136 protein-coding genes and 5 tRNA genes (1 of these 141 running past the window's edge) are annotated in these 170,390 nt (G+C 44.0%); 71 read left to right on the top strand and 70 right to left on the bottom strand.

Annotated elements, in window-relative coordinates:
- Position 1: 1 nt before the first annotated feature.
- Positions 2–77, bottom strand: a tRNA-Gln gene (locus AAEY79_RS01600).
- A gap of 165 nt (positions 78–242) precedes the next feature.
- Positions 243–318, bottom strand: a tRNA-Gln gene (locus tag AAEY79_RS01595).
- A gap of 301 nt (positions 319–619) precedes the next feature.
- On the opposite strand from AAEY79_RS01595, the gene AAEY79_RS01590 reads away from it, so the two are divergent.
- Positions 620–1,525, top strand: a complete 906-nt coding sequence (locus AAEY79_RS01590) for a hypothetical protein (protein WP_025651872.1) — start codon at positions 620–622, stop codon at positions 1,523–1,525.
- Between the two features lie 11 nt (positions 1,526–1,536).
- Here AAEY79_RS01590 and ispE read toward each other — a convergent pair whose 3' ends face one another.
- The 3 genes from ispE to AAEY79_RS01575 form a co-directional block, all read right to left on the bottom strand.
- Positions 1,537–2,481 (bottom strand): 4-(cytidine 5'-diphospho)-2-C-methyl-D-erythritol kinase, encoded by a 945-nt coding sequence (gene ispE, locus AAEY79_RS01585; protein ID WP_352286964.1) that lies wholly within the window; start codon positions 2,479–2,481, stop codon positions 1,537–1,539.
- Between the two features lie 50 nt (positions 2,482–2,531).
- Positions 2,532–3,176, bottom strand: a complete 645-nt coding sequence (lolB, locus tag AAEY79_RS01580) for a lipoprotein insertase outer membrane protein LolB (RefSeq protein WP_101211672.1) — start codon at positions 3,174–3,176, stop codon at positions 2,532–2,534.
- Positions 3,177–3,355: 179 nt separating this feature from the next.
- Complete coding sequence (locus AAEY79_RS01575) at positions 3,356–5,293, bottom strand: tetratricopeptide repeat protein (protein WP_227692064.1); 1,938 nt, start codon at positions 5,291–5,293, stop codon at positions 3,356–3,358.
- Positions 5,294–5,730: 437 nt separating this feature from the next.
- Between AAEY79_RS01575 and hemA the strand changes: the two genes are divergently transcribed.
- The 4 genes from hemA (at position 5,731) to AAEY79_RS01555 (ending at position 9,806) form a co-directional block, all read left to right on the top strand.
- Positions 5,731–7,128, top strand: a complete 1,398-nt coding sequence (gene hemA / locus AAEY79_RS01570; protein ID WP_025651876.1) for a glutamyl-tRNA reductase — start codon at positions 5,731–5,733, stop codon at positions 7,126–7,128.
- A 330-nt stretch (positions 7,129–7,458) separates the two neighbouring features.
- Positions 7,459–8,595: an aminotransferase class V-fold PLP-dependent enzyme gene (locus tag AAEY79_RS01565; RefSeq protein WP_201578442.1), complete on the top strand. Its 1,137-nt coding sequence runs from the start codon at positions 7,459–7,461 to the stop codon at positions 8,593–8,595.
- 241 nt (positions 8,596–8,836) lie between these two features.
- Complete coding sequence (locus AAEY79_RS01560; protein ID WP_101211669.1) at positions 8,837–9,274, top strand: YeeE/YedE family protein; 438 nt, start codon at positions 8,837–8,839, stop codon at positions 9,272–9,274.
- A gap of 112 nt (positions 9,275–9,386) precedes the next feature.
- Positions 9,387–9,806 carry a DUF6691 family protein gene (locus AAEY79_RS01555; protein WP_173239534.1) on the top strand — a complete coding sequence of 140 codons (420 nt, stop codon included), beginning with the start codon at positions 9,387–9,389 and terminating at the stop codon, positions 9,804–9,806.
- 258 nt (positions 9,807–10,064) lie between these two features.
- On the opposite strand, the gene AAEY79_RS01550 is transcribed toward AAEY79_RS01555, so the two are convergent.
- Positions 10,065–11,729, bottom strand: coding sequence for an AMP-binding protein (locus tag AAEY79_RS01550; RefSeq protein ID WP_025651880.1), 1,665 nt, complete (start codon positions 11,727–11,729; stop codon positions 10,065–10,067).
- A gap of 474 nt (positions 11,730–12,203) precedes the next feature.
- Here AAEY79_RS01550 and AAEY79_RS01545 point away from each other — a divergent pair, with 474 nt between their 5' ends.
- Entirely contained in the window at positions 12,204–14,339 is a 2,136-nt protein-coding gene (locus tag AAEY79_RS01545; RefSeq protein ID WP_352286958.1) for an FAD-dependent oxidoreductase, read from the top strand.
- A gap of 151 nt (positions 14,340–14,490) precedes the next feature.
- Entirely contained in the window at positions 14,491–15,447 is a 957-nt protein-coding gene (locus AAEY79_RS01540) for a hypothetical protein (protein WP_201578293.1), read from the top strand.
- A gap of 110 nt (positions 15,448–15,557) precedes the next feature.
- On the opposite strand, the gene AAEY79_RS01535 is transcribed toward AAEY79_RS01540, so the two are convergent.
- Positions 15,558–16,316, bottom strand: coding sequence for a lysozyme inhibitor LprI family protein (locus AAEY79_RS01535; protein WP_025651883.1), 759 nt, complete (start codon positions 16,314–16,316; stop codon positions 15,558–15,560).
- A gap of 161 nt (positions 16,317–16,477) precedes the next feature.
- Between AAEY79_RS01535 and AAEY79_RS01530 the strand changes: the two genes are divergently transcribed.
- The gene (locus AAEY79_RS01530; protein ID WP_201582468.1) at positions 16,478–17,680 is read left to right on the top strand and encodes a serine hydrolase; all 1,203 of its coding nucleotides are present in this window, start codon (positions 16,478–16,480) and stop codon (positions 17,678–17,680) included.
- 167 nt (positions 17,681–17,847) lie between these two features.
- Here AAEY79_RS01530 and AAEY79_RS01525 read toward each other — a convergent pair whose 3' ends face one another.
- The 8 genes from AAEY79_RS01525 to AAEY79_RS01490 form a co-directional block, all read right to left on the bottom strand.
- Complete coding sequence (locus AAEY79_RS01525; protein WP_201582222.1) at positions 17,848–18,810, bottom strand: IS30 family transposase; 963 nt, start codon at positions 18,808–18,810, stop codon at positions 17,848–17,850.
- A 61-nt stretch (positions 18,811–18,871) separates the two neighbouring features.
- Positions 18,872–19,621, bottom strand: a complete 750-nt coding sequence (locus AAEY79_RS01520; RefSeq protein WP_201582467.1) for a tetratricopeptide repeat protein — start codon at positions 19,619–19,621, stop codon at positions 18,872–18,874.
- 20 nt (positions 19,622–19,641) lie between these two features.
- Entirely contained in the window at positions 19,642–20,211 is a 570-nt protein-coding gene (locus tag AAEY79_RS01515) for a hypothetical protein (protein WP_025651886.1), read from the bottom strand.
- On the bottom strand, positions 20,198–20,737 hold the full coding sequence (locus tag AAEY79_RS01510) for a hypothetical protein (RefSeq protein ID WP_025651887.1): 540 nt from the start codon (positions 20,735–20,737) through the stop codon (positions 20,198–20,200). Before AAEY79_RS01510 ends, AAEY79_RS01515 begins: the two co-directional genes overlap by 14 nt.
- 171 nt (positions 20,738–20,908) lie before the next feature.
- Positions 20,909–21,454, bottom strand: a complete 546-nt coding sequence (locus AAEY79_RS01505) for a hypothetical protein (RefSeq protein ID WP_025651888.1) — start codon at positions 21,452–21,454, stop codon at positions 20,909–20,911.
- 11 nt (positions 21,455–21,465) lie between these two features.
- Positions 21,466–21,936: a hypothetical protein gene (locus AAEY79_RS01500; RefSeq protein ID WP_025651889.1), complete on the bottom strand. Its 471-nt coding sequence runs from the start codon at positions 21,934–21,936 to the stop codon at positions 21,466–21,468.
- Positions 21,917–23,065: a PAAR domain-containing protein gene (locus AAEY79_RS01495; protein WP_025651890.1), complete on the bottom strand. Its 1,149-nt coding sequence runs from the start codon at positions 23,063–23,065 to the stop codon at positions 21,917–21,919. Before AAEY79_RS01495 ends, AAEY79_RS01500 begins: the two co-directional genes overlap by 20 nt.
- Before the next feature lie 220 nt (positions 23,066–23,285).
- Positions 23,286–24,305, bottom strand: coding sequence for a lipoate--protein ligase (locus AAEY79_RS01490; RefSeq protein WP_025651891.1), 1,020 nt, complete (start codon positions 24,303–24,305; stop codon positions 23,286–23,288).
- A gap of 249 nt (positions 24,306–24,554) precedes the next feature.
- On the opposite strand from AAEY79_RS01490, the gene AAEY79_RS01485 reads away from it, so the two are divergent.
- A complete protein-coding gene (locus AAEY79_RS01485; protein WP_352286954.1) occupies positions 24,555–25,361 on the top strand; it encodes a DUF3592 domain-containing protein in 807 nt (268 codons plus the stop codon).
- 140 nt (positions 25,362–25,501) lie between these two features.
- Here AAEY79_RS01485 and AAEY79_RS01480 read toward each other — a convergent pair whose 3' ends face one another.
- Complete coding sequence (locus AAEY79_RS01480; protein WP_350588298.1) at positions 25,502–26,545, bottom strand: hypothetical protein; 1,044 nt, start codon at positions 26,543–26,545, stop codon at positions 25,502–25,504.
- A 508-nt stretch (positions 26,546–27,053) separates the two neighbouring features.
- Here AAEY79_RS01480 and AAEY79_RS01475 point away from each other — a divergent pair.
- Positions 27,054–28,157, top strand: coding sequence for an alkene reductase (locus AAEY79_RS01475; RefSeq protein ID WP_025651894.1), 1,104 nt, complete (start codon positions 27,054–27,056; stop codon positions 28,155–28,157).
- A gap of 125 nt (positions 28,158–28,282) precedes the next feature.
- On the opposite strand, the gene AAEY79_RS01470 is transcribed toward AAEY79_RS01475, so the two are convergent.
- Both AAEY79_RS01470 and AAEY79_RS01465 read right to left on the bottom strand, forming a co-directional pair.
- Positions 28,283–29,344 carry a pirin family protein gene (locus AAEY79_RS01470; protein ID WP_350588299.1) on the bottom strand — a complete coding sequence of 354 codons (1,062 nt, stop codon included), beginning with the start codon at positions 29,342–29,344 and terminating at the stop codon, positions 28,283–28,285.
- Between the two features lie 176 nt (positions 29,345–29,520).
- Positions 29,521–30,822, bottom strand: coding sequence for an NAD(P)/FAD-dependent oxidoreductase (locus AAEY79_RS01465; RefSeq protein WP_201567564.1), 1,302 nt, complete (start codon positions 30,820–30,822; stop codon positions 29,521–29,523).
- Positions 30,823–31,275: 453 nt separating this feature from the next.
- Here AAEY79_RS01465 and acs point away from each other — a divergent pair, with 453 nt between their 5' ends.
- On the top strand, positions 31,276–33,237 hold the full coding sequence (gene acs / locus AAEY79_RS01460) for an acetate--CoA ligase (protein ID WP_101211653.1): 1,962 nt from the start codon (positions 31,276–31,278) through the stop codon (positions 33,235–33,237).
- Positions 33,238–33,469: 232 nt separating this feature from the next.
- Entirely contained in the window at positions 33,470–34,627 is a 1,158-nt protein-coding gene (locus AAEY79_RS01455) for an NAD(P)-binding protein (RefSeq protein WP_352286949.1), read from the top strand.
- A 128-nt stretch (positions 34,628–34,755) separates the two neighbouring features.
- On the opposite strand, the gene AAEY79_RS01450 is transcribed toward AAEY79_RS01455, so the two are convergent.
- Positions 34,756–35,187 carry a hypothetical protein gene (locus AAEY79_RS01450; RefSeq protein WP_025651900.1) on the bottom strand — a complete coding sequence of 144 codons (432 nt, stop codon included), beginning with the start codon at positions 35,185–35,187 and terminating at the stop codon, positions 34,756–34,758.
- 648 nt (positions 35,188–35,835) lie between these two features.
- On the opposite strand from AAEY79_RS01450, the gene pgsA reads away from it, so the two are divergent.
- Both pgsA and AAEY79_RS01440 read left to right on the top strand, forming a co-directional pair.
- Positions 35,836–36,516, top strand: coding sequence for a CDP-diacylglycerol--glycerol-3-phosphate 3-phosphatidyltransferase (pgsA, locus tag AAEY79_RS01445; protein ID WP_025651901.1), 681 nt, complete (start codon positions 35,836–35,838; stop codon positions 36,514–36,516).
- A 551-nt stretch (positions 36,517–37,067) separates the two neighbouring features.
- Entirely contained in the window at positions 37,068–37,862 is a 795-nt protein-coding gene (locus AAEY79_RS01440; protein WP_101211650.1) for a hypothetical protein, read from the top strand.
- Positions 37,863–37,961: 99 nt separating this feature from the next.
- On the opposite strand, the gene AAEY79_RS01435 is transcribed toward AAEY79_RS01440, so the two are convergent.
- Entirely contained in the window at positions 37,962–38,456 is a 495-nt protein-coding gene (locus AAEY79_RS01435) for a pyridoxamine 5'-phosphate oxidase family protein (protein ID WP_352286946.1), read from the bottom strand.
- A gap of 386 nt (positions 38,457–38,842) precedes the next feature.
- Positions 38,843–39,337: a pyridoxamine 5'-phosphate oxidase family protein gene (locus tag AAEY79_RS01430; protein ID WP_350588301.1), complete on the bottom strand. Its 495-nt coding sequence runs from the start codon at positions 39,335–39,337 to the stop codon at positions 38,843–38,845.
- Between the two features lie 377 nt (positions 39,338–39,714).
- Between AAEY79_RS01430 and purL the strand changes: the two genes are divergently transcribed.
- Complete coding sequence (purL, locus tag AAEY79_RS01425) at positions 39,715–43,779, top strand: phosphoribosylformylglycinamidine synthase (RefSeq protein ID WP_352286943.1); 4,065 nt, start codon at positions 39,715–39,717, stop codon at positions 43,777–43,779.
- Positions 43,780–43,926: 147 nt separating this feature from the next.
- On the opposite strand, the gene AAEY79_RS01420 is transcribed toward purL, so the two are convergent.
- The 10 genes from AAEY79_RS01420 to AAEY79_RS01375 form a co-directional block, all read right to left on the bottom strand.
- On the bottom strand, positions 43,927–47,025 hold the full coding sequence (locus tag AAEY79_RS01420; protein ID WP_352286939.1) for an ATP-binding protein: 3,099 nt from the start codon (positions 47,023–47,025) through the stop codon (positions 43,927–43,929).
- Between the two features lie 111 nt (positions 47,026–47,136).
- Positions 47,137–47,325 carry a hypothetical protein gene (locus tag AAEY79_RS01415; protein WP_352286936.1) on the bottom strand — a complete coding sequence of 63 codons (189 nt, stop codon included), beginning with the start codon at positions 47,323–47,325 and terminating at the stop codon, positions 47,137–47,139.
- 21 nt (positions 47,326–47,346) lie between these two features.
- Positions 47,347–48,093, bottom strand: a complete 747-nt coding sequence (locus AAEY79_RS01410; protein WP_352286934.1) for a pyridoxine 5'-phosphate synthase — start codon at positions 48,091–48,093, stop codon at positions 47,347–47,349.
- Positions 48,094–48,464: 371 nt separating this feature from the next.
- Positions 48,465–49,346, bottom strand: a complete 882-nt coding sequence (locus AAEY79_RS01405; RefSeq protein WP_352286932.1) for an N-acetylmuramoyl-L-alanine amidase — start codon at positions 49,344–49,346, stop codon at positions 48,465–48,467.
- A gap of 54 nt (positions 49,347–49,400) precedes the next feature.
- Complete coding sequence (locus tag AAEY79_RS01400; RefSeq protein WP_025651910.1) at positions 49,401–50,762, bottom strand: APC family permease; 1,362 nt, start codon at positions 50,760–50,762, stop codon at positions 49,401–49,403.
- Between the two features lie 156 nt (positions 50,763–50,918).
- A complete protein-coding gene (locus tag AAEY79_RS01395; RefSeq protein ID WP_101211642.1) occupies positions 50,919–51,680 on the bottom strand; it encodes an MOSC domain-containing protein in 762 nt (253 codons plus the stop codon).
- A gap of 231 nt (positions 51,681–51,911) precedes the next feature.
- The gene (rsfS, locus tag AAEY79_RS01390) at positions 51,912–52,325 is read right to left on the bottom strand and encodes a ribosome silencing factor (protein ID WP_037025541.1); all 414 of its coding nucleotides are present in this window, start codon (positions 52,323–52,325) and stop codon (positions 51,912–51,914) included.
- A gap of 131 nt (positions 52,326–52,456) precedes the next feature.
- Positions 52,457–53,338, bottom strand: a complete 882-nt coding sequence (gene nadD, locus AAEY79_RS01385; protein WP_352286928.1) for a nicotinate (nicotinamide) nucleotide adenylyltransferase — start codon at positions 53,336–53,338, stop codon at positions 52,457–52,459.
- A 260-nt stretch (positions 53,339–53,598) separates the two neighbouring features.
- The gene (pta, locus tag AAEY79_RS01380; RefSeq protein WP_025651914.1) at positions 53,599–55,746 is read right to left on the bottom strand and encodes a phosphate acetyltransferase; all 2,148 of its coding nucleotides are present in this window, start codon (positions 55,744–55,746) and stop codon (positions 53,599–53,601) included.
- A gap of 90 nt (positions 55,747–55,836) precedes the next feature.
- Positions 55,837–57,069 (bottom strand): acetate kinase, encoded by a 1,233-nt coding sequence (locus AAEY79_RS01375; protein ID WP_352286925.1) that lies wholly within the window; start codon positions 57,067–57,069, stop codon positions 55,837–55,839.
- A gap of 812 nt (positions 57,070–57,881) precedes the next feature.
- Here AAEY79_RS01375 and AAEY79_RS01370 point away from each other — a divergent pair.
- The 4 genes from AAEY79_RS01370 to AAEY79_RS01355 all read left to right on the top strand — a co-directional run bounded on the left by AAEY79_RS01370 (position 57,882) and on the right by AAEY79_RS01355 (position 61,745).
- Positions 57,882–58,196 carry an LPS translocon maturation chaperone LptM gene (locus AAEY79_RS01370; RefSeq protein WP_352286923.1) on the top strand — a complete coding sequence of 105 codons (315 nt, stop codon included), beginning with the start codon at positions 57,882–57,884 and terminating at the stop codon, positions 58,194–58,196.
- A gap of 65 nt (positions 58,197–58,261) precedes the next feature.
- Entirely contained in the window at positions 58,262–59,638 is a 1,377-nt protein-coding gene (gene lysA, locus AAEY79_RS01365; protein WP_352286920.1) for a diaminopimelate decarboxylase, read from the top strand.
- Positions 59,639–59,834: 196 nt separating this feature from the next.
- On the top strand, positions 59,835–60,722 hold the full coding sequence (gene dapF / locus AAEY79_RS01360; RefSeq protein ID WP_025651919.1) for a diaminopimelate epimerase: 888 nt from the start codon (positions 59,835–59,837) through the stop codon (positions 60,720–60,722).
- 6 nt (positions 60,723–60,728) lie between these two features.
- Entirely contained in the window at positions 60,729–61,745 is a 1,017-nt protein-coding gene (locus tag AAEY79_RS01355) for a tyrosine recombinase XerC (protein ID WP_025651920.1), read from the top strand.
- Between the two features lie 92 nt (positions 61,746–61,837).
- Here the strand turns inward: AAEY79_RS01355 and AAEY79_RS01350 are convergent, their stop codons facing one another.
- Complete coding sequence (locus AAEY79_RS01350) at positions 61,838–62,737, bottom strand: carbon-nitrogen hydrolase family protein (protein ID WP_352286917.1); 900 nt, start codon at positions 62,735–62,737, stop codon at positions 61,838–61,840.
- 407 nt (positions 62,738–63,144) lie between these two features.
- Here AAEY79_RS01350 and rpoN point away from each other — a divergent pair, with 407 nt between their 5' ends.
- Together rpoN and hpf are read left to right on the top strand one after the other, a co-directional pair.
- Positions 63,145–64,845, top strand: a complete 1,701-nt coding sequence (rpoN, locus tag AAEY79_RS01345) for an RNA polymerase factor sigma-54 (protein WP_201566091.1) — start codon at positions 63,145–63,147, stop codon at positions 64,843–64,845.
- Positions 64,846–65,206: 361 nt separating this feature from the next.
- Positions 65,207–65,587 carry a ribosome hibernation-promoting factor, HPF/YfiA family gene (hpf, locus tag AAEY79_RS01340; RefSeq protein WP_025651923.1) on the top strand — a complete coding sequence of 127 codons (381 nt, stop codon included), beginning with the start codon at positions 65,207–65,209 and terminating at the stop codon, positions 65,585–65,587.
- Between the two features lie 409 nt (positions 65,588–65,996).
- Here the strand turns inward: hpf and thiS are convergent, their stop codons facing one another.
- The 4 genes from thiS to AAEY79_RS01320 all read right to left on the bottom strand — a co-directional run bounded on the left by thiS (position 65,997) and on the right by AAEY79_RS01320 (position 68,331).
- Positions 65,997–66,197, bottom strand: coding sequence for a sulfur carrier protein ThiS (gene thiS / locus AAEY79_RS01335; protein ID WP_025651924.1), 201 nt, complete (start codon positions 66,195–66,197; stop codon positions 65,997–65,999).
- A gap of 100 nt (positions 66,198–66,297) precedes the next feature.
- Positions 66,298–66,672 (bottom strand): DUF423 domain-containing protein, encoded by a 375-nt coding sequence (locus AAEY79_RS01330; RefSeq protein ID WP_025651925.1) that lies wholly within the window; start codon positions 66,670–66,672, stop codon positions 66,298–66,300.
- 62 nt (positions 66,673–66,734) lie between these two features.
- Positions 66,735–67,598, bottom strand: coding sequence for an RNA polymerase sigma factor RpoH (gene rpoH, locus AAEY79_RS01325; RefSeq protein ID WP_198015432.1), 864 nt, complete (start codon positions 67,596–67,598; stop codon positions 66,735–66,737).
- 241 nt (positions 67,599–67,839) lie between these two features.
- Positions 67,840–68,331 (bottom strand): sulfurtransferase TusA family protein, encoded by a 492-nt coding sequence (locus AAEY79_RS01320; RefSeq protein WP_025651927.1) that lies wholly within the window; start codon positions 68,329–68,331, stop codon positions 67,840–67,842.
- 416 nt (positions 68,332–68,747) lie between these two features.
- Here AAEY79_RS01320 and AAEY79_RS01315 point away from each other — a divergent pair, with 416 nt between their 5' ends.
- Positions 68,748–70,436: a M48 family metalloprotease gene (locus tag AAEY79_RS01315; protein WP_227688882.1), complete on the top strand. Its 1,689-nt coding sequence runs from the start codon at positions 68,748–68,750 to the stop codon at positions 70,434–70,436.
- 89 nt (positions 70,437–70,525) lie between these two features.
- Here the strand turns inward: AAEY79_RS01315 and AAEY79_RS01310 are convergent, their stop codons facing one another.
- Together AAEY79_RS01310 and rpsU are read right to left on the bottom strand one after the other, a co-directional pair.
- Complete coding sequence (locus AAEY79_RS01310) at positions 70,526–70,975, bottom strand: GatB/YqeY domain-containing protein (RefSeq protein ID WP_201566092.1); 450 nt, start codon at positions 70,973–70,975, stop codon at positions 70,526–70,528.
- 186 nt (positions 70,976–71,161) lie between these two features.
- Entirely contained in the window at positions 71,162–71,377 is a 216-nt protein-coding gene (rpsU, locus tag AAEY79_RS01305; RefSeq protein ID WP_025651930.1) for a 30S ribosomal protein S21, read from the bottom strand.
- 405 nt (positions 71,378–71,782) lie between these two features.
- Between rpsU and AAEY79_RS01300 the strand changes: the two genes are divergently transcribed.
- The 5 genes from AAEY79_RS01300 to AAEY79_RS01280 all read left to right on the top strand — a co-directional run bounded on the left by AAEY79_RS01300 (position 71,783) and on the right by AAEY79_RS01280 (position 75,410).
- Entirely contained in the window at positions 71,783–72,181 is a 399-nt protein-coding gene (locus AAEY79_RS01300) for a hypothetical protein (protein WP_201582448.1), read from the top strand.
- Positions 72,182–72,265: 84 nt separating this feature from the next.
- Entirely contained in the window at positions 72,266–72,775 is a 510-nt protein-coding gene (locus AAEY79_RS01295) for a cytochrome c5 family protein (protein ID WP_025651932.1), read from the top strand.
- 137 nt (positions 72,776–72,912) lie between these two features.
- A complete protein-coding gene (tsaD, locus tag AAEY79_RS01290; RefSeq protein ID WP_201578399.1) occupies positions 72,913–73,962 on the top strand; it encodes a tRNA (adenosine(37)-N6)-threonylcarbamoyltransferase complex transferase subunit TsaD in 1,050 nt (349 codons plus the stop codon).
- Positions 73,963–74,030: 68 nt separating this feature from the next.
- The gene (locus AAEY79_RS01285; RefSeq protein ID WP_025651934.1) at positions 74,031–74,402 is read left to right on the top strand and encodes a CrcB family protein; all 372 of its coding nucleotides are present in this window, start codon (positions 74,031–74,033) and stop codon (positions 74,400–74,402) included.
- Between the two features lie 165 nt (positions 74,403–74,567).
- A complete protein-coding gene (locus tag AAEY79_RS01280) occupies positions 74,568–75,410 on the top strand; it encodes a hypothetical protein (RefSeq protein ID WP_156915627.1) in 843 nt (280 codons plus the stop codon).
- A 110-nt stretch (positions 75,411–75,520) separates the two neighbouring features.
- Here the strand turns inward: AAEY79_RS01280 and AAEY79_RS01275 are convergent, their stop codons facing one another.
- The 4 genes from AAEY79_RS01275 to potA form a co-directional block, all read right to left on the bottom strand.
- Positions 75,521–76,411: a LysR family transcriptional regulator gene (locus tag AAEY79_RS01275; protein ID WP_025651936.1), complete on the bottom strand. Its 891-nt coding sequence runs from the start codon at positions 76,409–76,411 to the stop codon at positions 75,521–75,523.
- A 157-nt stretch (positions 76,412–76,568) separates the two neighbouring features.
- The gene (gene potC / locus AAEY79_RS01270) at positions 76,569–77,396 is read right to left on the bottom strand and encodes a spermidine/putrescine ABC transporter permease PotC (RefSeq protein ID WP_201566098.1); all 828 of its coding nucleotides are present in this window, start codon (positions 77,394–77,396) and stop codon (positions 76,569–76,571) included.
- Positions 77,396–78,283 carry a spermidine/putrescine ABC transporter permease PotB gene (gene potB / locus AAEY79_RS01265; protein WP_201617528.1) on the bottom strand — a complete coding sequence of 296 codons (888 nt, stop codon included), beginning with the start codon at positions 78,281–78,283 and terminating at the stop codon, positions 77,396–77,398. Before potB ends, potC begins: the two co-directional genes overlap by 1 nt.
- Positions 78,283–79,551 carry a spermidine/putrescine ABC transporter ATP-binding protein PotA gene (potA, locus tag AAEY79_RS01260; protein WP_051395110.1) on the bottom strand — a complete coding sequence of 423 codons (1,269 nt, stop codon included), beginning with the start codon at positions 79,549–79,551 and terminating at the stop codon, positions 78,283–78,285. The genes potB and potA overlap by 1 nt, the downstream gene beginning before the upstream one ends.
- Before the next feature lie 736 nt (positions 79,552–80,287).
- Between potA and AAEY79_RS01255 the strand changes: the two genes are divergently transcribed.
- The 3 genes from AAEY79_RS01255 to AAEY79_RS01245 all read left to right on the top strand — a co-directional run bounded on the left by AAEY79_RS01255 (position 80,288) and on the right by AAEY79_RS01245 (position 82,802).
- Complete coding sequence (locus AAEY79_RS01255; RefSeq protein ID WP_025651940.1) at positions 80,288–80,926, top strand: carbonic anhydrase; 639 nt, start codon at positions 80,288–80,290, stop codon at positions 80,924–80,926.
- Between the two features lie 266 nt (positions 80,927–81,192).
- Positions 81,193–81,768 (top strand): lactoylglutathione lyase, encoded by a 576-nt coding sequence (gene gloA / locus AAEY79_RS01250; RefSeq protein ID WP_352286909.1) that lies wholly within the window; start codon positions 81,193–81,195, stop codon positions 81,766–81,768.
- Positions 81,769–81,845: 77 nt separating this feature from the next.
- A complete protein-coding gene (locus tag AAEY79_RS01245) occupies positions 81,846–82,802 on the top strand; it encodes a mechanosensitive ion channel domain-containing protein (RefSeq protein ID WP_352286907.1) in 957 nt (318 codons plus the stop codon).
- Positions 82,803–82,898: 96 nt separating this feature from the next.
- Here AAEY79_RS01245 and AAEY79_RS01240 read toward each other — a convergent pair whose 3' ends face one another.
- The 3 genes from AAEY79_RS01240 to ribA form a co-directional block, all read right to left on the bottom strand.
- A complete protein-coding gene (locus AAEY79_RS01240) occupies positions 82,899–83,369 on the bottom strand; it encodes a cytochrome c (RefSeq protein WP_201631771.1) in 471 nt (156 codons plus the stop codon).
- 563 nt (positions 83,370–83,932) lie between these two features.
- Positions 83,933–84,928, bottom strand: coding sequence for an oxygen-dependent coproporphyrinogen oxidase (gene hemF, locus AAEY79_RS01235; RefSeq protein ID WP_025651755.1), 996 nt, complete (start codon positions 84,926–84,928; stop codon positions 83,933–83,935).
- Positions 84,929–84,936: 8 nt separating this feature from the next.
- On the bottom strand, positions 84,937–85,608 hold the full coding sequence (gene ribA / locus AAEY79_RS01230; RefSeq protein WP_201582442.1) for a GTP cyclohydrolase II: 672 nt from the start codon (positions 85,606–85,608) through the stop codon (positions 84,937–84,939).
- Between the two features lie 524 nt (positions 85,609–86,132).
- Between ribA and dxs the strand changes: the two genes are divergently transcribed.
- Complete coding sequence (gene dxs / locus AAEY79_RS01225) at positions 86,133–88,217, top strand: 1-deoxy-D-xylulose-5-phosphate synthase (protein ID WP_227692907.1); 2,085 nt, start codon at positions 86,133–86,135, stop codon at positions 88,215–88,217.
- Between the two features lie 391 nt (positions 88,218–88,608).
- Positions 88,609–89,436 (top strand): inositol monophosphatase family protein, encoded by an 828-nt coding sequence (locus tag AAEY79_RS01220; RefSeq protein ID WP_025651750.1) that lies wholly within the window; start codon positions 88,609–88,611, stop codon positions 89,434–89,436.
- A gap of 186 nt (positions 89,437–89,622) precedes the next feature.
- Here the strand turns inward: AAEY79_RS01220 and AAEY79_RS01215 are convergent, their stop codons facing one another.
- Positions 89,623–91,017, bottom strand: a complete 1,395-nt coding sequence (locus AAEY79_RS01215) for a wax ester/triacylglycerol synthase family O-acyltransferase (protein WP_173239248.1) — start codon at positions 91,015–91,017, stop codon at positions 89,623–89,625.
- Positions 91,018–91,335: 318 nt separating this feature from the next.
- On the bottom strand, positions 91,336–92,157 hold the full coding sequence (locus tag AAEY79_RS01210; RefSeq protein WP_101210751.1) for a thiazole synthase: 822 nt from the start codon (positions 92,155–92,157) through the stop codon (positions 91,336–91,338).
- 396 nt (positions 92,158–92,553) lie between these two features.
- On the opposite strand from AAEY79_RS01210, the gene gspE reads away from it, so the two are divergent.
- The gene (gspE, locus tag AAEY79_RS01205; RefSeq protein WP_037025520.1) at positions 92,554–94,092 is read left to right on the top strand and encodes a type II secretion system ATPase GspE; all 1,539 of its coding nucleotides are present in this window, start codon (positions 92,554–92,556) and stop codon (positions 94,090–94,092) included.
- 105 nt (positions 94,093–94,197) lie between these two features.
- Here gspE and AAEY79_RS01200 read toward each other — a convergent pair whose 3' ends face one another.
- Both AAEY79_RS01200 and AAEY79_RS01195 read right to left on the bottom strand, forming a co-directional pair.
- Complete coding sequence (locus AAEY79_RS01200; RefSeq protein WP_025651746.1) at positions 94,198–94,686, bottom strand: RidA family protein; 489 nt, start codon at positions 94,684–94,686, stop codon at positions 94,198–94,200.
- Between the two features lie 202 nt (positions 94,687–94,888).
- The gene (locus tag AAEY79_RS01195; RefSeq protein ID WP_025651745.1) at positions 94,889–95,602 is read right to left on the bottom strand and encodes a DUF4442 domain-containing protein; all 714 of its coding nucleotides are present in this window, start codon (positions 95,600–95,602) and stop codon (positions 94,889–94,891) included.
- 353 nt (positions 95,603–95,955) lie between these two features.
- Here AAEY79_RS01195 and AAEY79_RS01190 point away from each other — a divergent pair, with 353 nt between their 5' ends.
- From AAEY79_RS01190 to AAEY79_RS01085, 22 genes are all read left to right on the top strand, one after another.
- The gene (locus AAEY79_RS01190) at positions 95,956–96,801 is read left to right on the top strand and encodes a hypothetical protein (RefSeq protein ID WP_352286903.1); all 846 of its coding nucleotides are present in this window, start codon (positions 95,956–95,958) and stop codon (positions 96,799–96,801) included.
- A 15-nt stretch (positions 96,802–96,816) separates the two neighbouring features.
- The gene (locus AAEY79_RS01185; RefSeq protein WP_352286901.1) at positions 96,817–98,382 is read left to right on the top strand and encodes a 5-methylcytosine restriction system specificity protein McrC; all 1,566 of its coding nucleotides are present in this window, start codon (positions 96,817–96,819) and stop codon (positions 98,380–98,382) included.
- A 225-nt stretch (positions 98,383–98,607) separates the two neighbouring features.
- Positions 98,608–98,684, top strand: a tRNA-Pro gene (locus AAEY79_RS01180).
- A 108-nt stretch (positions 98,685–98,792) separates the two neighbouring features.
- Positions 98,793–98,869, top strand: a tRNA-Arg gene (locus AAEY79_RS01175).
- Between the two features lie 39 nt (positions 98,870–98,908).
- A tRNA-His gene (locus tag AAEY79_RS01170) sits at positions 98,909–98,984 on the top strand.
- An 820-nt stretch (positions 98,985–99,804) separates the two neighbouring features.
- Entirely contained in the window at positions 99,805–100,740 is a 936-nt protein-coding gene (locus AAEY79_RS01165; protein ID WP_352286898.1) for an AraC family transcriptional regulator, read from the top strand.
- A 314-nt stretch (positions 100,741–101,054) separates the two neighbouring features.
- Complete coding sequence (locus AAEY79_RS01160; RefSeq protein ID WP_352286896.1) at positions 101,055–102,134, top strand: hypothetical protein; 1,080 nt, start codon at positions 101,055–101,057, stop codon at positions 102,132–102,134.
- 126 nt (positions 102,135–102,260) lie between these two features.
- The gene (gspF, locus tag AAEY79_RS01155) at positions 102,261–103,463 is read left to right on the top strand and encodes a type II secretion system inner membrane protein GspF (protein ID WP_201577316.1); all 1,203 of its coding nucleotides are present in this window, start codon (positions 102,261–102,263) and stop codon (positions 103,461–103,463) included.
- Between the two features lie 499 nt (positions 103,464–103,962).
- Entirely contained in the window at positions 103,963–104,502 is a 540-nt protein-coding gene (gspG, locus tag AAEY79_RS01150; RefSeq protein WP_350587793.1) for a type II secretion system major pseudopilin GspG, read from the top strand.
- A 396-nt stretch (positions 104,503–104,898) separates the two neighbouring features.
- On the top strand, positions 104,899–105,468 hold the full coding sequence (locus AAEY79_RS01145; RefSeq protein ID WP_025651738.1) for a protein-disulfide reductase DsbD N-terminal domain-containing protein: 570 nt from the start codon (positions 104,899–104,901) through the stop codon (positions 105,466–105,468).
- 128 nt (positions 105,469–105,596) lie between these two features.
- Entirely contained in the window at positions 105,597–107,801 is a 2,205-nt protein-coding gene (locus AAEY79_RS01140; protein ID WP_352286892.1) for a protein-disulfide reductase DsbD domain-containing protein, read from the top strand.
- 665 nt (positions 107,802–108,466) lie between these two features.
- Positions 108,467–109,918: a phospholipase A gene (locus AAEY79_RS01135; RefSeq protein WP_352286889.1), complete on the top strand. Its 1,452-nt coding sequence runs from the start codon at positions 108,467–108,469 to the stop codon at positions 109,916–109,918.
- A 42-nt stretch (positions 109,919–109,960) separates the two neighbouring features.
- Positions 109,961–110,764, top strand: a complete 804-nt coding sequence (locus tag AAEY79_RS01130) for a ComF family protein (RefSeq protein WP_352286886.1) — start codon at positions 109,961–109,963, stop codon at positions 110,762–110,764.
- Between the two features lie 305 nt (positions 110,765–111,069).
- Positions 111,070–111,549, top strand: coding sequence for a prepilin-type N-terminal cleavage/methylation domain-containing protein (locus AAEY79_RS01125; protein WP_352286883.1), 480 nt, complete (start codon positions 111,070–111,072; stop codon positions 111,547–111,549).
- Positions 111,549–112,112 carry a type IV pilus modification protein PilV gene (gene pilV, locus AAEY79_RS01120; protein ID WP_352286880.1) on the top strand — a complete coding sequence of 188 codons (564 nt, stop codon included), beginning with the start codon at positions 111,549–111,551 and terminating at the stop codon, positions 112,110–112,112. The genes AAEY79_RS01125 and pilV overlap by 1 nt, the downstream gene beginning before the upstream one ends.
- Complete coding sequence (locus AAEY79_RS01115) at positions 112,112–113,221, top strand: PilW family protein (RefSeq protein ID WP_084212284.1); 1,110 nt, start codon at positions 112,112–112,114, stop codon at positions 113,219–113,221. Before pilV ends, AAEY79_RS01115 begins: the two co-directional genes overlap by 1 nt.
- 161 nt (positions 113,222–113,382) lie before the next feature.
- Entirely contained in the window at positions 113,383–114,204 is an 822-nt protein-coding gene (locus AAEY79_RS01110) for a hypothetical protein (RefSeq protein ID WP_156915626.1), read from the top strand.
- Positions 114,205–114,245: 41 nt separating this feature from the next.
- The gene (locus AAEY79_RS01105) at positions 114,246–118,259 is read left to right on the top strand and encodes a PilC/PilY family type IV pilus protein (RefSeq protein WP_352286877.1); all 4,014 of its coding nucleotides are present in this window, start codon (positions 114,246–114,248) and stop codon (positions 118,257–118,259) included.
- Positions 118,252–118,848: a type IV pilin protein gene (locus AAEY79_RS01100; protein ID WP_025651729.1), complete on the top strand. Its 597-nt coding sequence runs from the start codon at positions 118,252–118,254 to the stop codon at positions 118,846–118,848. The genes AAEY79_RS01105 and AAEY79_RS01100 overlap by 8 nt, the downstream gene beginning before the upstream one ends.
- Complete coding sequence (locus AAEY79_RS01095; protein ID WP_352286874.1) at positions 118,842–119,276, top strand: type IV pilin protein; 435 nt, start codon at positions 118,842–118,844, stop codon at positions 119,274–119,276. Before AAEY79_RS01100 ends, AAEY79_RS01095 begins: the two co-directional genes overlap by 7 nt.
- Before the next feature lie 311 nt (positions 119,277–119,587).
- Positions 119,588–120,100, top strand: coding sequence for a pilin (locus AAEY79_RS01090; protein ID WP_352286871.1), 513 nt, complete (start codon positions 119,588–119,590; stop codon positions 120,098–120,100).
- A 113-nt stretch (positions 120,101–120,213) separates the two neighbouring features.
- A complete protein-coding gene (locus AAEY79_RS01085; RefSeq protein ID WP_025651726.1) occupies positions 120,214–120,663 on the top strand; it encodes a pilin in 450 nt (149 codons plus the stop codon).
- Positions 120,664–120,752: 89 nt separating this feature from the next.
- Here AAEY79_RS01085 and fdxA read toward each other — a convergent pair whose 3' ends face one another.
- Positions 120,753–121,076 (bottom strand): ferredoxin FdxA, encoded by a 324-nt coding sequence (fdxA, locus tag AAEY79_RS01080; RefSeq protein ID WP_025651725.1) that lies wholly within the window; start codon positions 121,074–121,076, stop codon positions 120,753–120,755.
- A 97-nt stretch (positions 121,077–121,173) separates the two neighbouring features.
- Positions 121,174–124,317: a DNA mismatch repair protein MutS gene (gene mutS / locus AAEY79_RS01075; RefSeq protein WP_352286868.1), complete on the bottom strand. Its 3,144-nt coding sequence runs from the start codon at positions 124,315–124,317 to the stop codon at positions 121,174–121,176.
- Between the two features lie 401 nt (positions 124,318–124,718).
- On the opposite strand from mutS, the gene secA reads away from it, so the two are divergent.
- Entirely contained in the window at positions 124,719–127,523 is a 2,805-nt protein-coding gene (gene secA / locus AAEY79_RS01070; RefSeq protein ID WP_352286865.1) for a preprotein translocase subunit SecA, read from the top strand.
- 324 nt (positions 127,524–127,847) lie between these two features.
- Positions 127,848–128,381: a hypothetical protein gene (locus tag AAEY79_RS01065; protein WP_201631714.1), complete on the top strand. Its 534-nt coding sequence runs from the start codon at positions 127,848–127,850 to the stop codon at positions 128,379–128,381.
- A 126-nt stretch (positions 128,382–128,507) separates the two neighbouring features.
- Here the strand turns inward: AAEY79_RS01065 and AAEY79_RS01060 are convergent, their stop codons facing one another.
- From AAEY79_RS01060 to AAEY79_RS01040, 5 genes are all read right to left on the bottom strand, one after another.
- Positions 128,508–129,119, bottom strand: a complete 612-nt coding sequence (locus AAEY79_RS01060) for a YsnF/AvaK domain-containing protein (protein ID WP_101210793.1) — start codon at positions 129,117–129,119, stop codon at positions 128,508–128,510.
- Between the two features lie 499 nt (positions 129,120–129,618).
- A complete protein-coding gene (locus tag AAEY79_RS01055) occupies positions 129,619–130,467 on the bottom strand; it encodes a PRC and DUF2382 domain-containing protein (RefSeq protein WP_352286861.1) in 849 nt (282 codons plus the stop codon).
- Positions 130,468–130,938: 471 nt separating this feature from the next.
- On the bottom strand, positions 130,939–132,120 hold the full coding sequence (locus tag AAEY79_RS01050) for a thiolase family protein (RefSeq protein WP_352286858.1): 1,182 nt from the start codon (positions 132,118–132,120) through the stop codon (positions 130,939–130,941).
- A 214-nt stretch (positions 132,121–132,334) separates the two neighbouring features.
- Positions 132,335–133,696 (bottom strand): homoserine dehydrogenase, encoded by a 1,362-nt coding sequence (locus tag AAEY79_RS01045; RefSeq protein WP_025651716.1) that lies wholly within the window; start codon positions 133,694–133,696, stop codon positions 132,335–132,337.
- A 318-nt stretch (positions 133,697–134,014) separates the two neighbouring features.
- Positions 134,015–134,875, bottom strand: coding sequence for a DsbC family protein (locus AAEY79_RS01040; protein ID WP_201575832.1), 861 nt, complete (start codon positions 134,873–134,875; stop codon positions 134,015–134,017).
- Positions 134,876–135,290: 415 nt separating this feature from the next.
- Here AAEY79_RS01040 and AAEY79_RS01035 point away from each other — a divergent pair, with 415 nt between their 5' ends.
- Entirely contained in the window at positions 135,291–136,220 is a 930-nt protein-coding gene (locus tag AAEY79_RS01035; protein ID WP_201575830.1) for a DUF808 domain-containing protein, read from the top strand.
- A gap of 225 nt (positions 136,221–136,445) precedes the next feature.
- On the opposite strand, the gene AAEY79_RS01030 is transcribed toward AAEY79_RS01035, so the two are convergent.
- Complete coding sequence (locus tag AAEY79_RS01030) at positions 136,446–140,813, bottom strand: Rne/Rng family ribonuclease (RefSeq protein ID WP_201575821.1); 4,368 nt, start codon at positions 140,811–140,813, stop codon at positions 136,446–136,448.
- Positions 140,814–142,054: 1,241 nt separating this feature from the next.
- Between AAEY79_RS01030 and AAEY79_RS01025 the strand changes: the two genes are divergently transcribed.
- Together AAEY79_RS01025 and AAEY79_RS01020 are read left to right on the top strand one after the other, a co-directional pair.
- Positions 142,055–143,065, top strand: a complete 1,011-nt coding sequence (locus AAEY79_RS01025) for an RluA family pseudouridine synthase (RefSeq protein ID WP_025651712.1) — start codon at positions 142,055–142,057, stop codon at positions 143,063–143,065.
- A gap of 147 nt (positions 143,066–143,212) precedes the next feature.
- Positions 143,213–143,881 carry an HAD-IA family hydrolase gene (locus tag AAEY79_RS01020; protein WP_352286853.1) on the top strand — a complete coding sequence of 223 codons (669 nt, stop codon included), beginning with the start codon at positions 143,213–143,215 and terminating at the stop codon, positions 143,879–143,881.
- A 104-nt stretch (positions 143,882–143,985) separates the two neighbouring features.
- Here the strand turns inward: AAEY79_RS01020 and yihA are convergent, their stop codons facing one another.
- The gene (gene yihA / locus AAEY79_RS01015) at positions 143,986–144,759 is read right to left on the bottom strand and encodes a ribosome biogenesis GTP-binding protein YihA/YsxC (protein ID WP_025651710.1); all 774 of its coding nucleotides are present in this window, start codon (positions 144,757–144,759) and stop codon (positions 143,986–143,988) included.
- Positions 144,760–145,151: 392 nt separating this feature from the next.
- Here yihA and AAEY79_RS01010 point away from each other — a divergent pair, with 392 nt between their 5' ends.
- The 4 genes from AAEY79_RS01010 (at position 145,152) to AAEY79_RS00995 (ending at position 148,274) form a co-directional block, all read left to right on the top strand.
- Positions 145,152–145,487 carry a cytochrome c5 family protein gene (locus tag AAEY79_RS01010; protein WP_037025007.1) on the top strand — a complete coding sequence of 112 codons (336 nt, stop codon included), beginning with the start codon at positions 145,152–145,154 and terminating at the stop codon, positions 145,485–145,487.
- A 361-nt stretch (positions 145,488–145,848) separates the two neighbouring features.
- Positions 145,849–146,517: a cytochrome c gene (locus tag AAEY79_RS01005; protein ID WP_025651708.1), complete on the top strand. Its 669-nt coding sequence runs from the start codon at positions 145,849–145,851 to the stop codon at positions 146,515–146,517.
- A 234-nt stretch (positions 146,518–146,751) separates the two neighbouring features.
- Positions 146,752–147,894 carry a hypothetical protein gene (locus tag AAEY79_RS01000; RefSeq protein WP_352286851.1) on the top strand — a complete coding sequence of 381 codons (1,143 nt, stop codon included), beginning with the start codon at positions 146,752–146,754 and terminating at the stop codon, positions 147,892–147,894.
- Positions 147,882–148,274: an RnfH family protein gene (locus AAEY79_RS00995; protein ID WP_352286848.1), complete on the top strand. Its 393-nt coding sequence runs from the start codon at positions 147,882–147,884 to the stop codon at positions 148,272–148,274. Before AAEY79_RS01000 ends, AAEY79_RS00995 begins: the two co-directional genes overlap by 13 nt.
- An 85-nt stretch (positions 148,275–148,359) precedes the next feature.
- Here the strand turns inward: AAEY79_RS00995 and AAEY79_RS00990 are convergent, their stop codons facing one another.
- On the bottom strand, positions 148,360–148,779 hold the full coding sequence (locus AAEY79_RS00990) for an outer membrane protein assembly factor BamE (protein WP_201608231.1): 420 nt from the start codon (positions 148,777–148,779) through the stop codon (positions 148,360–148,362).
- Between the two features lie 325 nt (positions 148,780–149,104).
- Here AAEY79_RS00990 and fur point away from each other — a divergent pair, with 325 nt between their 5' ends.
- Complete coding sequence (fur, locus tag AAEY79_RS00985; protein WP_173239218.1) at positions 149,105–149,539, top strand: ferric iron uptake transcriptional regulator; 435 nt, start codon at positions 149,105–149,107, stop codon at positions 149,537–149,539.
- A 101-nt stretch (positions 149,540–149,640) separates the two neighbouring features.
- Here the strand turns inward: fur and AAEY79_RS00980 are convergent, their stop codons facing one another.
- Positions 149,641–150,762 (bottom strand): PilT/PilU family type 4a pilus ATPase, encoded by a 1,122-nt coding sequence (locus tag AAEY79_RS00980; protein ID WP_352286844.1) that lies wholly within the window; start codon positions 150,760–150,762, stop codon positions 149,641–149,643.
- Between the two features lie 160 nt (positions 150,763–150,922).
- Positions 150,923–151,978 carry a type IV pilus twitching motility protein PilT gene (locus tag AAEY79_RS00975; protein WP_025651702.1) on the bottom strand — a complete coding sequence of 352 codons (1,056 nt, stop codon included), beginning with the start codon at positions 151,976–151,978 and terminating at the stop codon, positions 150,923–150,925.
- 337 nt (positions 151,979–152,315) lie between these two features.
- On the opposite strand from AAEY79_RS00975, the gene AAEY79_RS00970 reads away from it, so the two are divergent.
- Positions 152,316–153,035: a YggS family pyridoxal phosphate-dependent enzyme gene (locus AAEY79_RS00970; RefSeq protein WP_101210783.1), complete on the top strand. Its 720-nt coding sequence runs from the start codon at positions 152,316–152,318 to the stop codon at positions 153,033–153,035.
- Between the two features lie 33 nt (positions 153,036–153,068).
- Here the strand turns inward: AAEY79_RS00970 and AAEY79_RS00965 are convergent, their stop codons facing one another.
- The 3 genes from AAEY79_RS00965 to AAEY79_RS00955 all read right to left on the bottom strand — a co-directional run bounded on the left by AAEY79_RS00965 (position 153,069) and on the right by AAEY79_RS00955 (position 156,988).
- Positions 153,069–154,343, bottom strand: a complete 1,275-nt coding sequence (locus AAEY79_RS00965) for a hemolysin family protein (protein ID WP_025651700.1) — start codon at positions 154,341–154,343, stop codon at positions 153,069–153,071.
- Positions 154,344–154,538: 195 nt separating this feature from the next.
- Complete coding sequence (locus tag AAEY79_RS00960) at positions 154,539–156,230, bottom strand: NAD+ synthase (protein ID WP_025651699.1); 1,692 nt, start codon at positions 156,228–156,230, stop codon at positions 154,539–154,541.
- A 611-nt stretch (positions 156,231–156,841) separates the two neighbouring features.
- Positions 156,842–156,988 carry a hypothetical protein gene (locus AAEY79_RS00955; RefSeq protein ID WP_156915598.1) on the bottom strand — a complete coding sequence of 49 codons (147 nt, stop codon included), beginning with the start codon at positions 156,986–156,988 and terminating at the stop codon, positions 156,842–156,844.
- A 58-nt stretch (positions 156,989–157,046) separates the two neighbouring features.
- Here AAEY79_RS00955 and AAEY79_RS00950 point away from each other — a divergent pair, with 58 nt between their 5' ends.
- The 3 genes from AAEY79_RS00950 (at position 157,047) to epmA (ending at position 160,600) form a co-directional block, all read left to right on the top strand.
- Entirely contained in the window at positions 157,047–158,192 is a 1,146-nt protein-coding gene (locus AAEY79_RS00950; RefSeq protein ID WP_025651698.1) for an AI-2E family transporter, read from the top strand.
- A 188-nt stretch (positions 158,193–158,380) separates the two neighbouring features.
- Entirely contained in the window at positions 158,381–159,505 is a 1,125-nt protein-coding gene (locus AAEY79_RS00945) for a 4-phosphoerythronate dehydrogenase (RefSeq protein WP_201566151.1), read from the top strand.
- 57 nt (positions 159,506–159,562) lie between these two features.
- Entirely contained in the window at positions 159,563–160,600 is a 1,038-nt protein-coding gene (gene epmA, locus AAEY79_RS00940; protein ID WP_201566134.1) for an EF-P lysine aminoacylase EpmA, read from the top strand.
- A gap of 95 nt (positions 160,601–160,695) precedes the next feature.
- Here the strand turns inward: epmA and AAEY79_RS00935 are convergent, their stop codons facing one another.
- The 6 genes from AAEY79_RS00935 to AAEY79_RS00910 form a co-directional block, all read right to left on the bottom strand.
- Positions 160,696–161,334 (bottom strand): NAD(P)H-binding protein, encoded by a 639-nt coding sequence (locus AAEY79_RS00935; RefSeq protein WP_101210780.1) that lies wholly within the window; start codon positions 161,332–161,334, stop codon positions 160,696–160,698.
- A 203-nt stretch (positions 161,335–161,537) separates the two neighbouring features.
- Positions 161,538–161,987 (bottom strand): DUF188 domain-containing protein, encoded by a 450-nt coding sequence (locus tag AAEY79_RS00930; RefSeq protein WP_201566135.1) that lies wholly within the window; start codon positions 161,985–161,987, stop codon positions 161,538–161,540.
- On the bottom strand, positions 161,987–163,345 hold the full coding sequence (locus AAEY79_RS00925) for a 5-(carboxyamino)imidazole ribonucleotide synthase (protein WP_201566136.1): 1,359 nt from the start codon (positions 163,343–163,345) through the stop codon (positions 161,987–161,989). Before AAEY79_RS00925 ends, AAEY79_RS00930 begins: the two co-directional genes overlap by 1 nt.
- A gap of 219 nt (positions 163,346–163,564) precedes the next feature.
- Positions 163,565–164,125, bottom strand: coding sequence for a 5-(carboxyamino)imidazole ribonucleotide mutase (purE, locus tag AAEY79_RS00920; protein ID WP_084212283.1), 561 nt, complete (start codon positions 164,123–164,125; stop codon positions 163,565–163,567).
- Positions 164,126–164,224: 99 nt separating this feature from the next.
- Positions 164,225–165,190, bottom strand: coding sequence for a metallophosphoesterase (locus AAEY79_RS00915; protein WP_025651691.1), 966 nt, complete (start codon positions 165,188–165,190; stop codon positions 164,225–164,227).
- Between the two features lie 123 nt (positions 165,191–165,313).
- Positions 165,314–165,922, bottom strand: coding sequence for a rhomboid family intramembrane serine protease (locus tag AAEY79_RS00910; RefSeq protein ID WP_025651690.1), 609 nt, complete (start codon positions 165,920–165,922; stop codon positions 165,314–165,316).
- Positions 165,923–166,753: 831 nt separating this feature from the next.
- On the opposite strand from AAEY79_RS00910, the gene AAEY79_RS00905 reads away from it, so the two are divergent.
- Both AAEY79_RS00905 and AAEY79_RS00900 read left to right on the top strand, forming a co-directional pair.
- Positions 166,754–168,349, top strand: coding sequence for a hypothetical protein (locus AAEY79_RS00905; RefSeq protein ID WP_201566137.1), 1,596 nt, complete (start codon positions 166,754–166,756; stop codon positions 168,347–168,349).
- Between the two features lie 563 nt (positions 168,350–168,912).
- Positions 168,913–170,390: the 5' portion of an OmpA family protein gene (locus tag AAEY79_RS00900; protein ID WP_025651688.1), read on the top strand. It continues 121 nt past the right edge of the window; 1,478 of the gene's 1,599 nt are visible here — the first part of the coding sequence; it begins with the start codon at positions 168,913–168,915; its stop codon lies off the right edge, out of view.

The following is a 170,390-nucleotide window of genomic DNA, read 5'->3' as shown; positions in this document are numbered from 1 at the left end:
ATGGCAGGGGTAGCTGGACTCGAACCAACGGATGTCAGGATCAAAACCTGATGCCTTACCAACTTGGCTATACCCCTGTAATGTACTAGGCAGTACGAGCGCTGAATACTAATAAAAAATTAGACTAGCGTCGTTACCTATTAACCGTCTAAGACGGCGTTCCCTAACGGTGTTCATTGCGAACTATACCGAAATAGGAAAGGTGTTGTCAATTGCTATAAAACAGCAATCCGAACTAAAAATGGCAGGGGTAGCTGGACTCGAACCAACGGATGTCAGGATCAAAACCTGATGCCTTACCAACTTGGCTATACCCCTATTGAGGCGACCTATTATAAGTAGATTTTCAGATTTTGCAAGTCATTTGCGGCTTTTTATGGCTTTTATTCGTAATGGGATGGTTTTGATAGGTGAATGGCAGAAATCGACCATAAGAATTGACGAGTTAATGACATTTTATTGTAGGATTGCATAGGTGAGCTTAGATAGGGTTTGTCTAGAGCAACATTTTTTAAAATATAAAAAAATTCTTTATACTTAATGTCTACAGTTCTTTAAATTACATACAATAGAAGTCAAATAATTATATTTATATAAATAGCCAATAAGGGATAGTTTCTTGGGTATAAAACAGTGGTTCGTTAAACCAACGCCTAAGCAGTTTTTTTATACAAGTTTAGTTTACGCGATAGTATTTCCAGTGATAGGTGTTTTTATCGCTGACTCTATGGTTTCAGCCTATATGCTTTTCTTTTTAATTTTATCTGCTCTAGTAACGCGAACCTACCTTAAGCCTGTTATTTCGAGTAATGGGTATAATGTTATTACCGGTATCATACCATTTATTATAATTATTACATTTCTCTTTAACTCAAGTATATCTTTTACAAAAATTGCTGAAGATAAAACTAAGCTAGAACAAGTGAGTGGGGTTATTCCAGATGAGCCATTTAACCGTCGAGTAGGTAAGAACACGTCATCATCATTACTAATTAGGGATACAAGGCTACATTGTAAATATTATGACCGTGATAGTTGTAGTCAAGCCTATGGTTATTCTGGACAAACCGCGAATATTCTCTATCAGCCAGGTACCTGGATTGGTAATGTCGTATATGAAATCAGTGTTGATGGCAAGAAGCTATACAGATACGAAGATCAGCTTGCTTATTTTAGGGCAGAGCAGCGTACAGATCGTCGTCAATGGTTTTTAACGTTCCTACTATTTGGTTTTCCTAGTTACTGGTTCTACAAACATGATAAGCGGCTTAGAAAAGCCACGCCTAAAAGGTCTATTGAAGAAGAGCAAACGCTAAAGAAATCTCAAGAATTAGCCGCTAATGAAGCGGGTTGCGCTGGTGCAATTGGAATTATTCTATTTTTGACGGTAGCCATTTGTGCTGCTTTGGCTGGCATAATTCACTTTGCCATTCATAAATTTGGTCTATCAGTGCTATATCTTGGTTTAGCTGGAATATGTTGGTATGTACTGGTTATATTATCGAAACCAAGCTCTGAATTGTAAAAAATGACTAGCTACAAACTCCTAACTACATACCCTTCACAAGGCGCACATTTAATCCACTTTGCCAAGAGTGCCTTATCACTAGCAACATTCACATCTAACGGCAAAAACACCGCGCTACCCGAGCCAGTCATTCGTGATGTTCCTAGTGCTTGCTCTTCTAAACGTTGCAAATACTGAAGCGCTTCATCGACAGCAGGGGCAAGGCTGATAACCACGGGCGTAAAGACATTTTGGTAAGGCGCATTTAAATGTTGATCATAGTCATTAGACTGATTTTTAATCGTCTCAATTGACAGTGGCGTAATATCGCGCTGTAATTTAGGATGGGCGAACAGTTTGGCGGTATTCACATGCGCGTTTGGTGTTAGCACTAAATACTGCTGCTCAGGCAAATCAATCGCTGTCAGCTCCTCGCCAATACCCATCGCAATCGCATCTTGCCCAAAGATAAATATGGGTACGTCCGCACCCACTTTTGCACCGATTTCTATAAGCTCCTCACATGTTAAATTCAGCTGCCAAATCTCATTTAATGTTATTAGAGTTGTCGCGGCATTGGACGAACCACCACCCAAGCCTGCACCCATCGGCAAATGCTTGTCTAGAGTAATTTGCACTGACGCTAGTTGCTTAGGTAGTTTGGTTGATTCTATGGCAAATGCTAGCAATGCGCGTGCGGCTTTAAAAATGAGATTGTCTTCAATGCTGACCGTTATTGCGTATGCGCCAGTCAATATCAGTAGCTGATGACAAAGCTTATCCGCATCTAGCGTATTGTCTACCGTAAAAATCGTCGTCTTATTCATGACTGAGAAATGGAGATAATCGCCCCAATCGAGCAAGCGAAAAACGGTTTGTAAATTATGATAGCCATCAGTACGCTTACCAGTAATGTGCAAAAACAGATTGATTTTTGCTGGGGATAAGCGAGTGATGGTCGTTTTAGCGCTCATATTATTTTGCATCGCCATTTGATTCATGAATGTCTCAATACTTCAATGCTTTAACGATTCTGATGGTCAATCGTCATGACGACTTTATTGCCTTGTGATTGTACGGCGCTGATTTTGTTTGGCAGTTTATCATTGCCTTTATACGTAAAGCTGGCATTCCACTCACCATTAACTGAACTGATTAAACGGTTCTGAGCATCAAGCTGTGGTGCGCTATCGGAAGGCGCTGGGCGACCAGATATCCAGTAGGGCATTTGGGATATCGGCGCTTGCCAGCCCGTGGCTTTTTTGAGCAAGGTTTCAGGATCAGCAGCAGTTAAGGTTCCGGTCTTTTCACTGACTAAGGTCGCTGATTGACCATTATATTCGATGTTGGTTTTGCCAATGCCTAGCGCGCCAATCAACTCAATCGCAAAGCGGTCGCTTTGTTGTCCCCACGCGTAAAAAGCACTGCCGCCTTGAGCACCGTTAGCATCATTAGCAGGTGTCGTAACGCCAATTTTACCGGTAATATTGAAGCTCTCAAGCTTTTGTGGTTGCTGGACGCTTTGTCCCTGTACGGTACTACTAGGCTGGTTTGTGCCACTGTTAGCTTTTAACGATTGACAGCCAGTCGTCACCAAAATGGCTGCTGTCAAAGCCGTCAATAGACCCAGTTTATTGGCTTGAAAAGGGATTGTTTGTAATACTGACATGATACTTCCTCAAAATTAACAAAGATAATAGCTTAAGCTGAATTTGTTACCCATTTATACGCCGCTGTTAGCTTCTTATAAGTGCCTTGTAGCTTTGATAACTTGTGCTTGAATGGCTGGCGTAATGGTATAACTGATTATTTATAAAAAATATTGATTGAAGATAATCCAAACCGCTGTTAATACAGCTGTATGCGGTCATTAACATTGTGTTGCCCAAACGAGAAGCGCTGCTGTAGGTCGGCGAGTAAGGCGTCGACTTTGTCATTATCGCCCAGACCTTGATAAGCACGCAGCAACAGCGTTCCTGAGCGTAGAGTCGGTAAGACGTCGTAAGGGGTTTGTAGATAGTCAATCACTTGGCGATAGTCTTCATTGGCCAAGGCATTACTTGCTAGTACGTTGAGCGCTTGCAGATGCAGCTCGTTATCGTAACGCGGATCATCGTAGCGGATTTGGATAATCGCTGTCGCTAGCGCCAAGCCTTGCGCAGAGCTACGCTCGTTGGCCAGCAATAGCTGAGCGTAACTGAGCTGATAAGAGAGGTTGTTAGGATCGAGCGCTTGCAAGTGATTGAGCAAAGTGCGTTTGACCACGTAGTCGTCTTTATCATCTAACAGTTGAGCACGGGCAAACAGTAGCATCTCACTATTAGGGTATTTGCGCGCCGCTCGCGTCAACAAACGCAGCGCTTCATCTGGCTCATTCTGCTGCCACAAAATATCGGCTTGCAGCACATAAGTATCAGGGGCAAAGACGCTGAATTCTTTGCGTAGTTTTTCTAAGGTGGCGATGGCGGCGTCTACGTCATCGTTAAGCAATTCAAAACCCACGACTTTTTTACGCGCCTCTAGCACCAAGTCTTCTTGCATGACGCCATTCAGATAGTACTTGGCTTGCTCAAAGCGTTGTTGGCGCTCGGCACTGATACCAAGGTAATAATAAGCTTGGTCAAGGTAAGCGGGGCTTTTTGCTAACATATTGAGTAGCCGATCAGCACTAGGATATTCTTCGATGTCTAAGCTGACCAATGCGGCCAATAAGGTAATCTCAGCATCATCACTAAAGCGATTGTGCGCCGCTAGTAATAGCTGCCACGCTTGCTCGCTTTGTTTCAGATCCAATAAGTAGCGAATCTCATATAGGTATAAGTTTTTGCTGTCGGGGTTACGCAGGCGCGCTTGGCTGACATAGTTAATCACCGTCTCTGGCGCTTCTATTTTGCGCAATATATCGGCTTTTAGGGTAATAAAAGGCACATAGTCAGGCTGACGCTCCAGCGCGCGATTGATATGGACGATGGCGATCTCAGGTTCGTTGAATTGGTAAAGCAAGCCTGCTTTTAACACCGACAACGAGGCATTTTGTTCACTATCCAGTGGCTGTAGGGCGGCGAGTAATTCACGCTTGTCATCATCAGTGTTGGGATAAATGCCGATAAGAATTTCGCTTAAGTCTGCCCTAGGGTCATAACGCAAGATACGATTTAAGGTCTCACCCGCCAACAGATAGTCGTGCGCACGCAAGGCCAAATGCGCCACGTAAAACCATGCTGGTACATGATCGGGGTTTTGGTCTTGCCACGTTTTGGCAAACTGCAAGGAGTCCTCGATACCTTCATTACGCAAAGATAAGCTAAGCGCGCGCTCAAACACTGCGGTCGCATCTTCTTTAAAGGATTGCTGCTTATAAATCGTCACAGCACGGCGTGTATCGTTGCGATCAGCAGCAAATTCTGCGTCCAAAAGCGCATATAAGCTTGGTTCTGTCAGCGTCGGTTGTGCGGCAATCGTCGGTGCTAAGCTATTTACATTTGCTACGCTGGTTACGGTCGTTGTTGACTCATTCTGTGTTGGCTCATTGGCAAATGTATTATCGACATCATAATCCTTGATAGACCATTCGCGATTAGCCGCATCTGTATTCATCATTGCGGCTGAAGGCTGGTTTACTGAGGATTGACTGTTATGAATATCAGATGGGTCGAGCGGATTGGCCTGAGTGGGTGAGGCTAGGCACAAACAAATGGCCAACGATAATGTTAGCTTATAACGTTGGCATAGACGTTCAATAATGACGTGTAATAAAGCGCGAAGGCTAGATTGATCGTTATGCACAAGTTGTGATCGAAATGATGACTCAAAAAAAATCATAAATAGCCGTATACACCTATTGTTTACCCATTCATAAGGCAATTTTATCGTGTTGATTTTAAAACAGACATCGGTAGCCAGTACCCATGACCAACATTATAAGATTAGATTGAGAGGATAAACAATAGCGCCCGTGTTACTCAAATAATCGTCTTAAAAGTTTATGAGGTAGTTGATTTGTTACTCATGCGCCCAGATACAGTCAACCAGATACAAGCAAATAGTCATCACAGGTGGGCGAGTATTAAATAAAGCTGGCAATAATGATATAATAAGCGATTTTAGGTTTTCCTTTAAGCGCTGTCTGCTAAAAACTGCCTTTTAACTTACAAAAACTGCTTCTGGCAAACGATACGCATGCTTGACTGGCAGGTGAGCGTTATATTTATGGTCTATCAATAATGAGATTAGTGGTCATTGGGGTCAATCACAAAACCGCACCAGTCGCTCTACGAGAGCGCTTGGCGCTCGTGGGTGAAGACGTGACTATTGCCCTTGAGCAATTAGAGGCCTTTACTGATGGCAGCGTGATCGTCTCCACCTGCAACCGCACTGAGATTTATGCCATCGTGCCGCAGACCTTGTTTGTGCCAGCACAGCCAAATGTCGATGATGCCAAGTTATCCTCTTCTGGCAGTGACTCTAGTGGTAAGCCTAACAATATGGCGCTCAACAATACTGTCTCCTCAGCGGCCGTCAGCGCCCATATCATGAAGATTAAAACTTGGCTGGCTAACTTTAAGCAATTGTCGCTTGCAGAGATTGACCCTTATCTTTATGTGCACCGTGATACTCATGCGCTGACTCATTGGCTGCGCGTCGCTGCTGGGCTGGACTCTATGATATTGGGCGAACCGCAGATACTCGGTCAAATTAAGCGCTCTGTACATCTGGCGCAAGATCAAAAAGCCTTGAGCAATCAGCTAGGCTGGATTGTCGATCAGGTGTTTGCTGCTGCCAAACGGGTACGTAATGAGACCAAGGTTGGCGCTCAAGCAGTATCGCTTAGCTTCGCTGCTGCCAAGCTGGTCACGCAGATTTTTGATGACTTGCCCAATCGTACTCTGTTGGTGGTCGCCGCTGGTGAAATGAATCGTCTAGTCGCCACTCATATTGCCGGACTTGGGGTAGGGCGGGTGATTATTTGTAACCGCAATCCTGAGCGTGCTGAGGCTCTAGCGGCTGAACTGCGCAAGCCTGGACGACGTGTGGAAGTCAGAGCTTTGCAAGAGTTGCCGCAAGTGTTGGCGGAAGCCGATATTGTGAGTAGTTGTAGTGGTAGTATGGATTTATTGATTGATAAAACCATGACGTTGCAAGCGCTGAAACGTCGCCGTTATCAGCCAATGCTGATGATAGACTTGGCGGTGCCACGTGATATCGATTCGACCGTGAGCCGTATCGATGATGTGTATCTGTATTCTGTCGATGACTTGCAACATGTCATCGCGGGCAATATTGAACAGCGTCGGCAAGCAGCAGTAGATGCGGAGCTGCTCGTTAGTCAATTGGTCGTTGAAATGGATCGACGCTTTCAAGTGCGCCAAGTCGGCAAAGACATTCAGCAGTATCGCGAGCGTACCCACGACCAAGTGGATAAATTGCTCAATGAATCCATTGCTAAGCTGAACGCTGAAGGTGCTAGCCCTGAAGATATCATCACCGAGCTGTCGAGACGCTTAACTCAAACCTTGACCCATGCGCCATCCAAGCTGATGCGCAAAGCGGCGCGCGAAGGGGACAGTGAATTGTTAGATTTCGTTGTCTCAGGGCTAAAAGATACCAATCGTCGACGCTGATGAGCGCCGCATTTACCAATAAACGGTCAACAGTGCAAGTCATATCATTGCCTAGGCGTATCGTTGTCAACCCTCGGTATCAGTGCTAATATCAAGCTCTCATTAATTAAATGGTTTGGATTAAGATACCGTACTGGTGTTCGCTAAGCGTGTGGCTATGAATATATTGGCTTAGTGTTTATAGGCTTTATCAATATTCATTTTTAGCCTATTTAGTCGCTTTCTGGTTTCTTATCCGGTATTAATACCTAGGCTTTATCCATATTTGGATATGGCTGTACTGAGACTTAAGCGCCATCAAATTATCTAACCATAAACTAGGAGCGTTCCATGACTGCATTACGTCAAGATATTGATCCAAATGGCCTATTAGAATATTCAGTGGTCTACACTGACCGCGCCCTTAACCATATGTCCAAGGTCTTTCAACAAGTAATGAACGACTTATCTAGTGAGCTAAAGTCAGTCTATAACGCTGATGCCGTTGCTATCGTGCCGGGTTCTGGCACTTATGGGATGGAAGCTGTCGCGCGTCAATTGGCAAAGGATGAAGATTGTCTGATTATCCGTAATGGCTGGTTTAGCTATCGTTGGACGCAAATCTTAGAAAAAGGCAACATTGCTAAGTCATCGACGGTATTAACCGCTGATCGTACGGAAGATACGGAAGCGCCAAAGCCATTTGCACCAGTCGATATCGACGTCGCTGTAGCAAAAATCAAAGAACAAAAACCCGCCATCGTCTTTGCTCCGCACGTCGAAACCTCAGCCGGTATCATTTTACCAGATGACTATATCAAAGCATTGGGCGAAGCCGTCCATAGCGTTGGTGGCTTATTGGTCATCGATTGCATCGCATCAGGTTGTGTATGGCTCGATATGAAAGCCTTGGGCATTGACGTACTCATCAGCGCGCCACAAAAAGGCTGGAGCAGCACCCCTTGTGCCGGTCTTGTCATGCTTAGCGATGCTGCAGTCAAAAAAGTCGAGAGCACAGAATCTGATAGCTTTAGTCTCGATCTTAAGCAATGGTTAAACATCATGCGCGCCTATGAAAATGGTGGTCATGCTTACCATGCAACGATGCCAACCGATGGCCTGCGTCAGTTCCGCGATACTATTAATGAGGCCAAAGAAGTTGGCTTCGACAAACTGTCTGAGGCGCAGTGGGAGCTTGGCAACCGTATTCGTAAAGTACTAGAAGACAAAGGCGTCGAAAGCGTTGCGGCAAAAGGTTTTGAAGCGCCAGGCGTTGTGGTAGCTTACACTGAGCGTGATGACATGCATAAAGGTAGTGCCTTTGCTGAGGCGGGCTTGCAAATCGCTGCTGGCGTACCGCTAAAAGTTGGCGAGCCAGAAAACTTTAAAACCTTCCGTTTGGGTCTATTCGGTTTAGATAAATTGACAGACGTTGATGGTGCGGTACAACGCTTTGAAAGCGCGCTTGATAAAGTATTGGCGAAATAGTACCTATCCAAAAAATATGATTAGCTGCGTAAAACTTACTTAGCCTACTTGGTGTAGTGCTTACGCTTGTTTTACTTACTACTCAAATTTTTGCAAAAGGTATGTTCAACTTAAAAATACTGAGCCTTTATAACAATAGGTTCAGTATTTTTTTACCTTTTTATTATATTTTATAATATAATGTTTTTTTATAAAATGATTTTAAAGTTATTTTGGATGAAAATAAGCTTAGGTAAATATTATGAGCATACAAGTAGACTGGCAAGCATTTACACCGATATCTTTAGTAGGTGGCTTAATGTTGGGAGTGGCGACTGTCATCCTGCTGTTAGGCATTGGCCGTATTGCTGGCATCAGTGGTATTTTTTCAAGCCTCTTAAAGCCCAAGCGCGTCGAGATGTGGCAAGTGCTTTTTATATTTGGTCTCATCGTCTCACCATTGCTATATCAGCTGGCAAGACCACTACCTGATGTCGAAATCAGCACCTCTTTACCCTTATTAATCGGTGCAGGATTGCTGGTCGGCTTCGGTACGCGTTTGGGCTCAGGCTGTACCAGCGGTCATGGAATCTGCGGTAATGCACGCCTGTCACCACGCTCGATGGTAGCAACAGTAACCTTTATGCTCTTTGGTGTTATGACGGTTTATCTTGGTCGGCATGTCTTAGGCATGATTTAAATAGCTCATAGGCGGCACGTTGCTCAGGCGGCGTTGAATATTGTTTATAACAGCTAGTCATAATAGATTGTTATAACAACTTGGATTAACACATTAAGTGCGAGACACAATAATGCTAAAAAATATAATTGGATTACTGGCTGGGCTATTATTTGGCTTGGGGCTGCTGATATCAGGCATGACTGATCCTGTGAAAGTCCAAGGATTCTTGGACGTTTTTGGTGCATGGGATATTTCTCTAGCACTGGTGATGGGTGGCGGATTGATAGTGGCAATGGTCGGCGTACAATTCGCTAAGCGCCAAAAGAATAGCTGGATTGGCACCTTAATCGAGATGCCAACTAAAACTGATATTAATAAGAAGTTGCTAGTCGGGGCGATGCTATTTGGTATCGGCTGGGGCTTGGTGGGTATTTGCCCAGGACCGGGTATCGTGCTACTTGGGACAGGACAATGGCAGGCCTATGTCTTTATCCCAGCGATGATCGTCGGCATGCTAGTTTATCAATGGCTTGAACCTAAGCTTGATTAGTCGTTTGGTTATAGTCAGTCCTAAATAAAATCAGTACCAGTATTACAACGCGCTACTGATATTAATTTTCCTTGCTTGCTGTGCCTATGCAGACAGAGGCTGCGCAAAATTAATACCAGTAGCTCTGTGTTCATGTTATGGCGGACCGCCTATAATAATAAGTTTTATGTTTTTAATTAAAGAAAAGAGGGTCAGCCTAATGATTAGACTGACCCTTTTTTATGCACGTTGCTCAAAGCGCAAGTTTCTCAAAAGCTATTATTTAGTACTGGCCGTGACTTTAGGCGTTTCATGTGCCAATGATTTGGCGGCTTGACGCAGCTCAAACTTCTGTACTTTACCCGTGCTGGTTTTTGGAATTTCTGCAAACACGATATATTTAGGGACTTTAAAACCCGCCAAATGCTGTTTGCAATGCTCCATGACGGTATCGCGCTGTAAGGTGCTGCCTTCATGAATTTCGATAAAGGCGACGGGTACTTCGCCCCATTTATCATGCGGCGCGGCGACGACGGCACAGCTTTGAATTTCTGGCATTTTATATAGGATGTTTTCGACTTCAATACTAGAGATGTTTTCACCGCCGGAGATAATAACGTCTTTAAGCCTGTCCATGATTTTGATATAGCCATCGGGGTATTTTACGCCCAAATCACCGGTGCGGAACCAACCGTCGGCAAAGGCTTCTTCGGTGGCTTTACGACTTTTTAGGTAGCCTTTCATTACCATATTACCGCGCAGTGCCAGCTCGCCCATCTCTTCGCCATCAGCAGCAACGGATTCAGTGGTGCCTTGTTTAAAGACCTCAAATCCAGTCATCAAATGTGACGTGACCCCTTGACGTGATTTCTTTTGCGCACGGGCCGCGACATCAAGCGTATCCCATTCTTCTTGTTCTGCACAGACGGTGACCGGCCCATAAACCTCAGTAAGACCATAAACATGGGAGATATGAAAGCCCATGGCTTCCATAGCGGCAAGCATAGTTTCAGACGGCGGCGCACCAGCGACCCAGCCTTTTACTTCATGGTTAATCGCTTCTTTATACTCCGGTTTACCGCCAGCAATCATATTGTGAACGATAGGCGCTGAACAATAATGGCTCACTTTATACTTGGCAATCAATTGTAAGATTAAATCAGCATTTATCTGACGCAAACAGACATTGACGCCAGCGCGCTCTGCGATAGTCCACGGGAAGCACCAGCCATTACAATGAAACAATGGCAGCGTCCACAGATACATGGGGTGCTTAGGCATATCCCAATCTAAAATATTAGAGAGCGCATTCAGTGTCGCACCACGATGATGGTAAACCACACCTTTGGGTTTGCCAGTTGTGCCAGAGGTATAATTGAGGGCAATGGCATCCCATTCGTCTAATGGTTTTTCCCAATTGTCTAAACTGTCGGAGCTGGCAAGTAGCTCGTCATAAGTCATTTGCCCAAAATGCTCGGTATCGACAGCAGCATCGGTCGCATGAATGACGATGAGGTTGGGAAACGCTTCATCAATAATTTCAGCGTGCTCAGCAAATTCGCTGTCTAAAATCAGCACTTTGGCTTCTGAGTGTTGCAGACAAAAGGTAAGCGCATTGATATCGAGACGGGTGTTTAAGGTACAAAGTACGCCGCCTGACATGGGTACACCAAATGCACATTCGACCATCGCTGGGGTGTTCGGCATCATGACTGCGACGGTATCGTTTTTATCAATACCGAGTTTACGCAGGCCGTCAGCCAGTTGCCGACAACGATCGTAAGTCTGTTGCCATGTCTGCGTGAGGTCATTGTGCTCTAGGTCATCATAGATAATCGCAGTTTTGTCAGGATAAACCTGCGCGCTGCGAATGATAAAATCGATGGGAGTTAGCGGTTGATAGTTGGCAGGGGTTTTGCCGAGACCTGTATGAAAGTCGGTCATGGAGATAGTCCTTTATCGCATTTTGAATGTGGCTATTTTATAGCTCAGGGTTTTTCTATTGGTATCTAAGGCATGTCCTCAATCTGAACGAAAGTGTCTGAATGGGCTAAAAATGGTTAAATCTTGCCAAACTGCGTCAAATAGCTAGTCAGTATCTCGATATTATCTGCGCTATTTTCCTTATTTGGCTGCAATTTATCTCATTTTAAACACCATTTTCAAAATGAGGACACGCCCTAGTTTTCATTATAGCCAAAGACAGGGCGATATTGGGCTGATTTTGTGGCTTTTACTTAACTTAATGCTATAGAAGTGCGCAATTAAATAGGGTTGTCGATATAGTGTTCACTGATCAGTCGTTTGTCTGCATAGCTGATAATAATGGCGGTGTGTTACGATAGCGGTAACGCTAAATCCCATAGCATCACTATTCTCACGAAACACTCCCAGCAAATTATTCATAAGGAAAATGATATGACCGCCAGCCGCACTGCCAATACGATTGACACCGCCAGCACCAACGAACACTATCCGCATTTATTTGAGCCGTTAGATTTGGGCTTTACCACGCTTAAAAACCGCATGGTTATGGGCTCGATGCACACAGGGCTTGAAGACCGTTTTTATAATTACGGTAAGCTGGCAGCATACTTCGCAGAGCGTGCCAAAGGCGGCGTGGCGATGATGATTACGGGTGGTATTGCGCCCAATCGCGAAGGCTGGTTGTCGCCTGTTGGTGGCACGATGAACAGCAAAGCTGATGTGATTAATCATCAGCGTGTCACTCGTGCAGCGCATAAACATGACAGCAAAATCATTATGCAAATCTTGCACAGTGGTCGTTATGGCTATCAGCCATTTGTGGTGTCATCAAGCCCGATTAAGTCACCAATCTCGCCGTTTAAACCACGCAAAATGAGTATCAAGAACATTGAGCAAACGGTCGAAGATTACGCACGCTGCGCCAAATTAGCCAAACAAGCGGGTTATGACGGTGTCGAAATCATGGGCTCTGAAGGCTATTTGCTCAATCAGTTTTTATCGCGTCATGTCAATAAACGTACTGACGAATACGGCGGTGATATTCAAAATCGCATGAAGTTTGCGGTTGATGTGGTAAAAGCGGTTCGCGAAGCGACGGGTGAAGATTTTATTATCCTATTCCGCTTGTCAGTGATTGATTTGGTCAAAGACGGTAATGTCATGGATGAAGTCATTACCGTTGCCAAAGCGCTAGAAGAAGCTGGCGTGACCATCATGAATACTGGTATCGGCTGGCATGAAGCGCGTGTTCCAACCATTGTCACTAGCGTACCGCGCGCGGCTTTTGTAGATTTCACTGCTGAGATTAAAAAACATATCAGCATCCCAATGATGGCAGCCAACCGTATCAATATGCCTGAAACCGCTGAAGATATCGTCGCCAGTGGGCAAGCCGACATGATTCAAATGGCGCGTCCGTTTTTAGCGGATCCGCATTGGGTCAACAAAGCTAAAGAAGGCCAAGCCGATCGCATCAATACCTGTATCGCCTGTAACCAAGCCTGTCTTGATCATACTTTTGAAAATAAACGCTCAACGTGTTTGGTCAATCCACAAGCTTGTTACGAGACAGAATTGGTTTATAAGAAAACCAAAAAGCCGAAAAAAGTCGCCGTCATCGGTGGTGGTGTTGCTGGTATGTCAGCGGCTCACGTTGCCGCGCTACGTGGGCATGACGTTACCTTATTTGAAGCAAAAGACATCTTAGGCGGGCAGTTTAATTACGCCAAAGTCATCCCTGGTAAAGAAGAATTCTTTGAGACCATTCGCTACTATATCAATGAGCTTGAGCACTTAGGCGTTGAGATTAAACTCAATAGCAAAGTCGATAAAGCCATGCTTGAGAAAGCCAAGTTCCATCATGTCATCGTTGCGACAGGCGTAGTACCAAGAAGCTTAGAAGGCAAGCTAGAAGGTGCTGAGCTGCCACAAGTGATGAGCTATGCCGAATTGCTCTCTGGTGAAAAATCAGTCGGCGATACGGTGGCAGTCATCGGCGCTGGCGGTATTGGCTTCGATGTCAGCGAATATCTAACCGCGCGTCATGGTCAGCCTTTAGATGAGCTCGGCCCTGAGACCTTAAAAGACCCAAGCTACCGCCCTGAGCCGCAGTCTATCAGCGAGTGGCGCGCAGAGTGGGGCGTCACTGACGATACTAACTATCAAAGCGATGGCGGTTTAATCCGTCCTGAAGGCATCAAGCCAATTCGCCAAGTGTATCTGATGCAGCGCACCAAAGGCCGCTTAGGCGCAGGTCTCAATAAAACCTCAGGCTGGGTACATCGCGCACACGTTAAATCACACGGCGTCATCCAAGTATCGGGTGCGCAGTACAATAAAATCACCAACGAGGGCATTTGGGTCACCAATCCGCAAGGCCAAAGCCAGCTGCTGCGTGTCGATAGCGTGGTCGTCTGTGCCGGTCAAGAGTCGGTAGTTGAGCTGATGCCAAATGTTGGCGATGCGCCAGACGCGCAATATCATTTGATTGGTGGGGCGAAACTGGCTGCTGAACTGGATGCTAAACGTGCCATTCGTGATGGGGCAGAGGTTGCGGCGAGTATTTGAGGGTTTGATTTTTTGTAGTGAATACAGAAACGGCGAGATTAATTATCTTGCCGTTTTTTTTGTTTAAATAGTTTGCAATTATTCGCTCTTTAGAAGAGCGTAAAAAGTTATATTTGTCTTTAAATCACTATTTGGGTAAAGGCTAAGAGATATGAGAAAAGAAAATTTTCAATTTGGTGACGTAAATTTTAAATGGGGTGACAAGTTAGCTGACGTTAAGTCTCAACTCCCTGAGAAAGACACGATGACTCTTTCTAATGAGGCAAGCTATATGCCTGAAATAGTCACCATAAAACTACCTAAGTTTTGGACTCTTAATGTTGCTCACTGTCATTTTAGTGCAGTAGATGATGACCGACTGATTGATTCAATATGGATTAATATTCCAGCACAACTACTCAATAGGCAACAAGTTATTAAAAAGCTTACAGCCTATTTAGGACAAGGATCAGATTATTCCTCCGATAGCCATTACTATAGTGATAATGTAGTAGAACACTGTGAATGGGTATTTGATAATTATAGAATTAGCGTCAGTATGTATGGTGGCGTAAGAGAGGAAGACGATGAAAGAATTATCGGTCGTTTGTCCATATGGTTGACTGACGTAGGGCTTTTAGATGCCTTATATTCAAAGCCCATAAGAGATATGGAAGCTAAAATGGTGGATCAAATGGTTCTTAGCTCTATTCAAGCCTTCCAGACGCAGCAGGCACAAGACATGCGCCGATCGAGAGAAAGAAACATGTTCCCAAATTATCCTGCTGACTTTGTTGTCCGAGCATTTGATGGACTGCATAAAGAAGCTCTTTTTCAGACCCCATTAGCGATACGATCAAGCATAACTGAATCTCAAATTTGTACGTGGCAATCTTTAGCAGGAGATTATTATCTGTCGGAATATTGGCAAACGGTAAAACTAGAAAAAGATCTTAACTGTAGTTGGAATAACCTGCTACCCACCAAGTTTGGTGGTGTCTGCTATGTCTCGATAGGAGGTTTAGTGATTACTGACGAGCATAGTAGACCTGAGACTAAAGTATTTATTAAGCATCTCGAAAAGATACTGGAGACTAAAATTAAATATAGAGAAAGTTATAGCGATTAGCAAGCGTAGGCTGGGTTTTTAACCCCGCGTTTTGACTTAATATTTTTAATTTCAATATAGATAAAGTTTAGCTTATCGTTGCTCCGAAAGTTCGAACAGACAAACTCTTTTTACTCACGTTCTAATACAATACCGTCAAAATAACCTCGCATACCACAATGCCGCTCTCTAAATTGATTATCAGGATCTGTTAACACTAACTGCGTTTTGCCTTTATGAGATGCTGGGTATAAATGCAATTCAGTAGCTTCGTTTTGCTGCTCATCACTGATAACCCAGTGATTCTGTGACCATGTTGCCTTACTAACTTCAATCTCACAGGTATGCGCATTGGTAAAAATTAAAACGCCTTCAATTATGGCAAGGTAAGGCTTGTTAGCGACTTTATGAATGGATATAGAGTTTTCAGCTTCTTCGGCATCATCCCAACGCTCAGTATCTGGATTATACATTGAGATTTGAGTAGACTCTGAAAATTTACCAAACGCATTTTTGCTAGGTAAATCGGAACGATTCGGCTTGTTTGAATCACTTTTAGACAAAGCATCATGACTTTTTTCTTCAATATACTCTTTATACTCACGGATAAGACACGATGTATCTTTACAGGTATTACGTTGGAACTTTAGCCATGTTCGTTGCTCATAAATCACCCAATCTTTACTGTCTTTATCATTTGACTCGTTAATGAGATCATTTTTATATTTCTTTGCCATCGCTTCATCAAGCTTGGATAGCTCAGTGCTTTCGCAAATGGTTTTTTCTACCCAAGTAGTCGCTTTTTTACAATCAAAACTTGCTGAATTTGCATAAGTAGATAGTAGACAAACACCTAAAGTGGTAATGATAGCTACGGCTGATTTTTTCATGTTATTCTCATCGTTTAATGCTTAATTTCGAAAATTGATACTATTGTTCTAAAGCTGAATATGAATATAGCATTGTCACTATTAAATAACCTATAAATGCTACGCTAAACCTATCAACGATAGTCATATCTATCACTCACACCATAAAAAGGGATTTTATAATGGTAGTGTTAAAAAAACTGTTTAAATGGATCGTTTTGCCTATTGTAGCGCTACTCATTATTATCAGCTTAGGCTTAGTGGTGACAGGCAACGCTTATATTTTTCGTGGCTTACAGCTCACTTATCTGAAAGGTGAAAATACCGCCAATATCGATGATTATATCGATTTTGATAACCGTACTATCCGCGCAAAAGATACTATTGAATGGGACAAAGATGCTAACTTTGGGCAAGTCAAACTTACGCCTACCTTGAAAAATGCTTTGGATACTGACGAAACCGTTGCCTTTGCCATTATCAAAGATGGCAAGCTGCTGTACGAAAATTATTGGCAAGGTTACAGTGCCGACTCGCATACCAACAGCTTCTCGATGGCAAAAACCGTCACCACCATGCTGTATCTCAAAGCCGTGGAAGATGGCTATATATCAAGCGTTGATGAGCCAATTACCAAGTGGCTACCTGAATATGCGGATAACAAGTATGCGCAAAATTGTACCCTCGCAGATTTCTCAGCGATGACTTCGGGCTATGATTGGACGGAAGATTATTACTTTCCTATCAATCCTACAGCCGAATCGTATTATGGTCATGATTTAGTTAAGCAAATGGTCAATCGTGACTTTGTTGAGCCTTGTGTTGACCAGTTTGAATACTCGTCCGGCGATACGCAAATGCTTGGCATAGCTTTGTCGCGTGCTTTAGAGCCGCATGGCTATACCATCTCTAGTTATCTAGAAGAGAAGTTTTGGCAACCACTCGGTATGCAAGGTGACGCTTATTGGTCGCTTGATGGCTCAGAGAGCATCGAAAAAGTATATTGCTGTCTCAATGCCAGCGCTTTAGATTTTGCCAAATTTGGGCAGCTATTATTAAACGGTGGCGAGTGGCAAGGCGAGCAGCTACTCAGTAAAGAACATGTTAAGTTTATGATTACGCCCAATGCCGCAGCATTTGCAGACGGGCAAGCGCAAGTTTACGGTCATTCGGTGTGGACGGATATGGACAGTCCGATTCCGTTTTATGCCATGCTGGGTCATTTAGGTCAGAGAGTATTAGTGCTGCCCGAAGAGAACGTAATTATCGTCAGACTTGGCAAGCAGAAAGGTTTGCCCACACCAATAGAGGGATTTCATTTAGAGCCAGATTTGGGTCAATATGTTACTGAGGTTAAAGTGATTTTAGATGGTTTGGCGGAGTGATGGGGTTGTTGGATGTTTCATCAATTAGTGGTTGTATGAGCTAACAACAACTGGCTCATACAGCCGTCATTATCATTGGCTCATTTTTTCAATATCACCTAATGTGAGACCAGTTTCTTGGGTGCTATAAATAACGATACTTTCATCGTCGATTTTACCACTTGGATTCAACATTGAAGTGCAACGCACCCGAAGCTAGATTTTACCTCAAGAGGTGTTCTAAACCCTAGCACCTTTCTAGGTCGATTATTTAAACTGTCTTCAATCGACTGAACTAAGTGCATGCATAGGTTATCCAGACGCATTGACTTCGGTAGAAACTGACGAATTAACCCATTGGTATTCTCATTCGTTCCACGCTCCCAAGAATGATAAGGCTGAGCAAAATAAATATCAGCCTTCAACGCTGTTGCCATCGTTTCATGGTCAGCAAACTCTTTACCGTTATCAAAGGTGATACTTAACGCCTGTTCACCTTTTAGCATGCCAATGCAAGCTTGTGTGACGGCTACTGCCTTGCGATTGGGTAGCGCTTTGATCTTAGTCTCTCGAGTTGTTCTATCCACTAGAGTGACAAGCACACCTTGATGTCCACGACCAACCACCGTATCCCCTTCATAATCGCCCATACGACTGCGCGCTTCAATGATACTGGGACGCTCAGTGATATCACAGCGGTTCGCTATCTTTCCGCGCCTATCATAACCTTGCAGACGGCGTTTCCTATAGCGCTTTTGACATCTAAGGGCGCTATGTAAGTTACCCCCTGCCTTTTTGTCAGTATAGATGTGTTGATATATCGATTCATGGCTTGGGACCTCTTGCCAACCCAGCATTCTCAGTCGCCCTGTGATTTGCTCAGGTGAGTAGTGCTTGCTGAGTAGATGATCAATATAGCACCAGCCAAAGCGGCTGATCTGTGAGCTATTCACAACTTTGCGCGCGTTTGCCAATCGATGGGCTTGTTTGGGGCGATAACCCCTTTGTCCCATGTTTCGCCTTATCTCTCGACTCACCGTTGATTTATGACAGCCAATAATTCTAGCTATTTCACTCATGCCTTTTTTAGCTTGCAATAGCGCTGATATTTGATATCTTTGCTCTTGGGTAAGATGTGTATAGTGTTTCATAACGTTCTGATATGTAGGAGTTGAAGTTTGAAATGCAACACGGCACATCTTACTCTTCAACTCATTCTTTTAAAACGTTGCACTTCTTATTTGAATCTAGGCCATTCATAACCAACCTACCGATACGATTACTGGCTTCTTGATTGCCTTGATCCGCGGCTTTTTTGTACCATTCAAATGCTTCATCATAGTCTTGTGGAACGCCGTAACCATTCTCGTAGAGACCACCAACATTAAGCTGTGCCATATCTGAATCTTGAGCGGCAGCTTTTCTGTACCAACCCAATGCTTTGGTGTAGCTTTGTGGCACACCTCTACCAAAATAGTACATTGTACCAACATTATTTTGAGCAAGTGCAGAGTCATTATCGGCTGCTAATAAATACCAATGCATTGCTTGTTTATAGTCCTGCTCGAAACCTTCTCCATTTTCATACATAATAGCGAGATTACTTTGAGCTGGTGCATTTCCCTGATTAGCAACTGGAAGTAAATATTTGCCTGCTTTTTTATAACTTTGTTCCGTACCTATACCCTCATAATACATGATACCAGTGTAGAATTGCGCTGGACTATTTCCTCTATCTGCAGCTTTTTTAAATAGGCTAAAAGCTTCTTTATAATCCTGAGGGACTGAATCGCCCTCATAGTAGGCGAGGCCGAGTTCGTACATTTCATTAGGGGTACTTTGATCTGATAGTACTGGTATGTTTGATGATTCCGCTGAACAAGCAGAAGCTATTAAGCTACTGGATAGCATTGTGGCTATTAGTAAAGACTGAATTAAAGGGGTAATTCTTCTTTGATACATTAAAACCTCATTAGGAAACTTTATTTTATTGGCTGATTTGGTCTCACTTGTTCATAAGTTTTACCCTGTGGTACGGGTATGCAGTCGACTTCTCTTTGAGATTGGCTCGGTTGGCAGTAAGGCATGGTTGCTATATATTCAAATACTATTGCGTAGCGATGCAGGCCATCAGGCAATGGTTTTAGATAAATATTACCCATATCAATAATCATGGGACTTTTTAAGTTATCATCTTCAGATTTTGCCATACCGTCAATTGCAAACAGACGCCTTTGATAACCTTGGGTATCTATCATGACACTGGCTTCTTCAGCTAACGCTTTAAAATAACCTTTGCCCATATTATCTGAATCTATCTTTTGCATTGAGTGTAATTCAAAACGGCCTGTGTTATCAGAGATGCCTTGAATGTCATCTGTTAAGTAGACGGTGATATTGCTAAGTGGCTGATCAGTTTGACTGTCAATTAGCTGTCCTTTTATAGAAGGTGTGACATAAAAGGCCTCAGGTTCTTGCGCAGTACAAGATGAGGTTACTAAAGCAGTTAGCCAAAAGATACTGAATAATCTAACTTTACTAGACGGCTTCATGGTCCACTCCATCTGGTAGTGGAATGCAATTTACCTCTTTTTGCGACTGATTAGATTGGCAGTAAGACATATCTTCTATATATTCGTTGTATTTATAGTTGTCTTCTAGCTGCACACCATCTGGTAATTTATCAAGATAAATTATACCCATATGTACGTACTCAGGGACCTCTGAAGCTCTTTTAGCTTTTATTCTTGGAAGACCAAAATTCCAGTAATCTTTACTCTTATAATCTTTTTTATATACGGTCATGTCGCTTTCACTTAGTTGTTTGGACTCCCAATCGTCAGTTGAAGAGCTCTTAATCTCAATAGCAGGTAGTCGAAAAAAACCGTCTTTGTCAGTTGTGGTAGATGCTGAACTGGTATATATAATACTGACATCACTGATGGGTTGCTCTGTAGTTTTGTCTAGCACTTGTCCTGTAACGATAGGCGTTAGATAGTGCGTAGTAGTAGGTTCTGCCTGACAAGAAGTTAATGAAGCTGATAATAAACATAGTCCAGATAATAATTGTATTTTCATACCTAACCTCTACTTACTAATGGGACAACTTTAATCATTGATAACCATAAATCAATGATTCCGCTGAACAAGCAGAAGCTAACAAACCACTGAATAGTATTTTAGCCAGTAATAAAGGCTGAATTAAAGGCGTGATTTTCCTTTGATACATTAAAACCTCGTTAGAAAATGCTATTGAACAGGCTGATTTGGACTCACCTGCTCATACGTTTTACCTTCTGTTACAGGTATGCAGTCGACTTCTCTTTGAGATTGAGTAGGCTTACAATAACCTACAGTCAAGTATTCAGTTTTATACTCAGCTTCTTTACCAGCTGGTACTGGCATCAGGTAAATTTTTCCCATATTGACATATCTTTTTTGACCATCGGCGCTAGTCGTGAAAGCTAATCCTCCATTCGTATATGACTTATATTCATAGCCTTCTTTAAATATTGCAAGACTCGCACCTCGCCTAGACCTACTCTCCTGATAACTTGGTTCGTTGAAAGTATATTCAACTGTAGTAAATGGAACAGTAAATCGACCTTGTTTATCAGTGTAGTCAAGAGCTTGACGATTGATCACAGTTTTGACACCTTCAATAGGCTGATTGGTTTGCTTATCAATGACCTGACCCGTGATCTGCGGAGCAACGTAGACTAGTTTTTTCTGACAACCCAACGTACTGATTGTTAAAAAAAGTAATATTGAGAGATATGAGGTTTTAATATACAAGTGAAGCCTGCTTATCTTATAGGATATTCAAATCTTTCAATAAATCTTAATCTATATCTTTCCTTATCATCCATTCCACCTATTACTACTGTGTATTTGTCGTTAGTCAAATTTGCATATTCGCTTTTTTTCAATCCTAGTAAATCATCATTCATACAGATACTTTCGCCCTCTTCTAATTTATAGTATTTTTGAGAGTTTGGCGATGCTTGCCAAATTTTTTTATTAGATAATGGGTCGTTTCCAAGTACTACATCCACATAAGATAAGTTTATAAACTTTAAATCATCATATTTCTTGGTTGATGTTAAGTATGCGGTTTCAAATTTTGGTAAAAAACACAGGCCTTTTTCATCGGTATTTACTAAACCAATAGCTCCACCAATCGGTGGTCTATGAGAAGGGTTACTTTCGCAGGCAACTAAAGAAAATAGCGCCGCTATAAGGGTTAATGACTGAATTTTACGGTAGTAAATTTGCATTTGAAGAGTCCTTTATGAAATTTGAGAGTATGCTTTTATAAATATCTTGATTTGTTCTATAAAGCATACCTGATTGACTCACAATTCTATCGATATCAGTATCATGAAAGTAAGAATAATAATCCGCAATAATATCGCCTTGCTGTTCCATATTATAATCGCTCAATGTCTTAGAATTTTCTAACACGTAGTTATAAGGATCACACCCATTCAATTTACACCACGGGTGTAATAGAGCGCCTTTTATCATCACAGAATAGCCCAACTGATGCTGCCAGACATGTACCATCTCATGTATGAATAGATGTCTTAAGCCTGCATCTTGAGGTACTAAATTTGAAAAATCATCTCTATACAAGCCTTTAGGAAAATAAATCTCGCCATTTGGCGTCATTACCGTATCGTCGTTCTGTAATCCAAAAGGTAAGAATTCATCGTTATGAATATAGACATCAGTATAATCAATTGAATTAGCAAAAACTAAACTTGCCATACTGATTTCGCCTGATGTTAAAGCTCGCTTAGTTTGTATTCCAAACTGCTTAGCCGTGTTATCAGGTATAGGCGTTAGAGTATGTGCAAAAATTTTAAAGTCCGACGTACTATTACCTATACTGGGTATTTTTATTTTTATTTGTTCAGCTTGTGACAACTCAATTTTTTCAGTATTTCCATTTTCATCTGTTTTGCCACTTATTGATCCTTGAGCATGCTCAATAATATATTCTAGTGATTTTAGTGGCTGTTTCGTTAATTCATCAATAAGCTGAATAACATCATTATATGTGTCATTACCCATTATCTTATCGAAATACTCTTTAGCCTCTCGCCTTATTACCTCAGCCTGCTCAACTCCCATCACATCAAATCCTGACTCTGCAAATGACTGCTGACTAGCAATCAGTTTAGCGCCGCAGCTGGTGACATCGCCGCCGCGTGCGATGGGTGCGCCATCGACGATAAAAGAAGCATCGCCACTAAGAATAGTGGTCACCTTTTTGCATTTCTTGCAGATGACTTTATCGCCTTTACGCGAGACTGGGATACCGTTATGAGTAGTATGCGGTGAGCCGGAGATGACCGTACCGCCATGAGTGGTCTTTGCGCCGACTGTGATATAGGCTGCCATAGTGCTACCTTGCTTAAACGTTTAAAGTTTGGACTTTTATAGCGGATCTATTATTTGCATCACATTATAGATGGTAAAAGCGTAAAATATCAAACTTAAGTTTGTCTAAATTTATGATTTATACGGCAAGCTCAGTCGGCGTAAACTATGAAAGATTTTGAAAAATTGAACACAAAAGAAAATTGAGTCCTTTTATTTATTATTAATAACAAGCAAAAATCTAACCTTCCATCTCTCCAATTAGCCACACAGACACGTCATCAATCTGCGCTGCCAACTCAGGATGTGCTGTGCATAACTCTTCAAACTTAGCTTTAATCTCATGTTTATCGTATTTAATGTCCGTCAATGTGTCTTTTAATAGGTCAATTAATTCAACGTTTAGCGCATCAGAGAAGATAACCACATCGCGTATCACTGCTTGCTTCACATCAAGGTGACAATCAATGATGCCCCAATCAAATCGCGTCTCAATGTGATGGGTAAATTCAGGGGTTTTACCAAAACGCCAATCCCAATCTGCCATTTGCTGATAGTATTTATTCAGGTTAGGTTGCTTGGCGAGACTGGCTTCATCCAATTCTTCTACTGGCGCAGTGTCGCCATAATCAGTGTCACGATAGTATTCGCAAAACGCCTCGATAATCGCCTCGGATAAAGTCTCGTGATTGATGTCTTCATTAAACTCAACCAAGTTGGCGACACGCGCACGGACAGATTTTATGCCTTTGGCTTTGAGCTTAAGCGGATGCGGATTGAGATAATCGCCCAGCTTTTGCATATTGGCATTGACCAATAATGTGCCGTGATGAAAGCTGCGATCAGCAGCGTGTTTAAAGGCGCTGCCTGATATCTTTTTATCACCGACTTGCATGTCGTTACGCCCAGATAAATCCGCGTCTATGCCCAGTTTCTTTAACGCATTAATAATGATGGTAAAGTTCGCTTCTTGGTCGTAGTCGGCTTTGGGCGATAAAAAGGTAAAGTTGGTATTGCCCAAATCATGAAATACCGCGCCGCCGCCACTTTGACGCCGCGCCAGAAACACATCGTCGGCTTCCATCTTATCGATTTTGCATTCTACCCATGGGTTTTGCGAGCGCCCAATGACCACGGTCTCGCTATTGCGCCATAAAAATAGCGTGTGTGAGTCGGGATTGAGGGTATTAAATATCCAATCCTCGGTGGCAAGGTTAAACCAAGGGTTGGTGACGGCAGACTTTAAGATGCGCAGTTTCATTTATCTGTCCTTTTTTAAGGTATGAGTTTAAGAGTTTTAAAATTAACAACTATTTTATACGGGTTAAAATAAAAAAAAGTTGGCAAAAAAATCTATAACTTTTACTGACTTTATGGAGTGACTAGGTATAATGCTACCTAACATAAGTTTGAGCGATTTTATATTGGATTAATGCCTACTAAAATGGTTTTTTATAACGTAGTAGAATCGCCCATAAAACACTCATTATTAAAATAGTGACACTCAAAAATGAATAGTACACCAAGGAAAGTCAAGTTCTCTACTATCATGAGCCTTCTAAAAAAGAAGCCAATTGCACTGTTTTTTGGATTACTATTTTCTTTTTTTGCCTTGCTGATGTTCGTTATTTTTACCCTGATATTCTCTTTTACGGGTAATGACAGTCCAAAAATAGACTATGAGTTAATCGACTCTCAAGGTATAGAAACGAGCGCTGAAGTCACTGATATTCAGGTCGAAAGCAACGTAACCATAAACGATGTTCATCCGACAATCATCTCATACCAGTACCTCAAAAATAATGAGGCAGTTAGGTCTAAATACAAAGTTCTGGAAGGTGAAAGAATCGAAGCGCTCCAAGTTGGCGATAATCTCGCTATTAAAGAACTAAATGGTCAATCAATCATACAGAATTTACAGCCTTACCGCTTTCCAGTGGCGCTACTTTTTCTGATACCTATACCGTTTATGCTATTTGGCCTGCCATTTTTAATTTATTTATTTATTAGCACCAGAAAAGAGCTAAAGCTCTACAAGTACGGGCAAGTTGCTACGGCACGTATCGTTTCTATGATGCCAAAATACGCCATTCCTATTATCAATTTAGGACAAGGCGTCATCGTGCATTATGAATATGAAACGAGAAGTGGCAATAAAGTGATAGGGGAATCGTTAACCACAGATTTCTCAATTATAAGTGATAAAAGAACAGGGGACGATATTCCGATCTTTGTAGCGGCGAACAATGAATATCAATCATGCGTCATTCCCAAGCTAGAATCGCTTCGCAATAACTGGGGTATTCATTTTGAATAAGAGTGTTCTTCATAAACCTCTCCTTTATTATGCAAAATATTCCTGAAGAATAGCCGCCATATTACGCTCAGCAAGTCCCGTGATAAAAACATACGGATTGACGGATTGACGCCAGCGCTACTAGGGATTAATGTGCCATCTCACTCAACCTTATAATCGACACAAATCACGCCAGTTAAACAGTCTCTATTATCATCCATTTTCCATGGCGAAGGTTTTTGCAATACTTCTGTTAATTGATAGCGGGGAATTTCCCAATCGTCTATCTTATTGCCATTATCATCCTTGTTTGGCACGGGATACTTTTTCTTACGCTTACTATCGGACAACGCCATAAAATCAAGAAAAGTGTGCGCGTCTTGAGCCAAGATACTACTCGGACGCTTGGCTAACTGCTGTATGGCTTGCTTGTACTTGGGATTAATAAACTCATGTATAGAGTCATCTGTCCATTGGGTATTGTTGGATCCGTAAAACAGTATATAACGGTACGTCGCAAATAAATTTTTGGCATCTTCAATAAAGTAGCTGTCTGGGTATGTTTTAACATAGTTCTCCCAAAACACAGCGCGGGCCATCACCTCGTCAAAAGACACCGCCACCGCACCATCATTCCAAAAAATATCCTGATTGTCTTTTGCCATACGCTGAATAAACATGGCTTGATCTGCAGGTAGATAAGGAGCAAATAGGTCTGCTATCGCCTTTAGATTATGATGAAATTTGAAGATGCCTTCGCCTAAATACAGCACGCTAACGTCAGCGTTACTCTGCACCAATTCACTAAGATATCGTTTACGTGGGCTCAGTGCTTTTAGTTGTTCAACGGATAATTGTTTGCCTTGATTTATAGTCTCTGCTACATCGTGAAAGCTTGCATAGTCCATAGAATCATTAGAACCCAAAAAACGTCCGTACAGTGCTTGATATTCTGTTAGCCATTGCAGGATTTCGACGTTCGCAGTCATTGGCAAGCAAGCATTTAATTGTCGTTGGATACCACGAATATCTTCAATTTTACTTTTGTCATCAATGTCCTTCATAGAAGCACTGAGCTTAGTGCACACCAGCTTATTTGTTAACTGTTTTTCAGACAATGCGACCAATGCATTAGTGAGTGCTCTTGGCGTTTTTGCTTCTATTAATGGCTGCGTGCTTGGCTGTTTTGCCGTTTGCGTGGACATTGATGACTTATTTAATGTATCTGAGTTATCTGAGTTGTCTGAGTTTTTTTCATATCAGATGGAGGTTGGCAAGCGCTCATAGCAAATAATAGGCTTACTCCCATCATGAGTGACAATGTGGTCTTTTGCATATGCGGTATCCTTTGAGTACGTCCTAAAAATGGTAGCCATCATAACCATTGTCGACTAAATAGTGTCAGTATACAGCGGCTATGTCAGCTGATGACATAATCAGCCAATATTATTAAAGTCATTTGCTTAATATCATCATAAGAGGACTTGAATAATGAGTATTATCAATACCGATATCATGCCATATCGGTGTTTTTGTTTGTAAAGTTGCCTTGGAATAGCCGAATGTGCCCCCTATAAAGAACACGGATTATCAATACACTGCTTAGTCATTAAGTGAGTAATCTGAATTAGGTTAGCGCTAAGAACTGAGCACTATTGCTCCATTATAAATCAAACTACTATTCTATTTTTATAACGAAAAACGAGGCATACCATGGCACACGATATTTTATTTGAGCCTGTAAAAATGGGCACACAAACGCTAAAAAACCGCATTATGATGGCCCCACTGACACGTCTGCGTGCCGTTGAGCCAGGCGATGTCCCTATCACATGGGCAGCAGAGTACTACTCGCAGCGTGCAGGGGCGGGCCTTGTCATCACTGAAGCGACGCAAGTATCGTTTCAAGCAAAAGGCTATGCAGGCGCACCAGGGCTACATACTCAAGATCAAGTCACTGCATGGAAAGCCATCGTTGACAATGTCCACGCTAAAGGTGGCAAGATCGTCGTCCAGCTATGGCACACAGGACTTGTCTCACATGAAAGCGTACAACCTGAACGCCGTGCACCAATTTCAGCCTCAGATGTCGATGTAGGTATCCGTACCTCATTGCGTGATAGTGACAACCAAGCCATTCGCGCGGATGCCACGCCGCCGCGCCCAGCCAGTCTTGATGAGATTCAGCAAGTGGTTACTGACTTTGCACATGCAACCAAGTGCGCGCAGGAAGCGGGGTTTGATGGTATTGAGATTCATGGCGCGCATGGTTATTTGCTGCATCAGTTTTGGGCCGAGCATACCAATCAGCGTGACGATGAGTACGGTGGCAGCCGCGAAAACCGCGCGCGTCTAACCTTGGACGTGATTGATGCTTGCGTAGAGGCATGGGATGCTGATCACGTGGGTATTCGTATTTCACCACTTGGCACGTTCAACAATGTTGAGGGAGGCTACGAAGAAGACGATAACATTTGGCTGATTGAGCAAATCAACAAGCGTGGTCTAATGTATTTGCATCTGTCAGAGCCAGACTGGGCAGGGGGTACGCCTTATAACGATGAGTTCCGCCAAAACGTACGTAATGCTTTTGGTCAACTGATTATTGCCGCTGGTGGCTATGATGCGGACAAAGCTGAGAAGAACATCAAAGCAGGCTATATCGATGCGGTAGCATTCGGTCGTGATTATATTGCCAACCCTGATCTCGCTGAACGTATTCAAGAGGGCGCACCGCTCAACGAGCAGCATCCAGAGAGCTTCTATGGTGGCAGCACGGTTGGCTACACTGATTATCCGTTCCTGAACCAAGCGTAAAGTCGCATCGATCAGCCTTAATGCTGAAAAGATGAGTAATAGCGTTATAGACAATAAAAAGCCACCTTACTATCATTAGTAGGGTGGCTTTTTTATGCTTATTTTTTGAGTATTTAGTGTTTTAACTATTTACCAAAATTACCGGTTTGATAATCGCGAAACGTTTGTTTTAATTCTGCTTGAGTATTCATGACAAAGGGGCCATAACCGGCGATAGGTTCGCCGATAGGTTCCCCGCTCAGCAGCAATAATTTAACGGGTGCTACTGCTTTTTCCGCATCAGCCGTTGCTGGATAAGCCAATTCAATAGTGTCCGTAGTATCCGTATTGACTGCCGCATCGGTCGTGATTATAGAGGTATTTTCATTTTGTAAGTCTGTGCGGGTTTTGCTAGGCGCTACAAACTGAATCAGTTGACCAGCTACGACGTGCGTACCATTGACCAACAGCTCGCCTTCTTGCACCAATAACAAAACATTATGAAGGTTCGGTATCTGTAGCGTCGTCGATCCTGCTGCCTGTAACTCGATATCCCATAAGTTAATAGGGCTAAAGGTGCTGGCAGCGCCGGTTGTCCCTTGCCAATCACCTGCGATAATAGCCGCTTTGCCAATCACGCTTTGGTTGATAGAATCTCTTTGATTGGTAGCATCTTTTTGACTGGTCACTTCTTTTTGGACGCCAGCATTGCTATCAGCCAGCAACTCGACAACCGGCATATCTGCACGCCTGATGGTTTGATACTTCGGGTTAGTCAGTTTGTGAGCACTGGGGAGGTTCACCCACATTTGCACCATACTAAAGACGCCACCGCGCTGACCAAAATCCTGCGAATGAAACTCTTCATGCAAGATGCCGCGCCCTGCGGTCATCCATTGCACATCACCTTCGAAGATAACACCATTGCCACCCGTTGAGTCCACATGACTGATTTCACCAGAGTAAGCAATGGTGACAGTCTCAAAGCCTTTGTGCGGATGCTGTCCGATACCATGAGGCTGTACGTGATAATCGGGGTTGGGCGCAAATTTCGTCGGCTCGCCATAATCAAACAATAAAAAAGGGTCGGTATGGCTATAATTAAAATTGGGATCATTCTCAAGATGGTTGATCAAGGTTTTTACATAAAAACCATCACCTACCCAATGCGGCGCTTTATCTCCATGAATATGTTTAATTGCACGCATTGTTCACCTCGCAAGCCCAAGCTTATTTTTAAAGTTGTTTAAATGGCTAATATATTTTTTATTATGAACATATAGTTTATTATGAATATATAGTGATTGTTCTTTTATTTTCAAAGTTATCAAGCTTCTTATGCTAAAAAAGGTCACTTAACGACAGTATTAAGTATCCTGTTTTATCAAACCATTTCACCGCACACAAAGCCACTGGCCCACGCCCATTGGAAGTTGTAGCCACCGAGCCAACCTGTGACATCCAATACTTCACCGATGAAATATAGCCCGTCCTGAAAGTTGCTTTGCATGGTTTTTGACGAGACTTCATCTGTATTGACGCCGCCACGGGTGACTTCAGCCGTCCGATAGCCTTCAGTGCCGGATGGTTTTAACTGCCAGCCGTTGAGCGTCACCCCCAGTTCGGTCAGACGTTCGTCTTTAATATTGGCAAGCTCGGTATCTTTTATATCGTCCCACAGGTGCGTCTGTAGGGCCGCCAGTAGCTTTTTGGGTAAGGCACTATCGGTATAGTCGGCCAAAACGGTACGGATGAGCTGCCTTGGATGCGACTTTTTATGAGCGAGGAAAAGCGCCGTCACATCGATATCTGGCAGCAAATTAATACGGATGCTTTCGCCAGTCTGCCAATAATTTGACAACTGCAACATGGCAGGGCCAGAGAGCCCGCGATGGGTAAACAGTATTGGCAACTTAAAGGAGATACGCTCATTACTGGCAATCACCGGCAGACTGATACCCGCCAAAGCACGGATAAGATCGCCGGTTTTATCCGTAAAAGTAAAGGGTACGAGGCTGGCATCAGTGGAGATGAGCTGATGGCCAAACTGCTGCGCCAATTCATAGCCCAAGCCGCTAGCACCCATGGTTGGGATAGACAGTCCGCCTGTCGCCACTACTAACGATTCGCAGCGGTAGCCTGTTTGCGGCAGCTTAGCTTGATTGCCTGATTCTTTTCTCTCTTGCTTGTCTTTTTTGCTGAGTTGCTTGGTTGTCAGTAATTCAAATCGGGCATTTTTATCATTTTTAACCGCTTGAACGCTTTCAACCTGCGCATTTAGCTTTACTTGCACGCCTACCGCGCTACATTCGTCAAGTAGCATGGTCAAAATATCTTGTGCAGAGTCATCACAGAACAGCTGCCCGTGCTCGCGCTCGTGATAGCGAATTTTGTGCGCTTCCACCATACCGATGAACTCCCAGCTGGGATAACGACTCAGTGCTGACTTACAAAAATGCTGATTGGCACCGATAAAGTGCTCAGGCTCGACGAAGTAATTGGTAAAGTTACAGCGTCCACCACCTGACATCAGGATTTTTTTACCCGCTTTATTGGCATGATCTAGGACCAATACGCGGCGACCACGGCGACCGGCCGTGAGCGCGCAATACAACCCTGACGCACCAGCGCCAATGATGATGACATCATAATAGGTATGAGAGTGTCCTGTACGCTGATTGTCCATTGCGATTGGTTCCATAAAGCGATAAGTTTAAAAAGGTAAAAATAATATGCCCAGCTTACTTTTATAGCTTAGGGTTTTGCCTATATTAGCCAAACATAATCTTTAGAGTGGCTATTGTCCATATTTAACCAGAGGTTACAAGGATTAAATCTCAAGGTCGTTAAAAGTCGCGATAAACAGGTTGTTAGAAACAGCAAGAAAAATTGATATCAGCCGTGCGTGATCTATCGATATGACTTTTTACTGACTATAGATTTTATAGCGAGTCACTAATGATAAGTTGTGCAGCGGAATTGTTATGATTGAGCGTTGATGCCTTGCAACCGTTGCGCTAATTTGTCAAACTATCATTGAGTGTCACACATTATGGAAGATGACCCTTATTGCCTCTATAGCTACTCGTTATTGACGATCCGTTATACAGGTCATAATAATTAGAAGAGGACGATGACTATGACTCAAAAATCATTTCCCGTTGCAGCTGAGTTTGCCGCTGCTGCCAATACGACAGCTGAGCAATACGCTGCAGACTATAAAAGGTCTATCGAGTCGCATGAAGCGAACGACGCTTTTTGGGCTGAGCGCGCTGAGCTGATTGATTGGATCAAAAAACCCACCAAGATCAGCGACGTTAATTATGATTTAGATGATTTTCGTATCAAGTGGTTTGAAGATGGCGAGCTGAATATCTCAGTCAATTGCCTCGATCGACATCTAAAAAACAACCCTTACAAACCCGCTATTATTTGGGAAGGTGATCATCCCTCCCTACACAAAATTATCTCCTTCAAAGAATTGCATGCGGCGGTATGTCGCCTAGGCAACGCGATGCGTAAGCTTGGCGTCAAAAAAGGCGATCGTGTGACCTTGTATATGCCCATGATACCAGAGGCGATGATCGCTATGCTGGCATGTGCACGTATCGGTGCTATCCATTCTGTAGTATTTGGCGGCTTCTCTGCTGAGAGCTTGGGCAATCGCTTGATTGATAGCCAGTCCAAAATTGTCATTACAGCTGATGAGGGGCTGCGCGGTAATAAGCATACGCCGCTCAAAGCCAATGTCGATCGTGCCTTGGATATGGATGGCACAGACAGTGTAGAAAGAGTCGTTGTTGTGCATCGTACGGGTAACTCTGTACCGATGAGTGGTCGCCGTGATATTTGGTATCATAATTTGGTCGACGGTGAGTCAGAGCAGTGCGAACCTGAGGTGATGAATGCCGAGGATCCGTTGTTTTTATTATACACTTCTGGCTCGACAGGTAAGCCCAAAGGCGTGCTGCATACCACTGGGGGCTATATTACTTATGTGCTATCGACCTTTCGAGACGTCTTCGATGTCAAAGAAGACGATGTCTTTTGGTGTACAGCCGATGTCGGTTGGGTGACTGGTCATACTTATGCGACCTATGCACCGCTTGCCAATGGCACGACGACGCTGATGTTCGAAGGAGTGCCAGAGTATCCAACTTGGGCGCGTATTGGTCATATTATCGACAAGCATGATGTGACTATTTTATACACCGCACCGACGGCTATTAGAGCAATGATGAAAGAGGGGGATACCTTCGTTCGGGAGTCGGATCGCTCAAGCTTGCGCTTGCTTGGGTCAGTTGGGGAGCCGATCAACCCCGAAGCGTGGGATTGGTACTATCACGTCGTTGGTGATGGCAAATGTCCGATTGTCGATACGTGGTGGCAGACCGAGACGGGCGGTATTCTCATGGCACCAATACCGGGCACGGTCAATATGAAGCCGGGCGCTGCGATGAATCCGTTGTATGGCATCAGACCAGAAATCGTCGATAGTGACGGCGTGGCACTCGAAGGCTCTGCTGAAGGCAACTTGGCTATTAATAGTAGCTGGCCGGGACAGATGCGTACCATCTATAATGATCATAAGCGCTTTTTGCAGACTTACTTTACAGAGTATCCGGGTTATTATTTTACCGGTGATGGCGCGCAGCGTGACGAAGATGGACACTATTGGATTACCGGCCGTGTCGATGACGTGCTCAATGTCTCTGGACATCGATTGGGTACGGCAGAAATCGAAAGCGCCGTAGTGGCTCATCCTGCGACTGCGGAGGCCGCTATTGTCGGTATGCCGCACGATATTCGCGGTATGGGGATATGTGCCTTTGTCATTCTCAAGTCGGGTGAAGCCTCAAGCGAGTCGCTAAAGGCGGAGCTAAACCGTCATGTGCGTGCAGAGATTGGGCCGATTGCCAACTTGGATGCTATCTATATCGTCGATGCGCTGCCAAAGACCCGCTCGGGCAAAATTATGCGCCGCATCTTACGCAATCTTGCCGCTGGGCAATATGTTGGACTGGGGGATTTGTCTACCCTTGCAGACAGCTCAGTCATCAATCAACTGGTCGAGGTGGTCAAAGCCGAACGTGCGGCATAGTGGTCATGAGCACTTGATAAATAAAATAACATCTACTTTATAAATGTTCACATAAGCCATGCTATTAAAGGTAGCATGGCTTTTTTACGCAGAGGTTATTGATATTAGGGCCTATTAAAGGTTCAATATTATCTAAAAACCAGCCAATCAAAAGTAATATGCTATGCTTATAAATGCTACTTTCTGACGACTTATATTGAATCAACGATATTGTAAAAGGCCTACTGTCATTATGACTGATCATTCTGCACCCTCTGCACATACCTCAGTACCAAAAATCGCCATTATAGGTGGCGGTTTGACGGGATTGTTTACGGCCACTTTGCTTGAGCGGGAATTGGCTAAGCGTCAAGAGTCAAAGGTACAAATAACCATCTTTGAAAAATCCCGTAGCGTGGGGCGTCTGGCGACTCGCTACCGTACCGATGAAAAGACGGGCAACAACTGGCAATGGGGCTTTGGCGCGCAGTGCTTTACAGTCAAAACAGACCGTTTTAAACAATTTATCCGTCCTTGGCTTGATAGTCGCCTATTGCAGCCGTGGCTTGCGCAAGTGGTTCATTTGACTCTTGCTAATGAAGATGAACAGACACCTCAAATCGAGCCAAAAGAGCAGTGGGATACAAAGCATGCACGTTATATCAGCACCCCAAAAATGACCAGCTGGGGGCGTGCATTGGCCGATGAGTTGCAGCATACCCGCATAGCATTTAAAACCCGTGTCGCGCCATTACATAAAGCGCATTTCGTAGAAGAAAATAGTGCTGATAGCAAAACGGAACTGTTCGATGAAGAGGGCAACAGTCTTGGCGGCTTTGATTGGGTGATTTGTACCGCGCCAAATGCTCAGGCGCTAGAGTTGATGGCAGATAGCGGCTTTGCGAGACAAGCTGATATTACTAAGCCAAAAATGCAGGCGTGTTATACATTGATGCTAGGCTGGGATGAGGTGCCACAGTTACCTGCGATCTTTACGAGTCAGGCATCAGTAAGATGGGATGTAGCCTACGTCAATAATTCGCCATTAGATAGAATATTCATTGAGCATCAAAAGCCTGCTCATAGTGCACTACTGCCAAGCGTGACTATCCATGCGCGTAATGACTGGTCAGAAACCCATGTCGATGAGGATATAGAGACCATAAAAGCGCAATTACTAACAGCGGCCAAACAAGCGCTGAATTGGAGTGCTCAAACCGCACCTACCCAGATCGATTGTCATCGTTGGCGTTATGCAGCAACGATTGTCGATGATAACAAAAGTCTGGGCATTTTGGTCGATCAGCGGCATCAATGGATCGTGAGTGGCGATTGGTGTGGACACGGCAATATCGAAAGTTGCTACAAAATAGCAGCAGAGACGGTTAGGGCAATCACTGAAGGGATGTAATGATGAGTAAGGTTTGGTTAGTCTAATCAATTAATGAGCAATGCATCATGTCAAAAAAACTATGTTCGTTAATAAAAGCACACAAAGCAAAAGCTGCGTGCTGATTAAAAATACTCGCATTCATTAACTTATCGAATAGTGCTTTTGGCTGGTTCATAGTAGTTTGATTCAAGGATTTTTACATCGATGTGGTCATGATAGACATCTACGTAAAGAAGAGGATTGTCATCTACTACTATTTTCTTAGCATACTGCGGTATGCTACCTGAGGTGAGAGATTTTTGCATCTTTGCTCGCGCCTCTTTAGTGCTAAACAAGCAGTCTGCCTCATCTTCTCTGTCTTCCTTATTGTAGACATAGAAGTTTGCTCTATCTTGCCTTAGAATACTGGCAACTGCGGTATTGCTATAGTTTTTCGCTAGTAATGCACCGCTTGAATTGTACTTATCACTATCGGAAATTCTGGTGGTGTAACTACACAGGTAATCGCTAGCATAAGAAGGGGTGATAAATACGAACAATGAAGCTAATAAAAGGGCTTTAGTTGTCAGTGATTTCATTGTCTCTACCTCTAATTGATAAGATATACTATTTTTAGCATATAAAAATTAAATTTCCAAACTATATTTGGTAGATGAAGCATTAATCAATAAATTACAGACAAAAAAGAGCCCACAGAGGAGGTGCTGTGGGCTGAGGAAAACTGATCGTGTAGATGGACTACAGGGCAGTGATAGTAACTTGTTATTATTGGTTTTCTTGTTATTGGTCTTCTTTGCTATTGTTCAACTGAGATTAGGGTAATCATTGATAATTCAATGCGTATATATATCTGCTTACAATTCTAAGTGTACAACTGTTTTATTAGCCTCGCTATCATAGCGTAAATAATTCTTATTTGACTCTTTTGGTTACATGACATTACGTTTTTAGGTGATCTCATACATTGTCATGTTTTGAAAAACTTTTATTCAATAAATAATCTCACTTACTCAATGACAAGTATTTATGGCGTACCAAGGTTAGGTGCAGTACATGGCGCTATAAGCCTTTCAGCTTTTGTTAGTCAATAATTGGTGTTCTAAAAAAAAGGTAATTGACGTTTTTGAGTATGAAAAAAAACAATACATAAAGAGATGGCATGACGACCTGCTGGAAAAATGCTAAGCTATCCGCCATTATTATGTCTCTACTAAACTGGGTTTGCCATGACTGACCATACGCAAGTGCATACGCAGGAACCGTCAAGTGCACAAAATACCAAAAGTATTTTTAACTTGCCCAATAATCTGACGATTGCGCGTATCTTAATGATTCCGCTATTTGTGGCGATTGCCTACTGGCCACCAGCCATGGGTATCGGGATGCCAGCCATATCGGATAACGTCATCGCCCGGGTTGGTATGAGTGAGTTCAGCGACAGCTTATTACGTCACTTACTATTGACTGGCGTGTTTATCTTAGCAGCGATTACTGATTGGCTAGATGGTTACTTTGCACGTAAGCTGAATGTGGTCTCCGCGTTTGGCCGCTTTTTGGATCCCGTCGCTGATAAACTCATGGTCGCAGCCGCCCTGATTATATTGGTACAGTGGCATCCCAATATCATTATGGCGATTGCTGCGATTGTGATTATCTCACGTGAGATTGCGGTGTCGGCATTACGCGAATGGATGGCGGAGCTGGGTAAAAGTACCAGTGTGGCAGTGTCTTATGTGGGTAAGCTAAAAACCACTTTTCAGATGATTGCTATCACGGTATTGCTACTCAACTGGGAATCGCTCGAAATGATCGGCTATGTATTGATGGTCGCGGCAGTGATTTTAACCTTGTGGTCGATGTTTATTTATCTAAAAGCGGCGTGGCCTTATTTAAAGCAAAGCGGTTAGCTTTTTTTGATTTAACAGTCATTTGAGTCTGCACAAAAAACGCCAGTCGCATCGAGCCACTGGCGTTTTTTATTGTTTAATTTTTAGGGTCTGTTGAACATTCAAATGTGGCACTGGCAGTGGCTATTTTTTAGACAATGCGCAGTGAAATTTTTGACGCCTAGTCATTCTAGGTTAGACAATTTCGCCATGTATTGGCAAAAAATAGTCCTGCCCTGAAAGGCTGATGCTAAAACCACCCCAAACGTTGTTATAAACCTAGCTAAGGTCTCGACATTATCGTCGGTTTACGCCTAGTTTGGTGCGATTTTAGCGATCAGCAGTTCTAATATTTGAATGTTCAACAGACCCTAATATAGTGAGTGAAAAGTCATATCGATATATCAGCAATACCGTGGCGTTTTTAGGATATTTTGACCCTATGTGTAATATCGCCAATTTATTTTAAACTTTGCTTGAATGTATTGTTAAGCTATACTCAAAATAGTAAACAAAATACAAGAGAACTGGATAAAGGTACGATGAAACGTCATCAGAATAAGGAAATAGACATGGCAATATACAAAAAACAGTCGGTCGCTGCCCTTTTATTGCTTGGGTTATTAAGCGGTTGTTCTTCATCGCCAAGCATGCAACAAGAAACAGCCGATGCAGCACAAAGTACACAAGCAGAAGCCTCGCAAGACATGGCTGCAAATCGACAGGCAGAAGCATCGGTACAAGACGCTACGGAGTCAGAGCGCTTGGGCACTCAGTGGGGTGATGATGTGGACTCGGCTGTGACCACTGTTGACCTACGTCGTACCAGTGACGAACCTATCGAGCAGATGCAAGTTGCTTATGCTGACAAAAATTATCAAGGTCGTGCCCTAAATAGTCGATCGTTAGTAGCGGGTAAAGTTGATTTTTCAGTGGCGACGGATATGGGTACTTTGCCTTTATATCGTGACGCTGGTAACTATTATCTGCAAGGAAAAGCAGGCGAAGCCTACCGTCTGGTGTATCGCAATAATAGTGCCAATACTTATGAAATCGTCGCTAGTGTCGATGGCTTAAATGTCCTCGATGGTAGCACTGCCAGCCGTTATGACAGCGGTTATGTGTTAGAGCCTAACGACGATTTAGTCATTGAAGGCTTCCGTAAGAGTCAAAGCGCTGTCGCTTCTTTTATTTTCAGCAAGCCAGATAACGCCTATGCCGCCAATACGGATAGTGGTTCTATAGAAAATACTGGGGTGATTGGCACGGTCATTTATGAGCTTTATGATCCTAAGCAATCGAGACCAAAATCAAAACAGCCACAAGCTTTCCCAGCAGACGATGGCTACGCGAAACCACCGCAATAGTGACGAATACAAGTAATAAAAACGCCAGTCGCATCAAGCCACTGGCGTTTTTATTACTTGTATCTCCAATTATTTTGCTTCTACTTAATCATGAAAATACTACAGCTCGATCGAAAAATTCTCACCTAAGCTTTTTTCGATAGCGGTATCTGTTACCGCTGCCGCCGTCATTTTGACCGCGCTGGCAATCGCATTACCATTGGCCCAATACTCCGCGCCATGCGGCGTAACTTTTATCAGCTGAACTTTGGGGTCTTCTTTGCCTTGTTCAAAATAAGCGTTATACATAACCGACCATAGCTCATCGAGTTTTTCTTTATCTTCGACCAATTCAGCGGTACCAGAAATAGACAAATACTTATCATCGCCTTTCGTGGTATATGATAAATTTACTTCTGCATTTTGCTTAATGTTATCGACAGTTTCAGACGGCTTATGGCCGATAAACCAAATCTCTTTGGCACCAATACTGGTTTCAGTGGTATTCATCGGGCAAGAATGCAGATGGTTCTCGCCATTGCGTGTGGTCATCATGGTGTATTTAATGTCTTTTACCATCGCTTGAATGGTGTCCATTTGCGCTTGTTTATTCATAATAGTTATCCTTTACTATTTAAGATTTTAGGGTTTGAAAGTTATTAAAAAGTAACTAAAAAAGCGATGCCGATATAAATCGAAACGTTATAAAAATTACTTGTCTTTAACGACATTTCTTATAAATCTATAACCAGTTATCAATATAGCTAAATCAGCTAATAGAACTATACAGGTGGTCTGTAATGGGCTGTGAAGGTTTGTAAGTTTATAACGATAGACTTTTTAAGCACACATGATAATCAAAATTGACCCATAAAAAACGCCAGCAGGCAAAACCCTACTGACGATCAAAGTGCTCATGTTTTTTTATATTAATAAAAGTCGTGCTAAGTAAGTTTCACGCTAAATAAAAATATCACAAGGCTATAAAATATTATAAAAGGTTATAGAGAGACGGAAAATTGCTCACCGATACCTTCAGCGGTTTTGCCATCTTGTAAAGCAGCCGCAGCCATTTTGAACATATTGACAGTAGTGCTACCGCTTAACCAGCACTCAGCACCATGAGGAACGACCTTGATCAGTTGTACCTCTGGATCTTCTTTACCATGCTCAAAGAATGCATTGTAGACTGGTGACCATAGCTCATCCAATTTGGCTTTGTCGGTCGATAATTCAGCGTTACCACTGATAGAAACGTAATTTTTATCATCTTGGGTGGCATAAGATAGACCGACTTTTGGATTATCTTGAATGTCTTTTACCACGTCTGATGACTTATCACCGATGAACCAAATCTCTTTGCTACCAAGACTGGTCTCGCTGGTGGTCATTGGCCAAGCGTGCAAGTCGCCTTTGCTATTGATGGTGCTCATCATGGCAAATTTTACGTCTTTAATGACCGCTTGGATTTTGTCGATACTCTCTTGCTTACTCATGGTACATCCTTATATTTTTAAAATTATGATGGTTTTAAATTGAGGGTCTGCTTTTTATTTTGAATGACCAGTTATTCCGAATGATCGGCTGTTTCGAATCACCCGTTATTTTGAATACCAATCGCTATTAATTATTATCATTATTAGCTCGTTGTAGAATACCGATAGCACGCCACGCATTTATATAGGTTGCCCGTAATGCGATGTGAGTGTTTGTAAAATATACAATGATTGAGTAAAAAGCTGTCTGAGCCGTTAGCGCATTTTGTTGGCAATTTATCCTGCTTTTACCTGCTTATTACAGGGCTTCTTGTTATAATACGCAGACCATTTACTTTGCATGGCAGAGATGCCTTGATCTTACGGATTATGCCTTTATGATGACCATCGCCGGACAACCGTTTCTTACCGATTTTCAGACGCAGCAACTCATCAGTCAGTTCCAGCAAAAAACCGAGCTAAATGTCAGCCACATCCATACTCAGCAAGTTTATGTGCTATCACGGACGCTTGAAGGTGATGAGCAGAAAAAAGCGCTGGACCTGTTTGGCATTAAGCAAGATATCCAACTTGCCGCGCCGCAAGATAACCAATTACAAGTTATCGTTGCACCGCGTTTTGGCACCATATCGCCGTGGGCCAGTAAAGCGACCGATATCTTTAATAACTGTGATATTGAGATTAACCGTGTCGAGCGCGTCATCGTTTATACCCTAACGATTGATGCAAAAACAGACGGTGAGGTAGGTGCAACCAATAACACATTACCTAAAGCCGCTGAGCAATTATTGTTTGACCGTATGACGCAGAGCTTGGTTTATGATTTAAATGAGGTGAATAAGCTGTTTGATGATGAGCAGCCAGCATCGCTTAATCATATCGATGTGATTGGACAAGGTCGTACGGCACTAGAAGCAGCCAATACAGAATTTGGCTTTGCGCTATCGAGCGAAGATATTGATTACTTGATGAATGCGTACGTCAATGAGCTAAAGCGCAATCCAACCGACGTTGAGCTGATGATGTTTGCACAGGCGAACTCAGAGCATTGCCGTCATAAAATCTTTAACGCTGAATGGACAGTCGATGGTGCAGTACAGCCGAAATCACTGTTCCAAATGATTAAGAATACTTATCAGTCGAATCCACAAGGTATTTTGTCAGCTTATAAAGATAACGCGGCGGTGATGGCTGGGGCAGAAGGGATGCGTTTTTACCCGATTCCTACCGATCCTCAAGATCCTAATTCAGCGCATCCGTATGGCTTCCATCAAGAAGCTATCGATATCTTAATGAAGGTCGAAACCCATAACCATCCAACCGCGATTGCCCCTTATGCTGGTGCAGCGACAGGTGCAGGCGGTGAGATTCGTGACGAGGGCGCAACGGGTCGTGGCGGTAAACCAAAAGCGGGTCTGACAGGTTTTCACGTGTCACACTTACACATTCCAGAGCTAGCAGAAAAATGGGAGCAGTCAGGTCAGGTTAGCACCAAGGATTATGGCACGCCGGATCGTATGGCAACCAGCCTTGAGATTATGACCGAAGCGCCATTAGGCTCAGCCAATTTCTCTAACGAGTTTGGGCGTCCAAACTTATGCGGTTATTTCCGTAGTTTCCAATTGGACACTTCAGCGGCAAAAGACGGCAGCGAGATGCGCGGCTATCATAAGCCCATCATGCTGGCAGGGGGTTACGGCAATATCAAACGCAACCTGATTGAGAAAAATCCCATTCGCCAGGGTGATTTATTGATCGTCCTTGGTGGCCCTGCGATGCAAATCGGTCTTGGCGGCGGTGCGGCTTCTTCTGTCGATAGTGGTTCGCTTGATGAAGGCTTAGACTTTGCTTCTGTGCAGCGCGATAACGCTGAGATGGAGCGTCGCTGCCAAGAAGTTATCGATCGCTGCTGGGCCTTAGCTGGTAATGGGCAGTCTGGCAACGATATCGATGTGAGTAATAACAGTAAAGATGGCAACCCAATCGTCTCGCTACATGACGTCGGGGCAGGTGGTCTATCCAATGCGATGCCAGAATTGGTCAACGATCATGAGATGGGTGCAGTGCTCAATCTACGTCACATTCCGTCGCTAGAAGCTGGCATGTCACCAATGGCGATTTGGTCAAATGAAGCGCAAGAGCGTTACGTCTTAGCCATTCATCCCGAGAGCGAAGCGCAGTTTGATGCGATATGCGTCCGTGAGCGCTGCCCATATGCCATCTTAGGCACGGCGACTGATGTGCGTCAGCTGATCCTTGATGATGAGTTATTAGATGATCAGCCTGTCGATATGCCGATGCAAGTACTGCTTGGTGGTACACCGAAAATGCAACGCAGCTTTGAGCGTACTGAGAGCACGTTACCAGCATTAGAGCTTGGTGATGTGAATCTAGCTGAATCAATCACTGATGTATTGCGTCACCCAACCGTGGCGAGCAAGTCATTCTTGATTAGCATTGGTGACCGTTCTATCACAGGTATGGTCGTGCGTGATCAGTATGTGGGTCGCTATCAAGTGCCTGTATCAGATTGTGCAGTGACGGCTTCTGGCTTAGTGGCATTAGATGGTCAGCCAATGACTGGCGAAGCAATGAGTGTCGGCGAGCGTACGCCTGTTGCACTTATCAGTCCAAAAGCCTCGGCACAACTCGCAGTCGGTGAAGCGATTACTAACATCGCTGGTGCGCGTATCGCTCAATTGTCTGATATCACGATGTCAGCGAACTGGATGGCCGCGTGTGGTGATGACATAGAAGATGCTGCATTGTTCGACGCCGTACATGCCGTCGGTGAAGAGCTTTGCCCAGCACTCGGTATCGCTATCCCAGTCGGTAAAGACTCACTATCTATGCGTGCTAACTGGACTGACAATGCTAACGATAATGGTGAAAACCAAGACAAATCAGTGGTCTCGCCAATGAGCCTCGTGATTACTGCTTTTGCACCAGTCGTTGACGTGGCAAAAACGCTAACGCCTGAACTTATTAACGGTGATAGCGCCTTCTACCGTATTGACTTATCTAGAGGTAAATTACGTCTAGGTGGCTCAATCCTTGCGCAAACGGCAAGTCAATTGGGCAATGAATGTCCTGACCTCGATAAACCAAGCGATTTAATCGATTTCTTCAACTTTATCCAAGCCGCCAGTCATAATGAGGGGGCACAAAGCGTCATCAGCGCCTATCACGATATCGGTGATGGTGGCTTGCTTGCAACGATTGCTGAGATGCAATTCACCAGTCGTCAAGGTATCAAGCTGTCATTAACTGATGATAACTTACTCGGTCAGCTGTTCAGTGAAGAGCTGGGTGCGGTCATCCAAGTCTTGCCTGAAAACGTCGCCGCATTAATGCAATTGGCAGAAGAATTTAACGTTAGCGATATGCTCAGCCTAGTTGGTCAAAGCTCGGAAGAAGACAGCTTAATTATCCAAACGCCTTTGCACATGGGTAATGAAACTCTAAGCTTTAGCCGTAGCGAATTACAACAAGAATGGAGTCAGGTCAGCTATCAAATCGCGCGTCGTCGTGACAATCCAGCTTGCGTACAGCAAGAATATGACTTGATTAGCGATGCTAGCCACCAAGGTCTTATCGCAGCGCCAAACTTTGACCTCAATCAAAAAGTCGAAGCACCCTACTTAAACAGCCGTGCTGATTCTGATAACAGCAAACCAAGAGTCGCTATCCTGCGCGAGCAAGGCGTCAATGGTCAGACAGAAATGGCAGCAGGCTTTACCCAAGCTGGCTTTGAAGCGGTCGATGTACACATGAGCGATCTACTCAGTGGTCGCATCAATCTACGTGATTTCGACGGTTTGGTCGCTTGTGGTGGCTTTAGTTATGGTGATGTATTGGGTGCTGGCTCTGGCTGGGCGAACTCTATCTTGTTCCATGACGAGCTACGCATGCAGTTTGTCCGCTTCTTTGCCCGTCCTGATACCTTCTCACTAGGTGTCTGTAACGGTTGTCAAATGATGGCTCAGTTAAAAGACCTCATCCCAGGTGCAGAAAACTTCCCACGCTTCGTTGCTAACAAATCAGCGCGTTTTGAAGCGCGTACCGTCAACGTAAAAGTCGAGCGTACCAAGTCTATCTTATTCAAAGGCATGCAAGACAGCATCTTGCCGATTGCGGTGGCGCACGGTGAAGGCTATGCCACGCTAAATACCACCGAGATTGACGGTATGGCAAAACACGGTCAATTGGCGATGCGTTATGTCGATAGCCAAGGTCATCCAACCGAGACTTATCCGCTCAATCCAAACGGTTCGCTCGGCGGTGTCACGGGGCTGTGTAGCACTGACGGTCGCGTCACGCTTATGATGCCGCATCCTGAGCGTAACTTAAAATCCTATAACCATAGCTGGAAACCAGAAGCGTGGGATGAGGACGGCGCGTGGATGCGTATGTTCCGTAATGCGCGGGCTTGGTTAAGATAAGCTGGTTTGAGTAATTTTAGACAGCTGTTTTTTAAAATGAGAAGGTGGGCGCAAAGCTCACCTTTTTTGTATTTGGGATTTGAGTTTTAAGAAGTAGGCGGAGCTATTTCCCGCCTTTAAATAACTATAAATAATTGTTTTATATCTTTAAATGGTTGGTTTATGGAGCTTATCTAAATGAGTAAGATCTAGGGGTTTGAAGTCCTTACCAATAATATATGCTTCATACCAATCAGGAAATTTTTCTTTAGCTAAGGTAGTTATAGAATCTTTAAAAAAGCTATAAGATTCATCAAAAGAAGAAAAGTTTTTTGTAATATGCGATTGAAGTAATTCAAATAAGTATTTATTATCTAGCTCAATAATTTTCTCATCTATTGATATGTAAGGGAAAACTATGAAATCAATATCACCTGACTCTATCCTAAGTCCGCTTGATATTTTTTCCCTACAATCCTCAGGTATGAATTTTAAATCTAGATTATCAAAGTTTATTAAACAATCTAATAATCCTCTATCAAAGCCTTCGCCATTAATTTTTTTCACAAACTCTTTTAAAATATCTTTTATATCTATAAGTTTAGAATCAATACTAGTGTTTTTGAGAGCTGACTCGTCAAACTCAGCAGACTGAATTAGCATATTATTACTAACGCTTATCTTAGATATTAAGCAGGGTACAAACGTTGAAGTATCATGCATGTAATACAATTTAAACCCTTGCTCATGCAATAGTCTTCTAAATAATTCATTTGTAAATAGACCTTTGAAGTACATGGATTTAATAGTTTCTATATTTCCATTTTCGATATAGTCGCGGTAAGGATTTTCTTCTGAACTGTCAACATCGTAAAGGTTAATAATTTTTTTAGATAAAACATTCGATAATGTGAGATTCTCATCAACTAAGAAGTTTTTCCAGTTTTCATCATGTTCACAACCAATTAGTTTAAGGAAAAGAGATTTTTTGTTTAGATTTTCTTCAAATAAAATGATAGGGTCATACTTATTTGATTCAATATCAATAATGAAGGAATTGCATGCTGATACTAAAAGCTTTTCCACTAAACCATCGTCCTTAATTTCTTCGCGACTAAGGTTTAATATGTCTCCAGCAGGCAGGTATATATCAATGGCAATGTTAAATATACTGCTAATTATTTTTTTATTTTTTAAACCTATGATTTTATCATCTGGGGAGTAGGTAACATTACCTTTTAAAATTTGACCTTTATGAAATAATGTGATTTTTGGGTTGGTTCTATGGCGATAAATTCTTCCTAAAGAATGGATACTGTATCGTTCCCCATATTCTAAAAAAGTAAATTTTAAAGCAACTTTAGACTCTTTATGCCAATACATATTATCTCTATTAGCTATCTTAGAGTTGATACTATTTTCTTTGCCCTGATTTCTATAATTTGGAATTATTAGTTTTATAGTATTATTAGTTATAGTTCTATGGATTTTATTTAATTTTTTCCATATATTGAGCTCGTGGTCATTAAAGCTATACAAACTTCTATTGATGAAATATGAATTACTTAAGGGTTCTATTTTCTTTGATAAACTTTCCATAATAATTAGCTTTGTACCATACGCTCCTAAATCATCTATTTCTTCTATAAAGCAGTATCCTGATTTACCAGATAAGGGAGAATTTAATTCTATTTTCAAACTTTCATGAGTGAGGCGACTTTTTGTAAGGATAAGTATTTTTTGCTTTTCAACTGGTAAGTTTTTCATCAATAAAAATGCACTGTGAAGACCAATCCCAAATTCTCCCGATGGGCGCATCCACGGCGGCATCTGTCGAATATTTTTTTGCTTTTCCTTGTTATTCTTTGAGCCTGCTATCTTTTGCATATACTCAAGGTCTGTGCGCGAGATACCAACACCATTATCTTCAATACTAAACTCCCATAACGTTGAATCTTCATTATCAGCGACTTTTTTACAATCTAAGGTGATAGGATAATCTGCAAACAATTCACGAGTTTCTGCGTCGTAAGGATTAGCATTTTTAGGCAATTTCTTAGTACTATATTCTTGTCCATGCTCTAGCCAAACCCTGATCATTGTTGCATCAATTGCATTTTGAATAAGCTCTCGATAGATGCTCATATCATCTTTATATAGATTATTACCTTGCAATAGCTCAATAGCACTACGCTCATCTAGCGAGAATTTCATTGGTTTATCATTGAGAAGAATTTTTTTATCAGTCATCTCTACATCAAGTTTATTGATCGTTGGGAGTAAACCAAAGTCACGACTGGGTACAATGTTTTTCCACTGCGACATTTGATTTTGGATTTCTTCACGAATCCAATCGAACCAATTGCGGCATTCAATATATGCCATTTCTGTACTACAGACAGCGGTAATACTAACAGTCTCGTTGTCTAGCTGAAATTCTCGAATCGCTTGATGTTTATGTTTATGCGTTTCACTAAAAGACGGCATGTTTCCGACTTGCCTTGCCATGACAGGACAAAAACGATTGTCATCAATGTCGAATAAGTCGCCCAAACGGAGTAAGCAAGCGACAAAACGAGGATGGCAGTTTTCTGTGCCCATGCCTGTTTGACGGAAGGGTAATGTTTTCATCACATAATCGTCAAAACCAAGCCCATGCGCCCAGCATATTTGACCAAGATAACGATAGATACGCTTGGGAAGGAGTTCAGTGCGAGGAGAGCTAATACCGAGCTTTTCAAAAGGATCTAAAACTACTGCATTTGAGTTTTTAGCATGACCACGGCGATACCATTCAGCAATCATCTGACGGTATTTTTCTACACCTGTATGTGGGTCTGAATGATTAACCAGTGCTTTATTCCAACCATCTTCATGCCACACTTTTGCAAATTCATGTAAGTCTTGCGTATTGTCATTAGCAAGACTTTCGACATACTCTTTAAAATCATCTTCTTTAAATACCTCTTGAACTTCATCTGCATTGAACAGCATACCGATATCATGCCAATAAGACGCTTCCAAGATTAACCATGTGTCTGTTGCTGTCAGCTTTTCAATATTGCTACCTAACAGGCGCTCGATATTCACGAGGATTTGCTGAGAGTGCGATTCGTTATGACTACTAAAGTGTGGATAATAACTCCCCACATTTTCAAGCGACTTACCGACGAGCTTTTCATCAAACTCCCATTGCGACATCAGTATTTTAGTATTGCTGTCTTCATCAGTCTTCTTTCTTAGATGTTTGATTAAGCCTGCGCTCATGGTAAGTCCTTTTTAATTTCTACATATGACGTTTGAGTTTTATATTACTTATCAACATAGGTTGATTTTACCGTAAACGCATGATTAGCGGATAAAAATATTTCCATCCAACTATTCATCCTCTGAACGCTTCCGAGCCTCAGCAATCAATTCATGAATCTTGGCACTTTCCTTTAGCACACAAGCATCATAAGCAGAGAGCGGCTCAAGTTCTTGTTCTTTTTCCTGATCTTGTTTGGCTTTTTCTTCCAAGTATTTCTCAAGCTCATCTTGTTGCTCTTCACGTTTTGATTCACTCATATTGATTCCTCCTAATTCTCTTTAATCACAAATCTTCAAATACTGACGCACCACGTTATCCATCCCTTGCTCCAGCGACTCGATGGTGAAGGCATGACCAATCGACACTTCAGCGATATCACTAAGCGCGAGCAAGTCAGCCAAATTATCCAAATTTAAATCATGACCCGCATTGACGCGGATGCCGTTTTGATTGGCTAGATTAATACAGTCGCTAAAGCGTTGCTTGACCTCATCGAAATCAAACTTGTCATCGCTCTTACCATTACTGTAGGCGCGTGCCCATTCTTCGGTATACATCTCTATCGTCTGTACCTCACTCTCGATGACCGCTTTGATTTGTTCGATATCAGGGTCGATAAATACTGCGCAGCGTGTACCAAAGGCTTGTAGCTCTTTGCTTAACGTTGATAAAAACTCATGGTGAGTGATGATATCAAAGCCATGATCAGAGGTCAGCTGATCGTCGCTGTCTGGCACGAGCGTACATTGATGCGGCTTTACCTCACGGATAATCTTTAAGAACTGCTCGTTTGGATTCCCTTCGATATTGAACTCAATCTCTGGATAGTCCTTTAAGAATGCACTGATATCATAGACATCTTGGTATCTGATATGTCGCTCATCGGGTCTCGGGTGTACGGTAAAGCCTTTGACACCTAGGTCAATCAGCTTTTTCACAAAGGTCAACAGGTTAGGGTAGTCAGTACCGCGAGAGTTACGGATTAAAGCCAATTTATTCAAATTTACGCTAAACAATGTGCTCATAGTATTTCCTTTTTCATTATGTTTATCTAGTCAGTTCAATATAAGAACCATACAGTGTGACTGGAATAAATGTTTCGCAGCCTCTGACAGCGTAGGCACAGCAAGCCAGAAAAATTATTTCAGTCACGCGTTCTAGGGCGTGTCCTCAATTCAATCGATAAACCTCTAAATGGGCTAAAAATGGCTAAATTTTGTTAAACATCGTCAAAGAGCTAGGTAATATCCCGATATTATCTGCGCTATTTTCCTTGTTTGACTGCAATTTATTTCATTTTTATCTCCATTTTTCAAATGAGGACACGCCCTAATACGAACTATCTATTTTATTTAGTATCTACTATCAATTAATTATTAAGGCCTAATACCTAATTTTAGTAGAAGTCATCCCGACCAGCATACTTCTTATTCAGGGCTTTTAGGATAGCATAGGTCTCCACATCCATCTTGCCCGTTGGCTGCTGTGGTCGAAAGTGCAACTGAAACGCATAAATCACATCACGGCTTGCTTTATCCCATTCATTAGTATCATTGATTTGATAACCATAACGGCGAAAGGCTTGCTTGATCTCAGGTATCGTTGCCGCTGCAAACGCGTCTTGATTCATAAAGAACTGTTTATCAAAGGCATCGTACCAAGCGCCGATACCATATTGCTCATATAGCAGTTGCCAAGGGAACTTCGCACCCGGATCAATCTTGCGCGAGGGTGCCATATCGGCATGACCGATGATGTTCTTCGGTGAGATGTCATAGCGCGTGGCAATATCCTGTACCAATTGCGCGACCTTTTTAATCTGCAATTCATCAAACGCCACATAATGCTCGTAAGGATGATAGTCGAGGTCGTCGCTCTTTAGCGCATTTCTATACTGGGGCTGAATGCCAGCGTTGACGATTTCGATACCGATAGAGGTGTCATTGAGAATGGTTCTACCCGAAAAGCCGCCATCGCCCGCGTGCCAAGCGCGCTCGCTCTCAGGTACTAAATTGTAAATCTTGTCATCGTCATTGGCCAAAACCAGATAGTGAGCACTGACCTCACCCGTGGTCAACGTTTTTATAGATCGGTCATTATCTGAGACCGTGTAGTGCAGGATGATGGTTTTGATGCGCTGGCTTTTACCGGTAGCTTGATAGGTATCGCTGTCGATCGTATAACGCGGCGCTGTCGTTGCCACGCAGCCGATGAGTGGCAGGGTCATAAACAGTGTTAATACTGACGCTAACGCAATCGAGGTAATATTTTTTGCCATGAAATACTCTGTGTTAAAGGTAAAAGGGTGCTTTGTTTCAGCTTATTTAGCACATTATTGAAGGCTATTTCCCTCATTCACTGGAATGATTCTTTTATAACCAATTGCGCCCAAAATAATAAAGAAGCCTAACAGTATATAAGCATTCAGCGATAACGCTGCGGGTGAAAAGGGCAGCAGTAATAATGAGATAAAGATGATGCTAATCAATACCGAAAGATAATTTAGCAGACCTGCTTGCTTCTTTTTGCGCTCATTGATGAGGTCGGCAGTCGTAACATAAGCAAAACCAACGGTAATGCCTAAGGAAGCCATACTAACGATATCGAGCAAATAGTTTCTGCCAAGCCAAGGTGAGAACAGACATACCAAAGCGATCAGCATCACCGTTTTCGTCTTACTAAATCGATGATTTTTATCAGTAAAAATACTGGGTAATAAAGACGAGTCTCCCATCGATTCTAGCAGCTTGACTGACGATAGTATAAAGCCATTGATACCGCTCAGTATCGAGCCAATCATGGCAATGGATAGCAGCCAAATACCGATGCTACCGATACGATTGTCTATGCCTTCACCTGTCGCCCAATTGCTGTCTTTAATCGCTTGATAATCAAAGTTCATATTGAGGGCGGTAAAGTAATTGATCAAAAAATAGAACAAAACACCAGCGACTAGCGAGATTAAGATGATACTTTTGGTCTTGGTTTTTGAGTCGCTAATCGCTTTGGATATCTGCGGTGTGGTCTCAAAGCCGACGTACGCCCACGGCATCACCGCCAGAATAGGCAACCATGCCAAACTGGTGATCGAGCTACTTTGCATATCCGTGGGCAAAAATGCTTGTGTCGTTGGCGTCGCCCAAAGCGAGGCGAAAAATAGCGCGCTGACCGACAGAATCATAAATAGGGCGATATATAATTGGATTTTCGCCCCGACGCGCACACCCTTTAAGTTGATATAGCTGAATAAAATGATAGCGGCACTACATAGGAACACCTCGCTGGCGTAGACCTCCCAACCAGCAATCGTGTACAAATAGCCTATTTGTAAGCTGCTCGGTAGCAGATATCTTAACAGCAAGGCAACGGCTGATATATTGAGCGCGACGATGGAGATATAGCCTATTGCCACGCCCCAGCCATAAACATAGGCGTGTTTTCTATTAAGATACTTCTCAATCCAATAGATACCGCCCGATTCGTTCTCTGGCGTTTGGGTCAGTAAATTAATATAAGCGCGCGCCACCATATAAATGGCCAACGTACCAATGATAATGGCAACAGAAGAGCCTAACAGCTGCGACTGCGGCAAAAATAAATCGCCCGGCATGACATAAGCACCCCAGCCGATAATCGCGCCGACGCTAATCGCAATCGCTTGCAGGTAGCTGATACTTTCAGTCTTGTCGCTCATATAATCCTCCTTGATTATTAGAAAATGAGAGCGAAATACCGCTGATTATAAAATGAGTTTGGGACATGAAAAACCTTGCTGTCATTATGAGGGCGTAAGAATTATCGATTCTAAATAAGAAAGTCATCATAACGGTTTTTTCTGAGCAATGCTTTCTCAATCCTTTTGAATTTTTTTAGCCAAAACGGTTTTCCAGCTATCTTCCAAGTACTCAATCGCAAGCCATGGCTCAATGACATCTGCGTCAAATTTTTCTTTTGAGTTCGACAGTTGCCACAGTGCTTCAAGGGTGGCAAACGGATAAGGACGTTCGATGAGATAGACAGGCAAGTCAGCGTCAATCAGCCCATCACGTACCACTTGAAAGTACCAGCCAGCGATACCTTGCTTAGTCACCCATGCAGCGATATTGGGTACTTTGGTGAACTGTCCGATTTGGTCATTGATTTTGTAGCAAGGTCGTCGTGGTTGGACGATGCGTAACTGCACGCTTTCTTCACTGTCTTTTTTGTCTTGATCATATTGCCCATACTGATAGACGTCTCCAATACAAACAGTCGATTCATCCATCTCTGGCAAACCATTCACCGCTTCGGTCGTCAGATTTTCCCCTAAAGTACCGATACGCACCTTTAAGCCAAACTCAGCGTTAATCTTGTCATAAGTAGCGATGGGTAATTGATGCACGGCTTTTAGCGGACCACCGTGATGGCGTCGGTCAGCTTGTTCATCGGTGCTTAAGCCCATAAAGTTGACGGTAACGGGCGCTTTGATTGGCGCTTTGTCGATAGCGCTCATCTGTTCACGGGCGAATGGCATGGCTTTGCCAGCACGGACGCAGGTGAGGTTGGCAATATGCAGTGGTAGAGGCTGGTTAAAATCAGAGGTATTTTTTTGGCTAAAGGATTGTATGCTCATGAATTTTCCTAATCTATAGGGGTTTACTAGAGGTATGGCGATGTCATTGTTGGGAGTCATGACGAGTATTATCTTAGCCTAATCATTTATCTGATTATACGGTTTTAGTATTTTAAAATTTATCAGTGCTTTAGAGTTTATCAACAATCTAAAATTTAAATAAAAAAAGACCAGAATAAGTATCTGGTCTTTTTGGTTTTGCATTTTCTATTGATTAGGTAATAAACACTATCATTTGTTTTTATTGCGGCGACCGGCTGTTTTCTTTTCACGCGGCGTGGCGACCAGCTCAGCCAATTGCTCAGGCGATGACCATAGACCTTCTAAGTCATAGAATTCACGCGCTTGCGGGGTCATCATATGCACGACCACAGCGCCCAAATCAATCAATGTCCAGTCAGAGTCGATGCCGCCTTCGCGACCAAGTGGCATAAAGCCTGCTTGCTTGGCTTCAGCGCCGACACTATCAGCCATCGCGCGCACATGGCGCTTAGACGTACCGTCAGCGATGACGATGCGCTCCATTACGTCAGTTAAGCTCTCGACATCCATTACGGTAATGTTTTTCGCTTTCATATCATCTAGAGCGCTTTGGACAAGGGTTAAACACTCTTGCAAGCGTTCGTCATTCATGGTGTTGATCATAAAATGTAATCTCTTAAATCGTAAATATTAAAAATAAAGGGGTCAATCGTCAATTTGTCATCTCGCACTGAACCGATATAGGCAGTGATGTATGGAGATAGGATAGACAAAAAAACAAAGATAAGGCGATTTTAACGGAATTGAGCAGCAGAATATAGCTGATGGGCAATAATATATTGATAAACAGCAGGATTTAGCCATTTAGCGAATGGATTGAATTCAGTATTGCTAATGATATCATTTATTGGCGGTATAGGTGTGATTTGCGTTTCGGCAGCGGACAATATATTTACTTGATGGGCAGCCTGCTGTAGCTGCTGGCGTAACTGTGTACTCGATATGGCTAAGACAGGACGCATGTCTAGATAGATGCGACCTTGATGACTGCTTTTCAAGATAGGACTGTCTGTTAAATGTCGAGTAGGCGGTATCACAAGCTCTGTAACTGAATCAACAATTAAGGATGGCAGCGGCATAGGAAGTTGCGATTTTAATGGGGTTGGTAACGTGGTCTCAGGAAGATTTTTACGAAACTCAGCATTTTCCTCGCGATTAAAAATCCAGAGATTGACATCATCTGTCAGCCTAAGTCCATCTTTCCATTTATCTAAGCTGCGCGCGCTGTCCATGCCCATGATAAATATCAAGCTGTCGTTTGGGTAGCGTCGTCTTAACGTGCGCACACTATCGATTGTATAGACGGGCGGCGTCTGCCACAGCTCAAGCTCACTAATCTGTAGTGGCGACTCTTGCGTCGCTAGCTTTAGCATCGCTAGGCGGTGCTCCGGATTGGTGCTTTTATCCTTAAAGGGCGAGCGGGCATTGGGCAATAATGACACCTGCAGCGCGCGCTGTTGTTGCTTGGCTATCGGGAATAAGTACTGATAGACGTACATCGCCATTTGCAAATGACCGTTATGTACAGGATCAAATGAGCCACCCAAATAGGCACGAATGGCGGGTGCAGTCGTGTTTTGATTTTCTTTTTTCTGCTGAAGGACTATATCTGACATAGGATTATTAAAATTAAATGGATTGTTAAAAATAATAGGATGGCTAAAAATAAATAGTTAAGAAGAAAATAAGCGACGCAAATGAGCCAGTCTTGCATTGTAGAGGGCAGGCGCACCGTTGTCATTAGCTGATAATAACTTGCTAAGAAACCAATGATTAAGAATAATTGTGACTAGGGTTTATTCCTATTAAAAAAGCCGACTATCATAGTGATAATCGGCTCAATTGCCTCATGATTTTAAGCCAAAGCATGCAATGATTAAATAAGATCGCTATGCGCTTGGATGGCGGTTAGGGCGATGGTATAGACGATATCATCGACTAAGGCACCACGTGACAGATCGTTCACGGGTTTATTCAAACCTTGTAGCATCGGCCCAACACTGACGACATTGGCGCTACGTTGTACCGCTTTATAAGTGGTGTTACCCGTATTGAGGTCTGGGAAGATAAAGACGTTGGCTTGTCCAGCAACAGGCGAATCTGGCGCTTTTTGCTTGCCCACACTCATGACCGATGCCGCATCATACTGTAACGGCCCATCGACTTTTAGATTCGGTGCGCGCTCGCGGACGATTTGGGTGGCGCGGGTGACTTTTTCGACATCAGCACCGGTTCCAGATGAGCCAGTTGAGTAGCTAATCATCGCGACTTTTGGATCGATGCCAAAGGCTGCTGCAGACTGTGCCGATTGGATGGCAATCTCTGCCAGCTCTTCCGCATTGGGATCTGGGTTGATGGCGCAGTCACCATAGACGACCACTTGCTCAGGCAATAGCATAAAGAACACAGACGATACCAAAGAGTACTGCGGCGCGGTCTTAATCAACTGGAATGCTGGGCGGACGGTGTTGGCAGTGGTATGAATCGCACCCGAAACCAAGCCATCGACTTCGTCCATCTGTAGCATGATGGTACCCAAGTACACGGTATCTTTCAGGTATTCAGCAGCGACGTCTGCGCCAGTTTTGCCTTTACGACGTTCAACGACCGCAGCGATATATTTGCTCATATCGAGGGTGTCAGGGTCGAGAATCTCTAGACCTTCTGGCAGGGTTAAGTCACGGTTTTTAGCCACTTGCTCAACGTCTGCGCGCTTGGCAAGCAGCACGCAATTGGCGATACCACGGCTTTGACAAATACAGGCCGCTTCTACAGTACGAGGCTCAGAGCCTTCTGGTAGCACGATGCGTTTTTTGGCATTTTGGGCTTTTTTAACCACTTGATGGCGGAATGCCGAAGGAGACAAGCGCGGCTCATGATTTTGGCTAAAGTATGCTTTAATCCAGCTCAGATCCAAGTGTGCTGCCACATAACGAGCCACTTCTTCCGCGCGTGCCACATCATCGCTTGGAATCTCAGAGCTCATGTGCATGAGGCTCTGTACCGTCTCAAAGCTGTCGCTTTCGACACTCATGACAGGAATGCCAGTTTTGAGCGCTGATTGCCAAAGCTCAGCCACTGTCGGGCTTGGCACGACGCCACCGGTCAATACCAACCCTGCCAATGGGATACCGTTGATACAGGCTAGCCCTGCAGCCAATAACAAATCATCACGATCACCGGGGACGACGATCAGGGTGCCACGTTTGAAGACTTCGTCGATGCGTGCCACTGAGCGTGCGGTTAAGCTGATACGATTGATACGACGTGTTTTTGCCTCACCGACATTGAGCCAAGTAGCGTCAAGCTCGGTGGCGATATCCCAAGTACGTGGCACGGATAGTGAGTCGCTAAATGGCACCACACCGATTAAGTGAAATTGTTCGGTATTAAAAAACGGTGACAGCCGCTGCACTTCTTGTATGAACGTGCTGTCCAAGCTGATTATCGCTTCACCCGGAGCAACCGGCTGGGTCTCAAAAGTATTGGGTACATCGTGGACGCGCATTAAGATGCAGCCCAAGGTACGACTGCTTGCCATACCGCCAAATTCGCGGGCGTGTACATCTAACTTATCGGCTAAGTAGGCAGGCTTGCCAGTATCAGCGGTGCTGACAAATATAATTTTGGCATCTAACGCATGAGCAATCGCGCGGTTGATTTGTGAGGCATAAGAGGTCTCGGTGGTTGATACCAAGCCTTCGCAGATGACCACATCATAATCATCCCCAAGCGTATGATAATTGCCGACGACCTCTTCCATCAAGTCATCAAGGTTGTCATCCCCAATCATGCGTTCGACGTGCTGACGGCTGATAGACTGAGGTGGGTTGAGGCCAAAAGCATGCATGGTCAACGCACTTGAGCTGTCCAAGCTGTGTTGTTTATCCAGCGTGTCATCTTGCAAAAACGGCTTCATAAATCCGGCTTTGATACCGTTATAGTCAAAGGCGCGAATCAGACCAAGCGCGGCTGACGTCACCCCGATACCGCGACTGATAGGAACAAGTAAAATGGTTTGCATAGTGTATCCTACTGTTTATTATATTTTTAAAGCTCAATCCATCCTTGATGGCATGAGAAAAACGTCTAAATGTTCATAAAGCCATCAGACTTATTTTAAACCCAAAGCATGACAGGTTTCTTGGGCGATACGGAGCTCTTCATCGGTCGGTACAACCCACAGCTCAATGGTGCTACCATCACCGTGGAAACTGCCTTCGCTACCACCAACCAAATGAGCATTCTTATCGGCATCTACTTTGATACCAAAATGCGGCATCATCTCCAAAATGCGCGTGCGCGTGGTGAGAGAGTTTTCACCGATACCGCCAGTAAAGACAATGCCCGTAAAATTAGGTAGGGCACAGCTTAAGCTGGCAAGATATTTAGCGACACGATAGCAGAACATCTCGATAGCGAGCTTGGCATCTGTATGACCTTCGTTAGCCGCTTGCTCAATGGTACGCAAATCATTTGATAAGCCTGAAATACCGAGCAGACCACTGTCGCTATTGAGCATTTTATCAATTTCTTCTAGGCTCATGCCCAGTTGACGCTTCAGGTGGATATGTAAGCTTGGGTCTACATCACCGCTGCGCGTGCCCATCATTAGACCTTCAAGCGGCGTCAGCCCCATGCTGGTATCAAGACTTTTGCCATCATAGACAGCAGTCGCTGAGCAACCATTACCCAAATGCGCGGTGAGCCAACCATGTGGACCTTTCGCGCTCGTAATTTCGCTGGCGCGTTCTGACACATACGCATGAGACGTACCATGGAAGCCATAACGGCGAATTTTATGCTCTTCGTAAAGGGCTTTTGGCAGCGGATAACGAAAGGCCACCGGTGGCATGGTTTGATGGAAGGCGGTATCAAACACGACCACTTGTGGAATATCAGGATAAATAGCTTGTACCGCTTCGATACCCAAGGCATTGGCAGGGTTGTGTAGCGGTGCCAATACTTTTAGACGCTTTACCTCTTCCAGAACATGATCGTCCACGCGTACGGCTTCAGAGTATTCACGGCCACCATGCACCACGCGATGACCAACCGCGATAAAGTGATACTGCTCAAGGAGTTCAAGGATTCTTTGTAGTGCTAGCTTATGACGACCACCGGGAATAGAGATTTCGAGTTTTTCGCCGTTTAAGGTGGTGTGTTTGATGCGGGCAGTATCGAGGCCTAAGTTTTCAGCCAGACCAGTGATACGAGTCGTTTCGTCATCGCTAATAAGCGCGTATTTGATAGAAGAAGAACCGCAGTTAAGTACTAGGGTAGGATTGGTTAGGGTTGATGTGTCAGAATTTTTATCGTCAAAAGTGGTGGTTACGCCGGCGCTCATACTCTATCCTTAGATTATATTTTATAAGTGGTGAATCATTATAGATTAACACGGGTTAAATAAACAAAAACCAGCCGTATTCACGCTGACATAGGTCAAACAAGAATAGTGCTGATTTTGGTCATTCTCGCACTGCCATACTTGATAAGTGTCGATGAGTCGCTGGCGAGCGCCTCGTCACAGCTGCAAGGTTTGACTATAATGTAACATATTTTTGTGCGTATACCACGACCACGATAAGGTTTAAATTCAGTACTGAGGGTGTAATTGATACAACTGTACACCGAGTATCACTGGTGTTTAATAGCGGCTAAAGCACTAAACCCATTCGCAATATAAATTGTAAGAAAGTTTGTCGAAGAACTTTCATCTCGCTATTTGCTAAAAAAATCGGTTATCTGACATTGCTTTTAGAGACACGGTTGCAGCTATAGTTAAAATACCCTAAAAACGCGACAGTATCGATGATATCAATTTTTTGTAGCCTCTGTCTGCGCAGGCACAGCAAGCAAGAAAAATGGATATCAGTAGACCTAATATTTGAATGTTCAACAGCCTCTAATATGACTATCAATTCTTGATGGATTTTCGGGTGATACTAATCGATAGATTTCTGAGCGCTAGTGTCAATGCTAGTATGATTGCTACTACATGGTTTATAGTCACTATGCGCACAGCTTTATAGAATAATGCTATGATTAAACCTTGTTGTGTCGTCCCTGTTTTGGTGATCCAATTTTCATTTGGTTTTTTACTTATACGGCTTATTTTAGCGCCTCCACAGCATTGCAACGTTAAAGGTCCTCTACGCTATGTTTATTAAACACCATTTTTTAAAGCCTAAATCTGCTGATGTATTGGTTGGCGGCAGTCGCCGAGTCTTCTATACTTTTCTCATTGGCAGTAGCGTGATGCTTGGCGTGTCAGGCTGCGGGCAAAAAGGCGATTTATATTTAGTAGATTCCAGTAGCCAAACCGTGCAAGAGAGTACCGATAGACTCAATAGTACCAGCAATCCGCAAGACGCTGCCTTCGCTGGTGTCGATGACGATAACTATCAAAAAGAGCGCTACCTAGAGCAGCAGCAAGTATTGCCTGAGCCGAGTACCGATCCTAACGACTATTAGGACACGTCCTCTATTCAATCGATAACCTTTACCCTTGATAACCTGATGAAATTAGAGAAGTTTATATGAGTCATTCTGAGCAACAAACTGGCGTCACCGATTCCACCCTTGGTGAGTCAGTCACGACCCAAACTGAGCAAGGATTGTATGTCGATCCTCAAGCCTTGACCGCCCATTTACCAGCACTGCACTATCGCGACGACGCTTTATATATGGAGCAGGTGAGTGTTGCAGCATTGGCCAAGCATTATGGTACGCCCTGTTATGTGTATTCAAAGCAGGCGATATTAGATGTCTATCAAGCCTATACTGATAGCTTCGCCAGTCTAACGCATCAGGTTTGTTATGCGGTAAAAGCCAATTCTAATCTTGCCGTTCTTGGCGTATTAGCACAAACAGGTGCAGGGTTTGATATTGTCTCGCGTGGTGAGCTCATGCGAGTACTGGCGGCAGGTGGGCACGCTAGCAAGGTCGTTTTTTCAGGCGTGGGTAAAACCAAAAGTGATATCGAATATGCTCTGACCCAAGGCATTGGCTGCTTTAATGTCGAGTCGATTAGTGAGCTGACCTTAATCAATGAGGTTGCTCAGCAGTTGGATAAAGCTGCACCAATCTCACTGCGCGTCAATCCAGATGTCGATGCTAAGACCCATCCGTATATCTCAACCGGCTTAAAAGACAACAAATTCGGCATAACCCACGAAGATGCGGTCGCGGTCTATCAACAAGCAGCAGAGTTATCGCATATCGATATCGTTGGAATTGATTGTCATATTGGTTCGCAGCTGACTGAAGTTGCACCATTTGTTGCCGCACTCGATAAAATTATTGAACTGGTGCATAGCCTGCGTGACAAAGGTATCGAGCTACGTCATATCGATTTGGGCGGCGGCTTAGGGGTACGTTATATTGATGAAACGCCTGTCTCTATCGATGAATTTGCCGAGGCGTTATTGCCTAAATTAAGCGCACTTGGCCTGACGGTATTCTTTGAGCCCGGTCGTAGTATTGTGGCCAATGCTGGTATCTTATTGACCACAGTTGACGTATTAAAGCCAACTGAGCACAAGAATTTTGCCATTGTTGATGCGGCGATGAACGATTTAATTCGTCCGGCTTTGTACCAAGCTGAAATGGCGGTGATTCCTGAAACGTTACCGAATAAAGGCTTGGATACTGATGCTATGCAGCCGTGGGATATCGTTGGTGCGATTTGCGAGACAGGGGACTTTTTAGCAAAAGACCGTTTATTGTCGCTCGCTACAGATGATGTTTTAGCGATAACGGGTGCCGGTGCTTATGGCTTTACCATGAGTAGCAATTATAATTCGCGTCCGCGTGCCAGTGAAGTAATGGTGTCCGGAGATCTTCATCAATTGATTCGCAAACGTGAAACCATTGAAGCGCTATATGCAGATGAGACATTGTGGCAAGCTGATTAATATTATTTCCGCGATATTTGAATATTAAAAAACCCACTATCGTGCTGATAGTGGGTTTTTTTATGGTAGAAATTTATCAAGGTGTTGGTTTTAAGGGAGAAATATAACTTAGTATTTGATAGTGCTGATAATTATCATTGTATCTGACAGCGTGCTAATATAACGCATACATAAAAATAGGATAGGACTCAAGGATATGCTCATAGAATTTACAAAAATGCATGGTCTGGGCAATGATTTCATGGTCATCGATTTGGTGACTCAGCGCTTAGACTTGACCAAGGACTTGGTGCAATTATTGGGTGATCGTCATCTGGGCATTGGCTTTGATCAATTGCTCGTGGTTGAGCCGCCCATGCGCCCTGACGTTGATTTTAGTTATCGTATTTTTAATACCGATGGCACCGAGGTTGAGCAGTGCGGCAATGGCGCCCGCTGTTTTGCCCGTTTTGTCCAAGCGCGTAAGCTGTCATTTAAGCAGCGTCTGCGTGTTGAGACGGCGAGTGGTATTATTTCGTTGACGACTGATCGCTACGGTTGGGTAGAGGTCGATATGGGCAAGCCGAAATTTGAGCCAAGCGAGATTCCATTTACCCCGCGAGCCACCACCAAAATCCAAAACGCTTTTCATTTAGACGTTAATGGGACGCCTGTGCAGCTTTATGTTGCCAATATGGGCAACCCACATGCGGTGATCAAGGTTGACGATGTACTTGATGCTGACGTTGAAACCTTGGGCAAAGCGATTGAATCGCATCCGGCCTTTCCCGACCGTGTCAATGTCGGCTTTATGCAAGTGATGAACCAGCGCCATATTCGCCTACGTGTCTATGAACGCGGCGTCGGTGAGACCCAAGCCTGTGGGACGGGTGCCTGTGCAGCAGTGGCTATCGGTGTCCGTGAAGGCTGGCTTGATGAAGGCGAAGATGTGCGCGCGCAACTTTATGGCGGTAGCATGATTATTAAATGGCAGCCGGGCTATTCGGTCATGATGACGGGGCCGACCGCCTTTGTTTATGAGGGCGTATTTAGCCCAGATGGCTTAATGGCGCAAGCGGGCATCAAGCCCAATCCAGAAGGCTAATAGACAATGACGACAGCGCCTACAGTAGACTCTAAGTCAAAATCATGGCTATCCGCTGAGCTGGCAGCCACGATAGAGCCAGACGCTGTGCTACGAGAATTATTGGCACCAGTACATCGTTGGCTAAACACTTTGTCAGTGCGCAATCATTCAGCGCATACATTGACCGCTTATTTTGCTGGACTAAACCAGTTGGCGCTGTTTTTACGCGGCAAGCGCCTGACGTGGACGCGCTGCGATAAACGCCAACTGGCCCAGCATATTAGCCAACGACTCGATGAGGACAAACTTGCGCTTGCTAGCGTCCAGCAAGAGCTGTCCGCCATCCGCCACTTTTATGGCTGGCTAATCGAGGAGGATTTGGCGCGTATCAATCCAACGACCGGCTATCAGCTTAAACGCAGTCCTAGGCCGCTACCGTCGATCGCTGACGTGGATTTACTGACGCAATTGCTAGATCAAGAAATCCCTGATACGCCAGAACAAGCACGCTTATGGTTGCGTGATAAAGCGATGTTTGAACTGCTTTATAGCAGCGGTCTACGGGTCGGCGAATTGGTCGCCCTAGATATGGCAGATATGGATTTGTCCGAATTGCGAGTACGAGTAACTGGTAAAGGCAATAAGACGCGCATAGTACCGTTAGGTTTAAAAGCAGCAGAAGCAATTAGCCGTTATCTACCGCATCGTAACCTGTGGGTGGAGCAGATGGACACGGCGCTATTTATCAGTGAAAAATTGGGCACACGCTTGTCAACGCGGGCAGTGCAGCAACGTCTAAAAGTCGCGGCAACGCGGGCAGGCATTGCGCAAAATATGTATCCGCATCTATTACGCCATTGCTTTGCCTCGCACATGCTATCTGGCAGCGGTGATCTGCGGGCGGTACAAGAGATGCTTGGGCATAGCGATATTAGCACGACGCAAATCTATACCCATGTAGATTTTGCTAAATTGACACAAGTCTATGATCGCGCACATCCGCGTGCCACGCATGCGCAGAATGACAAAGATTCAACGTAGAATATGAATTTTCTAAAGGCTAACGTTCTAAAATTTAAAGCTCTAAAAGCTTTCTTCTAAAAGCTTTATTTTAAAATAGACCAGATCGACCCTTAAGCCAAACGATGACAGTCAAAGATAGGCATCTTTTGCCGCCCTTGGGCTTGAGCTTCTTTATCAAAAGTTGCCAATATGACTTCATAATTTTTCTGTTTTTCAGTCACCGCTTGACTATTTAGTTCACTATTATCATAGCTATTTATAATGGTGCCATCATAAGTGGTAATGGTAGTATGTCCCCACGTCTGTCGCGTACTCCCATTTTTATAGACATGATCGCCACCTTGTGCCGCGCCAATCACCATACATTGACTGTCTAGCGCACGTGCACGCAGCAACAGCGACCAGTGTGCTTGTCCCGTCAAATAAGTAAAGGCGGATGGCGCGCTCAATACGTCAGCACCTGCTTGCCGCAAACGCTGCGCCAAAGCAGGGAAACGTAAGTCAAAGCAGACCATCATGCCCAATTGATAAACAGCATCATTTACCTCAATCGGTACAACCACTGTCTGCGTGCCCGGCTCAAACGTGGCGGCTTCATTATAGCTGCCTTGCTTATCTGCTACCGTCGCTGTAAATAAATGAATTTTGTCATAGCGTGCAACCCTTTTGCCATCAGGGCCAAATAACTGGCTGACTTGGCGCAATCTACCATCAGGTACGACCAACCCGTCTGGCCGATAAGCGCAGGGTAGGGAGCCGACCAGTACATAAATACCATAGGTGCGGGCGTAGTCTGCCAACGTCACTGACAGGGCATCAAATTGCTCAGCAGTAGCAAATTGCTCACCCATGCTACAGCAGTTTTCTGGTAACACAACCAGCTGAGCATCTTGGGCGCGGGCATCAATGATGGCGGCTTTTATGTCTGCTAAGTTATTGTCAATGTTTTGCTGACTGTTCATTTGGATAGCAGCAATAGTAAATTGCGCATTATTTATAGAATTATTCATCGTTTGTTTCTCAGTTATTTTTAAGCTGACAAGGCGCTTATCCCATCTTTGTTATCATAATAGGCTTGTCATTATTAATAGATTATATGCACGTAACACTCTATTTATTCAGCCCATCATGCTGGTGACTAAGCGGCTTTGTGAGATAGAAGTCAAAAACTCATGCGCATAGGGTATAAATTATCATAGCAAAATTGTGGCAAAAAATGCTATCGTCATGACCTGATATCATAAAGTCACCGCCTGAATCAGCATAACACATAGTCGATTTGATATAATTGAGACACCAGAAAGGCAAAGGCATGTGCGTGACACTACGGCCACTAGTAGACTAAGCAAGCCTGATAACGTATCTGATTTATATCGGGTCGACTATACCACCACGATTGGAGTGTAATAAGCTACCCATGAGTATGTCGTTCGGATTGGCGACCACGCTAAGCACGTCACAGAAGCTCACCCCGCAAATGCAGCAAGCCATCAAATTGCTGCAGCTCTCTAGTCTTGAGCTTGCGCAAGAGGTTCAGGCCAAGCTGGATAGTAATCCGCTGCTCGAACGTATCGAGGAGGAGGAAGACGAGTACGAGAGCATTAATGATGCGATGAGGGAGGAGTTTAGTGAGCCATTAACCCTCGATACTTGGAACCAAGGTGCTAGCGCTGATTCATTCGCCGCGTCATCGAGCACTGCCACTTATGATGATGACAGTACGAACGACTATAGTGATGGCTCCATGGATAGCTTCGATAAGCTGCAACAGTCTGGTGTCGATGATGGCGCGATAGATTATCAAGCGCTGGATAACGATGACTATGGGCGCTTTGATACGGACAGTTTTGATGCCAGTCATTTCAGTGCGGGCAGTGCCTCCAGTGCACTAGCACGACCAGATTATGATGAGTTTGATAGCTATCAAGGTGGCACCTGCGCGACGATTCAAGACCATGTACGTTGGCAGCTTAACTTTAAGCGTCTCTCCGAAACGGACACGCTGATTGCAGAATATCTGATGGACTCGATGGATGATATGGGCTTTGTGCGCCTCGATATTGACGAGTTACTACAAAGCTTTGAGACCATGGCAAGCTTCTATCAATGGGAAGAGCGCGTTGAGCACGATGAAGTCATGGCGGTACTGCGTGTTATTCAATCGTGTGATCCATTGGGCGTTGGTGCGCGCAATCTGAGTGAATGCTTAGCGATTCAGCTGGCCAAGCTCGATGCTGATACTCGCTATCTAAAAGAAGCGCAAGCGCTATTGTCCGCCAGTGAGCATCTGGTCAGTAATAATATCAAGGCGCTGACTGAGCGCACAGGGTTGGCGCCTGCGCAGATTACCCCGGCGCTTACTCTATTGCGCAGCTTAAATCCTTCGCCAGGTCTACTGTTTCAAAGCTATCAGCCAGACTACGCGCAACCACCTGCCAGCTATGATATCCCTGATGTGCTGGTTACGCCTATCCGTCGCCACCATACTCAGAACATCAGTAATGGCAACAGAGCCGATGCGACTGCGCAAGTCGATGGCTGGCAGGTACGCCTGAATCCTGACACCTTACCAAAACTACGGGTCAATCAAGAATATGCCAATTTGGTCAAGCGCGGCGATGACAGCCCAGACAATCAATACTTGCGTGAAAACCTCACCGATGCGCGGCTATTTATTCGTAGTATTGAAGAGCGCAATCAAAACTTATTAAAGGTAGCGACCAGTATCGTGCGCTATCAGCAAGATTTTTTGCAGTATGGGGCGACTGCCATGCAACCATTAATTCTAAAGGTCATCGCTGAGGAAGTTGATTTGCACGAATCGACCGTCTCGCGGTTGACCACCAGCAAAAGCATCTTGACACCGCAAGGCTTGTTTTCGCTTAAGCATTTCTTCTCCTCGCATGTCAGTAGTAGCGACGGCGACATCTCATCAACAGCCATTAGCGCGATGATTAAGCAGTTAATAGGGGATGAAGACCCTAAGAAACCGCTGTCTGACAGTCGCATAAAAGACCATTTGCTTTCAGAAGGCATCGATATTGCTCGCCGAACGGTGGCCAAATATCGTGAAGCGATGAATATTGGCTCATCTACCCAGCGCAAGCAAAAATATTAACTGTCGTAACTCAATGACTTATCATTAAAGTCAGGCAACCTTCAATATACCTGATTATAAATATAAAAAATAAAATTTTTTGATTATATAGAAACCTGAAAGAAACAACAGTTTTTATTACATTTAATTACAATTTACTGTCTTGCTACTAACCTGCTTTCATGACAAATTAGAGTCATACCAAGGATCAAAACGAAGCAGATTTTTATTTTGGTAAAAAATTGGCGATACTAAATTGGCAATACAATAATACGTCAGTTTTTACCGAAAATTTTGTAGCGGTCGTTGGTAAGGCAAGATGATAAAGGCAGGAATGCTATCTCATCTGTTGATTGTAAGTCATAAATAAAAGGACAATAATATGAATGTTTCTATCAGTGGTCACCATATCAGTGTTACCGATGCGATGGACAAAGCAGTTCGCGAAAAACTTGAAAAAGTAGAGCGTCACTTCGATCAGATACAAAGTATTAAAGTGATCTTATCGCTAGACAATAGCGGCGCAAGTGATGGTGGTAAAAAAAGCCATAAAGCCGAAGCGATTATGCGAGTCTCAGGTCAAGAAATGTTTGTCCAAGCACTTGAGGATGATATGTATAAAGCCATTAATGAGATGGCAGACAAGCTTGATAGACAAGTGCGTAAATACAAAACCCGTCAAGAGCGTAAAAAAACTCAGGGTGCAGGGCGTGATGGACGCTATGAAGACCTTACTACCGCTGATGTAGCGCCAGCCGTTTAGTTTTATTATGATTGACGCTCAATATATAGTGGCTAATAAACCCATAAATAGTATAGTCATTCCACTATAAAAGTATTACAGCGTTAACCTCGCTTGAAGTATCACATATACATCTACACTCGGTTGCCTTGTACTACTTTTAAATTGAATCGACTATATGAATAAATAATATAAATAGCCCATCGATTGAGTAATGACGTAATAAGCAATAAAAAAGACCTCAAACGTATGTAACGTTGAGGTCTTTTTATTGGCTATCATATCGTCATTCTTTAACGCAAAAGATGGTGTAATTAATAAGGTTCAGTTTGTCTTAACTACTAGTTTTTTCGAGGTGACTATCTTCAAGTGGCTATCTTCAAGTGACTATCTTCAAGTGACTATATTAAAACGACTAATGAATCAACCGCTAGCCGCCACCAACTGCTTGTACCACCTCAATATTCATCCCTTCTACGATACGTAGTTGACCAAGTTCGCTCTTTGGGATCAGATCTCCATCAACCTCGACTGCATAGCGACCTTCGCTAAGTCCTAGCTCATTGATGACCAATTGCACGGTTTGATGGGTGGTCTGTAGGTGTTTACCATTAACACTAATGGTACTCATAAAATGTACTCCTTAATTGGTTGAAATTCCTTTTTTCGCCATATCGTTCAGTGACATCATTGTTATCTATCTTTTTCGCGGCTGTTAATAACTGTGTACGTCAAACAACTACCTTGCTCAAGCGAAACGCCGAAACAGCCAGCCATAGCCAACCTGCAATCATTAAGACGCCTCCAATAGGCGTGATTGCGCCAAACCAACGCGGCGCGCCCAAGGTCATTGCATACAAGCTACCAGCAAATATAATCACGCCAACCTGTAGCAACCATGCGCTCGTCTGAGTCGTATAGTTCAGGCGAATAAGGATGCCAACGAGCAACAAACCAAGGGCATGGACAAACCAATAGAGCGTTGCCGTGTGCCACCATTCAAGCTGCTGAGTATTAACCATGCTTTTGAGACCATGAGCCCCAAACGCGCCTAAAGCAACGGCGACGGCCATATTAATCGCTGCAATAGCTATCCAATTTACCATGCCCAAACTCTTATCATTAGCCAAGCCTATCAATAGTGCAGAATAGAATGTTTGCGCCCGCCTTATTGAATGTCATCGGGCAAAATGACACTATCGATGGTCATAGCATCACGAATTTTATCCATAGCATTTTTTTCGATTTGGCGTACACGCTCAGCTGAGATAGAGTAAACCGCTGCCAATTCGTGCAAGGTAGATTTTTGCTCAGACAGCCAGCGCTGCTCAACGATATCGCGTGAACGATCATCGAGGGTATCCATCGCCGCAATCAGTGCTGATGAGTTGTTCTCTTCCCAATCCGATTCTTCTACCATCTCAGCAGGATCGATACCATCTTCTAAAAACAGCTGCGGCGCATAACGACCGTCATCATCATCGCTAGATTGCGCTTCAAACGAAGCATCATAAGAGGTGAGACGCGATTCCATCTCAAGCACTTGCTTACGAGTGACATTTAAGTCATTGGCAATGGCATCTGCTTCTTCTAATGTTAGCTGATTATTGGTCTTTTTGAGACTGCGTAAGTTAAAGAACAACTTACGATGCGCCTTGGTGGTCGCGACTTTGACAATGCGCCAGTTACGAATCACAAATTCGTGAATTTCCGCTTTAATCCAATGCACTGCAAAAGAGACCAAACGCACGCCTTTATTCGGATCAAAACGCTTGACGGCTTTCATTAACCCCAAGTTACCTTCTTGGATGAGATCCGCTTGTGGTAAACCGTAGCCTGAGTAACTGCGTGCGATGTGAATCACAAAGCGCAAATGCGACATAACGAGTAAGCGTGCGGCTTCCACGTCGCCTTCATCATAATAGCGATGGGCAAGCTCTTGCTCTTGCGTTGGGGTTAAAATAGGGATTTGGTGCACTGTATTGATATACGCGCCCAGATTGACCCCAGGCGCTGATAGATGCGTCGGCATCGCTGGCACTAAGTCACGCGTACTCGTATCTTCAAATGCACTCGCATCATAAGGTGGACGCGCAGCAGCAGCTTTTAGAGCTGCATCGCGCGCTTCGTTTTTTTCAGGCGCTGCGCCATCTTTTTTACGTGTTTTCGCAGCATCATTAGCAGTAGTAGCCATATTCTTGACCTTGGTTAAATAGATAAACAAACAGTCAGATAAAAATCTTTATTGTTGTAATTGTAAAGGATAGCGACGCTTAGTTGCTATCAGTTTTGGTAATGATGAAGTGATATATTGTATCGCAATGCTGGGATGATATGCCATCAGCCAGCGCTTCGTTGATAACTGGCTTAATGTCTTTATTGGTGACTTCGTTAACCATCAATTTTAAGCTGGGAGTCGTTCCAGCCTGTTGGCTTTGTTGACAAAAAGCGGTGATATCCGCTTGCGAGTTAGGGTCAGTGGCCACCACATATAACGACTCGCCCGCTGCCACCTCACGTAATGCCACTTTGGTTTTTAACAATGGCATCGGGCAGGCAAGTCCACGTCCGTCTACCAAGTTCTTTATAATAAGGGGTAGCTGCTTTGAGTCGATCGTAGCACTCAACTCAGTATCACCCTCATAAGAGGCAGACAATAAATCTAATAATTGGCGAATAACATGCTGCTGCGTATCAGACAAACTGGCTGGCAAACAGACAGAATAAGAGCCTGTTACGGTGATTAACTGACTGTCAGCGGACATAAAACCTACCCTTAAAACATTAAAACTGGCGTTTACAACTATAGAGAATTCAATAGCCTATTATTATTAATATTAACTTATCAATAGATTTGAGCCATTAATTAAAAAACAATAATGGCAAAGTCTCTCTACCGTGCATCATTATAGCAAATTGCCGCTATGTAGTTGCAGTTGAATATAGTCATCGTAATGTTTGGCTCACTAGAATAACTAAGCAAGGTGTCTTTTCATGGTGATCTGTGCAGATTGCTAGCAATAAACAGGCTGAAATTCAGCTCTAATAATTACATGGTTATGTTGCACAATAGTGACGCGCAGCCAAGTTATTGGTAGTTAAATGCAGACTAGAATTGACCTTATATAAACAAGCTCGTATAGTCAAAATTACGTTGTTATCAATCGGATAGGATGCGCATTTGTATCACTCTAATAGACAGTCGCTATGTGGTAAACCAGACGTCAATGTCTCGAATGCGTGTTTCATCGTTAAGGATGCACAAGACATGATATCGTCTACACCCAAGCAAAAAACGGCTCGTTTGCTCATGCCCCATGCCATAAAAATTGTCGTATCAGCTGCCTTATTGACAATGGCAACTGGCGCCAATAGTAGCGAAAGTACCGCTGCGCCATTTGCCTATGACTCGTGGCAAGGCCCAGCTTCAGAAGCGCTCGATTTACCTAACTTACGCGGGCAAGGGCTGAGCTTTGCGGAGCAATATCAAAATAAGCTACTTGGCGAATGGTCGCTACAAAATATCAATGGTCGTGTCAAAATGGAGCACGATCCTTGGGTGCAAGAAACGGTCAAGGAGATGACGTGGCGGCTCAATGCGCAAGCGCGTCAGCAAGCACCCTTGGGCGTGGTCATTATCGACAATCCCAGTATCAATGCGTTTGCCGCGCCAGGCGGCGTCATCGGCATCAATACAGGGACGATACTGGCTGCGAGTAGTATGGATGAGCTGGCCAGCGTCGTCGCTCATGAAGTCGCGCATATTAGCCAACGCCATTACGAAAGCGGCGTTGATGAACGTAAAAAAGCCATGCTGATGCAAATAGGTGGCATGCTGGCCGCGATTGCCGCATCAGCGGTCGATGGTGATGCGGCAGCGGCAGTGATGATGGGCAGCCAAACGGCGACGATGAATAGCAGCATGGCGTTTAGTCGCAACAATGAGCGTGAGGCTGATCGGGTAGGGATGCAAATCATGACCCAAGCTGGATATGACCCACGGGCGATGCCCAGCTTTTTTGCGACGATGAATCAACAAAGCCAGCTGAATCAGACAGCCAATCGGTTTTTACCCAGTTTTGTACGTTCACATCCCTTGAGCAATGAGCGCTTGAGTGAATCGCAAAGTCGTGCGCAGCAGTATCCAACCATGTCATTAAGCCAGCAACAGCGTCATCAAGCGCTGTTCGATTTGCTTTATTGGCGTGTACAAAGTACCGGTAAGCATGCGTCTGAGACCACCTTGACGGCAGCCGCCAAAAACAGCTTAGGGGCCAAACTGTCACTGATGACTTGGTATAGCGAGCAACAACGCTTTACTGACGCCAATGAGATATTGGCGGAACTTGTTGCGTTACCAGTGGCGCGGCGGCAGGTGTTAGAGCCCTTGTTGTCGATTACCCACAGCCAAATTCTGAGCGAGCAAGGCAAGTGGCAGCAAGCCGCCGAGGTATTAGAGCGTCAGCAGCGTCTGTATCCTGAGCGCCGTGATTTGCGGTTGTATTTGGCTGAGGCGTTGACCAATAGTAATGAGCCGACCAAGGCACAAGCTTTGTTAAAACCTCTGACCCAGCAGCAGCCAGCCGATCGCTATGCTTGGCAAAGCCTACAACTGGCCAATGAAAAAATCGCTAAAACCACTGATTCTGCGCAACTTAAAAATATTGCTACCATTAATGCGCTACGTTATCGCAGCCATGACCAGCTCTGGAATGGACGTTACGAGCGTGCACTTACTTCCTTAACACAGGCCAAACAGTTGGCTGAACGTATGCAAACGACGGGGCAAGCAAGTAGTGCACGTCCGCTATTAGCGAGCATAAATGCAGAAATTAAAGACGTAAAAACCGCCAAAGACTTTAAGCCTTAGGCGGTTATGTGTATCTTTGAATCACCATTTTTAAAATTAGCACACGCCCTAGGCATTGATATTAAACAATGGTGTTTATTACAAAGCTATCAACCTTGCAAGGCTTCTTTTACCAGTTTAGAGATGAGCGCCGGATCAGCACGACCTGCGGTTTTATTTTTTAACACGCCCATCACACTGCCCATATCGCGCATAGAAGTGGCGCCTTGCGTTGCAATCTCGGCATTTACCATAGCAGCCAGCTCATCATCATCCATTTGCTTGGGCATGAACTCATTGATGATATCAATTTCGAACTGCTCTTTGGTTGCCAAGTCGTCACGGCCATTTTCGGTAAAAATACCAAGTGATTCTTGACGTTGTTTCAGCTGTTTTTGTAGGATTTCTAACACCCCTGCATCATCAAGCTCTATTTGACGATCAATTTCAATTTGCTTGATAACGGAATGCACGTTACGCAATACCTTTACGCGTTCAAGCTCACGGGCTTTCATAGAGGTTTTGATATTGTCTGACAGGGTTTGTTTAAGGTCGCTCACTATTATTATCCTTATAAGGTAAGTTTGTTGATGCGCCGTCTGCGAAAGCGGTCTTTTTAATGAAAGACGCTATTACTGGCAGTATCGACCGCAATAATAAAAATTGTAGCATAAAAAACGCCACTGATATCGATTGATAACAGTGGCGTTAATGTAGCGCTTGTACTTAACTAATCGTATTATCGATTAGTACATACGAGTGGTACGAATAGTTTCGCGTTGTAATTTTTTCTTATAACGCTTTACCGCAGCTGCTTTTTTGCGCTTGCGCTCTTGCGTTGGTTTTTCATAAAATTCACGTTTACGCACGTCAGATAATACACCGGCTTTTTCACAAGCGCGCTTAAAGCGGCGGATTGCGATATCAACTGGTTCGTTTTCTTTAACCTTAACTGCAGGCATGAAGACTCCTTATGAGGATGAGATATAAAGGCATTAGTTTGGTTGTGTATTAGTATTTAGCCGTAATATCTCAAGATTACAGGCATCAACTCAAACTAGGATAATCTTGTACTATAGCACAAGGGCGAGTATTTTAATAATAAATGCGAATAAAGTCAATGGTTTTCATGCATTTATCTCTCAGTATGAGTAATTGGAAAATATTTGGGCTAGCGCATTTTTTACAACCTATTAGGAAGTTTTTGGGTTTACTTATCTTGTTTATATCTGGTTAAATCCGTCACAGATAATCCAACAAAAAATCCCTACTATCTATAACGGTTTGTCTTGTCTTTATGCTATGATAATTTCTATATAGTCAGTGACACACTAATGATTTTTGGGCATTTTATTGAGGATGTTGGAATGAAGAAAACAGTACTAAATACGGCTTTAAGCACCGCATTGTTGGTCGCTCTTGGATTTAGCGTGAGTGCTTGTAGCAGTGATAAAGAAGGTGGGTCGCATGAAGTAAAAGCCGTTGATCGGGTAGATGAGGCCGCCAAGCTTGCTCTTGCCAATGGACCTGAAGCTGAAGAGATGGATTTTCCAGAAACCGCACCGATGCCAGCGACAGATATGGCAGCGGACGGTACGGCAGTTGACGGCGCTACCACTACTGAAGCAGGTGCTGATACGGATATGGCTGACAGTGCCGATGCGACTAGTACTAGTACTAGTACGGATACAGCAGCTACTGATACTAATGCCGCCACGCCCGTAGCGGATACCGCAACGACTGACGCTGAAGCAACTGCCAATTAATAGCGCTCAATGTGCAAGGCCGTGACGGATTTTATGCGCTGTAATGACAGCCGCTAAGATGAACCCTTATATAGAGGTATGATCATGAGTAATAAGCAACCGCGTATGAGTTTTGGTAAATGGACATTGTCGGTGTTCAGTATTAGCGCGTTACTGGCGCTTAGTGCGTGTAGTGGTGACAATACAACGGCTGAAGAACCAGCTGCGGTCAGCGAATCAGCTGACGCCGTCGCTGTCGAGCCAGCACCGCCGGTCGCTGAGCCTGAAGTGGTGACGCCCGAGCCTGCCGTAGAGAGCGAGGTCAGTGAAGCGATAGAAGAGCCAGTAGCCGAAGCCGAACCTGAAGTACTGGCTGCGGACGCTGGGGCCAAGCTTTATGAGGCGCAGTGCAAGATGTGTCATGCACAAGGGCTGTTAGAAGCGCCAAAATATGGCGATACCGCTGCGTGGAGTGCGCGCATTACTAAAGACAAAGAGACGCTGTATAGCCATTCTGCTAAAGGTTTTAATAAGATGCCCGCGCAAGCGATCAATGGCGTCACTGAGGCACAAGTGCATGCTGCGGTTGATTATATGTTGGCGTCTGTGAGCTGATGGGGCGTATTGCCATATATTCGCTATTGAAATTTGTTAAACTGACCGTCATTGTGACTGACAATGGCGGTTTTTTTATGCACGTTGTTAATGGCATAAGACGAAAACGCTGCAAAAGACGATATGAAGGCAAGAGTATGAAAGTATTGGGTTTAGAGACGTCTTGTGATGAGACGGGACTGGCGATTTTTGATAGTGAGCTGATAGACACTGACAATCAAGGTTTGCTTGGGCAAGTGCTGTATTCACAAATAGAGCTGCACGCACTCTATGGCGGCGTCGTGCCTGAGCTTGCCAGCCGCGATCATATTCGTAAGCTGGTACCTTTACTCAACGAGCTACTAGAGCAGTGCGATATCAAGAAAAGCGAGATTGATGCCATTGCCTATACCAAAGGGCCTGGATTGATTGGCGCGCTGATGACCGGTGCATTATTTGGGCGCAGCTTGGCGTATGGCTTAGATATTCCGGCGATCGGTATCCATCATATGGAAGGACACCTGCTAGCACCGCTGATGGGCGCAAATCCTCCCGCCTTTCCGTTTGTGTCGTTACTAGTGTCTGGTGGGCATACCTTGCTTATTGCTGCTCATGGCGTTGGTCAATACGAGATATTGGGTGAATCAATCGATGATGCCGCTGGCGAGTGCTTTGATAAAGCCGCCAAGATGCTAGGCTTGCCTTATCCTGGTGGTCCTAATATTGCTAAATTGGCTGAAACAGGCGATCAAAACGCTTACAGTCTACCAAGACCGATGTTACATCGCGGTTTAGATTTTTCTTTTAGCGGTATGAAAACAGCGGTGCATAACCTTATCAAAGATACCCCTCATTCGGAAAGTGGCCCTGACGGTGATCCACAAGTTCGTGCCGATATTGCTGCCAGTTTTCAACATGCCATGGTTGATACGCTGGTGAAAAAATGCGTCAAAGCACTTAAGCAAGTAGAGATGAGCCGCTTAGTCATCGCTGGCGGTGTGAGTGCTAATAGTCATCTGCGTGAAACGTTAGAAGCTGAGCTGGCAAAAATAAACGCCACCGTCCATTATGCACCGCCAGCGTTATGTACGGACAATGGTGCGATGATTGCTTATGCCGGTTACGAGCGCTTGCAAGCAGGGCAGTCGGATGATTTGGCCGTTAGCTGTGTGCCACGTTGGCCGATGACAGAGTTGCCTGCAGTATAAAGGTGATGTTGATTGGGCGTCATGCCCATGTTGATGCTCATGAAAATTATCTAAAGTAAGGATGAGCTATGCAGTGGATTGCGATTGGTTTGGGCGCCGCATTTGGAGCGTGTTTGCGAGGGTGGCTGGCGCGCTTTAATCCATTGCACCATTGGATACCGCTAGGTACATTGGGTGCGAATGTCTTGGGTGGACTGCTGATAGGGCTAGCTCTAGTATGGTTCGGGCGGATGGGTACTGGCTTATCTGATAACGTGAGACTATTCGTCATCACTGGATTTTTGGGCGGACTGACGACGTTTAGCACTTTTAGCGCGGAGGTCTTTACCTTCGTCAATGATGGCCGTTTGCTGGCAGGATTGGCGCTTATCGGTTTACATGTGGGACTCACATTGCTAGCAACCGCGCTGGGATTCTATTTCTTTAAGTTGGTTTTGTAGCCGTTGATAGATATTAATCGTTTAGTGGTCTGTTATAAGTAGTTCCATGATAGCAGTCTATTTTAAGTGGTTTATTAATAGGTTTAAAGGGCAAAATAACTGATTCCCTTGGGGTATACTCAAATCAGGATTTAACGAGACTTAACTGTACGAAATAAGATGATTATGACGACATTGAAATTCATAGGTACTTTCATTCTAAGTGCTATAGGAATCTTAGTAACCGGATGTACAGAGCCAAAAAACCCAAATGAGCTAGTTACCGCTTATATACCAGCAGAAATATCAGATAAGGTATTTGTCGCCACTTTTCCACGTTGTAATAATAATGATGCTGGTGACTTTAATGAGTTTTCGACAAAACATTTGAGACTAAAATTTCAAGCGAAAACATTCTCAGGTAACCCCTCGAATAGTTATCACTGCCCTTCAGAAAAACTAGGTATGGTTTTTTATACAGACTTGAGACCACTTTACAGATTGATTGATTCAAATAAAACTGATGGTGAAATCGTTGAAAAAGTAGTTAGGGGTAAAGACTATTTTTATAATACTTTCCCCCCAGAGTCGCTAATAGAAAAAACGTTAAACATTGAGCGATTTTATGCCGACTCTAGTCAAGAAATGCTAGTAATAGATGATATGCCCAATCAGACCAGTCCATTAAAACTCATGTTTATGAAGTACCCTAATGAAAAACTTAGCTCTTTTCATAATTATTATGACTTGTACACCATACTGGATGATGATTTTTTATTAAAGTATCGAATTAGAATAATGAATGATGACTACAACCAAAGATTTAATCTGAGCGGTTACGATACGCAATTTGCGCAAGCGTTTAAAGATGTCATAGCAGCTGATGGTCGAGTGCTAGATCACCCCAAGATTATTCAAGGTTTTGTCGATAATAATGAGCGAGTCATAGAGTTTTTTAAAGCGCATAGACAGATTGTTACTAAAACCGAATTTAATAAGATCAACGATGCTGATCACACAATAGAATAGTTTTCGAGTAATGGCTTTGAGCCATATTAAACTCATTTACCATAACATTCGTTATGATATGAAAAAGTGACTAATATTTTATAACTATAAGAAAGTAATCAGTAATGAACCTACAACGGCTTCACTATCCCTTCTAGTAAATTTGCGAACCCTTGCATATACGCTGTATCTTGGCTAGATGTGCGCGTTGCTGCATACAACTGACAATGCACACCTGCACCTAACTTCCGCGAGACGACCCAGCCTTTTTTCTCATATTCCGCCACAACCCAATCAGGCAATGCAGCAACTCCGCGCTCACTAGCGACCAGCTGAATAAGCATCGCTGTCAGCTCTGTAGTACGAACATTCTCAAAGCTCACCTGTGCAGGCGTCATAAAGTTGGCGATAATATCGAGACGCTTGGCCTCTACTGGATAAGCAATTAAGGTTTCTTCAGTCAAATCACTGGGTTCAATAAATTCTTGTGCTGCCAAATCATGCGTGGGCGACAGTACCAAGCGACTCTCATACTCAAACAATGGCTGATAGCTGATACCGTCTATCGGTAAATCACTGGTGGTAATCAATAAGTCAATATCACCTTCCATGAGTAGATGATGCGGCTCAGGCTCAAACCCTGTGGCAAAGTCTAGCTCGACATCTGACCACTCACGGCGATAATGATTGAGTATCGGCATCAGCCAATCAAAGCAGCTATGACATTCAGAAGCCAGACGCAATCTGCCTGCCTGACCATGCGCTAAGCGCTTTAGATTGGATTTGGTACGGGTAACTTGCGGCATGATGCTATCTGCCAATGCCAGCACAGTCTTGCCCGCTGGTGTAAAAGTCAGCGGACGCGTGCGACGGTTGACCAAGCTAATATCGTAATAATTCTCTAGCTCTTTTAGCTGATGTGAGACCGCAGAAGCTGTCACATGCAGCTCATCGGCAGCCGCAGCAAGTGAACCATGCGCTCGTAGCGCGGTTAAGGTATTCAGATGACGAAGCTCGAGCATAAAGTAACCTAACCACTGATTTTAAGAAAAAGTAAAAGAAAGTCGAATGTGAATAAAATTCATTATAACCGTTTTATAGTGATTTTTATTCAAAAATTAGTATAAATCATGCAAAGCTTAATAGCAGCCACTCTTAACATCAGTCGTTAATGACTCATTAGCGCCGACGTAGTAGCAACTGCGAAATGATGACCAATATCAAAGAGGCGGCCAGTAGTAGCGTACCAATGGCATTGACTTCTGGCTTCAATCCTACGCGTACCATTGAATAAATACGTAGCGGTAAAATCTCATAGCTTGGGCCAGTGACAAAGGTTGAGACCACCACGTCATCTAAAGATAGGGTAAATGCGAGCAACCAACCTGCCATTACCGCTGGCAGAATGACGGGAATCAGTACCGTACGCACCATCGTTGATTCGTTAGCACCCAAGTCGCGGGCGGCTTCCATCAAGCGCTCATCCAAGCTGCTTAAACGTGCAAACACAGTAATAACCACAAACGGCAGGCAAAAGGTAATATGAGCTAATAGCAGCGATACAAAGCCCAACTGTAGACCAATCAATAAAAATAATGCGAGTAATGAGATAGCCAATACAATCTCAGGCGACATCATCAGTACAAACAACAGCCCATTTAGTAAGCCTTTGCCACGAAAGTTGTAGCGATGTAAGGCAAGAGCAGTCAATGTACCGATCAAGGTTGAGACGGTGGCAGCGACCAAACCCAAAACGATAGAATGCCAAAAAGCATCGAGCATCGCTTGGTTATTAAATAGCGATTCATACCACTTTAAGCTAAACCCGCCCCAGTTATAGCCAATTTTTGACTTGTTAAATGACATCACCACTAGGACAATAATGGGCAGATATAGCAAAGCATAAATCAGTCCGAGATAGCCTTTAGCCGCTATGCTGCCGATGCTAGGTTTCTTGATGTGACGCTTGTTCTTCACGGGTGAGTTCTTTAATGAGTTATTAGACATTAAGCCACCTCATTAAAGTCGGTCTTGCCAATACGGCGGCTACTGGCACGATAGGCGAGTAATAGTACGGCCATCGCAAGGGTCAATAATACGCTGGCTGCTGCACCGAATGGCCAATCACGCGCATCCAAAAATTGATTTTTGATGATATTACCAACCAATAAATTGCGCGAGCCACCCAAAATATCTGCCACATAGAACATACCCATCGCTGGCAATAACACTAATAGCACCCCTGAGATAATCCCAGGCGTGGTCAATGGTAGCACCACGTGCCAAAAGGTCTGCGTTTTTGAAGCGCCCAAATCCTGCGAAGCGAGTAGCATATCATTACGCAAATCGGTAAATACCGCATATAACGGTAATACCATAAACGGGAATAACAAATACGTTAAGCCGGCTATCACCGCGCCTTGGGTGTATAAAATATCAATAGGGGCATCGATGACGCCTATCGCTAGTAGGGTTTTATTAATCAAACCATTATTGGCAAATAGTAATTTCAGCGCATAAGTCCGTACTAAAGAGTTGGTCCAAAACGGTAATATTAATAGCATCATCAGCAGCGGCTGCCAACGCACTTTTGCTTTGGATATCAGCCATGCAAAAGGGTAACCAAGTAACAAGCAGATGACCGTGGTAATGCCTGCCATCCATAACGAATGGACAAATACCTCAAAATACAGCGGATCAATCATGCGTACATAGCTGTCGATACTGACAGGCAAGCTAATAAAAGCGCTGCTATCGCGAGTCAGAAAGCTGACAGCGATGACCAATATATTTGGCAATAACGCAAAAATAAGCAACCAGCCCCAGATCAGCCATAGCGTTGCGGTCCGAAAAGGACTTTTGTTGCCCAAATTGAAACGGCTATTAGCTGCCATTAGCTGACATCCTTTTGCACAGACATGCCTTGATGTTCGCTCGAATTGGCGGTTGACTGGTCGATTGAATCGTCATCTGGTAGCACCCATTCCCAGCCATCCACCCATGAGACCTTGACCGCTTCATTTAACTTGTAATCAAAACTTGGGTCATCTTCATCAAAGAATTCAGAGGCTTTAATAATATGACCGTTTGCGAGTTCAATAATCGAGTCTAAGGTGCTACCTTTATAATTACTCTCGATGACGCGGCCCAGTAATCCAGCGTGGGCGTTATCATTGGGATCATAAATCCGTAAATCTTCAGGGCGCAGCAGTAAGTTTACGATATCGCCCACTTGCACATCATTAGCAAAGTCCGGACGACGCAAATTACGTAATGTCGTCGGTCCGTCTTGCGCTTGCGATTCACATACTTCGACTTCGATACGCCCATTGCTGACTTGTCCATCACGATCTGGCTGGTCAGCGTAGACGCCTTTGACTTCTGCTCTGAATAAATTGGTCTCACCGATGAATTTGGCGGTAAATAAATTGGCGGGGGTTTCATAAATCTCAATAGGCGTGCCAATCTGCTGGAATCTGCCATCTTTCATCACCGCGATACGGTCTGACATTGACAGCGCTTCTTCTTGGTCATGAGTGACGAAGACAAAGGTGATGCCCAGTTCGCGCTGCAAGCGTTTGAGCTCAGACTGCATTTGCAAACGCAGCTTGTGGTCGAGCGCCGACAGCGGTTCATCAAGTAATAATAGTTTAGGACGATTAATCACCGCCCGTGCGATCGCCACACGCTGCTGCTGACCACCGGATAAATCTTGCGGTTTGCGATTGGCCAAATGCTCTAACTGCACCATGGCCAGCATCTCACGCACCCGCGTTTGAATCTCGTCTTTAGGAATTTTTTTAAGTTTAAGACCATAAGCAACATTTTGCGCAACGGTCATATGCGGAAATAAGGCGTACTGTTGAAACACGGTATTGACCGGACGCTTATCGGCTGACAAGCCTGCCATCTGTACACCATCTAGATAAATCGCCCCAGCGTTTGGTTGCTCAAAACCTGCAATCAAGCGCAGCAACGTCGTTTTGCCACAGCCTGATGGCCCAAGCAGTGTCAAAAACTCACCATGCTTGATATCGAGATTGATGTCCTTTAGCACTTCGGTTTGATCGTAGGTTTTTTTTAGACCAGTCAGTTGTAGCAGCACCTTATCGGCGTTCGGCGGCATAGAAGTTCTATGTGTGTTCATAGATGAGTCATTCATAATATAGTTTCCTAAGCGCTCGATAGACTGGGGCCGCGACCAAATAAAATCGCTGCAATTTCGATGACTGGCCTGAGCGTAAGCGTGGTCTGGTTGCTGCGTATTATAACAAACCCTTGATATAAATCAGTGCAAGTTCGTTATAAGTTCGCCATACCATTTTATTATGGGCCAAAAATTCGTTCTGATAACCTTTGCTTTCTTCTTAGCATTCTTAGGGTCTGTTGAACATTCAAATATTAGGACTGCTGATTGCTAAAATCGCCCCAAACCTTTTATCAAATCAGGCGTAAGCCGACGATAATGTCGAGACCTTAGCTAGGTTTACAACAACGTTTGGGGTGATTTTAGTATTAGCCTTTCAGGGCAGGACTATTTTTTGCCAATACATGGCGAAATTATCTAACCTAGAATGACTAGGCGTCAAAAATTTCACTGCGTATTGTCTAAAAAATAGACGCTGCCAGTGCCACATTTGAATGTTCAACAGACCCTAGTGTCACAGGCTTATTATTGGTTATTTTAATGTGACTGACTGCCGCTTTACCAGCCATGACCATCTTTAAATAACGAGATTAAAAGCAATTTTTTTATGATTTTTCTCCCTTTATTCCTATACAATAATTTTGTGGTTAAGAAATACAGGAAGCCTGATATGTCGGGCAAAACGCTTAGCCAAGCCATGGTCAAAAAAAGAGATTTATTATTCTAATCATTTTATAATCAAGGAACCCTTATGCCTACTGATATCCGCCCAAAAACAGGTCAAGAAGCGCTCGAACTGCTAAAAGAAGGCAATACGCGCTACATGGATAGCCTCACCAACACTGATCCAATGATGCAAAGACGACCAGAACTGGTGAGTAATCAAGACCCGTTAGCCATCATTTTGGGTTGCTCCGATGCCCGAGTACCGGTCGAAATTGTATTTGATCAAGGCTTGGGTGATTTGTTTGTGATTCGGGTAGCAGGTAACGTGGTTGCGCCTTCGCAAATCGGTTCAGTAGAATTTGCCGCCGAAAAGTTCGGTACAAAGTTGGTCGTGGTCTTGGGACATTCGCATTGCGGCGCCGTCACTGCTTGTGTCGATGCACTGATCAACCCTGAGCAAAATTACTCGCCCAATTTACAGTCAATCGTCGATCGTATCCGCCCAAGCGTTTATAACTTACATGAGCTTGCTACTGCCAATGGGCAAGATGTCGATGCTGATGAATTGGTCAATCGCTCAATAAGTGCCAACGTGCGCATGTCGGTCAGCCAGCTTAAGCATGGTTCGCGGGCGCTAGAAGACTTGACCAACAGTGGTCAGTTATTGGTCGTTGGCGCAGAGTATGATTTAGAAACAGGGAAGGTACGGTTTTTAGATAGTTAGTCGTTATAAAGTTAATGGCTATTCTATTGTCAATATTATCAATAAAATAGCGCTAGCCTTACCTTTATTTTGGGTGAGGCTAGCGCGCTTGTGTTTAATAATTGAATATAACTATCCATATAGATTGACTGTATAGATTATAAGTTCTTACAAAATCCTATCATTAGTCCTGCCATTTTTTATTATGATGAGAGAGTTAAGCAAATCACAAATAGCGTGATTTGCTGATTTTTAACTTCCATAACTTGTCAACTATTAGGATAACTATGTCTACGTCAGCGTCCAATTCAACCAATAATAATGAAGCAACGATAGCGCAGCCTGCAAGCAGTATAAAGGCCGATGGTGTGCAGTCGATTGCTGCACAGACTTCAGGCTTTACCTTTAACCACACCATGCTACGGGTAAAAGACCCTGTTAAATCATTGGAGTTTTATACTGGCGTGCTCGGTATGACGCTACTGGCAGTAAAAAAGTTCCCTGAGATGGAATTTGATTTATATTTCTTAGCCAAGCTGACCGATAGCGAGCGTGAGAATTTACCCGCCGGTGAAGATTTAGAAATCTTTGCCTTCCGTCAGCGCGGTATTTTAGAGTTGACCCATAATTATGGTACCGAGACTAAATCTGACTTTAGCTATCATGATGGTAATAGTGAGCCACAAGGTTTTGGACATATCTGCTTTAGCGTCCCGAACCTAGATGAAGCGGTGGCTTGGTTTGATAAAAATGATGTCGAATTTAAGAAACGTCCCGAAGATGGCAGTATGAAAAATATCGCTTTTATTAAAGACGTTGACGGCTATTGGATTGAAATCGTACAAGCCGATTTGATGGGCTAGTTTTTAGGACCTGACAATCAACAACGATGGCGTATCATTGACTTAAAAAGTTCACATATCAAAGGAGTGACCCCTGAATGCCTACCTCTGAGGCAGAAACCGCAGTAAGTAGTGAGACAGTTGCTGAATCGACAACGACAGATGCGTTGACATATCAAAGCATCATCGATTCGGCGAATGGCATCCTGATTGGCTTTGTCGAGCGTATACCGCATTTTGTGGCTTCGCTCATCGTTATCCTGATTTTTTGGTTTTTATCGATTGTCTTCAAAAAAATCGTTTATAAATTATTAGGTAGCCGCAGTCGTCATCAAAACTTAGTTAAAGTGTTTCAGCGGGTAGGCGGTGCACTGATTATTTTCATTGGTTTTATGATTGCCATGGTCATTGCCGTACCAGGATTTACACCTGCCAAGCTTATTGGTGCGCTCGGTATTGGTTCGGTCGCCATTGGTTTTGCTTTTAAGGATATTTTTCAAAACTTGCTATCTGGTATTTTGCTACTTATCTCAGAGCCATTTCGTATTGGCGATCAGATTGTCTCAGGGGAGTATGAAGGGACGGTTGAAGATATCAAAATCCGTGCGACGACCATCAAGACCTATGATGGTCGACAAGTGGTCATTCCAAACTCGGATTTGTATACTTCAGCATTGACTGTTAATACCGCCTATAAGCAGCGCCGTCTACAAGTCGCCGTTGGTATTGGTTACGAAGATGATATCGAAGCAGCAAAGGCTGAGATTTTACGGGCGCTGGATAAAGTGGATAGTGTCTCTACTAAAGCCAATCCAAGCGTGATTGCGACAGGTTTTGGTGGCTCCTCAATCGATTTAATGGTGCGTTGGTTCATCGAAGATGGCACCCAAGCTAATAAAGTTGCCTCAATCCATCAAGTTATCGTAGAGATTAAGAATGCATTGGATGCGGCAGGGGTGAATATTCCTTTCCCCATACGTACGATCGATTTGAGTGATCCTTCTGTAAAAGCGATTGTAAATAAACTCAATGAGCAGGAACGTGTCAATCAATAAGAGGTACGGTCTGTAATACTGAGCCAACTTAATAAAAAGCCGCCCTATCATAGGGCGGCTTTTTAGCAGTCTGCTTATAACGTCATAACCAGTGGTTTAGTCTTTTTTGGCTCTAAAATCAGTGTGGCATGACTTACAGCTGGCGCCAACTTCTTTAAAGGCTGGTTGTACATCTTCCACTGTCGTGGCTGTCTGCGCGACTGTATTTAGATCAGCAGTGACTTTTTGGAAGTTATCTGCTTCAGCGCGGAACTCCTCAACATTGCTCCAGACAGCGTCAGTGGCATTACCAACGGCTTCTTGGTTTTCAAAATGACTCCAAGGCTTACTCGCATCTTCTGCTAAGAAAGCAGCTTGTTCTTTGAAGACCTCAGCATCAAAAGTATCTGGGGCTTTAACCATATCACCCATGATACCTGTCGCATCGCCCCAGCTTTTCATGCTGTCTTGACGCGCTTTAACATCAGGGTCAGCTGGCGTGCTACAAGCGGTTATACCTAAAGCTGCTGCCATTAATGTGATGCCAAAAATTGATTTTAATGATTTGTTATTATGAACCTGTGCCATGAAAGTTACTCCTTTAATCTGGCTAATAGTAGGCGCGCTTGCAAATGCTAGCCCTAAATAAAAATATTATTATAAAACTGACTCTCGCCCTTTAGAAACGCAGTCGCTTCTAAAGGGTTTTTGCGAAAAATACATTCTATTGTAACGGTTATCTAAGTAATGACCGTTACAATAGTTGTTATCACATCGTAAAATTTGACTGCACAACATAGATTGTATAGTCAGCGAAAAGTAATATCGATACATCACGTGCTGATATTAATTTTTTGTAGCCTCTGTCTGCGCAGGCACAGCAAGCAAGAAAAATTGATATCAGCAATACCGTAGCGTTTTTAGAATATTTTGACTATATATTGTACAACGAGCTACCACAGTGGTTTTATAACTGAGGTTTATTATGACTAAGAGTTGTTATCATTGAGCTTCAGTGCAAACGACGCTCGTAGCACAACTATAGTCGGAGCACTTTTAAACCGCTACGGTGTTACCCGCCCTAGATGTACTTAGTGTACTATCTGCGGTCGGTCGCCTTGTAGCGATTTTAAAATTCCTTGACTATATAGTTATAGCGACAGCCAATCACGTGGCTTGAGATAAAAATCTGTCAGCTCAAACTCAGGCGTTCCTGCGGCAGGTTCAAAGCGGTAATGCCAGCTGGCCAGTGGCGGCATACTGACTAAGATAGATTCAATGCGTCCGTTGCTTTGTAGTCCAAATAGCGTGCCTCGATCATATACAAGGTTATATTCGACATAGCGGCCACGACGATAGAGCTGGAATTCACGCTGCGCTTCGATATAGGGCGTCTCTTTACGTGCCTCAAAAATGGGCAATATACCGTCAAGATAACCATTGCCGACTGCCTGCATAAAGTTAAAGCAGGTGTCAAAATCCCAGCCTCGACTCTCAGTATTAACATCATCATAAAACAGTCCGCCGATACCGCGCTGCTCATCACGATGACGCAAATGAAAATACTCATCGCACCATTGCTTAAAGTCAGGATAGACAGTATCGCCAAAGGGCGCACAGAGGTCATGACAGACTTGATGCCAATGGACACAGTCCGCTAGTACTGGATAAAAAGGTGTCAAATCAAAGCCACCGCCAAACCACCAAATGGGGTCTTCGCCCTCGGCTTCGGCGACGAACAAGCGCACATTGGCATGGCTAGTTGGGACATTGGGGTTTTTTGGGTGAACAACCAGTGACACACCCATCGCTTGAGCTTTACGACCTGCAATATCAGGGTGACGTGCGGTGGCAGAGGCGGGCAAGTTATGGACATGAATATGGCTAAACATGACCCCTGCTTTTTCAATCACCTCACCATCTGCCAGCACGCATGAGCGCCCACCGCCGCCTTCAGAGCGTTCCCAGTTATCAGGGACAAACGTCGCATTGCCGCCGCCATCGCGCTCTTGCGCTTCTAAGGCTTGACAGATACGCGCTTGTAAATCGACCAAAAATTCACGCACACGCATGATGTCATTTTTGGTTGGGGTCGTTGAATCTGCTGCTGACAGATTTGGAGAATTATCACTATTTGGAGTACTCATAAAAATATCTATTTATTCAGGTGTATGGCGGTATTGAAATCTTTGTCGAGTAGATGACCCATGCGATCACGCTTGGTGGCTAGATAGTCTGCATTCATGTCGTTGACGCCAACGACTAATGGTACGCGCTCCACGACGTTGATACCATGGCCAGTCAAGTAAGCGACCTTGTCTGGGTTGTTGGTAATGAGTCTCACCGCATCAACGCCCACATGGGCGAGCATCGGGCTGCACATATCATAAACGCGCGCGTCAGCAGGCAAGCCTAACATCAGATTGGCATCTAGGGTATCATGCCCTTGATCTTGCAGGGCATAGGCACGAATCTTGTTGGTCAGCCCAATGCCGCGACCCTCTTGGCGCAGGTATAAAATAGCGCCGCACCCAGTCTCTTGTATCGCTTGCATCGCGGTATTGAGCTGAGGGCCACAGTCGCATTTTAGTGAGCTAAAAGCATCGCCTGTCAAGCATTCAGAGTGGATGCGCACTAAGGGAATAGGTCGTTCTGCTAGCGCGTCATCCTTTTGCTGCAAGCCCGCGGCCTCTGTCTGTTGATTGACCACAGAAAGACCGACGGTCAGCATCACATGCTCTTGTCCATCATCATTTTCAAAGATATGAATATCAAACTCGCCGTGACGAGTCGGTAATGTGGCACTGGTGATAAATTGATATGACATTAATGTCCTACATGAGCCGATCATCGAGGCGGTAGCGGATTCTGACATAGCCATATTATTATGGTTAAGGTGTTATCAGTATAACCGGTTCGTGAAGGCAGTGTGTTTATTGTGCTTATTATAAAAACACACAAAGTTCACAGACGACGCACGATGATTAAAGCGACAATTAAAAAAAAATGCTATTATGCCATACTATTTTAACGGATACAGTGACAAGTCTTTGCCCTTACATTACTATGTCGTCACTAACGGCTGATATTGATGCCAGGCAATAAGGCATAATAGCAACGGTTGATGTCACAGCGTTAAGACTATCGTCGTCTATTATGGCGGCGTATTTATTGCTATGCGTGATTATATAGTTGCTAGCAGTAATTTTATAGTTAACGATATCAATATAGTCAATGACATCCATAATGGTGTCGTGATTATTACTATTATTAACGTCACTCAGTTATTTATAGTCATAGTAATATTTTAAATAGACCCTTGTCAGCAGATTGGTAGGTATCGTACGGTTTATGCAGCAGTCACCTCATTCCCCACAGTCTCAGTCAGTATCCGCGTCAGCCATTGAGTCTGCTGCTAAGCTATCCAGTCTGCAACAGACGTATGCAGTGATTCCGCGTGCGCGTCCCCAAACGCCGCTACTTGATGCGATCAATACGCCTACTGACCTAAAAGCACTCACTACCGCGCAGCTGATAACCTTGGCTGATGAACTGCGGCTTTTTTTGCTGTATTCAGCCGGTCAGAGTGGTGGACATTTTGGTGCCAATTTAGGGGTGGTTGAGCTGACGATTGCGCTGCATTATCTCTTAGATGCGCCGCAAGATCAGATTGTTTGGGACGTCGGTCACCAAGCCTATGCGCACAAAGTTCTGACAGGTCGCCGCGATAAGCTCGGAACGATTCGCTCCAAAGACGGTTTGACGGCTTTCCCTGAGCGTGCTGAGTCGACTTACGATACCTTTGGTGTTGGGCATTCATCGACCTCTATCTCAGCTGGTCTTGGCATGAGTCTAGCGCTGCGTTACCAAGGTCGCGCGCAAACCGTGGCTTGTATTATTGGTGATGGTGCTATGACCGGCGGCATGGCGTTTGAAGCCATGAATGACGCCGTACAACAAGATGCCGATCTGCTCGTTATTTTAAATGACAACGACATGTCGATATCCTGCTCTATCGGTGGCTTTTCCCGGCATTTAGCGATGTTGTGGGAGTCAGGCTATCAAGTTGATATCTCTGATACTGGCGAGCCTGTGCTGTGTCATCGCCCTGATATGCAGGCCTTTGACCGCCGCAAACGCCATAAAGAGATGCGCGATGTACCGCAGTTAGAAGACAACTTATTCAAAGCGATTGGCTTTACCTATTTTGGCCCCTTTGATGGTCATAATATCCCTGAGCTGTTACGAGTATTGTCGCTTGCCAAGCAAGTAACAGGTCCGGTCTTAGTCCATATTTATACCACTAAAGGTAAGGGCTTTGCGCCAGCAGAATTAGATCCAGTCGGCTACCATGCTATCAGTAAATTGCCTGATGAAGTGAAACCTACAGAACATAAAACTGCAGCAATCCATACTCAAAAAGCTGATATTCCAGAAACTAACCGTCCAAAAACTAGGCCTGCCTTAAAGTACTCACAAGTATTTGGTCAGTTTCTATGTGACAAAGCAGCGGCAGACGATAAGTTGCTGGCAATTACTCCAGCAATGGAAGAAGGCTCGGGGATGATCGACTTTGCTCGTCATTTCCCCGAGCGCTTTTTCGATGTCGCTATCGCTGAGCAACACGCGGTGACGCTTGCTGCTGGTATGGCGACTCAGGGCGTTAAACCTATTGTCGCGATTTATTCGACGTTCTTGCAGCGTGGTTACGATCAGCTCATTCATGATGTCGCTTTGCAAGACCTCGACGTGACGTTTGCTATCGATCGCGCTGGTCTGGTTGGTGAAGATGGGGCTACTCATGCTGGCGTGTTTGATTTTGCCTTTTTACGCTGCGTGCCCAATATGTTGATTGCGGCGCCAAAAGATGAGAATGAATGCTACCATTTGCTCAATACCTGTTATGAGTACCAAGGCTGTACAGCCGTACGCTATCCACGCGGCGTCGGTACTGGAGCTGTTATTACTCAGCCAGCGCAAACTTATAACATCGGCAAGGCAGTGGTAGAGTCAGTATTAGGTAACAACAGTGCCCCTAAAAAACTGGCGTTATTGGCATTTGGCACGATGGTTGCGACGGCTCAGCAAGCGGCAGAACGTCTGATTAATGATAATATAGAATCAGACTGTCAGATACAGCTCGTCAATATGCGCTGGGTAAAACCGTTAGATACTAAATTGCTCGAAACCTTAATTGAGCAAGGTATTACCCATATTGCCACCCTAGAAGAGCATATGATAATGGGCGGCGCGGGTAGTGCGGTCAATGAGTATTTGCTGAACGAATCTGCTGCTTTTAAAGCCAATCGTCCAGCTGTCTCTAATATTGGCATCTCTGATCGCTTTATCGCCCACGGCTCCCAAGTCGAGCAATGGACTGACTGTGGTTTGGACGTTGATGGTGTGGTCAGTCAACTACAAACGTTATTGTCGTAACTTTATACCGTGGAAATGCATTTATAAAAAGCTTTAATAGTTATGGTTTTAATTATAAAGATCGAAAAAAGATAATCATATAACCAACAGATATAACGCCTGCTTAGCCGTGGGTGCTGACTTTTTTACAACTTGCGCAGTTTGTGACGACCATTAAAATAGTGGTTGGCTTAGTGAACGTGAAGGTTTTTTCGTTTCTATCGAACAATTTTAGTATAATGCGGTTATTGTTTTTAAAGGCTAGATTTTTTAAAAACAACGTTTTTTAATCGCATAGCAATAGTGTGATGCGGCGGCTGATTGGCATGTTGTGAGCACAGATTTAGTATTATTTTTGACAGTTATTCATCAAGTAAATGTTTTATTCATTCATCAAGCAAATAGGTTATTTATGGAACCCATGGTCGTCATCGCAGCGCGTACTGCTGAAAAAGTTGGTAAAGAGATTTTATATGCGCATCAAAACCGCCACAAAATTGAATTAGATATCGAGTCGAAAGGGCTTGATGGATTGGTCACGCGTATTGATCGCTTTAGCGAAGAGCTGACCATTGAAACCCTAAAAGCCAGCTATCCAAATCACTCGTACCTGGGTGAAGAGTTTGGTATGCAAGAAGGTCGCGGCGAAGATGCTGACTGGTGCTGGATTATCGATCCGCTAGATGGCACCAAAAACTTCGTTCATGGCGTGCCGCAGTTTTGTGTGTCTATCGCGGTACAGCATAAAGGCGTGACTCAACATGGCGTTGTCTATGATCCTGTCCGTGATGAGATGTTCTCTGCTAGCCGTGGTAAAGGCGCACGCTTGAACAATCGCCGTATGCAAGTGAGCGAGCGCAAAACGATTGATGGTGGTTTATTTACTACTGGTCATCCGCTTGAGCGCAAACGCAATGGTGAAGTTGTCTCTTATGCCAAAGAGCATTTTGAAAGCCTGCTAAAAATCTCTGAGTCTGGTGGCCAGATTCGCCGTTTAGGCTCTGCTGCGCTTGATTTGTGTTATGTAGCGGCTGGTCGTTTTGATGGCTACTTTGAGATGTCTATCAAGCCTTGGGATATTGCGGCCGGTGAGCTTATCGTGACCGAAGCACGTGGTGTGGTCGTCGATCATACAGGCGCTCACAACTCGATGACCTCAGGCTCTATCTTTGCTTGTAACATCAAATTATTAAAGCCGTTGATGCAGGTGGTTGTCCCAACATGGGGCGACGCAGTCTAGTCAGTTAACGACGAGCTAGTGATGGTATGAGATTGCTCAAATGATGAGTAATTAATACTGTTTTGCTAGTGCATGTTCTAGGGCTAGTCTTCGAGTTTTTAACATAAAAAAAGCTGGCATTATAATGGTGCCAGCTTTTTTATTGCGTCATGTTTTACTGCTTAAACGTTTTACTACTTAAACGCTTTATTCACTGGCCGCTACAGTCTTGGCGTCACTAATACCTTCTAATAAACTCAGCTCATCTTCGAGCAACCCTAGCATATCTTGCAGATGCGGTAGCAGCTTACTACAAGCGGTAATACAAAATTCAATTTTATCTTGATAGCTAGAAAGCGTGATATTCAGCGCTTGACCATCGACGATGATTGAGGCTGGATATAGCGCTTTTAGCGGTGCACCATTCCAATATAGCGGCTTTTTGGAGCCCGGCACATTAGAGATAATAAGGTTAAATGCCTGCTTCCTTGGGAATAAACCTGTCAACACATTGATGCCTTCCCATGCATAAGCAATGGCGCTGTAGTTGATAACTTGCGCTTTATTCATCCGTCTAAAACGACGTTTACCACTATTCACACTCTTATAAATCAATTGTAAACGCTTGGCTGGGTCGTCTAAGTGCGTGCCCAAATTGGCCATCAAAAATGAGATTTGATTGCCTGAGGCGCTCTCATCACAGCGTAATGACATGGGCACAAAGGCAATTAACGGCTTGGTCGGCAGGGCATTCATAGAGAGCAAGTAGCGACGTAATGCCCCCGAACAAACAGCGAGCACCACATCATTGACGTTAACCTCAAACGCATCAGCGATAGTACGAAAGCGCTGAATGTCATAAGATTGAGCGGCAATGCGCCGCGAGGCTGAGATACGCTGATTAAGAATACTCATTGGCGCATCAAAGGTGCCGACGTAATCTTCATCATCACCATGCTTAAAGTTGTCGAGCAGTTCGGTAAAGACGGGCTTGATGGTAGACAGTTGCTCTTTTAAGATACTGCGCACTGAGCGGTCAGCGGGTAATAACTTATCCACTGACTTACGATGACGCGCTATCAGCGACCATATGGGCAAACTGACAGGTTCAGTCGGCGATTGCGACAAGGACTTTTCGACCAGACGCATGGCAGCAACACCATCGACCAACGAATGATGGATTTTGAAATACAACGCAAAACGTTCAGGGCTACCCTCGGACTCAGGCAAGATACCTTCTATCACGTGACATTCCCACAATGGCATGGCGCGGTCTAGCAATCGGCTATGCTCTTTGGAGATGTACATCAACAGCTCACGGACACGTCCGGGGTTGGGCAGCGCCACATGGCGAAAGTGATGTTCGACATCGAATTGATCATCTTCCTTCCAAAACAGCAGTCTTTCGAGCACTTGGTTGAAGGGAAAGCTCGGTGGTACTGTGGCATTTTGCATTTGCTGCACCAGCTTGTAGACGAAGTCACCGTTCGCATTTTGTCCATCTTGTGGTAATTCAAATAAGAACAAGCCCCCCACGTGCATGGGCTGTTTACGCGACTCAAGAAGTAAGAACAACTGGTCAACAGCGGTGAGAAGTCGCATAATAAATCCTTTTATGGCGATAAGTTATCAGTAAAAATTATAGAGTCTACCCACTATAAAGCTGCTACAGCGTTAATCAAGTGCAAACCATACGAGGGTATCGCTTGCACTTGGTTTTTTTATATCGACCTTTACTGTGGGCTGACCGTCATTAATAAGTGGCTATTTGGCTGACGACTAAAACAATGCTTTTAAAGTATCATAGCTCCAGTGTCATCGCACCGAGTAGCATTACATTACATTGCCTCTATCTTATTATTTTATAACTGGCTTTTCATCAAAAATATATATTAAAAAGTGATGACAGCCAGTCAATAGCTACTGGAAAAAATAGCCCGTTTGTGGCGAGCTGGCAGTCGCCATTTTGCGCATCGGCATACGACCAGCTAAGAAAGCCTGACGTCCTGCCCAGACAGCATGTTTCATCGCATGAGCCATCATCACGGGGTCTTTGGCATTGGCAATCGCTGAGTTCATCAATACGCCATCGCAGCCCAGCTCCATGGCAATCGCGGCATCAGAAGCCGTACCGACACCAGCATCAACTAGCACTGGCACTTTGGCATTTTCAACAATGAGGCTAAGGGTGTGGCGATTGAGCAAACCAAGACCTGAGCCAATCAAGCTACCAAGCGGCATGATTGCCACGCAGCCCATGCTTTCAAGCTCTTGTGCAACAATTGGATCGTCTGAGGTATATACCATGACCTCAAAACCATCATCAATCAGTACTTTTGCTGCTTTTAAGGTTTCCATGATATTGGGATAAAGGGTTTTTTCATCACCCAAGACTTCCAGCTTAACCAGATTATGTCCACCCAATAATTCGCGAGCCAGCTTGCAAGTCCGTACCGCAGTTTCGGCGTCAAAACAGCCGGCAGTATTGGGCAAAATAGTGTATTTATCAGGGGAGATTACATCAAGCAAATTGGGCTCATCGCTATTCTGACCGATATTGGTGCGACGAATGGCGACCGTGACAATTTCTGCTTCTGAGGCGCCAATGGCAGCCCCTGTCTCGGTCATGTCTTTATATTTGCCAGTACCGACCAACAGCCGCGACGAAAACGTACGGCTACCGACAGTGAAGGTGTCTTGGGAAAGTGGTATAGGGTTGGTAGTAGTGGGAGCCTGTGACATAACTGAAAATCCTAATAGCGAGCGTGCAAGGTTGACAGAAAAATTAACGTTAATGATATGAGCGTTAAAGAAGCGAGCGTTAATCACTAGTTATTGATTAGCCGTTAACTCATCGCTGGTAATTACTGACTACTGGTAATTACTAACTAACTGACTAATAGTAACGCATTGTCAGCAAAATAAGAAATCACATGATAGTCTTATTGAGTATAAAGTGGTCAGCAAATACGCCAGCCACATAAAATGCTACTCGCCCAAAACAAAATGCTATTATAACAAACTCATGCGCGCTTACTTGCAGTCTTTTTGGGTTTAGTCAATGAAGTGCGCCATGCCTTTTTGAGGCATGAAAAGGCTTTTATTTCTGCCGTTATATCTATTTATCAGGTCGTCTATATGATGCAACTGCCGTACAGTTTTGCCAAACGCCATCAACTCTTGGCCATTCTTGCTATTGATCCTGAGCTGCCAGCGACTTTAGTGCTGACCAAAGCCACGCCGTTATCAGCGATTAATGAGGCGGTGCGCTTTTTACAGCAGCAAGGCATACGCGGTGTGCCGACTTACGAGAGCATCAGTGCCGATGACTTTGAAAGACGTATGAACGCCGCTTATGCAGGCAATACGGGCGAATCACAGCACATCGCCGCTGGGCTTGAAGATCATCCCGATCTCGATAGTTTAGCAGATAGCGTGCCTGAGACTGAAGACTTGATGGATCAGCAAGACGATGCGCCAATTATTCGACTGATTAATGCGCTGTTGTCCGAAGCGATTCGCCTTAGCGCTTCAGATATCCATATTGAAACCTTTGAAAAACGTCTGGTCGTGCGCTTTCGCGTCGATGGCGAGTTAAAAGAAATTATTACCCCAAAACGCCAGTTGGCACCATTATTGGTCTCACGTATTAAAGTCATGGCCAAGCTTGATATCGCGGAGAAGCGCGTACCGCAAGATGGGCGTATCAGCTTGCGCTTAGCAGGGCGAGAAGTAGATGTGCGGGTATCGACCTTACCATCGAGCTTTGGTGAGCGCGTGGTCATGCGTTTATTAGACAAGCAAGCGGGTCGCCTCAACATGACCTATTTGGGACTGTCTGATAACGACTACACCGAGCTAAAGCGTTTGATTCATCGTCCGCATGGCATTATTCTGGTGACAGGACCGACAGGTTCGGGTAAAACCACCACGCTATACTCAGCATTGACGGATCTCAATGACCAAACTCGTAATATCTTGACCGCCGAAGATCCGATTGAGTTTCAGCTCGATGGTATTGGGCAGACGCAAGTCAATAATAAGGTCGATATGACCTTTGCCAAGAGTTTGCGCGCGATGTTGCGTCAGGATCCAGACGTGGTGATGGTCGGTGAGATTCGCGATTTAGAGACCGCTGAGATTGCGGTACAAGCGTCGTTAACAGGACATTTGGTATTATCAACCTTGCACACCAATACTGCCATCGGTGCGGTGACGCGCTTGCAAGATATGGGTGTAGAGCCATTTTTATTATCCTCATCGCTCATCGGTGTGGTCGCCCAGCGTTTGGTACGTACGCTATGCACGCATTGCCATACGTGGCAGCCTGCTGATAGCGAACAAGCCAAATTATTTACTGAAATTGGTATAGGGTTACATGCTGAAAGTTTAATAGCACAGACGATTAACTTACCCAAACCCGTTGGCTGTGATAAATGTAATAATTCAGGCTTTAAAGGGCGTACCGCGATATATGAAGTCGTTCCCGTTGATGATACTTTGCGGCGGATGATTCATAGCAATACAGCGGAGTACGAGCTAGAAGAATATGCGCGCCAACAGACACCATCGATACGTGCTGATGGGTTGCGTAAAGTCATCGCAGGAAGGACAACATTGGAAGAAGTATTGCGAGTGACCAAAGAGAGCGCACTCACTGATGATATGATTGTATAAAGCGTGATTGTATAAAGCAGAACGGTTATTGAGTCAACGTCAGGTCAATTGACTCAATAACCGTGTAACGAAAAAAGCCAGTTTGGCTTACTTTTAATAGCGCTACTATTTTGCAGCAGTGCATTCAACTTCAACGCTAGCACCCGCCGCTAACTCTGCAACACCAAAGGCGGAGCGTATAGGGTAGGGCTTAGCCAATTCAGCTTTATAGACTTTATTAAAATCATCAAAATCGTCCATGTCGGTCAGCATCGCCATACATTTGACGATGTCTGACTTTTGATAGCCGTATTTTAACAAGGTTTCATTGATATTATCTAAGGCTTGTTTGGTTTCGGCTTTGATACCGCCTTTGACCAATTTGCCATCTTTAAAACCGATTTGCCCAGACATGTATAAAGTGTCGTCGACGCGTACCGCTTCTGAAAATGGATAGTTGCCGCCATCACCCAAAAAGACAGGGCTAGATTTAGTCATGGTTGAGTTATTGGTTGCGGGTGCTGCATTGGCGCTAACGGCAAAGCCTAACGAGCAGGCAGCCACTAAGAGCGCCTTGGATAAATTGGCAGTAAGTTTATGAGTATATGTGGACATCGCTGTCTCCTTATTATAATACCAAACCTAAAAATTATGATTAGCCTTGTTAAACGCGTTTAGTCTACGGTAAGTAGTACTTTCAGCCGTTTTACTCGCTACTTTCATTTTTGTGTGTGAATGGTATAAGTTTATGGATTAAAAGTGCGCTATAAAAAAAGTCGTTAATAGCGCAGTCATTGTTATGTCTGTTATTACGTTATCATTTGCTTTCGATTTTATCATCATTTTCGGTTGTAACACCGTCTGTTGCAGCAGTCTCAGTCTCGAATTTGGACTTATTATTTTGTCCTTGACGGCGTGCTTCTAACTCTGATTTTGGCACCCAAGCCCAGAGCATTTCAACGACGATAGGGTCACGCTCACTATCAGACTCGCGGTCATGAATCACGCAAGGAATAACCATTTCACCTTTTGGCGTGTTCAAAATGTCCAAGCGTTGCTCATCAGACAAGGTCGCCACTGCAGCCACTTGACCTTTTTTGATTGGGCGATAGAAATTCACCGAATACGATTTAATCAATAATACGCGGTCAGAAGGTAGGTTTAGACCTAAAATAAAGCCAGTCGCGGTTTCAGCCAGTAGGGTAATGGCAACGGCGTGGATAGAGCCGATATGGTTTTGCACCGCTTTGCTATTATTTAAGCTGACCACGACTTGGTTGGGGTCGACCGTTTCATAATAGACGCCCGTTGTGCCGACATAAGGTACAACCTTGCCAAACGCTTTGGATAAAATAGTAGAGCGTGCACCAGCGGGTAAATACTTTGTCACTGATAAGAGTTTGGTAAATTGATTGTTCACAGGCTTTAGGGTGCTCTTGGGCTTTTCGACTGGCGATTTTGTGCTGTCAGATACGGTAGCTGGCAATTTATTGCTCAGCTTGCTAGGGAGTTTTTTTAATAATCCTGACATACAAAAATCCTTCTTTAGATGGGTTAAGTAAAATTTCTAGCATGATACATTGTTCATTATAGTTTCAAATATAGTGCATGTTATCGTAGCCGCTATGGCGACTATGGTACCTCAACCTAGATGTGGCTACTATTATTAGCATGAACTGCTGCGCTTATTAAATGGCAGTAACGTAACCATAGCATTAGCATTGATTGGGCGTTATGAGAGATCATAAGATATTTTTAGACGAAGTTATTTGCTAGATTAAGTGGCTAGCGATGTTGAGTGCAAAATAACCATGACTTGATAGTGGTATTTTAGCACGCGTTATTTATCATTTTTTATTTCCATTGTGATTGCCGGAAGAAGTTATGCCTGAGATGTCTATTCATGAGCCAACCAATATCATTTATACCGGCGTCGCTGGTACTGGTAAAACCTACCAATTGCTCCAAATTGCTCAGCAATATACCGACTATTTACCGAGAGCGAACGATGCTGATTTGCTGGCACAGCTATTACAAACGTTAAGCTGGCGTGATGTGGTATGTTTGATATTTTTAGATTTTCACTCTGAAAAACAAGATCTTATAAAAGTACCTGAGATTGTCAGTCATGAATTTTTCGTTGCCAAAGCTGCCCAAAATGCGCGTGAGAAGAACTTAAGTAATACAGCGTGGTCGGTGCTGCAAATGCACAGTCCTAGCAGCTCAAAAACCGTGACGTATAAAAACCGTGCTAGCCAAGCTTACTTTGATAAAGACCATAGCGGCGCTTGGTACTTGCTACCCGAAAGTATGGATTTATTAAGCAACTTAGCGCAGCAATTGGCAGAGTTTCAGCAAGCGCAGCGTGACAATACCGCAAGCCAGCATCAAGCTTTTAGCGAGCAGCGTTTTAGTATGGTCAGCTTTCACCAAGCCTACGGTTATGAAGAGTTTGTCGAAGGTATTCGACCTGTCATGGCAGCCTCTGGTCATAACGGTCACCATTTAAGTAAGAACCATGAGACGGGCAATAGCCAAGCGCAGATTAGTGATCATGTGGATGACGAGATAAATCATCAAACGAATGACGTGCGACCCAATCCATTATTTAACGGTCATAATGCCTTTTTAGGACAATCGATTAACACTGGTAGCTATCGGATTAATGCTGATCTTATCGAAAGAACAGGCGAGTTCGCCACTCTATCCGTCTACCAGCGTTTATATTGATAAGGTTGCTAGCGAGTGACGAGTAGAGTAATACAGTCTGAGAGTAAAGCGATAGGTAGCAACGCTAACAGTATCGATATTGCTAATAGCGCCAGAATAAAAGCGCTCGATGCTAATATTATGACGGTATTTGAGCATCAACGCTTAATGGCGCACGATTTCTTGCAAGCGTCTGACTTTCATTGGTTGATGGCGCAAGAGTTTGCTGTATTTACTATTAAACGCAAACAGGGGCAATGGCAACTCAAGGTCGGGCATTATATCGGTATCGTATTGTTACCGAGCGGTATGACGCTTGAGATATTACCCAAATTAATTGCCTCAGCATCTACCAGTCGCCCGCAGCAGCAGTCCTTTGAGCCCCATCAAAACAGCGATAGCGATATTGGACAAATCCGTCAATGGGTACAAAACATGCTGTCTGATTTGATCAATAGCAGTAATCAACGTAACGGTAAATCAGCCAATACAAAAAGCTTGGGTCAATTTAACTCGCAGGTAACACCGCTGCCGTTAGCTGCACCATCGCTATCAGATTGGCTCGCTCGCCAGTTTTTACAGCGCTTGGCGCATTATCAACCGACCCAGCATTACCAAGCTCAGGTGGATAATCAGGCAACGCTACAAGGTCGGCTACTTATCAAAGAGCAACTGCGCCGCAATAGTGTACAACCGCATAAGTTTGTCTGTGAGCGCAGCGTGCTCAGTCAAGACATGCTGAGCAATCGTTTGATTAAAAGCGCGCTGGTATGGCTGGCACCGCTCCTGCAAACAGCCATGCCACCCAAGTCCATACAGCTCTGGCAACAAGTGCGGGCGCTTAATTACCATGAGCGGCAGCGCCTAGAGTCGGTATATCAGCAAGCAAAGCGCCAGCTAGCACTACAACCGTTGAGTCAGCTACAAGCACAGGCCGCGCAGCAATTGTTAGAGTTGGCTTACTGGCTATTGCAGCGCTCAGATATACAAACCGGCAACGGTATCGCTGCCAGCCTATCCTCTCAACCTCTATCGCGACCACGCTTGTGTCTATTGATGGATATGAATCAAGCTTTTGAGCAATGGGCAAGCCTACGTATCGCCTCGATGTTTGAGCAACTAAATAAAAATTATCAGGCACTGCATCAAGCACAAAGCGTGTGGCTAAATGATGCAGAAGGACAGACGTGCCTGTCTATCCGTCCGGATTTACTTATTTATCAGACCCCAAATGATGATATTCGTGAGGAGAAAAATGCTAGAAAACATCCCTATGACGATAACCAGAGCATGGCTAGCGCAAAAGAGACGCGTAACTACAGCCATGTAATCGATATAAAGTGGAAGCATCTGAGCCATTCAGGTGCGCTCAGTGCCAGCGATGCCTATCAGTTGACCAGCTATGCGCAAGCGTATCAAGCAGGGCAGGTGTGGTTGGTCTATCCTGTACAAGGTAACGTCAGACAACCTGTAGCGCTCAGACAACAGATTCATGGAAGTGGTAACGCCGATAGTCATAACTCAGCTTCTGCAAAGCTGTGGCTTATGCCTTTTGATGTGCTGAGTGGCACGCTGAATGGTGAACTACCACAAGAGTTATAGACGCTGTAATTACTTCGGTTCATAAGCAAACATTCCCACCGAAAAATGGCTCTCCAAGATAATTTTAATATAATTTGGCTAATTTATAAAATATTCGAAAATAGGTGTTGACACACTCGTCTTTTCCCCTTAATATGTGCACCTCGATAGCGAGGAACATTAAGCAGTTAGCGGCATTGCCAATAACCAATTAATCAACTTAACTATCGTGATAATAGAAAATTTCGGAGTGTGGCGCAGTTTGGTAGCGCATCTGGTTTGGGACCAGAGGGTCGTAGGTTCGAATCCTATCACTCCGACCATCTATTTTAAGAGCCTTACAGGCTTTTTTTTATGTATAATGATATTGTTTTGATGCTATAAGTTTTTGCTATTATAAACAGATCAAGATGTATAAAAGTCCTCTAAGAGCGCCTGTAGCTCAGCTGGATAGAGCATCTCCCTTCTAAGGAGGTGGCCGCAGGTTCGAATCCTGCCAGGCGCACCATTTAGCCTGCAAATCTTGCCTTCCTTGGCAATAGTTATGGCGGTTGTAGCTCAGTTGGTAGAGCCCCGGGTTGTGATCTCGGTTGTCGTGGGTTCGAGTCCCATCAGTCGCCCCATTTTATTTAGTATAATTTTCTACATAACTTTTATACCCACTAATTGCCCTCGTTGGCATTTTTTTTCGTCTGCGTTTTTTATATTTGTGCTTTTTATATCTGAACTTCCTATCTCTGTACTTTCTACCTTTGCATTTTATTCCTTCTATCTCTTCAATTTTTTCCACTGCTCTGACTGTTTTTTGCCGGTTAGACAATCTTATTTTGTTCCTTGTTTTTTACGCACGCACTGTTGGCTTCTTTAGTTGCCAACGGACTTGTTAGGCGCTAAATTTCTTACCAGTGTTTTATGAGCGCTACAGTGAGTGAAAAATAATATCAAACCATTACGCACTGCTGATATCTATTTTCCTTGCTTGCTTGCTTACTTGCTGTGCCTGCGCAGACAAAGATTACAAAAAGTTGATATCAGCAATAGCGTCGCGTTTTTAGGATATTTTATGAGTACAGTTAGTTTTGATTAGGGCTTAACTTTTATTTAGTTATAACTCCCTACTGCTTTTAGGGTAAAGTACCAATTATTAAGTAAATATAAATCGTTAATTAAGAGTTTCGCATGATAATGTGGGGGTCATTACGAGGATTTAGCTCATTTAGAGTTATTTACAGTCATTAAGCGCTGTCAATGTTGCCAATATTAGCGTTCTTTACAGAGGCTATAAAAAATCGTATTGTTAAAAATTAGCGTTCGATATGTGTTTAGCGTACGTATAACTTTAATCGCAGTCCACAATAAGTGATTTTTCTTGTGTAATATCTCTTAGGTGGTTTATTTTGCAGGGTTAGGTTCAACTGCCATAGATTATTGAGGAAGTTATTGATGGACGCACTGAGTGTATTGCTACAAAATGTGCATTTGTTTGAGACAAAATACTATCGTTTAAATGGTGCTGGTAACTGGTCGTATTCGCTTACCAGAAAAGACACTATTCTGTTTTATTTGGTGATGTCAGGCAGCTTTTGTATCGATGTGGGCAACGGCTTACGAGAGGCACATGCTGGCGACATCATCATGGTTCCCAATGCCTATCAACACGTCAGTTATGCGCTGAATCATCATGGTGATGATGCCAAGCCATTGGATGAGCTGCTCACTAACTGCAAAGATAATACGCTTGATCTCACCAGCAATGGCGATGCGAAGTCGTCTTTGATACTGATTGAGTGCAAATACGACAAAGAGATGGTTCGTCCTTTATTATCGGTATTGCCACCGATATTGCCTGAGATTAATAATGACACCGATGGGCGATTTGAGGTTATTGATGTAGAGATTAAGCTGTTAACCTTAGAGTCTAAGCATGAGCGTATGGGCAAAACGGCGGTGATCAACCATTGGGCGAGTATTATGATGATTGAGTGTTTGCGCGTTTATATCGAAAGCATCCCCGAGGTCACAGACAATTGGCTAAAGGCGATGAAAGATCCGTTTTTGACCAAAGCGCTAGCAGCGATGCATGATGCACCGAGCAAAAACTGGACGATTTTGACGCTTGCGGAAGTCGCTGGGATGTCGCGATCCAGCTTTGCGCAGCGCTTTAAAGACACCATTGGTATGCCGCCATTGACCTATCTAATCGATTATCGCTTGCGGCTGGCAGCCCGTTATTTGCGCTTGCAGCAAAACAGTATTAGCCGTATCAGCGAGCTGGTCGGTTATGCGTCGGACTCGACCTTTAGCCAAGCTTTTAAGCGCGTCTATGGGGTATCGCCAAAAGCCTATCGTCAGCAGTACCAAAGACAGCTATTAGCTTAGGGCTTGACGGCGTCTTCAGTACCATAACAAAAATACCGTCGCAAAGCGTTAAGGTTAACGATTCAACCTTAACGCTTTTTTGTCTTATGCTTACTTGGTTATTTAGTATTTTTGTTCAACAACCAAATTTAAATGGCGTTATTTGATTAAGGCTATTTTGCTGCGGTACAGCTGACAATGTGTTTAGGTTCAGGTACTATGGAGTCATGAGTTGCCGAAGTGCGACCACTTGTTTTTAGCGCGTTATATTTTGCTGTCTGGCAGTGATATGTGGCGTGCCAAGCGATGTTTATTTTTGAAGCTGATGGTGTGTTATGACTGAACCGACCGCAAAACCAACGACAAAATCCAATAGCCAACAAGGCATCTCTACGTCTATCGAAAATAATAGCCGTATTAATAAAGACGATGTCGAAAACAATCAGCCTCTGTCAGAAGATAAGCCAAAAAACAGTGAAGAGACTTTGCCTGATAAAGCGGCGCTGCTTGCGTTATTTATCTTACCCGCTTCTGAAGAGATTAGAATCGGCGACATAGCAATTGAAAATCCAGAGACTGAAAGTATAAGGACTGGAAGCGCAGAGACCGAAAAAAAGGCTACTAGCGAAACCAGTATTGCTGCGCAACGTGTAGCACTCTATCGCGCCCAGCACGAACGCACACGATTACTCTATATGGCTTCTACCGCCACGCGTCCCACTTATCTAGTACAAACGCTAAAAGCACAATTCGCCGAATATCAACAATATCTGCTTGCCCAGCAGCTTGATAAGCGCGGTCTAATGGATACTGATGCCATTGAGCGCCTTTGGCAGCAGCTGCATGTGGTCGACGATATTATCGCGGATATCGTGCGTCATATGCCGGCTCAGCAGCCAGCGGGTTGGCAACTGACCACTCAGGATGGTCATAATCCGCTACGTCTCGCGACGGTTGGTAAGCTTAAACATGACAAGCCTATCTTAGATCAAGCCAGTCTCAATAGTTACGTTCTTGGTCACTTTGGGGTCAGTAGTTTTACCTATGATCGCAGTTATTATATTGGTCATGTGGTTGGCTATTTATTCAGTTGTTATTTTTGCGCCCACCTCTCTATTAGCTATAGCGTGACCGCCCTCGGTCCACAGGTTATTGCCGATTATGATTATGCCAGCCTTGAAACCCCGTATATGGTGCGGTTGTTACAAGGCTTGGACAGTTATTGTAAAAAACGTATTTATCAGTTGGCAGTCATCTGTGCGCGGCTCAGTGTTTTTGCCAGTGACAAACGTATCGAGAGAATGTTGATCGCTGAAGTGAATGATTTTGATAAAAAATTGCAGCAACAGCATCTCGATGTTTTATTATTGCAAGGGCTAATGCCTGATAGTAATGACTCGACGCCACTCTTTTAAGTTACTTTTCATCTAAGTAGTCCGTTATCTAAGTAATCCGTTATCGAAGCAAGCCAATATCTAAGAAATTTATTGTTCAAGCACTGATTCAACCCTTTTTTTGACTACCTTAGGATATCCGCTGCTATGCCCGCTTATCATTATAAAGCGCTCGACGACCACGGCGGTGTCCAAAAAGGCTTACTCGAAGGCGATTCTGCGCGGCAAGTACGCCAGCAGCTGCGTGATAAGCAGTGGACGCCCGTTGAAGTCAGTGCGGTCAATGACCGACAAAGCCAACATAAAAGCCGTTATAAAAAACCGTCGGCTTATGAGTTGGCATTGCTCACCCGTCAACTATCAGTATTACTCGCGGCTGGTATTCCTTTAGAGGAAACGCTGGCTGCTGTTGCTAAACAATCCCCAAAAACCCATATCAAATCCTTGATGCTCGCCGTGCGCTCACACGTGTTAGAGGGCCTAAGCCTCGCGCGTGCCTTGCAACAAGCGGCCAGTTTTCCACCGTTATATATTGCTACTATTGCAGCGGGGGAGAAGTCAGGCCATTTGGATTTGATCCTGAATCAGTTGGCTGATTACACCGAAAACCGCTTTGCGCTACAAAAGAAAATCCAAGGGGCGATGGTCTATCCGATTGTACTGATGGTGATGGCAGTTGGGGTCATCATGGGCTTGATGAGCTTCGTCGTGCCTAAAATTGTCAAAGTATTTGAGCAGTCAGAGCAGGCGCTACCGCTGATTACCCAAATTGTACTTAGCCTATCGAACCTCATTACCCAGTGGTGGTGGCTCATGCTGCTAGTATTATCAGGAACGGCTTTCTTATTTTATCGCTTTGCCCAGACGCAAGCAGGTAAGCTGACGATAGATAGTATCGTGCTAAGACTGCCGATATTGGCGCGGCTATCGAAGGGGCTTAATGCGGCGCGCTTTGCCAGTACCCTTGCGATATTGGTGCGCTCAGGCGTACCACTGATTGAGGCGCTGCATATTGGCGCAGCCGTTGCGACCAACTTAAATATTCAAAAAACTATTATCACTGCTGCCGATAGGGTGACAGAAGGCTCAAGCTTATCCAGTCAATTAGAAAAATCCTCATACTTTCCGCCGATGATGGTACAGATGATCAAAAGTGGCGAGAACTCAGGCGAGCTTGAAAATATGCTCAGCCGTGCAGCCAACATGCAAGAAGCGGAAGCCACCAACTTTATCAGTACCTTGCTGTCATTACTTGAGCCTTTGATGTTGGTTTTCATGGGCGTGATAGTGATGATTATTGTTATGGCAGTCATGCTACCGATTGTGAACATGAATGATTTAGCAGGTTAGCAATTATTGGCTACTTTTATAATATTTCTTTCCATCTCTTCACTTTAAGAATCTATACGCTTTCTTATTTTTATTGCTCCTTTCATTGTCTTGTTCATTGCCTTTTCTATTGTTCAAAGCCACTTGATTTTAACCATGCTTTTGCCATCGTGGCAATATTTCTATTTCACCTATCTTGCTAAACTCTGCGTTAGCTTTCTTAAGATTTACTTACTGTTGTATATTGTTGACTCGGCCTTATTTTTACTGTGGTAAAGCCAAGCAGTACGCTATAGTAAATTTTGAAAGATTATTGTATTTCTCAATCCCTCATGCCATTTAAGCTTTGCCTTCGTTTTTTACTTTAAATTAGTAGTCCCAATACCGACAATCTGATTGCAGCGCTGGATAAAAATAAAATCATAGTCTATAGTGAGAATCGTCTCAAGACTAAGCAATACGACTTGACGGCTATTTTACGGTTTATACTATCTTGATACTAAAAGCGATGATAAAAGCGATGACTATGATTGACAATATTCAAATAAAGACAATGCCACAACCTGCGAAAAGCCAAGCCAATAATTATTCAGATACAATTAATGATAAGACGCCATTGTCGGAGCAGCGCCGTCCGTCAAAGGCGTATCAGCAGTCAGGGTTCACCCTTATTGAAATCATGGTCGTCATTGTAATCTTGGCGATTTTGGCTGGTTTGGTGGTGCCAAAAGTGGTCGGGCAAAGTGATAAAGCCCGCGTTAAAACCACTGAGACCGCATTAGCGACCGTCTCAAATGCTTTGGATATGTATAAGGTGGATAACTCGCGCTATCCGACCACCGCGCAAGGTCTAGATGCTCTTACTACTCCGCCTGCCGATGCCAAAAACTATCCTGACGGTGGCTATATTAAAGGTGGCTATCCGACCGATGGTTGGGAAAACGAGATGCAATATGCCGCACCCGGTAACGAAGGTCGCCCTTATGACTTGTTTTCGTTAGGGGCAGACGGTCAGCAGGGCGGCGAAGGTCAAGATGCGGATATTTATGCCAAGCTATAGAATCATTTGACGCTATTAATGAGTGCTGCATATCAATCAATAAGGTGTTATTGGTTGATATTTTTTATTCATAGAGCAGATGCTTTGTTCTACAGTCAAAATATCCTAAAAACGCGACGGTATTGCTGATATCAATTTTTTGTAGGCTTTGTCTGCGCAGGCACAGCAAGCAATATTGATGTCAGCAGTGAGTGATGTATTGATATTACTTTTCACTCGATATAGGTGCGTCTCTACATTTAGCTTTAAGAGCATTAATCGTAGCGTTAGGTGTTTGGCATATAATGAGCACACTATTAGGGTTTGTTGAACATTCAAATGTGGCACTGGCAGTCCTAATATTTGAATGTTCAACAGACCCCAAACATCGACAGTTGTAATCAAAGGTAGCCACTCATGATCATTTTTAAGCCAGCCACTACAGTAGTAGCAAGCAAAGCCAGTGCAAAAAAGTCTTACTTATTGTCTTTTGTTTTAGCGGCTAGTACGCTATTCACGGGCCTAATGGCGACTTCAGTGACGGCGCAAGCGGCTAGTTTGAGTGATTTATTTGGCAATCAAAACAGTGCTGCGAAGTCGAAGTTTCTGCCAGTCGATCAGGCCTTTCAAGTCGTCAGTAGCGGCAAAGCAACCAGCAACGGTACGCGCCTATCGATCGCTTTTGAGATTACGCCCGGTCATTATGTCTATAAAGACAAGCTTACCTTGAATTTTCCTAAGGGCGTGAGCGCGACACCATTTACCTTTAGTCAATCGCCCGTCTCAATTGATGATCCTACTTTTGGTAAGGTACCTGTATTTACCCAAAAAAACGTAGTGGCGACTACTACGTTGACCACTAATAACGGTAAAGGTGCCAAGAATGTACCAGTGATTATTGGTTGGCAAGGCTGCGCTAAAGCTGGCTTGTGCTATCCACCAGAAAAAATTAAAACCACGGTTAATATCGCTACGCCACGTAAATAGCATTTAACGCTAGGGCGTGTCGTCAATTAGTCTATGTGTTCATTGATGATGCGCCTTAGTTGAGTAGTTAAGCCGCTTACTCAAAAAGCCAGTCTGCCCCAACATTCGCTATAAAAAGGTAGTTCTTAATGTCTAAAAAGACGTCAACAACAGAATCATCATCAACGTCTGCCGCCAAAACGTCTGCTGCCAAAAACCATCTATTGGCATTTGCTATCGCTAGTGGCTCGCTGCTTGCTAGTATGACAGCGACCTCGATGACGGTACAAGCGGCTGGGCTTAGCGACCTTTTTAGTAGCGATAAAAGTGCTGCCCAGTCGAAGTTTTTGCCGGTTGATCAAGCCTTTCAAGTCACTAGCAGCAGTAAAGGCACAACATCAGGCACGCGCTTAGCGATTAACTTTGATATTACGCCTGAGCATTATGTTTATAAAGATCAAATCAAGCTAACTTTACCGGCTGGCGTGAGTGCCGCACCATTTCAATTTAGCCAATCGCCGGTTGCAATTGACGATCCTACCTATGGCAAAGTAGCTGTCTTTGACCAAGCCAATATGGTCGCGACGACGATATTAACCAGCAGTAATGGTCAGAGTGTCAGTGACGCCGCTGTGACGATTGGCTGGCAGGGCTGTGCTAAAGCCGGTCTATGTTATCCGCCTGAAAAGATTAAAACGACCGTTAATATTGTGGCCTTACAACAGTCCGCTGCCGGTACTGCTAAGAACGCTAACAATCAAGCCAGCCAAAATAATAGCAAGGCTGCCATTGCAACCACATTGCCCGTAACAGCTCAGGCAAATAAGGCGAATGCTGTACCCTCTGAAGCCGAGCGGTCGCTGGTAGATGACGAGGTTATTGACTATGCCTTGATGGATGAAGGTACTTTAGACAGCGAAATCACAGCTAGTAACACCCTCTCTGGCGCGGATACCAGCATCGTAGGCGGGATAGCCAGCAATAATGGAGCGCTCGATAATAACAATAACAATGTCACTAATATTGACAGCAAAAACGTGGTTGCCAATAGCTTAGAAGAAAGCGACCCCTTTGGTTTGTCGACCCATCCTTGGTTGGCATTAGGCTTGTTATTTTTAGCAGGTTTGGGCTTAGCATTGACGCCTTGCGTATTACCAATGCTGCCCATTGTTGCTAACATCGTCGCTCGGCAAAAAAATCCAACGGTCAAAAAAGGCGTAATCTTAACCACAAGCTATGCGATAGGCGTGTCTATTGCTTACGGTATTTTGGGCGCAGTGATTGCCGTCTTTGGCGAGTCACTAGGTATCATCGGCTGGCTACAAAACCCTATTATCTTAATCAGCTTCGCGATTGTATTTGTCCTGCTGGCGCTATATATGCTCGGCGTTTTTACGATTCGTTTACCGCGCACCATTACCAGTAAGATGCAAGGCTTGAGCCAAGCCGGTGATAGTAAGTTGGGCAGTACGGGCGGCAGCTTGGTGGCTGGTTTCTTATCAGCCTTGGTGGTATCGCCTTGCGTGTCTGCACCGTTATTTGGGGCGTTACTAGCGGTCTCGACCATCGGTAGCCCACTGTTAGGGTTCGCTGCGTTATTTATGCTGGGCTTTGGTCTGTCGGCACCGCTTATCTTAATTGGCGCGACGCAGGGCAAAATCATGCCAAAAGCTGGTGAGTGGATGAATTGGGTTAAGCTAGGTTTTGCCTTATTATTATTCGCTGTGGCGCTATTATTGATTGAGCGCGTCTTCATCTCACCAGTGATGCTACTGGTTTGGGCGTTATGGTTTATGGTCGTGGCGACATGGGCGTGGAGCTGGATGGGTAAGGGTCGTATGCTGACCCAAGCATTGGCTTTGATTGCGGGTATTTGGGCGACGACGCTGGTTATCGGGGCAGCATTGGGTAACGATGATAGCCTGCATCCATTGGCTTCAGTAGCCTCACCCATGATGGGGCAAACGACAAGTCAGACGACAGGAGTGAATAACGCCAGTCGTAATGCTAATGATGTACGCATTACTACCCTTGCAGAGCTAGATGTAATTACTGCGGCTAATCCCAAAGTCATTGTCGATGTGACCGCCGAATGGTGTATTGAGTGCCGCATTATGGATAAAAACCTATTCCACAATCGTCCTATGCAAATGCAAGATTGGCAATTGGTGCGCTTAGATATCACAGAAACTACGGATGATTCAAAAGCTATCTTGGCGCGTTATCAATTGTTTGGTCCGCCGACGCTGTTGTATTATCAAAACGGTCAATTGGTAAATAAGCAAGTCGGTGAAATCGGTCGCCAAGAGTTTGAGCAAACCTTAACAGAGTTGAATAATACCAACTCACTCTAACGCCCTAGTCAAAATATCCTAAAAACGCGACGGGGCTGCTGATATCCATCTTTTGTCGCCTCTGTCTGCGCAGGCACAGCAAGCAAAAAAATGGATATCAGTTGTGCGTGATGGTTCGATATTATTTTTCACTGACTATATAACTAATAACATAGAGAAAAGCCAGCATCTCTCTCGGCCTAACCGGTTGAGAAGGAGGCTGGCTTTTTTATCGCTTATAATCCGGTTTCTTATGACTAATAATTGGTGTTTCTCTTGAATAAATAACGGATAGCAAAGCACACTTGCACGAACAAAGAGCGCGTTGCTATATGTCTGAATCGGTAGGGGAGTGACAGACAATACGCTGAGCAATGACAGCGTGAATGATTTAGGAGCAGCAAGAATATAATTATAGCTGTTAAGGTGTTATTAATTGAACATGGGCTAGATTAAGTTCTGATAACGCTAGTATAATGATGATAATTTTATTACAATAACGCAACAATGTTGAAGTAACAACGCTATGACCAATTGCTACCAACATTTGGTTATGAGCCACACGCCCTAATAATTTTCAATCAAATATCGATATCATTGACTACCAATTTTAGCTTACCTGTTATTGATGCCATCTGCATTAGATAATCTACCGGCATCAATGCCAATTACGACAAAGGACACTTATGTTTGCTCCTCTCACACCCCAGCATCAGACTCGACGCACCATGGCTTTAGGGTTTGGTTCAAAGACACCGCTGAGCATCGCTATGGGTATCGCCTTAAGTTGTACGGCTCTGCAAGTACAAGCGGCGAATGACGGTCAGGTTTATAATGAGATACCTGTAGCGGACGCTGCGGTTGAGTATGAAAGTGACAATTATGAAAACGACAATGCTCAGCAAGTGGTTTCTGAGCGTTTAAAAACCCCTAATAAACTGCTTGATCGCAGTAAGCTGTCGGATAAGGACTTCGTCGCCAAGCAGGCGGGATTGTTTTTTGAATGTACGCAAGTACAGACCAGTGCTGCCCGTCTAGCCTGCTTCGATAAGGTCGCTGAAGATGGTGAAACGCCAAGCTACACCAGTACCAAACAATCCCTGGATTTGGCGAAAACCTTTAAATCAACCCTTTCAGGCAATCCACAAGTTGTCTTTGCTGAAGAGAATACCACCAGCATTGTACAGACCAACAAGACAGATACTGGTCTACTGACCAATCAATCCGATTCTACTGAGAGTTTAGATACGGTTGGCTTGACGCAAAGAGAAGCAAAAGTCTTAGAAAACATTGGTGTCACGCAAAGCGATATTGAAAAATATACGCCGCTAAGCTTAGCCTATGACCTTGATAAAAATAGCGAACGTGGTACTTGGACGGTCAGACCGTACCGACCAACCTACGTGTTGCCGCTATTTTATACCTTTGATCCCAACTTAAACCCAGGGACGCCGTCTCAAGAAACAGAGTCTTTCTCTTCGAATGACATACGCGAGACCGAGCTGAAGTTTCAGTTGTCTTTGAAGACGAAAGTGGCTCAAGATTTATTTGATACCAGTGCAGATTTATGGTTTGGTTATACCCAAGAGTCGCACTGGCAGGTCTATAATGAGGATAACTCACGAGAATTTCGCGCCACCGATTATCAGCCCGAGATATTTTTGACCCAACCTGTAGCCGCCGACCTACCTTTTGGTGGACGTTTACGCATGTTGGGTGTAGGCGCTATTCATCATTCTAATGGACAAGGCGATCCGTTATCGCGCTCATGGAACCGTGCTTATCTGATGGCAGGTGCAGAATGGGGCAAGCTATCCGTCATCCCGCGTTTATGGGCGCGTGTGAATAATGAAGATGACAGTAGTGAAGACAATCCAGATATCGAAGATTATATGGGCTATGGCGATGTCAAATTTTTATATGATTTGGCCAATCAGCAGAGCCTAAGCGGTACCTTACGTTATAACCCAAGCACCAATAAAGGGGCCGCACAAATCGACTATACCTATCCATTATCAGAAAACGTCAATGGCTTTGTGCAGCTATTCCAAGGTTATGGCGAGTCTATCATCGATTATAATCATGAAAATACCTCGATTGGTTTTGGTATCGTGCTTAACGATTGGAAGGGTTTTTAGTATTAATATTCATCCTAACCATAAAGCATGCAGCGCCAAAGCATGCAGCACCTAGCCCCTTATCAAACCGGACTATGGCTGGCAGAGTATCTAAGTATACGCTGCCAGTTATGCCGCGTTAATCGTAGCACCTCACAGCACTCATCAAACATACTCAATCCTGTATCTGACTCCTTACCGAACAATCCTTCGAACCTTACCAATCTGCGTCGTTTTTTTGATAAACGACTAAATCATGGTCTGCTCTGTTCGCATTGTCATCATAGTATAGGCTGGTTGCCCAAGCCCTTTCAGGTCGACATCGCGGCTGCTAGTACGCTCTCTATCCAAGCAGCGACTTATTATGATTACCCGATGCGCCAAGCGATTCGTGCGTTTAAACATTCTGAGGACATGACCAAGCTGCCCTTATTGCTACACGCTCTGCGTCAATTGCCACGCCCGCACGGTTGTCATTATGATAACAGTGTGATTGTCGCCATGCCGACCACCGCTCAACGACTGATCAAACGTGGCTTTGATCCCGTTAGTATTTTATCAGCGCACTTATCTAAGCATTGGCAGATACCATTGTGGCATGGGGTGCAGCGTATTGATAACACCATCAGTCAGCAAGGACTGAGCCGTGCTGAACGCTTGAATAATTTGGACAATGCCTTTGCCTTAATCGAAAAGCCAGCCGTCAAGCGTATTATCTTATTCGATGATGTTGCCACCACTGGTGCTAGCCTGCAAGCATTAGGACGTACACTGCACAGCTCATTCGGCGTTGCACCGCTTGATCAGCATCAACCCTCCCATGGATATCATCTTTTTGCCTATGCATTAGCGCACGGTAACCAGTGATAGATTGTCACTAATCTATTATCACTAATCTATTGGTGTCTACTATTATGTTGCTAATGTGTTACCTTACCGCTATATTATGAATATACTTTAGTTAAATTTGTTATTTCTCTATACTTTTCGATATAACCGTTACCACAAGGCTATTTACGAAATTAAATGGAATAAGAATTGCATGATTGCATAGAAGTTTTATAGGTAATTAAAAATATAAAACAAGCGATATAAGCTTCATTACCATAAAGACTAAGTATTTATTGCCTTTAAGAAATTAGAGCTGCACACAGCCATAAATAGGATTTGATGTGAACGCATCTGCGAAAAATGTACCTTACCAATTGCGAATGAACAGCTCAGGATTTACCCTGATTGAGCTGATGGTAACGATTGCTGTGCTTGCCATTATTGTCAGTATAGCAGCGCCTAGTATGAGTACGCAGCTGGCCAATCAGCGCGTTAAGTCGACTGCTGCGATGTTGGAAAATGCCCTTAAAGAAACCAAGGTCGAAAGCGTGATTCGGCGACAGGCTTTGGAGTTCAGTTTCGATGATAGTACTCATTCGATGGTCACAAAAACCAAGGGTGTTAGCCCCGATGAGGTGGCAAGCTATAGCTATAGCTCAAAGAGTATCATAAAGGCGGGAAAATCTTCGATTACATTTAATCCAAGTAAGCGCGCGGATGCAGTTGTTTATAACATATGTGATAAAAACTCATCTGTTACGATGCAGGTTATCGTTACTGCAGTTGCTAATATAAGTACCGCAGCAGGAGGAACTTGTTAATGCCTCAGTTTGATAACCAAAGTGGAGTAGGCCTAATTGAAGTCATGGTGGCTTTGTTACTATTGGCAGTCGCTGTATTAGGGTTTAGTGCTTTGCAGATAAATGCGTTGAATGCTACGGATGAGAGTTTGGTACGTAGTCGTGCTATGAGTATGTCAAAACAACTATCAGAAAATATGCGCTTAAATACTTTAGCTACTGATGATTTTATGACAGCGTTAAACACCCTGAATCAAGGTACAGATAATATCACTGAGTATTGTGCGAAAGTGGCACAGGCAAGCAGCAGTTTTGATCAAGATAGCTGCAAATCAGACGCTTGTAACGCCGAAGAAATAGCAGCATTGAACACGTGGCAGGCAGCCAATTTAGGCTGTGAACAAGATATCATGTTAAACATGACCACTTGCCCAGATATGGCTGATATAAATGCTAGACAATGCATTATTACTTCGTGGGGTAAAACAATACCTGTTTTAGATGACAGTGAAGACAATGCTTGTGGCAACAGTAGTGGTTCCTACAAAGTAGGGTCGCATTGTCTGATAATGGAGGCTTATTAATGAGAATCTCAATGCTTCAAGATTGTCGGAAACGCCAAATGGGATTTACATTAATAGAACTCATGGTATCGCTGTTTTTAGGTCTGCTTGTATCTGCTGCTGCAGTACAAGTCTATATGATCAATGCGAAAACAGCAGGCATACAAACAAGCGCCTCAGAGTTAGTCGAAGATGCTGCCTTTAATCTACCTATAATAGAAAGAAAAGCGCGTCTTGCAAACTTAGGATTAGCAGATAAGGTTGCAGCCGACCAACCTGGTTCTGGTATCGCTTTAACGAGCGCTGAGAATGCAATAGAGGATGAGGATGGCAATAAAGCTTTAGATAGCTTTCGTAATCCCAAAGACTTAGGTGGTGATCCAAAAGTACCCAAAAATATTACTTTAGGTGGCTCTCCTGTAAATGTTGCTTTATTAACTCGTACTGGTGATCAAACGGTAGGTACTGAGACAAATGAGTGGACTGGAGCGAGCAACACGAGCTCGAAAAGTGGTCAGCTGACCATACAGTACCGTGCGCCACAAGACATGTATGACTGTGAAGGTAAGTTGGCGCTAGGTCCAAGAAAGGTCACTATCGGTGGAGTAAAAGAAGTCATCGATGGCCAAATCATTGTAGAGCGCTTCTATCTAAGAGCACCTGACGCATCAAAACCTACAGAGCTTTCTTTGTATTGTGATGCAGGAAAGTATATTACCGAAGTTATGGATGAGTATACTGAACAAAGTAGGCCAGATGAAAAGCTATCTGAATCTGTTGAATTTGAAACCAATAATACAATCAGAGATTTTGGTGATGCTGGTCAGGAGGTTATGACCCATGTGGATTACTTCGATATATTATTATCGACCAGAGAGGGCAATCAGCTACAGTATTATACGGTAAACGACTATCTAGATTTGGACCTTGAAGATCAACCGCCTATTATAGGAATAAAGTACGGTTTGATTTTGCGCTCTGATAATGCAGTGTTGAATGAAGAAGGCCCATCTGAATTCACTGTATTGGGTAAAACCTCCACCCTAAATAATGGTTTGAGCAAAAAATATCTGCGCACGGTAGTAGAGTCGTATGTGACATTAAGAAATATAAGTGTTATGGATGATTAAGCAAAACCTGATGTGTAAACCTGTCTCGCTTAGGTAATAATATTATGAATAAATATCCTAAATATCAGCTGCCAGCCTCCCAGAATGGAGCTACACTAATCGTAGTTTTAATGTTTTTGCTATTAATTATTGTCGTAGGCGTCATTGCTGTACGAAATAGCATGACGTCATTACGTTTGGCGACTAGCGATCAGGTAGATACCTTACTACTAACGACTTCAGATACATCCAACAAGAATATTGAAAATATCATTAATGATCCGACATACAGCAGTGAAAAAGCCAATATTCTTGGGTCACTTGGTTTTTTTGGTTATTTCTTGAATACTGGTGCCACATCAAACCGTGGTGATCAGGTGCTGTTCTGTTATCGTCCACGCCAAAGCTATTTTTTTAAGATGTCTGAGGCAACTATTATTACCCCATCGGGGCAAAGTAAGTTGGTAGGCGGTGCAGGTTCAAGCGGTTTTTGTCGCCCTAGTCAAGCTGGCGATTTTGTCAATGCTCGTCAAAACGTCATGACTCAGGTGTCAGTGACCAGGCCAAACACACAGTCATTACCAGTGACACCATTTGGCAATGTGCCGCTAGAGATAACCATCAACTCAGATGATGCGACCAGTAGCTCGCCAAGCTTTCGCATACACTCCACCTCATTTTTGCCAGCGATGTCAAAAGTATCAGACGCAAAGATTACCGAGTGTCTAAAAAAACCTAGCGAAAATGCTGCATCATTTGTAGCTGGAACTGACGAAGATGACTCTACTCAAAATACATATTTTGGCGAGACGCGTAACGAGTGTTTGGCCAAGATTGGTGTACCAGCCAAGGTACTAGTCAAAGAAGCCAAGCTAGAAAACAATGTCGATTCCGAGAACTGTATAAATGAAGGTTATGGTAAAGGTGACGGTAAAATATCTCAAGCGTGTCAGGATTTATTGGGCTTAACGCCGAATGGCAATATCGCTCAATCAGCAAAGTAACGTGGCCAATATCTATAATTCGCATATAGTAGGAACTAAATATGAAACTCATTCAATCGACCTTTGCCTTATCACCACAGTTTCGTCCTGCTGCTATCACGTTGGCGGTGGGTGCGTTCTTGGCGTCTTCAGTGATAACCCATGCTGGTACCTCCTATGATAGCAGTGGCGATCCAAGCTATAACAAAATTGGCGATTTGACTATTTATCAACCCAGTAGCGAATCGAATAAACCTACGCTAACTTTGATGTTAGATAAATCAGGAAGTATGAAAGGGGATTATAGTTTCATTAGAGATTATCTTTTTGAAGATACTAGGGTCTATCGGGCTTATAGCACCAGAAGACAATGTTTTCCCTTTATTGGCTGTTTCAATGTAAGAGATAAAAATTTTTATTATTTTAGTCCCAATAATGTACCTGCCAACCTTGTAAAAGAAGACTGGGTTCAAAAATATACAGTTAAAGGCTTGGTAGGCAAAGACAACCAGTTATGTGTAATGAGAGACAATCCGATCTCTAATCCTAATAATGATTTAGCTGATAGTTACTTACCTCTGAGGTCGATTAGAGATGGTGTAGCGCTTGAAGCTTGTTTGCTAAATGGAGAGGTAAAATACGATCGTATGTCTTCTCTAAAAAATGCAATATATGAGCTCATACAGCTTGAGAATATGAATGAAGATATAGCGCTTGGTATTGGAGCATTTGGTTACGGAAATAGTAAGCAAGGACAAATAAAGGTTCCTGCAAAACCATTGGATGCGACCCAAAAGCAGAATATCCTCGCGTTTTTAGGCAATCTGAATGCTTCTGGTGGCACACCGATGGCAGCAGCCTATACTGATGCTGGTGCTTATATGTTGGGCAACAGCTCAGCTGGTGGAATAGCTAACAACCAGTACAGCGGTATGCTATCAACTTCAGATACTGAAATTGTAAATAGCAATACGTACAGGGCACCAGAAGCTCAGCAATGCGGCGCAGAAGGTATCTATCTACTCACTGATGGTTTACCCAACAGTATGGGCGAAAGGTCTACGTTAGAGAGTATGATGAAAACATCATTGAATCTTTCTAGCTTTTCTTGTCCTGATTCAGGTGGGCTGCTAGAGGGCGCTGAAACAGAAAATAACCAATGGAAGTGCATGGGTGCATTTGCAAAAAAACTGAGGACAGAGCGCCAAGTGACAACAGCAATGGTTGGTTTTGGTGCTACGTTTGATACTGTAAACAATCCAAATAATTATACGTCAGTAGAGCGCACGTTGACTAGGTTTACGGACAGTGATGGCGCGCCTTATAGATATAATAAAAAGTATTACGACTGCTCGCAGATTTCGGCTACTGCCAATCCTGATGCACGCAATGCCTGTAACCTAGGTATGGAATCAGGTATATATGATACTGATAGTGTCAGTGTTGGTGGCTATGGACAAGGTGGGTTTTTCTTTGCTAAAGATACAAAGGACATCGTTGGTAGTGTCTTATCTGTTATACAGGAATTAGAAACGGATTTACCCAGTATTCCTGCAGGTACTATCACTGTGCCCGCAGATCCTCTAAGTAGTCTAGGCATCAAACCTTACGCCTATCTGCCGATGCTAGAGCCCAAGGTAGGCAGTGACGCAGCAATATGGTCAGGTAACTTGAAAAAATACCATGTCAAACAAGCCACGCTATATGGAAAAAATGGCGATAGACTCTATGTCGATGATGACGGTGACGGCTTTCCTGATGACTTGAATCCAAATGCACAAGATATCTGGAGTACACAAAACCAAACGGTACTTAACGAAGCTGGCGTTAGTATTAATGTAAATAATAGAATCACAGCGGGTGGCTTTTATGCTCAGTTAAAGACTCCAAAGACTCCAAAGACTACAGACAATACCACACGTAATGTCTATGTCGAAAATATTGTGGGTGGCAAAACACAGCTGCTTAAAGTAGGTGTCAAAGACGGCGTACTGCAAGGATTCGATACGCTTGATGACTCATATACCACTTTGACCAAATTATACTTACTAAATTTCCTAGGTTATAATGCCAGCCCGACTCAGGCTGCAGCGGATGCTATCGATGCTGCCACTGATAGCGTACAAGCAGAGCTTGAAAAAATAATTGTCAACCCACCAGGCGATATAAAAGTGCTGGGTGGTGTCATCCACTCGAGACCGACGCTCATCTCTTATGGCGCCAACATCAACGCCAATGACAAGGACAGTGATGGCGATGGAAAAATAGATGCCGATGCAGGCATGGTGGCCACTGATGAGAGTAGCCGTGAGGATTATGTCATGTTTGGCTCGATGGAAGGTGCTTTGCATATTGCTTCCGCAGAAACTGGGCAAGAGAGTTTAGCATTTATCCCAAAGACCATACTTAATGAACAAATTGAAGCTTTACAGCCTGAAAGTACGATCGTCGATGCACCTGTATTCGGTGTTGATGCACCATGGTCAGTACAAGGCAGTTATAAGTACAACTTTAGCTCTCCCACATCTGAATCATCTGGAAAAATCCTCGCTGATAAAGTTTACGTCTATGGTGGTCTACGCCAAGGTGGCAAGGGAATGTATGGTCTAGATGTTAGCAGTCTAAGTAGCCCTAAAATGCTATTTAGCATAAATAACAGTACTGATGGCTATCAAGCATTGGGAAAAGTGTGGAGTGAGCCGGTGTCTGGCAAGATAAAAGTTGGCACGGGTAAAAACAGCATCAAGGATGTGATTATCTTCGGTGGTGGTTATGATGAATGCTACGAAGATCCGACATTCCGCTTGGATGCAACTGACAATGAGTTTGAAGATTGCAATAAATCGATGACGGACGGCAATGCGGTATATATCGCAGATGCCAAGACAGGTGATGTGATTTGGTCAATATCAGGCCGAACGTCAGGTGCCTCGGGCAAGCATATCCAAGTGCCAGAGATGAAGCACAGTGTCGTCAGTAAAATTACAACCTTGGATCGTGATGATGACGGTATGATCGATCATCTGTATTTTGGTGACTTGGGCGGCCAGTTATTCCGCGTGGATCTGCGGAATGGGCAAGCTATCAGCGGTAGTGCAGGTATCAATAACTTTACTCGCCGCATCGTAAAGGTACTCGATGGCAACTCTGGTACGCTGGTCGAGAAAGGCTTACAGCGCCGGTTCTATGGTCAGCCTTCAGTGAGCTTTTATAAAGATCAAAGCGTTCTGTTTGCACTAGTCAATATCGCCTCTGGTGATAGAAGCAATCCAATATCACGCTTGCGCAATGATATCCCTAGCCAGTCCGATCGATTGTTCGGAGTCATTGATCGAGATATTGCCAGTCCAGGACTTTATGGAGAAGACACAAAAATTACGTTAGCCACTGAGAACCTCGATTCAGATGATTTAATCGAATTGCCGTTTAATCAAAACGATGGCAGTGTAACCAAAGCAGGTGTTAAAGTACCAATGCGACCAAATGTCGCTACGTCCCAAGGTTGGTTCTATCCGTTAAATCAGTTTGATGGCAATAGTAAAGTCAAAAATGTCAAATCCATGGGTGATGGTATGGCCATTGGTGGTCTTTATTATATGACTGCATACAGCCCAGAGATGAAATATGATGAGACCAGTGGCTGTGCCGCTCAGATTGTTGGTGGTTCAGAGCGTCAAATATATTGTTTGCCTTATGGTATCTGTGAGCAAGAGGATGCTACAACAGACAAATCATCAAATGGTACAGGTGGGTTTGTACGCGCAGGCAAGGGAATTCAAGAGCTGGCATTTGGCGCCTTTAATCCAGAGAACCCTACGACACGTATTATGTTAGGTACCCAGTCATTCAGTGAGTTAGTCGACTCAGGCAATCGTATTGAGTTCGGTGGTGCTTGGTCATCAGATAATGAGTCAGGACTAGATACCAACTGTCCTGGCGGCAATTGTGGAGGATCGAGTACTGGTGCAGATAATGTAAACGCTAGTGGCTCCGGTGGTGGTAATGTCAGTATTATGGACTATCGTTTATTTACCACTAGATGGTATGAGCAGCTATCGGAGTCAGTTAATGACTAGATATGGCAACAGCATACAGCGGTTATTGAGCGGTGTGTCAGCAAGTCGCTACCCAACTGCCCAAAAGGGCTTCACCCTTATTGAAGTGATGATTGTTGTCTTTATCTTAGCTATTTTGGCGGCTATCGCAGTACCTAGCTATCGCCGTTATGTCATCATCAATGCTGAGCGTGATACCCAAGCTAGAATGCTGCAGTTACAATTAGAGCTAGAGCGTTGGCGTGCTACTGCTCTGACTTATAAAGGCTTTGTACCACAGACAGTAGATAGCAATGGCGATACTGATTACAGCTACGCAGATGCGGATGATACCATCATTAATGTGCCTGCCGGTAGTGGCGATGATTACACCTATCGTATTACTCTAGTTGATGGCGATACATCAGGCACGCCTGTCAGCTTAGTAGCAAATCCCGGTGTGGACAATGTCACAGGACGCACATGGAAGATGCTTGCAGTACCTAATTCCACTCGTTATATTAAAACTGGAAGCAAAATCATGCTTACCAGTTCTGGTATCAGATGTATGACAACGACAAGTATCGCGATTGGAGCAGATGATTGCGGAAATGGTGCTCAAACATGGTAATGGTAAAAAATACATATAGACAAGTCAAAGATGAGCGCGGATTTACGCTGATAGAGCTAATGATTGTGGTTGCTATCATCGGTATCTTAGCAGCTATAGCTTACCCAAGCTATCAAGGCTATATCGAAAGGGGTCACCGTGCTGATACGATGAGCGAGCTACAAAACATCGCTGCTACTATCGAAAGTCGCAAGCTGGCGCAAGGGCAATATAGCAATGCGTTACTCACTGGTCTCGGTGGTAACTTCCCACAAAGTAATTCACTCTATACGATCAGCTTTGATCCAGATCCGCTAACCTCTCAATGGACAATAACGGCAAAGCCTATTAATGGAAATAGAATGAAAAGTGATGGAACGTTAACTTTGAATTATCAGGGTCTTAAATGCCGTGATAGTGCTTGTGGCACTGGCAGTGAATGGCGATAAATGTTAAACATTTATAGTAACTGACAAAAAACGTCAGCCAAAATTACTATTTGCTCTCAAAAGTATATCAGTTGACAATTTTCAGTAGGTTAGCAGTAACATTGGTAGCTCTATGTAAGGATTATAAGACAATAAATGTCTAAGTGATGCCAGAACTAGGAGTTATAGCCTTGTTTTAGCTATAAAAACAACAATAGTGATATTTTGGCACGCTACCTGCAACAGTTATAGTAAGAAAGAAATTTATCATATCTCTAAAGATAAAATGCGCTAATAGCCAGCTATCTTTATATACCCCTAAAGGAGTTCTTATGAACACTGCACAAAAAGGTTTTACCCTAATCGAACTAATGATCGTTGTTGCTATTATCGGTATTCTAGCTGCGATCGCTATTCCTCAGTATCAGAACTATGTTGGCCGTGCCAATATCGCAGCAGCAGTATCTACCATAACAGCCAATAAAACTGGTTTAGAAGAGTACGTTATGGAGTATGGTGAGTTTCCAGATGGTACAACTGAGGCTAAAGCGGCAACAACAAAAACGGAAAATGGACAAGTTGTGCAGGTACCTGCTGTACGTGGTGAAACACCTCAGGATTTAGGCATCGTTAGCCCATCATTTGGTACTGTTAAGATTGACGATACTGGAAACGGTGCAGGTGTTATCGAGGTTACATTCAATAGTGGTAACCCAGGTATTAACGGTAAACAAGTACAACTTGTTCGTGATGCGAATGGTACTTGGAAGTGTGTTAGTAACGTAGATGAGAAGTTTGAAAATAAATCATGTGCTATTGACACATCACTGACTCCAATCACTTAATAGACCCGCTAGAATGAAAAAAGCCAAGCATGATGTTTGGCTTTTTTTATATCCAAAATACGTGTTAGTACAACGAGTACATTAAGAGTCTATAACGTAAGAGGTTATTTGATATGGAGTCATCGAATAAAAACCGCGTTTCGCTATCACAGTCAGGGTTTACGCTAATCGAAATGATGGTTATTGTTGCTATTATCAGTATTTTAGCAGCGATTAGTATGGCTAGTTATCAGACACATGTACGAAAAACGCAGGTAATGACTATTTATCAAGAAATTAATAGTTTTCGAACGCCGTATCAGATGTTGATGAATGAAGGGTCAGGAGTGACTGATTTTAGTCCTGCTGGATTAAATCTGGCAGGAAGTTCGAATTATTGTCAGTTTAATGTGATACCGCCTAATATAGACACTGCAACACCTAATGCTGTTACCTGTCATATTCAAAACCTCAGTTATCTATCAAATGAGCAGATAAGTCTTAATTTAACAGCAAACGGTAAATGGGACTGTACAGTGTCTACTGGTATATCAAAGTCTTATTTGCCTCAAAATTGCCAGTAAAATGAGCGAATAAAAAACCACCTAACAGCATATCGCCATTAGGTGGTTTTTTATTGGTTCAGTATATTGGAGTTATCTTAACGTATTACCTATCTCTCTAAATACTGAATCTTACCTTCTACACCATCCCACTTTTCCGCTTCTGGCATTGGCGGCTTCATCTCTGTGATGTTTGGCCATTTTTGTGCCAAATCAGCATTGAGCTCAATGAATATCTCTTGTCCTTTAGGCACTTCATCTTCTGAGAAGATTGCATTTGCAGGGCATTCTGGCTCGCATAGCGCGCAGTCGATGCATTCATCAGGATCGATGACGAGGAAGTTCGGGCCTTCATAAAAGCAGTCCACAGGACAGACTTCCACACAGTCGGTGTATTTGCAAAGAATGCAGTTATCTGTAACGACAAAGGTCATAGTGAGGTCTACCTGTTATTGATTTGGCTTTTGGCTAAATAGAATAGTCGAAAATAAAGCGTATTTTAGCGCCTTTACTACGATTTGACAATTCCCTTTAATGACTAATGATTTTTTTCAAATGATAGATCAAATCATGCGCTTGTTTGGGTGTTAGGTTGTCAGGGTTAATAGCGTTAAGCTCATCTTGCAAGCTAAATAGCTGATTTTGCTGTGGATTATTATTCGTAGTTCTAGTTTGGCTATTACTGCTGCCATTTTCTTTTTCTGCCTCGTCATTATAAGCCTGCTGGCGTTTATCCTTTACTGACTTAGCTAAGTCATTTTTGTCATCAACTTTATCGATTGCAACTTTTTCGTTTTCTGTTTTTACGCTATTTATTTTCAAGTTGTCTACTTTCAAGTTGTCTACTAGGTAGCGCTTGGCATCATTTAATACCTGAGTAGGAATCCCCGCCATTTTTGCCACGTGTAGTCCAAAGCTAGAGCTGGCAGCGCCCTCACGTATTTGATGCAATAGCAATAATTGGCCATCGACTTCACTAGCGGCGACATGGACATTACGAATATTGGCATGGCTGCTTTCAGCGTAATTTGTACTCTGCGCCAATTTTGTCAGTTCAAAATAATGGGTGGCAAATAATGTCAGGCAGCCAATCTCGACCAAGCGATTGACGCAAGCGTGGGCGATTGCGAGACCGTCAGTCGTCGCCGTACCGCGTCCGACTTCATCCATCAATACGAGTGACTTATTGGTCGCTTGATTAAGAATGTTAGCGGTTTCAATCATCTCAACCATAAAGGTTGATTTACCGCCTGCTAAATCATCAGCTGAGCCAATACGAGTAAAGATACGGTCGATATCACCGATATGCGCACTAGATGCTGGGACAAAGCTACCGCAATGAGCGAGCAAGACGATCAGCGCAGTTTGGCGCATATAAGTAGATTTGCCGCCCATGTTAGGGCCAGTGATGAGGAGCAGTCTTTCAGGATGTCCTTTTTCAGCGTCATCAACATGGGCACTACCCAGCACGCAGTCGTTCGCGACAAAATAATTTGTACTTGATGCAGCGCCGTTCCGATTGTTCGCGTTCGCTTGATTTAATGCCGCTTCGACGACGATATGGCGACCTTGTTGAATATCGATACTGGTTTGGTTGTTATTATTCAAGCCACTTTTTGAATGATTGTTTTCTAACCCGCTAGCGTCTTTTAAGTCGTTACTCATGACTGGGCGCTGCCAGTGATAAGTGATCGCAAGTTGCGCCCAATTACTAAGCACATCTATTTGCGCAATAGCCGCGCTTAGCTGTTGTAGTTCCGCTAAATGGCTGCTTAATAATGTCAATAGTTCGTGATATAGCTGTTTTTCACGAGTCAATGCTAAGCTTTGCGCACTTAGATATTCGGTCTCGACTTCTTTTAGCTCATCGGTGATAAAGCGCTCACTGCTTTTCAGGGTTTGCCGCCGGATAAAATGCGCTGGTGCATTCTTCGCCTGCATTTTGGGCAATTCAAAATAAAAGCCGCTAACTTTATTAAAGCCTACTTTTAGACTCGGTAACTGACTCTCTTGACGCGCGCGCTCTACCATCTTATCCAAGGTCACTTGGATATTATCATGCAGATGGGTTAAGCGATCAAACTCTGCATCAAAACCTGCGGCTAGCATGCCGCCATCACGAATATGCGCGGGCGGTTCTGCGATAATAGCGCGCTCAATCAGCTCAGCGACTGATTGCACCGCAGGTAACTGCGCAGGCAATTGCTGCATCAGCATGGGCAACAGTCCTGCCTGCTCATGGCTGATACCTGCATTTATCAGTAGAGTAGTGAGCTGGGCGCTGCTAGCAATACCATCAGCAAGCTTACGCAGGTCACGCGGCTTAGCGCTCATCAGCCCGATACGGCTACTGATACGCTCAATATCACCGATAGCATTTAAGGTTTCGCGTAAATTGCTGACCAATGAATGTTTTTCTAAATTTTGCTTAAGCTGTTTGTTTTCATCCGATTGACTGTCTGTCTGTAAAAGGTTGGCTATCGCCTCTAAGCGCAAATTGATACGTGCATGCTGACGTAGTGGACGCTTCATTTGCTGCACCAATAAACGACGTCCCATCGGCGTCTGACAGTGATTGAGCACGGATATCAGCGACGTTCCATTGCTGCTGACGGGGGTAAACAGTTCAAGATTTTGCTGACTATTGGCATCAATGATTAGATAGTCATCGCTGTACTCGACGATAAGCTGGTTAACTTGTGGCACATGGCGCTGTTGGGTTTGCCGTGCATAATGAATAAGGGCGGCACAGCTAGACTGGCTAAGCGTGGCATCGCTAATTCCTAGACCATCGAGGCGTTGTACCTCAAACTGCTGACAAAGGGTTGCGCTGGCATGCTCACGATGAAAGTCATTGGCAGCGACTTCGATGATAGGGCAATCAAGATTTTGCCGTAGCCATGTCAACCAATCTTCGCCATTACCACTACTATTTACATCGCTATGACTGAGTGCCTCGCTAATGATACATTCACTCGGGGCAAAGCGTGCGAGCACCGTCAGCATTTGAGTTTGTAAGCGTTCGATATCATCGTTATGTGCTGTCAGGCTTTGAGTTGTCAACGTGCCAGCCGCTAAATCCATTTGACTGATTGCGGCTTGCAAAGGTTGGTTGCTGTTGCCTTTAGGCATAGCAATATCAATAGCAACCACGGTCGGGGTGTGATTGGGCGCAATTAAGGCGTCATCAGTAATCGTACCAGCGGTCAGGGTTTTTACCACTTCACGGCGCATGATAGTGCCAGCTGCCGATTTACTTTTATCTTTCTTTTGCTTCTCGCCCATTGTCGGTGTATTGGACGGGCTGCTAGTGCCAGTAGCTGACTCGTCAACTTGCTCACAAACAACCACTGTCTGCCCAGCCGCAATCAGCCGCGCCATATAGCTGTCAGCGGCATGAAAGGGCACGCCTGCCATCGCAATAGTATTACCAGCTTTATCGGTACCGCGGCGGGTCAAGGTAATGTCTAAGATTTGCGCGGCACGTTTGGCATCATCAAAAAATAATTCATAAAAGTCACCCATCCGGTACAGCAGCAGTGCTTGCGGATAATTGGCTTTCATGGTTAGATATTGCACCATCATCGGCGTATGGTCTGCCAAATGATAGATGGCATCGCCTATGACTAACGGTTCAGCTGAATGAGGATTTTGAGCGGACGGCTTAGCGGTCATGCAGAGTCTCTTTTGGTTCTTATGAGTTTACTGTGGGCGAAATAAGTGTTTTTATAATAATAAATAGTTAAGGATAGTGAGCAAATCATGCCGTTAAATGAGGTGATTAAAAAGCTAAATAATTTAAAGCCATAAGCGCTATTTTAACACGTCCTACAACGTTTTTACGTCGGCAAATATCTACTCATTGCCCTTGTATCCATCATCGTCATAACCATATATAATGACGGCACACTTAATTGGGCGATACTTCATTAGGCAAGATTTTATTATAAAGTTATTAGGCAATCGTTTATTGGACTGCCTTAAATGAAACCGTAATCAGCCAAATAATGAATAAGCAGCGAGTAAAGCGCTGTCATGCGTACTAATTATCGAATATTTCCATAGGTCAAAAAATTATGTTATCAAAGATTATAGGCAGTGTGGTTGGCACCAAAAATGACCGCGAATTAAAACGCATGCGCAAAGTGGTCAGCAAGATCAACGCACATGAGGCGACGATACAAGCCCTGTCTGATGAGCAATTACAACAAAAAACCGAAGAGTTTAAAGCAAGACACCAAAATGGTGAAAGCTTAGATGCATTATTACCGGAAGCGTTTGCGGTTTGCCGCGAGGCATCGCTACGCGTCAATGGCATGCGCCACTACGATGTGCAGCTGATCGGTGGTCTCACTTTGCACGAAGGCAAAATTGCTGAGATGAAAACCGGTGAAGGTAAAACCTTGATGGGTACCTTGGCGATGTATCTCAACGCTATCAGTGGCAAAGGCGTCCATCTGGTCACGGTCAACGATTATTTGGCCGCCCGTGATGCGGAATTGAACCGTCCGTTGTTTGGCTTTTTGGGAATGACGGTTGGCGTGATTTATTCACAACAACCACCTCAAGAAAAAATCGACGCCTATCAAGCGGATATCACCTACGGTACCAATAACGAATATGGCTTTGATTATCTACGCGATAACATGGTGTTTAGTTTAGGCGAAAAAAAGCAGCGCTCATTAAACTTTTGTATTATCGATGAAATTGACTCTATCTTAATCGATGAGGCGCGTACGCCGCTGATTATTTCGGGTCAAGCCGAAGATTCTTCACGTATGTATGCATTGATTAATACTATTATTCCGGTGCTAATTCGTTCAAAAGATGAAGAAGCTAATAAGAATAACGAAGAAGAAGATTTTTGGATTGATGAAAAGAACCGTCAGATCGAGATTAGCGAAAAGGGCTATGAAAAAATTGAGCGTTTCCTAATCGAAGTGGGCGAGCTGGGCGAAAACGAAAGTTTATATAGCCCAAGCCGTTTGCCGTTATTGGCACACGTCCAAGCAGCCATCCGCGCCCATCATGTATTTGTCAAAAACGTCCATTATATCGTCGATGATGGCGAAGTGGTCATCGTTGATGAAAACACCGGTCGTACCATGCCCGGTCGTCGTTGGTCAGAAGGGCTGCATCAAGCGGTCGAAGCCAAAGAAAACGTCGAGATTCAAGCGGAGAACCAAACGCTGGCAACCACCACATTCCAGAACTATTTCCGTCTCTATGACAAATTGTCTGGTATGACCGGTACGGCTGATACCGAAGCGGCAGAGTTCAAATCAACGTATGACCTAGACGTCATCGTGATTCCAACGCACGAGCCCATTGCGCGTATCGATATGGATGACCAGATTTTCTTGACCAAATTAGGAAAATATAAAGGCATCATTCGTGAGATTAAAGAGATTCAAGCCAAAGGTGCGCCAGTATTGGTTGGTACGGCGACGATTGAAGCCAGCGAAGAATTGTCGTACTTACTGGATCAAGAAGGCGTCAAGCATAACGTCCTAAATGCCAAGCAGCATGAGCGTGAAGCCGAGATTATCGCGCAGGCTGGTAGCCCAAAATCGGTCACCATCGCCACCAACATGGCCGGTCGTGGTACTGATATTATCCTTGGTGGTAACTGGCAGTCGTTTATCGAAGACATTGATTCGGTCAGCCCAGAAGAGATGAAACGCTTGAAGGCAGAATGGCAAGTCAAACATGACCAAGTCGTTGCGGCTGGTGGTTTGCATATCATTGGTTCTGAGCGCCATGAATCACGCCGTATTGATAATCAGCTACGTGGTCGTGCCGGTCGTCAAGGTGACCCTGGCATGTCGCGCTTCTTCTTATCGCTCGAAGATGACTTGATGCGTATCTTCGCCGGTGACCGCGTTGTCAATATGATGCGCGCCATGGGACTCAAAGAAGACGAAGCCATTGAGCACAAAATGGTCTCCAAATCGATCGAAAACGCGCAAGGTAAAGTTGAGAGCCGCGATTTTGATGCGCGTAAAAATCTCCTCAAGTATGATGATGTTGCCAATGAGCAGCGTAAAGTGATCTATGGTCAGCGCGATGATTTGCTCGCAGATATGGATCTGTTAGAGGCCATTGAAGTCATGCATCATGAAGTCTATAACGCCATGATTAGCCAATTTATCCCACCAGGTTCTATCGATGACCAATGGAATGTTGATGGATTGGAAGATGAGCTTGAGGATGAGTTTAAGATATCAATGCCGATTAATGATTGGCTAGATGAAGATCGCCGCCTAGATGAAGAAGGGCTACGCGCCAAAATCATTCAGACAGCACTGGATCATTATCATGGTCGCCGTGAGCAAATGGGTGAAAAAGATGCCGCCCAGCTTGAGCGTCACTTTATGCTGCAAAGCCTAGACAAGCACTGGAAAGAACATTTGACGCAAATGGATCAGCTGCGCAAAGGTATCCATCTGCGTGGTTATGCGCAAAAAAACCCTGAGCAAGAATATAAGCGGGAATCGTTTGAGTTATTCCAAATGATGCTAGGGGCGATTAAGTCAGAGACGGTACAAGATTTATCACGTGTCCATATCCCGACCAAAGAAGAGCTGGCGGCATTAGAAACGCAGCAACGTGAGAATGCTGCGCATATGCGCATGCAATTCGAGCATGATGATATCGACAACTTAGATAGCAATGCGGACAATAATGCAGCAGAGCAGGGGCAACCACAAAACCGGAACCCTAATAGCGGCGCGGCAGGGATAGGTGCTGGTAATAATGCGGATCGCAACTTTAGAATCGGTGATGAGCCGAATCCATACGCTGGTATGAATATCAGCCGTAACGCACCTTGCCCTTGTGGTTCGGGACTTAAATATAAGCAATGCCACGGCAAAATCTAAAGCTAAAGCGTTACCATTAGGGATAAGTAAGCCGTCCTAAAAGCGTTTTCAATGGTCGTAACAAGCCCTCATCTAACATAGATGAGGGCTTTTTTTAACGCTTATGAAAAGTATAGTCACAATCTCCTAAAAACGCGACAATAGCAGCACTGTATGATGGTTCGATATTACTTTTCATTGACTATACTTGCTAAGTGGATAAGACTATTCAGTTAATTATTCAAACAATAAGCAATGGCTTTGTAGCGATTGTTTACAAATTCAGCATAGGCGTGAATTTATGGACACGCTATAGTGTTTAACATATTTATTTGGGAGCGTATTATGAATGTAGAATTATTAAAACAGTTGCGTACCTCTGTTGTGATGACAGGTTTATTGGCCGGTGCTCTAACGGTTGGAGCCTGTCAACAAAAGCAAGAGCCTGAGCAGAGCCTAGAAGACAATATAAGTGAAGAGCAATCTGTTCCTATGTCTGCCGAACCTGCCGAGCCCAATAATGTGATAGTCGCTCCACAAGATGCGTCAGCCAGTGAGGTAGAGGATGATACTGTTGCTTCGGTGAACGGTGGGGTGACGCAGATAAACTATCTGTGTGCTCCTGAGTTGCAAGTTACAGCAACTTATAAAGATACCGATAACCAAGTGGTCATTGCTACCGCTCAAGGCACAACAACCTTGATGAAAACCAATGACGCTAGCAATCCTGAAGTTTTTGAAGCAAAGACTGCTATGGATGGTGGAGAAGGTTTTGTGCAGTGGCGTGTGGCACACGAAGCGCGTGAAACGGGCGTGATGCGCACAGCAGGTGCAGATGCCGCTAATGTGAACACTTATGAATGTAAGAAAACATCATAATCAATAAGCAAGCAATCAAGAAAAAAGCAACGTTGTCGTTGCTTTTTTTATATCTGATTTTTGAGTTATAGTCAAAATATCCTAAAAACGCGACGGTATTGCTGATATCAATTTTTTATTAACGGTCTATTTCTTTTGAATAGGGCTGCGCTCATGTTCCAAAAACCCTTCCTCTGTCACGTCTAGCTCTTCATGCTTAAGCGTGACTTCGATATTGTCAGTATGGGTGTGGGTACTCTTGTTGACATCGACTTCTTGAATGACATAGGTGTCTTTAGTGATGGTCGCTACTTGACGCGATAAGATAATCTCAATGGGCGCATCACCGATTTCAACTTGCTTGCCATTGATAGTCACGACCGCCTTGCTGTCGAGCGATGGTTCAACATGGCGCAGTATGTCCTTATCATCGTAATTGCCTGACAGTAAATCCTGACTTTCGGCATCATTATATTCGGTGCGGACGGTAATATATTCTTCTACCAACTCAATTGGCACTTGTATCGTCTTGGTTCGAGAGTGCTTAGTGACCGTGACCTTACCCACATCCAAGCGTTCTTTGTTAACGACAGGACGTTCTTCCAGTAACTCTAAACGCCCGCCATTGGCTTTTTGATTCAAGGTAGCCAATGGCTCTCTATCATGTTCAGGAGCAGGAAGTTTGTTTTCAGCACTATGATCAGCAATAGGCGGATTGGTATCGGTTGTTAGGGTTTCATTATTATTATTGGCTGTCATCTTAATCTTCCTTATTATTAAATAGATTTCAAAAATATTTTATTAAAGATTTCTTTTTCATTAAAGGTTTCTTAATGATTATAAAACATCAGGGTTATCAATTACTGTTAACTTGATTATACAACTTGTCGTCATTATAAAACTCGCCACAAAGTACGCTGAATTATAAAAATATGAGTTAGGATGTGTCATCAATTAGCACATTGATACATTTAATGGTCTTAAAATGGCTAAATTTAGCCAAACATCGTCAGAAATCTTGTCGATATGTTCATATTTATGGCAATTCATTCCTTGTTTGGCTGCAATTTTCCTCATTTTAAGCCTCACGATCTAAATGATGACACGCACTGACATAAAAAAAGACCAGAGAGAAACTCTGATCTTTATTAACTGAATGACATATTTAGCTGCTATTAACAGCCATTTAATGCTTATCTACTTAATGAATCTAGTTTTCAGCATCAAGTGATCATTTTTGTATATTGTGTGCCACAAGTTACATGCCACGGGCGCGGCGTACATCTTCAGCAGTGATACCGTCACGGTCGACAATATTGCCTTCACGATCAACCACATTACCATCACGGTCAATATCTAGCTCTTCACGCTGAATGGTCTCAACGATAGTCTCAGTATGACGCTCAGTTGTTTTACCAACGTTCACTTCTTCAGAAACGTAGGTTTCTTTACCAACGCGGGCACGTTCTGCTGAGAGCTCTACTTCGATGCTTTCATTGCCATTCACATCACCGATATGACGATCAGTAGGGCGGTCAACATTGGTACGCTCGATGTTGGCATGCTCTTCTTCTAGTTCAACATCTACATTACGTTCTTCGGTCACGACATGCTTACCGACTTTTACTAGCCCTGCGACGATACGATCTTTGTTAACAGTCAAACGCTCTTCTAATAGCTCTAACTTGTTTGGGGCTTCGTAGTTGTGCTCCGCAATTTCCATACGTTCTGCAGTTGGCACACTGTCAGCAACGAATGATTGGCGATCTTTTTCGTACTGCTCTTTATAGCTGTACTGATAATCATGGTCATAGACGTCCATCGCTTCTACTTGTGCTTGCGTTAAACTATCAAAGAATACATCATCACCAACGATACGTGCTAAACCTGCTGGTACTAATACTTCTTTTGAGCTAAACCAGCCTCCAGCGTCAACAATTAAGTAGCGAATACGACCAGTCGTATCTTCTACTAATGCGCCCTCGATTTTACCGATTTTTTCTTCATTAACACCGTAGGCTGTTTTGCCTGTTGGGTCATAATAGTCATCACCAATAAGATCACGGTGGGTAGCTTGGATGTCTTTTAAACGAATTAGTTGGCTCATTATTATCTTCCTTTTGTATGAGTAAATGATTAATGGTTCTGTTATAAAGCTAAATTGTTATAAAACAGTGATTCGTTATTTTTATGAAAATTTCATTGCTCTATCTAAATCAAGTGCTGTAACAAGCTGTGTTAAGCAATCTCTACATCAACTTGTAATTATCCTAACATCACGATTTCGGATGAGATATATAAGCAAGGTAGCAAAGTGTGAGCTTGAAGTAATTGCGTGTAAGAGGCTGTAAAGGGAACGACAGATATATATATTTGAGTTAAAGATTTCTTACCGAAAAGAACACAATCCGTTTTCAAGAAATGTTACGTATAAAAAAACCGCAGAGCGCTAAGCAATGCGGTTTTATAAAGCGAAGCATTAGAATTTTAATTACAGTCTGCTTTTAAATAACCTGACTGTCTTCTAAATAATCTAATTCTCTTTTAAGTAATGAAGCTTAGTTTTACCAATCGATAATTAAGGCAGTTCGATAGCCACGGCTACTGCTTCACCGCCACCGATACATAGGGTGGCAACGCCTTTCTTACCGCCAGTACGCTGTAAAGAGTTGATCAGGGTAATTAGGATACGTGCGCCAGAGCAGCCAACTGGATGGCCAAGGGCACAAGCACCGCCTTCAATGTTTACTTTGGCATGCTCAATGTTTAGCTCATCCATTGCAGCCATGGTCACCATCGCAAAGGCTTCATTGATTTCCCATAGATCAACATCGGCTACTGACCAGCCTGCACCGGCTAATACTTTTTCGATTGCGCCAATAGGTGCAATGGTAAATTCGCTTGGATGACGCGAGTTCGAAGCCGTTGCCACAATACGTGCTTGATAATCAAGGCCTTCAGATTTTGCTTGCGACTCTTTCATAACTACGACAGCAGCAGCGCCATCTGAGATTGAGCTAGCATTGGCGGCGGTAATCGTACCATCTTTAGCAAAGGCTGGGCGCAACGTAGGAATGCGCTCTGCATTGGCAAGACTGGGCTGTTCATCGGTGTCGACGGTTTGCTCGCCTTTACGCGTCTCAAAAGTAACGGGTTCAATCTCATTTTTGAAATGATCGTCTTTAATAGCAGTGAGGGCGCGATTCAGCGACTCAATGGCAAAGTTATCCATTTGCTCACGGGTATAGCCTTTTTCAATGGCCATTTCTTGGGCGAACTGACCCATTAGTTTACCCGTTTCGGCATCTTCTAAGCCGTCTAGGAACATATGATCCTTGACTTCTTTATGGCCCATACGATAGCCACCACGTGCGCCTGGCATAATATAAGGAGCATTGGTCATGGATTCCATGCCGCCCGCAACTGCGACATCGAAGCTGCCCGCTTTGATGCCATCATGTGCTTGCATCACAGCTTTTAGACCTGAACCACAAAGCTTATTGATAGTGACAGCGCCGGTGGCATCAGATAGACCCGCTTTACGCATGGCTTGACGCGCAGGGCCTTGACCCAAACCCGCTGTTAAGATACAGCCCATAATTACTTCGTCAATCTTGTCCGCGCTAACACCAGAGCGAGCAACAGCGGCTTTAATGGCTGTTGCGCCTAGGTCGGTTGCACTGACGTCTTTTAAAGCGCCTTGGAAGCCGCCCATTGGGGTACGTGCGCCGTTTAAAATTACAATTGCATCATTTGACATTATTGTTGTTCCTTTTCATTTGTTTTAATAAAAATCTGTGTGTTTAAACAAAAAAACGCGACTAAAATCATTTCTGTTAACGATAATATAAGTACGGCTGGATTTTATTCAAGGTTAAAACAATGGCTCATGAATGTGACTACAGTATTATCTATAGCAAAGTCTTAAAAGACTAAAATCAGCCATTATTAAAAACCAGTGATAAGCTTCTAACTTAAGCAAGCTCATCCAAACGAATGCGAACCACTTTATCGGTAATGGTGTTTAGCTTTTCAATTTTTTCAATGGCCAGATTCATCTGACTCTCGACCACTGGTAGCGTCAAGATAATGACGGGTACTTGACCCAGCTTATGGGCAGGCTTTTGTAAAATAGCATCGATGTTGATACCGGCATCGCTAAGTATACGAGTGATATCAGCCAATACGCCAGGATTGTCAAAAGCATGAACGCGTAAATAATAGCCCGTGATCATCTGCTCAGCACGCAAGATAGGCGTATCTGATAGTTGTTCAGGAATAAAAGCTAAGTGCGGCACATGGTGGCCGTGGTTGTTTTGATTACTGTTGCTTTGATCGTCGTTGTCCTTGCTGCCCAACACCCGAACCAAGTCCATCACATCTGCCATTACTGCAGACGCCGTAGCACCAGCGCCAGCGCCATCACCACAATATAGCGTCTGCCCAAGCGGGTGCGAATTGACCAACACCGCATTTTTTACGCCATTCACATTTGCTAGTAGCGCATCTTGAGGAATCAGTGTGGGGTGAACGCGTAGCTCAATACCTGCATCGTCGCCATTGCTGCCTCCGCTATCACGGCGCACCGCAAAGCCTAAGTGTTTGATACGATAACCAAGCTCTTCGGCATAGTTGACGTCTTGTAGGGTGATACCAGTAATGCCTTCACAGTAGACTTTATCAAACTGTAGCGGAATACCAAAAGCAATCGAGGCGAGGAGGGCCAGTTTGTGCGCTGCATCAATGCCTTCGACATCAAAAGTAGGATCTGCTTCGGCATAACCCAGCTCTTGCGCCTCACTCAGCACGTCTGCAAACGGACGACCTTTATCGCGCATTTCGGTCATGATAAAGTTGCCAGTACCATTAATGATACCCGCCAACCAATTGATTTTATTAGCAGCCAATGCTTCACGCATCACTTTGATGATTGGAATACCACCTGCGACCGCCGCTTCATAAGCGACGTGGACATTATTGGCTTCAGCGAAAGCAAAAATCTCATTGCCGTGCTCAGCCAACAAGGCTTTATTTGCTGTCACCACATGTTTGCCGTTTTTGATGGCGTGCATGATGACGTCTTTTGCGAGGGTAGTACCGCCGATCACTTCGATGACGATATCGACATTGTCACTGGCAGCAATGGCCATCAAATCACTGTTTTGCATAATATCGGGATCGATATCATCACGCTGACGGCGCGTACCGACTTCGGTAATAATAATATCGCGTCCACTACGGCGTTTTAGCTCATCTAAATTATCATTGATTAAGTTGATCACGCCCGTTCCGACGGTGCCCAGACCAAGTATCGCTAGTTTGATGGAGTTGCTCACAGTATCCTCAAAAGGTTAAATATAGTGCAGCAATGACCAGCTGTTACGGTATCAGATGCGCTTACGGTACTAAACGTACGGTCTGCGCTCATCTTCCTAATGTCAGTCTTGCCATTGCTTCACTATAGTGGGATAAAAAATGCTTAGATAAAAAAGTATGTGGCTGATGTTGCCTTGCGCTTTATCGTATCATACCGACAAGCGCTTGTGACGTCTACTCAATGTCGCTGTGGTCAACAATATCAAAAATATATAACAGCTACTGAATCAATCGCTCGCGTTTAATTCAGTAGCTTACGTTCAATAGCCTGCGTTCGCTTAGATAGCACCAACTGCTTGAGCCAACTCGGCGGCTGGGAGATAACCACCTACTTGTTCGCCTGCTTCAGTAAATATCGCTGGCGTACCACGCACACCAAGTCTTGCGCCCAATGCCATATGCTCTTGCACCGGATTGCTACAGCTAGGCCCTTGGATATCTGCGCCTATTTTGGCCTGATTCATGGCAGCATTGCGATCCTCACTGCACCAAATCGCCTCCATTTTAGGCACTGATTCTTGACTACGTGGCCATGCGAGATAACGTACCTCGATACCGCGTGCATTGATGTCATTCATCTCTGAATGCAGCTTACGACAATAGCCACAGTCAGCATCGGTAAAGGCGTAGACCACAGCCTTGGTTTCACCTTTTGCAGGATAAATAATCATCTCGCTTTTATCGACGGCTGTTAGCGCTTCTTGCGCAGTACCAGCGACTAAGGCGGCGCTAATATCGACGGGGGCAGCGTCACCAACCGCAATGATTTGCCCTTGAATAATATGCTTGCCGGATTTGTCGGTAAAAAAAGCAGGCAGCCCTTCAGCGGTGACCCAATAGATATCATCCATATCAGTCGGCACGGCGGAGATGATTTTTTCTTCAATGCCAGAGGCGTTTAAGTTGGCTTGTAGTGCTTTAACCACAGCAGCGTCGCTTTCAGTCGTGATTGGGGCAGTGCTGGTTTTGGCTTGAGAGCTATTAACCACGCTAGCATTAGTACTGGTGGCATCGGCGGCATTGTTTGAGCAGCCAGCCGCGACGATGACCAATAAGGCACTCATCATGACCCGAGATAAATGGTTGCGTGAAAAATTAGCAGCAGTCAGCACGGCTTTCGAAAAAGGAGAGAAGGACATAGGGTGTTTCCTTTAGGCAGTCACGCCTAATAAAGGGTTCATAATAAAAGGGCTTTGTATGGTCTCTGACCCATCATGACGAGTAGGTCGTGTGGTAAGAAGGGCGACATTGGCTGGTTTTATCGCATTTATCAATCATAAAGGATAAGTAATCATATACGCTATATTAACATAATTTTTTTAATAACCTCTAAAGGCTATTTTTATACCCATCATAAACATAATGCATCGATGGCGGTTAAATTTGAAAAAATAAAATACATTTGTACTATTTCATATCGTCGCACCTATAGGTAGTCTACTGCTTATAATCACTTTTTATGATGACATCACTATTATGTTGCAACATTTATTTTGAAGTACTGTCATTTTGAAACATTTACTAATCTAAGCGAATTTATACTAAGGAGTGCGTATGGCAGGTGCCAGTTTGTTAACCCTACTTGATGATATCAGTGTAATACTCGATGACGTTTCGGTCATGACCAAGGTGGCCGCCAAAAAAACCGCAGGGGTGCTAGGTGATGACTTAGCCCTGAATGCGGAGCAGGTAACAGGGGTCAAAGCCAATCGCGAGTTACCAGTGGTTTGGGCCGTCGCTAAAGGTTCATTCATCAATAAGCTCATTTTAGTACCGGCCGCGTTATTAATCAGTACCATTTATCCACCCTTGGTGACGTTTTTGCTGATGTGTGGCGGGCTATTCTTAGCCTATGAAGGCGCTGAAAAGGTCATTCATAAGTTTTGGCCTCACGTCTTACCACACGACGAGGAGCAAAATGCCCGTCGGCAAGCCAATGCGGATGAAACCATCGATCTTGTTGCTTTTGAAAAAGAAAAAATCAAAGGCGCTATTCGGACAGATTTTATTTTGTCTGCTGAGATTATCGTCATTGCCTTAGGCTCAGCTGCAGGGGCAAGCTTGCTAGAAAAAAGCTTGGTACTCTCCATTATTGCGATAGCGATCACGGTTGGGGTATATGGCTTGGTTGCTGGTATCGTCAGAATGGATGATGCGGGTCTTTATCTGATGAAAAAATCAGGCAGTGTCACGCAAAAAATCGGTAAATTTTTGGTATCGGCGGCACCCAAGCTGATGAAGTTTTTAACTATCGCTGGGACATTGGCGATGTTCTTAGTCGGTGGTGGTATTCTGGTACACGGTATCGACTTTTTGCATCATGAAGTCGAAGACTTGGCGCATCTGACTGGCATATTTGAAAGTGCGACGACAATGCTGCTAAATGGTTTGGTCGGCTTGGTAGTAGGTGTGATCATGGTTGGCATTATGACGATGATTGGCAAAATACGCGGTAAGGATAAAGACGCTTCTTCTGCGCATTAAAGCGCTATAGTCAGAGCACTTTTAAATCGCTACAGTGTTACACGCCTTAGATGTACTCAGTGTACTATCTGCGGTCGGTCGCCTTGTAGCGATTCTAAAATTCCTTGCCTATACATTAAATATAATGCATATAAGCGATCAATGTTAAGACTTAAAGCAACCTATAGAATAAAAAAGCCCCAAAGTTGCTGACAACTTTGGGGCTTTTGCTTTTGGGCTCTACAATTAGCTTTCGCTGTCTGACTCACCAGACTCTAGCTTTTCAGCTTGCGTTGGCTTTTTATGGTCAGTCTTTGGCTTACGGCTGCGCGCCTTTGGTACTTTTGGCGTGGTTAAATTAAACATACCTGTTTGTGGCAATAGTTGCTCCGCCACATTCTCAATCATGTTTTTATAACTGGCAATCGTGGTTTTTGACTTAGCTGCCTGACTTTCTTCTTTAGTCAGTTGCTCCACTATAGGCTGCTCAGTTTCTGCTTGCTCAGCCTCAACATCTTTGACATCAGCAGTTTTATTGTCAATGCTATTATCATTGCCATTGCCACTGGCATTTGCCTCTTCTAGCGCTTGCTCTGCTTTTAGCAGTTGTTCGCTCTCAGCAGTGATATCGTATGTCTGCGTTTGATTGGCTAAGGCTGTCGCTTCTACCTTGTGCGCATCCACGTCGTTACCAGCTTGCTTAGACTCAGTGACTGGCTCGCTAGCGGTCATGGTTGGCTGCGCTGCTTGCTCATCAGCAATAGTGAGTACCGCTGGTTCCTGATAATCAGGATGTTGACCGCGTGGATCGTTGCTGGCACGTTTGCCAATAGCACGTGGCTCAACGGCTGTTTTGCCTTGCGCTGCCGCAAACTGACTGACCGCTTGCGTCATCGCTTCAAAGCGGGCAAGGTAATCCGCGGCTAAAGGTTGATAGCCGTAGTTGCTAAAGTCAAAGCGACGAGTGGCAAAGTCATTGTCGTCGCCTTTGTTCTCGCTTGAATCGCGTTCAACCTTAGCGCCATTAACAGCCGGTTGGGCTTGCTGCGTATGTGCTTCGATAGCAGCAATAAAGCAGCTGATGACACCATCATTTTTTAAACGACTTTCTGCATCGGTTAATGCCTTACGAACAAAGTCACCAACTGTACCACGAATGCTTGGTGCGCTTGTTACTACTTGCTCAGTTGCTTGCGGCTGCTCAGCAGATTGCGCTTGCTGACTACGAACGACACGTGGGTCATTGCTCGCTTGCCCGAACTTCTTAGCTGTCACGTAGCGTTTGGCAAACAATGCGTCATGCGTCAGCTCAAGCGCTGAGTTACTAGGGTTGCTAGTATCCGTCGCGGGCGTAGTTGCATTGCCGTCGTCAGTTTTTTGTGCGCTTGGTGCTGCTGCTACGCTAGCTGCCTCAGTAGTGACTGGCTTCTGACTATCCGCTTGACTGTCAACACTGTTTTTAGACGCTGTTTGCTCATCTACCGATGCTGTTTTGTCATTGACTTTACGGTCGTCTGTAGGTGCAGCCTGTTGCACCTGATCTGCCGTAGTGCTCACTTCTGCATCATTGCTTTTGCCAGTATTGGCTTGGGTATTGCCTTTTTGCGTCTCACTAACAGACTCATTATCCTGTTTAGCGTTACTTTTTATATCAGCGCTTTTTTCTTCAGTGATTTTTTCTTCAGCGCTTTTCACCTGAGCACTTTTCACCTGAGTACTTTTCTGACTGGTAACGTGCTGACTGGTACCGTGCTCATTCGTACCATGCTTGTCAGTATTTTTCACCGCGCTATTTTGCTGGTGGACACTTTCTTTAGCAGCGTTCTGCTGAGTATGACTATTGTCTGTAGGCTCTTTCGCTGCTTCGTCTTTCGTCGTATCGCGCGCGGAGCTTTGTTCTTCAGCTGACTGACGAGTTGTCTGTGTAGACTTGCTGTCATCTAAGGATAAGTGCACCACTTCTGGTGTCTTAAGCTCATTGGTTGCTTCATTGACCTGTAGCACTACTTCGTTAGGGTCTTGGTTTCGGCGTGTGCTTGATTGGTTCTTGCTAGCGCTGGTAGCCGTTTGCTGAGCGTTTTGCTTAACATTGTCAGCTGTTAGTGTATCGCCGCGCTCAAGCTTGCCGCGTGAGGCACGCTGAGCGTTCGACTTACGTTTAGTGCGAGTCTGCTCGTCTGCTGCCGCTGCCTCGTTACTGTCTTTTTGCTCAGTATCATCGCGATTTCCGTCGTTACGCCCGTTGTTATTACTATTACGGTTGCTATCTTGACGATTATTGCGGTTACGATCGTTAGGGCGTCTATTGCTATTGTCCTGCTGACGTTTGTCTTGGCTACTATCAGCTGACTTGTCATCAGTATTGGTTGCAGCGCTGCTATCGGCATTATTGTTGGCTACATCATCATTGCTCGTCTCGTCACGCTGCTCTTTTCTTTGATGCGGCTTAGAAGATCTTGATTTGCGCGGCTTACGTCTTCTTCTATCCTCAGCATTGTTGTCGTCACTGTCATTATCACTGTCCGTGTTGCGACGTGCTTGCTGACGGTTAGCGTTGGTATTCGACGCTTGGTTATCGCTTTTTTGGCTGCTCTCTGGTTGAGTCGTTTGCGATGTGCTCTGGGCATTGCCAGTCAACGCGCTATTATCAACTTGTCCGAAAGAGCCTAAACTTTGCCCACCATTGTTTACGAGGGCTTCGATGGCTTCTGCGGCATCACGACTACTGACACTATTGGTTGTTTGCGCCTGCGGGGCTTGTGCAAATAGATTCGACAACCATGCCACAGCTTGCGGCTGCACAGTCGTTGCAACACTAGCAGCTTGAGTGGTTACAGGCGCGGCAACGCTCGCTTTATTGTCTTGTGGTGCACGTGCTGACACAGCGTTATTGGCGTTCGTATTCGTATTATTACGACGCTCATTGCTATGACTGACGGTGCTAGTCTGCTGTTGCTCAGTTGCGCTTGGGGCAGTAGTAGGTGCGCGGTTAGCTGCTTGGCTTGTGGCGCTATTGTCTGCTACTTGACGTGGCTGGCGGGTCGGCTGCTGCTCGGGACGCTCTTTCTCAGCAGTTTGCCAGTCAACCTCGTAGCCAAGATCACTATGTTCTTGGGCTGTATCCGTAATACGCTCGTAGCTTGAAGGCGCAAAGCCATCACGGTTAAAGTGTAGCTTAAAGTTTGGTGACTCTAAATGTGCGTGCGGCAAGATGGTGATACGCGTACCACTGTCTTGCTCAAGATAAACTAAGGCATCGCGCTTTTCATTTAATAAGAAAGCGGCGATATCAGTCGGTACTTCGGCTTGCACTTCACCTTGACGCTCTTTTAGCGCAATTTGTTCAATCTGACGCATAATCGATAGTGACAGCGAGCGCAAGTCACGAATCATACCGTTGCCATGACAGCGCGGGCAGATATAACCCGTCGACTCTTCTAATGACGGACGCAGACGCTGACGGCTCATCTCCATCAGACCAAACTTAGAGATATCTCCAAATTGCACGCGCGCGCGGTCATATTTGGTGGCATCAATCAGACGTTTTTCCACTTCTTTTTGGTGCTTATTGTCATTCATGTCAATGAAATCAATGACAATTAAGCCGCCCATATCACGCAGACGCAATTGACGAGCAATCTCGTCTGCGGCTTCTAAGTTGGTATGATAAGCCGTCTCAGCGACATCTGAGCCTTTGGTCGACTTGGCTGAGTTGATATCGATAGAGACCAAGGCTTCAGTTTGATCGATAACGATTGAGCCGCCTGATGGCAGGCGCACTTCACGCTGATAGGCAGTTTCGATTTGTTTTTCGATATTAAAGCGCGAAAACATCGGCTCATAATCGGTATATTTACGCAGTTTTTCAGCTTGTTTTGGCATGACCGCATCGATGAAGCCTGCCGCTTCTATATAAGCGTTTTCGTTATCGATCCAAATCTCAGCAATGTCATCGCGTAGATAATCACGCACGGCACGAGTAACAACGCCCGCTTCTTGATGTACCAAGCGCGGTGATGGATATTTTTGGTTTTGCTCTTGGATGGCTTGCCAGATATTGAGCAGATGGTTTAAATCGTGTTGCAAATCTTCTTGAGTTTTACCAATACCAGCAGTACGAATAATGACGCTCATGCCTTTTGGCAAGTCAAGCCCGCCTAGCATGCGTTTCATATCTTCGCGCAATTTGCCCGAGATTTGACGCGAGATACCGCCGCCACGAGGGTTATTTGGCATCAATACCAGATAACGTCCGGCTAATGACACATAAGTCGATAGGGCAGCGCCTTTATTACCGCGCTCTTCTTTTTCGACTTGGACGATGAGCTCATCGCCTTCTTTAATCAATTTTTTGATATTTTCATCACGTGGATTGCCGCTAAGGTATTCGGCAGAAATCTCACGAATAGGCAAAAACCCTTGACGCTGTGAGCCATATTCGACAAACACGGCTTCAAGCGACGGCTCGACACGGGTGACGTGGCCTTTATAGATGTTAGATTTTTTTTGTTCGCGGGTACGGTTTTCTAAATCGAAATCGTAAAGATGGTTGCCTTTACATAAGGCGACACGAATTTCTTCGTTTTGAGTGGCGTTAATCAGAATGCGTTTCATACTATTATCCTATGAATACACAGGACAACGACTAATATATTGAAAAACTCTGAATGAAAAAACTTTTATGGTAAGTGGCTTTTATAACAAGCCACATTAACGATTTATTCAGACTGCCAATTGGACAGTGATCAATATAATAATAACCAAAGTAAGGAAGCGGTGGTAGCAAGGGACGCTAATATTAAGATTAGCTAAAAATACCAGATGATAGAGCAGCATTGTGCTCAGATAAAATTGAATAAATAAAAGAGCGTATTAAGTGGCACATATAAAAAAATTGCCTATTAATTCACAATGAATTGACTGCGTTTGAGCGTAGCAAACAGAGAGCTTTAAGTAGTTACTGATACAGGGTGTAAGGCTGTAATATTATCTACTGTCACACTTTAAGGGCTTGAAAACTACCGCTAAAATATCGACACCGACTGTCAACCGTTTTTATCGGCCTAGAGGCTTGGCGATTAACACCTTGCCATCGTAAGTTTTACCAAGATGATGAACATCTAAAGTGGTGAAGGGCATGTAATATACTTTGTAAGAGTCTATCGAAGCGCTTGCCACATGGTCACAATTCATTCGCTGTTCGGTTTATTCGCTAAACCGTTAAATTCAACGAACCTCTCAATATTGGCTCAAATCAAATCAATTGTTTTATCTATTATTTTAACTTATAACATCTATGTATTTTGGTGTCTGACCTTAAGAGTGCCACTGCGCTGCTGCTCAGCGGGGCGTACTTGGCAAACAGAATAGTAATCGGCGAATCGCTCGATTGGGTATATATCTTTTATATGACATCTATTATATCTGTTTGACCGCCAATATTCAGGCAGCTCTAAACTCTTAATATCGGACTACCATCACTTGCTCAATTGCGCGCGCTTGCATGATTAAAAATCAAGTCGTGGTCGTGCGTTAAATGAGTAGTTGTGTACTGCTATCGCTTGATACATGGGCGCGTTTGCTACCATGGTCAAGGCGATTATATTTGGTATAAATACCGTTTACTGGACGCTATGCCATGTGTTAATTGGCATTTTATCCTAAAAATTAGATGATGCGTGCAAAATTAGCTTGAAGTACAATGTAGGCCTCGTTACTAGCAAGTAGTAAAGATGGCGATAAGTTGTTTGAGACAATAACGATTATTGCCGCAACCTCTGCTTAATTGGCGCTCAACATGCTAAACTATAACAAATCTTTGTGTAAATACCTAACTAAAAATGACAAACTCCAAAATGACTGACGACGCAACTACCCATGAAGCTCCTGCTATCTTCAATAGCAAAACTCGCCCGCAAAGCGCCGACGATGAGATTAGTAACTTTGAAAAGGTCAATTACCTTGAAGTCACTCGCCATCAGCACGACCAGCGCTTAGATAACTTTTTATTGAACCGTCTAAAAGGTCTGCCCAAGTCGCACATCTATAAAATGATTCGCTCAGATGAGATTCGAGTTAATAATAAGCGCTGCAAAGCACACGATAGAGTGCAGCGTGAGGATGTGGTGCGTATCGCTCCTGTACAGCTGGCGACCCGTGAAAAACCCATTATCAGCACTGAATTTGCCAATAGCTTATTGGCGCGAGTGGTCTATGAAGACGATGGTCTGCTAGTGCTCAATAAGCCTTCTGGTATTGCCGTACATGGTGGCAGCGGCCTTGATTTTGGCGTTATCGAAGCCATGCGTGAAGTGACTGGTAAAAAATACCTAGAGCTGATTCATCGCATCGATAAAGATACCTCAGGTCTGCTGATGATTTCTAAGAAGCGCTCAGCGCTGAAAACTTTGCAGCAGCATCTCGTCGATAAAACCATCCAAAAGCATTATCTATGCATTGCTAAGGGTCAGCCTGCCCTGAATGAGCAACGTATCGATGCACCATTGCTACGCTATACACTGGCTAGTGGTGAGCGCCGCGTGAAAGTAGATGCGCAGGATCCTCAATCTAAAGAAAGCCAGACAGATATTATCGTGCATGGCCGTTTTATGATTGCCGGTCAGCCGGTCAGCTTAATCGAAGCGAAGCCACTAACGGGTCGTACCCATCAAATCCGGGTGCATTTGGCTCATCTGGGTCACGCTATCCTAGGTGACGATAAGTACAACGTACATGACAAATCTGGCGTGCATCGTCTGTGCTTGCATGCATGGCGCTTAGACATTCCGGGTTATAAGACTATTACTGCACCATTACCAGATGAGATGGCTGATTGGCTACCAGAGCAGACCAAGTTACCTGAATAAACTTGACCGCTTTGCGCTCCATGTTAAAGTGTAGCCAGTATTAAGTGTTAACCCTAAACGTCATGCTCACTTATTGATTTGTATTAATAAGTCGGCGTGACGTTTTAGTATCTGTAATAAATGCACACCATTTACTAAGGCAAATTTATGAGTGAACAGTCTGATCATAGCTTAGCTGATAAGACGCTAGTTATTTTTGATTGGGACGGTACGTTGATGGATTCAATTGGTCTAATCGTTGAGTCTATGCATGTGGCTGGAGAGGCGCATGGCTTTCACACGACTGATCAAGCAGTCAAAGACATCATTGGTCTTAGCCTGATGAACGGTATTGAGATTTTGTATCCACAGGCCAGTGACACGCAAAAGCTGGCCATTCAGCAAAGCTACGCTGACTACTATATTCCAAATAGCCATCGCACACCGTTCTTTGCCCCTACGGAGGCCATGCTAAAGACTTTGCAACAGCAGGGTCGTAAGCTTGCCGTGGCTACTGGCAAAAAGCGGCGCGGACTGGATCGCGTATTGGATGCTTCGGCAAGTCATGATTATTTTGACATTACCCGCTGTGCTGATGAGTCAGGCTCAAAACCTGATCCACAAATGCTGACCGACATCTTGAATCATACGCAGCAGCCAATATCAGGCGCGGTATTCATCGGTGACAGTATCTATGATATTCAAATGGCAAATAAGCTGGGTATGACTAGCATTGCTGTCAACTATGGTACCGCATCCAGCGCCGAACTGGCTGCTCAGTTACCCACTTATCAGGTAGAGACACCGCAAGAATTAGCGAAACTGTTGTGCGGCTAGAATCAATGTGAACAAATACATGACAGCAAAAAAGGGTGTATCGCTATTAACGATACACCCTTTTTTTTATCAACTTTTATGAAGTACTACTAATACTCTGCTATTTACTTATCAGTTGGCAACTCATGGTTAGGCTGCTCATTATCTTCAAACATATCTTCTTCTGTAAGTGGCTCATCATCAAGCAGATTAAAAGAAGATTCAATGATTTTGTCATCACTAAGCTGGTACTCATACCAATTGCCCATTACCCCAGCCAATTCATCAAGCCCTTCTTTTCTTAAGGCAGAAAACAGTTGAATGGTGCATTTAAGACCTAACTTTTTTAGTCTTTTACGGGTATTGAGTAAGGCGTTTTTAGAAGCGCCATATTTCAATTTATCCGCTTTAGTCAGCAAAATATGGACAGGTAGATCACCTTCTTTGGCCCAAAATAGCATTTGCTCATCAAAGAATTTGAGCGGATGACGAATATCTGTCATCAACACCAAACCTGCTAGGCTTGAGCGCGATACCAGGTATTCTTCCAATTCGACCTGCCATTCTTTTTTCATCTCCAGCGGCACGGCAGCATAACCATAGCCTGGTAAATCAACCAGACGTCTGTGCTTGTCACCAATACTAAAAAAGTTAATCATCTGCGTACGCCCAGGCGTCTTGGACGAGCGCGCCAACTGCCGCTGGTTGGTCAATGCATTGATAGCCGAGGACTTACCCGCGTTTGAGCGTCCTGCAAAAGCAACCTCTAACCCGACATCAGGCGGACAAAGGCGAAACGTAGGTGCTGACGTCATAAACTCAGTTTGCTGAATTCGTTGGCGCGATTTGGTATTAAACACCGCATGTTCGGCGGCGACATCTGTAAACGGGGTACTCATAAATGGCTCATTAATCTGCAAAAAATTGGATACGGTAGTGAGAGTTGGGGGTTGGCTAATCGTTCAAGCGGCGCATCGAATAAATAAAACGCGAGTGGCTAAGGCTGATAGCAATGATCGTCTCAAATTAGTGACTATTCTATACTATTAACCGTCTTACTTATTGAAATGATGGCGATTAGTCTCATATAAACGACAGCATACCATTAAAGCGTAGTAGCGCTTAGCGAAAGTTCTTTACAGCACAATAAAGGCGTTACGAAAGCCAAACTCGATTCATGTATATTAAGTCGACATATATTGTTACAATGTTTAATGAAAAACGTTTAAGATCGTATTTAACTAAGCAAATATTAAATTAAACGTCTGAAAAACACATAAGGGGGTGTCCCATGTCTTCAATCACCACACTTTTTACCAAAACCTGTCGTCTGTTAGCAGGTAGCGGCGCAGCGCTTGTCCTGACAACGGCAATGACAACCAGTGCCGGTGCTGCTGATATTGCTACGACCTATAATAACTCATGTGCGGCTTGTCACGATAGTGGCGCGTTGAATGCTATCAAAAAAGGCGACAGTGCTAAGTGGCAGCAGCTCATCCAACAAAAAGGCATGCCAGCTCTGATCAACTCAGTCAAAAGTGGTATGACACAGATGCCAGCTGGCGGACTCTGTGATAACTGTAGTAATGATGACTATCGCAAGCTGATTGACTATATGAGTAAATAGCAAAACGCATAAATAGCAGGTGCCTGACCAAAATTTTAGACGGATATAATAAAGCGCTAGGGGCATACCCCTCATGCGCTTTTTATTTTTCAGGCAGTTTTCTGTGGTAGCACCAATAGAAAAACCATTGGCTACTGTGACTGAGTAGGTATTAATTAGGGATTAAGTAGGCAAATACTATAAAGTCTTGCTATAATAATCCAAAATAAACCCTGATGTTAGTAAGTACTTTCAGACTGCTTGTAGCAAGTCCATAAGATATATGCTGAACTCGCTAAATAGTAGCGCGACGTATATCAATGGGCTCGTCGATGCAACCACTCTAAATAATGCTTACGCCGAGCTAGTAGGATTTGTATCAATGAAAAAGTTAATCGCTGCTGCCAGTTTATGCGTTGCAAGTTTCAGCGTACAAGCTGCTATTGTTGTTCCCGAATATGACGTTAACGCCGGCAAGCAAATTGCAGAAACAGTCTGTGCAGCTTGTCATGGTGTTGACGGTGTCAGTGTTGTTCCTGCTCAGCCTAATTTAGGCGGCCAAAATGTTAAGTATCTCTATAAGCAGTTGGTCAATTTTAAAGCAGGCTACCGCAAAAACGGTATTATGCAGTCGCAAGTGGCGAATTTGTCGCAACAAGACTTGGCCAATGTGGCAGGCTATTATGCAAGCCAAGCACCTTGGGGCGTTGGCTTCGGTAATCCAGCGACTAACCAAGAAGCGACCAAGCTGTTTTTAGGTGGTGACAAATCTCGTGGCATTATTGGTTGTGCAGGTTGTCATGGTCCAGATGCTGCCGGTAATACTTGGGCGGCGTTTCCACGTTTAGGTGGACAACACTCGCAATATATTGCGACTCAGCTAAAACTGTTCCGTGCCGCTGGCCGCGAAGATGATATCGCAAGCGATGATCAAAAGCGTGCTAACGATGCAGCGAAAGAAGGTGAAAAGGGTATGATGCAGACAGTAGCGTCTAAGCTGTCGGATCGCGATATCCGTATTTTGGCCGACTATGTGAGCGCCGTTCACTAATTGATATTGCTTAGCGTCGGCTATATTATAAATTGGCTGTATCATAGATAGCACCTTGCTATGGAACCGTCGCTTAGGTGTCAGCCATTATTTAGTTATTAAACCCCGATTTCGGGGTTTTTTTATAACTGCTAGTCCCTTATATTAGATAGTCCCTTATATTAAACAGACCTGTGTATTGTACAGAGGGTTATAAATTATCGTTATTCACTTTAGATCGTTTGGATTTAGATTATGATGATCCGCTATGCTTCTTATTTTATCGCCGCGTTGCTACCACTATTGTTGTTTCGCTGGTTTGCGCCTGCGTCCATTGGTGAGATTGACTTTTGGTTACTTTGGCTGTTGGCAATGCTATTGGTCTCACTGCCAGTGGTATATGCTGAGATTGCGCTCGCTTATCGTAGTGTCGATGCCCCGTTGGCAGGTATGCAGAAACTCACTCGTGAGGCTGATGCCAGTCCGTTATGGCGAAGCTTTGGTTGGTTGGCAGCCCTAGTTTCGATTATTATTGCCGCGTTAGTCATATCGGGCGCTAGCACGGGTATTGTATCAGCGCTTAGCGATATTAATAGTGCACCTGACATTCCAAGCTTTGCTATCGCTGCGGGATTGATGGTCATCGCCGTCTTATTAAGCTTACTCGGTGTTACGCCTTTACCGATTGGCTTAGGATTAATGCTCGTCGGCTTGCTGCTAGGGGTGGCGAATGGTTTGCCGAATATTGACTTTGCGATGACGGGTATCAGCTTAAGTGAATGGGCGCGCGCGGTTGCTTTAGCGCTAGTCAGTGTGGGGGCGGGTACAGGACTGTATTGGTTCGGTCAACATTTATCAACCAAGCAAGTCGTCACAGCGGTAGAGGTAGACAATATCAATGCGCAAAAGCCAGCACGCACTCGTGCCAATCAAGAATATCGGGCGACCAAGCTGGTATTGCCTATATGGATATTACAGTTATTGGTTGGCGTTGTAGCATTATTCATCAGTGGCATGGCACTACCGCCGATCGGACAACTGGTTTATTGGCTAGGGGTGGTGTTTGTGGCGAGCTACTTGCTACATTATAGTGCACAGCAGTTGGCGCATAAGTTTGGACTGTTGGTTAGCTTGATGATAACTTTTGTGGTAGCGCTGGTACTAGTCCTCGTTATACCGACTACATGGCTAGTAGGGTTACTGGTTATTATCAGTAGTATCACGGTATTGTTGTTGTCGATTTTCGCCGGCTGGCAGATGAAGATAAGCCATTTACGCAAGTCTCTAAACTTTGGCAATGAAGCGTTCTATAACCTATGGCGGGTAGCGATACGTCTCATTGTACCAGTGGCATTGCTATTGGCATTAATAGGCTGGGTGATGCAGTGGTTGAGCTAACGGCTGATGCGGTTGAATTTAACCATACTCGTAACAGTAATACTGTGGCCCAGTCTAAGCGGAGCGCGTTCATGACAGTATATCTGGCATATGCTGAAAAGGCGCAGCGTCAACATTATCTGACGTTGTCAGTCGCTGAGGGCACTACTTTGTACGAGGCACTCGCGCAAGCAGGCTGGTTGATGCAATTTCCAGCATTGGCAACGTGGTGTGAGGAAGTGGTACATGTGACAGCACCAGCGGCTAAGCGTTGGCATGTAGGTATCTACGCCCAAAAGCAGCCGCTAAATTATCAATTGCAGCCGTTTGACCGGATAGAAGTCTATCGCAGCTTAAGCGCTGATCCTATGTCTCAGCGCAAAAGTAAGTCTCGAGGTTAATCATTTAGCCGAACCGTTAAGCTTAAGCATTATCAAGTCTGCCATTTTGAGACTAACAACCAATAAGCCCAAATTTACATCAGAATTATTGGGCAGGCAGGGTTTCGATACCTTCGATGCGACTGACCAAGCCGTTATCATCAAAATACACCACTAAATGTTGGCTAGCGTTTTTGACATTAGCGATGCCTTTACGTTTACCTTCTGTGCCCGCTTTATAATCGTAAATATAGTCCCAACGTTTAGGCTCTAGCGTGTCTTTAATCGCTGGGCTACCCAAAATATAGAGGACTTGGTTTTGATTCATGCCCACTTGCAATTTTTGAGCTTGCACTTGGGTAATCGCAGTCCCTTGTGGCAAATCAATCTTATACACACTCAGTAATGAGCAGCCAGACATCACAACCGAGGCACTAAGCATACCGGTCAGGACAATCTTGCGTAATGCGCTTGCGCGGCTTAACGGACGAAAATTTAATGTCTTTATCATGGTAAGATGACTCATAAAAAATGGATTAGGTGCGGTCAAGAAGCGTTGCTGATGGTCTTGCCGACAATCTTGGACAAATGATACGTCATTTACTTGCAATTGCCTACCACTTACGACATTATTTACCAAACACTACCTCACGTATTAGATGTTTTATATTTTAAATTCATAGACTTGCGGTGAGGTTTAACCACGCTAACCATGCTAAAAATTTACGCAAGATAAGCCAGTTTAGGGCTATTTGAATTTTTAGTATTTAATTAATAATAATCATTGGCGATTATTTACCTCATGTTCTTTAGTTTTTATTTGCTAAGACTTAACAGTCAGAAGGGATATTATGGCTTCTTTTACCAATCAAGATTTACGTAAAGCAGGATTAAAAGTAACGTTACCGCGTATCAAAATTTTAGAGTTGCTTGAGCGCGCAGAGCTGCATCATATGAGTGCAGAAGAGGTCTACAAAGCACTGATTGAACAAGGTGAAGATGTAGGGCTGGCGACCGTCTATCGCGTACTGACCCAGTTTGAACAAGCAGGCATTGTTGAGCGCCATAACTTTGAAAACAATTTATCTGTGTTTGAGATTACCCAAGCAGAGCATCATGATCATCTGGTTTGTGACGTTTGCGGCAAGATTATTGAGTTTCATAATGAAACTATTGAAGAAGAACAAATCAAGGTCGCCGCTGAGCATGGCTTTAAGCTATCGGGTCATTCATTGGTACTATATGGCATTTGTAACAATCAAGAATGTCGCGACAGCGCAAAATAATGGCTATATGACCACTTAATAGATGCTGATATTAATGCATGCAAAAAACAGCCCTCATGATTGAGGGCTGTTTTTTTATTGACTGACTTATTTGCTACAGATTAGCTGACGTCTAAGGACAAGCTATCAGCACCTTCGTCTAAATTGGCGTTACTATTTTTGCTGCTGAGTTTGATTTTTAAGCGCAGATCATTGGGGGAGTCGGCGTGCAATATCGCTTCTTTATAAGTGATTTCGCCATGCTCATACAAGTCAAAGAGTGCTTGGTCAAAGGTTTGCATGCCGCTGTCACGCGAGCGCGTCATGACATCTTTGATTTCATGGACTTCACCTTTACGGATATAGTCGCTGATCAGTTGTGAGTTTAATAAAATCTCAATAGCTGCCCGTCGACCTTTACCGTCTGGGGTTGGAATCAATTGCTGGGCGATAATGGCTTGCAAGTTCAGCGACAAATCCATAAACAACTGATTGTGGCGACTGGTTTCAAAAAAGTGAATGATACGGTCAATTGCTTGGTTGGCATTGTTGGCGTGCAAAGTAGCAAATACCAAATGGCCTGTTTCTGCATATTGGATCGCATAACTCATGACCTCGCGGTTACGAATCTCACCAATCAAAATAACGTCTGGCGCTTGGCGCAAGGTGTTCTTTAGACCGGCCTCAAAGGAGTGAGTATCGATACCGACCTCCCGCTGAGTAATGATACAACCACGATGTTTGTGGACAAATTCAATCGGGTCTTCGATGGTAATAATATGACCATGAGAGTTTTGGTTACGGTGACCGATCATGGCAGCCAAGGTGGTCGATTTACCCGTACCAGTTGCGCCGACCAATAAGATAATACCGCGTTTTTTCATGGCCAGCTCTTTTAACGCTGGCGGCAGACGTAGCTCTTCGACGGTTGGGATCTTATTTTCGATTTTCCGTAAAATCATGCCTGCCATATCGCGCTGTATAAAGGCACTGACTCGAAAGCGTGCTTGCTGCGCTTCATCAGTAATGGCAAATTGACACTCATTGGTCTCTTCGAACTCTTGGCGTTGGCCTGCTGTCATCACACCTTTAACCAATTTCATGGTTTGTGCAGCGCTCAGAGGCGTCTTACCAACCGGTAGAATCTTGCCATTTATTTTCATGGAAGGCGCTACATCAGCGGTAATAAAAAGGTCGGAGCCGTTTTTATTGATCATCAACTGTAATAATTTATCAATATCCATATCGTACCTGCATTCGATGTAAATCGATTAAAAATTGTCTAAAATCAATTTCTAAAGATCAGTAATCATGACCATTAAAAACAAATAAGGGATACAAAAATCACTGACTATTAGGGATTTTCATCAAATAGGAAGTGTCAACCAATCAGCAATACTATAACTATAAAAATGCTTCAGGCTGTTTGGCATAAGGACGAGCAACGTCTTTGCTAATCGTGCCTTTGGTCACAAGGTTCTTAAGCGTTTGATCTAGGGTAATCATGCCATCGCCAGCCCCTGTCTGGATAGCCGAGTACATTTGGGCAATTTTATTCTCACGGATCAAGTTACGAATCGCTGGCGTACCCAGCATAATTTCATGCGCGGCAACCCGTCCCCCAGTTTGGCGACGCAATAGAGTCTGTGAGATTACCGCTTGTAGCGACTCTGATAGCATGGCGCGAATCATGTCTTTTTCTGCTGCAGGGAATACGTCAATCACACGGTCAATGGTCTTAGCCGCTGAGCTGGTATGCAGGGTACCAAAGACTAAGTGCCCCGTCTCAGCCGCTGTGAGCGCAAGGCGGATGGTCTCAAGGTCACGTAGCTCGCCGACGAGGATAACATCGGGATCTTCACGCAGTGCTGAACGTAGCGCTGGCTCAAAACCCAAGGTATCACGGTGTACTTCGCGTTGGTTAATCAGACTTTTTTTAGATTCATGGACAAATTCAATGGGGTCTTCGATGGTCAAAATATGCTCTTTACGGCTCTCATTGATATAATCAATCATAGCCGCTAGGGTCGTTGACTTGCCTGAGCCTGTCGGACCTGTTACTAGCACGACGCCACGCTTGAAGTCGGAGACGCGTTTAAACACTTCACCCATACCCAAGTCTTCCATGGTCAGAACTTTGGAAGGAATGGTACGAAAGACAGCACCGGCACCGCGATTTTGGTTAAAAGCGTTAACCCGAAAACGTGCTAAGTTAGGAATTTCAAAAGAAAAATCCGTCTCATAAAACTCTTCAAAGTCAGCGCGCTGCTTATCATTCATGATGTCATAAATAAGTTGATGCACCACTTGATGTGTCATCGTTGGCATATTGATGCGCGTCATCTCACCGTCGACCCGAATCATCGCTGGCATGCCGGCTGAAATATGTAAATCCGACGCTTTATGTTTGACCGTAAAACGCAGCAGATCTTCGATGCTTAGATTGTTTTTTTCAGCCATAATCAGGCATTCCTATCAATGAATAAAGGTAAGGCAAAAAGAGCTTAGCAGCAGGTTTTAAACAATAACCTTTTCACTCATCCTATGCTAGCTCAGTTATTTGGCGATGGAGTAGGTCATGGTTGTTACTGTTACTACTATTTTTAGTAGCATATGTTAAACCATGTAACAATATCATAACAAGACTCTTGGCATTTAACCATCTACTAGGCTAAGAAAATGTAAAATTAGGCAGTCATTTATTTATTGTTTAAATTTTGCTCATGGCAAAATTTTTATAAAAGTCTTAATAACAGCCAAAACAAATAATTGAGTAATTTATCCTTGTGAGCCATATATGAAAGATGCTGAAAATAATATTGATAAGGTAAGCCTCGTTGACAATTGGCAACAGGTAAAAGAGCAGGTCGCGCAGGCAGAGCAACAAGCCAAAGACAGTGCAGTAGATGAGGTCATTTTACTTGCGGTTTCTAAAACCAAACCTGCTGACATGATTGCGGCGTTAGCCAAGCAAGGTCAGTATCACTTTGGGGAAAATTATCTACAAGAAGCTATCGAAAAAATCAGTACTTTAAAATCTCAGACGGTTGGTGACGCTATCGTTTGGCATTATATTGGCAGTATCCAGCGTAATAAGACGCGCGATATCGCTGAGCATTTTGACTGGGTACAAACGGTTGAGCGTGACATTATTGCGAAGCGTCTAAACGACCAACGTCCAAGTGAGTTGTCGCCACTAAACGTTTTGATTCAAGTCAATATTGATAATGAAGACAGCAAGTCAGGGTGTTTACCAGCCCAGTTACCAGCATTGATCAACATAATGAAAGGCTATGAGCGTTTGCAGTTGCGTGGTCTGATGATTATTCCCGCAAAAGCCAACACCGATGCTTTTGCTCGCACCAAGCAATTATTTGAAGACATTAAGCGCGATCATCCAGAATTAACTGGTTGGGATACGCTTAGCATGGGTATGAGTGATGATATGGCAGAGGCGATTGCCAATGGCTCGACCATGGTGCGCGTCGGTACCGCCATATTTGGTGCTCGAGATTAGGGCGTGTCCTCAATTCAACAGACCTTAACTACGCTAAACAACCACTTCAAGTTTGGTCACCAGCAGCTGATTGATTTTCAGCTTATCCGTGTCCAGAATCTCAAAACGATAATTGGCATATTCGATGCTATCGGTTTTCTTAGGGATTTTGCGGAGCATATACATCATAAAACCGCTGATCGTTTCATAGTTTTGGCTGTTGGGTAAATTGACGATACCCAATGAGCGAATGACATCCTCGATTGGCGTCATACCGTCGATTAACCAGGAGTTATCGGTACGTTGGACGATAGGCTGCTCCTCTAGCGTGACCAGCTCGCCCATGACAATACTCATCACATCTTTTAGGGTAATGACGCCTACCGCCAGCGCATATTCATTGACGATCACCGCAAAGTCAGCGCCCGTCGATTTAAACATCTCAAGCACTTCAAATAAAGATAAGGTATCAGGGATAAAAAGCGCCGGTTTTAATAATGCCTTATCGGTTAAGCTTACCTCTTGCTGATTCAACACTAAAGCTAAAAAACTGCGTGACTCCACATAGCCCATAATATGTTCTAAATCATCGTCAAGACAAACCAAAAATTTATTATGCGGCTGCTTAATCATCACCTCGACAATTTTTTCGGTACTGACTTTGCTGTCAAAATATACAATATTCTCGCGTGGATTCATCACTGAGGTGACGGTACGCTCTTGCATCTCAAAGATATTTTCAATCAGGTGATGCTCTTGGTGTTTGATGACACCCGCTTCCGCACCGGCATCCATCACCGCGACAATATCCTCGGATGTCATCTCATCTTTACGTACCGTAGAGATGCCTAGCAGCTTAAAGAGAAAATTCGCCGCACCATCAAACACCCATATGATAGGTTTTAAGATAAAAATCAAAAATATCATTGGTCGTACGACTTTGATGGCGATAGGTTCAGAGTTGGACATGGCGAGACGTTTTGGCATGAGGTCGGCAAACAGGACAAAAACGCTGGTGACAATGATAAATGACACCACAGAGGCGAGCGCTTCATGACCGAACAAGCGCACTAAATAGGGGCTGATGGCTGACTCGCCGATGACACCGGCCAAAATGGCCACCGCATTGAGCGCGATTTGTACCACGGTAATAAAACTGCCAGGGTGTTCTTGCATATTGAGGACATCAAGCGCGCGTACTTCGCCTTCTTTGGCCATCACTTGTAGTTTGATTTTTCGGGCGGAGGCTAGGGCCAGCTCGGAGCTAGAGACAAGGGCGCTGAGGGCAATTAGCAAAAAGATAAACACACTAGCAGTTAGCAAGCTCATGACATACTCGGATAGAAATAGGTAGGGGTAGATAAATTAAAAGTAATGGATTGAATCGTCGGAATAACAAGAAAATTTTGTGGTCAGAAACTAAAAAAAGCTGGGCAAGCACCCAGCTAATAATAAGCAATCGATTTATAAGTAAGGTCTGTCGTCATCTGACTTTCTATGTAGCAGCCAGATGACGATTACACTCTAGCCTTTTATTGACCATTTATTCACTAATGGATAACGGCGCTCACGACCAAAGGCTTTATGGCTGATTTTGGTGCCAATCGGTGCTTGGCAGCGCTTATATTCGCTATTGTCGACCATTTGGATGACTTTGGCGACCAAGTCCGCATCAAAGCCTTTATCCACGATATCTTGATAGCCCATATCTTCATCGATATAAGACATTAGGATGCCGTCTAATACGTCGTAGTCAGGCAAGCTGTCTTGATCTTTTTGGTCAGGACGTAGCTCGGCTGATGGCGGACGGGTAATCACGCGCTCAGGAATAACGGGGGTGTCCTCTAAACGGTTACGATAGCTGGCTAATTTATAAACCTGCGATTTATAGACGTCTTTTAGGACATCAAAGCCGCCTGCCATATCGCCATACAGTGTCGAGTAACCAACCGCCAGCTCTGATTTGTTGCCGGTGGTGATGACCAAATGCCCAAACTTATTAGACAGTGCCATCAATACAACGCCGCGCGCACGTGCTTGGATGTTTTCTTCGGTGGTGTCCGCAGGTGATTTATTAAAGAGTGGGGCAAGGGTATGACGAATGCCTTCGACGGCATCAAAAATTGGACAAACGGTATAAGAAACGTTGAGTCGACGGGCTTGTGCTTGTGCATCTTCGAGGCTGATTTGTGAGGTATATTCGTACGGCATCATAACCGCATAAACCTTATCCGCACCCAACGCATCGACGGCGATACAGAGGGTCAAGGCCGAATCAATACCACCTGATAGCCCAACGAGAATGCCAGAGAATCCTGAAAGATTGACATAATCACGCAAACCAACCACCAGCGCTTGATACATCTCTGATTCGCGGCTAAGGGTTAAAGGCGCTTTAGACTGGGTGTTAAACTTGCTGGTTTTGACATCTAACGTCGCCAGTAGCAACTGATTCATAAAACGCGGCGCTTCGTGGGCAACGCTACCATCAGCTTGCACGGCCATAGAGCCACCGTCAAAGACTAAATCATCTTGACCGCCAACCGCATTGACATAGATAATCGGCAGGCCATTTTCACGGCTGCGCTTGGTCAGCATGGTTTTACGATTGTCTTGTTTTTCAATTTCAAAAGGTGACGCATTTAAGCTGATGACCAGATCCGCGCCTTGCTTTTTGAGATCAGCAATAGGGCCTTTTTCCCACAAGTCTTCACAGATGAGCAGGCCAATGGTAATGCCTTTATAATCAAACAGAACTTGATTACGACCTTTGTCAAAGTAACGGCGTTCATCAAACACGCCATAGTTTGGCAATATTTGCTTATGATAAAAGCCTTTTTGATGACCGTTATGCAGGATGGCGGCTGAGTTGAAGGTACCATGGTGATCAACGTGTGGATAGCCGACGATCATGACGATGTCATCGATATCACTTAGAGTAGACAAGGCGCTTTTGATGCGACCTGACAAGCTAGGGCGTAGCAATAAATCTTGGGGTGGATAGCCTAATAGTGCGAGTTCTGGAAAGACAATCACATCAGCGCCTTGCTCACGCGCTTCTAATGCCAGCGTGCGCATTTTTGCTGCATTGGCAGTGATATCACCGACCAAAAAGTGTGATTGGGCTAAAGCAAAAGTAACGCTATCTTGGGTTTTAGTGCTCTTACTCGCCTCATTTGAGACAGTAAGGTTAGGGTTATCATTGTCTTTTGACATTGTTATTGTTCCTATGAATATAGTATTTAAAATTTGGTGAGGCAGTGTTGCTTTAAAATAAAATCAATCCGAAATTCACTCAAAACATCGCGCGTCAATCATAGTTTCTTTTACATTTTTTTTGACCCTGAGTCCTGATATCGAACTCGCATGATGCGTGCAACGCTTGTATAAGCATCAATGTAATGCTTATGTAGTAGACCCAATTTATGCCGCACTACTCTAACGATTAGATATTAATGTCGTTTAGAGAGGAAGGATAAAGAAGGGTTGTGAAAAGTGATGCGCTTTAATAATGACAAAAATAAATAAGGTCAAATTAATGTAGCGGCATTTAAAAGTTCAAAATAATTATTCTAGTATAACATCAATTGTTGTTACTAATAGAACGCGCCAGTGATTTACCTTGCTAGATAATGACTGACAAAGTGACGGCGTAGGGTACTTAGTGGTCATTATTTTTCGGTATTCATTCTGCGTACGATGATTTGGTTATTCAGGTAAGGCTTTAGTGAATCTCGTCTAAGAAAGTTGTAAGTAAAGATTACAACATAGCGTTATTTATTTGAGCCATTTTGTTGCATAATAATCGTCGGTCAGCCATCTGTTTTCTATGACATTACTGGCGTTAACTGTGTTACGGTTGTCTCGGCACAGAGCGTAATGGCCGCCAATAATTGAGCTGTAGATTTATAGCCAACCACCTTCGCTAATGGATACGATTTATGGATGTTGTCCATAAATTGCTGTTCACCCATTTATAAACTTCTCAGCAATACCGTATGAGGTTTGCTGTCCGCTTTTGGTTTATACACTATGATAGAAAACTGGACAAAAGAATTTATTATTCAGCGCTTATTGGCCATTACTTTGTTGGTCGTGTTGTTTATATTATGTTTTCAAGTGGTACAGTTTTTTATTGTACCGGCATTGTGGGCAGCGATTTTAGCGTATGTTACCTTTCCTATTTATAACTTTTTTCACCAACGAGTAAAGTTCAGTTCAAATTTTAGTGCCGCTATCATGACTGTGAGTATTACTCTCATCATCGGTGTGCCGCTGGTGGTTGGTATTTTTATCTTGCAGCAGGAAGCTTTGAGTCTTATCAGCAATTTAATCTATCGTATTAAAGTAGGGTATTTGGATGTGCCTGACTCTGTTAAGGATTTGCCGATTATCGGGCAACAAGTCAAAGATGTGCTGTGGCGCATTAATAAAAATCCTGAGGGGACGCTAGAAGCCTTTCGTATCTGGGTACAGTCTCATTTATATTACGGCAAAGTCGCCTTTGATGTGGTGTTCAGCAGTCTTGCCAAGCTTGGTATGGCACTGATGACTTTATTCTTCTTTTATCGTGATGGCACAAGCTTGGTGCGCCAAATTCGCCAAGCCTTACGCAATATCATTGGCAATCGTATCGATGGTTATATTGACTCTGTGGGTACGACCACCCGCGCTGTGGTATATGGTATTGGTCTGACCGCATTGGCGCAGGCAATCTTGGCGGGTATTGGTTATTATTTCTCTGGCGCACCAAGTCCGATTTTACTGACGATTGTCACTTTTATCATTGCCTTAATCCCATTTGGTACGCCATTTGTGTGGGGTGGGGTGTCGATTTGGTTATTAAGTCAAGGTCATACGGTAGAAGGTATTGGTTTGGCTTTATGGGGCATATTGGTCATCAGTTGGGTGGACAATCTTATCCGTCCTATCGTCATTAGTGGTGCCACCAAGATTCCTTTTATCATTATTTTTATCGGGGTGTTGGGCGGTTTAACAGCCTTTGGTTTCGTTGGTTTGTTCATCGGTCCTGTCGTATTAGCTATCGGCCTTGCGGTATGGCGTGAATGGATTTCAAATCATAAAAATGAGCTATTTGCGCCACAAGAAGAGGTGTTGATCGATAAAAATACACCATTAGCGGTTGATGAGCAAAATGAAAATAGCGGATATAGTTGATACCAAATAAAACAGAGACGGCGCATTTTAGCGCGAGACTGAAATAATTTTTTCTTGCGTGTTGTGCCTACGCCGACAGCGGTAGTAAAAAATATTTAGCGAAATAATGTCATAGATAACAAGTCACTGATAAATTATGTACTGATTGATAGAAATTTTTAATAAGGTTTAATGCGATGATAGATACGATAAACAGCATAACTATTGTGGCTGACAGTAATATCGCTAGCCTTGATGAGTTTTTTAATGCCACTGCGCTTGGACAGGCGACTGAGCAAACAGTAAATATTGTCAAAGTTGCGGGGCGCGATATCGATGCGGCATTGCTTGCTGAATTACAGCCCACTATATTGTTGATACGCTCGGTGACGCCAGTGAACGAGCAGTTATTGGCTGATAATGAAAGCGTAGAATTTGTAGGCTCGGCAACGATCGGCACCGATCATGTTGATCAAGATTATCTAGCGACGCGCAACATCACTTTTGCCAATGCTGCGGGTTGTAGCAAGCATTCGGTCGCCCAATATGTACTGACGGCTATTTTGACATTGCGTCCGCAGTATTGGCAGCTATCAACGACGTCACCAACGAGGCCATTAACCTTAGGCATCATTGGCCTTGGCAATATTGGTAGCACGCTCGCTCAGTATGCCAATGATTTGGGCTGGCAAGTATTGGGCTATGATCCGTTATTGCCCCCTTCAGAGACGAATAACGCCAGCTTGGCGCAAGTACTTAGCCAAAGCGACGTTGTCAGTTTACATGTGCCACTGACTGATAAGAGAGACTATACTCACCCGAGTGGTAGCGATTACCCAACGCGGCATCTAATCAACGCAGATGCCCTGAGTATGATGCCTGCGCATACTATGCTCATTAATAGCGCGCGCGGACCCGTCATTCATGCGCGTGATTTAGCAGCAGGTATTGAGCGTACGGGACGCCAAGCAGTGCTTGATGTGTTTGAGCATGAGCCAGAGATTGCCGAGAGTTTGTTAAGCAAGTTGGCTATCGCAACGCCACATATCGCTGGTTATACTGTAGAGGGGAAGCTGCGCGGTACCCAAATTATCTATGATGCGCTATGTGAAAAACTGGCGGTCACACCTGCACAGTCTATGCAAAAGCTGCTGCCACTGAATATGTTTTTGTGGTCTGAATTAAAAGCGCATCCAGATAAGTTGATTAAGTTTTATGACATTATGCAAGATGATGCTTCCTTGCGACGTCAGATAATTGACGGACAAGTTAATGGCGCTGATTTTGATCAACTGCGCCGTGATTATCATTTGCGCCGTGAATGGCAGTTCTAAAGTCAAAAACCTACTTATCACCCTATTTTTATTATTCATCAGTCACAGTAAATACTAATGAGCCAATCAACCCGTTCTTCTGTTAAGCCAAATACTAAGCCCAGTTACGCGCCCACCATGACCCTAGCGATGGCGCGGCAGCGTGCGCAGTTTATGTGCGATATTCGTCAGTTTTTTAATAAGCGGCAGGTGCTTGAGGTACAGACTCCGCTGTTGTCGCAAGCTGGCAATACGGATACCTTTTTGCAGTCCGTCGCTGCGCAAGTTACCTATCAAGATCGACCACGCACTTATTACCTGCATACGTCACCTGAATTTGCCATGAAGCGATTATTGGCCAGCTGGCAAATGCCTATTTATCAAATTTGCCCGGTATTTCGAGATAATGAAATAGGCGTACGCCATAATATTGAATTCACCATGTTGGAATGGTATCAGCCAAACTATAGCTTAGCCGATATGGCGACTGAGCTTGGCGAACTACTAGAAGCCCTATATGGTTATTCGATTGTGATGAATCATTACCGCTACGTTGATGCGTTTATGGACTTCGTTGGTATACATCCACTGACGGCCAGTTTGGCGACATTACAAGCAGTGGCAGAAGATAAAGGTTTAACCGGTTTTGATTTTAATAATGTAGAAAGCGGTGCAACCAATAGCGAAGAAGAAAGCCGGCAAAGCTGGTTAGATCTATTATTTAGCCACGCGGTCGAGCCAAATTTAGGGCATGATTTGCCGACTTTGATTATAGAGTATCCACCAGCAACGGCAGCATTAGCAAAAACGGCTTTAGATAAAGACGGTAATAAGGTTGCGAAGCGCTTTGAGCTATATATCAATGGTATTGAGATTGCCAACGCCTATGACGAGCTGGCAGATGGGCAGGCGTTAAGAATGCGTTTTGAGCAAGACAATCAATTACGCCAGCGCCATAATTTGCCAGTCATGCCAATCGATGAGCATCTATTGGCGGCATCTAATGACTTGATACCTTGTAGTGGCATTGCTGTGGGGTTGGATAGATTGCTTATGGTCATCACAGGAGCCGACAGAGTAGAGGACGTCATTCCGTTTCCAAGTGGTCTGGCCTGATAATTTATTAGATGGTCCATCATAAAAAAAGCGAGTAGACCGGAAGGCTTACTCGCTTTTTTCTTTAATTATAAACATGGTAGCGCTGAGCTTGATTATAATGTTGCGATAGCTTTATCGATGGCTGTCTCACCATTTTGCATGCTAAAGACTTTCTTACTTGCGCTATCAGCATTCAAAACCGCTGCTAAAGTCGATGCTACATCCGCAATCGCATTCTCGCCAGCATCAGTACCATTGATCGTAATTTTGCCAGTTCCAGCGCGTTCTTTTAGGGCAGCAGCTTGGACGATGGTGTAATCAAGAGTACTGTCGTTGACTAACCATTGGTCAGCGTAATGTTTGGCGATGTAATATTCTTTTAGATTTTCAATCGCAGGGCTTGTCCATTTGCTGGTGTCTAATGAGAACACTGTGCTAAGCATGATATAGCGATTGATACCTTTATCTTGCGCCGCTTGCATTGTTTTCACCGCACCGTGTAAATCTACTTCTAACAAGTTCTTGTTCCCGGAACCTGCTACAAAGTATATCGCCTCAACGTCATCATCAATCTGATTTTGAATATCGTCTTTATTTGCTAATAAGTCTAAATCCAATTGCGAATAATTATCTGCATCGAACAATTTCTTTTTATCACGCGTGGTACCGATCACTTGATGATCATCTGCTAATAACTGCTTAACTAAATCAGTTCCCACTCGTCCACTGGCGCCAATTACTAAAATTTTCATAGTCATTCCTATTCTTATATACGTTACTGTTGTTGTAAAAACTGTTTGTCTTAAAAGTTGACTACAGCGTAACAACAATGATGGGCACACTTCGTTATGAAGCGTGCCGATTGCATAGTGTTTGGTTATGAATGTATACGGTTTGCAAAGAGCACAGGCTAGGAGGGGGTTAAGATAGATAGCAAAGATTATGGCTATAAAAATCAGCGAACCAAACGATTAAGACCGTCGGCAAAGGCTTTTTTGTCACGGTCACCATAAGGTTTTTGTCCGCTCATTTCTTGCAGCTCTAACACGCCAGTACCGCGCATGGTATCCATAAAGTCGCGCATATTGAGCTTTTGCTTAATATTATTTTTGTCGTAGACTATGCCGCGTGTGGTCAGTACCAAGCCGCCTTTGTCCAAAATATCGTTGGCCAAAGGGATGTCACTGGTGATTGCTAAATCACCTGGCTGTATCTGTTCTACGATATAATCGTCGGCTTTATCAAATCCTGATGGCACCACGGTCATGACGAGCAGCGGTGACTTACGCAATTTAATTGGCTGATTGGCGACGAAAATAGCCATTGTTTGCGTCCGCTCAGCCGTTTTGATAATCAAGTCTTTGGCAATCAATGGCACCGAATCAGCATCCACCCAAATTTGCATTATTTCTTAACCTTCGCTGTTTTTGTCTTAACGTCTACCGCATTATCTGTTTGATCGTCATCAGTATCTACTTGAGGGTTTTCTATAGCTTTAACAGTGTCATTGCCAATAGTTGATTGGTCATTGGTCGCTTTTGGCTGATTATTCACAGGAGCAGACTTTTTGTCGAGGCCGACTTTATTGGGCAATACCGCGACGAGCTTGGCTAAGGCAGGCTCCAAATTAGCGACATCATTGGGCATCAATGTGATGTGTGCAATTTTTCGATCTTCGCGCTCAGCCTTATGATAACTATGATAATGCGCGCCATCGATAGCCAGCACTGCGCTGATATCGGGGTACTGTCCTAAAACGTTGAGCATAATCGCTGGATGAACATTGTCGGTATCACCCAATGGCAAATTAACCACGGCACGGATATGGTTTTCAAACTGACTGGTGACAGCGCCTTCAATACTCCAGTGTCCAGAATTGTGCACACGCGGCGCAATTTCATTGACGAGTACAACATCATTGCCACGCACGTCCTTGGTGACGAACAGCTCAAGTGCCATCACGCCCACATAACCCAAATGATTCATGACCGTGGTAATTGCATCGGTCGCTTGCTTGAGTAGATGGCTAGTACCAACGGCGGGCGCTTGAGTTTTGGCCAAAATACCGTGATGGTGATGGTTTTCGACCAAATCATAACAGCGCATCTGGCCGTTCTGTCCCCGTGCCGCGATAATAGAAACCTCACGGCTAAAGTGAATAAAACCTTCCGCAATGAGTGGCGCTGGCGTTGGCGTCAACTCACCTTGGCCACTGACGGCGTCTTTGAGGTCTTGCCACGCCGCTTTGATATCACTGTCTTGCTTGATGACAAATTGACCTTTACCATCATAACCACCGCGGCTGGTTTTGAGGACGATTGGCAGTCCTAGCTCGCTGCAAGCTTGCTGCAATTCAGCTTCAGAGTTAACTTCTTTAAAGGGTACGGTAGCGATCTCAAGCGCATTAAACATCTGCTTTTCTTTTAAGCGGTCTTGCGCGATATCAAGTGCAATCGGTGGCGGAAACATGCCTTGTTTGCTACCAGATTTTGATAAATTGGCCAGTTGTTCAACGGTCGCCGTCGGCGTGTTTTCAAACTCTAAGGTAAATACATCGGCGGCGGCAATAAAGGCTTCTAGTTGCTCACTATGAAAGACGCGCCCGTAAAGACTGGCAGGACAGTCAGCATTGTCTTCTAAAAAAACACACTGATAACCTAATGGCATGGCCGCTTCGGCAAGCATCATGCCAAGCTGACCACCGCCTAAAATACCGATAGTACGAATGTTTTGGGTCACAGGATAAGCGTTCGCTGTAGTCATGGCAGGCTCTTTGAATTGGAAATGGATAAAGGTTATTCGGTTTATTAAGTCTAAAATCTAATCTATTAAAATAGGAAAAGGTGCACTGTATGCACCTTGTATTTAGTAGAGCTCATCTAAGCATAAATATCAAGTTTACAACATTGATCGTTGGATTTGACGGTTAGATTTTATAGTCCAAATAATTGGTCTTGATATTTTCTAACCATTATCGCCAATCTAGTTGTTGATAATGCCCGGTGTGGGGCTGGCAAGAATGGTGTCAGTTTGTGTTTGGCGTAGCGTATCTAGCTTGCTAGCGATTACGTCGTCATGCAAGGCCAAGACCTGAATCGCCAGTAATGCTGCATTATAAGCACCTGCCGCCCCAATCGCTAAAGTACCGACAGCAACGCCTTTTGGCATCTGTACGATAGACAATAGGCTATCCCAACCGCTGAGCATCGAGGATTTTACAGGGACACCAAAGACCGGTAGCGGCGTTTGACTGGCACACATACCCGGCAGATGTGCTGCACCGCCAGCCCCAGCGATAATGACTTGTAAGCCATTGCTTTTGGCGTTTTTGGCATAGTCAAATAATCTGTCAGGTGTACGGTGTGCTGATACGACTTCACAAGCAAAAGCGATATCAAAGTCGGCGAGCAATTGCGCAGCGGCGCTCATGGTCGCCCAATCAGACTGCGAGCCCATGATGATGCCAACTTTTGGTTGACCAGCAGGAGAGGTGATTGGACTGTTTTGCTCAACAGAGTTAACACTAGCTGATAGAGTGCTCATGCTTTGATATCCTCAAAACGACCATCATACAAAAATTTTGCCGCCTTCGTAAAGCCAAGTTTACTGATTAATGCGAAAGCGAGTTGAATAGCGCTTTTATTATGACGATATCACTGGGTCTTTGTCGTGGCGATATTGCACAAAATTACCGGCTTTGAGTGGCAAAGGCTGCTCGGTATCGAGCTGATAGCATGTTAGATAACCGCTATCGACCGCTGCCGAATAATCAGTACAGACTACTTGCGGGCTCAATGGTTCAGGCGTCCCAGTTAGCCAATAATGACCGACAAATACGGGTTTATCGGTTTTAAGCGCAAAGTCGATATTTTCTGCCAATATATCCGCTGGAATTTGTGCCAATGCTGATGAAGGGGCACGCGCAACCTCATATAGTGTACGTTCGTTGAGGCCTTCAAGCCACCAACGTACCCGTACTCGTGTGCGCTCAGTTCCTTCTTTATCAACCATTACCATGCCCGCAGGTAGGGGGGTTTCCACACCTTTTAATACCCTCTCCAACGCTTCAAAAGGTTCGCTATGCTCTTGGGCAGTGGCGACAAGTGCTTCAGGCGTTAAGCAATTATCAGCAGTCAATAACGGCGTCAGTACCGCCATACTGTCTACATCCCAACAAGCATGCACAAAGCAAGCATAGTCGGTCTCAAGCCATAGGGGTATCTCATACAAGCGCTGTAGCCAATAGTGATGACGCTCTGAGCCAAACGGTACTTCTGCCAAAAAGGCCTCGTGTTGGCGCATATGTATCTCATTGTGCGAGCGTAGGTATTCCTGAGGATTATTAGGATCAAGCGTCGCGAAAGCCAAAGCATTGTATTCGTGATTGCCCATCACTGCATCGGCCACATCAGCATCTAGCATGGCAAACACGATTTCTAACGTGGCCATTTGCTGCGACCCACGGTCGATCAAATCACCGATAAACAACGCCCGATGACCTGCTGGCGGCACGAAACATTGTCCGTTATGGCGATAGCCTAGCTGGGTGAGTAGACCGACTAGCTTGTCTGCATAACCATGAATGTCACCGATAATATCTATAATCATAATTCGTTATCTAATCTTAAAATGTAAACGTATTTAACCGCTTAAGTAGAGCGATAAAGTTAATAAGGGTTTAATTATTTTCAAAAAAAATTTTTAAAAAATTGCTCTAAAAGCTAGCCTTTACTAAAAGCCTGGCGATAATAGTGCATTTAAAAAGTGTGGTAGCACTTGTGGCTCTAAAATAATAGTGGCGATTATCCCAAACGCGCCGCCCCACATATGTGCCAGATGATTGATGTTTGAGCCACCGCGTTTGTCCGCATAGATGCTATAAGCCACATAAGCGACCGCAAATAATATCGCTGGGATAGGAATGACCGCGAATAAATAGATTTTTTCCCATGGTGCCAGCAAAATAAAAGCAAACAATACGGCTGATACACCACCTGAGGCGCCAAGGCTGAGATAGCTGGCGTTATTTTTATTCTTAAGATAACTTGGAATCATCGCAACAATGATAGCCAATACGTAAAACACCACGAAACCATAACCGAACAAAAACGATTGATATAACCCTTCGATAGCACGACCGAAAAAATACAAAGTAAACATATTAAACAGCAGATGCATACTATCAGCATGGATAAAACCATGCGTCACAAAACGATCCCATTGCCCATTATTTACCGCAGGCGGATAAAAAATAAGCCGATTAAATAGCGCTTTGTTTTGCCAAGCAAGCAAGCTGACAATAACAGTAATAATAATGATAAGGGTCGTGTGGTTAAACAAAGGGTAATCCTTAGGCCGAGCCTAGTGTGTGATTGTGTAATATGGCAAGGTTAAAAGCCTAAATACTATGTATACATACTACGCCTAAATACTATGTGTAAATAATATTATGCCCAAATTGCTAATGGATAAGACGGTCAATAATAATAAGTAGTGACATGGCAATTCCCATGCCAACTCCTAATCATTACGTCAACAGCGACAAGAATAAAGCAAAAACCCATTATGTAGAGAATTGTGCTTTAATAATCATTTGTTATTAGGGTGCGTCTTCATTTCAAAAATGGTGATAAAAATAAGATAAATTGCCGTCAGACAAGAAAAATAGCGTAGATAATATCGGGATATTGACCAGCTATTTGACGATGTTTGGCAAGATTTAGCCATTTTTAGCCCATTTAGATGACTATAGAGTGAATTGAAGACATACCCTAACAATATAGCAGTGTATAAAGATGAGTAAGTAATGCTTCGTATACGGACAGTAACGGTAGCGCTAAATACGTTGATAGCAGCAGTCTATAGTGCTGCTGATATAAGTGTAAGTACAAATTATAAGCTGGGTCATACAAGCGATGTACCATAAGCACTGTCACGGATATAGCTGTTTTATAGAGTGCCATTTATAAGGCATAAGTTTGTAGAAAAAACATCAAATAAAGTGATAAGGAATGATTTATTGCTTTTATAAATATAAACTATAGTCGGTTGAAAGGAATTTAGATACAAGAAAAGCGAGTGACAGGACTGCAAATAGTAGACTGAACGAGCCTGACACTGTATCTGATTTCACTAGGATTAACTATATTAAGCCGATAGAGGCCGTCAGTCATGAGTATCATTGAACAACTAGAACAAAGCGTCACGCCCGCTGTGCTAGGCAATAATAGCAGCGTTGCCCATGTCAGTCTCCTTGAGCAGTTTTATGCGATTTTGGCCGCACGCTTGGCTTTGCCAGAGGTATATTCGCAGTTGTTGCGATCTGATCAAGTGATCGTTGCTGATAGCGTGACAGAAAGCCCTTTATTTGAGCAGCTCTGGCTCGCCCCAAATATGCGGCAGACACTCATACAAGAACTTGCCGCCACTCATCATATCGATGAGCTTGCGACCACCCAATTGCTTATAAATGCTGCGCCACTGGCTTACCGTGAACTAAAGGCACTGGCGAGTGGACAGTTTTTGCCTGCGTTTTTGCAAAAAGAGCAGCCCACCTTGCGCCAGTATTTACCCATATGGTCAGCACCAGTTATCAGCGCTGCTCAAGATATTCAGACATCTAGCAATACGCCAAATGTCATAGCATCTGCTAATACAGCAGCAATGCCAGCACCGCCAATAGAAGCGGCTACAGAGAATAGCAATAGCTCTCCAAATGCTAGTGTGCATTTAGATAAGCATAGCAATACAGATATAAATAATGCTTCTGATGCTATCCATGCTATCCATGCCAGCCCTGCTGCCCATCATTTAGCAGAAAATGGCAGCATGAAACGGGAAAAAGTTCGCACCCGTAATCAACGCAACGATCTATTGGTACGGGTATTTTTATTAATAGCCGCCATTGCTGCGTTGGGCTTTGCTGCATGGGCGCTATTGATCAAGCCCAACATGACAGCGCCAGTAGAACCTGTAGCGCCTGCGCCTGTCGTTGCCCCGCCCCCTACTGAGCCAGCACCACAGGTTTTGACGCCAGTTGAGCTAATCGTCGGGGTAGACGATAGTGGCAGTCTCTATACTTGTAGCGCAACGGTTGGCGATGAGGCGCTACAAAGCACGTTGCAACAAGCGCTTAATACAAGTTTTGGTGAGCAGGCCGGTATCTGTGAGCTGACGATACAAGCGGGCGTGGCTAAGAGTATGGCTAATATGCCAACAGAGGTATTGCCGAATATCTTGACCATGCTGAGATCAACGCCATTTGCTCGGCTACATCTGCAAAATGAGCGGGTGAGCTTGGAAGCACCAGACAGTATGCTATTACAGCGTTTGGTCACTGATATGCGTACGTTAGCGCCAGCGCTGATGATTGATAGCGCGGCACCACTGCCATTACCTAACAATGGCAGTGGCGTAGAGGATATGGCGGCTATGAATGGTCAGAACCCTCAGTTTGACTCCAGTGGCAGCGCTACAAACAATGTTAATAGTGACGCCTATAACAACAATGCAAGCAATAATGGTGCTGGAGAGTATCAAGCAAGCGATGACGATACGGACGATAGTATGATGCCTGCGCCAGCACGCAACAATCCGGTGCGCAGTAATAATGGCAGTCTCACTAATGTACCTAGTAATTTAAATAGTAACTCAAATAGCAATTCCTCTACAAACAATAGGCCGTCAGGCCCAATCTCTTTGTCTGAAGTAGAGGATATGGCGAGTAATGTTATCGTCGCTGAACCTGCACAAGTAAGAAATAAGTAGGTCAGTCGCTAAGCTTTAGTATGAGTCATACCGTAATCACAACTTTTTTTTAAATAAATAATATGAAAGATAAAATCAAATCGTTTTATTGCTATTGAAAATGACTGTTTAATAAATAATACACATACGACCTTATTTACTATTGTTATGTTAGCGATTTGTACTTCAGCGGCTTTCTAGTTACGTGTAACAACTGAAACATTACTTAATGTAGCATTTGCACAACAGCGTATTGATTGTGAAAAATACCTTAATACTTTTATAATGACGAAAGTTGAATGTAATCATCATCAATTGCGCTTGTTGCTTTTTTATAGTGACTAAACAGTGAACTAATAGTGACGAACCTTTTTTACAGCTATTTATTTTATAGTGACTTGCATGATGATTTTGCTTTTTAGATGTTTTAACGGATAGGTAAATAGTTGCTACCATCATAATTATCGACTTTGCTTTTAGTGAATTAAAAAATAAAAAAGTAAATTCTAATAATTCTGAGAAAAAATCTTAGCCCTATTCAAAAGACAAATTATATTAATAAGAATTAATGGAGGACTTATACTATGGATATTATCAGTCATTTAACGCGAACAGTCAGCCCCGCAGTATTGGGAGATGACCGTAGCCCTGCTAAACAAAATCTACTTGAGCAGTTTTATGCTATTTTTGCGGCGCGTTTGGCAGACAAAGATACGCATGAGCGTTTTGCTAACGAAAATATCGCCCGTGACGATCAAGGATTTTATGATCGGGTATGGACGGATAGCGCTCACCGTGACCAGATAGCTCGCGAGCTGGCTGGCAAACACAATGTCGATGTCACTGCATCTCGTGGTTTGATTGCGATGGCAGCACCGCTTGCTTACCATGAAATAAAAAGCTTGGCAGGAACCACACCGGTGCCACAGTTTTTGAACGACAACCTTGCTAGCTATCAGCATCATATCCCTGCATGGGCAAGTGCGGTTCTGCCTGCCGGTATGATTGCCGCTGCTCCTGCAGGTGCGCGAATGTCTGATACGGTCAGTACCGCACCGCTACAACGTGAAGAAGAGAAAGAAGGCAGCTTTATGAAAGCGCTGCTGCCTATTATTGGTCTGATTATTTTAGGTGCTTTGGCGTGGGCTTTGCTGAGAGGCTGCCAAGACAACCCTGAGCCTGTCGCTACGCCTGCTGTCACCCAAGAGCAAGCGGCGGAAGGCGATGGTGCAGCGGTTGCTGCTGCTGTTGAGCCTGCCTCATTGAGCATTGCTACTGGTGAAAATAGTGAATTGTACGCTTGCCGCATGAATGTGGGTAATGAGACGCTACAGACCAATGTCATGAATGCGCTTACCAGTGCGTTTGGGGATGAAGCCAATAAGTGCCGCGCCGATGTTGATGATAATTTTGCAATAGACATGCCAGCTGCTGCGCAACTTGCCACTATCTTACCTATTGTCAAAAATGTACCAAACGCCAGTATGATTATTAAAGGTGATAACATTACTGTCAATGCACCAGATGCAGCAGCGTTGGATAAACTGGTCGCTGATTTACAAGCGGCTGCACCAGCGATGACGGTGCAAGCTGAGGGGCCACTAGATTTGCAGGGTGAAATTGATAATAGTTTAGCGGCAGCCGATGTTGCTATGTCAAACCTTGGAGACAATCCAGATCCACGTGATGTTGCCCGTGCTTTAAGTCTACAAGTAATTAACTTTGAAGTAGATAAAGCTTTTATTCCTGATGTTAATAAAGCGTTTCTTGACCGCGCTGCCAAGATTATGACAGACGTCCCAGATATGAATCTGATGATTATTGGTTATACCGATAGCCAAGCATCGGATGCTTATAATCTGAAGCTGTCTCGCGACCGTGCCGAATCTGTAAAAGAATACTTAGTCTCTCAAGGTATCGATGCGAGCAAGCTGAGCACCAAAGGCATGGGTGAAACAGATCCTATCGCTGATAACTCAACGGAACAAGGTCGCTTCCGCAACCGCCGTATTGAGTTTTTGGTCAATGATGAGACTGTCAGTGCAAATGATGGTATGACGAT

Source organism: Psychrobacter sp. GW64-MNA-CIBAN-0177 (genome assembly GCF_040309585.1).
GTDB lineage: Bacteria > Pseudomonadota > Gammaproteobacteria > Pseudomonadales > Moraxellaceae > Psychrobacter > Psychrobacter okhotskensis.
This window is presented reverse-complemented; position numbering and strand designations above follow the sequence as displayed.

Coding starts and splice junctions, on each gene's coding strand:
- AAEY79_RS01430 (WP_350588301.1), bottom strand. CDS start 39,337: ATGAGTAAGCAAGAGAGTATCGACAAAATCCAAGCGGTCATTAAAGAC.
- AAEY79_RS01025 (WP_025651712.1), top strand. CDS start 142,055: ATGACTGACGACGCAACTACCCATGAAGCTCCTGCTATCTTCAATAGC.
- AAEY79_RS01295 (WP_025651932.1), top strand. CDS start 72,266: ATGAGTAATAAGCAACCGCGTATGAGTTTTGGTAAATGGACATTGTCG.
- dxs (WP_227692907.1), top strand. CDS start 86,133: ATGCAGCAGTCACCTCATTCCCCACAGTCTCAGTCAGTATCCGCGTCA.
- AAEY79_RS01330 (WP_025651925.1), bottom strand. CDS start 66,672: ATGGTAAATTGGATAGCTATTGCAGCGATTAATATGGCCGTCGCCGTT.
- AAEY79_RS00930 (WP_201566135.1), bottom strand. CDS start 161,987: ATGCAAATTTGGGTGGATGCTGATTCGGTGCCATTGATTGCCAAAGAC.
- AAEY79_RS01190 (WP_352286903.1), top strand. CDS start 95,956: ATGCCTGAGATGTCTATTCATGAGCCAACCAATATCATTTATACCGGC.
- AAEY79_RS00915 (WP_025651691.1), bottom strand. CDS start 165,190: ATGATTATAGATATTATCGGTGACATTCATGGTTATGCAGACAAGCTA.
- rpsU (WP_025651930.1), bottom strand. CDS start 71,377: ATGCCTGCAGTTAAGGTTAAAGAAAACGAACCAGTTGATATCGCAATC.
- AAEY79_RS01400 (WP_025651910.1), bottom strand. CDS start 50,762: ATGAGCGACAAGACTGAAAGTATCAGCTACCTGCAAGCGATTGCGATT.
- fdxA (WP_025651725.1), bottom strand. CDS start 121,076: ATGACCTTTGTCGTTACAGATAACTGCATTCTTTGCAAATACACCGAC.
- AAEY79_RS00975 (WP_025651702.1), bottom strand. CDS start 151,978: ATGGCTGAAAAAAACAATCTAAGCATCGAAGATCTGCTGCGTTTTACG.
- AAEY79_RS01450 (WP_025651900.1), bottom strand. CDS start 35,187: ATGAAATCACTGACAACTAAAGCCCTTTTATTAGCTTCATTGTTCGTA.
- AAEY79_RS01195 (WP_025651745.1), bottom strand. CDS start 95,602: ATGTCAGGATTATTAAAAAAACTCCCTAGCAAGCTGAGCAATAAATTG.
- AAEY79_RS01555 (WP_173239534.1), top strand. CDS start 9,387: ATGCTAAAAAATATAATTGGATTACTGGCTGGGCTATTATTTGGCTTG.
- AAEY79_RS01095 (WP_352286874.1), top strand. CDS start 118,842: ATGGTAATGGTAAAAAATACATATAGACAAGTCAAAGATGAGCGCGGA.
- AAEY79_RS01355 (WP_025651920.1), top strand. CDS start 60,729: ATGACGACAGCGCCTACAGTAGACTCTAAGTCAAAATCATGGCTATCC.
- AAEY79_RS01490 (WP_025651891.1), bottom strand. CDS start 24,305: ATGAAACTGCGCATCTTAAAGTCTGCCGTCACCAACCCTTGGTTTAAC.
- ribA (WP_201582442.1), bottom strand. CDS start 85,608: ATGTCATATCAATTTATCACCAGTGCCACATTACCGACTCGTCACGGC.
- tsaD (WP_201578399.1), top strand. CDS start 72,913: ATGAAAGTATTGGGTTTAGAGACGTCTTGTGATGAGACGGGACTGGCG.
- AAEY79_RS01285 (WP_025651934.1), top strand. CDS start 74,031: ATGCAGTGGATTGCGATTGGTTTGGGCGCCGCATTTGGAGCGTGTTTG.
- thiS (WP_025651924.1), bottom strand. CDS start 66,197: ATGAGTACCATTAGTGTTAATGGTAAACACCTACAGACCACCCATCAA.
- AAEY79_RS01405 (WP_352286932.1), bottom strand. CDS start 49,346: ATGGCAAAAAATATTACCTCGATTGCGTTAGCGTCAGTATTAACACTG.
- AAEY79_RS01525 (WP_201582222.1), bottom strand. CDS start 18,810: ATGAAACACTATACACATCTTACCCAAGAGCAAAGATATCAAATATCA.
- AAEY79_RS01200 (WP_025651746.1), bottom strand. CDS start 94,686: ATGTCCACATATACTCATAAACTTACTGCCAATTTATCCAAGGCGCTC.
- rpoH (WP_198015432.1), bottom strand. CDS start 67,598: ATGCCGACGCATCTATCAGCGCCTGGGGTCAATCTGGGCGCGTATATC.
- lysA (WP_352286920.1), top strand. CDS start 58,262: ATGAGTCATTCTGAGCAACAAACTGGCGTCACCGATTCCACCCTTGGT.
- AAEY79_RS01165 (WP_352286898.1), top strand. CDS start 99,805: ATGGACGCACTGAGTGTATTGCTACAAAATGTGCATTTGTTTGAGACA.
- AAEY79_RS01350 (WP_352286917.1), bottom strand. CDS start 62,737: ATGAATAATTCTATAAATAATGCGCAATTTACTATTGCTGCTATCCAA.
- pta (WP_025651914.1), bottom strand. CDS start 55,746: ATGCAAACCATTTTACTTGTTCCTATCAGTCGCGGTATCGGGGTGACG.
- rsfS (WP_037025541.1), bottom strand. CDS start 52,325: ATGATCAACACCATGAATGACGAACGCTTGCAAGAGTGTTTAACCCTT.
- AAEY79_RS01395 (WP_101211642.1), bottom strand. CDS start 51,680: ATGAGCATACAATCCTTTAGCCAAAAAAATACCTCTGATTTTAACCAG.
- potC (WP_201566098.1), bottom strand. CDS start 77,396: ATGTCTAATAACTCATTAAAGAACTCACCCGTGAAGAACAAGCGTCAC.
- mutS (WP_352286868.1), bottom strand. CDS start 124,317: ATGACCGCTAAGCCGTCCGCTCAAAATCCTCATTCAGCTGAACCGTTA.
- AAEY79_RS01005 (WP_025651708.1), top strand. CDS start 145,849: ATGAAAAAGTTAATCGCTGCTGCCAGTTTATGCGTTGCAAGTTTCAGC.
- AAEY79_RS01050 (WP_352286858.1), bottom strand. CDS start 132,120: ATGTCAAATGATGCAATTGTAATTTTAAACGGCGCACGTACCCCAATG.
- AAEY79_RS01030 (WP_201575821.1), bottom strand. CDS start 140,813: ATGAAACGCATTCTGATTAACGCCACTCAAAACGAAGAAATTCGTGTC.
- purE (WP_084212283.1), bottom strand. CDS start 164,125: ATGAGCACTCTATCAGCTAGTGTTAACTCTGTTGAGCAAAACAGTCCA.
- nadD (WP_352286928.1), bottom strand. CDS start 53,338: ATGTCAGATATAGTCCTTCAGCAGAAAAAAGAAAATCAAAACACGACT.
- AAEY79_RS01065 (WP_201631714.1), top strand. CDS start 127,848: ATGAATGTAGAATTATTAAAACAGTTGCGTACCTCTGTTGTGATGACA.
- AAEY79_RS01410 (WP_352286934.1), bottom strand. CDS start 48,093: ATGAGCACATTGTTTAGCGTAAATTTGAATAAATTGGCTTTAATCCGT.
- AAEY79_RS01240 (WP_201631771.1), bottom strand. CDS start 83,369: ATGGCACAGGTTCATAATAACAAATCATTAAAATCAATTTTTGGCATC.
- purL (WP_352286943.1), top strand. CDS start 39,715: ATGATGACCATCGCCGGACAACCGTTTCTTACCGATTTTCAGACGCAG.
- AAEY79_RS01540 (WP_201578293.1), top strand. CDS start 14,491: ATGAGAAAAGAAAATTTTCAATTTGGTGACGTAAATTTTAAATGGGGT.
- dapF (WP_025651919.1), top strand. CDS start 59,835: ATGCTCATAGAATTTACAAAAATGCATGGTCTGGGCAATGATTTCATG.
- AAEY79_RS01550 (WP_025651880.1), bottom strand. CDS start 11,729: ATGACCGACTTTCATACAGGTCTCGGCAAAACCCCTGCCAACTATCAA.
- acs (WP_101211653.1), top strand. CDS start 31,276: ATGACTCAAAAATCATTTCCCGTTGCAGCTGAGTTTGCCGCTGCTGCC.
- rpoN (WP_201566091.1), top strand. CDS start 63,145: ATGAGTATGTCGTTCGGATTGGCGACCACGCTAAGCACGTCACAGAAG.
- fur (WP_173239218.1), top strand. CDS start 149,105: ATGGCTTCTTTTACCAATCAAGATTTACGTAAAGCAGGATTAAAAGTA.
- gspE (WP_037025520.1), top strand. CDS start 92,554: ATGATGCAACTGCCGTACAGTTTTGCCAAACGCCATCAACTCTTGGCC.
- AAEY79_RS01520 (WP_201582467.1), bottom strand. CDS start 19,621: ATGTATCAAAGAAGAATTACCCCTTTAATTCAGTCTTTACTAATAGCC.
- AAEY79_RS01530 (WP_201582468.1), top strand. CDS start 16,478: ATGGTAGTGTTAAAAAAACTGTTTAAATGGATCGTTTTGCCTATTGTA.
- AAEY79_RS01210 (WP_101210751.1), bottom strand. CDS start 92,157: ATGTCACAGGCTCCCACTACTACCAACCCTATACCACTTTCCCAAGAC.
- AAEY79_RS01135 (WP_352286889.1), top strand. CDS start 108,467: ATGTTTGCTCCTCTCACACCCCAGCATCAGACTCGACGCACCATGGCT.
- AAEY79_RS01515 (WP_025651886.1), bottom strand. CDS start 20,211: ATGAAGCCGTCTAGTAAAGTTAGATTATTCAGTATCTTTTGGCTAACT.
- AAEY79_RS00905 (WP_201566137.1), top strand. CDS start 166,754: ATGAGTATCATTGAACAACTAGAACAAAGCGTCACGCCCGCTGTGCTA.
- AAEY79_RS00970 (WP_101210783.1), top strand. CDS start 152,316: ATGAAAGATGCTGAAAATAATATTGATAAGGTAAGCCTCGTTGACAAT.
- AAEY79_RS01040 (WP_201575832.1), bottom strand. CDS start 134,875: ATGTCCTTCTCTCCTTTTTCGAAAGCCGTGCTGACTGCTGCTAATTTT.
- AAEY79_RS01480 (WP_350588298.1), bottom strand. CDS start 26,545: ATGTCCACGCAAACGGCAAAACAGCCAAGCACGCAGCCATTAATAGAA.
- AAEY79_RS01415 (WP_352286936.1), bottom strand. CDS start 47,325: ATGAGTGAATCAAAACGTGAAGAGCAACAAGATGAGCTTGAGAAATAC.
- AAEY79_RS01280 (WP_156915627.1), top strand. CDS start 74,568: ATGACGACATTGAAATTCATAGGTACTTTCATTCTAAGTGCTATAGGA.
- AAEY79_RS01485 (WP_352286954.1), top strand. CDS start 24,555: ATGAATAGTACACCAAGGAAAGTCAAGTTCTCTACTATCATGAGCCTT.
- AAEY79_RS01055 (WP_352286861.1), bottom strand. CDS start 130,467: ATGAGCCAACTAATTCGTTTAAAAGACATCCAAGCTACCCACCGTGAT.
- AAEY79_RS01245 (WP_352286907.1), top strand. CDS start 81,846: ATGCCTACCTCTGAGGCAGAAACCGCAGTAAGTAGTGAGACAGTTGCT.
- AAEY79_RS01085 (WP_025651726.1), top strand. CDS start 120,214: ATGGAGTCATCGAATAAAAACCGCGTTTCGCTATCACAGTCAGGGTTT.
- AAEY79_RS01020 (WP_352286853.1), top strand. CDS start 143,213: ATGAGTGAACAGTCTGATCATAGCTTAGCTGATAAGACGCTAGTTATT.
- AAEY79_RS01455 (WP_352286949.1), top strand. CDS start 33,470: ATGACTGATCATTCTGCACCCTCTGCACATACCTCAGTACCAAAAATC.
- AAEY79_RS00960 (WP_025651699.1), bottom strand. CDS start 156,230: ATGTCAAAAGACAATGATAACCCTAACCTTACTGTCTCAAATGAGGCG.
- epmA (WP_201566134.1), top strand. CDS start 159,563: ATGAGCCAATCAACCCGTTCTTCTGTTAAGCCAAATACTAAGCCCAGT.
- AAEY79_RS01320 (WP_025651927.1), bottom strand. CDS start 68,331: ATGTCCGCTGACAGTCAGTTAATCACCGTAACAGGCTCTTATTCTGTC.
- AAEY79_RS01435 (WP_352286946.1), bottom strand. CDS start 38,456: ATGAATAAACAAGCGCAAATGGACACCATTCAAGCGATGGTAAAAGAC.
- AAEY79_RS01470 (WP_350588299.1), bottom strand. CDS start 29,344: ATGCGTGCAATTAAACATATTCATGGAGATAAAGCGCCGCATTGGGTA.
- AAEY79_RS00980 (WP_352286844.1), bottom strand. CDS start 150,762: ATGGATATTGATAAATTATTACAGTTGATGATCAATAAAAACGGCTCC.
- gloA (WP_352286909.1), top strand. CDS start 81,193: ATGTCTACGTCAGCGTCCAATTCAACCAATAATAATGAAGCAACGATA.
- gspF (WP_201577316.1), top strand. CDS start 102,261: ATGCCCGCTTATCATTATAAAGCGCTCGACGACCACGGCGGTGTCCAA.
- AAEY79_RS01500 (WP_025651889.1), bottom strand. CDS start 21,936: ATGCAAATTTACTACCGTAAAATTCAGTCATTAACCCTTATAGCGGCG.
- AAEY79_RS00925 (WP_201566136.1), bottom strand. CDS start 163,345: ATGACTACAGCGAACGCTTATCCTGTGACCCAAAACATTCGTACTATC.
- AAEY79_RS01100 (WP_025651729.1), top strand. CDS start 118,252: ATGACTAGATATGGCAACAGCATACAGCGGTTATTGAGCGGTGTGTCA.
- potB (WP_201617528.1), bottom strand. CDS start 78,283: ATGGCAGCTAATAGCCGTTTCAATTTGGGCAACAAAAGTCCTTTTCGG.
- yihA (WP_025651710.1), bottom strand. CDS start 144,759: ATGAGTACCCCGTTTACAGATGTCGCCGCCGAACATGCGGTGTTTAAT.
- lolB (WP_101211672.1), bottom strand. CDS start 3,176: ATGTCAGTATTACAAACAATCCCTTTTCAAGCCAATAAACTGGGTCTA.
- AAEY79_RS01560 (WP_101211669.1), top strand. CDS start 8,837: ATGAGCATACAAGTAGACTGGCAAGCATTTACACCGATATCTTTAGTA.
- hemA (WP_025651876.1), top strand. CDS start 5,731: ATGAGATTAGTGGTCATTGGGGTCAATCACAAAACCGCACCAGTCGCT.
- gspG (WP_350587793.1), top strand. CDS start 103,963: ATGACTATGATTGACAATATTCAAATAAAGACAATGCCACAACCTGCG.
- AAEY79_RS01140 (WP_352286892.1), top strand. CDS start 105,597: ATGTCTAAAAAGACGTCAACAACAGAATCATCATCAACGTCTGCCGCC.
- AAEY79_RS01000 (WP_352286851.1), top strand. CDS start 146,752: ATGATGATCCGCTATGCTTCTTATTTTATCGCCGCGTTGCTACCACTA.
- AAEY79_RS01035 (WP_201575830.1), top strand. CDS start 135,291: ATGGCAGGTGCCAGTTTGTTAACCCTACTTGATGATATCAGTGTAATA.
- potA (WP_051395110.1), bottom strand. CDS start 79,551: ATGAATGACTCATCTATGAACACACATAGAACTTCTATGCCGCCGAAC.
- AAEY79_RS01440 (WP_101211650.1), top strand. CDS start 37,068: ATGGCAATATACAAAAAACAGTCGGTCGCTGCCCTTTTATTGCTTGGG.
- AAEY79_RS01545 (WP_352286958.1), top strand. CDS start 12,204: ATGACCGCCAGCCGCACTGCCAATACGATTGACACCGCCAGCACCAAC.
- AAEY79_RS00935 (WP_101210780.1), bottom strand. CDS start 161,334: ATGAAAATTTTAGTAATTGGCGCCAGTGGACGAGTGGGAACTGATTTA.
- AAEY79_RS01060 (WP_101210793.1), bottom strand. CDS start 129,119: ATGACAGCCAATAATAATAATGAAACCCTAACAACCGATACCAATCCG.
- AAEY79_RS01090 (WP_352286871.1), top strand. CDS start 119,588: ATGAACACTGCACAAAAAGGTTTTACCCTAATCGAACTAATGATCGTT.
- AAEY79_RS01105 (WP_352286877.1), top strand. CDS start 114,246: ATGAAACTCATTCAATCGACCTTTGCCTTATCACCACAGTTTCGTCCT.
- hpf (WP_025651923.1), top strand. CDS start 65,207: ATGAATGTTTCTATCAGTGGTCACCATATCAGTGTTACCGATGCGATG.
- AAEY79_RS01565 (WP_201578442.1), top strand. CDS start 7,459: ATGACTGCATTACGTCAAGATATTGATCCAAATGGCCTATTAGAATAT.
- AAEY79_RS01115 (WP_084212284.1), top strand. CDS start 112,112: ATGAGAATCTCAATGCTTCAAGATTGTCGGAAACGCCAAATGGGATTT.
- hemF (WP_025651755.1), bottom strand. CDS start 84,928: ATGAGTACTCCAAATAGTGATAATTCTCCAAATCTGTCAGCAGCAGAT.
- AAEY79_RS01010 (WP_037025007.1), top strand. CDS start 145,152: ATGTCTTCAATCACCACACTTTTTACCAAAACCTGTCGTCTGTTAGCA.
- AAEY79_RS01375 (WP_352286925.1), bottom strand. CDS start 57,069: ATGAGCGCCGGCGTAACCACCACTTTTGACGATAAAAATTCTGACACA.
- AAEY79_RS01130 (WP_352286886.1), top strand. CDS start 109,961: ATGCAGCACCTAGCCCCTTATCAAACCGGACTATGGCTGGCAGAGTAT.
- AAEY79_RS01510 (WP_025651887.1), bottom strand. CDS start 20,737: ATGAAAATACAATTATTATCTGGACTATGTTTATTATCAGCTTCATTA.
- AAEY79_RS01495 (WP_025651890.1), bottom strand. CDS start 23,065: ATGGCAGCCTATATCACAGTCGGCGCAAAGACCACTCATGGCGGTACG.
- AAEY79_RS00955 (WP_156915598.1), bottom strand. CDS start 156,988: ATGGGTGAACAGCAATTTATGGACAACATCCATAAATCGTATCCATTA.
- AAEY79_RS01255 (WP_025651940.1), top strand. CDS start 80,288: ATGCCTACTGATATCCGCCCAAAAACAGGTCAAGAAGCGCTCGAACTG.
- AAEY79_RS01465 (WP_201567564.1), bottom strand. CDS start 30,822: ATGGACAATCAGCGTACAGGACACTCTCATACCTATTATGATGTCATC.
- pgsA (WP_025651901.1), top strand. CDS start 35,836: ATGACTGACCATACGCAAGTGCATACGCAGGAACCGTCAAGTGCACAA.
- AAEY79_RS01220 (WP_025651750.1), top strand. CDS start 88,609: ATGGAACCCATGGTCGTCATCGCAGCGCGTACTGCTGAAAAAGTTGGT.
- AAEY79_RS00950 (WP_025651698.1), top strand. CDS start 157,047: ATGATAGAAAACTGGACAAAAGAATTTATTATTCAGCGCTTATTGGCC.
- AAEY79_RS01300 (WP_201582448.1), top strand. CDS start 71,783: ATGAAGAAAACAGTACTAAATACGGCTTTAAGCACCGCATTGTTGGTC.
- AAEY79_RS01145 (WP_025651738.1), top strand. CDS start 104,899: ATGATCATTTTTAAGCCAGCCACTACAGTAGTAGCAAGCAAAGCCAGT.
- ispE (WP_352286964.1), bottom strand. CDS start 2,481: ATGAGCGCTAAAACGACCATCACTCGCTTATCCCCAGCAAAAATCAAT.
- AAEY79_RS00965 (WP_025651700.1), bottom strand. CDS start 154,343: ATGAGCTTGCTAACTGCTAGTGTGTTTATCTTTTTGCTAATTGCCCTC.
- AAEY79_RS01275 (WP_025651936.1), bottom strand. CDS start 76,411: ATGCTCGAGCTTCGTCATCTGAATACCTTAACCGCGCTACGAGCGCAT.
- AAEY79_RS01160 (WP_352286896.1), top strand. CDS start 101,055: ATGACTGAACCGACCGCAAAACCAACGACAAAATCCAATAGCCAACAA.
- AAEY79_RS01475 (WP_025651894.1), top strand. CDS start 27,054: ATGGCACACGATATTTTATTTGAGCCTGTAAAAATGGGCACACAAACG.
- AAEY79_RS01535 (WP_025651883.1), bottom strand. CDS start 16,316: ATGAAAAAATCAGCCGTAGCTATCATTACCACTTTAGGTGTTTGTCTA.
- secA (WP_352286865.1), top strand. CDS start 124,719: ATGTTATCAAAGATTATAGGCAGTGTGGTTGGCACCAAAAATGACCGC.
- AAEY79_RS00990 (WP_201608231.1), bottom strand. CDS start 148,779: ATGAGTCATCTTACCATGATAAAGACATTAAATTTTCGTCCGTTAAGC.
- AAEY79_RS01420 (WP_352286939.1), bottom strand. CDS start 47,025: ATGAGCGCAGGCTTAATCAAACATCTAAGAAAGAAGACTGATGAAGAC.
- pilV (WP_352286880.1), top strand. CDS start 111,549: ATGCCTCAGTTTGATAACCAAAGTGGAGTAGGCCTAATTGAAGTCATG.
- AAEY79_RS01215 (WP_173239248.1), bottom strand. CDS start 91,017: ATGCGACTTCTCACCGCTGTTGACCAGTTGTTCTTACTTCTTGAGTCG.
- AAEY79_RS01110 (WP_156915626.1), top strand. CDS start 113,383: ATGACGTCATTACGTTTGGCGACTAGCGATCAGGTAGATACCTTACTA.
- AAEY79_RS01370 (WP_352286923.1), top strand. CDS start 57,882: ATGTTTATTAAACACCATTTTTTAAAGCCTAAATCTGCTGATGTATTG.